General features: G+C 64.2%; 213 protein-coding genes, 5 tRNA genes and 1 riboswitch (2 of these 219 only partly in view). Of the genes, 88 read left to right on the top strand and 130 right to left on the bottom strand.

Annotated features, from left to right (window positions below; genetic code table 11):
* From Q4S45_RS22055 to Q4S45_RS23250, 5 genes are all read left to right on the top strand, one after another.
* Window positions 1-191, top strand: the 3' portion of a protein-coding gene (locus Q4S45_RS22055; RefSeq protein WP_305507603.1) for a S41 family peptidase. 895 nt of this gene lie to the left of the window's left edge; 191 of the gene's 1,086 nt are visible here — the last part of the coding sequence; the start codon falls outside the window, past its left edge; it ends in the stop codon at window positions 189-191.
* An 86-nt stretch (window positions 192-277) separates the two neighbouring features.
* On the top strand, window positions 278-2,596 hold the full coding sequence (locus Q4S45_RS22050; protein WP_305507602.1) for a M28 family peptidase: 2,319 nt from the start codon (window positions 278-280) through the stop codon (window positions 2,594-2,596).
* 55 nt (window positions 2,597-2,651) lie between these two features.
* Window positions 2,652-4,265, top strand: coding sequence for a M28 family peptidase (locus tag Q4S45_RS22045; RefSeq protein WP_305507601.1), 1,614 nt, complete (start codon window positions 2,652-2,654; stop codon window positions 4,263-4,265).
* A 144-nt stretch (window positions 4,266-4,409) separates the two neighbouring features.
* On the top strand, window positions 4,410-4,637 hold the full coding sequence (locus Q4S45_RS22040) for a DUF433 domain-containing protein (RefSeq protein ID WP_305507599.1): 228 nt from the start codon (window positions 4,410-4,412) through the stop codon (window positions 4,635-4,637).
* The gene (locus Q4S45_RS23250) at window positions 4,634-4,963 is read left to right on the top strand and encodes a DUF5615 family PIN-like protein (protein ID WP_374046065.1); all 330 of its coding nucleotides are present in this window, start codon (window positions 4,634-4,636) and stop codon (window positions 4,961-4,963) included. Before Q4S45_RS22040 ends, Q4S45_RS23250 begins: the two co-directional genes overlap by 4 nt.
* A gap of 5 nt (window positions 4,964-4,968) precedes the next feature.
* Here Q4S45_RS23250 and Q4S45_RS22035 read toward each other — a convergent pair whose 3' ends face one another.
* From Q4S45_RS22035 to Q4S45_RS22025, 3 genes are read right to left on the bottom strand one after another with little or no spacing between them, the layout of a single operon-like run.
* Window positions 4,969-5,427 (bottom strand): EF-hand domain-containing protein, encoded by a 459-nt coding sequence (locus Q4S45_RS22035; protein ID WP_305507597.1) that lies wholly within the window; start codon window positions 5,425-5,427, stop codon window positions 4,969-4,971.
* A gap of 17 nt (window positions 5,428-5,444) precedes the next feature.
* Window positions 5,445-5,822 carry a VOC family protein gene (locus tag Q4S45_RS22030; protein ID WP_305507595.1) on the bottom strand — a complete coding sequence of 126 codons (378 nt, stop codon included), beginning with the start codon at window positions 5,820-5,822 and terminating at the stop codon, window positions 5,445-5,447.
* Between the two features lie 13 nt (window positions 5,823-5,835).
* Window positions 5,836-6,888 carry an aldo/keto reductase gene (locus tag Q4S45_RS22025; RefSeq protein WP_305507593.1) on the bottom strand — a complete coding sequence of 351 codons (1,053 nt, stop codon included), beginning with the start codon at window positions 6,886-6,888 and terminating at the stop codon, window positions 5,836-5,838.
* A 330-nt stretch (window positions 6,889-7,218) separates the two neighbouring features.
* Between Q4S45_RS22025 and Q4S45_RS22020 the strand changes: the two genes are divergently transcribed.
* Complete coding sequence (locus Q4S45_RS22020) at window positions 7,219-7,509, top strand: hypothetical protein (RefSeq protein WP_305507592.1); 291 nt, start codon at window positions 7,219-7,221, stop codon at window positions 7,507-7,509.
* Between the two features lie 103 nt (window positions 7,510-7,612).
* A complete protein-coding gene (locus Q4S45_RS22015) occupies window positions 7,613-7,999 on the top strand; it encodes a hypothetical protein (RefSeq protein WP_305507590.1) in 387 nt (128 codons plus the stop codon).
* A gap of 89 nt (window positions 8,000-8,088) precedes the next feature.
* Here Q4S45_RS22015 and Q4S45_RS22010 read toward each other — a convergent pair whose 3' ends face one another.
* Entirely contained in the window at window positions 8,089-9,132 is a 1,044-nt protein-coding gene (locus Q4S45_RS22010) for a phospholipase A (protein ID WP_305507588.1), read from the bottom strand.
* 189 nt (window positions 9,133-9,321) lie between these two features.
* Between Q4S45_RS22010 and Q4S45_RS22005 the strand changes: the two genes are divergently transcribed.
* Complete coding sequence (locus Q4S45_RS22005) at window positions 9,322-9,792, top strand: penicillin-insensitive murein endopeptidase (protein WP_305507587.1); 471 nt, start codon at window positions 9,322-9,324, stop codon at window positions 9,790-9,792.
* Window positions 9,793-9,797: 5 nt separating this feature from the next.
* Window positions 9,798-10,166, top strand: a complete 369-nt coding sequence (locus Q4S45_RS22000; RefSeq protein ID WP_305507585.1) for a hypothetical protein — start codon at window positions 9,798-9,800, stop codon at window positions 10,164-10,166.
* A 158-nt stretch (window positions 10,167-10,324) separates the two neighbouring features.
* Here Q4S45_RS22000 and Q4S45_RS21995 read toward each other — a convergent pair whose 3' ends face one another.
* The 14 genes from Q4S45_RS21995 to Q4S45_RS21930 form a co-directional block, all read right to left on the bottom strand.
* Window positions 10,325-10,771, bottom strand: coding sequence for a hypothetical protein (locus tag Q4S45_RS21995; protein WP_305507583.1), 447 nt, complete (start codon window positions 10,769-10,771; stop codon window positions 10,325-10,327).
* Between the two features lie 191 nt (window positions 10,772-10,962).
* Window positions 10,963-15,210 carry a DNA-directed RNA polymerase subunit beta' gene (gene rpoC, locus Q4S45_RS21990; protein ID WP_305507582.1) on the bottom strand — a complete coding sequence of 1,416 codons (4,248 nt, stop codon included), beginning with the start codon at window positions 15,208-15,210 and terminating at the stop codon, window positions 10,963-10,965.
* Between the two features lie 84 nt (window positions 15,211-15,294).
* Window positions 15,295-19,401, bottom strand: a complete 4,107-nt coding sequence (gene rpoB / locus Q4S45_RS21985) for a DNA-directed RNA polymerase subunit beta (RefSeq protein WP_305507580.1) — start codon at window positions 19,399-19,401, stop codon at window positions 15,295-15,297.
* A 232-nt stretch (window positions 19,402-19,633) separates the two neighbouring features.
* The gene (rplL, locus tag Q4S45_RS21980; protein WP_305507578.1) at window positions 19,634-20,008 is read right to left on the bottom strand and encodes a 50S ribosomal protein L7/L12; all 375 of its coding nucleotides are present in this window, start codon (window positions 20,006-20,008) and stop codon (window positions 19,634-19,636) included.
* Window positions 20,009-20,060: 52 nt separating this feature from the next.
* Window positions 20,061-20,591: a 50S ribosomal protein L10 gene (gene rplJ / locus Q4S45_RS21975; RefSeq protein WP_305507576.1), complete on the bottom strand. Its 531-nt coding sequence runs from the start codon at window positions 20,589-20,591 to the stop codon at window positions 20,061-20,063.
* Window positions 20,592-20,858: 267 nt separating this feature from the next.
* Window positions 20,859-21,554, bottom strand: a complete 696-nt coding sequence (gene rplA / locus Q4S45_RS21970; protein WP_305507575.1) for a 50S ribosomal protein L1 — start codon at window positions 21,552-21,554, stop codon at window positions 20,859-20,861.
* A 2-nt stretch (window positions 21,555-21,556) separates the two neighbouring features.
* Complete coding sequence (rplK, locus tag Q4S45_RS21965) at window positions 21,557-21,988, bottom strand: 50S ribosomal protein L11 (protein ID WP_193688062.1); 432 nt, start codon at window positions 21,986-21,988, stop codon at window positions 21,557-21,559.
* Between the two features lie 191 nt (window positions 21,989-22,179).
* A complete protein-coding gene (gene nusG, locus Q4S45_RS21960; RefSeq protein ID WP_305512174.1) occupies window positions 22,180-22,785 on the bottom strand; it encodes a transcription termination/antitermination protein NusG in 606 nt (201 codons plus the stop codon).
* Window positions 22,786-22,793: 8 nt separating this feature from the next.
* Entirely contained in the window at window positions 22,794-23,183 is a 390-nt protein-coding gene (secE, locus tag Q4S45_RS21955) for a preprotein translocase subunit SecE (RefSeq protein ID WP_305507571.1), read from the bottom strand.
* Window positions 23,184-23,217: 34 nt separating this feature from the next.
* Window positions 23,218-23,293 (bottom strand) — tRNA-Trp (locus Q4S45_RS21950).
* Between the two features lie 121 nt (window positions 23,294-23,414).
* A complete protein-coding gene (gene tuf, locus Q4S45_RS21945; protein ID WP_305507569.1) occupies window positions 23,415-24,605 on the bottom strand; it encodes an elongation factor Tu in 1,191 nt (396 codons plus the stop codon).
* 86 nt (window positions 24,606-24,691) lie between these two features.
* A tRNA-Thr gene (locus Q4S45_RS21940) sits at window positions 24,692-24,766 on the bottom strand.
* A 37-nt stretch (window positions 24,767-24,803) separates the two neighbouring features.
* Window positions 24,804-24,877, bottom strand: a tRNA-Gly gene (locus tag Q4S45_RS21935).
* Window positions 24,878-24,931: 54 nt separating this feature from the next.
* Window positions 24,932-25,016, bottom strand: a tRNA-Tyr gene (locus tag Q4S45_RS21930).
* A 238-nt stretch (window positions 25,017-25,254) separates the two neighbouring features.
* Here Q4S45_RS21930 and Q4S45_RS21925 point away from each other — a divergent pair.
* Complete coding sequence (locus tag Q4S45_RS21925; protein WP_305507567.1) at window positions 25,255-28,506, top strand: EAL domain-containing protein; 3,252 nt, start codon at window positions 25,255-25,257, stop codon at window positions 28,504-28,506.
* 165 nt (window positions 28,507-28,671) lie between these two features.
* Here Q4S45_RS21925 and Q4S45_RS21920 read toward each other — a convergent pair whose 3' ends face one another.
* From Q4S45_RS21920 to Q4S45_RS21900, 5 genes are all read right to left on the bottom strand, one after another.
* Entirely contained in the window at window positions 28,672-30,213 is a 1,542-nt protein-coding gene (locus Q4S45_RS21920) for an HDOD domain-containing protein (RefSeq protein WP_305507566.1), read from the bottom strand.
* A 31-nt stretch (window positions 30,214-30,244) separates the two neighbouring features.
* The gene (locus Q4S45_RS21915; RefSeq protein WP_305507564.1) at window positions 30,245-31,873 is read right to left on the bottom strand and encodes a tetratricopeptide repeat protein; all 1,629 of its coding nucleotides are present in this window, start codon (window positions 31,871-31,873) and stop codon (window positions 30,245-30,247) included.
* Between the two features lie 111 nt (window positions 31,874-31,984).
* Window positions 31,985-33,544: a response regulator gene (locus tag Q4S45_RS21910; protein ID WP_305507562.1), complete on the bottom strand. Its 1,560-nt coding sequence runs from the start codon at window positions 33,542-33,544 to the stop codon at window positions 31,985-31,987.
* An 82-nt stretch (window positions 33,545-33,626) separates the two neighbouring features.
* Window positions 33,627-34,526: a J domain-containing protein gene (locus Q4S45_RS21905; RefSeq protein ID WP_305507560.1), complete on the bottom strand. Its 900-nt coding sequence runs from the start codon at window positions 34,524-34,526 to the stop codon at window positions 33,627-33,629.
* A 6-nt stretch (window positions 34,527-34,532) separates the two neighbouring features.
* Window positions 34,533-35,675: a class I SAM-dependent methyltransferase gene (locus tag Q4S45_RS21900; protein ID WP_305507558.1), complete on the bottom strand. Its 1,143-nt coding sequence runs from the start codon at window positions 35,673-35,675 to the stop codon at window positions 34,533-34,535.
* 65 nt (window positions 35,676-35,740) lie between these two features.
* Here Q4S45_RS21900 and Q4S45_RS21895 point away from each other — a divergent pair, with 65 nt between their 5' ends.
* The 4 genes from Q4S45_RS21895 to Q4S45_RS21880 are packed head-to-tail and all read left to right on the top strand — an operon-like array spanning window position 35,741 to window position 38,230.
* Entirely contained in the window at window positions 35,741-36,520 is a 780-nt protein-coding gene (locus Q4S45_RS21895; protein ID WP_305507556.1) for an SDR family oxidoreductase, read from the top strand.
* Window positions 36,521-36,528: 8 nt separating this feature from the next.
* Window positions 36,529-36,927: a dihydroneopterin aldolase gene (locus Q4S45_RS21890; RefSeq protein WP_305507554.1), complete on the top strand. Its 399-nt coding sequence runs from the start codon at window positions 36,529-36,531 to the stop codon at window positions 36,925-36,927.
* Window positions 36,924-37,838: a tRNA 2-thiocytidine(32) synthetase TtcA gene (ttcA, locus tag Q4S45_RS21885; protein ID WP_305507553.1), complete on the top strand. Its 915-nt coding sequence runs from the start codon at window positions 36,924-36,926 to the stop codon at window positions 37,836-37,838. Before Q4S45_RS21890 ends, ttcA begins: the two co-directional genes overlap by 4 nt.
* On the top strand, window positions 37,838-38,230 hold the full coding sequence (locus tag Q4S45_RS21880; protein WP_305507551.1) for a PPC domain-containing DNA-binding protein: 393 nt from the start codon (window positions 37,838-37,840) through the stop codon (window positions 38,228-38,230). The genes ttcA and Q4S45_RS21880 overlap by 1 nt, the downstream gene beginning before the upstream one ends.
* Here Q4S45_RS21880 and Q4S45_RS21875 read toward each other — a convergent pair.
* Window positions 38,227-39,636: a cytochrome P450 gene (locus Q4S45_RS21875; protein ID WP_305507550.1), complete on the bottom strand. Its 1,410-nt coding sequence runs from the start codon at window positions 39,634-39,636 to the stop codon at window positions 38,227-38,229. The genes Q4S45_RS21880 and Q4S45_RS21875 overlap by 4 nt on opposite strands.
* A gap of 88 nt (window positions 39,637-39,724) precedes the next feature.
* On the opposite strand from Q4S45_RS21875, the gene Q4S45_RS21870 reads away from it, so the two are divergent.
* Together Q4S45_RS21870 and Q4S45_RS21865 are read left to right on the top strand one after the other, a co-directional pair.
* Complete coding sequence (locus Q4S45_RS21870) at window positions 39,725-40,636, top strand: AraC family transcriptional regulator (RefSeq protein WP_305507548.1); 912 nt, start codon at window positions 39,725-39,727, stop codon at window positions 40,634-40,636.
* Between the two features lie 68 nt (window positions 40,637-40,704).
* On the top strand, window positions 40,705-41,226 hold the full coding sequence (locus Q4S45_RS21865; RefSeq protein WP_305507547.1) for a phosphoglycerate mutase family protein: 522 nt from the start codon (window positions 40,705-40,707) through the stop codon (window positions 41,224-41,226).
* Between the two features lie 40 nt (window positions 41,227-41,266).
* Here the strand turns inward: Q4S45_RS21865 and Q4S45_RS21860 are convergent, their stop codons facing one another.
* Window positions 41,267-43,027, bottom strand: a complete 1,761-nt coding sequence (locus tag Q4S45_RS21860) for a M14 family metallopeptidase (RefSeq protein ID WP_305507545.1) — start codon at window positions 43,025-43,027, stop codon at window positions 41,267-41,269.
* A 137-nt stretch (window positions 43,028-43,164) separates the two neighbouring features.
* On the opposite strand from Q4S45_RS21860, the gene Q4S45_RS21855 reads away from it, so the two are divergent.
* Entirely contained in the window at window positions 43,165-43,608 is a 444-nt protein-coding gene (locus Q4S45_RS21855) for a nuclear transport factor 2 family protein (protein WP_305507543.1), read from the top strand.
* An 86-nt stretch (window positions 43,609-43,694) separates the two neighbouring features.
* Here Q4S45_RS21855 and Q4S45_RS21850 read toward each other — a convergent pair whose 3' ends face one another.
* Together Q4S45_RS21850 and hppD are read right to left on the bottom strand one after the other, a co-directional pair.
* The gene (locus tag Q4S45_RS21850) at window positions 43,695-47,243 is read right to left on the bottom strand and encodes an indolepyruvate ferredoxin oxidoreductase family protein (RefSeq protein ID WP_305507542.1); all 3,549 of its coding nucleotides are present in this window, start codon (window positions 47,241-47,243) and stop codon (window positions 43,695-43,697) included.
* A 51-nt stretch (window positions 47,244-47,294) separates the two neighbouring features.
* Window positions 47,295-48,413, bottom strand: a complete 1,119-nt coding sequence (hppD, locus tag Q4S45_RS21845; RefSeq protein WP_305507541.1) for a 4-hydroxyphenylpyruvate dioxygenase — start codon at window positions 48,411-48,413, stop codon at window positions 47,295-47,297.
* Between the two features lie 127 nt (window positions 48,414-48,540).
* Between hppD and Q4S45_RS21840 the strand changes: the two genes are divergently transcribed.
* Window positions 48,541-49,047: an Lrp/AsnC family transcriptional regulator gene (locus tag Q4S45_RS21840; RefSeq protein WP_305507540.1), complete on the top strand. Its 507-nt coding sequence runs from the start codon at window positions 48,541-48,543 to the stop codon at window positions 49,045-49,047.
* Window positions 49,048-49,162: 115 nt separating this feature from the next.
* Here the strand turns inward: Q4S45_RS21840 and Q4S45_RS21835 are convergent, their stop codons facing one another.
* The 6 genes from Q4S45_RS21835 to Q4S45_RS21810 all read right to left on the bottom strand — a co-directional run bounded on the left by Q4S45_RS21835 (window position 49,163) and on the right by Q4S45_RS21810 (window position 56,529).
* Window positions 49,163-49,831, bottom strand: coding sequence for a GNAT family N-acetyltransferase (locus Q4S45_RS21835; RefSeq protein WP_305507539.1), 669 nt, complete (start codon window positions 49,829-49,831; stop codon window positions 49,163-49,165).
* Between the two features lie 65 nt (window positions 49,832-49,896).
* Entirely contained in the window at window positions 49,897-51,408 is a 1,512-nt protein-coding gene (locus Q4S45_RS21830; RefSeq protein WP_305507537.1) for a DAHL domain-containing protein, read from the bottom strand.
* A 168-nt stretch (window positions 51,409-51,576) separates the two neighbouring features.
* Window positions 51,577-52,839 (bottom strand): multifunctional CCA addition/repair protein, encoded by a 1,263-nt coding sequence (locus Q4S45_RS21825; RefSeq protein ID WP_305507535.1) that lies wholly within the window; start codon window positions 52,837-52,839, stop codon window positions 51,577-51,579.
* Entirely contained in the window at window positions 52,840-53,556 is a 717-nt protein-coding gene (locus tag Q4S45_RS21820; RefSeq protein ID WP_305507533.1) for a glutathione S-transferase family protein, read from the bottom strand.
* A gap of 17 nt (window positions 53,557-53,573) precedes the next feature.
* On the bottom strand, window positions 53,574-54,533 hold the full coding sequence (locus tag Q4S45_RS21815) for a complex I NDUFA9 subunit family protein (RefSeq protein ID WP_305507531.1): 960 nt from the start codon (window positions 54,531-54,533) through the stop codon (window positions 53,574-53,576).
* Between the two features lie 22 nt (window positions 54,534-54,555).
* Window positions 54,556-56,529 carry a lytic transglycosylase domain-containing protein gene (locus Q4S45_RS21810; RefSeq protein ID WP_305507529.1) on the bottom strand — a complete coding sequence of 658 codons (1,974 nt, stop codon included), beginning with the start codon at window positions 56,527-56,529 and terminating at the stop codon, window positions 54,556-54,558.
* Between the two features lie 37 nt (window positions 56,530-56,566).
* Here Q4S45_RS21810 and Q4S45_RS21805 point away from each other — a divergent pair, with 37 nt between their 5' ends.
* On the top strand, window positions 56,567-57,172 hold the full coding sequence (locus Q4S45_RS21805; RefSeq protein ID WP_305507527.1) for a 5-formyltetrahydrofolate cyclo-ligase: 606 nt from the start codon (window positions 56,567-56,569) through the stop codon (window positions 57,170-57,172).
* A 51-nt stretch (window positions 57,173-57,223) separates the two neighbouring features.
* Here Q4S45_RS21805 and metF read toward each other — a convergent pair whose 3' ends face one another.
* From metF to metK, 4 genes are all read right to left on the bottom strand, one after another.
* Window positions 57,224-58,054, bottom strand: coding sequence for a methylenetetrahydrofolate reductase [NAD(P)H] (gene metF, locus Q4S45_RS21800; protein WP_305507525.1), 831 nt, complete (start codon window positions 58,052-58,054; stop codon window positions 57,224-57,226).
* Window positions 58,041-58,394, bottom strand: a complete 354-nt coding sequence (locus tag Q4S45_RS21795; protein ID WP_305507523.1) for a phage holin family protein — start codon at window positions 58,392-58,394, stop codon at window positions 58,041-58,043. Before Q4S45_RS21795 ends, metF begins: the two co-directional genes overlap by 14 nt.
* A gap of 79 nt (window positions 58,395-58,473) precedes the next feature.
* A complete protein-coding gene (gene ahcY, locus Q4S45_RS21790) occupies window positions 58,474-59,889 on the bottom strand; it encodes an adenosylhomocysteinase (RefSeq protein ID WP_305507522.1) in 1,416 nt (471 codons plus the stop codon).
* Between the two features lie 26 nt (window positions 59,890-59,915).
* Window positions 59,916-59,986, bottom strand: a riboswitch (S-adenosyl-L-homocysteine riboswitch).
* A gap of 124 nt (window positions 59,987-60,110) precedes the next feature.
* Entirely contained in the window at window positions 60,111-61,277 is a 1,167-nt protein-coding gene (gene metK, locus Q4S45_RS21785; protein ID WP_305507520.1) for a methionine adenosyltransferase, read from the bottom strand.
* Between the two features lie 186 nt (window positions 61,278-61,463).
* Between metK and Q4S45_RS21780 the strand changes: the two genes are divergently transcribed.
* The 8 genes from Q4S45_RS21780 (at window position 61,464) to Q4S45_RS21745 (ending at window position 69,813) form a co-directional block, all read left to right on the top strand.
* Complete coding sequence (locus Q4S45_RS21780; RefSeq protein WP_305507518.1) at window positions 61,464-62,315, top strand: lysophospholipid acyltransferase family protein; 852 nt, start codon at window positions 61,464-61,466, stop codon at window positions 62,313-62,315.
* Window positions 62,312-63,181 (top strand): lipid A biosynthesis acyltransferase, encoded by an 870-nt coding sequence (locus tag Q4S45_RS21775; protein WP_305507516.1) that lies wholly within the window; start codon window positions 62,312-62,314, stop codon window positions 63,179-63,181. Before Q4S45_RS21780 ends, Q4S45_RS21775 begins: the two co-directional genes overlap by 4 nt.
* Before the next feature lie 18 nt (window positions 63,182-63,199).
* The gene (dapF, locus tag Q4S45_RS21770; RefSeq protein ID WP_305507514.1) at window positions 63,200-64,039 is read left to right on the top strand and encodes a diaminopimelate epimerase; all 840 of its coding nucleotides are present in this window, start codon (window positions 63,200-63,202) and stop codon (window positions 64,037-64,039) included.
* A gap of 345 nt (window positions 64,040-64,384) precedes the next feature.
* Window positions 64,385-65,440 carry a porin gene (locus Q4S45_RS21765; protein ID WP_305507513.1) on the top strand — a complete coding sequence of 352 codons (1,056 nt, stop codon included), beginning with the start codon at window positions 64,385-64,387 and terminating at the stop codon, window positions 65,438-65,440.
* A gap of 237 nt (window positions 65,441-65,677) precedes the next feature.
* Complete coding sequence (locus Q4S45_RS21760) at window positions 65,678-66,931, top strand: porin (RefSeq protein ID WP_305507512.1); 1,254 nt, start codon at window positions 65,678-65,680, stop codon at window positions 66,929-66,931.
* Window positions 66,932-67,039: 108 nt separating this feature from the next.
* Entirely contained in the window at window positions 67,040-67,702 is a 663-nt protein-coding gene (locus Q4S45_RS21755) for a DUF484 family protein (protein WP_305507510.1), read from the top strand.
* 2 nt (window positions 67,703-67,704) lie between these two features.
* Window positions 67,705-68,634: a tyrosine recombinase XerC gene (locus tag Q4S45_RS21750; protein ID WP_305507508.1), complete on the top strand. Its 930-nt coding sequence runs from the start codon at window positions 67,705-67,707 to the stop codon at window positions 68,632-68,634.
* 123 nt (window positions 68,635-68,757) lie between these two features.
* A complete protein-coding gene (locus tag Q4S45_RS21745; protein ID WP_305507506.1) occupies window positions 68,758-69,813 on the top strand; it encodes a GTP-binding protein in 1,056 nt (351 codons plus the stop codon).
* A gap of 51 nt (window positions 69,814-69,864) precedes the next feature.
* Here Q4S45_RS21745 and Q4S45_RS21740 read toward each other — a convergent pair whose 3' ends face one another.
* Complete coding sequence (locus Q4S45_RS21740; RefSeq protein WP_305507505.1) at window positions 69,865-70,104, bottom strand: hypothetical protein; 240 nt, start codon at window positions 70,102-70,104, stop codon at window positions 69,865-69,867.
* Between Q4S45_RS21740 and dksA the strand changes: the two genes are divergently transcribed.
* The 5 genes from dksA to Q4S45_RS21715 all read left to right on the top strand — a co-directional run bounded on the left by dksA (window position 70,103) and on the right by Q4S45_RS21715 (window position 74,360).
* On the top strand, window positions 70,103-70,555 hold the full coding sequence (dksA, locus tag Q4S45_RS21735) for an RNA polymerase-binding protein DksA (RefSeq protein ID WP_305507504.1): 453 nt from the start codon (window positions 70,103-70,105) through the stop codon (window positions 70,553-70,555). The genes Q4S45_RS21740 and dksA overlap by 2 nt on opposite strands.
* A 217-nt stretch (window positions 70,556-70,772) precedes the next feature.
* Window positions 70,773-72,101, top strand: a complete 1,329-nt coding sequence (locus Q4S45_RS21730) for an STAS domain-containing protein (RefSeq protein WP_305507503.1) — start codon at window positions 70,773-70,775, stop codon at window positions 72,099-72,101.
* A gap of 158 nt (window positions 72,102-72,259) precedes the next feature.
* A complete protein-coding gene (gene hslV, locus Q4S45_RS21725) occupies window positions 72,260-72,796 on the top strand; it encodes an ATP-dependent protease subunit HslV (protein WP_305507501.1) in 537 nt (178 codons plus the stop codon).
* A 14-nt stretch (window positions 72,797-72,810) separates the two neighbouring features.
* The gene (gene hslU, locus Q4S45_RS21720) at window positions 72,811-74,151 is read left to right on the top strand and encodes an ATP-dependent protease ATPase subunit HslU (RefSeq protein WP_305507499.1); all 1,341 of its coding nucleotides are present in this window, start codon (window positions 72,811-72,813) and stop codon (window positions 74,149-74,151) included.
* Window positions 74,152-74,162: 11 nt separating this feature from the next.
* The gene (locus tag Q4S45_RS21715) at window positions 74,163-74,360 is read left to right on the top strand and encodes a hypothetical protein (RefSeq protein ID WP_305507497.1); all 198 of its coding nucleotides are present in this window, start codon (window positions 74,163-74,165) and stop codon (window positions 74,358-74,360) included.
* Window positions 74,361-74,478: 118 nt separating this feature from the next.
* On the opposite strand, the gene Q4S45_RS21710 is transcribed toward Q4S45_RS21715, so the two are convergent.
* Window positions 74,479-74,925: a hypothetical protein gene (locus Q4S45_RS21710; protein WP_305507495.1), complete on the bottom strand. Its 447-nt coding sequence runs from the start codon at window positions 74,923-74,925 to the stop codon at window positions 74,479-74,481.
* Between the two features lie 245 nt (window positions 74,926-75,170).
* On the opposite strand from Q4S45_RS21710, the gene Q4S45_RS21705 reads away from it, so the two are divergent.
* A complete protein-coding gene (locus Q4S45_RS21705; protein ID WP_305507493.1) occupies window positions 75,171-75,908 on the top strand; it encodes a helix-turn-helix transcriptional regulator in 738 nt (245 codons plus the stop codon).
* Between the two features lie 27 nt (window positions 75,909-75,935).
* Here Q4S45_RS21705 and Q4S45_RS21700 read toward each other — a convergent pair whose 3' ends face one another.
* The 19 genes from Q4S45_RS21700 to gpmA form a co-directional block, all read right to left on the bottom strand.
* Window positions 75,936-76,211: a hypothetical protein gene (locus Q4S45_RS21700; protein ID WP_305507491.1), complete on the bottom strand. Its 276-nt coding sequence runs from the start codon at window positions 76,209-76,211 to the stop codon at window positions 75,936-75,938.
* Window positions 76,212-76,216: 5 nt separating this feature from the next.
* Window positions 76,217-76,483 carry a hypothetical protein gene (locus tag Q4S45_RS21695; protein ID WP_305512173.1) on the bottom strand — a complete coding sequence of 89 codons (267 nt, stop codon included), beginning with the start codon at window positions 76,481-76,483 and terminating at the stop codon, window positions 76,217-76,219.
* A 273-nt stretch (window positions 76,484-76,756) separates the two neighbouring features.
* On the bottom strand, window positions 76,757-78,976 hold the full coding sequence (locus tag Q4S45_RS21690; protein WP_305507489.1) for a patatin-like phospholipase family protein: 2,220 nt from the start codon (window positions 78,974-78,976) through the stop codon (window positions 76,757-76,759).
* 4 nt (window positions 78,977-78,980) lie between these two features.
* The gene (locus Q4S45_RS21685) at window positions 78,981-79,616 is read right to left on the bottom strand and encodes a type II secretion system protein N (RefSeq protein ID WP_305507487.1); all 636 of its coding nucleotides are present in this window, start codon (window positions 79,614-79,616) and stop codon (window positions 78,981-78,983) included.
* Between the two features lie 12 nt (window positions 79,617-79,628).
* Window positions 79,629-80,849: a type II secretion system inner membrane protein GspF gene (gene gspF / locus Q4S45_RS21680; protein ID WP_305507485.1), complete on the bottom strand. Its 1,221-nt coding sequence runs from the start codon at window positions 80,847-80,849 to the stop codon at window positions 79,629-79,631.
* A 2-nt stretch (window positions 80,850-80,851) separates the two neighbouring features.
* A complete protein-coding gene (gspE, locus tag Q4S45_RS21675) occupies window positions 80,852-82,279 on the bottom strand; it encodes a type II secretion system ATPase GspE (protein ID WP_305507483.1) in 1,428 nt (475 codons plus the stop codon).
* A gap of 2 nt (window positions 82,280-82,281) precedes the next feature.
* A complete protein-coding gene (gene gspD, locus Q4S45_RS21670; protein ID WP_305507481.1) occupies window positions 82,282-84,525 on the bottom strand; it encodes a type II secretion system secretin GspD in 2,244 nt (747 codons plus the stop codon).
* On the bottom strand, window positions 84,525-85,298 hold the full coding sequence (gene gspN / locus Q4S45_RS21665; protein WP_305507479.1) for a type II secretion system protein N: 774 nt from the start codon (window positions 85,296-85,298) through the stop codon (window positions 84,525-84,527). Before gspN ends, gspD begins: the two co-directional genes overlap by 1 nt.
* Window positions 85,295-85,816, bottom strand: a complete 522-nt coding sequence (gspM, locus tag Q4S45_RS21660) for a type II secretion system protein GspM (protein ID WP_305507478.1) — start codon at window positions 85,814-85,816, stop codon at window positions 85,295-85,297. The genes gspN and gspM overlap by 4 nt, the downstream gene beginning before the upstream one ends.
* Window positions 85,813-87,027: a type II secretion system protein GspL gene (gene gspL / locus Q4S45_RS21655; RefSeq protein WP_305507477.1), complete on the bottom strand. Its 1,215-nt coding sequence runs from the start codon at window positions 87,025-87,027 to the stop codon at window positions 85,813-85,815. The genes gspM and gspL overlap by 4 nt, the downstream gene beginning before the upstream one ends.
* A 16-nt stretch (window positions 87,028-87,043) precedes the next feature.
* Window positions 87,044-88,111: a type II secretion system minor pseudopilin GspK gene (gspK, locus tag Q4S45_RS21650; protein ID WP_305507476.1), complete on the bottom strand. Its 1,068-nt coding sequence runs from the start codon at window positions 88,109-88,111 to the stop codon at window positions 87,044-87,046.
* Window positions 88,108-88,701 (bottom strand): type II secretion system protein J, encoded by a 594-nt coding sequence (locus Q4S45_RS21645; protein WP_305507474.1) that lies wholly within the window; start codon window positions 88,699-88,701, stop codon window positions 88,108-88,110. The genes gspK and Q4S45_RS21645 overlap by 4 nt, the downstream gene beginning before the upstream one ends.
* 3 nt (window positions 88,702-88,704) lie before the next feature.
* A complete protein-coding gene (gspI, locus tag Q4S45_RS21640) occupies window positions 88,705-89,088 on the bottom strand; it encodes a type II secretion system minor pseudopilin GspI (RefSeq protein WP_305507473.1) in 384 nt (127 codons plus the stop codon).
* Window positions 89,089-89,090: 2 nt separating this feature from the next.
* Window positions 89,091-89,516: a GspH/FimT family pseudopilin gene (locus tag Q4S45_RS21635; RefSeq protein WP_305512172.1), complete on the bottom strand. Its 426-nt coding sequence runs from the start codon at window positions 89,514-89,516 to the stop codon at window positions 89,091-89,093.
* A 69-nt stretch (window positions 89,517-89,585) separates the two neighbouring features.
* On the bottom strand, window positions 89,586-90,050 hold the full coding sequence (gene gspG, locus Q4S45_RS21630) for a type II secretion system major pseudopilin GspG (protein WP_305507471.1): 465 nt from the start codon (window positions 90,048-90,050) through the stop codon (window positions 89,586-89,588).
* Between the two features lie 206 nt (window positions 90,051-90,256).
* Window positions 90,257-91,006 carry a molybdopterin-synthase adenylyltransferase MoeB gene (locus tag Q4S45_RS21625; RefSeq protein ID WP_305507470.1) on the bottom strand — a complete coding sequence of 250 codons (750 nt, stop codon included), beginning with the start codon at window positions 91,004-91,006 and terminating at the stop codon, window positions 90,257-90,259.
* Window positions 91,003-92,520: a S41 family peptidase gene (locus tag Q4S45_RS21620; RefSeq protein ID WP_305507468.1), complete on the bottom strand. Its 1,518-nt coding sequence runs from the start codon at window positions 92,518-92,520 to the stop codon at window positions 91,003-91,005. Before Q4S45_RS21620 ends, Q4S45_RS21625 begins: the two co-directional genes overlap by 4 nt.
* Before the next feature lie 9 nt (window positions 92,521-92,529).
* A complete protein-coding gene (locus tag Q4S45_RS21615; RefSeq protein WP_305507466.1) occupies window positions 92,530-93,948 on the bottom strand; it encodes a murein hydrolase activator EnvC in 1,419 nt (472 codons plus the stop codon).
* A gap of 14 nt (window positions 93,949-93,962) precedes the next feature.
* Window positions 93,963-94,709 carry a 2,3-diphosphoglycerate-dependent phosphoglycerate mutase gene (gene gpmA / locus Q4S45_RS21610; protein ID WP_305507464.1) on the bottom strand — a complete coding sequence of 249 codons (747 nt, stop codon included), beginning with the start codon at window positions 94,707-94,709 and terminating at the stop codon, window positions 93,963-93,965.
* A 111-nt stretch (window positions 94,710-94,820) separates the two neighbouring features.
* Between gpmA and Q4S45_RS21605 the strand changes: the two genes are divergently transcribed.
* From Q4S45_RS21605 to Q4S45_RS21590, 4 genes are all read left to right on the top strand, one after another.
* Window positions 94,821-95,222, top strand: a complete 402-nt coding sequence (locus tag Q4S45_RS21605; protein WP_305507463.1) for a rhodanese-like domain-containing protein — start codon at window positions 94,821-94,823, stop codon at window positions 95,220-95,222.
* An 18-nt stretch (window positions 95,223-95,240) separates the two neighbouring features.
* Window positions 95,241-95,510: a glutaredoxin 3 gene (gene grxC / locus Q4S45_RS21600; RefSeq protein ID WP_305507461.1), complete on the top strand. Its 270-nt coding sequence runs from the start codon at window positions 95,241-95,243 to the stop codon at window positions 95,508-95,510.
* A gap of 131 nt (window positions 95,511-95,641) precedes the next feature.
* Entirely contained in the window at window positions 95,642-96,115 is a 474-nt protein-coding gene (gene secB / locus Q4S45_RS21595; RefSeq protein ID WP_305507459.1) for a protein-export chaperone SecB, read from the top strand.
* 128 nt (window positions 96,116-96,243) lie between these two features.
* Window positions 96,244-97,266 carry an NAD(P)H-dependent glycerol-3-phosphate dehydrogenase gene (locus Q4S45_RS21590; RefSeq protein WP_305507457.1) on the top strand — a complete coding sequence of 341 codons (1,023 nt, stop codon included), beginning with the start codon at window positions 96,244-96,246 and terminating at the stop codon, window positions 97,264-97,266.
* An 86-nt stretch (window positions 97,267-97,352) separates the two neighbouring features.
* On the opposite strand, the gene Q4S45_RS21585 is transcribed toward Q4S45_RS21590, so the two are convergent.
* The 4 genes from Q4S45_RS21585 to mscL are packed head-to-tail and all read right to left on the bottom strand — an operon-like array spanning window position 97,353 to window position 100,023.
* Window positions 97,353-97,703, bottom strand: a complete 351-nt coding sequence (locus Q4S45_RS21585; protein WP_305507455.1) for a cupin domain-containing protein — start codon at window positions 97,701-97,703, stop codon at window positions 97,353-97,355.
* Window positions 97,704-97,718: 15 nt separating this feature from the next.
* On the bottom strand, window positions 97,719-98,417 hold the full coding sequence (locus Q4S45_RS21580) for a DUF2461 domain-containing protein (RefSeq protein ID WP_305507453.1): 699 nt from the start codon (window positions 98,415-98,417) through the stop codon (window positions 97,719-97,721).
* 36 nt (window positions 98,418-98,453) lie between these two features.
* On the bottom strand, window positions 98,454-99,602 hold the full coding sequence (locus tag Q4S45_RS21575; protein WP_305507451.1) for a Do family serine endopeptidase: 1,149 nt from the start codon (window positions 99,600-99,602) through the stop codon (window positions 98,454-98,456).
* Window positions 99,603-99,615: 13 nt separating this feature from the next.
* The gene (gene mscL, locus Q4S45_RS21570; RefSeq protein WP_305507449.1) at window positions 99,616-100,023 is read right to left on the bottom strand and encodes a large conductance mechanosensitive channel protein MscL; all 408 of its coding nucleotides are present in this window, start codon (window positions 100,021-100,023) and stop codon (window positions 99,616-99,618) included.
* A 283-nt stretch (window positions 100,024-100,306) separates the two neighbouring features.
* Here mscL and petA point away from each other — a divergent pair, with 283 nt between their 5' ends.
* From petA to Q4S45_RS21535, 7 genes are all read left to right on the top strand, one after another.
* The gene (gene petA, locus Q4S45_RS21565; protein ID WP_305507448.1) at window positions 100,307-100,921 is read left to right on the top strand and encodes a ubiquinol-cytochrome c reductase iron-sulfur subunit; all 615 of its coding nucleotides are present in this window, start codon (window positions 100,307-100,309) and stop codon (window positions 100,919-100,921) included.
* Window position 100,922: 1 nt separating this feature from the next.
* Window positions 100,923-102,335, top strand: coding sequence for a cytochrome bc complex cytochrome b subunit (locus tag Q4S45_RS21560; protein ID WP_305507447.1), 1,413 nt, complete (start codon window positions 100,923-100,925; stop codon window positions 102,333-102,335).
* A 24-nt stretch (window positions 102,336-102,359) separates the two neighbouring features.
* A complete protein-coding gene (locus Q4S45_RS21555) occupies window positions 102,360-103,121 on the top strand; it encodes a cytochrome c1 (protein ID WP_305507446.1) in 762 nt (253 codons plus the stop codon).
* Window positions 103,122-103,212: 91 nt separating this feature from the next.
* Window positions 103,213-103,824 carry a glutathione S-transferase N-terminal domain-containing protein gene (locus Q4S45_RS21550; RefSeq protein ID WP_054265664.1) on the top strand — a complete coding sequence of 204 codons (612 nt, stop codon included), beginning with the start codon at window positions 103,213-103,215 and terminating at the stop codon, window positions 103,822-103,824.
* A gap of 88 nt (window positions 103,825-103,912) precedes the next feature.
* Window positions 103,913-104,404, top strand: a complete 492-nt coding sequence (locus Q4S45_RS21545; RefSeq protein WP_305507445.1) for a ClpXP protease specificity-enhancing factor — start codon at window positions 103,913-103,915, stop codon at window positions 104,402-104,404.
* 19 nt (window positions 104,405-104,423) lie between these two features.
* Window positions 104,424-104,499 (top strand) — tRNA-Thr (locus tag Q4S45_RS21540).
* 309 nt (window positions 104,500-104,808) lie between these two features.
* Entirely contained in the window at window positions 104,809-105,780 is a 972-nt protein-coding gene (locus tag Q4S45_RS21535; protein WP_305507444.1) for an Abi family protein, read from the top strand.
* A gap of 868 nt (window positions 105,781-106,648) precedes the next feature.
* Here the strand turns inward: Q4S45_RS21535 and Q4S45_RS21530 are convergent.
* Genes Q4S45_RS21530 through Q4S45_RS21520 form a run of 3 tightly spaced genes read right to left on the bottom strand, consistent with a single transcriptional unit; the run spans window position 106,649 to window position 112,434 of the window.
* The gene (locus tag Q4S45_RS21530) at window positions 106,649-107,959 is read right to left on the bottom strand and encodes a restriction endonuclease subunit S (protein WP_305507443.1); all 1,311 of its coding nucleotides are present in this window, start codon (window positions 107,957-107,959) and stop codon (window positions 106,649-106,651) included.
* Window positions 107,956-109,620, bottom strand: a complete 1,665-nt coding sequence (locus tag Q4S45_RS21525; protein WP_305507442.1) for a class I SAM-dependent DNA methyltransferase — start codon at window positions 109,618-109,620, stop codon at window positions 107,956-107,958. The genes Q4S45_RS21530 and Q4S45_RS21525 overlap by 4 nt, the downstream gene beginning before the upstream one ends.
* 15 nt (window positions 109,621-109,635) lie before the next feature.
* Window positions 109,636-112,434 carry a DEAD/DEAH box helicase family protein gene (locus Q4S45_RS21520; RefSeq protein ID WP_305507441.1) on the bottom strand — a complete coding sequence of 933 codons (2,799 nt, stop codon included), beginning with the start codon at window positions 112,432-112,434 and terminating at the stop codon, window positions 109,636-109,638.
* A 1,107-nt stretch (window positions 112,435-113,541) separates the two neighbouring features.
* On the opposite strand from Q4S45_RS21520, the gene Q4S45_RS21515 reads away from it, so the two are divergent.
* Both Q4S45_RS21515 and Q4S45_RS21510 read left to right on the top strand, forming a co-directional pair.
* Window positions 113,542-113,757, top strand: a complete 216-nt coding sequence (locus Q4S45_RS21515) for a hypothetical protein (protein ID WP_305507440.1) — start codon at window positions 113,542-113,544, stop codon at window positions 113,755-113,757.
* A 58-nt stretch (window positions 113,758-113,815) separates the two neighbouring features.
* On the top strand, window positions 113,816-114,022 hold the full coding sequence (locus Q4S45_RS21510; protein ID WP_305507439.1) for a hypothetical protein: 207 nt from the start codon (window positions 113,816-113,818) through the stop codon (window positions 114,020-114,022).
* 65 nt (window positions 114,023-114,087) lie between these two features.
* Here Q4S45_RS21510 and Q4S45_RS21505 read toward each other — a convergent pair whose 3' ends face one another.
* A complete protein-coding gene (locus tag Q4S45_RS21505; protein WP_305507438.1) occupies window positions 114,088-114,411 on the bottom strand; it encodes a hypothetical protein in 324 nt (107 codons plus the stop codon).
* On the opposite strand from Q4S45_RS21505, the gene Q4S45_RS21500 reads away from it, so the two are divergent.
* The 3 genes from Q4S45_RS21500 to Q4S45_RS21490 all read left to right on the top strand — a co-directional run bounded on the left by Q4S45_RS21500 (window position 114,389) and on the right by Q4S45_RS21490 (window position 117,264).
* A complete protein-coding gene (locus Q4S45_RS21500; RefSeq protein ID WP_305507437.1) occupies window positions 114,389-114,691 on the top strand; it encodes a hypothetical protein in 303 nt (100 codons plus the stop codon). The two genes, Q4S45_RS21505 and Q4S45_RS21500, sit on opposite strands and share 23 nt — an antisense overlap.
* A gap of 522 nt (window positions 114,692-115,213) precedes the next feature.
* Window positions 115,214-116,236, top strand: a complete 1,023-nt coding sequence (locus tag Q4S45_RS21495) for a hypothetical protein (RefSeq protein WP_305507436.1) — start codon at window positions 115,214-115,216, stop codon at window positions 116,234-116,236.
* Window positions 116,237-116,529: 293 nt separating this feature from the next.
* Window positions 116,530-117,264 carry a PIN domain-containing protein gene (locus Q4S45_RS21490; protein WP_305507435.1) on the top strand — a complete coding sequence of 245 codons (735 nt, stop codon included), beginning with the start codon at window positions 116,530-116,532 and terminating at the stop codon, window positions 117,262-117,264.
* Between the two features lie 125 nt (window positions 117,265-117,389).
* On the opposite strand, the gene Q4S45_RS21485 is transcribed toward Q4S45_RS21490, so the two are convergent.
* Both Q4S45_RS21485 and Q4S45_RS21480 read right to left on the bottom strand, forming a co-directional pair.
* Complete coding sequence (locus tag Q4S45_RS21485) at window positions 117,390-117,830, bottom strand: hypothetical protein (protein WP_305507434.1); 441 nt, start codon at window positions 117,828-117,830, stop codon at window positions 117,390-117,392.
* Between the two features lie 155 nt (window positions 117,831-117,985).
* Window positions 117,986-118,153 (bottom strand): hypothetical protein, encoded by a 168-nt coding sequence (locus Q4S45_RS21480; protein ID WP_305507433.1) that lies wholly within the window; start codon window positions 118,151-118,153, stop codon window positions 117,986-117,988.
* 471 nt (window positions 118,154-118,624) lie between these two features.
* Here Q4S45_RS21480 and Q4S45_RS21475 point away from each other — a divergent pair, with 471 nt between their 5' ends.
* The 4 genes from Q4S45_RS21475 (at window position 118,625) to Q4S45_RS21460 (ending at window position 121,599) form a co-directional block, all read left to right on the top strand.
* Window positions 118,625-119,224, top strand: a complete 600-nt coding sequence (locus tag Q4S45_RS21475; protein ID WP_305507432.1) for a hypothetical protein — start codon at window positions 118,625-118,627, stop codon at window positions 119,222-119,224.
* Window positions 119,214-119,924, top strand: a complete 711-nt coding sequence (locus Q4S45_RS21470; protein ID WP_305507431.1) for a hypothetical protein — start codon at window positions 119,214-119,216, stop codon at window positions 119,922-119,924. The genes Q4S45_RS21475 and Q4S45_RS21470 overlap by 11 nt, the downstream gene beginning before the upstream one ends.
* A 241-nt stretch (window positions 119,925-120,165) precedes the next feature.
* A complete protein-coding gene (locus Q4S45_RS21465) occupies window positions 120,166-120,348 on the top strand; it encodes a hypothetical protein (RefSeq protein ID WP_305507430.1) in 183 nt (60 codons plus the stop codon).
* Between the two features lie 531 nt (window positions 120,349-120,879).
* A complete protein-coding gene (locus tag Q4S45_RS21460; protein WP_305507429.1) occupies window positions 120,880-121,599 on the top strand; it encodes a PEP-CTERM sorting domain-containing protein in 720 nt (239 codons plus the stop codon).
* Here the strand turns inward: Q4S45_RS21460 and Q4S45_RS21455 are convergent.
* From Q4S45_RS21455 to Q4S45_RS21435, 5 genes are all read right to left on the bottom strand, one after another.
* Complete coding sequence (locus tag Q4S45_RS21455; protein WP_305507428.1) at window positions 121,565-121,999, bottom strand: hypothetical protein; 435 nt, start codon at window positions 121,997-121,999, stop codon at window positions 121,565-121,567. The genes Q4S45_RS21460 and Q4S45_RS21455 overlap by 35 nt on opposite strands.
* A gap of 101 nt (window positions 122,000-122,100) precedes the next feature.
* The gene (locus Q4S45_RS21450) at window positions 122,101-122,262 is read right to left on the bottom strand and encodes a hypothetical protein (RefSeq protein WP_305507427.1); all 162 of its coding nucleotides are present in this window, start codon (window positions 122,260-122,262) and stop codon (window positions 122,101-122,103) included.
* A gap of 806 nt (window positions 122,263-123,068) precedes the next feature.
* Window positions 123,069-123,305 carry a hypothetical protein gene (locus Q4S45_RS21445; RefSeq protein WP_305507426.1) on the bottom strand — a complete coding sequence of 79 codons (237 nt, stop codon included), beginning with the start codon at window positions 123,303-123,305 and terminating at the stop codon, window positions 123,069-123,071.
* Between the two features lie 7 nt (window positions 123,306-123,312).
* On the bottom strand, window positions 123,313-123,537 hold the full coding sequence (locus Q4S45_RS21440) for a hypothetical protein (protein ID WP_305507425.1): 225 nt from the start codon (window positions 123,535-123,537) through the stop codon (window positions 123,313-123,315).
* A gap of 434 nt (window positions 123,538-123,971) precedes the next feature.
* A complete protein-coding gene (locus Q4S45_RS21435) occupies window positions 123,972-124,298 on the bottom strand; it encodes a hypothetical protein (protein ID WP_305507424.1) in 327 nt (108 codons plus the stop codon).
* Between the two features lie 1,214 nt (window positions 124,299-125,512).
* Between Q4S45_RS21435 and Q4S45_RS21430 the strand changes: the two genes are divergently transcribed.
* The 6 genes from Q4S45_RS21430 to Q4S45_RS21405 all read left to right on the top strand — a co-directional run bounded on the left by Q4S45_RS21430 (window position 125,513) and on the right by Q4S45_RS21405 (window position 131,435).
* Window positions 125,513-125,893 carry a hypothetical protein gene (locus Q4S45_RS21430; RefSeq protein ID WP_305507423.1) on the top strand — a complete coding sequence of 127 codons (381 nt, stop codon included), beginning with the start codon at window positions 125,513-125,515 and terminating at the stop codon, window positions 125,891-125,893.
* 544 nt (window positions 125,894-126,437) lie between these two features.
* Window positions 126,438-127,709 carry a hypothetical protein gene (locus Q4S45_RS21425; RefSeq protein ID WP_305507422.1) on the top strand — a complete coding sequence of 424 codons (1,272 nt, stop codon included), beginning with the start codon at window positions 126,438-126,440 and terminating at the stop codon, window positions 127,707-127,709.
* Between the two features lie 112 nt (window positions 127,710-127,821).
* Window positions 127,822-128,064 carry a hypothetical protein gene (locus tag Q4S45_RS21420; protein WP_305507421.1) on the top strand — a complete coding sequence of 81 codons (243 nt, stop codon included), beginning with the start codon at window positions 127,822-127,824 and terminating at the stop codon, window positions 128,062-128,064.
* Window positions 128,064-128,429: a hypothetical protein gene (locus Q4S45_RS21415; protein WP_305507420.1), complete on the top strand. Its 366-nt coding sequence runs from the start codon at window positions 128,064-128,066 to the stop codon at window positions 128,427-128,429. The genes Q4S45_RS21420 and Q4S45_RS21415 overlap by 1 nt, the downstream gene beginning before the upstream one ends.
* Entirely contained in the window at window positions 128,430-130,805 is a 2,376-nt protein-coding gene (locus tag Q4S45_RS21410; protein ID WP_305507419.1) for a phage/plasmid primase, P4 family, read from the top strand.
* Window positions 130,806-131,174: 369 nt separating this feature from the next.
* Window positions 131,175-131,435, top strand: coding sequence for a hypothetical protein (locus Q4S45_RS21405; protein WP_305507418.1), 261 nt, complete (start codon window positions 131,175-131,177; stop codon window positions 131,433-131,435).
* A gap of 135 nt (window positions 131,436-131,570) precedes the next feature.
* Here Q4S45_RS21405 and Q4S45_RS21400 read toward each other — a convergent pair whose 3' ends face one another.
* On the bottom strand, window positions 131,571-132,857 hold the full coding sequence (locus Q4S45_RS21400) for an integrase family protein (RefSeq protein WP_305507417.1): 1,287 nt from the start codon (window positions 132,855-132,857) through the stop codon (window positions 131,571-131,573).
* Between the two features lie 334 nt (window positions 132,858-133,191).
* Here Q4S45_RS21400 and Q4S45_RS21395 point away from each other — a divergent pair, with 334 nt between their 5' ends.
* The 5 genes from Q4S45_RS21395 to Q4S45_RS21375 all read left to right on the top strand — a co-directional run bounded on the left by Q4S45_RS21395 (window position 133,192) and on the right by Q4S45_RS21375 (window position 135,629).
* On the top strand, window positions 133,192-133,590 hold the full coding sequence (locus tag Q4S45_RS21395) for a cupin domain-containing protein (RefSeq protein WP_305507416.1): 399 nt from the start codon (window positions 133,192-133,194) through the stop codon (window positions 133,588-133,590).
* A 156-nt stretch (window positions 133,591-133,746) separates the two neighbouring features.
* The gene (locus Q4S45_RS21390) at window positions 133,747-134,010 is read left to right on the top strand and encodes a hypothetical protein (RefSeq protein WP_305507415.1); all 264 of its coding nucleotides are present in this window, start codon (window positions 133,747-133,749) and stop codon (window positions 134,008-134,010) included.
* A gap of 109 nt (window positions 134,011-134,119) precedes the next feature.
* The gene (locus Q4S45_RS21385) at window positions 134,120-134,413 is read left to right on the top strand and encodes a hypothetical protein (protein WP_305507414.1); all 294 of its coding nucleotides are present in this window, start codon (window positions 134,120-134,122) and stop codon (window positions 134,411-134,413) included.
* A gap of 198 nt (window positions 134,414-134,611) precedes the next feature.
* Window positions 134,612-134,815: a hypothetical protein gene (locus tag Q4S45_RS21380; RefSeq protein ID WP_305507413.1), complete on the top strand. Its 204-nt coding sequence runs from the start codon at window positions 134,612-134,614 to the stop codon at window positions 134,813-134,815.
* Window positions 134,816-134,852: 37 nt separating this feature from the next.
* Window positions 134,853-135,629, top strand: coding sequence for a GIN domain-containing protein (locus Q4S45_RS21375; protein WP_305507412.1), 777 nt, complete (start codon window positions 134,853-134,855; stop codon window positions 135,627-135,629).
* A gap of 62 nt (window positions 135,630-135,691) precedes the next feature.
* On the opposite strand, the gene Q4S45_RS21370 is transcribed toward Q4S45_RS21375, so the two are convergent.
* From Q4S45_RS21370 to Q4S45_RS21310, 13 genes are all read right to left on the bottom strand, one after another.
* Window positions 135,692-136,003 carry a BON domain-containing protein gene (locus tag Q4S45_RS21370; RefSeq protein WP_305507411.1) on the bottom strand — a complete coding sequence of 104 codons (312 nt, stop codon included), beginning with the start codon at window positions 136,001-136,003 and terminating at the stop codon, window positions 135,692-135,694.
* Between the two features lie 94 nt (window positions 136,004-136,097).
* Entirely contained in the window at window positions 136,098-137,204 is a 1,107-nt protein-coding gene (locus tag Q4S45_RS21365; protein ID WP_305507410.1) for a LytR C-terminal domain-containing protein, read from the bottom strand.
* 19 nt (window positions 137,205-137,223) lie between these two features.
* The gene (locus tag Q4S45_RS21360; RefSeq protein ID WP_305507409.1) at window positions 137,224-138,165 is read right to left on the bottom strand and encodes a type II secretion system F family protein; all 942 of its coding nucleotides are present in this window, start codon (window positions 138,163-138,165) and stop codon (window positions 137,224-137,226) included.
* A 9-nt stretch (window positions 138,166-138,174) separates the two neighbouring features.
* Window positions 138,175-139,152 carry a type II secretion system F family protein gene (locus Q4S45_RS21355; RefSeq protein ID WP_305507408.1) on the bottom strand — a complete coding sequence of 326 codons (978 nt, stop codon included), beginning with the start codon at window positions 139,150-139,152 and terminating at the stop codon, window positions 138,175-138,177.
* Between the two features lie 29 nt (window positions 139,153-139,181).
* Complete coding sequence (locus Q4S45_RS21350; protein ID WP_305507407.1) at window positions 139,182-140,528, bottom strand: CpaF family protein; 1,347 nt, start codon at window positions 140,526-140,528, stop codon at window positions 139,182-139,184.
* 17 nt (window positions 140,529-140,545) lie between these two features.
* Entirely contained in the window at window positions 140,546-141,721 is a 1,176-nt protein-coding gene (locus Q4S45_RS21345; RefSeq protein WP_305507406.1) for an AAA family ATPase, read from the bottom strand.
* 73 nt (window positions 141,722-141,794) lie between these two features.
* The gene (locus Q4S45_RS21340) at window positions 141,795-142,073 is read right to left on the bottom strand and encodes a hypothetical protein (RefSeq protein WP_305507405.1); all 279 of its coding nucleotides are present in this window, start codon (window positions 142,071-142,073) and stop codon (window positions 141,795-141,797) included.
* A gap of 10 nt (window positions 142,074-142,083) precedes the next feature.
* Window positions 142,084-143,619 carry a type II and III secretion system protein family protein gene (locus Q4S45_RS21335; protein WP_305507404.1) on the bottom strand — a complete coding sequence of 512 codons (1,536 nt, stop codon included), beginning with the start codon at window positions 143,617-143,619 and terminating at the stop codon, window positions 142,084-142,086.
* 33 nt (window positions 143,620-143,652) lie between these two features.
* Window positions 143,653-144,519: a Flp pilus assembly protein CpaB gene (gene cpaB, locus Q4S45_RS21330; RefSeq protein ID WP_305507403.1), complete on the bottom strand. Its 867-nt coding sequence runs from the start codon at window positions 144,517-144,519 to the stop codon at window positions 143,653-143,655.
* On the bottom strand, window positions 144,516-145,934 hold the full coding sequence (locus Q4S45_RS21325) for an ATP-binding protein (protein ID WP_305507402.1): 1,419 nt from the start codon (window positions 145,932-145,934) through the stop codon (window positions 144,516-144,518). Before Q4S45_RS21325 ends, cpaB begins: the two co-directional genes overlap by 4 nt.
* A 95-nt stretch (window positions 145,935-146,029) precedes the next feature.
* Window positions 146,030-146,569, bottom strand: a complete 540-nt coding sequence (locus Q4S45_RS21320; RefSeq protein ID WP_305507401.1) for a prepilin peptidase — start codon at window positions 146,567-146,569, stop codon at window positions 146,030-146,032.
* A gap of 52 nt (window positions 146,570-146,621) precedes the next feature.
* Window positions 146,622-146,804 carry a Flp family type IVb pilin gene (locus Q4S45_RS21315; RefSeq protein WP_308633161.1) on the bottom strand — a complete coding sequence of 61 codons (183 nt, stop codon included), beginning with the start codon at window positions 146,802-146,804 and terminating at the stop codon, window positions 146,622-146,624.
* Between the two features lie 184 nt (window positions 146,805-146,988).
* Window positions 146,989-147,171 carry a Flp family type IVb pilin gene (locus Q4S45_RS21310; protein ID WP_308633160.1) on the bottom strand — a complete coding sequence of 61 codons (183 nt, stop codon included), beginning with the start codon at window positions 147,169-147,171 and terminating at the stop codon, window positions 146,989-146,991.
* Between the two features lie 364 nt (window positions 147,172-147,535).
* Between Q4S45_RS21310 and Q4S45_RS21305 the strand changes: the two genes are divergently transcribed.
* Together Q4S45_RS21305 and icmF are read left to right on the top strand one after the other, a co-directional pair.
* Window positions 147,536-151,099 carry an indolepyruvate ferredoxin oxidoreductase family protein gene (locus Q4S45_RS21305; RefSeq protein ID WP_305507400.1) on the top strand — a complete coding sequence of 1,188 codons (3,564 nt, stop codon included), beginning with the start codon at window positions 147,536-147,538 and terminating at the stop codon, window positions 151,097-151,099.
* Window positions 151,100-151,254: 155 nt separating this feature from the next.
* The gene (gene icmF / locus Q4S45_RS21300) at window positions 151,255-154,545 is read left to right on the top strand and encodes a fused isobutyryl-CoA mutase/GTPase IcmF (protein WP_305507399.1); all 3,291 of its coding nucleotides are present in this window, start codon (window positions 151,255-151,257) and stop codon (window positions 154,543-154,545) included.
* 15 nt (window positions 154,546-154,560) lie between these two features.
* Here the strand turns inward: icmF and Q4S45_RS21295 are convergent, their stop codons facing one another.
* Window positions 154,561-155,301: a class I SAM-dependent methyltransferase gene (locus Q4S45_RS21295; protein WP_305507398.1), complete on the bottom strand. Its 741-nt coding sequence runs from the start codon at window positions 155,299-155,301 to the stop codon at window positions 154,561-154,563.
* Window positions 155,302-155,378: 77 nt separating this feature from the next.
* Here Q4S45_RS21295 and Q4S45_RS21290 point away from each other — a divergent pair, with 77 nt between their 5' ends.
* The 3 genes from Q4S45_RS21290 to Q4S45_RS21280 all read left to right on the top strand — a co-directional run bounded on the left by Q4S45_RS21290 (window position 155,379) and on the right by Q4S45_RS21280 (window position 159,711).
* Window positions 155,379-156,359 (top strand): phosphatase PAP2 family protein, encoded by a 981-nt coding sequence (locus Q4S45_RS21290; RefSeq protein ID WP_305507397.1) that lies wholly within the window; start codon window positions 155,379-155,381, stop codon window positions 156,357-156,359.
* Between the two features lie 120 nt (window positions 156,360-156,479).
* A complete protein-coding gene (locus Q4S45_RS21285) occupies window positions 156,480-157,754 on the top strand; it encodes an MFS transporter (RefSeq protein WP_305507396.1) in 1,275 nt (424 codons plus the stop codon).
* 223 nt (window positions 157,755-157,977) lie between these two features.
* Window positions 157,978-159,711 carry a PHB depolymerase family esterase gene (locus Q4S45_RS21280; RefSeq protein WP_305507395.1) on the top strand — a complete coding sequence of 578 codons (1,734 nt, stop codon included), beginning with the start codon at window positions 157,978-157,980 and terminating at the stop codon, window positions 159,709-159,711.
* An 81-nt stretch (window positions 159,712-159,792) separates the two neighbouring features.
* Here the strand turns inward: Q4S45_RS21280 and tatC are convergent, their stop codons facing one another.
* The 26 genes from tatC to Q4S45_RS21150 form a co-directional block, all read right to left on the bottom strand.
* On the bottom strand, window positions 159,793-160,548 hold the full coding sequence (tatC, locus tag Q4S45_RS21275) for a twin-arginine translocase subunit TatC (RefSeq protein ID WP_305507394.1): 756 nt from the start codon (window positions 160,546-160,548) through the stop codon (window positions 159,793-159,795).
* The gene (tatB, locus tag Q4S45_RS21270) at window positions 160,549-161,037 is read right to left on the bottom strand and encodes a Sec-independent protein translocase protein TatB (protein ID WP_305507393.1); all 489 of its coding nucleotides are present in this window, start codon (window positions 161,035-161,037) and stop codon (window positions 160,549-160,551) included.
* 49 nt (window positions 161,038-161,086) lie between these two features.
* Window positions 161,087-161,314, bottom strand: a complete 228-nt coding sequence (gene tatA, locus Q4S45_RS21265) for a Sec-independent protein translocase subunit TatA (RefSeq protein WP_305507392.1) — start codon at window positions 161,312-161,314, stop codon at window positions 161,087-161,089.
* 81 nt (window positions 161,315-161,395) lie between these two features.
* Window positions 161,396-161,764 (bottom strand): histidine triad nucleotide-binding protein, encoded by a 369-nt coding sequence (locus Q4S45_RS21260; protein ID WP_305507391.1) that lies wholly within the window; start codon window positions 161,762-161,764, stop codon window positions 161,396-161,398.
* A 16-nt stretch (window positions 161,765-161,780) separates the two neighbouring features.
* The gene (locus Q4S45_RS21255; protein ID WP_305507390.1) at window positions 161,781-162,125 is read right to left on the bottom strand and encodes a phosphoribosyl-ATP diphosphatase; all 345 of its coding nucleotides are present in this window, start codon (window positions 162,123-162,125) and stop codon (window positions 161,781-161,783) included.
* Entirely contained in the window at window positions 162,122-162,562 is a 441-nt protein-coding gene (gene hisI, locus Q4S45_RS21250; protein ID WP_305507389.1) for a phosphoribosyl-AMP cyclohydrolase, read from the bottom strand. Before hisI ends, Q4S45_RS21255 begins: the two co-directional genes overlap by 4 nt.
* Window positions 162,563-162,572: 10 nt before the next feature.
* Window positions 162,573-163,334 carry an imidazole glycerol phosphate synthase subunit HisF gene (hisF, locus tag Q4S45_RS21245; RefSeq protein ID WP_305507388.1) on the bottom strand — a complete coding sequence of 254 codons (762 nt, stop codon included), beginning with the start codon at window positions 163,332-163,334 and terminating at the stop codon, window positions 162,573-162,575.
* Window positions 163,335-163,338: 4 nt separating this feature from the next.
* Window positions 163,339-164,115: a 1-(5-phosphoribosyl)-5-[(5-phosphoribosylamino)methylideneamino]imidazole-4-carboxamide isomerase gene (hisA, locus tag Q4S45_RS21240; RefSeq protein WP_305507387.1), complete on the bottom strand. Its 777-nt coding sequence runs from the start codon at window positions 164,113-164,115 to the stop codon at window positions 163,339-163,341.
* Between the two features lie 30 nt (window positions 164,116-164,145).
* Entirely contained in the window at window positions 164,146-164,784 is a 639-nt protein-coding gene (gene hisH / locus Q4S45_RS21235; protein ID WP_305507386.1) for an imidazole glycerol phosphate synthase subunit HisH, read from the bottom strand.
* A gap of 5 nt (window positions 164,785-164,789) precedes the next feature.
* Window positions 164,790-165,380 (bottom strand): imidazoleglycerol-phosphate dehydratase HisB, encoded by a 591-nt coding sequence (gene hisB / locus Q4S45_RS21230; RefSeq protein ID WP_305507385.1) that lies wholly within the window; start codon window positions 165,378-165,380, stop codon window positions 164,790-164,792.
* A 13-nt stretch (window positions 165,381-165,393) separates the two neighbouring features.
* Window positions 165,394-166,485, bottom strand: coding sequence for a histidinol-phosphate transaminase (hisC, locus tag Q4S45_RS21225; protein ID WP_305507384.1), 1,092 nt, complete (start codon window positions 166,483-166,485; stop codon window positions 165,394-165,396).
* A gap of 7 nt (window positions 166,486-166,492) precedes the next feature.
* Window positions 166,493-167,290, bottom strand: a complete 798-nt coding sequence (locus tag Q4S45_RS21220; RefSeq protein WP_305507383.1) for a site-specific DNA-methyltransferase — start codon at window positions 167,288-167,290, stop codon at window positions 166,493-166,495.
* Window positions 167,287-168,597 carry a histidinol dehydrogenase gene (hisD, locus tag Q4S45_RS21215; protein WP_305507382.1) on the bottom strand — a complete coding sequence of 437 codons (1,311 nt, stop codon included), beginning with the start codon at window positions 168,595-168,597 and terminating at the stop codon, window positions 167,287-167,289. The genes Q4S45_RS21220 and hisD overlap by 4 nt, the downstream gene beginning before the upstream one ends.
* Window positions 168,598-168,605: 8 nt before the next feature.
* A complete protein-coding gene (gene hisG / locus Q4S45_RS21210; protein ID WP_305507381.1) occupies window positions 168,606-169,280 on the bottom strand; it encodes an ATP phosphoribosyltransferase in 675 nt (224 codons plus the stop codon).
* A gap of 2 nt (window positions 169,281-169,282) precedes the next feature.
* On the bottom strand, window positions 169,283-170,533 hold the full coding sequence (murA, locus tag Q4S45_RS21205; RefSeq protein ID WP_305507380.1) for a UDP-N-acetylglucosamine 1-carboxyvinyltransferase: 1,251 nt from the start codon (window positions 170,531-170,533) through the stop codon (window positions 169,283-169,285).
* 4 nt (window positions 170,534-170,537) lie between these two features.
* Window positions 170,538-170,774, bottom strand: a complete 237-nt coding sequence (locus tag Q4S45_RS21200; protein WP_305507379.1) for a BolA family protein — start codon at window positions 170,772-170,774, stop codon at window positions 170,538-170,540.
* A gap of 12 nt (window positions 170,775-170,786) precedes the next feature.
* Window positions 170,787-171,560, bottom strand: a complete 774-nt coding sequence (locus Q4S45_RS21195; RefSeq protein WP_305507378.1) for an ABC transporter permease — start codon at window positions 171,558-171,560, stop codon at window positions 170,787-170,789.
* A complete protein-coding gene (locus Q4S45_RS21190) occupies window positions 171,557-172,471 on the bottom strand; it encodes an ABC transporter ATP-binding protein (RefSeq protein ID WP_305507377.1) in 915 nt (304 codons plus the stop codon). The genes Q4S45_RS21195 and Q4S45_RS21190 overlap by 4 nt, the downstream gene beginning before the upstream one ends.
* 131 nt (window positions 172,472-172,602) lie before the next feature.
* A complete protein-coding gene (locus tag Q4S45_RS21185; RefSeq protein ID WP_305507376.1) occupies window positions 172,603-172,899 on the bottom strand; it encodes a lipid asymmetry maintenance protein MlaB in 297 nt (98 codons plus the stop codon).
* Entirely contained in the window at window positions 172,899-173,534 is a 636-nt protein-coding gene (locus Q4S45_RS21180) for a phospholipid-binding protein MlaC (protein WP_305507375.1), read from the bottom strand. The genes Q4S45_RS21185 and Q4S45_RS21180 overlap by 1 nt, the downstream gene beginning before the upstream one ends.
* Window positions 173,535-173,607: 73 nt before the next feature.
* Window positions 173,608-174,552, bottom strand: coding sequence for a VacJ family lipoprotein (locus tag Q4S45_RS21175; RefSeq protein ID WP_305507374.1), 945 nt, complete (start codon window positions 174,550-174,552; stop codon window positions 173,608-173,610).
* Window positions 174,549-175,022, bottom strand: coding sequence for an outer membrane lipid asymmetry maintenance protein MlaD (gene mlaD / locus Q4S45_RS21170; protein WP_305507373.1), 474 nt, complete (start codon window positions 175,020-175,022; stop codon window positions 174,549-174,551). The genes Q4S45_RS21175 and mlaD overlap by 4 nt, the downstream gene beginning before the upstream one ends.
* A gap of 51 nt (window positions 175,023-175,073) precedes the next feature.
* The gene (gene mlaE / locus Q4S45_RS21165) at window positions 175,074-175,856 is read right to left on the bottom strand and encodes a lipid asymmetry maintenance ABC transporter permease subunit MlaE (RefSeq protein ID WP_305507372.1); all 783 of its coding nucleotides are present in this window, start codon (window positions 175,854-175,856) and stop codon (window positions 175,074-175,076) included.
* Window positions 175,853-176,656: an ABC transporter ATP-binding protein gene (locus Q4S45_RS21160; protein WP_305507371.1), complete on the bottom strand. Its 804-nt coding sequence runs from the start codon at window positions 176,654-176,656 to the stop codon at window positions 175,853-175,855. Before Q4S45_RS21160 ends, mlaE begins: the two co-directional genes overlap by 4 nt.
* 319 nt (window positions 176,657-176,975) lie before the next feature.
* Window positions 176,976-179,135 (bottom strand): ATP-binding protein, encoded by a 2,160-nt coding sequence (locus Q4S45_RS21155; protein WP_305507370.1) that lies wholly within the window; start codon window positions 179,133-179,135, stop codon window positions 176,976-176,978.
* Entirely contained in the window at window positions 179,128-179,718 is a 591-nt protein-coding gene (locus tag Q4S45_RS21150; protein WP_305507369.1) for a biliverdin-producing heme oxygenase, read from the bottom strand. The genes Q4S45_RS21155 and Q4S45_RS21150 overlap by 8 nt, the downstream gene beginning before the upstream one ends.
* A 308-nt stretch (window positions 179,719-180,026) precedes the next feature.
* On the opposite strand from Q4S45_RS21150, the gene Q4S45_RS21145 reads away from it, so the two are divergent.
* On the top strand, window positions 180,027-181,391 hold the full coding sequence (locus tag Q4S45_RS21145; RefSeq protein ID WP_305507368.1) for a S9 family peptidase: 1,365 nt from the start codon (window positions 180,027-180,029) through the stop codon (window positions 181,389-181,391).
* 117 nt (window positions 181,392-181,508) lie between these two features.
* Here the strand turns inward: Q4S45_RS21145 and Q4S45_RS21140 are convergent, their stop codons facing one another.
* From Q4S45_RS21140 to Q4S45_RS21115, 6 genes are all read right to left on the bottom strand, one after another.
* Entirely contained in the window at window positions 181,509-182,972 is a 1,464-nt protein-coding gene (locus tag Q4S45_RS21140) for a glutamate synthase subunit beta (RefSeq protein ID WP_305507367.1), read from the bottom strand.
* A 115-nt stretch (window positions 182,973-183,087) separates the two neighbouring features.
* The gene (locus Q4S45_RS21135) at window positions 183,088-187,803 is read right to left on the bottom strand and encodes a glutamate synthase-related protein (protein ID WP_305507366.1); all 4,716 of its coding nucleotides are present in this window, start codon (window positions 187,801-187,803) and stop codon (window positions 183,088-183,090) included.
* A 279-nt stretch (window positions 187,804-188,082) separates the two neighbouring features.
* A complete protein-coding gene (locus Q4S45_RS21130) occupies window positions 188,083-188,784 on the bottom strand; it encodes a transposase (RefSeq protein ID WP_305507365.1) in 702 nt (233 codons plus the stop codon).
* 99 nt (window positions 188,785-188,883) lie between these two features.
* On the bottom strand, window positions 188,884-189,567 hold the full coding sequence (locus Q4S45_RS21125) for a response regulator transcription factor (RefSeq protein ID WP_305507364.1): 684 nt from the start codon (window positions 189,565-189,567) through the stop codon (window positions 188,884-188,886).
* Between the two features lie 27 nt (window positions 189,568-189,594).
* Window positions 189,595-190,737: a PAS domain-containing sensor histidine kinase gene (locus Q4S45_RS21120; RefSeq protein ID WP_305507363.1), complete on the bottom strand. Its 1,143-nt coding sequence runs from the start codon at window positions 190,735-190,737 to the stop codon at window positions 189,595-189,597.
* Between the two features lie 8 nt (window positions 190,738-190,745).
* On the bottom strand, window positions 190,746-193,853 hold the full coding sequence (locus Q4S45_RS21115; protein WP_305512169.1) for a DEAD/DEAH box helicase: 3,108 nt from the start codon (window positions 193,851-193,853) through the stop codon (window positions 190,746-190,748).
* Window positions 193,854-194,295: 442 nt separating this feature from the next.
* Between Q4S45_RS21115 and Q4S45_RS21110 the strand changes: the two genes are divergently transcribed.
* Window positions 194,296-195,369 carry a DUF4114 domain-containing protein gene (locus Q4S45_RS21110; RefSeq protein WP_305507362.1) on the top strand — a complete coding sequence of 358 codons (1,074 nt, stop codon included), beginning with the start codon at window positions 194,296-194,298 and terminating at the stop codon, window positions 195,367-195,369.
* Window positions 195,370-195,441: 72 nt separating this feature from the next.
* Here the strand turns inward: Q4S45_RS21110 and Q4S45_RS21105 are convergent, their stop codons facing one another.
* A complete protein-coding gene (locus Q4S45_RS21105; protein ID WP_305507361.1) occupies window positions 195,442-195,840 on the bottom strand; it encodes a GFA family protein in 399 nt (132 codons plus the stop codon).
* Between the two features lie 111 nt (window positions 195,841-195,951).
* Between Q4S45_RS21105 and Q4S45_RS21100 the strand changes: the two genes are divergently transcribed.
* The 5 genes from Q4S45_RS21100 to Q4S45_RS21080 all read left to right on the top strand — a co-directional run bounded on the left by Q4S45_RS21100 (window position 195,952) and on the right by Q4S45_RS21080 (window position 200,355).
* Window positions 195,952-198,294, top strand: a complete 2,343-nt coding sequence (locus Q4S45_RS21100) for a Tex family protein (protein WP_305507360.1) — start codon at window positions 195,952-195,954, stop codon at window positions 198,292-198,294.
* A 504-nt stretch (window positions 198,295-198,798) separates the two neighbouring features.
* Window positions 198,799-199,008 carry a hypothetical protein gene (locus Q4S45_RS21095; protein WP_305507359.1) on the top strand — a complete coding sequence of 70 codons (210 nt, stop codon included), beginning with the start codon at window positions 198,799-198,801 and terminating at the stop codon, window positions 199,006-199,008.
* 22 nt (window positions 199,009-199,030) lie between these two features.
* Window positions 199,031-199,291, top strand: a complete 261-nt coding sequence (locus tag Q4S45_RS21090; RefSeq protein WP_305507358.1) for a hypothetical protein — start codon at window positions 199,031-199,033, stop codon at window positions 199,289-199,291.
* A 163-nt stretch (window positions 199,292-199,454) separates the two neighbouring features.
* On the top strand, window positions 199,455-199,766 hold the full coding sequence (gene grxD, locus Q4S45_RS21085) for a Grx4 family monothiol glutaredoxin (RefSeq protein ID WP_305507357.1): 312 nt from the start codon (window positions 199,455-199,457) through the stop codon (window positions 199,764-199,766).
* Window positions 199,759-200,355 (top strand): UbiX family flavin prenyltransferase, encoded by a 597-nt coding sequence (locus Q4S45_RS21080; protein WP_305507356.1) that lies wholly within the window; start codon window positions 199,759-199,761, stop codon window positions 200,353-200,355. Before grxD ends, Q4S45_RS21080 begins: the two co-directional genes overlap by 8 nt.
* A gap of 15 nt (window positions 200,356-200,370) precedes the next feature.
* Here Q4S45_RS21080 and Q4S45_RS21075 read toward each other — a convergent pair whose 3' ends face one another.
* From Q4S45_RS21075 to Q4S45_RS21065, 3 genes are all read right to left on the bottom strand, one after another.
* Window positions 200,371-200,499, bottom strand: a complete 129-nt coding sequence (locus Q4S45_RS21075; protein ID WP_305512188.1) for a hypothetical protein — start codon at window positions 200,497-200,499, stop codon at window positions 200,371-200,373.
* 305 nt (window positions 200,500-200,804) lie between these two features.
* Window positions 200,805-201,212 carry a hypothetical protein gene (locus Q4S45_RS21070; protein ID WP_305507355.1) on the bottom strand — a complete coding sequence of 136 codons (408 nt, stop codon included), beginning with the start codon at window positions 201,210-201,212 and terminating at the stop codon, window positions 200,805-200,807.
* A gap of 181 nt (window positions 201,213-201,393) precedes the next feature.
* A complete protein-coding gene (locus Q4S45_RS21065) occupies window positions 201,394-202,449 on the bottom strand; it encodes an MBL fold metallo-hydrolase (RefSeq protein ID WP_305507354.1) in 1,056 nt (351 codons plus the stop codon).
* Window positions 202,450-202,565: 116 nt separating this feature from the next.
* Between Q4S45_RS21065 and Q4S45_RS21060 the strand changes: the two genes are divergently transcribed.
* From Q4S45_RS21060 to Q4S45_RS21035, 6 genes are all read left to right on the top strand, one after another.
* Window positions 202,566-202,961, top strand: coding sequence for a MerR family DNA-binding transcriptional regulator (locus Q4S45_RS21060; protein WP_305507353.1), 396 nt, complete (start codon window positions 202,566-202,568; stop codon window positions 202,959-202,961).
* Between the two features lie 79 nt (window positions 202,962-203,040).
* Entirely contained in the window at window positions 203,041-204,225 is a 1,185-nt protein-coding gene (locus Q4S45_RS21055) for an isovaleryl-CoA dehydrogenase (RefSeq protein ID WP_305507352.1), read from the top strand.
* 163 nt (window positions 204,226-204,388) lie between these two features.
* Window positions 204,389-206,227 (top strand): bifunctional isocitrate dehydrogenase kinase/phosphatase, encoded by a 1,839-nt coding sequence (gene aceK / locus Q4S45_RS21050; RefSeq protein ID WP_305507351.1) that lies wholly within the window; start codon window positions 204,389-204,391, stop codon window positions 206,225-206,227.
* Window positions 206,224-207,423 carry an acetyl-CoA C-acetyltransferase gene (locus Q4S45_RS21045; RefSeq protein ID WP_305507350.1) on the top strand — a complete coding sequence of 400 codons (1,200 nt, stop codon included), beginning with the start codon at window positions 206,224-206,226 and terminating at the stop codon, window positions 207,421-207,423. The genes aceK and Q4S45_RS21045 overlap by 4 nt, the downstream gene beginning before the upstream one ends.
* 2 nt (window positions 207,424-207,425) lie before the next feature.
* Window positions 207,426-208,094: an SDR family oxidoreductase gene (locus tag Q4S45_RS21040; RefSeq protein WP_305507349.1), complete on the top strand. Its 669-nt coding sequence runs from the start codon at window positions 207,426-207,428 to the stop codon at window positions 208,092-208,094.
* Window positions 208,095-208,113: 19 nt separating this feature from the next.
* On the top strand, window positions 208,114-209,241 hold the full coding sequence (locus Q4S45_RS21035) for an acyl-CoA dehydrogenase family protein (protein ID WP_305507348.1): 1,128 nt from the start codon (window positions 208,114-208,116) through the stop codon (window positions 209,239-209,241).
* A gap of 1 nt (window position 209,242) precedes the next feature.
* Here the strand turns inward: Q4S45_RS21035 and Q4S45_RS21030 are convergent, their stop codons facing one another.
* Complete coding sequence (locus tag Q4S45_RS21030) at window positions 209,243-210,043, bottom strand: hypothetical protein (protein ID WP_305507347.1); 801 nt, start codon at window positions 210,041-210,043, stop codon at window positions 209,243-209,245.
* Window positions 210,044-210,161: 118 nt separating this feature from the next.
* Here Q4S45_RS21030 and Q4S45_RS21025 point away from each other — a divergent pair, with 118 nt between their 5' ends.
* Window positions 210,162-210,893 (top strand): helix-turn-helix transcriptional regulator, encoded by a 732-nt coding sequence (locus Q4S45_RS21025; protein ID WP_305507346.1) that lies wholly within the window; start codon window positions 210,162-210,164, stop codon window positions 210,891-210,893.
* Window positions 210,894-210,976: 83 nt separating this feature from the next.
* Here the strand turns inward: Q4S45_RS21025 and Q4S45_RS21020 are convergent, their stop codons facing one another.
* Window positions 210,977-213,508 (bottom strand): M4 family metallopeptidase, encoded by a 2,532-nt coding sequence (locus Q4S45_RS21020; protein WP_305507345.1) that lies wholly within the window; start codon window positions 213,506-213,508, stop codon window positions 210,977-210,979.
* A 218-nt stretch (window positions 213,509-213,726) separates the two neighbouring features.
* The gene (locus tag Q4S45_RS21015) at window positions 213,727-216,249 is read right to left on the bottom strand and encodes a M4 family metallopeptidase (RefSeq protein ID WP_305507344.1); all 2,523 of its coding nucleotides are present in this window, start codon (window positions 216,247-216,249) and stop codon (window positions 213,727-213,729) included.
* A gap of 183 nt (window positions 216,250-216,432) precedes the next feature.
* Here Q4S45_RS21015 and Q4S45_RS21010 point away from each other — a divergent pair, with 183 nt between their 5' ends.
* The 3 genes from Q4S45_RS21010 to Q4S45_RS21000 all read left to right on the top strand — a co-directional run bounded on the left by Q4S45_RS21010 (window position 216,433) and on the right by Q4S45_RS21000 (window position 218,526).
* Complete coding sequence (locus tag Q4S45_RS21010) at window positions 216,433-216,717, top strand: hypothetical protein (protein ID WP_305507343.1); 285 nt, start codon at window positions 216,433-216,435, stop codon at window positions 216,715-216,717.
* Between the two features lie 493 nt (window positions 216,718-217,210).
* The gene (locus Q4S45_RS21005) at window positions 217,211-217,870 is read left to right on the top strand and encodes a hypothetical protein (protein ID WP_305507342.1); all 660 of its coding nucleotides are present in this window, start codon (window positions 217,211-217,213) and stop codon (window positions 217,868-217,870) included.
* Window positions 217,870-218,526, top strand: a complete 657-nt coding sequence (locus Q4S45_RS21000; RefSeq protein WP_305507341.1) for a DUF6445 family protein — start codon at window positions 217,870-217,872, stop codon at window positions 218,524-218,526. Before Q4S45_RS21005 ends, Q4S45_RS21000 begins: the two co-directional genes overlap by 1 nt.
* 109 nt (window positions 218,527-218,635) lie before the next feature.
* Here Q4S45_RS21000 and Q4S45_RS20995 read toward each other — a convergent pair whose 3' ends face one another.
* The 3 genes from Q4S45_RS20995 to Q4S45_RS20985 form a co-directional block, all read right to left on the bottom strand.
* The gene (locus tag Q4S45_RS20995) at window positions 218,636-219,706 is read right to left on the bottom strand and encodes an LD-carboxypeptidase (protein ID WP_305507340.1); all 1,071 of its coding nucleotides are present in this window, start codon (window positions 219,704-219,706) and stop codon (window positions 218,636-218,638) included.
* Between the two features lie 119 nt (window positions 219,707-219,825).
* Window positions 219,826-222,579: a TonB-dependent receptor domain-containing protein gene (locus Q4S45_RS20990; RefSeq protein ID WP_305507339.1), complete on the bottom strand. Its 2,754-nt coding sequence runs from the start codon at window positions 222,577-222,579 to the stop codon at window positions 219,826-219,828.
* 188 nt (window positions 222,580-222,767) lie between these two features.
* On the bottom strand, window positions 222,768-224,543 hold the full coding sequence (locus Q4S45_RS20985) for an ABC transporter substrate-binding protein (protein ID WP_305507338.1): 1,776 nt from the start codon (window positions 224,541-224,543) through the stop codon (window positions 222,768-222,770).
* Window positions 224,544-224,819: 276 nt separating this feature from the next.
* Between Q4S45_RS20985 and Q4S45_RS20980 the strand changes: the two genes are divergently transcribed.
* Together Q4S45_RS20980 and dacB are read left to right on the top strand one after the other, a co-directional pair.
* Complete coding sequence (locus Q4S45_RS20980) at window positions 224,820-226,058, top strand: nucleoside recognition domain-containing protein (RefSeq protein WP_305507337.1); 1,239 nt, start codon at window positions 224,820-224,822, stop codon at window positions 226,056-226,058.
* Window positions 226,059-226,068: 10 nt separating this feature from the next.
* Window positions 226,069-227,159, top strand: partial view of a D-alanyl-D-alanine carboxypeptidase/D-alanyl-D-alanine-endopeptidase gene (gene dacB / locus Q4S45_RS20975; RefSeq protein WP_305507336.1) — the 5' portion only. Its footprint extends 361 nt past the window's final position; 1,091 of the gene's 1,452 nt are visible here — the first part of the coding sequence; its start codon is at window positions 226,069-226,071; the stop codon falls past the right edge of the window.

The raw sequence follows: 227,159 nt of genomic DNA, 5'->3' as shown, positions 1-227,159 counted from the left end.
GCGACCATTTCGTCGGCCTGATCCCGAACGCACGCAGCATCAGCCCGATCACCCACGGCAACTGGGAGGGCGCCGGCGTGATCCCGGATATCGCGGTGGCGCCGGCCGATGCGATGGCGGTGGCGCAGGACCTGCTGCTGCGGCGCGAGACGCGCAATGCGGCCACGCGGGTCGCGCTGCCGCAGACGTAAAAAAATCCGGACCCGGCGTCCCCGTCGCTCCGCGGGACCAGAGTCCAATGCTGCACCGTTTTCTAATAATAATAGTCGGGGAAATCATGTTGAAAAATCGTGTAGTGCGCCGCTCGATAGCGGCGGTGATCGCGTTGACAGTTGTGGCGGCGATTGGCTGGCTGGCGCTGCGGCCCGCCGCGCCGGCGCCATCGGCCTTTTCGACGCAGCGCGCGCTGGCCGACGTGCGCTTCCTGGCGGAGAAGCCGCGGCCGATCGCCAGCGCGGCCAACACCGAAGCGCGCGAATACATCCTGGCGCAGCTGCGCGCGATGGGACTCGAGCCCGAAGTGCAGACGGCGATGGCGCAAAAGAACACCATGGACCGGCGCCGCAACGCGCAGATCGCGCTCGGCATGGTCAACAACATTGTCGTGCTCAAGCCCGGCACGGCGCCCGACCATGCGCGCCGGCCCGCGCTGCTGCTGGCGACAGGATACGACACCACCGAGCGCAGCCTGGGCGCGGCGGCCACCGCGGCGCCGGTCGCGGCGATGCTCGAAGCGCTGCGCATGCTGCAGGCCGGCGCGCCGCTCGCCAACGACGTGGTGGTGCTGTTCGCCGACGGCGAACGGGTCGGCGGCCTTGGCGCGCTGGGGTTCGCCAGCCAGCACCCGCTTGCCAAACACATTGGCCTGGCGATCCGGTTCGACAGCGGCGGCAGCGCCGGTGCGCCGGTGCTGATCGGCGCCAGCGGCAACGATAGCGCGGCGATCCGCGGCTTCGCGCGCGCGGCCCCAAACGCCACCGGATCGTCGGCGATGCAGGCGATCTATCCGTTCGTGTCGGGCGAGCTGCAAATGGGCGCGATCGGGACATTGGGAACGGCGCGGCTGCACATCGCCAATCTCGAAGGCAGCAACGGCAGCGGACTGCGATCGCGCGATACGCCGGGGCGGCTCGATCCAAACACTGTCCGGCAAATGGGGGAGACGATGGCGGCGCTGGCGCGGTACTTTGGTGACGCGCCGAATGCAATGGGGTCAGGTCCGCAGGGCCAGACCCCCGCCGTCCATGGCGATTCGATCTATTTCAATGTGCCGGGCGTGGGCGTCGTCAGCTACTCGGTCGGCGCGGTATGGGCGCTGACCCGCCTCACCTGCCTGCTGCTGGCGATCGTCACCTGCATCGCGCTGCATCGCGGCGACGTGACGATCCGCGAAATCTCCGACGCCGCGATCGGCTTCCTGTTCATCGCCGCGATTCTCGTTCTGGCCGCGGCGCTGGTGTGGGGTTGCGTGCCGTCGCTGCACCGCGGGTACGACGCGTACAACTACGGCGCCGGCACCCGCGACCTGTGGTTCCTCGGCGGCTTTTCGGCGCTCGGCACCGCGCTGTTCGTGCTGCTGCAGCGCGGCTTCCGGCGCGCAGTGGGCAACGCGGCGGCTTCGCTCGGCCCGCTGCTGGTGGCGGTGCTGCTGCTGTTGCTGGCCAGCTGGAAGTTCCCGCACGCGAGCTACGTGCTGGCGTGGCCGCTGATCGCCACCCTCATCGCGTACGGCGCGCTGTACACGCCCGGCGCGAACCGCTGGCCGGGAATCCGCCGCGCGCTGGTGCTGTTTGCCGGCGCCGCGCCGGCCGTCGCGCTGATCGCGCCGCTGGTAAAGGACGTCTACACGCTCGCCTCGCCCGAACACACCGCGCTGCCGATGATCGCACTCGCGCTGCTGCTGGGGATGGCCAGCGTGCTGCTGACGGCGCAGCGCCGCTTCATCGTGCGCGGCCTGGCGGCGGCCAGCGCGGCCTGCTTCGCGGTCGCCAGCGCGGCGGCGCCGTACGGCACAGAGCCGATTCCGCAGCCGAACCGCATGGTCTACCTGAAGGACGCGTACACGTGGAAGTCGTACTGGATGATGCCGGCCGGCCCGCTCGACAGCTGGGCGCGCCGCTTCTTCCCGCCGCAGGCGCAGGCGCGCGTGCAGGTGGACGCCTTCGGCTACGGCAGCCCGAAGGTGTGGCTGGCGCCGGCGCCGCGCACGCCGGTGGCGTTTCCGGACCTGGCGACGGTCAAGGATGACGACGACGGCAACCTGCGCAAAGTCGAGTTCACGCTGCAGTCCAAAGAGGACGTGCCCTTTGTCGACCTGACGCTGAGCGGATCGGACGCTTTCCGCACCTTTGTGAACGGGCGGCCGCTGACCAACATCCGCACCGCCAGCTGGACACTGAACCTGTACGGCATGGGCGGCCGCAAGCTCGACTTCCGCTTCGAGCTCGAATCGGACAAGCGTGCGGTAGTCCTGGTGCATGAACGCGTGCCGGGCCTGCCGCAGAACGGCGGGCCGGAGCGGCCGGCGAATGCACTGCCGCCGGTGACGCCGATGACGGCGACGACGATCAGCACGGACCGGCTGGTGTTCAGATAGGGAAGGTACAATGTCCGCTCGCCGCGTACCCGCGGGCTTACTTCCAGATCCGACCATGCAAAACAAGCTTTTCTGCGCCATCGCGGGCGCACTGTTCACCAGCGCTGCGTTCGCGGCGCCGGCGCCCACCGTCCATGAAGCGCCGCTGCGCGCGCACCTCCAGTTCCTGTCGAGCGACGTGCTCGAAGGCCGCGGCACCGGCCAGCGCGGGGCCGACCTGACCGTCGCCTACCTCGAAGCGCAGGCGCTGGCCGCAGGCCTGAAGCCGGCCAACGGCGACAGCTATCGCCAGAGCGTGAAGATCGCCGGCGTCAAGGCGATCCCGCAGGACAGCAAGGTGGTGCTGGAATCGGGCGGCCATGCGCAGACGCTCACCTTCGGCAAGGACTGGGTGTGGGCGCCGGGCGACGCCAAGGCGGTGCACACGATGGACGCCGACATGGTGTTCGTCGGTTACGGCATCACCGCGCCGGAGCAAGGCGGATGGGACGACTACAAGGGCATCGACGTCAAGGGCAAGGTGCTGGTCATGATGGTCAACGACCCGATGCCGACGGCCGAGGAGCCGGACCGCTTCAACGGCAAGGGCCTGACCTACTACGGCCGCTGGACCTACAAGTTCGAGGAGGCTGCGCGCCGCGGCGCCGCCGGCGTTCTGCTGATTCACACCGACGCATCGGCATCGTACGGCTGGAGCGTGGTGCAGAACAGCTGGACCGCCGAGCGCTTCCAGCTGGCCAGCGGCAAGGGCGGCGCCGGCATGGAAGGCTGGATGACCGAGTCCACCGCGCGCGCGCTATTCAAGGCGGCGGGACAGGATCTCGACGCGCTGCGCGCGGCGGCAGAGCGCAAGGATTTCAAGCCTGTGGCGCTCGCGGCCAAGGTCAGGGGCGAGGCGCGCGCGGCGGTGCGCCTGGTGGAGCAGTTCAACATCGCCGGCATCGTGCCGGGCACCGATCCGAAGCTGAAGGACGAAGTGGTCATCTACAGCGCGCACTGGGATCACCTGGGCAAGCAGGGAACCAGCGGCGACACGATCTACAACGGCGCGGTGGACAACGCGTCCGGCTCGGCGGCGCTGCTGGCGATGGCGCAGGAGGCGGTGAAGGCGCCGGCCAAACGCAGCCAGATGTTCCTGTGGGTGGCGGCTGAAGAACAGGGGCTGCTGGGCAGCGCGGCGTACGCGGCGGCGCCTTTGTGGCCGGCGGCGAAGACCGCGGCCAACCTGAATCTCGATAGCCTGAACTGGGTGGGCGCGACGCGCGACATCAGCGTGGGCGGCAGCGAGCGCACCGAGCTTGGCGCGATGGCCGCGGCGACGGCGAAGGCGATGGGGCTGACGATCGCGCCGCAGAAGCCGGACCTGTCGGGCGGCTACTTCCGCAGCGACCACTTCTCGTTTGCGAAGTCGGGGATTCCGGCGTTTTCGGTCGGCGGCGGCAGCGACTACCTGAAAGATGCCGACGCGGCCAAGGCCAAGCGCAAGGTATATGGCGAAGAACACTATCATCAGGTGTCGGATGAATACGATCCGCGCTGGGATATGAGCGGCATGGTGCAGCAGGCGCAGTACACGCTGAACCTGGGGCGCATGGTGGCCGACGCGCCGAAGATGCCGGCGTGGAAAGCGGGCGATGCGTTCGGCAAGGTGCGCGAGGGCGGGATGTAAAGTTCAAAATGGGGACTCGGCGTCCCCGTCGTCCTGCGGACCTGACCCCATTTTTTTATTAGCGGCCGCTGAAATTGAGTTCAGTCGCCATGCGGAATACGCCTTTGGAGTATATTTGATCCATCCTTCCTTCAGGAGACGCATGTGGATCTGCATTCAATCTCTCGAATCACTGTTGAGTCGGAGAAGTGCGGCGGTCGCCCCTGCATTCGGGGTATGCGCATCAGAGTGACTGATATTTTGGCGCTGCTTGGAGCTGGCGCCTCGATCAACGAGATTCTCGATGATTTTCCCGAGCTCGAACGTGAGGACATTCTCGCCTCGCTGAATTACGCTGCGGAGAAGCTCGATAGCAACGCGGCCAGGAATTGAAGTTCCTGGTCGATAGCCAGCTCCCGTTAGCGCTCGCACGCCACCTTACCTCGCAAGGTATTCCCTGCGTCCATGTGAACGAGGTAGGGTTAGGTTCTGCTGCGGACACAGAGATTTGGCGCTATGCCAAGATGAATCGCATGACCATCGTCTCCAAAGATGGGGACTTTGCCATGCTGATTCACGCGAAACATTCACCGCCCCAGCTCGTTTGGGTTCGGATCGGAAACTGTCGAAGCATCGATCTGATTTCGGCTTTTGACCGTGGTTGGCCGAGCGTCGAACATTCCCTCGTCGCAGGCGTCCCAATAGTCGAGCTTCGGTAATTCCCTCACTTACCTTTTTTCATCATGCTGGCGTGCCCCGCCGCCATCTCTTCCTTCGACAGGAAGCCATCCTTGTTGGTGTCCATCTTCGCGAACATTTCCTCCGATGCTTTCGCGTGCTCCGCGGCCGTCAGCACGCCGTCGCCATCCGAATCGACCATCTTGATTTTCTCGGCGGCCGACATATCGCCCTTCTTCGCCTTGTTGCCGGTCATGGCCTGATGCGCCGCGGCCATCTCATCGGCCGTCACCTTGCCGTCCTTGTTTGCATCCATCTTCTCGAACATGGCCTTCGCGCCGGCCGCGTGCTCGGCGGCGGAGATCTTGCCATCCTTGTCGGTGTCCATCATCGCGAATTCGTTGTCCACCGATGCATGCTTGTCCTTCGCCATTGCGAGCGAAGTGACGAGCGCGCCGGCGCCAAGCACGACCGATCCAATCAGCAGTTTTTTCATCGAGATCATCTGTGTTCTCCTTGTTGTTAGCCAGTGACGAGACTGAGGATATTGCCGTCGGGGTCCTTGAACCACGCGACCTTCATGCCGCCGCCGACGTGGATATCGCCCTGCAGCGTGAGGCCCGGCATGTCGTAATGCTCGAACGCGACGCCTTTCGATTTCAGCGACGCGACAATCGATTCCATCTCATCGCCGACGTTCCACACCACCGACGTCGCCTTGTTGGTGCCCGCAAATTGCGAGTGATAGACATTGATGCGCGTGCTGCCGCTGCGGTAGGTGATGACTTCCTCGCCCTCGGTGCCGGCGCGCTCCAGGCCCAGCGTGCCTTCGTAGAATCTGGCCGCCTCTTGGATGTTCTTCACGGCGATCATGGCGATCGCCTCTTTTTGATTCAGCATGACTCCCTCCTTTTCAGGTTGATGGTCTGCGCGATTCTGCCATCTGGTTGCGGCGGTATCCGCCCTGGAGTTCGATCATCCAGCCGGGGTATTCGGTCGACAAGGCGCTGGCGGCGGCGATGCGTTCGAGGTCATGTGGCGTGAGGCGCACATTGGTGGCGGCGATGTTGTCGGCAAGCTGCTCCGGGCGCTTGGCGCCGATGATGACGCTGGTGACTTGCGGCTGATGCAGCAGCCAGGCCAGCGCGACGCGCGCGATCGACACGCCGTGCTGCAGCGCGATCGGGTGCATCGCGTCGATGCAATCCCAGGCGCGCTCCTTGTCGACCGGCGGAAAATCGAAGGCGACGCGGCGGCTACCCTCCTCGGCTTGCTGGTTGCGGCCGTACTTGCCGCTCAACAGACCACCTGCGAGCGGGCTCCAGACCATCAGGCCGAGGCCTTCGCTGGCGAGCATGGGGATCAGTTCGCGTTCGATGTCGCGGCCGGCCACGCTGTAGTAGGCCTGCAGCGATTCGAAGCGCGCCAGGCCAAGGCGTTCGGAGATGCCGAGCGCCTTGACGATCTGCCACGCCGCCCAGTTGGACACACCGATGTGGCGCACGTGGCCGTGTCGCACCATCTGGTCGAGCGCGCGCAGGGTCTCCTCGATGGGCGTGGCGGGGTCGAAGCCGTGCAGCTGGTACAGGTCGACGTAATCGAGCTGCAGCCGCTTGAGGCTGGCTTTGAGGCCGTTGGTGATGTGGGTGCGCGACGAGCCGCGCGCGTTCGGGCCGTGGCCGGTGTCGCCGAACACCTTGGTCGCGATGACGATTTCGTCGCGCGGGATGTTAAGGTTTTTCAGCGCCTGGCCGGTGATCTGTTCCGAGGCGCCGCCGGCATAGACGTCGGCGGTATCGATGAAGTTGATGCCCGCGTGGAAGGCCTTGCCGATCAGCTGTTCGGCCTCGGATTGCTGCAGGGAGCCGATCTTGCCCCACATGCCTTCCGAGCCGCCGAAGGTCATGGTGCCGAGGCAAAGCTCGGAGACGAACAGCCCGGTATGGCCGAGCGGGTGATAGCGCATGGCGAAGGTTCCGATCACGTTGGCGGCCGGCGCACCGATGCCCGGCGATCCATTAGCATACCGCTAACGATGCGAATTTGCCTTTGGAAACGTGCGCTAGAGCTGCGGGGGTTGGGTGTCGTCTGTCGTATCAGCGCAGGCTGGCACCCATGCTGAGTGTGCGTCTGGGGTCTGACCCGGCCGGGTCAGACCCTGGTGTTGACGCGAATGCGCAGCGGAACGCCGAGGTGGTCGCTGTCGAATGTATCGACCCGTTAGAAATGCTAATGGCAAACTCGCTCGCGCCATGTATCCTGAGCTTACCGTTCTCTACCGTACAGGGAAAAGATCATGCCGCTAACCGACGACCAAGTTGCGAACATCATCTTCAATGAGACAAGATCTCTTTCTGGCGAACAAATTTCTGAGGCCCGAAAGAACATCGCGCATTCGATCATCAACGCTCAAAGCAAATCCGGGGCTCGTCCAAAAACAGGCCCCACCGTGGCACATGTTCCAAAACAAGAGCTCGAAACGCACGCCGCCTGCGTCGCCGCAGTGACCGCCGCGCGCGATGACCGAGCGAAGAATCTTGATCCGACGAACGGAGCAACGAATTTCAACTTTCGAAAAAACAATTGAAAAGGTTACTTCTATGGCTTGCGAATATTTACGCAAATCGGTCCCCTCGACAATTCTTACCCAACAGCAGATCTTCCTGCCTCGAACATCTATGCGAACACATATGGCAAATAAAATCTGGCTTCTGGTCCCCTTGCTTCTTTCTGCTGTGAGCGCCGTCGCGGATGTACAGGAGGTGCCGGGCGCGAACAGCGCGATATGCAAAGGGAGAATCGAGTACCAACAGCAGTGCACGTGGATTGATGGAACGATTTCCATCTACAACGGAACACCAGCGGTTCGTATTTACCAACGTGGAAGCAAACGCGTTTATGCCGTTGGCCCCTCCGAACAAGAGCTGATGCCGGCGGACCTGAAGTCCAAGCTAACAGTGGATAACGAAATCGATGCGAAGTTCCGCGTTTGCCCTTTGAACAAAAAAAACCAGAGAGGGCTAAAAGTCGTTTGTCTCGACGAGGCCAAGATAGAAAAGATCCGCGAACGCCAGTAACCGCGAAACGAACCAGTCGATTTGGATGTGGCGCGGCTTAGGGCCTGACCCCGTGGGATCAGACCCAGGTATGGCCGTCGTAACGTCGATCAGAAATCCATCAGAATGCCGGCGCCGAGCGATTTCTGCGAGTAGTTGTAGTCGATCAGGCTCTGCCCGTAACCCGCGAACGCCTGCGCGTAGCCCTTAAGATTATTCACCAGCGGGAACGCCACGCCTGCCTGCACCGCGCCATGCCCCGTGTCGAAATTCCTGCGCAACATCGCCGTATATTCGAAGCCCTTGTCGCGGTAAGTGATGCGCACATCGCCATGCCCGAGGTAATCGGTGATGTCCGGATTGTCGTTGTTCGACTTTTCGTTATCGAGCCGCTTCCACACGCGCGCGATCACGCCGAGGTTGCCGCTCTCCAGTCCGGCCTGGCCGTAGACGCGATTCCAGCTGCGCGACAAGGTCATCCCCTGCCCATTCGATTCGTGCACCGCGCCGATCGACACGAAGCGCAGGTTGACGTCGCCCATCTGCTGATTGACCGGCACGACCGCCATGATCTCCGGCCGATAGTTCGTTTCGCGAAACGGGCTCGAGTACCGGCGCGCGTACGCCTGCCAGAAACTCTTTTGCGTGTACGCCGCCCAGATGTCGATCGGCAGATTGCCGATGCCTTCCAAAACTTTCGCCTTGAAGCTGAGCTGATAGGTCAGCTCGACGTGCTTCGATTCGTAGCCATCTGGTCGATAGGCTCGGAACGGCCGGTCGTTGGTGGCGTTGCTCTGGTTCGCGACCAGCAAGTAGTTGTCGAGCAGCGGATGCACCGAGTAGCGTCCACGCTTCGCGTCGGGATTGAGTTCCCAATCCTGCGTCATGCGCGAGACCGGAGTGTCGGGCGCCTTCACTTTCGGCGTCGGCTTGGCGGCGATCTGCGGCTCGGCCAAGGTCGGCGCGGCGGCAACCACCGGCACGCTGGCTTCGGCAGCCTCGACCTGCTTCGACAGCGCATCGAAGCAGCCCAGGCGGGCGCTGGAGTCGCCAAGGATGGAGCAACGGAGCAGGTGCTGTTCGGTTTCGCCGGCATGGGCAGGCGCGGCAGCAATCAACAAGGTGGAAATCAGGGCGGAGGTACGGAGCTTCATTGAATCGTGACTTTTTGCCAATGGAATACGGCCGAGTATATCGACTATTGCCATTGGGCGATTTTCGATTCAGCGATGCTGGCCGGCTCGGAGAGGGTTCGTCTTAATTCCGGTCGAGAATGATTTTCAGCAACACACAACTGAGCAGCTGCCGCGAAAATCTGGTTTCGCAATCCCACGGAGAAATTCATGAGTAACCTGAATGTGAAGGATGCACGCAGCTTTTTCGTTCTGCCTCAAAGTTACGAAGGCGGAGGGTACTATGCCTACGGCGCGCCCGGCGGGGGAATTAGTCAATACGCGCATCCGGCGATGCTCACTACCATCTTTAACATTGCGGCCCAATGGGCTGCGGTCGAGTCGCGAAAGTTCGGTATCGGTGACATTAGCCTCGCCAACGGCGTACGGCATCCCGATCACAAGACGCACCGCAGCGGATTGGAAGTCGACATCAGACCTCTGCGGCGAGATGGCAAGCAACTCCCTTGCACGGTCAGCGATGCGCAGTATGATCGAGTTGCAACCTCAAAACTGATTGGCATGTTTTTCGCCACCGGACGGGTGAAGCAAATCCTTTTCAACGACCCGGCGATTCGAGGTGTACACGCTGCAAAAAATCATGGCAACCACTTTCACGTGGTTCTAATCTCAAAAGGATGAAATTGATGAAATTCGTTCTCATCTATGCGATCGCTGCGTTCTCCTGCTTTGCGATCGCCCGCGCATCGGATCAGACCCCGCACAAGCAAATGGTCGGCTCCTATCGAATCTACGGCGGCGAGCTGGGCGATCCGCTTCCTCCTAGCGCGGCCGACAAGAAAATAACGTTCTCGATTCAAGGCTCGGCTGCGCGGGAAATGTTCGACGCCATCGGCCCGGATGTGAAGGACGTCTGCACAGATCAAACCGGCATTCGCAGCCGTCAGCGGGATCATGAAAACCTCAGTTGCCAGCGCTCCGCAAAAGGGGAGTACTCCTGCAATTTCGGCTTCGACCTGCGCAGCGGAAAAAGCATCGGCGGAATTGTTTGTTGATCGCGCAGTGTGATCAAAGCGCACTCGACGTTTTCCTTCAGGCAGCGCAGACCGTCGCCCTTGCCCATCAGCGGCGCTTGTATCAGCCCGATGGCGGTGTCATGGAACGACACCGCCGGCGATGCCGCGTCCGGCTAGCGCCGGTCCAGGGTCTGCTTTCAGGGGACGGGTATTGCCTTGCGCGCCTTCGTGTCGACCAAGAATGTCTTGCCTTCTTCGTTGGTAATACGCAAGCGTCCGTCCGGGTCAAAGGCCATCGAGGTGAAGAACGCCGATTGCACATCAGCCTCGAGCTTGAGATCGACCGGGTTACCGTAGACGGCCAGTGACCATAGTCGTTTGCCGCTGGCCACGTCATTGGCCACCAGAACCCCTCCCACCTGATCGAGCCCCGCATCATTCCCGTTCTCGGCTTGCGCATAACGCACCCCGTCCCGCTCTACCGGCGGAACCTCTGGCGGGGGAAGGCGGTCGTCTGAACTTTCGAAGATCACGGTGCGTTCCTTTGTTTTGGTTGGGGACGGGGCGGTCGGCGCGCCCTGCTGCCGACAACCCGAAACAATTGCTACTTGAAGCAGCACGGCAATGATCGAACGTCGGTTCACGTTAATCCTTCACTCTGGCCTGGTCGCCGCCTGCCGTCTCACCCGCGCTGTGATGACGATAGCAATGTTCCGTCGCCCTCACCTCATCTTGAATTTTCAAATCGTATTGCGGAAACAAACGCTCAACTTTGCGGACGCCCAATAAAAAAACGGCACCCGAGGGTGCCGTTTTCGTTTGAGTGACTAGCTAATTACGCGTCGTCGCCCAGATGGGATGCGGCTGCTGCCGCGGTGCTGTCTTCCATCGCTTGCAGCTCGGAAGCCATGTTGGCCTTCTCCTGCTGCAGCAAGGCTGCACGCTCTTCCACTTCCCACTGCTCTTTTTCCTTCTTGGCGCGATGGAAGGCCAGGCCGGTACCGCCAGGAATCAGGCGGCCGACGATGACGTTTTCCTTCAGGCCGCGCAGACCGTCGCGCTTGCCCATGATCGCCGCTTCGGTCAGAACGCGGGTGGTTTCCTGGAACGACGCCGCCGAAATGAACGAGTCGGTCGACAGCGATGCCTTGGTAATACCCAGCAGGACGTTTTCGTACGTCGCAGGGATCTTGCCCAGGGCGATCACGCGGTCGTTTTCGTCCAGCAGTTCCGAACGCTCGACCTGCTCGCCAACGATGTAGTTCGCATCGCCAGCTTCGACGATCTGAACACGGCGCAGCATCTGGCGCACGATCACTTCGATGTGCTTGTCGTTGATCTTCACGCCCTGCAGACGGTACACGTCCTGCACTTCGTCGACGATGTAACGCGCCAGCGCTTCGATACCCAGCAGGCGCAGGATGTCTTGCGGATCGGCCGGGCCGTCCACGATCATCTCGCCCTTGTTCACTACCTGGCCGTCGTGAACCAGCACTTGCTTGTCCTTGGTGATCAGGAACTCGTGCTTGTTGCCGTCCATGTCCGTGATTTCCAGACGCTGCTTGCCCTTGGTTTCCTTACCGAACGCAACCGTACCCGTGACTTCCGCCAGCATGCCGGCATCCTTCGGCGAACGCGCTTCGAACAGCTCGGCAACCCGTGGCAGACCACCGGTAATGTCGCGCGTCTTCTGCGATTCGGTCGGGATACGCGCCAGCACTTCGCCGACGGACACTTGCTGGCCGTCCTTGACCATGATCAGCGCGCCAACCTGGAAGCCGATCGCCACACTGTGTTCGGTGCCGGCGATCTTGACTTCTTCGTTGTTCTCGTTCAGCAGCTTGACCTGTGGACGCAGGGTCTTGGTCAGCGAACCGCGACGCTTGGCGTCGATCGCCACCAGGGTCGACAGGCCGGTGACTTCGTCGACCTGGCGAGCAACGGTGACGCCCTCTTCCACGTTCTCGAAGCGGACCGTACCGGCGTACTCGGTAATGATCGGACGGGTCAGCGGATCCCAGGTCGCCAGTGCGGTGCCGGCCTTGATGACCATGCCGTCCTTGACGATCAGGGTGGCGCCGTACGGCACCTTGTGACGCTCGCGCTCGCGGCCATGGTCGTCCGTGATCAGCACTTCGCCGGAACGCGAAATGACGATCTGGGCGCCCTTGCCGTTGGTGACGTAACGCATGGTCGCGGTGAAACGGATGGTACCGTTCGACTTCGCTTCCACCGACGACGCCACTGCAGCACGCGATGCCGCACCACCGATGTGGAAGGTACGCATGGTCAGCTGGGTACCTGGCTCACCGATCGACTGCGCTGCGACCACACCGACTGCTTCGCCGGCGTTGACCAGCAGGCCGCGGCCCAGGTCGCGGCCGTAGCACTTGGCGCACAGGCCGAAGCGCGTGTCGCAAGTGAGCGGGGTGCGAACCTTGACTTCGTCGATCGACAGGCGCTCGATTTCTTCAACCATGTCCTCGTCCAGCAGCGTGCCGGCTTCGTACAGGGTTTCCTGGGTCTCAGGATTGACGACATCGTGCACGTTGACACGGCCGAGAATACGGTCGCGCAGCGCTTCGATGACTTCACCGCCTTCAACCAGCGCCTTCATGACGGTGCCGTTGGTGGTGTTGCAATCGTCCTCGATCACGACCAGGTCCTGGGTCACGTCGACCAGGCGGCGCGTCAGGTAACCGGAGTTCGCGGTCTTCAGCGCGGTGTCGGCCAGACCTTTACGAGCGCCGTGGGTCGAGATGAAGTACTGAAGAACGTTCAGGCCTTCGCGGAAGTTCGCGGTAATCGGCGTTTCGATAATCGAACCGTCCGGCTTGGCCATCAGGCCTCGCATACCGGCCAGCTGGCGAATCTGGGCTGCCGAACCGCGCGCGCCCGAGTCGGCCATCATGTAAATCGCGTTGAACGATTCCTGGGTCGACTTGGTGCCGTCGCGCTTGACGACGTCTTCCACTTTCAGCTGGTCCATCATGGCCTTGCCGACTTCGTCCGAGGTCTTGCCCCAGATGTCGACGACCTTGTTGTAACGCTCGCCCGAGGTCACCAGACCCGAAGCGTACTGCTGCTCGATCTGCTTGACTTCCGATTCCGCAGCCGCGATCAGGGTGACCTTTTGCGGCGGCACCAGCATGTCGTCCACCGCGATCGAGATACCGGCGCGGGTCGCCAGGCGGAAGCCCGACTGCATCAGCTTGTCGGCGAACACGACGGTCGCGCGCAGGCCGCACTTGCGGAACGAGGTGTTGATCAGCTTCGAGATCTCTTTCTTCTTCAGGGCGCGGTTCAGCACGCTGAACGGCAGGCCCTTCGGCAGGATCTCGGACAGGATCGCGCGGCCAACGGTGGTTTCGTAGCGCGTGACGGTGCGCACGAATTCGCCGGTTGCCGGGTCTTTCGGGTTCTCGACGATACGCACGGTGATGCGGGTCGTCAGTTCGACTTCCTTGTTGTCGTAGGCGCGGATCACTTCCGACACGTCGGTAAACAGCATACCTTCGTTCTTGGCGTTGATCGCTTCGCGGGTCGCGTAGTACAGACCGAGCACGATATCCTGGGAAGGAACGATCGACGGCTCGCCGTTCGACGGGAACAGGATGTTGTTCGACGCCAGCATCAGCGTGCGCGCTTCCATCTGCGCTTCGATCGACAGCGGGACGTGGACAGCCATCTGGTCACCGTCGAAGTCGGCGTTGAACGCCGCGCAGACGAGTGGGTGCAGCTGAATCGCCTTGCCTTCAATCAGGACTGGCTCGAACGCCTGGATACCGAGGCGGTGCAGCGTAGGTGCACGGTTGAGCATGATCGGGTGTTCGCGGATCACGTCTTCCAGGATGTCCCAGACCACCGGTTCCTGGATCTCGACCAGCTTCTTGGCGGCCTTGATCGTCGTTGCCAGGCCCATCAGTTCGAGCTTGTTGAAGATGAACGGCTTGAACAGTTCCAGGGCCATCAGCTTCGGCAGGCCGCACTGGTGCAGTTTCAGCTGCGGACCGACCACGATGACCGAACGGCCCGAGTAGTCGACGCGCTTACCCAGCAAGTTCTGACGGAAACGACCGCCCTTGCCCTTGATCATCTCGGCCAGCGACTTGAGCGGACGCTTGTTGGCGCCGGTCATCGCTTTGCCGCGACGGCCGTTGTCCAGCAGCGAGTCGACCGCTTCCTGCAGCATGCGCTTTTCGTTACGCGTAATGATTTCCGGCGCGCGCAGTTCCATCAGGCGCTTCAGGCGGTTATTACGGTTGATGACGCGGCGATACAGGTCGTTCAGGTCGGAGGTCGCAAAGCGGCCGCCGTCCAGCGGGACCAGCGGACGCAGTTCCGGCGGCAGCACCGGCAGCACTTCCATGATCATCCAGTCCGGCTTGATGCCCGAACGCTGGAATGCCTCGAGCACTTTCAGGCGCTTGGCGTATTTCTTGATCTTCGCTTCGGACTTCGACTCTTTCAGCTCCACGCGCAGCGCTTCGGCATCGCGGTGGATGTCGATCGAACGCAGCAGCTCACGGATGCCTTCGGCGCCCATGAATGCGGTGAAGTCGTCGCCGTACTCTTCGTACTTGGCGGCGTAGTCGTCTTCCGACATGATCTGGCACTTCTTCAGCGGGGTCATGCCCGGATCGGTCACGACGTACGCTTCGAAGTACAGCACGCGCTCGATGTCGCGCAGCGTCATGTCCAGGACCATGCCCAGGCGCGACGGCAGCGACTTCAGGAACCAGATGTGCGCGGTCGGCGAGGCCAGCTCGATGTGGCCCATGCGTTCGCGGCGCACCTTGGCCAGCGTGACTTCGACGCCGCACTTCTCGCAGATGACGCCGCGGTGCTTCAGGCGCTTGTACTTGCCGCACAGGCACTCGTAGTCCTTGATAGGACCAAAGATCTTGGCGCAGAACAGGCCGTCGCGTTCCGGCTTGAAGGTACGGTAGTTGATGGTTTCCGGCTTCTTGACTTCGCCGTAGGACCACGAACGGATTTTTTCAGGCGACGCCAGGCCAATCTTGATGGCGTCGAAGGTTTCATTCGTTTGAACTTGCTTGAATAGATCGAGCAGTGCTTTCATGTATCACTCCAGAGGTGATTAAATTTCTGATGCTTCCAACCAAACCTGGGTCTGACCCCGCGGGGTCAGACCCTTTACTGCGATTTAGTTGCGTTCCAGGTCGATATCGATACCCAGCGAACGAATTTCCTTCACCAGCACGTTGAACGATTCCGGCATACCGGCTTCGATCACATGGTCGCCCTTGACCAGGTTCTCGTAGACCTTGGTACGGCCGTTCACATCGTCCGACTTGACCGTCAGCATTTCCTGCAGCACGTACGAGGCGCCGTACGCTTCCAGTGCCCACACCTCCATCTCACCGAAGCGCTGGCCGCCGAACTGGGCTTTACCGCCCAGTGGCTGCTGCGTCACCAGCGAGTAAGGACCGGTGGAACGCGCGTGCATCTTGTCGTCGACCAGGTGGTGCAGCTTCAGCATGTGCATGTAGCCGACCGTGACCTTGCGCTCGAACGATTCGCCCGTGCGGCCGTCGTACATGGTGACCTGGTTCTTCGATGGCGTCATGCCCAGCTTGGTGGCGATCGGCTCAGGGTAGGCCAGGTCCAGCATGCGATGGATCTCGGACTCGTGCGCGCCGTCGAACACTGGCGTTGCGAACGGCACGCCGTTCTTCAGGTTGCTCGCCAGCGACATGATTTCGTCGTCGCTGAAGCTGTCCAGGTCTTCCTGCTTGCCGGTCTCGTTGTAGATCGTGTTGAGGAACTTGCGCATTTCCTCGACCTTCGCTTGCGACTTCAGCATTTCGCCGATGCGCAGGCCCAGGCCCTTCGCTGCCCAGCCGAGGTGGGTTTCGAGGATCTGACCGACGTTCATTCGCGATGGAACGCCCAGCGGGTTCAGCACCACGTCGGCCGGCGTACCGTCGGCCATGAACGGCATGTCTTCGACAGGAACGATACGGGAAACCACACCCTTGTTACCGTGACGGCCCGCCATCTTGTCGCCCGACTGCAGGCGGCGCTTGACGGCCAGGTAGACCTTGACCATCTTCTGCACGCCTGGCTGCAGCTCGTCGCCTTGCGTGAGCTTCTTGCGCTTCTCTTCGAAGGCCAGGTCGAACTGGTGGCGCTTCTCGGCGATCGATTCCTTGATCGCTTCCAGAGCAGCGGCAGCGTCGTCGTCGGCAGGGCGGATGTCGAACCAGTGGTACTTGTCGAGGTCGTCCAGGTATTCCTTGGTCAGCTTGGCGCCTTTGGCCAGCTTCTTCGGACCGCCGTTGACGACTTTACCGATCAGCATCTTCTCGAGACGCTGGAAGGCGTCGCCTTCGACGATACGCATCTGGTCGTTCAGGTCGAGGCGGAAGCGCTTCAGCTCATCGTCGATGATCTGCTGGGCGCGCTTGTCGCGGACGATGCCTTCGCGGGTGAACACTTGCACGTCGATAACGGTGCCGATCATGCCCGAAGGCACGCGCAGCGAGGTGTCTTTGACGTCCGATGCCTTCTCGCCGAAGATCGCGCGCAGCAGCTTCTCTTCCGGGGTCAGCTGGGTTTCGCCTTTTGGCGTCACTTTACCGACCAGGGTGTCGCCGGCCTGCACTTCAGCGCCGATGTACACGATGCCCGACTCGTCCAGGCGAGCCAATTGGTTCTCGGCCAGGTTCGAGATGTCGCGGGTGATTTCTTCCGCGCCCAGCTTGGTGTCGCGTGCGACGACCGACAGCTCTTCGATGTGAATCGAGGTGTAGCGGTCATCCTTGACGACGTTTTCCGAGATCAGGATCGAGTCCTCGAAGTTCAGGCCGTTCCACGGCATGAAGGCGACGAGCATGTTCTGGCCCAGTGCCAGCTCGCCCAGGTCGGTCGATGCGCCGTCGGCGATCACGTCGGCCTTGGCCACGCGGTCGCCAACCTGCACGATCGGACGCTGGTTGATGTTGGTGTTCTGGTTCGAACGGGTGTACTTGATCAGGTTGTAGATGTCCACGCCGACTTCGCCCGCCTGTGCTTCGTCGTCGTTGACGCGAATCACCACACGGCCTGCATCGATGTAGTCCACCACGCCGCCGCGCAGGGCCTGCACTGTGGTGCCCGAGTCGACCGCCACGGTGCGCTCGATACCGGTGCCGACCACGGCCTTTTCAGGACGCAGGCAAGGCACGGCCTGGCGCTGCATGTTGGCGCCCATCAGCGCGCGGTTTGCATCGTCGTGCTCGAGGAACGGAATCAGCGAAGCTGCAACCGACACGATCTGGCCTGGGGCCACGTCCATGTACTGGATGCGCTCTGGCGAGACCAGGATGGTTTCGCCGGCTTCACGGGCCGAGACCAGTTCGTCGGTCAGCTTGTTGGCCTTGTCGATGGTCGCGTTCGCCTGAGCGATGATGTAGCGGCCTTCTTCGATCGCCGACAGGTAGTCGATCTTGTCGGTGACGACGCTGTTTTCGACCTTGCGGTAAGGCGTCTCGAGGAAGCCGTACTCGTTCAGGCGGGCAAACAGTGCCAGCGAGTTGATCAGGCCGATGTTCGGGCCTTCAGGCGTTTCGATCGGGCACACGCGGCCGTAGTGGGTCGGGTGCACGTCGCGCACTTCGAAGCCGGCGCGCTCGCGGGTCAGACCGCCAGGGCCAAGGGCCGAAACGCGGCGCTTGTGGGTGATTTCCGACAGCGGATTGGTCTGGTCCATGAACTGCGACAGCTGCGAGGAGCCGAAGAATTCGCGGATCGCGGCCGAGATCGGCTTGCTGTTGATCAGGTCGTGCGGCATCAGGTTGTCCGCTTCGGCCTGGCCGAGGCGTTCCTTGACGGCGCGCTCGACGCGCACCAGGCCGGCGCGGAACTGGTTTTCCGCCAGTTCGCCGACGCAACGCACGCGGCGGTTGCCCAGGTGATCGATATCGTCGACTTCACCGCGGCCATTGCGCAGCTCGACCAGGATCTTGATCACGGCCAGCACGTCGTCGTTCGACAGCGTCATCGCGCCGGTCAGTTCGTCGCGGCCGATGCGGCGGTTGAACTTCATGCGGCCGACGGCCGACAGGTCGTAACGCTCAGGGCTGTAGAACAGGCCGTTGAACAGGGCCTCGACCGAATCTTCGGTCGGCGGCTCGCCAGGACGCATCATGCGGTAGATCGCCACTTTCGCGGCCATCTGGTCGGCGGTGTCGTCGATGCGCAGGGTCTGCGAAATGTAGGCGCCCTGGTCCAGGTCGTTGGTGTACAGGGTCTGGATTTCCGTGACGTTGGCGTCGCGCAGCTTGCCCAGCAGCTCTTCGGTCAGCTCGTCGTTGGCGTTGGCCACCACTTCGCCGGTCTCGGCGTCGACGATGTTCTTGGCCAGCACGCGGCCCAGCAGGTAGTCTTCAGGCACGGAGATGTGCTTGATGCCAGCCGCTTCGATGTCGCGCACGTGCTTGCTGTTGATGCGCTTGTCCTTCAGCACCAGGGTCTTGCCGTCGCGGTCGACGATGTCGAAACGCGCGACTTCGCCGCGCAGGCGCTCGGCGACGAATTCCATCTCGGCGCCTTCGGAGCGCAGGTTGAAATTGTCAAATACGAAGAAGTTCGCCAGGATCTGCTCATGCGACATGCCGATCGCCTTGAGCAGGATCGTCACAGGCATCTTGCGGCGGCGGTCGACGCGGAAGAACAGGATGTCTTTCGGGTCGAACTCGAAGTCCAGCCACGAGCCGCGGTAAGGAATGATGCGCGCCGAGAACAGCAGCTTGCCCGACGAGTGGGTCTTGCCGCGGTCGTGCTCGAAGAACACGCCAGGCGAACGGTGCAGCTGCGACACGATGACGCGCTCGGTACCGTTGATGACGAACGAGCCGGTGGTCGTCATGAGCGGCAATTCGCCCATGTAGACTTCCTGCTCCTTCATTTCCTTGACCACAGGCTTGGTCGGCGATTCCTTGTCCAGAATCACCAGGCGCACCTTGGCGCGCAGCGGCGACGCGAACGTCAGGCCACGCTGTTGGCATTCCTTGACGTCGAACGCCGGGTCGCCCAGGACATACGACAGGAACTCGAGGCGCGCAAAACCATTATGCGACACGATCGGGAAAATCGAGGTGAAAGCCGACTGCAGGCCGTCGTTCTTGCGAATGGACGGCGCGGCGTCCGCTTGCAGGAAATTCTCGTAGGATTCAAGCTGGGTAGCCAGAAGGAAGGGAACGTTGTGAACGTTGGCGCGCTTCGCGAATGATTTGCGAATGCGTTTCTTCTCAGTAAATGAGTAGTGCATGGACACTCCGTGAGTGACTAAAGGATGAGAATTCAGGAATTTCCAGGGCGACACTGGAAAGGCCTCAAGTCTCGAACTTCGGTCAGGTGAAAAGAAGGCGAAACAAGTACAAGGGTACTACCTTACTACATATACGACAGGGACGACAAAAGAGCCAAAGCCGCATTCCCCTCCTTTCGGAAGGGAACCGCAAGCTTTGACTCCGGCGCGGAACAGCCGCCCAATACTGCTATTACTTGATTTCGGCTTTCGCGCCAGCTTCTTCCAGCTTCTTCTTGCCTGCTTCTGCGTCTGCTTTCGAAATCGCTTCTTTCACGGTCTTCGGTGCGCCATCGACCAGATCTTTGGCTTCTTTCAGGCCCAGACCGGTGATTTCGCGAACTGCCTTGATGACGCCAACCTTGTTCGCGCCGAAGTCGGCCAGAACCAGGTTGAATTCGGTCTGCTCTTCAGCAGCCGCGCCAGCAGCGGCGCCGCCAGCTGCTGGAGCTGCCATTGCTGCGGCCGAAACGCCGAACTTCTCTTCGAATGCCTTGACCAGTTCGTTCAGGTCCATTACGGACATTTCGCTAACTGCTGCCAGGATGTCGTCTTTGCTGATTGCCATTTGAAACTCCTAAATTTTTTGAATAGATTGGTATTGACTGAAAAACGACTGCTTAAGCAGCAGCGGTTTCTTCGGCTGCAGGAGCAGCTTCCGAACCTTCGCTCTTCTTGGCTGCCAGTGCAGCCAGACCACGTGCAAAGCCCGAAACCGGAGCCAGCATGACGCCCAACAACTGCGAGATGAGGACTTCACGGCTTGGAATGCTTGCCAACGCTGCAACGGCCGCTTTATCCAGCGACTTGCCTGCGTAGTTACCTGCCTTGATGACCAGCTTGTCGTTGGTTTTAGCGAAGTCGTTGATGACTCGCGCTGCTGCAACTGCATCGTCCGAGATCGAGTAGATCAACGGACCGGTCATGGCGTCAGCCAGGCTTGCAAACGGCGTGCCTTCGACGGAGCGACGAGCGAGCGTATTTTTCAACACACGCAGGTACACGCCTTGGGTACGCGCTTTGGCACGAAGTTGCGTCAAGTGACCAACCTGGATGCCACGATATTCGGCCACGACGATCGTTTGCGCAGATGCTACTTTTGCGGAAACTTCGGCGACGACGGCCTTTTTGTCATTCAGATTGAGACCCACGGTCAACCTCCTTAAATGATGCTCGGCAAATGCCTCGCATCGGTTCGAACACGGCGTCCGAAGTTAAGAAGTACAACTGAGCGGATGAATTCACGCAGCATGGACTACAAAACTTGCTCGGGTACACCATCTGCGTTGGGTAACTTCTTTTAACCTCCGCCCGACTGCTGCTTCGGCCCAACGGTCTTTGATTGTCTGGCCGGGAAAATGCCCGACCAGCCCAAAGATGCGCCCCGCGTTGTTCCGCGAGGACTTGATTCTTGAAACTTAAGCTGCCAGGGAAGCCTGGTCGATACGGACGCCGGCGCCCATGGTCGACGAGATGGCGACCTTGCGCAGGTACACGCCCTTCGACGATGCTGGCTTGGCCTTGTTCAGTGCTTCGATCAGGGCGACCAGGTTGGTCTTCAGGTCGGCGTCGCTGAACGACTTGCGGCCGATGGTGGCGTGGATGATACCTGCCTTGTCGGTACGGTACTGAACCTGGCCGGCTTTCGCGTTTTTCACCGCGGTAGCGACATCGGCGGTCACGGTGCCGACTTTCGGGTTAGGCATCAGGCCGCGTGGACCCAGGATCTGGCCCAGGGTACCGACGATACGCATGGTGTCTGGCGAAGCGATGACGATGTCGAAAGGCATGTCGCCGGCTTTGACTTTCTCGGCCAGGTCTTCCATACCAACGATGTCGGCGCCGGCGGCTTTGGCCTGCTCGGCCTTTTCACCGGTAGCGAACACAGCGACGCGAACGGTCTTGCCGGTGCCGGCTGGCAGCACGACGGAGCCGCGAACGACCTGGTCCGACTTCTTCGGATCCACGCCCAGCTGAACCGACACGTCGATCGATTCGTTGAACTTGGCGGTGGCGAATTCCTTGATCAGGGCCACTGCATTGTCGAAACCGTAGGCCTTGTTGCGGTCTACCTTGGCCTTGATTGCTTTAACGCGCTTGGACAGTTTTGCCATGATTAAACACCTTCCACCGTGATGCCCATCGAACGCGCGGAGCCGGCGATGATGCGAACGGCAGCATCCATGTCGGCAGCGGTCAGATCTGGCTGTTTTGTTTTTGCGATTTCTTCAGCTTGAGCGCGCGACAGGGTACCAACCTTGTCGGTGTGCGGCTTCGGCGAACCTTTGGTGATGCCGGCGGCCTTCTTGATCAGGTAGGTCGCAGGAGGCGTCTTCATCACGAAGGTGAAGGACTTGTCGGCGAACGCGGTGATCACGACAGGGATTGGCATACCTGGCTCGACACCCTGGGTCTGGGCGTTGAACGCCTTGCAGAATTCCATGATGTTCAGGCCGCGCTGACCCAGCGCTGGGCCGATCGGTGGGGATGGGTTTGCTTTACCAGCTGGCACTTGCAGCTTGATAAAACCAATGATTTTCTTTGCCATGATGGCTCCTATCTTGGATGAGTAGTAGCGCCCCGCCGGTACAACATTGGCAGGGCTCCTCTTATTAAATTCCGCCAAAACTGCGGCGACGTTTCAATTACACGTTGACTACCGGGTTGTCGCCCCAGCGAAGGCTGGGGTCCATACAGAGCTTGCTCAGCATGGGTTCCTGCCTGCGCAGGAACGACGACTTATACTTTTTCGACCTGGCCGAACTCGAGTTCGACTGGCGTTGCGCGGCCGAAGATGGTGACCGAGACGCGCACTTTGGATTTCTCGTAGTTGACTTCTTCGACGTTGCCGTTGAAGTCGGTGAACGGACCATCCTTGATGCGCACCTGCTCGCCCACTTCGTACAGCACTTTCGGGCGCGGCTTCTCGACACCCTCTTGCATCTGCTGCATGATCTTGTCGATCTCGCGCGCCGGAATCGGCGTCGGCTTGTTCGACTTGCCGCCGATGAAACCGGTGACCTTGCTGGTGTTCTTGACCAGGTGCCAGGTCTCGTCGGTCATTTCCATTTCGACCAGCACGTAGCCAGGGAAGAAACGACGTTCGCTGACCGACTTCTGGCCGTTCTTGACTTCGACGACTTCTTCGACCGGCACCAGGATGCGGCCGAACTGTTCCTGCATGCCGGCGCGCTCGACGCGCTCGGTCAGCGCGCGCATGACGCTCTTTTCCATGCCGGAATAAGCGTGCACGACATACCAGCGCTTGTTACTTACCGGAACACTCAGCGGTGCGCCAGCATCTGGTGCAGGGGCGTCTTCACCTGGCACAGCATCATCTTGCATATCGCTCATTATTGTTTCCAACCAAGTATTACGTCGTACAACAGGAATTCCAGCAGCTTGTCCGTGCCCCACAGGAAGATCGCCATGATCAGCACAAAGGCGAACACGACGCCGGTGATCTGCATCGCTTCCTTGCGGGTAGGCCACACGACCTTCTTGGTTTCGCGAACGGACTCTTTGGCGAAGTTCAGGAAATCGCGGCCGGTAGCGGAGGTCCACAAAAGCAGGACGGCAAAAGCCAAACCAGCCACGAGTGCGCCTGCGCACATCAAAGCTGGTTTATTATGGCCTTTCAGGTAAAAGAACCCGACGACCCCCGCAATCATGGCAACTACTGCCAGTGCCACCTTAAACTTGTCGTTCGACGTGCTGACGGTTTGCACGGATTGATTAGACATACTTTTTAACTTTCGGTGCCTAGCACCAGATCGGTGGCAGGGACGGAGGGCATCGAACCCCCAACCTTCGGTTTTGGAGACCGACGCTCTGCCAATTGAGCTACGTCCCTACGGTACAACTACAGTGGAATCGACTATTGTAACACCAGGCACGCGCCCGGGCAAGCAGCCGACTTCCTGACCAGAACAGCGGAACCGGGTTCCGCCATTCTGGGTCGATCAGCTTAAGTATTAAGCGATGATCTTGGCAACCACGCCGGCGCCGACGGTACGGCCGCCTTCGCGGATTGCGAAACGCAGGCCTTCTTCCATCGCGATCGGGTTGATCAGCTTGACGGTGATCGACACGTTATCGCCTGGCATGACCATCTCTTTGTCCGCTGGCAGCTCGATCGAACCGGTCACGTCCGTGGTACGGAAGTAGAACTGTGGACGATAGTTGTTGAAGAACGGGGTGTGACGGCCACCTTCGTCTTTCGACAGGACATAGATCTCGCCGGTGAAGTGGTTGTGCGGCTTGATCGAACCTGGCTTGGCCAGAACCTGGCCGCGCTCGACGTCTTCACGCTTGGTGCCGCGCAGCAGCAGACCGACGTTGTCGCCAGCCTGGCCCTGGTCCAGCAGCTTGCGGAACATTTCCACGCCGGTGCAGGTGGTCTTGACGGTATCTTTGATGCCGACGATTTCGATTTCTTCGCCGACCTTGATGATGCCGCGCTCAACACGACCGGTCACCACGGTACCGCGGCCCGAGATCGAGAACACGTCTTCGACTGGCATCAGGAAGGCGCCGTCAACTGCGCGCTCTGGGGTCGGGATGTAGGTGTCGAGGGCTTCAGCCAGTTGCATGATCGCCTGCTCGCCCATCGGGCCGGTGTCGCCGTCCAGCGCCATACGTGCCGAACCCTTGATGATCGGCAGGTCGTCGCCTGGGAACTCGTACTTCGACAGGAGCTCGCGCACTTCCATTTCGACCAGTTCCAGCAGTTCTGCGTCGTCGACCAGGTCGCACTTGTTCAGGAACACGATGATGTATGGAACGCCAACCTGGCGTGCCAGCAGGATGTGCTCGCGGGTCTGTGGCATTGGGCCGTCAGCTGCGGAGCAAACCAGGATCGCGCCGTCCATCTGCGCTGCACCGGTAATCATGTTCTTGATGTAGTCGGCGTGGCCTGGGCAGTCAACGTGAGCGTAGTGACGGCCGGCGGTTTCGTACTCGACGTGCGCGGTGTTGATGGTAATGCCGCGTGCTTTTTCTTCTGGAGCAGCATCGATCTGGTCGTATGCTTTTGCTTCGCCGCCGAATTTCTTCGACAGAACGGTCGCGATTGCAGCCGTCAGGGTCGTCTTGCCGTGATCAACGTGACCGATGGTACCGACGTTGACGTGCGGCTTGGTCCGTTCGAATTTACCTTTTGCCATTTTAGACTCCTAACGATTTTGAGAAATTCCCAGGCGCTCGCCTGACTGTCTGTTGAATTTACTGCGACTTGCGTGCTACTGAATTCTGGTGCCCTTGACGTGGATTGAACACGTGGCCTCTCCCTTACCAAGGGAGTGCTCTACCACTGAGCTACAAGGGCTAATGTATTGCGATGTACTACATGCATTGCAAGAAACTGGAGCGGGTGAAGGGAATCGAACCCTCGTCGTAAGCTTGGAAGGCTTCTGCTCTACCATTGAGCTACACCCGCGAGGTACAACATCATCTCTTCTTCACAAACCGCTACAACTTCCTTGCAACATCTTGGTGGAGGGGGCTGGATTCGAACCAGCGTACTCATAGAGAACAGATTTACAGTCTGTCGCCTTTAACCACTCGGCCACCCCTCCGCGAGGAACCGCAGAGTATGAAGCAAGCACCAGACACTGTCAACAACTTTCCCGGCTGATTTTCCGCCGATTCGACAATGAACTTGCTTCGGGGCGTGATTGTAACGGCCCTGTGCCGATAGTGCAAGGGTTCGCGAAGCGTTCGCGATTTGGTCTAGAATTCATCGCAGGAGCGACCATTGTTCGCGCGCGGGAACATGTGGCTGCCTGGCCACATCGGCACATGAGGGTTTCAACATTGCACACCCCGAAGTCTCATCGGCGCCGGCGCCTCGCTGCCAATCTGTGGCTGGTGGCGGCGTGCCTGGCGGCCGGCGCGATCGGCCAGTTCCTGGCGGTGCGCCCGGGCGAGGCGCCGCCGCTGTCGCTGGCGGCCGGCATCGGCGTCGCCGCGCTCTACAGCGGCGGCTGGCGCCTGCTGCCCGGACTGGCGTTCGCCACCCTGCTTCCCGTCGTGCTGCCGGCCCTGCCCGGCGCGCCCGCCGCTGGTGTGCCCGGCCTGCTGCTGGCGGGGGCCGCGCTGGTGCAGGCGATGGTCGGCGCCGCGCTGCTGCGGCGCTGGGTCGATCCGGCCATCGCGTCCGGGCGCGCGGTGCTCAGCTTCCTGCTGCTCACGCCCCTGATCTGCACCATCCGCGCCAGCCTGTCGCTGGGCGTGCTGTCCTGGCTGGGCACGGCGCCGCACGACATGTCGATCAGCTGGCTCAACTGGTGGATCGGCGACGCCATCGGCATCCTGCTGGCGGCGCCGCTGTGCTGGGTGGCGATCGGCCGGCCGCGCGTGCTGTGGCGCCCGCGCCGGCTGCTGGTGGCGCTGCCGCTGATCGTCGCGGCCGGCGTGTTCGTGGCGATCTACCAGCAGGCGCGCGCATGGGAGAGCGAGCAGCAGATGCAGACGTTCCGCCTGAAGGCGCAGGAAGTGGGCCAGATGATGCAGGCGGCGCTGTCCGAACACGAACGCTTCCTGTCCGGGGTGGCGCGCGCGATCGACGATCCGGGCACGGCGCGGCAGCGCAGCGGCCCGGGCAACGCCATCTCGGCGGATAATTTTTTGGACGTCGCCGGCCCCTACCTGCGCGAGCGCCCCGAGTTGCTGGCGATGGCCTGGCTGCCGCGCGTGACCGACGCCGAGCGCGCGGCGTTCGAGGCCTGGGGCAGCGCGTACTACGGGCGCAGCTACGAAGTGCTCGACATCACCAGCGGCGGCGCGGCCAGGCCGGCAGCGCGGCGCCCGTCCTACTTCCCGATCCTGCTGATCGAGCCGGCCAGCGGCGAGCTGCTGCTGGGGCGCGATTTCATGACCGAAACGGGGCGCGGCCATGCGCTGACCGAGGCGCTGCGCACCGGGCGGCCGGCGGCCAGCGCGCCGGTGCGCCTGCGCCAGACCGGCACGCTGGGCATCCACCTGATGCAGCGGGTGATGGGCCCCGACCCGGCCGGGCCGCCGGCCGGCGCGCTCGACCTGGCGCTGCGCATCGACACTTACCTCGGACGGGCCCTTGCCCAGAGCGACTTCCCGCACTTCGTGGTCGGCTTCGCCGACGTCACGGCGGGCGGCGCGCCGGTCAAGGTGATCGACGCGCCGGCGCCGGCGCAGCGCGAAGCGGCGTACCGCAAGCAGCTCGAATTCGGCGGGCGCCGCTTCGAGCTGCAGCTGGCGCCCGACGCCGCCTACCTGCGCGCGCACACCAGCTGGCAAAGCTGGAGCGTGCTGTCGGGCGGGCTGCTGCTGACCGCGCTGATGGGCGCGCTGATGCTGGTGATCTCGGGCGAGCGCACCCAGATCCAGGCCCAGGTCGACGACGCCACCGCGCGCCTGCGCGAACGCGAGGCGCGCCTGCAGGCGATCCTCGACAACGCCGCCGACGCGATCATCACGGTGGACCATCGCGGCGCCGTGCTGTCGGCCAATCCGGCGGCCGGGGCGCTGTTCGGCTACGGCGCCGACGGCCTGTGCGGCGTGCGCATCGAACATCTGCTCGAGCTGCCCGAGGGCGACGGCGGCGCCGCGCTGCCGCGCCTTGCGCAATCGGGCGCCGCGGCGTGCGAACTGGCCGGCACCACCAGCGCCGGCGCCACCTTCCCGCTGTCGATCTCGGCCAGCCAGGTCAAGCTGCGCGAGGAAAGCATCTTTGTCTGCATCATCCACGACCTGACCGAGCAGCGCCGCGCCCAGAAGCACATCTACGAGCTGGCCCACCACGATCCGCTGACCGGGCTGGAAAACCGCTTCTCGCTGAACCTGCACCTCGACCAGCTGCTGGCGCAGGCGCGCCGCGCCGGCCAGCATGTGGCGCTGCTGTTCCTCGACCTCGACCACTTCAAGAAGATCAACGACTCGCACGGCCACCAGGTCGGCGACCTGCTGCTGGTCGAAGTGGCGCAGCGGCTCAAGGAACTGCTGCGCGACGTCGACATCATCGCGCGCCTGGGCGGCGACGAATTCATCGTCGTGATGGCCGGCGACCTGACGCCGGAACTGGTGAGCGCGGTGGCGGTGCGCATCGTGCAGTCGCTGGCGGCGCCCTACCGCTTCGAGAACCAGACCATGTACAGCGGCTCCTCGGTGGGCATCGCGATGTTCCCCAACGACGCGCCGAACGCCGGCATCCTGATGCGCCACGCCGACACCGCGATGTATGCGGCCAAGAGCGAGGGCCGCGGCAATTTCCAGTTCTACTCGCCGGCGATGAACGCCGCCACCCACGAGCGCCTGATGATGGAAAACCGCATCTGGGCCGCGCTCGGGCAGAAGCAGTTCGAATTGCACCTGCAGCCGCAGATCGCGCTCGACTCCGGCCGCGTGGTCGGCGCCGAGGCGCTGCTGCGCTGGCCGCATCCGGAGCTGGGCATGATCGAGCCGAACCGGGTGATCCCGATCGCCGAGGAATCGAACCTGATCCTGGCGCTGGGCGACTGGGTGCTGGTGCGGGCGATCGAGCTGATGGCCGAGTGGAAGCGCGACGGCATGGGCCGCATGCGCATGGCGGTGAACCTGTCGGCGCGCCAGTGCCACGGGCGCGACCTGCTGCCGCGCCTGGACCTGCTGCTGGCCGAGGCCGGGGTCGATCCGGCGATGCTGGAACTGGAGATCACCGAGTCGGCGGCGATGCACGACCCGGAGCACACGCGCTACCTGCTGCGCTCATTGCGCGAGCGCGGCATCAACGTGGCGATCGACGACTTCGGCACGGGCTATTCGTCGCTGTCGTACCTGAAGCTGTTCGCGATCGACCGCATCAAGATCGACCGCGGTTTTGTCACCGACATCGAGAACGATCCGAACGACGCGGCGATCGTCACGGCCACCATCAGCATGGCCCATGCGATGGGGCTGACGGTGCTGGCCGAAGGCGTGGAGACGGCGGCGCAGCGCAACTTCCTGCGCATGCACCAGTGCGACGAAGCGCAGGGCTATCTGTTTGCGCGGCCGATGGTGGCGAGCGAGTTCAGGGAGTTCGTGGCGGCGGAAGCGGCGCTGGCGCAGTAGCCAGGACGGGGTCTGGTCCTGCGGACCTGACCCCATTTTGAACTCGCCGCAAACTGTCGAAACAGGATTTTTCGGTACCCGAAAAAAGCTCCTGTGCGCTCGATGCCGTCGAAACTCTCGACATGGGGTCAGGTCCGCAGGACCAGACCCCGGACTGCGGCATTCTCAAGGCGTCAGCGCCAGCAAGACCTGGGCTTTCAGCGCCTTGATCAGCTGGGTCTCGTCGGGCGGCACCCCTTCCGGCGCCGGCTCGGTGCGGTCGGCGTAGAACAGGCCGAGCTGCACCTTGCCCACCACCAGCGGCAGCACGATGAAGCTGCGCGCGTCCGGCAGCAGCGCGCGGTGCCAGGCCGGCAGCAGGGCGCGGATCTTGGCGCTGCCCGCATCGGCGATCATCAGGTCGGCGTCGTTTTCCATCGACAGGTGAAACAGGTCGCGCGACGACGCCATCGGAAAGCTGAACCCGAGCTGGCGCCGCTGATGGTCTTCACCGAACGCGAGGCGCGCGCGGAACTGGCCGCTGCGCGGGTCCTTCAGGCACACGGTCGCAAACCGGAATCCCATGCTGCGGTACAGCGTCTCGAGCACCGCCTGCACCACGTCGTTGAGCTGGGCGTTGCCGGAGGCGCGCATCTGGGTGACGTCCTGCACGCCGGAGAGCAGCAGCTCGCGCGCGTTGTACGGCTTGCCGCTGGGGTAGAACATCTCGTCGGCGCTCTCGCCTGCGTCCATCGTCGCCAGCAGCAGCACGTTGGGCAGGCCCTCCGCCGCCGGCTCCTCGACGCGCGGGCGCGGCTGCATGCTCATGCTCTGCAACAGGCCCGTCATGTTGTCCTGCACGGTGGTAAACAGGTCTTCCATCTGGTCGGCGTCGATGCCGAGCGCGGCGCCGTAGCGCTTGAGCAGCTGGCGCGCATCGGGCGTGGCGGCCGGGTTGGCGGTGCGCGCCAGCAGCTGCGATACCTCCATGCTGAACGCGGCCACCTGGCGCATCCACTCGGCGCGGCTGGCCGCCGGCTTCTGGATCCCGGGCGGCGGCGCGGCCAGCGAGCGCACGATCGAATCAGGAATCTTCCATTCGGCCATGACCGCTTCGGACAGGGTGTCGTAGCTGCAGCCGAGGATCATCTGCGAGGCCTGGCCGATCGTGTGCTTGCCGGTGGCGGTCAGCGCGGCGATTTCGCGGTAGCGCGCATGTTCGTGGGTGGCCACCAGCAGCGGGCCGAGATTTTTGAACAGCGCGGCGATCGAGGCTTCCTCGGCGCCCTGGTAGGCGCTGCTGCGCGCGACCTCGCGGCCGACCAGGCTGGCGCACAGGGCGTTTTCCAGTTCCACCCGCACGCTTTGCGCGTGGGCGCTGTTCGACAGCGCATCGACCAGCAGCATCGCCAGCGCGGTGGTCTTGACGTTGTCGAAGCCGAGCAGCGAGATCGCGCGCGAAATGGTGGTGACCGAGGTGCCCGACGAGGTGCGGTAGGTGGCCGTGTTGGACAGGCGCAGTATGCGCTGGGTCAGCGCGACGTCCGACAGCACGTAGTACGCCAGGTCGTGCGTGCCCTGGTCGTCCGACGACGCCATCTGCACCACGCGCGCCACCGAGGTGCCGAGCGCGAACATGTCCTCGTCGCCGCATACCTTGTTCATCAGCGCGGCGCGCACGCGGCGCGTCTCGTTGCTGTAGCCTTGCGGGGTTTGATCGACTGCCATAACTCGTTCCGTGTTGGTTCAGATGGCCGCGTCAGGCCTTCCTGGCGCCGGCCTTGTCGTATTTTTTCAAGATCTGCTGGTGCAGCCCGGCCAGCGCCGGCAGCTTCGGGTTGACCGGGTCGAGCCGGCGCACGTTGTCGATCAGGGTCAGGGCGTACTGGCCCAGGCGCGCGTCCCAGCCCAGGTTTTCGAGGCACTTGAGCACCGCGACGGCGGCGTTGAAGGCCACCTGCGGATTGTCCGGCAGCTTGGCGACCGCCTCGGTCATCAGGGCCACCGCGCCCTTGTAGTCGCCTTCCTTGGCCTTGTTGGCGCCGGCGGCCACCAGGTCGACCACCTGCTGGCGGCTTTGCTGCGCGACGCTGGCGGCCAGGTCGCCGCGCCCGGCTTTCTGGAACACCTCCATCGCCTTGGCCATCGCCGCGTTGTTCGAGGCATTGCGCATCACGTCGCCCATCACCTCGGCGGCGCCTTCCTCCATGTTGTTCTGCAGGCAGTTGCGCGCCAGTTCCATCTTGACATCGGCCGACAGTCCCGCCGCGTCCCTGGCGCCGGCCAGCGCGGCGGTCAGCGATTCGGCCAGGCGCACTTCGTTGCCGGTGTATTCGTGCACCATCGCCGAGGAGATCGCGCTGCATACGACGGTGTTTTTCTGGCCACCCATGGTCTTGTCGAGGTCGCGGATCACCGCCGCCGCCTGCACCGGGTCGCCCTTGCGCACCAGCGTCTGCACCAGCTTCACATGGTCTTCCGGATCGCGGAACTCGGAGTACTTGGCCTTGCTGATCACCTGCTTGAGCACCTTCTCGGCGGTGTCGGTGTCGCCCGATTCGAGCGCCACTTCGCCCAGCTTGCGCAGGCGCCGCACCGCATGCGGCGACACCGCCACCGCCTCGGCCAGCACCGCCTGCGACTTGTCGAGCGCGCCGGCCGCGGCGTGGGTGCGGGCGAGCCAGTCGTAGGCATCGACGAACTTCTTGTTGGTGTCGACCAGCTCCTCGAGCATCTCGCGCGCTTCGTCGTAGCGCTCGCGCATGAACAGCGTCTTGGCCAGTCCCAGCCTGGCCCAGGCGATCGCCTTCGCTTCGAACAGCTGCTTGTAGATCGGCTCCGCTTCGGCCGGCTCGCCCAGGAACATGTGCAGCTCGGCGCGCAGGCGCATGAAGTCGATCGCGTAACGCGGATGCGCCTTCATGCCCTCGATGCAGGCGGCGATCGCGTCGCGCTGGTTGCCCGCCTCCATGAACTGGTACACCGGCATGAACACGTTGCGCTTTTCCAGCGCGCGGCCGATGCGCTCAAGCAGGCGGTCGGCGGTGAACGGCTTGAGGATGTAGTCGGTCGGCGCCAGTTCGGCCGCGCTGACCACCTTGCCGTAGTTGCCCTCGGCGGTGACCATGAAGAACATGGTCGACAGCGTGATCAGCTTATGGTGGCGCAGGTCTTCGAGCAGCTGCTGGCCGTCCTGGCCGCCCTCGAGGTCGTACTCGCACAGGATCAGGTCGAAACTCTTCAGGCCCAGGTGCTTGATCGCGTTGTTCGCACTGCCGGCGTGGTCGATCCTGGTCAGGCCGCACAGGCCCAGCATGTTGTGGATGCTCGCGCGCATGCCAGCATGCGGTTCGATGATCAGCGCCGAGAGTCCGTTTAGTTCATTCATCTGTTGTCTTCCTGTCATACCCTGCGCGCCGGCTTGCCCATGCCATGCCCACCACGAGCGCATCGCGGCGATTTCCCGCAAAGAGTATATAACGGCAGGAACGGGAAATAGTTAAATCGGCGGCTCCTCGCTTGCCACTTCGATCAGGGCGGCCGCCACCTCCGGATCGAAGTGGCGCCCGCTCTGTTCGCGGAAATAGGCCAGCGCGTCGGCCGTGCTCCAGGCCTGCTTGTAGCTGCGGTCGTGGACCAGCGCGTCGTACACGTCGGCCGCGGCGACGATCCGCGCGCACAGGGGAATCTCGGCGCCCTTCAGGCCGCGCGGGTAGCCGCCGCCGTCCCAGCGCTCGTGGTGCGATCCGGCCACCAGCGCGCCATAGGCCAGGTAGCTGGCGCCGCCGACCCGCGCCGCGGCGCGCTCCAGCACCGAGCGGCCGATCTCGGTGTGGCGCTGCATCGCCACGCGCTGCTCGGGCGTGAGCTGGTCCGGCTCGTCGGGCGGATCGAAGGCTGCCATCATGCCCACGTCGTGCAGCACGCTGGCCAGGCCGATCAGGGCCACCAGCTCGGACGTCAGTTCCGGATCCCTGGCGCCGCGTTCGAGCATGCGCGCGGCGATGCGCGCCGACAGGCCGCTGACCCGGCCGACGTGTTCCAGCGCGCCGGGATGGCGGTATTCGGCCACTTCGGCCAGCACCGCGACGGTCGATTCCTGGGTCTGGCGCACCTGGTCGAACAGGTACTGGTTGTCGAAAGCCGAGCCGATGCGCTGGCAGAACAGCTCGAGCAGGTCGCTCTGGATCGGCGCGCGCGGCAGCGGCGGGCTGACCGCGATGCACAGGCGCCGCTGCTGGCGGGTGTGGATCGGCAGCACAGTGGCCCGCTGTTCGTCCGCGCCGGCTTCCCCGCGCAGCGCGCGATCGATGGCCGGACGCAGCGGGTGATCGGGCGGCAGCTGCGGCACGCCGGCCAGCGCGGCCCAGGCGCCGGTGGCTGCCAGCACCGCGGGGTCAAAGCCGGGCGCCGCCTCCATCACGCACAGCATGCCGTCGGCGCCGATGTCGAGCACCGCGCTGACCTGGCCCAGCACCCCGGAGGCGAATTCGCGCAGCGAGCCGGCCTGGTACAGGTTGGTGGCGCCGGCCAGGATCTTGGCCAGCCCGGCGCGGCTGCGTTCGAGCATGGTCAGGGTTTCGTAGGCGCGCAGGGCCGAGATGACCGCGGTGAACAGACGCTGCGTGGTCAGCTCGGTCTTGGCCTTGTAGTCGTTGATGTCGTAGTCGATGATCACGCGCTGCTCCGGCGCCTGCCCCGGCTGGCCGGTGCGCAGCACCACGCGCACGGTGTGGTTGCCCAGCTCCTCGCGGATGCGGCGCGCCAGCACCAGGCCGGCGTCCTCGGTTTCCATCACCACGTCGAGCAGCACCAGCGCGATGTCGGGCGTCTCGCGCAGCACGCGCAGGCCGTCGGCGCCGCTGTAGGCGGAGAACAGTTCGAGTTCGCGCTCCTTGAAACTGACGTTGCGCAGCGCCAGCCGGGTGACCGCGTGCACGTCGGCGTCGTCGTCGACGATCAGCACGCGCCACGGGCGCTGGGCGGCCGGCGCCAGGCCCGCGTCCTCGCCGGCGTCGATGTCGTCGATCAGCCAGTCGTCGTCAAGGTCATCGTCCATGCTTCGCTCCCCGGCATCGTTTCGATGTCCAAATTATCACTAAACGGCGGCGCCCGTCCAGCGATTCGGTAGCGAGCGCGCCTCAGGGCGCGGCGGCGGCCTGCTTCAGCTGCTCCGCGCAGCCGGTCTTCGCGCCGGCCTCGAGGACGTCCTGGTAGCGCACTTCGTAGCGGCCGGCGGCCAGCTTGTCGATCGACAGCGACTCGTGCGGCAGCACATAGGCGTGGCGCACGTTGGCGCGGCGATCCAGGTCGTACAGCTTGACGAACACCGCCGCCGCATTGGCCGAATTGTCCACCATGACCTGCATCTCCTCTCCCGGATTGGCCACCGGGTAGCCGTCGACGTAGCCGGAGGACGCGGGCCAGGGCTCGCCGTTCGGCGCCACCTGCGCGCGCAGTTCGGAATCGCAGTCGGGGGCGTGGGCCGGCACCGCCAGCTGGGTGACGGCAAGCGCCTTGAGGCCCGAGGGACGCAACGCGGCCGCTTCCGCCAGCTGCGGCTTCGGCGCCAGCGCGTCGGCGGCCGGCTGAAGCGGCGCGGCGCCGTTCAGCACCGACGCCAGCGCCACCGGCAGCACCTTGGGCTGTTCCACCAGCAGCAAGCCGGCGGCGCAGCCGGCGCCGAAGCAGGCGATCAGCGCCAGCCACAGTCTGGGATCGCGCATCACGCGGTACGGCGGCGCTGCCTCCACCGTGCGCGGCTCCCACGCGCCGGGGGCGTCGGCGTGAGCGCTCTCGATCCAGGCGATTTCCATTTCCTCGGCCGCGATCCAGTCGTCGTGCTCCTTGCGCCGCGCCGGGTCGGACAGGATGCCGTAGGCGGTGTTCACGATGGCCATGATGCGCGCGGCCTTCTCGTCGCCCGGGTTCTTGTCGGGATGGTACTTCTGGGTCAGCACCTTGTAGGCGGCGCGAATGACTTCCTGGGGCGCCATGCGCGCCACTTTCAGGTTGTCGTAATGGGTATGGATCTTGGCCATGAAGGCTTACAGGCGGTGGCTGCGGTCGGTTTCGGCGATCCGGTCCGGCAGCGCGACGCCCTTGCCGACCACCAGCACCTTGAACAATTCGCCCATTTCGGCCGGCGACACCAGCTTCTGCACCGCGTTCGCCTGCGGCAGGTAGCGCATCGCGTCGGCCGGGTCGGTGCGCAGCAGCAGCTCGCTGATGCCGGCGCCCAGAAGGAACGCGGCCTGGCTCATGTAGCCCAGCACCTCCATGCCGGCGTCCTGCGCTGCCACCGCCATCGCGGTGAAATCGACGTGCGCCGTGATGTCCTGCAGGCCGGGCAGGTAGAACGGGTCGGGATGGGCGTGATGGCGGTAGTGGCACATCAGGGTGCCGGCGCTGCGGTCGTCCACATAATATTCGTGGCCCGGAAAGCCGTAGTCGAACAGGATCGCGGCGCCCGACTGCATCATGTGCGCGAGCGTGGCCATGAAGCCGGTGGCCACCGGGTGCACCTCGGTCAGGTAGCCGATGTCGAGATGCGCGGCGTCCGGGACCTGGCGCTCGATGTGCGCGGCCAGCGCCGCGTCGGGCGCGCGGTCGGCGAAGGCGAAGCGGCCGTTTTCGATGGTAACCATCACCTGGCGCCAGCCTTCCGGCGTCTTGGTGACCAGTTCGACCGGCATCGCATCGAGCACCTCGTTGCCCAGCACGACCCCGCTGAAGGTGTCGGGGAAGCCATCGAGCCAGCGCACCTGCGGGAAGTCCTTGAGCGCCTCCTGCTGGCGCGCGCGCAGTTCGCCGGACAGTTCGACGATGGCGTAGCTGTCGACGTGGACGCCGTCTTCGGCCAGCGCGGTGAGCACATCGCGCGCCAGTTTGCCGGTGCCGGCGCCGAATTCGAGGATATTCGGCGCGCTTTGGGCGATAATAGAGGCTGCGGCGCGGGCCACGGTGGCGCCGAACAGCGCGCTGATCTCGGGCGCCGTTGTAAAATCGCCGTCCCTGCCCAATTTTGCGGCGCCGCCGCTGTAGTAGCCAAGCCGCGGCGCATACAGCGCCAGTTCCATGAATCGGGCAAACGTGATGGCGCCGGATTGCTGCGCAATCTCGCCGGCGATCAGCTGCTGCAAGGCGTGGGACGCGGCCAGCGCGTCGCTATCGGGTTCGGGTAGGGACATGATGGCATTGTAGCGACAACGGCACACACTAACAATTTATGCAGTTTTTTGCATAATTTATCGACATGACAAATTCACCGGCAAACGGACAGCACAAGGCGGCCCTCGTCACGGGCGCGGGCAGGCGCATCGGGCGCGCGATCGCGCTCGGGCTGGCGCAGGCCGGCTGGGACGTGGCGATCCACTTCCGCAGTTCGCGTGCCGAGGCCGAAGAAACCGCCGCCTCCGTGCGCGCGCTGGGCCGGCGCGCCGCGCTGCTCGAATGCGACCTGGCCGACGAAGGCGCGGTGCGCGGCCTGCTGGCGCGCGCGATCGACGCGCTCGGGCCGATCGGCTGCGTGGTCAACAATGCATCGTTGTTCGAATACGACAGCGCCGCCGATTTCTCGCCGGCGCTGCTGGCGACGCACATGCAGGCCAACGTGGCCGCCCCCATCCTGCTGGCGCAGGCGCTGCACGCGGCGACGCCAAGCGGCGAACAAGGCGTCGTCATCAACCTGCTGGACCAGAAACTGGCCAACCTGAATCCCGATTTTTTGTCGTACACGCTGTCGAAGGCCGCGCTGCAGACGGCCACCACGATGCTCGCGCAGGCGCTGGCGCCGGCGGTGCGCGTGGTCGGCGTGGCGCCCGGCATCACCATGGTCTCGGGCGACCAGACCGAGGCCGGCTTCGCCAGCGCGCACCAGGCCACGCCGCTTGGCCGATCGAGCCTGCCGCAGGATGTGGCCGACGCGGTCTGCTACCTGGCGCAGGCGCGCGCGATCACCGGCACCACCCTACTCGTCGACGGCGGCCAGCACCTGATGCCGCTGCCGCGCGACGTGATGTTCCTCACCAAATAAGGCTTACCATGCTGTCCGCACTGACCCACCCGAGACTCGCCGATTGCCGCCGGCTGTTCCTGCGCAATTACGAAGTCATGATCAACATCGGCGTCCACGACTTCGAAAAGCGCGGCGAGCAGCGCGTGCTGATCAACGTCGACCTGTACATCCCGCTGGCGCAGTCCACGCCGAAGGAAGACCACCTGGAAGAAGTGGTGGACTACGACTTCATGCGCGAGACCGTCGCGCGGCGCATGGCGCAGGGCCACGTGCACCTGCAGGAGACGCTGGTCGACGACGTCGCGCGCGCGATGCTGGCGCATCCGCGGGTGCGCGCGGTGCGCGTATCGACGATGAAGCCGGACGTGTATCCCGACTGCGAAGGCGTCGGCGTTGAAGTTTTCCATATCAAGGATGAAGCATGAGCAGCGCAGCAGCACTGATGGAGCCAAAGGCGGCCAGCGACAAGGAAGCGTACGAGAACAACAAGCTGCACAAGCGCCTGTGCCGCTTGGTGGGCCAGGCGATCGGCGACTTCAACATGATCGAGGACGGCGACAAGGTGATGGTGTGCCTGTCGGGCGGCAAGGACAGCTACGCCCTGCTCGACATCCTGATGACGCTGCGCGAGCGCGCGCCGATCACGTTCGACATCGTCGCGGTGAACCTGGACCAGAAGCAGCCGAACTTCCCGCCCGATATCCTGCCTGCGTATCTGACGAAGCTGGGCGTGCCGTTCCACATCGAGAACCAGGATACCTACAGCATCGTCAAGCGCCTGATCCCGGAAGGGAAGACCACCTGTTCGCTGTGTTCGCGCCTGCGCCGCGGCATCCTGTACCGCGTGGCCGATGAACTGGGTTGCAACAAGATCGCGCTGGGCCACCACCGCGACGACATCCTCGAGACCTTCTTCCTGAATATGTTCTTCGGCGGGAAGCTCAAGGGCATGCCGGCCAAGCTGGTGTCCGACGACGGCAAGCACATGGTGATCCGCCCGATGGCGTATGTGAAGGAAGAGGATTCGACCCGCTACGCGGAAGTGAAACAGTTCCCGATCATCCCGTGCGACCTGTGCGGATCGCAGGAGAACCTGCAGCGCAAGCAGATCAAGGGCCTGATGCGCGAGTGGGAGAAGAAGTATCCGGGCCGCGTCGAGAGCATCTTCTCGTCGCTGTCGACGGTGGTGCCGTCGCACCTGATGGACCGCGGCCTGTTCGGCTTCACCGATCTCAAGACCGATGGCGTGGCCAACCCGATGGGCGATATCGCGTTCGACGAAGAGCCGTGCTCGACGCCGGCGCCGGGCGTGTTCTCGATCCAGCCGGCCGACTGATGCAAGCGCTGCCGCTGCGGCTCCTGCCTGGTGAAGACCTGCGCGCCGCACTGGAAGCGCAGATGGCCGGTAACGCCGCGGCCTTCGTCCTGCAAGGCATCGGCAGTTTGAGCGTCGCGCAGCTGCGCTTTGCCGGCGCCGACCAAGCGACCGAGCTGCGCGGCGACCTGGAAATACTGACGCTGGCCGGCTCGCTGGCGCCCGACGGCGCGCACCTTCACATGTCAGTCTCGGACGCGCAGGGCCGCGTCATTGGCGGCCACGTCGCCGCCGGCTGCATCGTGCGCACCACCGCCGAAGTCCTGCTGGCGGTCCTGCCCGACCATGCATTCAGCCGCGAACCGGACGCCATCTCCGGTTTCCGCGAGCTGCGGATTCGCGATCGTCGCTAGCGGCGCGCCAGCGCCAGCCGAAGCGGCTGGTCCGGACGCAGGGTGATATTAAATACGGGCTTCGGCGCCGCCATGCCAGCAGGTACCCCCACCGAAAATCGCTGCAAGAACATGGCTGCAACGATCGTCATCTCGGCCATCGCCAGATGCTGGCCCAGGCACACGCGCGGGCCGGTACCAAGCGGCATGAAGGCGCCGCGCGGGATCGCCGGCGCACCGTCTGAAAAACGCTCCGGGCGATACGCATGCGGCTCCGGGAACCAGCGCGCATCGTGATGCATCAACTGCACCGGCACGGTAAACATCGTGCGCGCCGGCAGCTGCCATCCACCCAATGTGATGGGGCGAACGCACCGTCGTGTCAGCAGTACCGGCGCGGCGGGATACAGGCGCAGCGTTTCGTGCAGCGTCTGTGTCAGATAGGTGAGCGCGGACAGATCCTGCGCTGTGGGCGCGCGGCCTTGCAGCACCGCGTCGACCTCCCGTTGCGCAGCTGACTGCGCCGAAGGGTTGGCGGCCATGCACCACGCCCACCAGGTCAGGCTGGCGGCCGCCGTTTCGTGCCCCGCCAGGAACGCCGTCATGCATTCGTCACGCACCGCCTTCAAGGGCCACGCCGCTGGATCTTCGAGGTGCAGCGCCAACAGCCGGCTGAGCACATCCTGAGGCCAGCCGTCACGCGCCAGCGCCAGCCGCGCCTCGATGTGGCGAACGATCAAGCGGTCCAGTACCCGCAGGCCCTCGCGCTTGGCGCGCTTCCACGGCATCCAGTCTGGCCAGCTCGCAGGCCAGTACATTTCGGCATTCGCGGCAACGGCGGTGTCGTGCACAGCCCGCTCGGCCAGGCGCGCGTCGGCATCGGCCTCACTGGAAAACACGATCCGCAAGATGATGTCCATGCCGAGCGAGGTGAAGGCGGTCTCGATCGGCCAGTCCTCGTCCCCGGCACGCCATTGCGAAAACGTCCTGGCCGCGGCGGCGGCAATGACGGGCACGAGCGGCTGCACACCCTTTGGAGAAAAGCTGGGCTGCAGCGCGTGGCGCCTGGCTTGCCACAGTTCGCCTTCGGCAGTCAGCACGCTGTTCCCGTGCAGCTGCGAAAACACCTCGATGCCTCGCTCCCAGCGGATCAGGGCATCGTGATGGTTGACCAGCAGTTCGCGCACAAGCTGCGGGTCGGTCACCACGATCTGATGTTCGGGCCAGATCCGCAGATGCACCAGGTCGCCGTATTGCCGGCGCCATTCGTCGAAGGTGCCGAGCAGGTCACCCGACATGCGGCGCAGCAGGCCCCATCCCGTGATGCCGGAGGGCGGCCCGGGCGGCCAGCTGCCCGGCGGGTGCAGGCGAGGCGTCTCATCTTGAGCGACGTGGAAGGGGCAACGGGTGGATGTGAGAGGTTTCATGTTTCGTATTCTCCACGGCGCGCGCCACCACGTCTTGAACGGAAACGACATGGCCGGTTGATGGCTCGCCGTTGCTATACTTGGCGCCATGCCTACATGCCCCGACCCGTTCGAGCGCGCTCCCCGCGCAGACCTCCAAGGCGCCGCATCGGCCGGATGGCTGCGCCTCCCGCCCCCGTCGCTGCAAGGCGCGCTGGTCGCGCTGCTCGGCCGCGACACGAGCACGCTGCCCTTGAGCAGCGCCCAGCGCCTTTCGCATTTTCCCGCTTCGCCGCTGGTGACGATTTCCTGGTATCGAGGCCTGGATGTTGGCCTGATCGCGCGCGGTGAGCATGGTCATGTCTGGCAGGCGTTCGGCGCGCCGGTGGTCATTTCCGGTACCCAGTCGCATCCGTGCGTCAGCTGGGCGCCCACGACAGGGGCCGGCTACATGGCGTGCTTCAATGCCGACGCGGCGCAAGCGTTGTTCGGACTGGACCTGGCGGCCATCCAGGATCGCTTCGTCCCGGCCGGCAAGGTAATCGGCGACGAATTTGCGCCGCTGTGGGATGCCCTGCATGCGAGCGCAGATGATGACGTGCTGGCCGTGCTGGAGACTCACCTCGGACGGCGCTGGCAGGCGCTGCAAGGACGCGAGTCGGCGCAGGCATCCCTGCGTCAGCTGGGACGCAATTGGGTCGAACGCCTGGCGTGGCAAGCGCAGGACTGGGCGCGCGTGCACAGTGCGCGGCACGTGGAGCGCCGCATCAAGTCGTTCAGCGGCAGGTCGCTGCGCGAATGGCAGTCCCTGGTCCGGACCGAGGGCCTGTTCTTCGCCGCGCGCGATCGTCACGATACGGGCCAGCCGTTCGACTGGGCCGCGTTGGCGCTCGATGAAGGATTCGCCGATCAGGCGCACATGAGCCGGATGGCCAAGCGGATCACCGGTTTCTCGCCTACCGAGTTTGCCCAGCGCTTTATCGAAGACGAATCGTTCTGGATGTATCGGCTATGGGTTTGACCGCGTCGTTTATCGACACCGGCTTATGTCTTCGCTAAACTTCCGGGTTCAATCCACAAGGGGCGCGCGTGAAAAACTTCAATCTATACAAAGGGATGGCCATGCACTTGCTGCTGGCCGCTGCGCTGGCGCAGCCGATGCTGGTGCTGGCCGAGCCGGCGCAGATCTACCTGGTGCGGCACGGCGAGAAGCAGGCCGCGGGCAAGGATCCCGAGCTGACGGCGCAAGGCAAAGCGCGCGCGCAGAACGTGGCTACGATGCTGCGCAAGGCGGGCGTCGAGGCGGTGTTCAGTTCGCAGACCACGCGCACCATCCAGACCGCGCAGCCGATGGCGCAGGCCGCCGGCGTCGAGGTGCAGACCTACGACCCGTCCAAGCCCGAGGCGATGGTCGCCAGGGTGAAGGCGTTGAAAGGCGGCGCGGTGCTGGTGGTCGGGCATTCGAACACGGTGCCGGCGCTGGTGCGCATGTTCGGGGGCGTCCCGGGAACGGACATCGCGGACGATGAATTCGACCGCGTGTACCAGCTGCACGTCGGAGCCGACGGCAAGGTCACGACGGTGCTGCTGTCGTCGTTGCCGGCAAATTGAAAGATGGGGGCAGGTCCGCAGGACCAGACCCCGGAGCTGCTTACTTCGGCGCGACGTTAGTGCGCATCACCGGATAGAGGTTGAAGCGCTCGTCCCACGAGCCGTGGCGGCGCGCGAAGAACTCGAGGCGCGCGCGGGCGTTCTTCGCAAACACCGGGTCAGTCTCCACCATCTTCCTGAACTGCTCCGCCAACGCCGGATCGGCCGCCATCTGCTCGCGCGCCACGTCTTCGGCGACGTACTCCTCCATGTATTCCTTGCGCTCGAACGCGTTGTTGAATGCGCCCCACGCCAGCAGTGAGTCCGGCGCCTGCGGTTCGAGCAGCGCCATCACCAGGCGCGCCTTCGGCTGCGCGACGGGCACGAACAGGGCGCCCGGCCCGATCGCGCGCGGCTCGGACTTCCACGCGCCCTGCACCGCCAGCCGCTGGTGCGATTCGAACGAGCCGGGAGCGAAAGTCGCCTTGTCGGCGCGGAAGGACTCGACATCGAGCTTGCCGTTGCCGCCGATCGTGCGATACGCGATGGCGTGTTGCGCCAGCTTGGCCGCGACCATCTTCGCGTACGCCGCCGGAACGATATAACCTGCGCCCGGCGCGGTCACCGAGAGGTCCGGAAGCACTTCGTCGCGCAGCGGCACCGTCCAGATTTGCGGTTTGGTTTCGTCGTAATGCGTCATCAGGATGCCCGACACGTCCGACGGGGTGCGCGTGTAGGCGTAGCCCTTGAAGTCGACCAGGTGCGACTTGTCCGTCGTCTTCCACGTCAGCGGCACCGGCGTGCCGGCAATCTTCAGCGCGCGCGCATCGGCATCGGCGGCGGCCTGCTGCCATTCGGCGCCGTGCTTTGCCACCTGGTCCAGCACAGAGACGATCGCGTTGTGCGTAATGCGCACGCGGGTCGGATAGTCCTTCCACGAATGCGTCTCAACCAGCATCGCCAGGCGGTTACGCAGCTGGAAGTAGCCGGTCGAGAAGCGCGGATCGGACACGCCGTCGGCAAAGCCCGAGGCCGGGTTATCGTTTTCGACAAACGACATGTAGTACGACTGCGGCATCGAGCCCTGCTTGGTGATGTCGGCGATGACGTTGCCGCGCAGCGCCAGGCCGGCCTTGCGGAACTCGGGATCGCCCGAGTACACCGGCTCGACCTGGATCGATACGTCATGCTCGAACTTGGCGCCGTCGGTCACGTGCAGGTCGATATAGGCGAGCGGATCCCAGGCGTTCACCAGCGCCAGCATCGCCTGCATCTCGGGCGCGTCGGCCTTCACGTAGTCGCGGTTGAGGTTGAAGTTCTGCGCCGTGGTGCGCCAGCCCATCTCCACCGGGCCGCGCTGGTTGGGGCGGTTGTTCGGCGTGAAGCGCTCGTGGCCATCGACGTTGAATACGGGGACGAACAGCAGCACCTGCTTGTCGAGCGCACCCGGCGCCACGCGGTTTTCGAGCAGCTCGCGCAGCGCGAGGAAGCCGGCGTCCTTGCCGTCGATCTCGCCGGCGTGGATGCCGCCCTGGATCAGCACCACGGGCAGGCTGCGCTGCTTCGCGGCCTGCGGCGTGAACGCGCCGGTTCGGGTAACGATCAGCGCCTTCATCGGGCGGCCTTCAGGCGTGGTGCCGAAGTCGATGCATTTCACCTGCTTCGGCCAGGACGCCTGAAACGCGCCGCACAGCTTGATGACTTCGTCGTAGCGGCCGGTGCGCTGGAAGCCGGAGCGTTCCGAGACGGTGGCGAGGTCGGAAGCGGCGTACGACAGCGGCATGGCGGCGGACAGGGCAAGCAGCAAAGCGGAACGGATCATCGGTGGAACTCCGGCAGAGTGAATGTGGGCGGAGATTATAGCCGTTCGTTTCAGCGTGCCATTGCAAATCTGTCAGGGCGACCTACCATGAAGTGTGACCGAGTTGACCGCTCGAAATTTCTGAAAAGGAGTTAGCCATGGACACCAAAGACACCAAACAGCTGATCATGTCGGCCTATCAGCTGTACAAGCAAAAAGACATCAAGGGTATCCTCGCACTGTGCAAGGATGATGTCGAGTGGGTTGGACCGGAAGTCGAATCGCTTCCGTTTGCCGGCAACTACAGCGGCCGCGCCGCGGTCGGTGATTTCTTCACAAAGCTCGACCAGTCGATGGAACCGCTCAAGTTCGAGCCGGAGACTTTCATCGCCGAAGGCGACAAGGTGGTGGTTATCGGCTCCGGGCGCTGGCACGTGAAAACCACCGGCGTCGATTACGATAGCCCGTGGGTGCACATCTTCACCGTCCGCGACGGCAAGATCGCTCGCTTCGAGCAGCACACCAATACCGCCGTGGCAGAGGCGGCGTTCAGGCCGATACAGGGTGCGGCAGCCGCAAAAGGCGCACCTCTGCGTCACTGATGTAAAAATGGGGTCAGGTTCGCGGAACCAGACCCCATCCTCAGCAAGGGGTCTGGTCCTGCGGACCTGCCCCCATTTTCACGCACTTACGCCGCGTTGACCGTCGGCGCATCGAAGGCCGCGATCAGCGCCGCTTCCTTCGATTTCGCCGCGCGCAAGTGACGCTCCTTCACGTGGCCGTAACCGCGGATGTCCTCCGGGATGCTGGCGATCGCCACTGCCTGCGACAGGTTGTCCGCATTCAGCTTGCCCAGCAGGCCACCCACCGTCTGGCGATATTCGCCGATCAGCGCGCGCTCCATGCGGCGCTCGGCGGTGTAGCCGAAGATGTCGAGCGGCCCGCCGCGCAGGCCCTTCATCTTCGCCATCAGCCCGAACGCCTTCATCATCCACGGACCGAATTCCTGCTTGACCAGGTGGCCCTGCTTGTCGTGCTTGGCGAACAGCGGCGGCGCGAGGTGGAACTTGAGCGTGATGTCGCCTTCGAACATGCCGGCGATTTTTTCCTTGAAGGCGCCGTCGGTGTACAGGCGCGCGACTTCATACTCGTCCTTGTACGCCATCAGCTTGTAGTAATAGCGCGCGACCGCTTCGGCCAGGCGCGTGCCCTTGCCCAGCTTCGCTTCCTCGGCGCGCACCTGGTCGACAAACGCCTTGTACTGTTCGGCGTAAGCGGCGTCCTGGTAGGCGGTCAGCAGCTCGACGCGGCGCTTGACGATGTCGTCCAGCGTTTGCGTGCGCTTGAATTCGATCACCTGGGCCGGCGTGGTCATCTTCACCAGCGACGGCAGGTCGTGCGCCGCCGTGCGGCCCCACGTGAACGCGGACTTGTTGAACCCAACCGACACGCCGTTCAATTCGATCGCCTTCATGATCGACGCTTCGGAGAGTGGCACATGGCCCTTCTGCCACGCGTAGCCGAGCATGAACATATTGGTGGCGATCGAGTCGCCCATCAGCGCAGTCGCGATCTTGCCGGCGTCGACGAAATCGACATGCTCGCTGCCGCATGCCTTGACGATTTCGGCCTGCGAGCTCGCGCCCGGGAACTGCCAGTCCGGATTCTTGACGAACGCCGCCGTCGACGAGCCGGTCGAATTGATCGCGGCCCAGGTGCGGCCCTCGCCCATGCGCGAGAGCGCGTCGCGGCTGGCCGTGACGATCAGGTCGCAGCCGATTACCAGGTCGGCGCTTCCGGTGCCCACGCGCGTCGAGTGCAGGTCGGCCTGATTATCGGCCAGGCGCACGTGCGACATCACCGGGCCGCCCTTCTGGGCCAGTCCGCTCATGTCGAGCACGATCGCGCCCTTGCCTTCGACGTGCGCCGCCATCGCCAGGATCTGGCCGACGGTGACGACACCGGTGCCGCCGATGCCGGTGATCAGGATGCCGTACGGCTCGGCGGTGCCAGGCAGCGCTGGGACAGGCAAAGCAGGCGGCGTAGCTTCAGCGGTCGCGGCTTTCTTCGGCTTTTTCAGCGCACCGCCTTCCACCGTCACGAAGCTCGGGCAGAAGCCGGTGGTGCAGGAGAAGTCCTTGTTGCACGACGACTGGTTGATCTGGCGCTTGCGACCCAGCTCGGTTTCGAGCGGCTCGACCGACAGGCAGTTCGATTGCACCGAGCAGTCGCCGCAGCCTTCGCAGACCGCTTCGTTGATCACGGCGCGCTTGGCCGGATCAGGGTATTCGCCACGCTTCCGGCGGCGGCGCTTCTCGGAGGCGCAGGTCTGGTCGTAAATCATCGCGGACACGCCCGGGCAGTCGCGCAGCTCGCGCTGCACGTCCATCAGTTCGCTGCGATGGCGCACGGTGACGCCTTCGGCCCACTTGTAGTCGGCGGGGTACTTTTCCGGCTCGTCGGTGACGACGATGATCGGGCCCACGCCTTCGGCCGCGATCTGGCGGCTGATCATGCCCGGATCGAGCGGACCGTCGAACTCCTGGCCGCCGGTCATCGCGACAGCGTCGTTGAACAGGATCTTGTAGGTGATGTTGACCTTGGCCGCAACCGCCGCGCGGATCGCCAGGATCCCCGAGTGGAAGTAGGTGCCGTCGCCAAGGTTGGTGAACACGTGCTTCTCGTTGGTGAACGGCGCCTGGCCGACCCAGGTGACGCCCTCGGCGCCCATGTGGGTGAATGTCGAGGTCTCGCGGTCCATCCACAGCACCATGTAATGGCAGCCGATGCCGGCCAGCGCGCGCGAGCCTTCCGGCACCTTGGTCGAGGAATTGTGCGGGCAGCCCGAGCAGAAGAACGGGGTGCGGTCGGTTTCCGGATTCGGCTTGGCGTTGACGTTCTTGAGCACCAGCTCCTTCGCTTCGAGGAAGGCGATGCGTTCCTTGACGCGCTGCTCGACCGGGTGGCCGGCGCAGTAGTGCGAAATGCGGCTGGCAATCGCGCGCGCGATCAGCGCCGGGTTCAGCTCATAGGTCGCCGGCAGCAGCCAGTCGCCGTGGCCGGTGTTGCCGTGGTTGTTCCACTCGCCGGTGTCGTCGAACTTGCCGACCACGCGCGGACGCTGGCCGTCCGGCAGGTTGTACAGCGCTTCCTTCAGCGCGTACTCGAGGATCTGGCGCTTCTCTTCGATCACCAGGATCTCGTCGAGGCCCTTGGCGAATTCGTGCACGCCGTCCGCTTCGAGCGGCCAGGTCATGCCGATCTTGTACAGGCGGATGCCGATGTCGCTTGCTGCCTGCTCGTCGATGCCCAGGTCGGCCAGCGCCTGGCGCGTGTCCAGGTAGGACTTGCCGGCGGTGATGATGCCGATCTTCGGCTTCGGGCTGTCCCAGATGATCTTATTGAGCTTGTTGGCGCGCGCATAGGCCAGCGCGGCGTACCACTTGTAGTTGTTCATCCGGACTTCCTGGTCCAGGACGGCGTCCGGCCAGCGGATATTCAGGCCGCCCGGCGGCAGCTCGACGTCGGTCGGCGTGACGATCTGCACGCGGTCCGGATCGAAGTCCACCACGGCTCCCGATTCGATGATGTCGGTGACGCACTTCATCGACACCCACAGGCCGCTGTAACGGCTCATCGCCCATGCGTGCAGGCCGTAGTCGATGTATTCCTGCACCGACGACGGATACAGCACCGGGATGCCGCAGGCGTTGAGGATATGGTCCGACTGGTGCGCGGTCGACGACGACTTGGCCGCATGGTCGTCGCCGGCCAGCACCACCACGCCGCCGAACTTCGAGCTGCCGGCCGCGTTGGCGTGCTTGAAGACGTCGCCGCAGCGGTCCACGCCCGGGCCCTTCCCGTACCACATCGAGAACACGCCGTCGTACTTGGCGTCCTTGAACAGATTGGTCTGCTGGGTGCCCCACACGGCGGTCGCGGCCAGGTCCTCGTTCATGCCAGGGTGGAAATGGACATGGTGCGCTTCGAGGTGCTTCTTGGCCTTCATTGCCGTCATGTCGACCGAGGTGACCGGCGAGCCGCGGTAGCCGGTGATGTAGCCGGCGGTGTTCAGGCCCGCTGCCAGGTCGCGCTCGCGCTGCATCATCGGCAGGCGGATCAGCGCCTGGGTGCCGGTCATGAAGGCGCGGCCGCGTTCGAGCGTCCATTTGTCGTCGAGCGAAATTTCGTGCGACGGCTGCGGCTCGAGCTGCGATCGGTCTAGTGGTGCGTTCATACAGGTGTCTCCGTGTTCTCTATGCTGTGATGCTGATGCTGGTGCTGATACTTACGCCGTTGCCGGCTTGTCTTCCAGGACGCCGCGCCGGATCTGATCGAGTTCGATCGATTCGAACAGCGCGCGGAAATTGCCTTCGCCGAAACCCTGGTCGCCCTTGCGCTGGATGATTTCGAAGAAGATCGGGCCGATCACGTTCTGCGTGAAGATCTGCAGCAGCAGTTCGCGCTCGGTCTCGCTGCTCTGGCCGTCGATCAGGATGCGCAGGCGGCGCAGTTCGTCCAGGTTCTCGCCGTGCGCCGGCAGGCGGCGGTTCACCAGCTCGTAGTAGGTCTCGATGGTGTCCTGGAAGGCGATGCCGGTGTCGCGCATCTGCTGGATCGACTTGTAGATGTCGTTGCTGCCCAGCGCGATGTGCTGGATGCCCTCGCCGTGGTACTGGTCGAGGTATTCGGCGATCTGCGACTTGTCGTCGGACGATTCGTTGATCGGGATGCGGATCTTCCCGCACGGGGAGGTCATCGCCTTCGACTTCAGGCCGGTGTGCTTGCCGGCGATGTCGAAGTAGCGGATCTCGCGGAAGTTGAACAGGTTCTCGTAGAACGCCGCCCACTCCTTCATGCGGCCGCGGTGCACGTTGTGGGTCAGGTGGTCGATGTAGGTCAGGCCGTTGCCGACCGGGTTGGCATCGGCGCCCGGGATGGCGACGAAGTCAACGTCGTAGATGCTGATGTCGCCGATGGCGCCGGCCTGCGCGCCCGCGGTCTTGCCGCGCCAGCGGTCGACGAAGTACAGCAGCGAGTCGCCCACGCCCTTGATGGCCGGGATGTTCAGTTCCATCGGGCCGTTCTTGTTGTCGAAGCCCCAGGCGCCCAGTTCGAGCGCGCGGCGGTAGGCGAATGCGGCGTCATCGACGCGGATCGCGATGGCGCACACCGACGGGCCGTGCTGGCGCGCGAAGCGCTGCGCGAACGAATCCGGCTCGGCGTTGATGATGAAGTTGATCTCGCCCTGGCGGTACAGGGTCACGTCCTTGTGGCGGTGGCGCGCGATGGCGGTGAAGCCCATCTGCTCGAACAGCGCGCCCATCGCTTTTGGATCTGGCGCGGCGTACTCGACAAACTCGAAACCGTCGGTGCCCATCGGGTTGTCCCAAGGCTGGAATTGCATGGCTGTCTCCTGGATTTTTGTAGCGCACAGTATAGTGCGGAGGGCCGGGCATTTAATTCCAAACGATTCCCTCCACCGGCATCCAGGCGCAATAAAATTGCGTAAAATGGCGGAATTCGGAGGAAATATGTCAAAAATCGAGCTGGATAAAACAGATCGCAAAATTCTTGCTATTTTGCAATCGGATGGTCGGGCGTCCAACCAGGACATCGCGGACGCGGTCAGCCTGTCGCCGTCGCCCTGCCTGCGGCGCATCAAACGGCTCGAGGAAGCGGGCGTGATCCGGCAGTATGTGGCGCTGCTCGACCCCGGGCAGATCGGGCTCGGGCTGCTCGCCTACGTCAACGTGCGGCTGGAAAAGCACAGCGAAGGGGCGAATGCGGCCGGCGCCAAGCGCACCTCCAGTTCGCCCCACGCCGACTTCGCCGAGTCGGTCGAGGACTGGCCTGAGGTGGTGGCTTGCTACGCAATGACGGGCGAGATGGATTACCTGCTGCGCGTGCACGTGGAAGACATGGAGCACTTCTCGCGCTTCATGATGAAGACCTTGCTGATTCACCCGGCGGTGGCGGACGTGAAGTCGAGCTTCGCGCTGCAGCGGATCAAGGACACGACGGCGCTGCCGCTGGTTTAAGCTTGTCGTTCCTGCGCAGGCAGGAACCTATACCGAGCCAGCGTTGATCGAGCGGCAGATCTACCTCAGCATGGGTTCCAGCCTTCGCTGGAACGACAATCAAAAGCGCGACAAACTAGCTCTCGAACCATTTCACCGCGGCGCGGCGGTTGGCCTTGAAGGTGTAGTCGATCGTCGCGACCTGCTCCTCGATCGCCTCCTGCAGCACGGTGCCGGGACTGGGCGGCGGCAGCTGCAGGTAGGCGTCGGCCTCGCCGTACTCGCGCTTGATCTGCATGCCTGCCTTTTTCGCGATGTGCATCATGGTCTGGTTCGACGACAGGCATTGCATGTACAAGGTGTCGACGTCGTTGTTGCGGCAGTGGATGGCGGCGCGCTGGAACAGCTTCGAGCCGATCCCCTGCCCGCGCGCGCTGGACGACACCGACACGCCGAATTCGGCCACATTCTCCTTGGTCGTGACCGCGCTGGCCGACGTCAGCTGCTCCTTCGGCGCGAATGCCAGGTGCCCCACCGCGACCAGCTTGAACACCTGGTTGTACACGCCGTACACCTTGTCGCGTTCGAAATCGATCTTGTTCACGTACGCGGTCACCTGCTCGTCCGGCAGCACCGTGCCGAACCGGAGTAAGCGGTCACTGTCGTCAAGCGCTAGGAAGTGCTTGAGGATGCGATGCCGGTCGCGCTCCTGAAGCTCCTTGACCCGCACCGCCGGACGCGACGGCTTGCCCTGGCGCTCCTGCAGCCATTCGCTGAGCGGATTCTGGAAAATTCGCGTGTCCATCTATCTCTCCGACAATATTGTGCACCGCAGCAATATACCATTATTACGCATCGCGGGGCGCACCCTTAGCCCGCTTCGGTTGCCTGCTGTTCGGGCCATTGCGCCTGCGGGCTGAAGGAAAATCCCGACTTGCCGGCCTGCTTGGTTTGGTACATCGCCTGATCGGCGTCGGCCACGATCGCCTGCGCGCCGCGGTCGGCGCCGGCCTGCCCGTGCGCGCTGCTGATGCCGATGCTGGCCGAAATCGCGATCCGGTGGCCGCCCGCCTCGGTGATGCCGCGGATCTGGTCGAGCGCCAGCTGGGCTATCCGGACCGCGCCTTCGCGCGATACCACCTCTTCGAGCAGGATGACGAATTCGTCGCCACCCAGCCGCGCCAGCACGTCCTCCTTGCGCAGCTTTTCCTGGACCCGCTGCGCCACTTCGCGCAGCACCAGGTCGCCGGTGCCGTGGCCGTAGGTGTCGTTGACCGCCTTGAAGCCATCGAGGTCGAAGAACATCACGCATACCGTGGTGCCGCGCCGGCCCGCGCGGATCAACGCATGTTCGAGCAAGCGCGTCAGGTAGGCGTAATTGACCAGGCCAGTCAGGCCGTCGTGGTGCGCCAGTTCTTCCAGCCGGGCCGACTGCGCCTCCAGTTCGGCGGTGCGCTCGGCCACCCGCGTTTCCAGCGTTTCGTTCGCCGAGCGCAGGCGGCGGTTGGCCACGCCGAGCAGGCGCCAGGTGCGCAGCAGCCGGCGCGCCGCCGCCACCAGCAGCACCAGCAGCAGGCCGGAATAGGCGAACAGCCAAGTGCGGGAGCGCTGTTTCTGGGCCAGCACGTCGGCGAAGCTCTTGTCGAACTCCTGGCCGAGGCGATCGATCGCTTCGGTGGTGCCGGTCTTGCCGATCGCCAGTTCGATCGCGTTCTCCTGCGGCCGGTAGCGCAGCACGGCGCGCGCATCGCGCAGCAGCCGGTCGATGCGCTCGCCCACCGCCGGCGAAAACGCAGACTTCTGGACCAGCATCGTGCCCAGCGTGGTCTCGATGCGCTGGGCCAGCGTGATTTCGGGCGCGAGGTTGAAGCGCAGGATATCGGTCAGCAGCGCGTTGAGGGCGCCGTCCAGCGCCAGCACCGTGCGCGAGGGCACCAGCGCGCCTTCAATGCCGGTCAGCTCGGTCTTCAGGTCGGTGATCTCTGACGGCAGCGCGGACAGTGCTTCGCGCAGCACCGCGTTGCCGGTCTTGAACTGCCCGACCAGGCGTTCCTTCTCCTGCAGCGAGGCGACCAACTGGGCGTAGGCCTGCGGCGCGACGGGGCCGCGCGTCATCCTGAGCGCGTCAGAGAGGCTGGTTTCGATCTGGCGGATGCGCGGCAGCGGTGCGGCCAGCGCGTCGTAGCCGGTATCGAGGCCGATGCGGGCGCGCAGGATGCTGGCGTTCCATTGCGCGTCGATTTTTTCGAGTTCGCGCAGGTTCAGCATGACGCGGCTCTGCGCGCCGACGTCAACGGCGGTGGTGCGATTGAACAGAAAACCGAGCAACAGCGCCAGCGCGGCCAGCAGCAGGATGACCGAAGTGCGGCGGCGCGGCGTCATCGGAGGGAAGTCAATTGAGAGAAGATCATGATCGGTGCTTCAGGCATGCAGATCATGAGAATAGCAGGTAAGCGCGGTGGCGGCGGGGACGCTTACGTGTGCTTACGAATGGATGCGCCGGCAACAAAAGATGGGGTCAGGTCGCGCAGGACCTGACCCCCGGCGAGTTCAGGCGTCGTCGGATTCATCGGGGTCTGGTCCTGCGGACCTGACCCCATTTTTGACGGCACTCACCCGCGCCTTATGGACTGCTTCTTTTATACGCTCCGGCTTCTCGGCATATTTGGCCGCCACTGCGCCCGCGTCCACCGCGCGCGCCGCCTTCAGCGCCGCCAGCAAATGCGGCGCCTGCGGATACGGCCTCGTCGCGAAGTCATCGCCCTCGCCGCCCCTTCCGCGGAAGTCGCACTCCGACGCCAGCAGCATCTGCTCGAAACGCTGCGGCTTGCGGAACGCGTCGCAGCGCTCGAACAGGGTGACGATGGTATTGGCCCGCAGGATTTCGGCGCGGCTGACGTTGCCGTGCTCGCGCGCGGTCATGAGCGCCAGCTCGCGGCATTCGTTGGGCACCTTCAGGCGCTTGCACAGCGCTTCGATCAGCTTGAGCCCCAAGCCTTCATGGCCGTGATGCGCCGGCCAGTTCTCCGGCGGCGTGGCGCCCTTGCCCAGGTCGTGCATCAGCGCGGCGAAGCGCACCGCAAGGTCGAAGCCGCGCGAGGCGGCGTAATCGACCACCAGCATCATGTGCGCGCCGGTGTCGATTTCGGGATGGTGCAGCGCCGGCTGCGGCACGCCCCACAGCGCGTCCAGTTCGGGCATGATGCGCGCCAGCGCGCCGCAGTCGCGCAGCACCGCGAGCATGCGCGAGGGCGTCGCCTCCATCAGCCCGCGCGCCACTTCCTGCCATACGCGCTCGGGCACCAGCGCATCGACTTCGCCATGCTCGACCATCCTGCGCATCAGCGCCAGCGTTTCGGGCGCCACGGTAAATTCGGCGAAGCGCGCGGCGAAGCGGGCGATGCGCAGGATGCGCACCGGATCCTCGGCAAACGCGTCGGACACGTGGCGGAACACTTTGTCGCGGATGTCGGCCTGGCCGTTGAACGGATCGGTCAGCGTGCCGTCCTCGGCGCGCGCAATCGCATTGATGGTGAGGTCGCGCCGCACCAGGTCGTCTTCCAGCGTGACGTCGGGCGCGGTGTGGAACACGAAGCCGTGATAACCCGGCGCGGTCTTGCGCTCGGTGCGCGCCAGCGCGTATTCCTCCTGGGTTTTCGGATGCAGGAATACCGGGAAGTCCTTGCCGACCGGGCGAAAGCCCTGCTCCACCATCTGCTCCGGCGTGGCGCCGACGACCACCCAGTCATGATCCTTGACCGGCAGGCCAAGCAGCTCATCGCGCACCGCGCCGCCCACTACATAGGTCTTCATTTATTTCGGCAGCTCGTCGTCGTGGAAGGCCGCGGACTCGGTTTCGGCCAGCGCCTCGCGTACCCAGCGCGCCACGGCGGGATGGGCCTGCACCCGGTCGCAATAGGCTTGCAGCGCCGGCGCCAGCGAGACGCCGTAGGTCTTGAAGCGCATCACGACTGGCGCGTAGAACGCATCGGCGATCGAGAAGTCGCCGAACAGGAAGCGGTGGTGGCCGAAGCGCGACAGGCATTCTTCCCAGATTTCGCAAACGCGTCCGATGTCGCCCTGCGCTTCGGGCGTGCGGCCGCGGCCCGGCAGGCTGACCCGGATGTTCATCGACATCGCGCTGCGCAGGCCGGCGAAGCCCGAGTGCATTTCGGCGGTGACCGAGCGCGCCATCGCGCGCGCGGCGACGTCCCGCGGCCACAGGTGCAGGTCGGGGAACTGCTCGGCGACGTATTCGCAGATCGCCAGGCTGTCCCAGATCGTCATTTCGCCGGCGGTCAGCACCGGCACGCGGCCGGCGCCGGAATACTCGGCGATGCGCGCGGCGGTGTCGGGCTGGTCGAGCAGGATGCGCACTTCGTGGAACGGGATGCCGAACGCGGTCAGCGCGACCCAGGGCCGCATCGACCACGACGAGTAGTTCTTGTTGCCGATGACGAGCGTCAGGCCCGGATTCTTCGCGCTGCCCAGCGCTTGCGACAGGGTGGGATCGAGTTCTGTGGTCTGCATGGATGCCTGGTCGAGGGTTAGCGCCCGGCGCGGGCGCGGAATTCGTCGAAGCGCTCGTGCGGCGACAGGTAGTTCGGCGCAACCGCTTCGAGCGCGGTCAGCTTGATTCCCAGCGAGGCCGCTGTCAAGGCCTGGATCGCCGGATCGAGCACGTTATCGCACTTCATCGAATCGAGATTGTCGCGGCTCATCAGCGGCGTGCCGGGCATCAGCTCGAACATCAGCGCCTGCAGGCGTCCCAGCGCGTTGGGCAGTTCGACGATCGGGCGCTCGTGATGCGACCAGCGCCCGGCCAGGCGCACCAGCTCGGCCAGCGTGTACATCGACGGGCCGCCCAGGCCGAACACCAGGTGGCGCGTCTTCGGGTCGCGCAGCGCGTGGATGTAGGCCTGCGCCACGTCGCCCACGTACACCGGCTGGAACTCGGCGCCGGCGCAGGCCAGCGGCACCACCGGCAGCCAGCGCTGCAGCGCTGCGAACATGTTGAGGAAATGGTCGCCCGGGCCGAACACCACCGACGGCCGGAAGATGGTGGCGGCGACCGATTCCTCCGTGCGCGCCTGGACTTCGCCTTCGGCCTTGGAGCGCTGGTACATCGACGGGCCGTCGCGGTCGGCGCCCAGTGCGCTCATGTGCAGGTAGCGCGGCACACCGGCGGCGGCGCAAGCGGCGACGATGCGGCGCGGGATCTCGACGTGCGCGTGGGCGAACTGCGGGCCGTACGGCGTGCCGGGCTTCGAGTACAGCACGCCGACCAGGTTAATCGCCGCGTCGGCGCCTTCGAGCAAGGGCGCCAGCGGATCCTTGCCGATCTCGGTCTCGACCACCTCGACGCCGGGCAGGAAGATCAGGTGACGCGCGCGGTCCAGGCGCCGGGTCGGCACCACCACGCGCGCGCCTTCCGCCGCCAGTTGCGCGACCAGATGGCTGCCGATGAAGCCGGTGCCGCCGAACACCACTACCGTCATTTCTCTCATGTGCCCGCCTTGTGTGGAAATGTCAGGGAAGCTGATTGGCGCGCGCGCCGTTCGGCGTTACGACACCGAGGCGGGCCTTCAGCGATTGCGGCTTGCGTTCGAACAGGGCCGCATAATTGGTCGCATTCGACAGCACGTTCTTGACGTAGGCGCGGGTTTCCGGATACGGGATCGACTCGGCGAAGATCGCGCCTTCCATCGGCCCGCTCAGGGTCGCGCGCCAGGTGCGCGCACGGCCCGGCCCGGCGTTGTAAGCGGCGCTGGCGAGCGGCTGCGAACCGTCGGCGTTGGCCAGCACCATGTTCATGTAGTTCGCGCCGAGCAGGATGTTGGTGCGCAGGTCCGACAGCATGCTGTAGACGAAGTCGGTCAGGCCAATCTTCCTGGCGACGTACTGGCCGGTGGAGGGCATCACCTGCATCAGCCCGGAGGCGCCCACGCCGGAGCGCGCGTCGGTGACGAAGCGCGATTCCTGGCGGATCAGGCCATACACCCAGGCGCGGTCGAGGCCCAGGTTCTGGGTGGTCGGCTGCAGGATGTCGTTGTGCGGCGACGGGAAGCGCTGGGTGTAATCGAACTCGGTGCGGGTGCGCTCGGAGGTGTTGACCATGCGGTCGAGGATCTCGTTCTGGCGCGCGAATTCGGCCGCGGCCAGCAGTTCGCGCTCACTGAATTTGCGCAGCTCCCAGTTCCACTCGCGCGTGCCTTCGAAGCGCAGGCGCAGGCTGAAGAACTTGAGCGCGCGGCGCAGGCCCGGGTTGGCGCTCATCGGCGCGATTTCGGCGGCGGTGAGCGGCGCGCCGGGCGGCGGAATCGCCACCTGCTGCCCCAGTTCCTCCATCGCCAGCTGGCCGTAGAAGCTGTTCTGGTCGGCGATGCGGGTGTACAGCGCCTGGGCGGCCTCGCGGCTGCCCTCGGCCGCCATCGCGCGCGCCATCCAGTAGGTCCAGGTCGGGTCGCTGCGCAGCTGCGGCGGCATCGACTCGATGGTTGCGCGCACCGTCTTCCAGTCGCCTTCGCGCAGCGCGATGCGGGTCTTCCATTGCAGCTGGTCCTGCGACAGCGGCGCGCCCGCCGATTTTTTCCAGTAGCCGCCCGCTTCGGGCGACAGCGCCATCGACGCGGCCAGCGCGATGTTGGCCCAGCCGGTGGCCAGCTCGGTTGGGCTCAGTTTCGAGGCGTTCTTGTTCAGGCCTATGGCGGCCAGGTTCAGGCTGGTGCGCGCCATGCGGCCGATCGCCACCAGGTAGATTTCGTGCTCGGCGCGGCTGGCGCCGACACCGCGCGCCATCGCCAGCGCGGGAAAGTCGACCGCCTGCGCGGCGTGCGTTTCGGACTCGCCGAGCAGCGCGGCGGTGCGTTTCGCCGGGCCGGTGGCGTGCTGCTCGCCGGCCAGGCGCAGCTGCGCCAGCAGGTCGTTGGTGTCGAACTGGCCGGACTGCGCCAGCGTGGCCACCAGCGCGGCGCAGGCTTCGCCGTAGTTAGGCGGATTTTGCAGCAAGGCGCGCGCATCGGCGGCGACGCGCTCGCCTTTTACCGCGCGCGACATCAGCGCATAGCACTTGACCTGGAGGTCGTCGTTGAGGACGAACAGCGGCAGCTGCTGGTCGAAATTGGCCCAGTCGCGATTGCGCCCGAGTTCGAGCAGCCAGTCGTTGCGCATGCGGTCGGCGATGGCGCTGCCCTGCCACTTTGCCAGGAAGGCGCGAATTTCATCGGCACTGGCGTCGCGGATGCGCGGTTTCAGCCGATAATAGTCGACGTAGGAAGGAATCGGGTAGTTGGGCAGGCGCGCCGCGTAAGTGGCCGCGGCGACCGCGTCATCCTGGCGCGCCGCTTCGCGCAGCAGCAGGAACGCGTCGTCGTCGGCGCGGGTATCAGGAAGGCTGGGCGCAGCAGCCGGCGCCGGCGCGGGCAGTGGTTCCTGCGCGGCGGCGAACGACAAGCTGCAGGATCCGGCGAGAACAGCGACGGCGATTATTTTCGACGAAAACATCAATCTCCAAACTCTCTTATTACTTACATTCGAGCCCATGACCGGCCAAACTAGAATACCATGCGCTCCCACTGAGCTGCCAGCATCCGCCGCAAGCGATGCGCAATCGGCCAAGGCCGCGTTGCGCCGCTCGCTCGCCGCCGCGCGCGCGGCCATCGGCCCCGAGCAAAAACGCGCGTGGGACGCCGCCATCGGCGAACATCTGCTGGACTGGTGGCGCACGCACCGGCTGCCGGCGCTGGCCGTGTACTGGCCGCTGCGCAATGAAGCGGACTTATCACTAGCATATGCTGAACTGGCGCAAAACGGCGTACGGCTGGCCCTGCCGGTGGTGCTGGCGCGCGACGCGGCGCTCGGGTTTGCCGACTGGTTGCCGGGCGAGGCGATGCACAAGGACGAGATGGGGATCGCGGTGCCGGAGGATCTGAGGATGGTGGATCGGCCGCCGGCGATGCTGGTGCCTTGCCTGGGCTTCAATACCGAAGGCTACCGGCTGGGATATGGCGGGGGGTTTTACGACCGGACGCTGGAGGCCACACCGCGGCCGCTTACGCTGGGGATCGCCTACTCCTGCCTGGCGGCGGAGTTTCCGAGCGCGCCGCACGATGTGGCGCTGGACCGGGTGATCACGGAACTGGGATAAGCAAAGAAGGGGTCTGGTCCTGCGGACCTGACCCCATTTTCTTTCGCGGCATTAGCCGGCCAGGCGCTGCCACACGGTGCTGGTCGCCGCGGCCTGGTTCATGCTGTAGAAGTGCAGGCCCGGGGCGCCGCCCTTGAGCAGGCGCTCGCACAGGGAGGTAACGACGTCGGCCCCGAACGCCTTGATCGAGGCGCTGTCGTCGCCGAAGCTGGCCAGCTTCAGGCGGATCCAGCGCGGGATCTCGGCGCCGCACATGTCGGAGAAGCGCATCAGCTGCGAGTAGTTCGTGATCGGCATGATGCCCGGCACGATCGGCACGTCGATGCCCAGCGCGCGGGTCTGGTCGATGAACTGGAAGTAGGCGTCGGCGTTGTAGAAATACTGGGTGATGGCGGCATTGGCGCCGGCCCGCACCTTGCGCGCGAAGTTCTGCAGGTCGTCCTGCGGCGAGCGCGCCTGCGGATGCATTTCCGGATAGCCCGCCACTTCGATGTGGAACCAGTCGCCGGTTTCAGCGCGGATGAATTCGACCAGGTCGCTGGCGTAGCGCAGCTCGCTGCCGCCGCCGTAGCCGCTGGGCAGGTCGCCGCGCAGCGCCACCAGCCGGCGGATGCCGTGCGACTGGAACTGCCCGAGGATGGCGCGGATCTGCTCGCGCGAGCCGCCCACGCAGGACAGGTGCGGCGCCGCCGCGTGGCCTTCGCCGATGATCTCGAGCACGGTGTCGAGCGTGCCCTGCTGGGTGCTGCCGCCGGCGCCGAAGGTGACCGAAAAATATTTCGGGTTCAGCGCGGCCAGCTTGCCGCGCGCGATGCGCAGCTTGTCGGCGCCTTCCGGCGTCTTCGGTGGATAAAATTCGATGCTGAAATTATGAGTTTCCATCTTTGCGCAATAGTAAGGTCGAGAGCGCCCACGAAATCACGCTGTACAGGATCGCGGCGAGCATCGCCGACAGGAATCCTTCGACATGGAAGCCGCTCACCACTTGCGCCACACCCCAGAACAAAAATCCGTTGATCACCAGGATGAACAGGCCCAGCGACAGCATCGTCACGGGCAAGGTCAACAGCACCAGCACGGGCCGGATCAGGGTGTTCACCAATCCCAGCACCAGGGCCGCGACGAAGGCGGTGCCGATACTGTCGAAGGAGACGGAATGCATCAGGTAAGGCAGCGCCATCAGGGCGGCGGCGTTGATAATCCAGGTCAGTAACAGGCGCATGGGATCCCTTCGATCGGTGGTGAATGGGGAAATACACCCGGGCACGGGATCGCCGCGTCCGGGAGATGCTACGTGCTAATTAATAGCGGTAGTGGTCCGGCTTGTACGGGCCTTCCTTCTTGACCGAAATATAAGCGGCTTGCTCGTCGGTCAGGGTGGTCAGCTGGGCGTTGAGCTTTTTCAGCTGCAGGCGCGCCACTTTCTCGTCCAGGTGCTTCGGCAGCACGTACACGCCGACCGGGTAGTTCGCGTTGTTGGCGAACAGCTCGATCTGGGCGATGGTCTGGTTGGCGAACGACGAGCTCATCACGTAGGACGGATGGCCGGTGCCGCAACCGAGGTTGACCAGGCGGCCTTCGGCCAGCAGGATGATGCGCTTGCCCGACGGGAAGATCACATGATCGACCTGCGGCTTGATGTTTTCCCACTGATACTTCTTGAGCGCGGCGACATCGATTTCGTTGTCGAAGTGGCCGATGTTGCAGACGATCGCCTGGTCCTTCATCGCCAGCATGTGCTGCTCGGTGAGGATGTGATAGTTGCCGGTGCAGGTGACGAAGATGTCGCCGTGCTCGGCCGCGTAGTCCATGGTCACGACGCGGTAGCCTTCCATCGCCGCCTGCAGCGCGCAGATCGGATCGATTTCGGTGACCCACACCTGGGCCGACAGCGCGCGCATGGCCTGGGCCGAGCCCTTGCCGACGTCGCCGTAACCGGCGATGACGGCGACCTTGCCGGCGATCATGACGTCGGTGGCGCGCTTGATGCCGTCGACCAGCGATTCGCGGCAGCCGTACAGGTTGTCGAACTTGGACTTGGTGACCGAGTCGTTGACGTTAATTGCGGGGAAGGCCAGCTTGCCTTCCTTGTGCATCTGGTACAGGCGGTGCACGCCGGTGGTGGTCTCTTCGGTCACGCCCATGATGTGCGGCAGGCGCTTGGAGTACCAGTTCGGGTCTTTCTGCAGGTGGTTCCGGATCGAATTGAACAGGCAGATCTCTTCTTCCGAACCGGGGTTGGCCAGCACCGAGATGTCGGTCTCGGCGCGCGTGCCCAGGTGCAGCAGCAAGGTGGCGTCGCCGCCGTCGTCGAGGATCATGTTCGAGTACACGCCTTCGCCCGGCCACTCGAAGATGCGGTGGGTGTAGTCCCAGTATTCGTCCAGCGTCTCGCCCTTGACGGCGAACACCGGCGTGCCGGCGGCGGCGATCGCGGCGGCGGCGTGGTCCTGGGTCGAGTAGATGTTGCACGAGGCCCAGCGCACTTGCGCGCCCAGCGCTTCGAGCGTCTGGATCAGCACGGCGGTCTGGATGGTCATGTGCAGCGAACCGGTGATGCGCGCGCCCTTGAGCGGCTGGCTGGCGGCGAATTCTTCGCGAATCGCCATCAGGCCAGGCATTTCGGTTTCGGCGATCTTGATTTCTTTGTCACCCCATGGCGCCAGCGAGATGTCGGCGATGTGGTGGTCGTGCAGGTCTTTGAGTACGGCGTTCATCACGCCCTCCTTTCAATTGAGAAAAAGGTACGTGAGCGCGGTTGCAGAAGTGTCCGAGCCTGGCGAATGGGGATTCGTCGCAACGCTCCTCGGAACGGGTAAGTTTACCACAGGAAGTTGCAGGCCGGGGTCAGGTCCTGCGGAGTGACGGGGACGCCGAGTCCCCATCTTCCTTTGGCTGAAAATGGGGTCAGGTCCGCAGGACCAGACCCCCAACTTCATTATTTCAACCCGGCGGCGTCGCGCAGGATCGCGGCCTTGTCGGTGCGCTCCCAGGTGAACTCCGGCTCTTCGCGGCCGAAGTGGCCGTAGGCCGCGCTCTTCTGGTAGATCGGGCGCAGCAGGTCGAGCATCTGGACGATGCCTTTCGGACGCAGGTCGAAGTGTTCCATCACCAGCTGGGCGATTTTCTCGTCCGAAATGACGCCGGTGCCTTCGGTATACACAGTAATGTTGATCGGCTTGGCCACGCCGATCGCGTACGACACCTGCACCTGGCACTGGCGCGCCAGGCCGGCCGCGACCACGTTCTTGGCGACGTAGCGCGCCGCGTAGGCGGCCGAGCGGTCTACCTTGGACGGGTCCTTGCCGGAGAAGGCGCCGCCGCCGTGCGGGGCCGCGCCGCCGTAGGTGTCGACGATGATCTTGCGCCCGGTCAGGCCGCAATCGCCCTGCGGGCCGCCGATGACGAAGCGGCCGGTCGGGTTGACCAGGAACTTGGTGTCATTGAGCCACTCGCGCGGCAGCACCTGCTTGATGATTTCTTCGACCACCGCTTCCTGGATCTGGCTGTGCGACACGTCCGGCGCGTGCTGGGTGGACAGCACGACGGTGTCCACCGCCACCGGGCGGCCGTTAACGTAGCGCAGCGTGACCTGCGACTTGGCGTCCGGGCGCAGCCATGGCAGGCGGCCGTCCTTGCGCAGCTGAGACTGGCGCTCGACCAGGCGGTGCGCGTAGTGGATCGCGGCCGGCATCAGCTCGGCCGTCTCGTCGCAGGCGTAGCCGAACATCAGGCCCTGGTCGCCGGCGCCCTGGTCGAGGTCGATGCCGGCGCCTTCGTCCACGCCCTGGGCGATGTCGGGCGACTGCTTGTCGTAGCAGACCATCACCGCGCAACCCTTGTAGTCGATGCCGTAGTCGGTGTTGTCGTAGCCGATGCGCTTGATGGTTTCGCGCGCCACCTGGATATAGTCGACGTTGGCGTGGGTGGTGATTTCACCGGCCAGCACGACCAGGCCGGTGTTGCACAGCGTTTCCGCGGCCACGCGCGCGCGCGGGTCCTGCGCCAGGATGGCGTCGAGGATGGCGTCGGAAATTTGGTCGGCGACCTTGTCCGGATGTCCTTCGGACACGGATTCGGAGGTGAAAAGATAATCGTTGGACATTGAGGCTCCCGTTACTGGTAATGAACATGTCGCAGTAAGGGCTCTTGCCTGCGACGCTTTAGCGACATTTATATTCCGCTTCGCAAGTTGTCTATTAACTCGGCGGATCCTGCAACGTGGTATTTTACGCTCCTTGCGAATTTTTGGCTGGGCAACACGCCATTTTTTAACACCGATCATAAAGTTATGCTGGTTTATCTATTCCGTTTGTTATCGTTTTTGCCGCTGTCCGCCTTGCACCGGCTGGGCGCCGCCCTGGGCTGGGTGGTGTACCTGGCCTCCCCGTCCTACCGCCGGCGCCTGCGCGCCAATGTCGAGGGCGCCGGCTACGGCGCCGAGCTGGGCCGCGCCGTGGCCGAGGCCGGCAAGGCGATGTTCGAATTGCCATTCATCTGGTGCGCGCGGCCGGAGCGCGTCGCGCGCCACATGTTCGAAGAGGGCGGCGAGGTGCTCGAGGCGGCCATCGCCGCCGGCCGCGGGATCGTGATCCTGACGCCACACCTTGGCTGTTTCGAAATCACCGCGCAGCAGGTCGCGCAGCACACGCCGCTGACGGTGATGTACCGCCCGCCGCGCAAAAGCGCCTTGAAGCCGCTGGTGGAAGGGGCGCGCGCGCGCGCCGACCTGCGCCTGGCGCCGGCCAACCTGGCGGGGGTGCGCATCCTCGCGCGCTGCCTCAAGCAGGGCGAGACGATCGGCGTGCTGCCCGACCAGGTGCCGCAGGAAGGCGAAGGCGTCTGGGCGCCGTTCTTCGGCCGCCCCGCCTACACCATGACCTTGCCGGCCAAGCTGGCGAAGATGTCGGGCGCGACGATCCTGCTGACCTTTGCCGAGCGCCTGCCTCACGGGCGCGGTTTCACGGTGCGCTTCGTGCCCTTCGACGGCGCGCTCGAGGGCAGCGCCGCCGACCAGGCCGCGGCGATCAACCGCGCGATGGAGCAGCTGATCGCGCGCTGCCCGGCGCAGTATTTCTGGAGCTACAACCGCTACAAGCAGCCGGCCGGCGCCGCCGCGCCCGACGCCCGGGTGGCGCCATGAGGGCCGTGATCGCCTTCATGTGGCTGCTGCACTGGCTGCCGCTGCCGCTGCTGGGCCGCTTCGGCGAAGCGGTCGGCAGCCTGCTGTTCATGGCGCTCAAGTCGCGCCGCCACATCGCCCTGACCAATTTGCGCCTGTGCATGCCGGAACTGTCCGAGGCCGAGCGCGTGGCGCTGGCGCGCCGCCATTTCCAGGCCTATTCGCGCAGCGTGTGGGAACGCGCGATCCTGTGGTGGGCGCCGGAGTCGCGCCTGCGCCGCCTGATCAAGGTCGAGCCGGCGATGCCGATGCATGAATTCGAAGCCGGCCCGGTGATCGTGCTGTGCCCGCACTTCGTCTGCCTCGACGTGGCCGGCGCGGCCTGCGCGATGGCCGCGACCATGAGTTCGATGTACGTGGCCCAGAGCAACAAGGCGTTCGACGACGTGCTGCGGCGCGGGCGCGAGCGCTTCCGGCCGGTGCGTATCTTTTCCCGGCAGGAAGGCATCAAGCCGATCCTGCGCGCCTTGCGCGAACGGATGCCGTATTTCATGCTGCCGGACATGGACTTCGGCGACAAGGACGCGCCCTTCGTGCCCTTCTTCGGCGTGCCGGCGGCGACCCTGACGGCAACCGCGCGCATCGCCGCCAGCACCGGCGCGAAAGTGATCCCGGTGGTGGCGACCTACCTGCCCAACTACCGCGGCTGGCAGGTGAAGTTCTATCCGGCATGGGAAGACTACCCGGGCGAGGACATGATCGAGGCGACGCGCCGCATGAACGCCTTCATCGAGGAGCGCGTGCGCGAGGCGCCGGCCGAGTACTTCTGGACCCACAAGCGCTTCAAGACGCGGCCCGCCGGCGAGCCTTCGCCGTACGCGAAATAAGCCGCTATACTCGTTTGCATGAAACTTAAATTTACCAAAATGCACGGCGCCGGCAACGACTTCATCGTCGTCGACGCCATCAATCAACAGGTTGACCTGGCGCCGGCCGAGTGGGCGCGGCTGGCCGAGCGCCGCTTCGGCATCGGCGCCGACCAGATCCTGGTGGTGCAAAAGAGCGACACCGAAGGCGTCGATTTCCGCTACCGCATCTTCAACAACGACGGCGGCGAAGTCGAACAGTGCGGCAACGGCGCGCGCGCCTTCGTCAAGTTCGTCACCGACAAGGGTCTGACGACGCAGCGCGCGATCCGCGTGCAGACCATGAACGGGATCATCGCCCCGCGCCTGGAAGACGACGGCTCGGTGACGGTGGACATGGGCGCGCCGGTGCTCGACCCGGCCAGCGTGCCGTTCGACGCCGCTGGCCTGGATGGCGGCGACGCGGTGTGGCCGCTGTCAATCGACGGCAAGACGCTGAGCTTCTCGGTGGTGTCGATGGGCAACCCCCACGCGGTGCAGGTGGTCGACGATGTCGATACCGCGCCGGTCCTGGAAACCGGGCCGCTGATCGAGCATCACCCGCGCTTTCCGAAGCGGGTCAACGCCGGCTTCATGCAGATCGTCGACCGCCATCACATCCGGCTGCGCGTGTTCGAACGGGGCGCCGGCGAAACGCTGGCCTGCGGCACGGGCGCCTGCGCGGCGGTGGTGGCCGGGATCCGGCGCGGCCTGCTCGATTCGCCCGTGCGCGTGGCGGCGCGCGGCGGCGAGCTGTCGGTGGCCTGGGCCGGCGTTGGCGCGCCGGTGTTCCTCACCGGCCCGGCCGTGACCGTGTTCGAAGGCGAAGTCACGCTGTAATCCTCCCCACGCCATCGGGGGCCTAGTCCCGCGGACCTGCCCCCCATTCGCCCAAATACTTGTATATATATGTACTCCGCGCAAGACCGCGGGGCGCCGCCCTGCGTCCCCCGAATTGTCGAAATGCATAAACTATTGACGTTTGGTTTATGTTGCCGCGTTTCAAAAATACAACAGCGTAATTGGAATTATTGGCGTTCTTCCAAGATAAGCCCTCATAATTGCCCAATCCGGCATTCTTGAGGCAGCAAGCATTTAAGGTTCACCGCATCCGAGTGTCCAGGAAAAATGGCACTTCTCGATGCACCAAACGGATTCGACGATTTCACTTTTAAGGATGGATACATGAAAAAATCACTTTTGGCTCTGACACTTCTGGGCGCGTTCGCCGGTGTTGCACAAGCACAAACAGCGGTTCAGATCTACGGTACGGTTGATGCAGGCGTCACCAAGACCACCGACAAGACGCTCGCCATCGGCAAGCGCGCCAACAACACCCTGGGCTTCAAGGGCACCGAAGATCTGGGCAATGGCCTGAAGGCACTGTTCCAACTGGAAATCCGCTACGAGCCGGACACCGGCACGCTGGAAAGCGTCACCCGTCCGCTGTTCCAGGGCCAGAGCCGCGTCGGCCTGCAAGGCGATTTCGGTATGATCCGCCTGGGCCGTGGCCTGACCGCCTTCCAGGAATCGATCACCGCCTTCGAACCATGGCACGGCCTGCCAACGCCTGCCGGCTTCCAGACCGACCTGCAAGTGGCTGGCTACGCCACCGCGTTCGCGTCGGGCAGCGACCCACTGGGCCCTGCCGGCAACTCGGGCAACCGTTTCTCGAACGCGCTGTTCTACAACTCGCCTGAATTCGCTGGCTTCCAGATCAACACCACGATCGGCACCAAAGAAGCGAACCAGGGCGCACCACTGGTCGGCCGCGGCACCACCGCGCTGCCACAGTACCCAGCGAACTTCGAAGCTTCGACCAACCCGTACTCGATCAGCGCCACCTACAAGAACGGCCCAGTGGCCGCGATGCTGGCCAACGAGCGCAACGCCGTCGAAACCCGCCTGTGGTCGATCGCCGGTTCGGTCATGGCTACGCCTGAGCTGAAGCTGATGGCTTCGTACCAGCGTCAGAACCAGGACCACACCAAGCTGACCAACCCAACCACCAAGGCATGGGTGCTGGGCGCGAACTACACGATGGGCCCAGGCAAGGTACTGGCTGGTTACGGCCAGAAGAGCCCGGACGGCGTCGCCAAGACCCGTCAGCTGTCGGTTGGCTACGAGTACAGCCTGACCAAGCGTACCTACCTGTACGCCGACGCGTCGAAGAAGAAGGGTGGCGTTCAGGTTCCACAGACCCAGAACACCTACGCGCTGGGCATCAACCACGCGTTCTAATCTGACGCAGGGGTTCTCCCCTGCCGCGGAACAGACCTGACAAGGGCGGGGATGGGCGACCATCCCCGCCCTTGCCGCATGTGCGACGCCCCGGGCACAGTGTGTCTTTTCCGCAACCTTGATGGCCCCCGTCGGCCACTGTTTCTGTACAAGCAACACGAACGATGGCATATTGGTTAATGGCGAATTAGTACGCGCGTTCGTTTTACACAAGACACCCCAATTTTCGGAGATCCAATGAAAGCAAAATTCCTCGCCGCTGTAGTCGCAACCTGCTTCGCAGCGCCGGTCCTGGCCCAGTCCAGCGTGACCATGTACGGTATCGCCGACGCCGGCATCATGAAGGCGAGCGGCCAGACCCTGCGCGTGGTCAGCGGCATCGCCGACGGCTCCCGGATCGGCTTCAAGGGCACCGAAGACATGGGCGGCGGGATGAAGGCGATCTTCAACCTGGAAGCGCGCGTGGAACTCGACAATGGTTCGCAGCAGCCTACCCTGCTGAGCCCTGAGCAAGGCCTGTACCTGACGCGCGGCATGGGCGCCCTGCCTGCCCCGCTGCTCGCTGGCCTGCGCGCCGGCTTCCAGCCAAAGGTTGCCGTCAACCCGGAAGGCGCGCTGTTCGACCGCACCTCGATGGTTGGCCTGATTACCCCGGGCGGCGCGATCATGATCGGCCGCATGTACACCCCTGGCTATGAAGTGTTCGCCGCGTCCGACGCGTTCGAGAGCGGCACCGCCGGCACCTGGGGCGGCATCACCGGCGGCACCGCCGGCTTCACCGCACTGGGCGCGGACATCCGTTCGTCCAAGTCGATCCAGTACCGCATCGCCACGCCATCGGGCTTCGGCGGCTCGCTGATGTACGGCGCCAAGGGTTCGGGCTACCTGAACCGCTACAACAAGTTCCTGGGCGCCATGGCGACCTACAAGGCGAACGGCTTCGACGTCGGCATCGCGCACAACCGCGGCTACGACCAGGGCGACGCGGTCAGCCTGGTGACCAGCACCGTCGGCGGCTCCTACACGATCGGCGACAGCAAGTTCTTCGCCGGCTACCACAAGCAGAAGAACGACAATTCGGTCCTGCTGCGCGAATACGTCGCCGGCTTCGAAAGCTCGATCGCACCGTTCGGCGCTGCCGCCGCGCCAACGCTGCGCGCGATCTTCACCCCGAACATCATCGCCAACTCGAAAGTGGACGCGGCAAGCTGGCAGATCGGCGCGCACCAGCGCATCGGCGCCGGCCGCTTCATGGTGTCGATCGCCGAGCAGAACGACCGTACCGCATCGAACAGCGACGCCCGCCTGGTCGCCTTCGGCTACGACTACAACCTGTCCAAGCGCACCGACGTGTACGCAGTGGCAGCGCAGATCCGCAACCAGAACGACGGCCAGTACATCCCTGGCGCGGCCGGTTCGCCTGGCGGCTTCACCAAGGTTCCTGGCGAGCGCACCCGCGGCTACCAGATCGGCCTGCGCCATCGTTTCTGATCGGCCCTGCCCTCGTGAAAAAGACGCCCCCGGGCGTCTTTTTTTATTCCGGCAAGAGACCGCCGGTCGGTTAGAATTGCACTCAAATCAATCCCCTAAAGAAATTCAATGACCGACACCATGGATCCCGTCGCCGTCGCCCAGTTCCTGGTCGACAATCCGCAGTTCTTCGAGCACAACGCCGCCCTGCTGGGCCAGGTCAAGCTGTCGAGCCCGCTGACCGGAAAGGCCGTGTCGCTGCAGGAACGCCAGATGGAAGTGATGCGCGACAAGTACAAGGCGCTCGAACTCCAGATGAGCGAGCTGATCCGCCTGGCCCAGGACAACGCGGCCATCGCCAACAAATTCCACGGCTGGACCCAGGCGCTGCTGCAGACGCGCCATGGCGCCGACCTGCCGCGCGCGCTGGTCGACGGCCTGTGCCGCCAGTTTGACGTGCCGCAGGCCACCCTGCGCCTGTGGGACCTGGCGCCCGGCCACGTCACCGAATGGTATGCCCAGGACGTGTCCGAAGACGCGCGCCTGTTCGCCAACAGCCTGATGGCGCCCTACTGCGGCAGCAACCACGACTTCGAAGCGGTGCGCTGGCTGGACGATCCGCAGGCGGTGCAGTCGACCGTGATCCTGCCGCTCAAGAGCGGCGGCGCCGCCTTTGGCCTCTTGATCCTCGGTTCGCCCGACCCGCAGCGCTTCGCCGCCGAGATGGCGACCGACTTCCTGACCCACATCGGCGCCACCGCCGGCGCCGCGCTGGCCGGGCTGCGCGCCTGAGCATGGACGAGCGGCTGGAGCGCTATCTGGCGCAACTGGCCACCCAGCGCCAGCTGTCGCCGCTGACGGTCGAGGCCTACCGGCGCGACCTGCTCGAACTGGCCACGCTGGCCGGCGCGCGTCCGTGGGAAGCGGTCCAGCATGCCGACATCCGCCGCTTCGCCGCGCAGCTGCATGCGCGCGCGCTGAATCCGCGCTCGATCGCCCGCAAGCTGTCCTCCTGGCGCCGCTTCTACGACTGGCTGTCGCAGCAGGCGCCGCTGGCGGCCAACCCGGTCGACGGCGTGCGCGCGCCGCGCCGCGCCAAGACCTTGCCGAAGGCGCTGTCGGTGGACGCCGCGGTGCAGCTGGTGTCGGGCGGCGCCGTCCCGCGCGCCCATCCCGAACCGGACGAGCTGTGCAACCGCGCGATGTTCGAGCTGATGTATTCGAGCGGGCTGCGGGTGTCCGAACTGGCCGGCCTCGACATCGTGTACGCCAAACCGGCGCCGGGCGAGGCCGGCCCGCTGGGATGGCTCGACCTCGACGCCGGCGAGGTGCTGGTCACCGGCAAGGGCAACAAGATGCGCCGCGTGCCGGTCGGCAGCCACGCCGCCGAAGCATTGCGCGCCTGGCTGGCGGTGCGCCCGCCGGCGCGCGACGGCGGCAACGCGCTGTTCCTGTCGAACCGCGCAACCCGGGTGTCGCCGCGCGTGATCCAGCTGCGCCTGGCGCGTCACGCGGTGCAGGCCGGCGCCACGGTGCGCGTCCATCCGCACGTGCTGCGCCACTCGTTCGCCTCACACGTGCTGCAGTCGTCGGGCGACCTGCGCGCGGTGCAGGAAATGCTGGGCCACGCCAGCATCGCCTCGACCCAGGTCTACACGGCGCTCGACTTCCAGCACCTGGCCGCCGCCTACGACAAGGCCCATCCGCGCGCCAAGTCCAAATAGCCGGGTTGCACTGGCATTGATGTGGATCAAGCCGCGGCGCGGCAGTTGGAAGCAAATAGGGAAATCCGGCATAATCGCTCGATTATTTTCTAACCGCGGCGCAACAGGCATACGGCAACGACCATGGCATTAATCCCCAGCACCATCCTGACCGGCTTTCTCGGCGCCGGCAAAACCACGCTGCTCAACCGCATCCTGCAGGAACAGCACGGGCTGAAGATTGCCGTCATCGAGAACGAGTTCGGCCAGGAAAACATCGACAACGAGATCCTCATGCACAACAGCAATGAGCAGATCGTCGAGATGAACAACGGCTGCATCTGCTGCACCGTGCGCGGCGACCTGATCGAGGCGCTCTCGAGCCTGGCGCGCAAACGCGACGCCGGCGAGATCGCGTTCGACCGCGTGGTGATCGAAACGACCGGCCTGGCCAATCCCGGCCCGGTGGCCCAGACCTTTTTCGTCGACGAGGAAGTCGGCGCCCACTACCTGCTCGACGCGGTGGTCACGGTGGTCGACGCGCGCCACGCGATGGCCCAGCTGGACGAGCACGAGGAAGCGCAGCGCCAGGTCGGGTTCGCCGACAAGATCCTGCTGTCGAAGACCGACCTGGTCGACGCCGCCGCGCTCGATGCACTCACCGCGCGCATCAAGCGCATCAACCCGCGCGCGCCGATCGCACAATCGGACTTCGGCCGCGCCCCGATCGCCGAGGTGCTGGATCTGCGCGGCTTCAACCTGAACGACAAGCTCGAACTGGACCCGGCCTTCCTGGCCGCCGAGGAAGCGCACGAGCACGACCACGACCACGACCATGATCACGAGCACGTGCACACCGAAGCCTGCGACCACAGCCACGACCATCACCATGCGCACCACAGCGACGACATCGCCGCCTTCGTGTTCAAGAGCACCCGTGCGTTCGACCCGGCCATGCTCGACGAGTTCCTCGGCAACATCGTCCAGGTGTTCGGTCCGCGCATGCTGCGCTACAAGGGCGTGCTGCTGATGAAAGGGGCCGACCGCAAGGTGGTGTTCCAGGGCGTGCACCAGATCATGGGCAGCGACGTGGGCGCGAAATGGGGCGAAACCGAGGAACGTGGCAGCAAAATGGTTTTTATTGGCAAAAATCTACCAAAAGATGTCTTTATCCGGGGTTTGGAGCAATGTTTGGTATAAACTATCCCGGTTTTACGGCGCCGGCCCACGAAGCCGGGCGCCGCCTTTGTGTCACCACTGAAGGGTAAACATCGGGATGGCCATTATGAAGGAAACCGTGAGCAAGACGGCCGCCAAAACGGCCGCGGCGGCAGTCAAGGCGGCGCCCGTGGCGACGGCGCCGGCGGCCAGGAAAAAGGCGGCCGCGCAGCAGGCCGTCAAGGTAGTGAGCTCGCCCGCAGAACCGGAAGTCGCGGCCGAGTTAGCTGATAAAATGAAAACCTCTGTCGTATCGAAGGTAAGTGAAGTCATGACTAAAACAACGAAATCCGCCCCCGCCGCGACCGCAGAAGCCCCTCTCTTGTCCGAAGAAGCAATCCGGGCGATGAACGAGAAGGACTACATGAATCCGGCCCAGCTGGCTTTTTTCAAGGCGCGCCTGCAGCAGCTTGAAAAAGACCTCCTCAAGAACGCCGGCGAAACCACCGAGCACCTGCGCGAAACCGTGCTGGTGCCCGACCCGGCCGACCGCGCCACCATCGAGGAAGAGCATGCGCTCGAACTGCGCACGCGCGACCGCGAGCGCAAGCTGCTCAAGAAGGTGCAGCAGTCGATCGCCGCGATCGACGCCGGCGACTACGGCTGGTGCGAAGAGACCGGCGAGCCGATCGGCATCCCGCGCCTGATCGCCCGCCCGACCGCGACCCTGTCGCTCGAAGCGCAGCAGCGCCGCGAACTGAAGCAGAAGCTGTACGGCGACTGATCCCGCGCCGGCGTTCCCCAAAAAAGCATGCGCTCGCGCATGCTTTTTTGTTTTCCGGCCAGCGGTGCACACAAAAAGCTTGCCCATAGGCTACACTAAGCCCCGGGGTCTGGTCCTGCGGACCTGACCCCATCTGCTGGGCGCCGACCGATCGCGCGCCGGTGCCGCAACCGTGCTACCGTCATGTTTGGCAGCGTAATCGCACACAGGAACCGACTTGGGGATTTTTTCTTTATTCAAGAAGAAAGACGGGGCGCCGACCGACGGCGCCGGCCCGGCCACGCGCCTGCGCACGGGCGAACCGTCGCGCTTCGGCCTGGACGAGGCCGAGCGCGCGCGCCAGCGCGAGATCGCCCGCGCCACCGCCGCCAAGATCGACGCGATCGAATCGGCGATGGCCTTCGACATCTTCAATGAACCCGAGCCGGCCTGGGGCAGCGGCGCGCGGCGCCCGGCCCGCACCAACGCCCAGATCGCCGCCGACGCGAGCGGTCCCGACACCCTGCCCCCGCTGGAACTGGCCACCACCGAACTGCTGCGCGACGACACCGCGCCCCAGGACGCAACGGCGCCCCAGACCGCGCCGGTGATCGAAGAAATCGCCATCATGTTCGCCAACAACCAGGCGCCGGTGGCCGAGGCGATGCTCATCGACAGCCTGGCCGATGTCGGCCGCACCGAACGCACCGTGTGGTGGATGCTGTTCGACCTGTACCAGGGCAGCGGCCGCCAGGAGGCGTTCGACGACCTGGCGATCGATTACGCGAGCCATTTCGAAACCTCGCCGCCGGCATGGAACCCGGTGCTGCCGGCGGCGGCGGAAAAACCCGTCACCGGCGTCACGCCGACCGAATCGTTTGGCCCCCTGCTCGACGAATCCATCGCGCCGCAATTGGAGCGGCTGCTGGAGCGGGCCGCGGCCAGCGCAGCGACCCGGCTCGAATTCGGCCGGGTCCAGGCGGTCACGCCGGAAGGCTGCGCGCGCCTGCTGACCGCCCTGACCGTGCTGCGCGCGGGCAAGCGCGAGCTGATCGTGGCCGGCGCCGCGGAACTGGCCGAGATCGTGCGTTCGACCATCGAGATCGGCCAGCGCGACGCACCGGAGGCGCCGTGGCTGCTGCTGCTCGAACTGCTGCAGCTGATGAACCGCGAAAAGGATTTCGAAGAGACGGCGATGGATTACTGCGTCACCTACGAGCTGTCGCCGCCCTCGTTCGAGGCGCCGGCCAACGTCGCCACCGCGGCCGACGCGCGCGCGCCGTCGCGTTCGGACCGCTTCATGCTGCCGGTGCTCATCGACGGCGGCGCCGACAAGCTGTTCGACGCGATCGACGCCTACGCCGCGCAGTCCGATCCGGTGGTGCTCGACTGCTCGCGCCTGGCGCGGGTCGACTACAACGCCGCCGCCGGGCTGCACAAGCGCCTGCGCGCGCTGGCCGCCGCCGGCAAGACCGTCGAATTGCGCGATATTAACCACCTGGTCGCCGCCCTGTTCAAATTGATGGGCTTCACCGAAGTGGCGCGCTTGTTCCCGCACAAGTATTAAACTAGCCGGAAGGGTTCTGGTGCTGCGCACCTGACCCATCTTGGTTTCCGTTGCCTACAAAAATGGGGTCAGGTCCGCAGGACCAGACCCCTCCTTCTGTCTTGCAATTTGGATCGGCACCCCCATTGTTTGGTAGTTACAACGCTACGAGGCAGAACATGGAACAATTTCACGGCACCACCATCCTGTGCGTGCGGCGCGGCAAGCAGGTCGCGCTCGGCGGCGATGGCCAGGTCACGCTCGGCAACATCGTCATGAAGGGCACGGCGCGCAAGGTGCGCAAGCTGTACCAGGGCAAGGTGCTGTGCGGCTTCGCCGGCGGCACGGCCGACGCCTTCACCCTGCTCGACCGTTTCGAAGGCAAGCTGGAAAAGCACCAGGGCCACCTGCTGCGCGCCTCGGTCGAACTGGCCAAGGACTGGCGCACCGACCGCGTGCTGCGCCGCCTCGAAGCGATGCTGCTGGTGGCCGACTCGGAATCGACCCTGGTCATCACCGGTAACGGCGACGTGCTCGAGCCGGAGGACGGCATCGGCGCGATCGGCTCGGGCGGCGTGTACGCCCAGTCGGCCGCCAAGGCGCTGATCGAGAACACAGAGCTGGCGCCGGCGGACGTGGTCAAGAAATCGCTGACCATCGCCGGCCAGCTGTGCATCTACACCAACCTGTCCCACATCATCGAAACGCTGGACTGAGCGCGGAAAATCACATGAACATGACCCCACTGGAAATCGTTTCCGAACTCGACAAGCACGTGGTCGGCCAGGGCAAGGCCAAGCGCGCGGTCGCCATCGCGCTGCGCAACCGCTGGCGCCGCCAGCAGGTCGAAGAGCCGCTGCGCCACGAGATCACGCCGAAGAACATCCTGATGATCGGCCCCACCGGCGTCGGCAAGACCGAGATCGCGCGCCGCCTGGCTCGGCTGGCTGACGCGCCCTTCATCAAGATCGAGGCGACCAAGTTCACCGAAGTGGGCTACGTCGGGCGCGACGTCGACACCATCATCCGCGACCTGATCGACATCGGCATCAAGCAGACCCGCGCCAGCGAGGCGAAGAAGGTGCGCCAGCGCGCCGAGGACGCGGCCGAGGACCGCATCATCGACATCCTGGTGCCGCCGGCGCGCGACTTCGGCTTCAACGTGACGCCGGCCGCCAGCGAAGCGAAGGAAGGCGACAACACGCGCCAGACCTTCCGCAAGCGCCTGCGCGAAGGCGCGCTTGACGACCGCGAGGTCGAGATCGAAGTGGCCGACGCCGGCCCGCAGATGGAAATCATGGCGCCGCCCGGCATGGAGGAAATGACCGAGCAGATCAAGGGCATGTTCTCGGGCCTGGGCGCGGCGCGCAAGAAGCCGCGCAAGCTCAAGGTCAAGGACGCGATGAAGCTGCTGATCGACGAGGAAGCCGGAAAGCTGATCAACGAAGACGAGATGAAGCAGAAGGCGATCACCAACGTCGAGCAGAACGGCATCGTGTTCCTCGACGAGATCGACAAGATCGCCTCACGCTCCGAGCACGGCGGCGTGGACGTTTCGCGCGCGGGCGTGCAGCGCGACCTGCTGCCGCTGGTCGAAGGCACCACCGTCAACACCAAGTACGGCATGATCCGCACCGACCATATCCTGTTCATCGCGTCGGGCGCCTTCCATCTGGCGAAACCGTCGGACCTCATTCCGGAACTGCAGGGGCGCTTCCCGATCCGGGTCGAGCTCGAGTCGCTGTCGATCGCCGATTTCGAGCGCATCCTCACCTCCACCGACGCCTGCCTGACGGCGCAGTACGAAGCGCTGCTGGCGACCGAGGGCGTGAAGATCGACTTCGCGCCCGAAGGCATCACGCGGCTGGCCGAGATCGCGTTCTCGGTCAATGAGCGCACCGAGAACATCGGCGCGCGGCGCCTGTACACGGTGATGGAAAAGCTGCTCGAGGAAGTGTCGTTCAACGCCACCGAATCGGGCGGCCAGACCGTGCGGATCGACGCGGCCTACGTCAACGACCGGCTCGACAAGCTGGCCGACAACGAGGACCTGTCGCGCTACGTGCTGTAAGGAGAACGTCGATGGCGAACAAGGCGCTGGCGACACGCCAGAAGATGACGATTCGGGTCGAACCGTCGCAGCAGTTCGGCAAGCCGCGCAACCCGGTCGCGGTGGCCGCCAAGCAGCGCCCGGGCGGGCCGCACGTGAAGAGTCCGACTGCGCAGCGCCAGGCCGAAAAGCGCGCGCTGGCCAAGGCCAAGCTGGTGGCGGACGACTAACTTTGGCGTTCCCGAAAATGGGGTCAGGTCCGCAGGACCAGATCCCGCGGGAGCTCGCGCCGCGTCACGAAGCCGGGGTCTGGTCCTGCGGACCTGACCCCATCTGCAGCTATTCCTTTTACTTGCGCACCCAGGCCGCGTTCGGCGGCGGGCAGGTCACTTCGCGCGCGCGGCTGGCGTCGTGCAGGATGCCCGGCACGTAGTTGACGGTGCTGCTGGTGACGCAGTAGCTCTTGCCGCCGTAGGTGATGCGCTCGATGATGACGCCGTCGCTTGATCGGTACTGGTCGACGATGCGGGTGTTGGAGCGGTCGATGTAGGCGCCGTCGGCGGCCTTCTCGAAGCGCTGTTCGGCGGTGTCGCCGCTGAACGACTGGTCCTTCGGCGGCACCGGCAGCGGCTTGGGCTGCGCGGCCCGCCAGTCGCGGTCGGCCTGCACCGCGTCGCGCTTGGCCTTCTCCAGATCCTCCACGCCTTGTCTGGTCGGCGCCTGCTGCGCGTAGGCGCTGCCCGCTGCGAGCAGCAAGGCAAAGGCAAAGGAAAGTCGGAGCGTATCGGAGGTCATGGATTCATCATAGCAAAGCGGCGGCAGCGCACGCACCGCAGATGAAAAAAATGGGGTCAGGTCCGCAGGACCAGACCCCGATATCTGGTGGGCCGCCAGCGGGCGCCGCCAAGGGCTCCCGCTATCAGGCCATGCGAAGCAGTGTGTCCGGTTCCGGCCGGCTCGGCCATCATCTTGTGCAAAGCACCGTTAAACGGTACATTGGGTGCCGCCATCCGGTACATTTCACTTTTTCAGGGACATCCATGAGCTCACCCGAGCTGGTATTGCAGGTGCTGCGCGCCGAATTGCGCGCCGCGGCCATCACCTACAAGGCGCTGGCCGAGCGGATCGGCATGAGCGAGTCGAGCGTCAAGCGCATGTTCGGCCAGAAGGACATGACCTTGTCGCGCCTGGCGCAGATCTGCAGCGCCAGCGGCATCGCGCTGGAAGACGTGCTGCGCCGCGCGGCCGACGTGCAGCCCGAGGCGGACACGCTGACGGCGGTGCAGGAAAAGGCGCTGATCGCCAAGCCGCGGCTGCTGCTGGTGGCGATCTGCTGCCTGGGCCACTGGACGCTGGAACAGATCGTCGAGACCTACGAGATCAGCGAGCCCGAATGCATCGGCTTCCTGGCGGAGCTGGACCGGCTGGGCGTGATCGAACTGAAACCGATGAACCGCTACAGCCTGCGGGTGTCGAACGCCTTTCGCTGGCTGGCCGACGGGCCGGTGCAGCAGTATGTGCGCGAGCACGTGGTGGCCGACTACTTCAGCGGCCACTTCGACGGCCCTGGCGAGACCTTGATGTGCCTGCCGGCGCGGCTGTCGCTGCCGAGCGCGCGCGAGCTGGTGCAAAAGATCCAGCAGCTGGCCGGCGAGCTGGCGCGGCTGCACCAGAGCGACCGGCGACTGCCGGCCAGCGAGCGCGATGGCTTTACGCTGCTTTTGGGGTTCCGGTCGTGGGAGTTTGCGGCATTCACCGAGATGCGGCGCAGCGCCTGAGGTTTGCCGAATCCGTCCAGTGAATGGTCAACTCGCCGCGCGAGCAGGTGAAATGCCGAGGAAATCGGGTGAGGCCTCTATTAATTCAGCCATTGGAATGGCATGCATAACATCCGTCATAGCGCTGGCCATTGCTTCGCGCGCGCTTTTCGCTTCGCGGGAAAATTCAAGAGCGATAAGCCCCGGCGTTCCTGTTCCAACCAGCGAATCAGTGCATCCTGCCGAGCCAAGACGTTCCACAATCTCGTCCAGATTCGTGTCGGTTCGACGCAGCGAGAATGTCAAGGTGAAAAAGTATTCCATGAGGGCTACTCCGAATCCCGCGCGTAACGCGCTTTGCGGATAACGCAATTATCGACAACCCGACGCAGCGCCTTTGCATGACTCCCGGCATTTTTCGGCGTGCTCCACACACTGGCAATACAGAACAAGCCGAAACGGCAGGTCATGTCATTGTAGGGGCAATAGATCCTTCCCCACGCATGCGCGCCACCGATCTCCACTCGCCAGCCTTGCGCTTCTGCGTGCTTCAGGGCGGATTCCACTTCCTTCTTCGGATGGACAGGACGGGGCATCGGCGTTTTGAGTGTAAGTTCGCCCACGGCCTCCGTCAAGCGGCGGCGGCATTCGCGGCTTGTTAGTGTGGATCAAAGATGAGCAAGCCAGTTTGCGGTGTCCCAACCAAAGTCCAGCGGCGGCGACTAACCATGGGAGTTCGCGGCGTTCACCGAGATGCGCGCCAGGCCTGAACCCGGCGCTACAGAATCGATACGCATGCGTTCAAGTATTATTCTTGTTCACGCTACGTGAACGCTCAAAAGAATTGAACGACGGTTGATCCTCATGGGTTACCAGACCGGGCCTAGGAACAGGTACAGCGTGCGGTCGCCATTCTGCGTCGCCCCGGCGCCCAGGTAGGCCGGGCCGAAGCGCGTATCGACGGCGAAGAAGCCGCTGGCGGCCTGCTTGCGCGAGGTGCTCTTGAGCGACGGCGGCTGGTCGAAGCCGCCGCCCGTCTCGAGCGAAAAGCCGGCGCGCACCGTGCCGCCGAGGGTAATCGGCAAGGCGCCCACCCGGCGCGCCAGCACCAGCCGGCCGAAGGCGATGGTGCGCCCCTGGATCGAGTCGGCCGGCGTGCCGGACAGGCGCAGGAAGCCGCCCAGGCTCAGTGGCGCCGCACCGCTCTGCGCGTGGGCCCATTCGCCGTACACGTGGCCGGCCCAGTTGTCCGTATGGAGCGCGGCCATGCCGGTGATCGACGAGCGCGCCAGCGACTGGCCGATCTGGCCGCTCGCCGGCGAGCGCTCGAGCGACGCATCGAGCCGTCCGCCGCGGCTCGGGAAGCCCAGCGAGTCGAGCGTGTCGAACCGGTAGCGCACGAACTGGGTGGTGTCGTACGAGGTCGCGGTGCCCACCTGCTCGGGCACCACCACGCGCGTGCCGGCGCTCTGGCGCGTCACGCCGGCGGACACCTCGCCCCAGTTGCCCAGTTCGCGCCCAAGCGCCAGGCTGGCGCCGCGCACGTTGTAGGCATTGCGCGCGAGGCGCCGTCCGCCGGAAAAAATGTCGCCCGACGCCGAGCCGTATTGCAGCGACGGCGCGATAAACCACGGCGAGCCGGCGCCCAGCGGCTGCCAGAACTGCACGCCGAAGTCGCGCTTGTCGCCGATTCCCATCAAGGCGCGCACCTCGGCGCCCCAGCTGTTGAGGGAGGTGCGCACGTACATCAGCTTGAGCGCGAAGCTGTTGGCCTCGTCGAAGTCGCTCGCCAGTTCCAGGCCGATGCGCAGGCGGCTTCTGGCCCACCCTGCCTCGCTGGCACGAATCAGCACGTCACGCTTGCCGTCCGAATCGACGATATCGGTCTCCACCCGCGCCAGGTCGCCGCGCCCGTACAGGGTGTCGGCCGCTTCGCGCACCTGCGCCAGCGTGGCCGGCTGGCCCGGCTTCAGGCCCGACTGCGCCACCAGCGCCGCGGGATTGATGCGGCCATTGCTGCGCGCCTCGACCTTTGCCAGCGGCAGCGCGGTGTCGGCCAGCGCGGGCGCCGCCAGCCGGCGGTTTTCGAACTGGGCGTATTGTTTCGCGTCCAGCGCCAGCGGCGCGAGCCGCGCAGCCAGCGCGCGTGCGGCCTTCTCGCCGGCGCCGATCGCGCCGTTCACGTGCGAGAAATCGAGGAAGGTGACCGATCCCAGGTCGGGCGCAATCAGGATGTCCTGCGGCTGCAGTTCCTTCAGCGAGCGCTGGACGTTCTGCTCGGTGAGGATGTTGAGCATCTGCTGCGCCACGCCGAGCGCGCTGCCGAGCTCCTTCTCCGGCGCCAGCGGCGTGCCGACATTGACGGCGATGACGATGTCGGCGCCCATCGCATGCGCCATGTTGACCGGCAGGTTGCGCACCAGGCCGCCGTCGACCACCAGGCGCTGATCGACCCGCACCGGCGCGAACACGCCCGGCACCGCCAGCGAGGCGCGCATGGCCAGGAACAGCGGCGTGTCCACCAGCTCGACCGGCTCGCCCGTCAGCAGGTCGGAGGCGACGGAGCGGAACGGCAGCGCGAGCTGGCTGACCGACAGGTCGCGCGTGCCCGCCGGCAGCAGCCGGCCCAGCGCCTGTTCGAGCGCCGCGTTGCCGGCGGCCGAAGGCGGCAGCGTCAGGCCGTCGCGGTGCAAGCCGAACTCGATCCGCGACGGCAGCAGCACATCTTCCTCGCGGCGCCGGAACGCCAGGTGGTCGCGCGCCGGCCGGTCGGCCACCACCTGGTCCCAGTTGGTTTCGCGCGCCATTCGTTCGAGGTCGTCGACCGAGGCGCCGGCCGCATAGGCGCCGCCCACCACGCTGCCCATGCTGGTGCCGACCACCATGTCGACCGGCACGTGCAGTTCGCGCAGCACGCGCAGCACGCCGATGTGGGCGAATCCGCGCGCGCCGCCGCCCGACAGCACCAGCGCGATGCGCGGGCGCGCCGCGGTGATTTCGGCGGCGTGGAGAGAAGCCGGATATGCGGCGGCCAGCAGCCACGCGCCGGCGGCAGCGAGGGCGTTCAGTTGCCTGACCAACGGCGGCACGCGCTTACTGCAGTTGAGTGGGAGCGCCGCCCGGCGTGGCCTGGCGCACCGGCGGCGGCATCTGCACGGGGGCCGGCGGCGGCGGCGCCGGCTGCGGCGCGCCGGTCATCGACGGCGGAGCCATCATCGCGGGGTTCGGGTTGAACTGGGGCCCGCCATTGTTGGGCGCCGCCTGTGGTTGCGGCTGCGGCTGCGGCTGGACCTGCTGCTGGTTCGGCGCCGGCGGCGCGCCGCCCGCCGCGGCCGACTTGGTTTCCGCCGGCAGGTCGATGCGCTTCAATACCCCGCCGTCGGACAGCATCACGTAGCGCGGGTGGACTTCCTGCACGGTGATGCCGGCGGCGACCTGCTTGCCCAGCTTGAGCGCCTGCGGCGGGCCGTTGTCGGCGACGATGATGGCGACGCTGTCGCGCCCCGCCGCCACTACGCCGGTCAGCTGGTAGTTGCTGGCCACGGCGGCGGAGGCCTGGCCGCCGAACAGCGAGGCGGCCGCGTCGATGCCGGGCGGCGGCATGGCCGGCGCGGGCGCCGCCGCCAAGGGGCGCTGGGCCGGCTGGTACAGCTGCAGCACCCAGTACGCGATCGAGGCCGACAGGACGATCAGGGCAAGGAAACTCAATAACAGGGGCAATCGCTTCATCGTGTCTCTCGGTTACCGCACCAGCTGGTTGATTTCAATGATCGGCATCAGCACCGCCAGCACGATCAGCAGCACCACCACCCCCATAGCCAGGATCAGCGCCGGTTCGAGCAGGCCGGCGATCGTCAGCGCGCGCCGTTCCAGGTCGGCCTGCTGCGACGCGGCCGCGCGTTCGAGCATGGCGGGCAGCTCGCCCGTGATTTCGCCGGCGCGGATCATGTGCACCAGCATCGGCGGGAAGTGCTTCTGGGCCGACAGCGCGCGCGCCAGGCCGACGCCTTCGCGCACGCTGGCCGACGCTTCTTCCACCAGCGCCTTCATGGCGACGTTCGACAGCGTGTCGCGGCTGGTGTCGAGCGCGCGCAGGATCGGCACGCCCGAACCGGTGGTAATCGCCAGCGTGCTGGCGAAGCGCGCCGTGTTCATGCTGCGCTCGAACTTGCCGTACACGGGCGCCGTCAGCAGCCAGGTATGGAAGCGCAGCTTGAGATCGGGGTTCTTCAGCGCGCGGCGCCAGAGCATGAAGGCGCCGATCAGGATCAGCGCGACGTAGATGCCGTAGGCGCGTACGAAATTCGACACGCCCAGCATCATCACGGTCAGGATCGGCAGCTTCTGCTTGGTGTTGGCGAACACCGAGACGATCTGCGGCACCACGTAGGTGAGCAGGAAGATCACGATCGCGAACGCCACCACGGTGACGATGCCGGGATAGATGAAGGCCAGGCGCACTTTCTGGACCAGCGCGTTGCTGCGCTCGATGTAGTCGGCCAGGCGCGAGAGCACGCGCGCGAGCTGGCCGATCTGCTCGCCCGACGCGACCAGCGCGCGGTAGATCTCGGCGAAGTCGCGCGGGTGGCGTGAGAGCGCGTCGGAGAACGAGGAGCCGCCCATCACTTCGGAGCGGATCGAGGCGACCAGGTCCCGCACGTAGGCGCGCTCGGCCTGTTCGAGCAAGGCGGTGAAGGCCTGTTCGAGCGGCAGGCCCGCTTCGAGCAGGCTGGCCAGCTGGCGCGTGAACAGCGCCAGCTCGACCTGCGATAATTTTTCGCCGAAGCCGCGGCTTTTGGACACGCCGGCCGCATCGACCTGGGCGGCGATGGCGTCCACCGCGATCGGGGTCAGTCCCTGGCCGCGCAGGTCGGCGCGCGCCGAACGGGCGTTGTCGGCGTTGACCACGCCCTTGCGGGTGGCGCCGCCGACATCGACGGCTTCGTAGCGAAATGCCGGCATCGTCAGTCCTTGGTCACGCGCAGCAGCTCCGCCGGCGTGGTGGTGCCGTCGCGCAGCCAGCGTTCGCCGTCTTCGCGCATGGTCTTCATGCCCGACGCCTGCGCCGCGGCGCGGATCTCCGCCTCGGACGCCTGGTTGTGAATCTGGGCGCGGATATGGTCGGTGGTCTCCAGCAGTTCGTACACGCCGACCCGGCCGTGAAAGCCGGTGTGGCCGCACTTGTCGCAGCCGACCGCTTTCCAGTAAGGACCCGCGCCGTCGGGCTGCTTGCAGTGCTCGCACAGCTTGCGCACCAGCCGCTGCGCCATCACGCCGAGCAGCGAGGACGACAGCAGGAACGGTTCGATCCCCATGTCGAGCAGGCGGGTGACGGCGGCGGCGGCGTCGTTGGTGTGCAGCGTGGCCAGCACCAGGTGGCCGGTCAGCGAGGCCTGCACCGCGATCTGCGCGGTTTCCAGGTCGCGGATCTCGCCGATCATGATGACGTCCGGGTCCTGGCGCAGGATCGCGCGCAGGGCCTTGGCGAAGCTCATGTCGATGCGCGCGTTGACCTGGGTCTGGCCGACGCCCTGCAGGTCGTACTCGATCGGGTCTTCCACCGTCAGGATGTTGGTGGTGGTCGCGTTCAGGCGCGACAGCGCCGCGTACAGCGTGGTGGTCTTGCCCGAGCCGGTCGGGCCGGTGACCAGCACGATGCCGTGCGGCTGGTTGATCATGTGGTCGAACTGCGGCAGCAGGTCCGGGCTCATGCCCAGGTTCGACAGGTCGAGCTTGCCCGCCTCCTTGTCCAGCAGGCGCAGCACCGCGCGCTCGCCGTGGCCGGTCGGCAGAGTCGAGACGCGCACGTCGACCGGCTTGCCGCCGATGCGCAGGGTGATGCGGCCGTCCTGCGGCAGGCGCTTCTCGGCGATGTCGAGCTGCGACATGATCTTGATGCGCGAAATGAGCGAGGCGTGGATCGCCTTGCGCGGACGCACCACGTCGCGCAGCGTACCGTCGATCCGGAAGCGCACCACCGAGGTCTGCTCGAACGGCTCGATGTGGATGTCGGAGGCGCCTTCGCGCAGCGACTGGGTGAGCAGCGCGTTGATCATGCGGATGACGGGCGCGTCGTCGGACGATTCGAGCAGGTCTTCGATCGCCGGCACGTCCTGCAGCAGCTTGGTCAGGTCAAGGTCGGCGTCGAATTCGTCCACCACCTGCGAGGCGTCGCCGCCGGCGCCGGCGTAGGCGGTGGCGATGGCGGCCTCGAGGTCGGCGCGCTCCATGCGGCGCAGCGCGATGCGGCCGAAGCGGCGCGACACTTCCGCGATCGCGGCCGGCGCGGTGGCGCCCGAGATCCACACTTCGACCGGGTCGGCGCCGCCGTCGATGCTTTTGGCGAGCACGCCGAAGTCGCGCGCGAATGCGTAGGGCAGCAGATTACTCATGACTATTTCTGCACCGGGCGATACAGCGGCGCCTCCGCGGGAACGGGCTGCGGCTGCGGCTGCGGCTGCGGCTGGCTCGCGCCCGGACGCGCCGTCACCGGCGCCGGCACCACGAGCGGCTTGGCCGGCATGGTGGCCATGGTACCGCCGGTGGGCGGCTGGCCGTTGACCAGCGGCGGCAGCACCGGCGCGCCCAGGTCCTTGACCATCACGGAGGTATCGCGCGGCTGCGCCTCGATGCCGGAGGAGCGCATGTAGTCGTAGCGATTGAGCGAGATCGAGTTGCTGTCATCCTTGCTGCGCACGATCACCGGGCGCAGGAACACCATCAGGTTGGTCTTGGTGCGCTTGCGCGACTGGTACTTGAACAAGTTGCCCAGCACTGGAATGCTGCCCAGCCCCGGCACCCTTTCCTCGTTGCTGGCCGCGTCATCCTTGATCAGCCCCCCGAGCACGATGATCTGGCCGTCGTCGGCCAGCACGTTGTTCTCGATGATGCGGATGTCGGTGGTCACGCCGGCCGGATCCTGCTTGCTGGTCGCCACCACGCTCGAGCTCTCGTTGTAGATCGCCAGCTTGATGGTGCCGCCCTCGGAAATCTGCGGGCGCACCTTGAGCGTGAGGCCGACGTCGCGCCGGTCGATGGTCTGGAACGGGTTGGTATTGGCGCCGCCGGCCGCCGTGGTGAACTGGCCGCTGATGATCGGCACGTTCTGGCCCACCTTGATGGTCGACAGTTCGTTGTCGAGCGTGAGCATGTTCGGCGTCGACAGGATGTTGCCGCCATTGTCGTTCTCGAGCGCGTGGGCGATCGCGCCGAGCCCGAGTTCGCCGTTGATCTGGCGGAACAGTCCGATGGAAAGTCCCGGGCCTGGCGGCACTTTGCCTTTGCCGGCGATCAGCGCGGTCAGGCCGTTGCCGCTGGTCGCATTGAAGTTTTGAATGCCGCCGACGCGGTAGCGGCTGGTGTCGTCGCCGCTGCCGGCCAGCCATTGCACGCCGAATTCCGAGGCCCGGTCGGAGTTGACCTCGACCACCAATGCTTCGATGTAGACCTGGGCGCGGCGCACGTCGAGCTGGTCGATGACGGCGCGCAGATTGCGGTAGACCGCTTCGCTGGCGGTGATGATCAGGGTGTTGGTCGAGGCGTCGGCCTGGATGAAGCCGGCGCCGGTGGCGCCAGTGCCGCCGCCGCCCGTCTGGCCGGGGCTTTGCGGACTCATGGTGCTGGCCGCGCCGCCCATCGAGCCGCCCGGCTGCTGGCCGCCGCCCGCGCCTTGCGTGCCGGAGGCCACCGAGCCGCCGGCGGTGCCCTGCTGGGTCTGCGGCAGCGAGGTGTCCGACGAAACCACCGCGCGCAAGGTCTGCGCCAGCTTGGTCGCATCGGCGTTCTTCAGGTAGATCACGTGGACATTGCCCGCTTCCGCGGTCGGCTGGTCCAGCTTGGCGATCAGCGACTTGGCCAGGTTGGTGCGCGCGGCCGAAGGCGCGCGCACGATGACCGAGTTGGTGCGCGGATCGGCCAGCACCGACACGCGGCCCGAGTCGCCGCCCGGCGCCGGCTCCATCATGCGGCTGACCATCACGGCGACGTCGCTTGCCACCGCGTAGCGCACCGGCACCACGTCCACGCCGGCGCCCACCGGCGCGTCGAGCGCGGCGATGATCTTCGACAGGCGCGCCAGGTTGTCGGCGTAGTCGGTGATCACCAGGCTGTTGTTGCCCGGGTTGGCCATGATCGAGTTGTTGGGCGCGATCAGCGGGCGCAGCACGGCCGTCAGGTTGGCGGCCGACTCGTAATTGAGGTGGAAGATCTGGGTGGCGATCTGGTCGCCGGCGACGCGCCTGGCGCCCACGCCGACGCGGGTCGGCGACGGCTGCAGCTTCGCTTCCGCCTCCGGCACCACCTTGGCGAAGCCGTCGCCGGTGACGACTGCGTAGCCTTGCAGGCGCAGCTGCGAGGTCAGCAGGGAAAACGCCTGCGACTTGCTCAGCGGCTTTTCCGACACCAGCGTCAGCGTGCCCTTGACGCGCGGATCGACGATGAAGGTCATGCCGGTGTAGTGACCGACCGCCTTGATCACCGACTCCATGTCGGCGTTGACGAAGTTGAGCGCGGCGCCGGACGTGGCTTCCTGCGCGAGGGCCGGAGCGACCACGGTGGCTGCGGCGCAGCACAACATGACGCCGGCGGCAAGCCGGCGCAGCGCCGGGACGGGAGAGGTGTTACCTGCAGGTTTTTTCATTATTTGAACTCTAACGCGATAATATTCTTGCCGCCCACCATACGGCGCTGGCCCAGCAAATTAAGCAGGTTGCCCAGCGTCTCTTCATATCCGTTCGCCGCCGATGCCTGGCCGGAAAACTGCAGCCGGCCCTGATTCAGCGATCCACTGCCCGACAGCAGCAATGCGCCGCGCACCGTCGTCAAATTCAATTGCGCCTGCTGGCCGTGCCAATCCATCTTCAGCTGATAGCTGCCCAAGGGATTGACGGGCGTCATGCGCGAGCCCATGTCGTTCAGCGCCAGCGTCGTGCGGCCGTTCACCGCCACCGCCTGCTGCTGGCGCACCAGCTCGAGCGAAGTCCAGGACAGCCGCATCACGCCGCTCGGCGCGAGCGTGTTGAGCGGCGCGCCCAGCCCGGCCAGCCCGCCGGCCGGCAGCATCAGTTCACCCGGGCTGACCTGCCAGTGCGACCAGTTGCCTTCCACGTTCACCGGCTGCGCCAGCGCCTGCGGGTTTTCCAGCGACAGCGCCACATGGCCCACCAGCACCAGCGGCGACAGGCGCCACGCGAAACGTCCCGGCAACAGCGGCGTCACCGAACCGCCCTCGCCCGGCGCCCCGCCGATGAAAGCCGAGCCGCGCCACAGCGTACCTTGCGCATCCCCCAGAGTCAAACGCCCGCCGGTCTGTTGCTCGACCATGGGCCCCAGCCATGCGGCCGGGAAAAACACCAGCACCGTCAGCGCTACCGCCAGCAGGATGGCCGCACACCATAGCACGAGTCGCTTCACCGCGGCCCCGCGCCCGCGTCCTGGCGCAGCGTGAGGGTGGCGTCGACCTGGCCCAGCGCGCCTTGCGCGGCGAACACGGCGTCCTGCACCGAAATGCGGTTCTCGCGGCGCTGCGCGTCGAGCCAGGCCACCACGCTGGAAAACGCCACGCCGTTCAGCTGCACCTTGGCGAATTCGCCGGTCATCGCCACCGACTGCGGCACGATCGACATCGAAGCCAGGCTGGCCGTCAGGGCTTGCTGCGACATCGGCGCGACCTGGGTTTGCGGCGCGCGCGCCAGCTCACCGGCCTCGAGCGCCATCGCGCGCAACTGCGCCGACTGCTGGCGCAGCACCGGCAAGTCCTTTTCCAGGCGGGCGCGGCCGGAGAGCGCCGGGTCGATGAACAATGCATAGACGATGGCGGCCACGGCCACCGCGAAGCCGATCGCCAGGTACTTGCGCTCCTGCTCGGTGCGCGCCATCCAGGCCACGGTGGCGCGCTCCCTCCATTGTGCTACGGTACTGACGGCGCTCATGGTTTGCCTCCTGTGCTGCGGACCTGCCAGGTGGCGGGCGCGGTTTCGGTCAGGCTCAGGCTGCGCGCGGCGAGCGCGCTCTTGACCGCGGCGAGCGCACCGGGATCGGCTGACTCTGGTTTGACCTTGACCGTCAACGCATGTTCCCGGTATTCCAGGCCGGCCACGCCAAGCGGGCGCGGCAGGGTGCGCGCGGCCTCGCCGAAGGCGGCGGCCAGCCAGGTGAATTCCTCCGGGCCAACTTCGCCGCTGGCGGCGCGGGCGCGCGCGTTGTTCATGCGCATCTGCGCGATCGGGTCCTGGATCACGGTCTCTTTCGGATAGGCATTCTTGAACGTCTGCAGGTTGGACTGGCGGATCGCGTCCGCTTCGCGCTTCATGCGCAGCCACTGGATGTTCAGCCCGGCCAGGTTGACGACCAGCGCCAGCAGCGCCAGGCGCAGCGGCCACTTCCAGCGCTGCCAGTCGGCGGGACGGGCGCCGGCCGAGCCGAGCGAGGGCACCAGGTCGAGCGCGGTGGTTTTCGAGCCGGCCAGCCAGTGCGGCCACTGGTCCGCCTCCAGCGCGATGGCCGGGCCGGCTTCCTGCGCCAGCGCCTGATACTGGCCGAGTTCGCCGGCCGGCACGTACAGGGTCAGCGGGGCGTCGCCGGCCAGCGCGCGCACGGTCTGCAGCGCCAGCTCGGGCGTGGTGGCCATCGCCAGGCCCAAGCCGTGGTACAGGCCGTCGCGCAGGGTGATTTCGGAATGGCCGACGGCGGCGCTGACGTGGCCCGGCTGCAGCGGCAGGCACAGCTGCGCGGGCAGCGCCGCGACCGAGCGTGCGCCGAGCGCGAGGATGGAACGCACCAGCGGCTCGAGCCAGGCGCGCTGGACTACGGCGACACTGCGCAGCCCGTCGGCCGACTGGGCCGGCGCGGCCGTCAGCACGCAATCGGCCGGGTCGCCCAGCACCTGTTCTTCGACCAGGCCCGGCAGCGCGGCCTTCAGGCGCGCGCCCGACAGCGGCGGCGCCTTGACGTGCAGCATCGTGACGTCGGTGGCGGCCAGCAGCAGCACCACGCGGCGCGCCGCGGCAACGATGTCGCCCAAGCCGCGCAAGGCGCCTTCGCCCTGCTGGTCGATAGCGCCGCTGTCGGTCACCAGCGCGAAGCGGGACAAGGCGGCGTCGCCATCGGCCCGGGCCGGCAAGCGGATATATAAAGTAGTCAAACGGTCTCGCTTTCTTCTAGTTTTGCCGTACCCATTCCAGCGTCGTCCTCGGCTGTCCCGGCGTGCGGCTGACCAGCGCCTCCGCGTCGAGCGCGGCGCGGTCCAGCCGGATCTTGCTCAACACCAGAAAATAATTGCTTTTCACTTCCACGGTGCCGCTCACCACGTTCGCGATGCCGACGTCGGCGGTGAAATAGTTCACGTCGCGCCACGGCGCGCTCTTGCGCCGCGCCACCAGCGCGCTGGCCGAGCCCACCGACATGTTCTTCAGCACCGCCGCCAGCACTTCGGCCGGCGCGGTGTTGACATTCACCGCTGTCGGGCCCGGCAGCACGATGACGAAGTCGCGCAGCTTGTTCACCACCTCCACTGTATAACCCGGAATCGCCAGCAAGTCATCCACTTGCATCAGGCGTACCGGCACGTCGGTCGATGCCGGCACCGGCGTGCCGGTCGCGCCTGGCGTGGCGGGCGTACCGGCGCTGCCCGGCGCGCCCGCGGCGCCGGGGCTCTCCTCCGTGCCCGGCGTGCCCGCCGTCCCGGGCGTGCCAGGCGTGCCCGGCGCGCCGCCCTGCGCCGGATTGGGCGCCAGTGGTTGCGCCCGGGCCACGGCCAGCGCGGTGCGCTGGGCCAGGCCGGCGTCGAGCCGCAGGTTGGTCAGCAAGCGCTTGTAGATCTCCGTCTGGACCGGATCGGGGCTGCGGTTGCTCGCCAGGTTCATCAGATTGTACCGCGAGGTCGCATCGACAATGTTGCCCGACAGGGTGGCGTCGAACACCTCGCCCTGCACGCGCTCGCGCTCGATGTACTGGTCGAGCCGGGTCTCGGCCAGCGGCGTCGCCCACACGTGGGTCAGCGCGGTGTAGTTGGGATTGTCGGCGGCGTCCTGGCGCAGCACCAAGCTGGCCCAGTCGAGCGCGCCGCGCAGTATCCATTTGGTCTGCAGGTGCAGGCGCTGGTTTTCCATCGAGCGCACCTGCACCTGTTGGGCCCAGAACAGGCTGGCGACGATGGTGATGGCCAGCGTAGTCAGCAGCAGTGCGGTGATCACGGCCACGCCGCGCTGGCGCTTCAGTTGTTTCATAGCCCCCCCAGCAGGAAGGATTTCACCATCGGCGCCTCGACGCCCTTTACCGCCAGCGCCACCTGCAGGCCGGTCGGCTGGATGACGGGCGCCGGCATCGCGCGCCACTGGGTCTGGCCGGTTTCCCAGGTCTCGATCGCCATGCCCATCACGCCGCCCTGCAGCGCGACCGGCGCGGTGCGGTCGGCATCGCTGTTGGCGGCGGCCCACAGCACGTCGAGCTGGGCCAGGTCGCGCGTGCCGATCGACTCGCGGCGCGACAGCACGCCGTCGCGGATGCGGTAGGAAACCACCTGCAGCCGCATCGGTTCGTTTTCGACGAAGCTCTGGCGCACGAGGGTCAGGCGATCCTTTTCGGCCTGCAGGAAGGGGCGCCGGTCGAGCGCGCTGCTGTCGGCCATGTGCTCGCAGTCGCTTTGCATCTGGGCGAACGCGAGCTGCATGCCGCGCGTGGTTTCCATCTGGTCGGTCAGCGCCACCCGGGCGCGCACGATGCCGTCGAGGCCGCGCCAGCCGAGCACGGCGACCATCGCCAGGATGCTGATCGCCACCAGCAACTCGATCAGGGTAAAGCCGCGCGCGCGCCTCATGTGCTACCTCATCACCAGTTGGACCAGTTTCAGGATGCGGCGTTCCGGGTTGGCGCTGTCGAACACCGACACCTCGACGCGGCGCAGCATCGGGTTCGGGCTGGCCAGCACCTCTTCCTCGCACATCAGCTTGAGGTCGCCCTGCGGGCATTCGAAGCTGCGCTTGCCGATGTCGGGAAAGGCGTGCGCCAGGCGGATCTGCACCAGCCGGTTTTCGGCCGACCAGGTCGCCATCATCGCGGTGCGCAGGCCGGCGCTGTTCGAGGCCAGGCTGCCGACCGCGCGCAGCGAGGCGCCCAGCGCGGTGCCGACGATGACCAGCGCCACCAGCACTTCGAGCAGGGTGAAGCCGGCCGATCCGGCGACGGGGCGCGATCGCATCGTCATCGTCATTCGACCATGAAATGGCCGACACCATCGGCGCGGATCGCCACGTGGGCGTCACCGGCGGCCAGGGTCAGCACGAAGGGTTTGTCGACCGGCTCGCGGCCGAAGGTCACGCGCAGCGGATTGCCGGCGCCGGCCCCGGGCGGGTCGATCAGCACCGACACCGGGGCGTTCTTGAAGGGGCGTTCGCGCAGCAGGTCGTCGCCGGCCACCGGGTCCCAGCGGGTCTCGTTGCGCACCAGGAAGCGGTAGCGTTCGCCGTCGGCTTCGAACGCGACCAGGCGGTTGCGCACGATCGCCTCGTCGCGGGCGAGCTGGAGCAGCAAGGCGAGGCGCTGGGCCTCGTTCTGCAGGTTCTGCTGCGGACTGGGAATCGCGTTGAGCGACACCAGTCCCAGCGTGATGCCGATGATCACCATCACGATCATCAGCTCCACCAAGGTGAAGCCGCGATCGCGGCGGCGGGCTGGCAGGACGGGCACGAAACCCTCCGTGGCTTAGTTATCCCAGGAGCCGATGTCGCTGTCTTCGCCGGTGCCGCCAGGCTGGCCGTCGGCGCCCAGCGAGAACAGGTCGACTTCGCCGTGCAGGCCTGGCGACAGGTACTGGTAGGCGTTGCCCCACGGGTCTTTCGGCAGCTTGTCGATGTAGCCGCCGGTCTTCCAGCCGTTGGCGGCAGGACCGGTGGTCGGCTTGGCGACCAGCGCTTGCAGGCCCTGCTCGGTGGTCGGGTAGCGCTGGTTGTCGAGCTTGTAGAGCTTGAGCGCCTGCATCAGTGTCGAGATGTCGACCTTGGCGGCGGTCACGCGCGACTCGCCGGTGCGGCCCATCAGCTTGGGCACGACCAGCGCGCCGAGGATGCCGATGATGACCACCACCACCATGATCTCGACCAGGGTGAAGCCGCGCGCGAAGCGGCGGCGGAGCGTTTGTTGGGACTTGCTGCGGGAAACGATTTGCATGGTCATGTCAGTCAGGTCGGAAAGATTGCAGAGTATATGACGGTTTCGGCAGCCGAGGCCAGTTTGTCAATTGTAAGGCAGAGGCGCGGGCGATGGCCACGCAAACCGCTTGTCGTTCCTGCGCAGGCAGGAACCTATGCTGAACATGCTTACCCCGTGAGGCGCGCTCAGCATGGGTTCCAGCCTTCGCTGGAACGACAGGCGGGCTAGCGGGCGCCGCAGGTGGGGCAGTCGGGATTGCGGGCGATGCCGATGCTGGTCCACTCCATCGCGCGGCCGTCGAGCAGCAGCAGGCGGCCCGCCAAGCCCGGGCCGATGCCGAGCAGGAGTTTCAGCGCTTCGGCCGCCTGCATCGCGCCGATCACGCCCACCAGCGGGGCGAACACGCCCATGCTGCTGCAGGCGACGTCCTCGAAGCCGCCGTCCTCGGGGAACAGGCAGGCGTAGCACGGACACTGTGGATTGCGCGCGTCGAACACGCTGGCCTGGCCATCGAAGCGGATCGCCGCGCCCGACACCAGCGGCACGCGCGCCGCAACGCAGGCGCGGTTGACGTCGTGGCGGGTGGCGAAGTTGTCGCTGCAGTCGAGCACCACCGAGGCGGCGCGCACCAGTTCGGCCAAGCGCTCGCCGGACGCGCGTTCGCGCAGCGCGACGACCTCGACGCCGGGATTGATCTGCATCAAAGATTCGCGCCCCGACACGACCTTGGGCTGGCCGATGCGGCCGGTCGAATGCATGATCTGGCGCTGCAGGTTGGTCAGGTCGACCTCGTCGTCGTCGACCAGCACGATGCGGCCGACACCGGAGGCGGCCAGGTACATCGCGGCCGGCGAACCGAGGCCGCCGGCGCCGATCACCAGCGCGCTGGCGGCCAGCAGGCGCTGCTGGCCCTCGATGCCGATGTCGTCGAGCAGGATGTGGCGCGAGTAGCGCAGCAGCTCGTCGTCGGTCACTGCTTGACGGCCTTCGCCTTCAGTTCCGGCGGCGCCTGCGGCGGCACGACATTGCGCGCGCCGGGACGGGCGACGTCCGGCTCGGCCACTTCCATCGCGGGCGCCTGCGCCAGCTTGACCGGCAGGCCCTTGAAATGGTTGATCGCCTGGGCCAGCTGGAAGTCGTCCTTGCCGCCGAATTCGAGCGGCTTGCGGTCCTTCAGCGCCGCGGCGGTGCGGCGCGCTTCCTCTAACTCATCGCGCTTGGCGGCGGCGGCCGGCGCCTTGGCGCCCTCGATGCCGAGGTGGTGCTCGAGGTCGGCCTCGCGCACGCGCAGCGCGTTGACGCCGTCGCCGTCGGCGGTCTCGTCAACCAGGATGTCGGGCACGATGCCGGTGGCCTGGATCGAGCGGCCCTTCGGCGTGTAGTAGCGCGCGGTGGTCAGCTTGACGGCGGTGTCGGCGCTGATCTGGCGCAGCGTCTGCACCGAGCCCTTGCCGAAGGTCTGGCTGCCCATGATGATGGCGCGCTTGTAGTCCTGCAGCGCGCCGGCGACGATTTCCGAGGCCGACGCCGAGCCGGTGTTGACCAGCACGACCATCGGCACGGTCTTGAGCCCAGCGGGCAACTTGGCCAGCGGATCGCGGCTGGCGCGGCCGATGTAGAACTCCTTGCGGCCGTAGAAGGTCTGGTTCGAATCGGGCAGCTGGCCGATGGTCGAGACCACCACCTGCTCTTTCGGCAGGAAGGCCGAGGTGACGCCGATGGCGCCGGGCAGCAGGCCACCCGGGTCGTTGCGCAGGTCCAGCACCAGGCCCTTGATGTTCGGGTCCTGGGCGTACAGCGCGCTGGCCTTCTGCGCCAGTTCGTCGAGCGTGAGTTCCTGGAACTGGCTGATGCGCAGCCAGGCGTAACCCGGCTCGATCATCTTCGCCTTGACGCTGTGCACCTTGATTTCCTCGCGCACCAGCGCCACGACCAGCGGCTTGTCCTCGCCGCGGCGGGCGATGGTCAGCACCACCTTGCTGCCCGGCGCGCCGCGCATTTTCTTGATCGCCTCGTCCAGCGCCATGCCCTTGATCGGGGTGGCGTCGATACGGGTGATCAGGTCGCCCGCCTGGATGCCGGCGCGCCAGGCCGGCGAATCCTCGATCGGCGAGACGATCTTGACGTAGCCGTCTTCGGTGGACACCTCGATACCCAGGCCGACGAAGCGCCCCTGCATGGTCTCGCGCATCTCGCGGTAGGCCTTCTTGTCGAGATAGACCGAATGCGGGTCGAGCGAGGCGACCATGCCGCTGATCGCTTCGGACAGCAGCTTCTTGTCCTCGACCGGTTCGACGTAATCGGACTTGATCAGGCCGTACACGTCGGCCAGCTGGCGCAGCTCGTCGAGCGGCAGCGGCGCACCGGCGGTCTTTTGCGCGACGGCGGGAAACTGCAGCGACAGCGCCACGCCGGCCACCATGCCGACGGCGACCAGGCCCGCGGTGCGGGCGCCCTGGCGGGTCTTGCGGAAATTGAATTGCTTCATGCGCTAGCCTTAGAATTTGATCCAGCCGGCCGGGTCGAACGCCTGGCCAAGGTGCCTGAGTTCAAAGTATAGACCTGATTCCTCGCGCCCGCCGGTATTGCCGGCGCTGGCGATCGGGTCGCCGCCCTTGACGGTTTCGCCTTCCCGTTTCAGCAGCGCCTGGTTGTTGCCGTAGATCGACAAGTACTGGCTGCCATGGTCGACGATGATCAGGTTGCCGAAGCCGCGCATCCACTTGGCGAACACCACGCGGCCGGCGGCCACGGCGCGCACGTCGGCGCCTTCGGCGGCCTGGATGAACACGCCTTTCCAGCTCGCCTCGCCGCGCTTGGCGCCGAAGCGGGCCGCCAGCTTGCCGGCCACCGGCGAGCGCATCTGGCCCTTCAGGCTGGCAAAGGCGCCCTCCGGCGCGGCGGGCGCCAGCGCGATGTCGGCCGGTTTCGCGGCGGCGGGATCCGGCTTGACCTCTGCCGGCTTCGCCGCGACCTTCGGCGGCTCGTCGGCGTCGATCGGATCGGGCTTGAAGACGGGTTTGGTGCCCGGATGCTCTTTGGCCAGGCGCTCGCGCTCGGCTTTCCTGCGCGCGTCGGCCAGCGCCTTCGCTTCGGCCTCGGCTTTCGCCTTGGCGGCGGCGACCGCGGCCAGGCGGCGCTGCTCGGCGGCAGCCGCTTCGGCCTGCTGGCGGATCAGCTTCGACAGGTTGTCGACCAGCGCGCTCATGCGCTGCTCGTCGCGCGCCAGGTTGCCCGCTTCCTTGCGCTGGGCGGCCAGTTGCTGCGACAGCGATCCCAGCAGCGCCTTGCGCTTGGCCTTCTCCTTTTCCAGCACGGCTTTCTGCTGGGTCTGTTCTTCGGCGATCTCTTCCAGCTCGTCCTTGGCGTTCTGGGCCTGTTCGCGGTTGGTCTCGACCGCGGCCAGGTTGCCGCGCAGGGAGGCGAGCAGGCGCGCCTGCGCCTGCGACAGGTAGGCCATCAGCTGCAAGTCGCGGTTGATGCGGTTCGGATTGTCGCCCGACAGCAGCAGCTTGATGCGGTCCTCGTTGCCGGCCACGTAATGCTGGCGCAGCAGCCTGGTCAGCTGCTGCTTCTGCGCGTCGATGGTGGCGGCCAGTTTTTCACGCTCGGCATCGAGCTGGCGCAGCTTCGCGTTGGTGTCCTGCTGCTCGCCGGCCAGCTCGCGCAGCGCGCGGTTGGCGTCCGAGATCGCCTCTTCCGACTCGGCCAGCGTGTCGGCGGCGTTTTCCTTTTCGCTTTCGGTGCGGCTGATGTCCTTCTTCAGCGCCTGCAGCTTCTGCTGGATGCCGGCGCGGCTCGCTTCGGCCGCGGCCTTCTGCTTGCTGCGCTCGGTCGGCCTGGCGGCGCCCTGCGCGCCGCCGACTGCCAGCGCCAGAACGAAGCAGCACAGCGCCCTGCTGGCGCCCTTGCTCATTGCTCGATGCAAAATTACCTGGCCTTCCCTTGGTTCGCGACCGCGGCGGTGGCGGCGGCGATCGCTTCCTGGTCGCCCAGGTAGTAGTGGCGGATCGGCTTGAGGTCGGCGTCGAGTTCGTACACCAGCGGCTGGCCGTTGGGGATGTTCAGGCCGACGATGTCTTCATCGCTGATGTTGTCGAGCATCTTGATCAGCGCGCGCAGGCTGTTGCCGTGCGCCGAGATCAGGATCTGGCGGCCGGCGCGGATCGCCGGGGCGATCGATTCCTCCCAGGCCGGCATCACGCGCGCCACGGTGTCCTTCAGGCATTCGGTCAGCGGGATCGCCTCCTTCGGCAACTGGGCGTAGCGCGGGTCGTGGAAGGAGGTGCGCTCATCGTTCGCCTCGAGCGGCGGCGGCGGCGTGTCGTAGCTGCGGCGCCAGACCAGCACCTGGGCGTCGCCGTACTTGGCGGCGGTCTCGCCCTTGTCGAGTCCCTGCAGGGCGCCGTAGTGGCGCTCGTTCAGGCGCCAGTCGTTGACCACCGGCAGCCACATCATGTCCATTTCGTCCATCGTCAGCCACAGCGTGCGGATGGCGCGTTTCAGCACCGAGGTGTAGGCCAGGTCGAAGGTGAAGCCGGCGTCCTTGAGCACCTTGCCGGCGCTCTTCGCTTCGGCCACGCCCTTGGCGGTCAGGTCCACGTCGGTCCAGCCGGTAAAGCGGTTTTCCAGGTTCCAGGTCGATTCGCCGTGGCGCATGAATACAATTTTGTACATAAGCTCTTGAATGATGGGTCAACAGGCGCAGCGGGCAAAAACGCGGCGGATTTATTCGCTTCAAGCTTCTATTTTATAATGCGCGAGTTAACTTAGCCCATTGGATCCTTTGTGAAATTTATTATTGACCACATTTTCGTCGTCGCGGTAGTGATTCTGTCGGGCGGCTACCTGCTGCTGCCGGCCTTCATGCCGCGCGGCAAGCGCGCCACCCCGCTGCAGGTGACCCAGATCATCAACCGCGGCAAGGGCGCCATCGTCGACGTGCGCAGCGCGGAAGAATTTGCTGCGGGGCATTTGCGCGACGCGAAAAACATTCCGCTGGCAGACTTGTCGTCGCGGATCGGCGAACTGGAGAAATCGAAGTCGCGTTCCGTGGTCGTCGTGTGCCAGACCGGCGCGCGCGCCGACAAGGCGGTCCGGCAACTTGCCGCGGCCGGATTTTCCGACGTCGTCGCCCTCGAGGGCGGTGTCGCAGCGTGGCAAGCCGCCGGCCTGCCGATCGCGAAATAAAGAACAAGGAGTCGAACGATGGCAAACCATGCCCATGTAGTGCTGTACCACACCGCCGCCTGCCCTTACTGCGTGCGCGCCGAGCGCCTGCTCGAAGCGAAGGGCGTCACCGACATCGAGCGCATCCGGGTCGACCTCGATCCCGAGCAGCGCGTCGTGATGATGCAAAAGACCGGCCGCCGCACCGTGCCGCAAATCTATGTCGGCGCCACCCACGTGGGCGGTTTCGACGACTTGTATGCGCTCGATCAGGCCGGACGACTCGATCCCTTGTTAAATGGGGCTTGACCGGATTTAACGGGGGTGATCGTAAGGCTATTGCAAGCAGATTGGTTTTGATACAATTGCCCCGCGTTTGATCACAAGCCCATATGGAACGGCGCCTTGCCGTTCTTCATTTCTTACAACGAAAGCGTTCCATGTCTGACGAAAACCTGCAACCTGTATTCCAAATCCAACGCGTCTACCTGAAAGACATGTCGCTGGAGCAGCCGAATTCCCCGGCCATCTTCCTCGAGCAGGAAGCGCCGACCATCGAAGTATCGCTCGACGTGGGCGCGGAAGCCATCGCCGACGGCATCTACGAGTCGACCGTGACGATCACCGTGACCGCCAAGGTCAAGGACAAGGTCGCTTTCCTGGTTGAAGGCAAGCAGGCCGGCATCTTCGAAGCGCGCAACATCCCTGCCGACCAGATGGATCCGCTGCTGGGCATCGGTTGCCCGAACATCGTTTATCCTTACCTGCGCGGCAACATCGCCGACGTGATCACCCGTGCCGGCTTCCCGCCAGTGCACCTGGCCGAGATCAACTTCGAAGTGTTCTACCAGCAGCGTCGCCAGGCGATGGCTGAAGCGGCCGCCGCAGCGCCAGCGACCGACGCCGTCAACTAAGCACCAGTAGGTAGACGCAGCAACAACCGCGGGACGGGCCCATTGGCCTGTCCCGTGTCACTTCCAGACCAGGGATCCGCGATGCACCTTTCTCCTTGTTGCGCCTGCGCGTCTGGGGCATCTGAGCAATGAATACAACTAATTCCACACGCGGAAAGATCACCGTGCTGGGCGCCGGCGCCTGGGGCACAGCGGTCGCCATCGCGCTCGCCGCGCGCCACGACGTGCTGCTGTGGGGCCGCGACGCGGCCGCGATGCAGGATATGGCCGCCGCGCGCGAAAACACCCATTACCTGCCCGGCTTCGCGCTGCCGCCGGCCTTGAGCGTCAGCGGTGACTTCGACGCCGCGCTGGCCCATCTCGACGGCGACGAACCATTGCTGATCGCGGCCTGCCCGGTGGCGGGATTGCGCCCCTTGCTGGGGCAACTGAAATCGCGCGCGATTCCGAACGTGGTCTGGCTGTGCAAGGGCTTCGAATACGGCAGCGGCCTGCTGCCGCACCAGGTAGTGCGCGAGGTGTTGGGCGAGTCGGTGCCGGGCGCCGCGCTGTCGGGCCCGTCGTTCGCGCAGGAAGTGGCGCGCGGCTTGCCGTGCGCGCTGACGGTGGCGTCGGACTCGAAGGCGCTGTGCGAGCGCGTCGTCAAGCTGGTCCACGGCGGCAACCTGCGGGTCTATTCGAGCGACGACCTGGTCGGCGTCGAAGTGGGCGGCGCGGTCAAGAACGTGCTGGCGATCGCCACCGGCGTGGCCGACGGCCTGGGGCTGGGCCTGAACGCGCGCGCCGCGCTGATTACGCGCGGGCTGGCCGAAATTACCCGGCTGGGCGCCGCGCTGGGCGGCAACCTGAACACCTTCATGGGCCTGACCGGGATGGGCGACCTGATCCTCACCTGCACCGGCGACCTGTCGCGCAACCGGCGCGTCGGGCTGGAACTGGCCCAGGGCAAGAAGCTCGACCAGGTGGTGGCCGAACTGGGGCACGTGGCCGAAGGCGTGCCGTGCGCGCGCGCGGTGCGCGAACTGGCGGCGAAGCTGGGCGTGGATATGCCGATCACCAATGCGGTGGCGGAAGTGCTGTTCGACGGCGCCGATGCCAAGGCGAGCGTGGTGCGGCTGCTGGCGCGCGATCCGCGCGGCGAATCGGCCTGAATCAAAATGGGATCAGGTCCGCAGGACCAGACCCCAGCTGCAACGGGACGCCGGGGTCTGGTCCTGCGGACCTGACCCCATTTTTCTTAGGCGACCGCTGGCTCGTGCTGGTGCACCAGCAAAATCGTCATCAGGGCCACCGCGTCTTCCACCGCGCGCACCGAATGCGGCACGCCGCCGGCCAGGTACAGCATTTCGCCCGGCGCCAGCGCCACCGTCTTGCCGTGCGCATCGACCTCGATCTGCCCTTCCAGGCATTGCAGGGTGACTTCGCCGTCGACCTTGTGCAGCGGCATCGGCCGCTCCTTCGGCAGGACCAGCCGGATCAGTTCCATATGCGGCGTCTTGGCCAGCGCCACCGACGTGAAAAAAGCGATGTCGGCGTCGTCGCGCGCCAGCGCAATCTTGTCTCCCGATGCTGCGTGTTGTAATGCCATGGTGATGATTCCCGTTTAAGCGTCTGCCTCGTCCACATTTTCCTTCACGCCGCGCAGCCAGGTGACCAGCGCGAACGCGTCCTTGAACCCGCTCGCCAGCAGCGGCACCAGCTTGTCCGGCGCATTCAGCGGCAGCTTGACCTCGGTCCAGACAAAGATACTTTTCATCTTCAGATACTCGATGTGCTGGTGCTCCGGGTCGAACCCTTTCGGCGGGCGCTGCAGCGCGCCGCCATCGATATCAAATCCGTCGAAGGTCGCGCGCAGGGCTTTATTTTTCAACACTTTCGCAAAGCCTGTCGCATCGTTGACGATGTGCTGGCGAATCGCTTTCAGGCGCGGCGCCGGCGGGATGTATTCGCCCACGCCGAAACCGAGCGTGCCGTCGCCTTCGATGTGGAAATAGTAGGTCGGCCCCGCCCCCGCGCTCGGGCGCCGCTTGTCGTTCGGCGCGAAGCCCGCCGAAAAGCGCGTCTTGTACGGGCTCTTGTCGTTGGCGAAACGGATGTCGCGGTTGATGCGGAACATCGCTTTCTTCGGGTTGCAGGCCGCGATCTGCTTGTCGAATTTGGACAGCTCGGCGATCAGCTGGGTGACGACTTCGAGGAACTCTTCGCGCAGGATGTCGTAGCGCGGTTTGTTCATGATGAACCAGGGACGGTTGTTATTTTCTTTTAACTCGGTCAGGAACTGCGTCAGGTCGCGCAAATGCATAGTGCCACTTCCAAAAGGATAAGGATGCGCGCTAGTTTACTCGACTGCGCGCGGACGCTTGCCGACCATCACGTCGAGCGTGGACTGGCGGTCCTTGCGAATGACCGTCATTTTTGCTTTCTGCCCTGGCGGCAGTTGCGCGATCAGGACCAGCATCTCGCTGGTGTTGGCCACCGCCTTGCCCTGCACCGCGAGCAGGATGTCGCCCGGCTTGATGCCGGCGCGGTCGGCCGGCCCGTCGCGCACCACGCCGGCGATGATGGCGCCGGACTCGCGCGACAGCCCGAAGCTGTCGGCCAGTTCGGGCGTGATGTCCTGGGTTTCGATGCCGATCCAGCCGCGCACCACCTGGCCGGACTTGATGATCGCTTCCATCACCGACTTGGCGGTGGTCACGGGAATGGCGAAGCCGATGCCGACCGAGCCGCCGGTCTGCGAATAGATCGCCGCGTTAATGCCGATCAGGTTGCCGCTGGTATCGACCAGCGCGCCGCCCGAGTTGCCGAAGTTGATCGCCGCGTCGGTCTGGATGAAATTCTCGAACTGGTTGATGTGCAGGTTGTTGCGCCCGACGGCGGAGATGATGCCCATGGTGACGGTCTGGCCGACGCCGAAGGGATTGCCGATCGCCAGCACGACGTCGCCCACGCGCGCCTGGTCGGCGCGGCCGAGCACGATCACCGGCAGGTTTTTCGCGGCGATGCGGATCACCGCCAGGTCGGTCTCGGGATCGGTGCCGACCACCTTGGCCGGCGCCTTGCGGCCGTCGGCCAGCACCACTTCGATCTCGTCGGCCGCCTCGACCACGTGGTTGTTGGTCAGGATGTAGCCGTCCGGGCTGACGATGACGCCCGAACCGAGGCTGGAGAGCTGCTCCTCGCGCGGCAAGCGGTCGCCGAAGAATTTGCGGAAGAACGGGTCGCGCAGCAGCGGATGGTTTTGCCGCAGCGCCTTGCTGGTGAGGATGTTCACGACCGCCGGCATGGCGCGCCCTGCGGCCTCGCGATAGCTGCCGGCGACCGGCTGCGGCGGCGCCTGCAGCACCGCGGCCGGGCTGGCCGCGGTGCCGCCTACGAGCCGCGGCGCGGGCCGGTCCAGCCAGTCCGGACGCATGGCATGCACCACCACGTACAACGCCAGGGCTACCGTGACGGTTTGCGCAAACAGCAGCCAGAGGCGTCGCATGGCCGTGGCCGGTTTATCGCTTCAGCGAGTCGCGGATCTCGCGCAGCAGCACCACGTCTTCGGGCACCACTACGGCCACCGGCACAGGCTTTTGCAGGCGATTGATGAAGCGCACCATCTGGAAGATCACGAAGGCCAGGATGATGAAGTTGAGCAACACGGTCAGGAAGTTGCCGTAGGCGATGACGGCGCCGCCTTTTTTCGCCTCCGCCAGGGCCAGCCCGTAGGCCTGGTTGTTGAGCGGGATGTAGTAATTGGCGAAGTCGAGCCCGCCGAACAGCTTGCCGATCGGAGGCATGATGATGTCGGCCACCAGCGAATCGACGATCTTGGCGAAGGCGGCGCCGATGATCACGCCGACCGCCAGGTCCATCACGTTGCCCTTCAGCGCAAACAGCTTGAATTCGCCCATCATGCTCATCGCTCGCTCCTTGTAGGTTGATGTAAAAAATGCTTCTCAATCATACATGTAAATGTTAGAAACCGGCCCGGACTTTGGGTTCCCGCCGGCGCGAAATTCTCCGTTAGCGCCATTTTGGCCGCCGTTAACGGTGTTTTCGGCACGGAAACATGCAAACAATCCACCCCAATAGGGGAACAGCAACATTTTTGTTTAATTCGCTTTCCTGTTCACCTATAATCGAAGGTTGCTAGGAGCTCTGCAAGGCTTCTGAGATTTCGATTTTTGACTGATTGGGGTTGGTATGAGTAACGAAAAACAGGTCGATCCAGGCCGACGCGTGTTGCTGTCCGCCACTTGTGCGGCGGGAGGAGTAGTCGGGCTTGCCACGGCAGGCGCCTTGGTCAGTACGTTTCAGCCGTCGGAGCGGGCCAAAGCGGCCGGCGCGCCGGTAGAAGTTGATATCTCGGACGTGGCTCCGGGCGCCATGAAAGTGGTGGAATGGCGCGGCAAGCCGGTGTGGATCCTGCGCCGCACGCCCGAAATGATGGCCTCGCTGGCCAAGAACGACGACAAGGTCGCCGATCCGAAATCGGACAAGATCTACCAGCTCGAGATGCCGGCCTACGCCAAAAACGAAACCCGGTCGCGCAGCGAGCACAAGGAAGTGCTGGTGGTGGTCGGGATCTGCTCGCACCTGGGCTGCTCGCCGTCGTCGCGCTTTGCCGAAGGCGCCCAGCCTTCGCTGCCGGACGACTGGGCCGGCGGCTTCCTGTGCCCATGCCATGGCTCCACCTTCGACCTCGCCGCGCGCGTGTTCAAGAACAAGCCGGCGCCGTCGAACCTGGACGTGCCGCCGTATATGTATCTGTCGGACAACCGCATCGTGATCGGCCGCGACGAGAAAGGCGACGCATAACATGGCAGCTTTTAAAGAAACCAAATTCCCGGCCAACGCGCCGGCCAGCGTCAAGGCGCTGGGCTGGATCGACGACCGCTTCCCGCTGACCAAGCTGTGGAACGACCAGTGGGGCAAGTACTACGCCCCGAAGAACTTCAACTTCTGGTACATCTTCGGCATCCTGGCCACGCTGATCCTGGTGCTGCAGATCGTCACCGGCATCTTCCTGACCATGCACTACAAGCCGGACTCGAACCTGGCCTTCGGCTCGGTCGAATACATCATGCGCGAGGTGCCGTGGGGCTGGCTGGTGCGCTACATGCACTCGACCGGCGCGTCGGCCTTCTTCATCGTGGTCTACCTGCACATGACGCGCGGCCTGCTGTACGGCTCGTACCGCAAGCCACGCGAACTGATCTGGCTGTTCGGCTTCGCCATCTTCCTGGCGCTGATGGCCGAGGCCTTCTTCGGCTACCTGCTGCCATGGGGCCAGATGTCGTACTGGGGCGCCCAGGTGATCGTCAACCTGTTCGGCGCCATTCCGCTGATCGGGCCTGACCTGTCGCTGTGGATCCGCGGCGACTACGTGGTCTCCGACGCGACCCTGAACCGCTTCTTCGCCTTCCACGTGATCGCCATTCCGCTGGTGATCCTGGGCCTGGTGGTGGCGCACCTGATCGCGCTGCACGAAGTGGGCTCGAACAATCCGGACGGCATCGAAGTGAAGGAAACGCTGGGACCGGACGGCCATCCGCTGGACGCCGTGCCGTCGCATCCTTACTACACCTTCCACGACCTGTTCGGCGTTTCGGTATTCCTGGTGATCTTCTCGGCGGTGATCTTCTTCGCGCCGGAGATGGGCGGCTACTTCCTGGAGTACAACAACTTCATCCCGGCCGACTCGCTCAAGACGCCGCTGCACATCGCGCCGACCTGGTACTTCACGCCGTTCTACTCGGTGCTGCGCGCCACCACGGCCGACTTCATGTACGTGCTGATGGCCGCCGTGGCCGCCTATGTCGCCTTCATCTGGCTCAAGGCGCGCCTGTCGTTCCTGACCAAGGTGGTGATCGCGGTGATCGCCATCCTGATGATCATCGGCATGCTGCCGCAGATCCTCGACGCCAAGTTCTGGGGCGTGGTGCTGTTCGGCTCGTCGGTGGTGATCATCGCCTTCCTGCCGTGGCTGGACCACTCGCCGGTCAAGTCGATCCGCTATCGTCCGGACTGGCACAAGTACGTGTACATCGTGTTCGGCCTGTCGTTCATCACCCTGGGCTACCTCGGTACCCAGCCGCCGAGCCCGACGGGCGGCGTGGTGTCGCAGGTGTGCACGCTGATCTACTTCAGCTTCTTCCTGCTGATGCCTTGGTGGAGCGCGATGGGCACCTTCAAGCCGGTGCCCAAGCGCGTGACGTTCCATCCGCACTAATCGACGACATCAAGGACCATTTACATGAATTTTCCGAAGAAGATGATTGCACTCCTGGCGCTGCTGCCAGGCTTGGCCTTCGCCAATGAAGGCGGCTTCCCGCTCGACAAGGCGCCGGAGCGCGCCAGCCTGTCGTCGCTGCAAAACGGCGCCAAGCTGTTCGTCAACTACTGCCTGAACTGCCACTCGGCGTCCGCCATGCGCTACAACCGCCTGAAGGACCTGGGGCTGACCGAAGACCAGATCAAGGCCAACCTGCTGTTCTCGGGCGAAAAAGTGGGCGACATGATGACCACGGCGCTCAAGCCGGCCGACGCCAAGGCCTGGTTCGGCGCGGTGCCGCCGGATTTGTCGGTGATCGCGCGGGCAAAAGCGTCCGGCGCGGGCACCGGCGGCGACTACCTGTATACTTACCTGCGCAGTTTCTACAAGGACGACACCCGTCCGACCGGCTGGAACAACATGGTGTTGCCGAATGTGGCGATGCCGCATGCAATGTGGCAATTGCAAGGCGTGCGCACGGTCAAGATGGTGGAAGAAAAAGACCCGCACGATCACACGAAGACCGTGCACAAGTTCGGTGGCTATGAAACGGTAGCCCCAGGCGTGATGAGCGCCACCGAATTCGACACCGCGACGGCCGACCTGGTTGGCTATCTCGAGTGGATGGCCGAGCCGGCCCAGGGCACGCGCAAGCGCCTGGGCGTCTGGGTGCTGTTGTTCCTGTCGCTGTTCTCCGTGTTGTGCTGGCGCCTGTCTGCGTCTTACTGGAAAGAAGTCAAGTAAGGTTTTTCTCGCCCGCGTCGGTTTCGCGGGCGATCATTTTGGGGTGAGCGCGCGTCGTGTCACCCCCTTTGTTTCTAAGGAACTATAAACCATGATGGTTCTCTACTCCGGCACCACGTGCCCATTCTCCCAACGCTGCCGCCTGGTCCTGTTCGAAAAGGGCATGGATTTTGAGGTGCGCGACGTCGACCTGTTCAACAAGCCGGAAGACATTTCGACGATGAACCCGTACGGCCAGGTGCCGATCCTGGTCGAGCGCGAGCTGATCCTGTACGAATCGAACATCATCAACGAGTACATCGACGAGCGCTTCCCGCACCCGCAGCTGATGCCGGCCGACCCGCTGATGCGCGCGCGCGCCCGCCTGATGCTGTTCAATTTCGAGAAAGAGCTGTTCGTGCACGTGCACGTGCTCGAGAGCGAGCGCGCCAAGGCCAACGACAAGAGCCACGACAAGGCGCGTGCGGAAATTCGCGATCGCCTGACCACGCTCGCGCCGCTGTTCCTGAAGAACAAGTACATGCTGGGCGACGAATTCTCGATGCTCGACGTGGCTGTTGCGCCGCTGCTGTGGCGCCTCGACCACTACGGCATCGAACTGTCGAAGACGGCCGCGCCGCTGATGAAGTACGCCGAGCGCATCTTCTCGCGTCCGGCCTACATCGAAGCGCTGACCCCGTCCGAAAAGGTCATGCGCCGTTAATTGCAGCATTTTGCACGCCAGCGGGCGACGCCGAACGGCGAATCGCAGTAGACTGGCGTGCAAATCCGTAACACTCTCATCCCAGAACATGCCTGACATCTCAACCAAACCCTACATGCTGCGCGCCATCTACGAATGGTGTACCGACAGCGGCTTCACGCCCTACCTGGCGGTGAAGGTCGACGCCGCCACGACGGTGCCGATGGAATACGTGAAGAAGGGCGAAATCGTGCTCAACATCAGCTTCGGCGCCACCTCGGGGCTGAAGATGGACAACGACGCGGTGCGCTTCCACGCGCGCTTCGGCGGCGTCTCGCGCGAAATTTACGTGCCGGTGCAAAACGTGCTGGCGATCTATGCGAACGAGAACGGCCAGGGCATGGCGTTCGAAGTGACCACGACGGCGGCCGAGAACCCTGCGCCGGCGTCTGCGGACGCTGCGGCGGCCCCTGCCCCGGCGCTGGCCGCGGTGCCGAGCGCGGCGGCCGAAAAGCCTGCCGCCGAGGTGTCGCAGATTCCCGACGATCCCAACGACCCGCCCAAAAAAGGCGGCCGGCCTACGCTGACCGTTATCAAATAGCGGTATAATCCTGCCTCACGCCGACTTAGCTCATTTGGTAGAGCAGTTGATTTGTAATCATCAGGTGGCCAGTTCGAAACCGGCAGTCGGCACCATAAAAATCAAGAACTTAGCCCAACTCTAACCAGTTGGGCTTTTTCATTTATTTGCTCGTGTAGGCGCCGTGTAGGTTTTCCGGCGGACTGGCAAGTATCATGCTCGCTGAAAACACTGATGAACTAGGCGTCATGAAACAATTCCACTGAAGCAATCGAACAAAATGTTCTAAGTTGTCGTTATGATTTGCGATACGATTGAAATTTTCGTGGACAAGCGACCGAGCTGATGGCATACTTTATTGCAATAAGTCCCCCTCCTCTGTGCCCGATCATGTGTCGGTGTCTCAAGTGGGGGATTTCTCATTTATGAACCAAATCGCCACTCACTCTAATATTAAGTTTCACCTGACGGTTCCAGAGCAGGTCGTCCTGCTGAAGAGCCGCGGGATGACTATCGCAGATGATGCAGTGGCAGAGGCGACCCTTGTGCGATTAGGGTACTATCGCCTGTCGGGATATTTTTATCCGCTCCGCAAAACACAGCCACGGGGCAAACTTGGGCGGCAGGATGAGTTCCAGGTCGGCACTAGTCTCGAGCTGGTTGAGTGCCTCTACGAGTTTGATCGAGAACTGCGGCTCCTGGTCTTGGATGCGGTAGAACGCATTGAGGTTGCAGTACGATCAGACATTGCGCATCGCCTTGGTCAGCGACATCGCCTCGCACACGAAGTTCATTCCGAACTCGACTCTAAGTTTTGCAACCAGGTCAATCCGCGTACCGGCCAAACTGCCTACGAAGACTGGGCCGAAAGACTCAATGCCGTGCTACGCCGCGCGCAGAAAGAAGACTTCGTTAAACACCATTCGGCGCACTATGGGGGCCGAATGCCCATTTGGGTGGTAACGGAAGTATGGGATTTTGGGCTTCTTTCCAAATTTTTCGCAGGGATGCGATACAAGGACCAGTCGTACATTGCGCGCAAATACGGACTTAATGAAGCGAAATACCTTGTTTCTTGGCTCCGCGCAGTGAACTTCGTGCGAAACGTGAGTGCGCACCATTCCCGCCTTTGGAATCGCAATATTATCGAACGCCCAGGCTTTCCGCCCTCCCAGCCTCATCACTACCTGCATCACCTCACAGGGAACGACCAAGCTCAAACGCGCGTTTACGGGACGCTCTGCGTCATCAAATCAATGCTTGACCGTATTGCCCCACAGTATGGCTGGACGCCCCGGCTGATTGACCTATGCGCTAGGTTTCCAGTTAGCGATCTGGTCGACCTTCAAGCTGCGGGATTTCCGGGCGACTGGCGTGAAATGAATTTTTGGAAGTGATTTCCATACACAAATCACGGCGATCAGGAACCGTCAGGATTGAACGACACGCCAATCGCCAGCTACTGTGCTCTCATATACGCGCGCGTTCGGAACCGAGTAATTTGTAGGCGGCCCGCGTCACAAGCACGCTCGGCCTCGGTCAGTGCCGCGCCTGCACCCGTCCCGCGCCCATAGGCAACTAACACAAGCCAGCGTAATAGGCCGCCGCCTGGCCCGATTTTGGCATCGCCGGACATGTCCCGCCGTGCCAAACCGTCCAACCTGCGCCAGCAATCCGCGTCTAATCGTAACGCCGGTGATTTTCGTTGTGACGGCGGCGCCAAACCGCCAGCCACCACTTCCGCTTGCAGAATTAATTGATGCGGCGGAATAGAATTCGGCCACCTTAACTAGCAGCGCGGCGAACATGTTCGCCGCTAGTTTAAATGTCGGCATTGCAGGATATGTCACAGCGCAGGTCCGCTTTCTGCGGCGGCGCGTCGACAGTGTCGCCCGTGTCCTGGGATCTGCCGGTGCCAGCTCGCCTAACTGCAACCGCATCGGGACATTCCGAACAGGGAGAGCACAGTGATCGCGTCCAATGGTTTGTCCTAGTGGCCCCCTGACGTAGGCGCCGTCATTGGTGCGCGCAGGCTGCGAAAGCCTGCCGAGTCAGTGATTTTCAGGCGCAGCAGTTTCCACGTGCCTGGAACAACTATGCCTTTATGCGCTCGTGATCGTTGGCGTCCAGCGCGAAGTCGTTGTTGGGGTGCAATTCCGCGAATCGAGTCTGCGCAGCCGCCATGAAGTGCTGTACCGAAATCGGGGAGTCATCCAATTGGCGGCTATAGGCTTCCTACCACTGCGAGATCAATGATCTTCGTGCCTAAACGTTCTCAAGCGCTCCCAGCAAATTGTCAGTGTCAGGTAAGTTGATGGCTAGGCCTTGTTCGGCATGAGTATGGAAGGATTTTAATATCACGGTTTTTGCTTTCTCTGGTTGTGTATCCGGCATACAAACGCGTGACAGATCCAGTTCCCCCTTGAAGGCCTGCTGGCAAAGCGCACCGTAGAGGACTTCGAGATCAGTTAGGCTATGTTGATAGTGCGCTCTAAGATTTGCTACCTTGTCGGAAAGTTCGGCGAACTCTTGCTGCAATTCCATTGGCGGTATTGGCATTGGAAGTTGGCGCAGACCGGGACCGCTAAAATTTGGTTGTGCAGCCTGACGAGATCGTTCCCCAATAATCGCGCGCACAGATTTGGAAGTCAGAACAGATCGCACGTACAGCGGAGCAAGTGTCTTCTTGAACCGCATAACTATGAAGTACGCGCCCGCGATAGCAGGCGGGTCGTTAGGCCCGATCAATGCGACCTTTCCTACCGTCGCCCCGGTTCTCGCGAAGATTAGGTCTCCTGGTTGCAGTAAGAATTTTTTTCGCTCTTCCTCAGTAACGGTTAGTTTTGGCATTGCCAAGAAGTCGAGATCACCATTTTCATTTAGGTCGGTAATGCGAACAATTCTGGTGCCCTCTGCCGAATAGGATTCGTTATAAAAGCGCGGCCCATACTGCATGAATGTTAGAGCCGCCCCAAGTCCAAGATTAGGCCATCGTTTTGGATTAACTACTGGATCACCAAACATCTCCAGAAATGCACTCTTGAGCAGGTCATCGAGTTGTTGAAGGCGTAGTTTGCGCTTAGAGATTAGTCCCTCCACTTTGCCGAGCAGATGGGCAATGCGGATTTGGTGATCCAGAGAGGGGAACGGAACTTCTAGCGCGAGAAAGTCCGCTTTTGTTAGGCTCCGTCTGCGCGCGACAGCGCCCTGCATGCGCAATGCGTAAAGACTTCTTGCTTGGGACGACCGCAGATAGCGCTCTAGATAAGGAATGTGGCAACCTCCCGCATTCTTAAGCCTCCACACGTCATAGGCCGGGCTGACGATCCCAGCTGGATATTTGGTCTGAAATCCGATGACGCCCTCATCGATTGGAAAGCCAACAACTAGCTCATTTTTGTATGCAATGCGGTAGCTCGACGTATCCGAACTGGCGACACGCTTTTTGAACTTTTCTGCTTGGTCTACTAATCCGTGTCTCATTGTTATTGAAAGCACCGGCAAGTCTTGATTACCAGCACGGTCACGACCAGACTGATCCAAGATTTCTCTCAGTGGTTTGGCTTCCCAGCTCATCCTACCATTCCCTTCAATTCCAGTAGCTCGCGCACGATGCCACCTTGTATTGCGGCGAGTTCCGCTTCGTCCACATCGCCCACCTCGGCTTGAATGAGTCGATCGAGAATCACGCCAGGCGCGTCGTAGCGCACTTCTTCGAACAACTCAGTTTTGTAACGGGAGAGTGAGAGGTCGTAGTTGTTCTTCTCCTCGGCAATCTCAGTGCGCGGCACTATGAAGCATTTCGCCGTACGGTCGGTGTCAGTGGCAGGACTACGGCCATAGTATTTGGCGATGATGTCTTGCAGGTCGCCATTGCCTTCCTGCTTGCTACGCCTGTCGTCCAGCGAATAGCCGTCGGCGGCCATCTCATAGAACCAGACGTGTTCGGTAGCGGGTTGGGTCACCTTGTCTTTCGGCCCCCAGACCTTGGTGAACAGCAGGATGGCAGTGCTAACCCCGGCATACGGTTTGAATACGCCACTGGGCAGGGTAATGACGGCCTTGAGGTCACAACGCTCCACCAGCAGCTGGCGCAGCGTCTTGAACGCGCTGCCGGAGCCGAACAGCACCCCCTGCGGCACGATCACGCAGGCGGTGCCGCCTTTCTTCAGTAGGCGATAGATGTTCTCGACAAACAGTAGCTCGGTCTTGGTGGTGCCTAGCTGCAGGTTTTCGCTAATGTCGCCCTTGTCGATGCTGCCGGTGAAGGGCGGGTTGGCCATCACGATGTCGTACTCAGATTCCTCCGTATAGCTCTTGCTGAGAGTGTCCCTGTAGTCGATGTGCGGTTCGTCAATGCCGTGCATCATCAGGTTCATCAGTCCCAGGCGAACCATGGTGGCGTCGATGTCGTAACCCCACAGCGAGCTGGCTAGAATGGATTGAGCTTTCTCGGTAAGGGCGGCAGCGACCGAGGTGCGCACAAAGCCATCTTCATCGGGTTTGAGGTCGGTTGTACCGGCCTTGATGGCGAGCTGGGTGACAATGTACTGATAGGCCCCGAGCAGGAAGCCGCCGGAGCCACAGGCCGGGTCGGCGATCTTGTGGCCTAGCTGCGGCTGCACTAGGTCGGCCATGAGCTTGATAATGTGGCGCGGGGTACGGAACTGGCCGTTCTTACCGGCGGTGGCAATCTCCGACAACAGCATTTCATAGACATCGCCTTGGATGTCCTGAAAGGCCTGACCGTTCTCGCGCGAGTCGCGCTCCATTATCTCGAAGATTTCGTCGATGGTTTTCGCTGCCTCTACCAGCAAGGCCGGCTTGGGAATGACGAACACGGCGTTCTTCATGTGGTGCGTGAAGTTGGATTCCACACCATTCAGGTCTTTGAGGAAGGGAAACACCTTTCCCTGCACGTGCTGTAGCATCTCTTCGGCCTGCATGCGCTTGAATTCGCTCCAGCGCAACGTGCGCTTGTCGATCGCGAACTTTTCCGGCTCTTGCTGGCTACGGTATTCGGGTGGAATCCAGCCGCCTTCAAACTTTGAGGCATATTTCTCACCAGTCCATTCGGCATCGGCTTGGCGTTTCTGGTCCAGTTCATCGATCCGTTTCATGAACAGCAGGTAGGTGATTTGCTCGATGGCGGTGAGCGGATTGCTGATGCCGCCGCTCCAGAACTTATTCCAGAGTTGGTCGATCTTGCTTTTGAGTTCGGGGTTATTCTGTAACATGAGGTGCCTTGTTGCTTAGGCAGCCAACCGTTCAGTCAGCTGCAGAATTTCGTTGATATCGGCCGGGCTGAAAACGCCACGGATGCCCTGTGGGTGGATGACAGTGAAAGGGGCATTGATTAGGTCTTTCTTGTCTACCTTTTCGCGCTCGATGATGAAGTTCTTTAGCAGGTTGAGGAACTCCATCTGCCGGCTGCTGAGCGTGGTGTGGACGCGGATGAATTGGTCAAAGGCTGCGCCTACTTCGTCGGGAAAGCTCTGCAACACCTCAATGCCCAGAATGTGGCGGATAAACTGAATCAAACGCGCCTTGCGGTTTTTGTAGACCTGGCGCAACAGGTCTTCGGTGATGTGGGGGTGCTCGTCGTGTAGCAGTTCGGCTAGTTCACTGGCCTCCATCGCGGTGACTACCCGACCGTTCTTGATCTTCTGCAGCACCGGGTTGTGCTCGGTCAACTCGACAATCAAAGCCTCGACCATTTCCCGGTAGCGGGTGATACTGACTGCCTCGTGCTGGGGGCCGAATTCCACCCACTCTTTCTTGTGCACTTCATCTGCTACGTCGAGGTGGGTTTGCTCCTGGGCGGAGCTTTGTTCGCGGAATTTCATCAACGGTCCAAGCCTGACGATAATATCATCGTAGGCATCTTCGTCGGCCTTGGCCCAATAGTGGCTGGTTTGCGCTGCGCGGATCAAAGCCTCTTCCCGTTTCACGAAATCAACCGAAAGCGGTAGTTTGCTGATCTGCTCGACGATGGCCGCCTTGAGAATCTCGGTTTGTTCCTTGTCTTCGTTCAGCACGGCCAAGGAGTATTCGAGAAGATCGCGCTCCAAACGCATGGCCTTAAAGTCGGCCTCGGAAACGGTACGGAACAGCGGCTTGATTTCGCCGCGCAGGAACTCCAGCCGATCATGGCTGAGGCTGAGCCAGAAGTTTTCGTCTGCCAGCCGTGCCAGCGCGGCAGCGGCTTCCTTAATTACCACCGAGTCCTCGGGCAACGCAGCTATTTGCATGCGGAGCTTGGTGATTTCACGGCTGGCAATATCCGTTTGGCCGCTGTCGTTCGCCTTCTCGATCTTGTCGAGTCGCAGACTCACTAGACGCACCGGCAGCGGCAATTGCGGCTTAAGCTGTTTTCCTTTAGGGTTGAGCTTGAAGTATTCGAAGTTGTCCCAGCAGTCGAGAATCAAGAACACGTCTTTTTCAATGCACCAGGGCTTCGGTTTGTTGGTTTCCAACAAACGCGTGCCACGCCCGACCATCTGCCAGAATTTGGTATAGGAATAGACCGGTTTGGCGAACACAAGATTAACGATTTCACGCACGTCGATCCCGGTGTCGAGCATGTCCACGCTGATGGCGATACGGGGCATGTCGTTATTAGTGAACTGATCGAGTAGGCCGCCCTTGCCGTAGACACGTGGGTCGTCCGATACCAGCACTTTGGCTAGTTCGCCGTGGTATTGCGGGTAAAGCTTGTCGAATATCTCTTCCATGCGCCGAGCATGCGCCTTGGTGGCGCAGAAGAAGATAGTCTTGCCTGGGAGCACACCATTAGCGTCCTTGATAGCTTCTTCCATAAACTCACGGACGATCAGGGTATTGGTACCTTTGTTGACCACCTGCTTTTCGAGCTGGGTACCTTCAAAGTTAATGTCTTCAATTTCCTTACCCTGCAGGATTAGCTTTTTCTGGTCTTCCAGGGAAATGGTGCGCTTGCTAATCCCTTCCATTTGGAATTTGGTCTGAATCTTCATGACCTGAAAGGTGCAGAGGTAAGGCGGCACGTTATTGACGGCCTCTTCGTAGGTGTAGCCAAACGTGGGAATGCCGTCTTCACAATGAAAGAGCTGGAAGGTGTTATGGTCGATGATGTTGGTCGGAGTTGCCGTCAGGCCCAGCGTGATGGCTTTGAAGTAGTCGAGTACTTCGCCAAAAGTGTTATAGATCGAGCGGTGACTTTCATCTACGACAATGAAATCAAAGAAGTGTGGAGACAGCAGTTGTACCCTATCCCTGATGATGTTGAGCATCGTCGGATAGGTGGCCACGTATATACGACGATCCTTGGCAATCAGCTTCTCACCGACATTTGGCCAGCGCGGCTCGTTTGGCATGTGCTCCTTAAAGGCAACCAGTGCCTGTTCGCGCAGTGCGATGCGGTCGACCAGAAATAAGACTCTCTCAGCATAGCCCGCGCGCATCAACGCATCGACCATGGCAATGCAGGTACGAGTCTTTCCAGTGCCGGTGGCCATCACGAGCAAGAAGTCACGCTTTTTCTGCTCAACTCCTTCAAGCACTGAGCGAATGGCACGGATCTGATAGTCGCGGCCGGCAATTGAGGTGTTGATAAACTCCTGAGTTAGCGGCTTTCGATTGCGGCGGATATAGGCGAAGCGCTCCAGATCTTCGCGGGTAGGAAACCCCATCACCTTACGCGGCGGGGCATTTTCCAAATCCCAAAAATACAACTCATGGCCGTTAGTATAGAAGCAGAATGGCAGCTCACTTCCGAGTTGCTTCTTGATGTTGTAGCAATACTGCTTTGCCTGCTCACGGCCAATTGCGGCGTCACGACTGGTCTTTTTGGCTTCAATCACCGCTAGCGGCTTACGATCTTTGCCAAGCAAGACATAATCGCTGAACTGGTGCCCCTCATAGGGAGTGCGCGGTTCCGAGACACCCTCAGGCAGCGTTGTCAGAATATCAAACTCCTCAATGACTTGCGTGAGATCTTTGACATTCCAACCCGCCACAGCAAGTTGCTGATCGATCAGCTCTGACCGCGTTTGTGCTTCAGATTTAATCATAAGTTGATGATCATTGACCGGCTAGTAGCTTAGATTACGGACTTCTATCGCCCATGCTTGATGCAAGTTGTCGACATCAGTCCTTAATTCAAAGGAGTGAACATACATATCGCTCAGCCGCTTTCCTCTGCATATCCTGCTAAAGCGCAAATTGTCCAATACTCAGGTCACGAACCACGCAGCACGCCCACCAATGGTTGTTGCCTTTGAAGCACTCGACAGAGTTACCGGCTTGACTACCTTGACCACCCAGAGCTTAAGTTATAGTAGCAAGAAAGTTAAGATGCTTGTGGGAAAAGACTCCATTATGACAGTTGTGTTCCTCGTCCAACAGTAGCGAAAAGTCAGATATCAACAACACATCGTGGGGAACGGTCAGCGCTACTGAAGTTGCCGGCATCACAGCGCGCAATATGTTCACCGCGACCGACGCTGCATCGGCTCAGGGGCAATCTAACAACCGCAAGTTGGTTTATCTCCTTTGACAATCCCTCAGCCAGCGATGACAACTGCCACGCTTTCAAAACCGGCCAGAACACCGGCACCGATACAGGCGCTGAGCATCGCGGGTACCAGTTCGATCCAGCCGACCGCAAGCAAGGTGTCTCGCCCAGCGCAGCCACGCCACACTCGCGGTCAATTGCGGCGGCCGACAAGCCCAGCATGAAACCGACCTTCGGTATGCTGGTCGGCGACGGTCCACAGCCAGTACCGGCCGCCGATCACCACCGGCTCGACCTTGCCGGACAGGTCGCACACCCCGGTCAAGGCGCGGATGGGTCCGCGAGTTGCTGCGCATCTTAATTCGGTTGCCGGCCATCAGAGCACTCCCTACTGGTCCAGGCGGGCGGCGCCGACGGCGCGCGCGGTCGAAATACAGCTCGCCTACGCTTCGCTCCCAGCGGGCGTGGGCATAGGCGCTGTCGGGGAAAGGAGGCAGGCGGAGCAGCTTTCTTCATTGCGCTCCTTGATGGCCCATTTCCTTGCCGTCGCGGAACGCTGGCGGCGAGTCGCTCTCGAAGATCGCGTTTCAGTTCGGGATCGGCAAGGGGGCCGTACACCCCATCGTCAAGTCCGCGAAGATGGCGGCGCAAGCCGTACAAGTCCTTGATCTGGCGTCTGACCAAGGCGGACGCCAAAATCTGGATGATCGAGAACCTGCTGGGCAAGCGTCAACATTACGGATATCGCCCGCGTAGCCCTGTCGCTCAAACTCAAGCCGTTGGTCGGGGAGCAGGCTTGATCGACCTGACCCGAGGTGTCCATCTAAATAAAAGTTTCCACGCTGCATCAAAAAGAGTGCCGATGATGCAATATATCTAATTGGAAACGAACAGGAGTAAATGATGGATGCAGCTAAATTCTTTGGTTGGGTGTTCGCATGATTCCCTTTCTCATAAAAATGATCATCGGCATTGCGCTGATGATCGCCGGCGTGGTGGCCGGAGTGGCCTGGATTGGTTTCTGCTTTGGCTCGGTGATCGGCGTGATCCTGATCCTGATCTTCGCGCCGCCGCTGCTGTTCGCCCCGTTCGGACTGTCGATAATGGGCTTGGCAATGTGCACGACGGCGTTAAGCCGGGACTGAGTGGCCATGCCAGTCCCCGCTGAGACCTGTTCGCCGTCGTCATCATCGGCTGGCGGGCGTTCGTCCTAGCCAGCGCACGAACGCTTCGACGCGAGCAACACGCGCACCTGGCGCGCATGGTCGTACTGCCGGCGCTTGCTCGTGCCCAGGATCGCGCAGATGTCGCGCGTGGCCTGTTCTCGTGCCGTTGGTCGTGACTGCAGCTTGATGAACTCACCGCGTTCTGCATCGGCATCGCACTTCCGGGTCACGCGCTCTGGCAGCTCGTCACTGACAATGGTGGCCAGTGCGCCAGCGATGAGATTCTGCGGAGAGTGCGGGCGAAACCCGCAAAGCGCTGGCCAAGGTTGCAGGTCGCACGACACGGTGCGCAAGGTCGAACAGATCATCGCCAGGGCCGCGCCCGAAGTGCTGGCGAAGGTGCGCAGCGGGGAGCTGTCCGAAGGCGGCGTTCATGCGGGGCAGTGGCACCGGCCCGCCGTCCAAAGGCCGAGGTTGCCGTGCCATCAACGACGGCGACGCGCCGCTCCTTCGGTCGCCTTCAGTCTCCGCATCATCGCCTTTAGCTCGACCATCATGGCGGCGACCTGCCGCCGCACCGAGTTCGGCTTGCTGGCGTTCATGACGACGGCGCGCTTGCCTTCCGCCGTGACTGGTTCTTCGCTTTGAAGCCGGGACTTCCAGTTGTGGATGGCCCCGTCAGGTCATCACCCATCAGGTCATCACTCATCAGGTCAGGGTGACCGCATTACACAGGTATGCGGTCGACACGCCCACCGTATCGACTTCCGCCGCGCCGGCAACGCATAACTGTCTTGCCCGCATCGCCGGCAGCCGCCACCTGCATCAAGCCGAGTTCCTGTGCCATCGGTACCGGGTCGGCGGTCGGCACCTTGCGGTCACTTGGCCATCAGAGTGGAAGCGCCTACTGAGTCCATGACGCTGTCGGTTCCGTTAACGCATTGACAGTCTCTGTGCCTCCAAGAACGAAGCATTTCAGGCATGGTGCGCATTTATCATCTGTCAAAAGAAGTTCAATATTTAAAGGGACATAGCCAATTTTTAACCCAGCTATGGTAAAAATGTTGCTCGGGGCGGCAGTTCGCGCACGACTGCCGTCTGGACCGCCGGGCCTGTCAAAGCACTGGATGTAATCAACTCGCGCGCCCAAAACCTAGGAGGGCAGACTTCATGGACTACGTAGACGCTGGAGTTGCAATTGCGAATGCAATTCTTACGAAGAACTTTGATGACCACGTCAACCAGGAATTCGAGGACATCGAGAGGGGGCTGGCTGAGCTAATCGCGAACACGCAGCGCATCATTCAAATCATTGCTCAGCTGCCTGAGAAAATTGACGAAACAGACCGACAGCACTTGGTAAATACGGTGCTCAGCACGCGCCTAACACTTGAGGAGATCTACAAGAAGAAAGACTCGATGGGTAATGAGTCCTTTGCGACAATCGACAATCAGGCAAGCGCGCTCCGCACGGGTCGCAATGCGCTCTATGGCTGGAATGGCGGGTGGCCTTCCTGGTATGCCATCTACATGGCCGCGACCTACTTGGGTTTGCTGTATGTGATGCGGAGTTGGGTCAAAGGACAATCTGCGGAGCAGAAGAAGTCCAACGATTCATCCCGCTTAGCGGCCATCGATGAAGGCATTGACAATCTCACCGATTTCCTTGCCCCGAACGCACCCCTGGTACAACTGCACGCCAACTACCGTCGCACCCGCCTCGACATCGAAGCTCGGCTCACGCCCTTTGTAGATCAGTCGGTTGGCCTTTGCTGGTATGACATCGGCGGCAACAGCCATGAGTTGTCCTGGTTCGTCTTCGGCGGCTCACTTGAAGGTGGCTTTTTTGTGAAGGGGGGCGGTTGGACGCATGGAGATGACTACCGCACTCCTACTTCCATCACCATGCAATTTCCGGGTTATGGCATGGAGACTACCGCCGCCGGCGACGACTTCCATGATACGAGCCGGCGAAAGTTTGAGCAGATTTGGGGTGCGATTGCCGCTGAAAGAGCGAATTGGCAAGTCGCCAGAGCGGGCGAGAATTTCTGCGACGACCACGTCATTGGCATCACGGCCGCCATTGTAGCGCTGAAGAGGCTTCTGATCCACAGTGCTGCGTCGGGAGCCCTGGCAGAAGCAACCCAGCAATTGGCGGCTTTCAAGACTTTGAAACACGCCGATAAGGCCTGAGCGACTGAAATTCAACGCAGGCGCCACCCCTACGTACTTTTGATGCTGACAACGGTCCAATTAGACGCCACGCTGCAGGCCCAGTTCAGGGCAAATGCGCGCACCGATGTGGCCACGGACAAGTTCGCGGCCCCTATCTTCGCGCGCGGTCAAACCTGGCGTCCGAATCAGGCGCCTGCGGCGCCGTAGGTCTTCAGTGTTGAACGTCCGCTATCGCGGCCTACGACTGACTGCAATGGGGCGACAACCGACCGTCGGCAGTCGGCCAAGTACGGACATCGGACTAAATGACTATGACCAAAAAGCTGCTGCTTGTCGACTACGAAAATATTCAAAAAATAGACCTGTCGCTCTTGGACGAGAGTTACAGCGCCATTATCTTTGTGGGCGCCAGGCAAAATCCACCGAAGGCTGCGTCTAAGGCCGCAACTGCGCACCGATTTCAGCGTGTTGATTTTCAGAAGATTGAGGGTACGGGAAAGAACGCCCTCGACTTTCAAATCGCTTTCCACTTGGGGCGAACCGTCGAGAAGTCCCCTGCGACTGAATTCATTGTGCTCTCCGCGGATAAGGGTTTCGACCCACTGCTCACATACATAAATAAGGCCGGCTTTACTTGCCGCCGCATCGAGCGGATCGAAGACTTGCGCACTGCTGCTTTTTCGCTTTCCACTAACGATGTGGTGTGCGAGCGGTGCCACAGATCGAGCACGATTCCGCATCACGGGGGGCAATGGTGTACGAACTGCGGTCGCTTCGCCAGCCCGCCCGATCCGTTAAAACTTCCATCGAATACGGAGACACCGGACTTGTTTCCGCGGCAGCGCCGGTTTGGACCACTCACGATTCAACCAAGCTCCAGCCAAACGAAAAATCTGAGTCTGGGGCGACAGCGGAATCACGATGCCCCACCTATTCGTAAGGGGATGGCCTGTGGATGGTGTTCATACTTCGGTGATATGAGCGGCGGCATCTATGACGATGGTGAATGGATGTGCAGCGATTGCACTGCAAAATACTCGAAGTAACCTGACTCAGCAGGAGGGGGCGTATGCGCGAGAAGGCCTGGTAAAGACTTCCGCTTCAGGTCGAAAGCAGCCGGACACCAAGACGTAGATCGCCATCACCTTGCCGTGGCCAGCGTAGTAGCGATCTACGCTGCGGCGATCTTGGTCGGTTTAGGCGCCTGGCAGCCCTCGGCGGGGGCGGGGCTGCTCGACCAGCTTGAACCCTGCTCGACCAGCGCATCCGGCGCCACCGTCGTTGCCGTCCCGTCGATCGACAGCTTGCCGCTGGGTACCTGCACCACCACTTCGGGCGTCGCGCTGGCGATGATCTGCTTGACCTTGCGCACGGTGTCTTGGCCGACACCTTCAGGCTGGGCCACTGCGTCGCGCGTCTTGCCTGTACCCTGCGTTGAATTCCAAACAGGGTTTTCCGGCGCCGCCTTGCCGGCCACCATGCGTTCCTGGGCGCGCTGCTCGATCAGCGGCTTCAACTTGAGCGCCAAGGCGTCGCGGCCGAAGCCGGACGTGTTGCGCGTGCCCAGCTGGTTATCGATCATCCACCAGATTTTGCGGGCGGTCTTCGTCACCAGCCCGGCCTTCTCGACCATCTGGAAGGCGATACCGTGCTGCTTGCGCAGCGCGTAACGCTGGTGTGCGCGATATGTAACGCTGGCAGCGTTTCAACAGGCGCGATCTGGCGGTTGTTCGTTGCCCGCATGGCCATTATCAGGCGTTTCTTGGCCTACGCGCCGTTGTGTTCATCGAAGTGGTTGATGCTGATTCCGCTGGCGTTTCCCTCGCTGCCGAGAAGCGCGGCCACCAGCTCGATGCAGCCGACCGGCAGCAGCGCCTCGCCCAGCCCGTCCACGCCACACTTGCGGTCAATCACGGCCGCCGACAGGCCCGGCATGAAACCATGCTCGATATGCTGGTCGGCGGTGGTCCTAAGCTAATACCGGCAGTCGATCACCATCGGCTCGAAGGCCGGACGGGTCGCACAACCGGTCCAGGCGCGGAACGGTCCACAGGTTGCTGCGCATCTTGATCCGGTTGCCGGCCATCAGAGCAGTCCCTTCTGGCGCAGGAGGGCGCCCTGATGGCCCGCTGGGGCCAAGCAGCTCGACGACGCTGCGTTCCCCGCTGGCGTTGCCATAGGCGCCGTCGAAGAAGGGAGGCAGCCGAGCAGCCGGAGCAGCTTTCTTCATTGCGCACTCTCATGCCCATTTCCCTGCCCGTCAGTCGCTCCCGAAGATAGCGGTCCAGTTCGAGATCGGCAAGGGACCGTCCACGCCGTCTTCAAGACCGCTAAGTTGGCAGGTCGTGAATAAATTGTGAACCGGCGGTCGATTGCAATTTAATGAATGTTGCCAAGTGATAAATAATGGCCGACCATGATGGATTAAGCAAAGATTGGTCGATCATGAAGAATCCAGCAGTTCTCATTTCCGCCGGCGGTCTCATGGCTTGCGTGGTCGGGGTCGCCTCCGTGAACTACGCAGGCCTACAGCGAATGGTCGACGACACCATTGCCAAGGATGCCCGTAACAAGGGGATCGAAGTATTTGCCCACTACAAGTATTTCGTCAACCCGAACGTGCTGGTTTATGACCTGCGAAAGGTGAGCGAAGAGAACAGTCCGATGGACGTCACCCGCGTACTGTTGCAGTTTTCCGAACAGCTAAAGGAGCGCAAATTCGATACCGTAGAGCTGTCGCATCGTGGCGCCAATAAGTTCGTCCTCAAAGGCGAGTTTTTCCAGACCGTTGGCCAAGAGCATGGCCTGCAAAATCCTATCTACACGATCCGCACCCTGCCCGAGAATGTCTACAAGCCCGACGGCTCGAAAGCGTATGGCGAGTGGTCGGGCGGTCTGCTCGGCGTACTCGGTCACCAGATGGAGGATTTCGCCGACCTACACCGAACTTGGTACATCGACGACCTAGCGGGCAAAAGCGCCAAAGAAGTTGGCCATGTTCAATAGCGCCATCGGTCTCCGCTACATGGTGCCACGCTCGCTTGTTTTGGGCCTTGTTGTCCTGACGGCGGCCTGTTCGCCTGCTCCTGGCATCGACGATTCGCGTCCTGTGGAAGTGAGTTCTCAACGAATCGATCTCCCAAACAAAATCGTGGAAAACGTCGATGAGTGGAAATATTCCTCTGTACTCGAATCGAAGCATGATCCGATGACGGATAAAATATGGGAGATCATTACAAATAAGGCAACACGCGTTTCAGTAGAAGGAGGCAATGGATACATTTTCGGGCTTCGGCTTCATCTTGATGCAGGATTGAAACTTGATACGTCGACACGCAAAGGTGCGCAGCGGCAGGTGACGTTCTATTTGGAACATGGAGCATTAGCGCCCCGGAGTTGTCATCGGAACTTTTGTCATCTCCGCGTTCGTTTTGATAGACGCCCACCAATAACCTATTCATTTTTTACCGGTGACGACCGCAACTATTTGGAGCTGTTAGGTGAAGCTGAAGCGAAGACATTTCATGACGATTTGACAAGATCAAAAAAAATGCTGATCGAGTTTGAGTTCTTGCCGGATGGTTTCTCTTCGAGCCAATCTCAGTTGAGGATTGTTGAGTTTAATGTCGATAGTTTTGATCTGGGGATGCCTGGCTATGGACCTGGCACGACGGTCTACGTTGGAGGCAGGCGTATGAATCGATGAGTCTCATGATGCGACGTATTCGAGCATGCCAGTTTTTGTGAGTCGATTGAATTTGCCCATAAAAAGGCGAGCTGCGGCGTAGCGTGACGATGACGAAGAACGGCTTCGTCGTGATGGCGATGTGCTTTACCGAGTCGAAAGGAATGTCATTCTAGGAGGCGTACATCGCCGCTTTCGACGCCATAGCACACCGCTTCATCAACCCCGAGCCGCAAATATCGCAGCCAAGCGGTGTTGGCGGATGAGCATTAAACGCACGCAGTCGGGTCTGGCGCGGGCCAAGGCCGAAGGCAAGGTGCTGGGCAGGCCAAGGACCACGGCGGGCGACAGGGCCAAGATCGTGGCGCTGCACGCCACAGGCTTGTCGTTCGCGGTGATCGCGGTCCAGTTCGGCATCGGCAAGGGACCGTCCACGCCATCGTAAAGGCCGCCAAGACGGCGGCGCAAGCACCAGCACCGATAACGCCAGCGAAGCCCGCCACGGTCGCCAGGAAGGCCGTGGCGGCCCGCTCGGGTGACGAATGGCTGATCGCGCGGTCCTGGACCAGAAGCATGGCCAGCGCCGCTCGCTTGCTGGATGAAGGACTGGGTTAGGCAATTGTGATCTTTGTCGCCACGTCCGGCGCAGCGCTCCCGGCGTTGTCGCCACACACGCACCAATCACCACCGGGACCAACAAAGCGATAGGCGGTTTTTCGCCGGAAGCTGATGTTCAAGCATAGACTTGCACAAAAAATCCGCTGCTTTCGCGCCACAATATCCAATCGAAATTCTGTCGGCTTTCTTTACACATCTCGGCACGCCAAACTCGACTTTCACTGTAACTCTCTGTTTTTAGGAGATTTAAGTTTTAGGTACGATATGTGCTTACAGCCATGAACGCCTTATCAGGCGATCCCAGCGCCAAAACAGAAATGGTTGGCGATGCCCCCGCATGTTAATAAACGAGGAAGCCATGAAAATCGTCCATGCTTTTCGCACTGCGTTGATTATTTGTAGCATTCTTTATGGTACGGCCGCAATGGCCGTTCCGGTTACACTGCAGACAAACTCATCAGGCGTACTAACAGGAGCCGAGAACGTGGACGTTGGCGGAGTTCTTTACAACGTTTCTTTCGCTGACGGCTCGTGTAACTCGATCTTTAATGGCTGCAATTCGGCGGCCTTTGCATTTCATAATTCGGCTGACGCGGGATTAGCGGCCCAGGCATTGCTTGACCAAGTATTCGTGGATGGTGTCATGGGGCAATTCGACAGCGATCCATCGAAAACACTTGGTTGCACATCCACGGTCGCTTGCGACACGCTTATTCCGTATTCTCCGCTCTTAACAGGCGTCGTTGTGGTCGCGTTCTCAGGCAACGTGCCTACCGACCCAGATGGGGTCGCTAATAATTCTCCACAGAGTAGTCAGTTTGATACAGTATTCAGTCCATTTGCTAACTATGCCATTTTCGAACTCGCCAGCCCAGGCGCCGACGTTCCTGAACCCGACTCTCTGCTGCTACTCGCCGCGGCAGTTGGCGGGATGATGCTCCTGCGTCGTCGTAAGCGTATAGCTTATGAGACTGATTTCAGAAAACTCGATACGGCCGCGAATTCACGTCGCAACCACTCGGCGATTGCGGATGAGCGCGAGTCTAGGGTGCGCGCGTCCAATCGACCTGAGCGCTGAAATCAGCCGGTCGACAATTGAAAGCACCAGTACCGCGCTGTACCGGCGGCGTCGCAGGCGATGTTGTCCGCCGGGTGCTCGACGGGAGGGGGCCGATGATGATCAGGTTGCTCCGGTTGGGACCACCGTTGAGCAGAGCATCTCCGATCAACCCGGTGGCGATGCCCTGCACGCCGACCTCGCCGTCGACCCGCGCCGTGTACGGAACCATTGCCGCGGAAGCGCGCACCGGCTCGTGTTCGGAGCGCGTTTCCGCCAGAGTGGCCAGCTTCCTCTGCGCCGCGTCCAGCACATGCACCGCCATGTCAGTCTCCTCGCCGGTCGCCGCCAGCACGGCGCGGCGCAGAGCGAGGGCGCGCACCAGGTCGGCGTTCGGGAATCGGGGAATTGGGTAAGCCAATGGCCTATGAATTTTGCAGACGTTTGAGTCCGACATCCGAACGGCTGGGCGCAATACGGGCGCATCGGATGCGAATGTTGCGGACCGACGACGCAGCGACGTCACAGATGCAGGCGCAGCTGGTCATGCTGCAGCTCGCGGAACGCGCGCAGTCCTAAGTCGGTCTCGTCGCCCGCGCCGCACGAGTTATATGCCCTGCTGGGGGCGAAGATGACGCGGTGGGGGAATACCGCGAGCGAGAGCTGCGCTTGGAAAACCGGCACAGCCTCCCCTGGCACCGAGCTGAAACATCTACAAGGACACCTTCTTCACGCTGCGGGGAGTTTCTCGTAGCGCCGACTGTAAGGAAAACCGGAAGTCTGGTTACCAATAACAAACCCTCGTCTTTTTCAAGAGTTCGATCCAAACGTATTCATATACCAGTTCGTTGCGCGCGGTCCCGATTACAACCATCTGTTCGTTGGGGTGCCTAGTAGCGAGTAGCGAGTAGAGCAGCCTTTCATCTGGAACTTTGATTAAGTGTCTTACCGCGCTGATGGTAATTCGGTAAAGGGTGCAATTCGTGCACGCGATCTCGACCACCCTGCCATGATCAATCGTACCTATAACCCTACAGGTGCTCGAGCATAGAGGACAACCACTCCGATAGCACATCATATACCTGCTCGCAATGCAACCGACGGCGTAGGAAGAGGCTCGGCCGCCTCTAATGATGCATCTACTAGCGAACCGAGTCGTGTGATCGTCTCGTTCCGCAAATACAGCGCTCCCAACAAAAATACTCTTATGAACATCGCAAGATGGCTTCGGTGAACAAAATTTACCGTTAGTATATCTTGATCAATAAATTTAGTGTGCTAGCCCCTTGCTCTTTTGGTAAATGTTGCGAAAACAAATACGGAAATTGGCGAAGCATTGACCAGCCGTCCAGGCTTCGCAGCTCAAAATGTGAAGGCTAGTGTTGTTACTTTATCGACGGCATGCGGAACGACAATGTAGGGAAAGATCGCCCTTAGCAGCCCGCGCCCTCGCTCAATAGCGTCGCGTTCACAAATTGCAAGGCATGAATTTATTTCGGATCAATATCCGACGGCTCGGGCGAGAAAGACTCGTCTGGATCGACGCCGAGACGTGAAAGCGCGTCCCTAATCGCCAGCATTTGTGGCTCGAAATTTAGTGTTCCTGACACTCCGCACATCGTGATCCGCGCGCCATGCGTTAGGCGCATAGCTTCAAGAGAGTTTTGAAGAGCGGCGATTACTTGCCCATCTCGCTCAAGGATAGCCAAATATTTCACAGTGTCCATTGCAGTCCTATTCGATATCGTCCATACCAAGCAAAGAATTGAAATTTCGCCTCGCGCGCCGCCGGTCCAGATGAAAAAGTACACGAGCCGCTACCGTCGAAGGGATATCATGGCGGAGGAAAATTATTTTTGCAGTCATCGCGCCCAACTTCTCGCCGCAATCGAGGGCTTGATCGACGACACGTGCAACGCGCAAATTTTTTCTTCTGTCAGGACCGGAGAAACCTTGCACGGAAAGCCTCCTAATCGGAATCGGGCAGAACAGTATATTTGGAATGATGCATCAAGACAATTTAGCTTTTCTAACTCTCAGGCTTTTCTGATAGTAAGTGGTCTTGTGCTCGGCCGCGGGGTTGGCAAAGCCGGCCTAATTTAATCGAGCGCCGGCAGCCGTTTTTGGTGCGTCAGTGTGGCCATCAGGTCTGCGACGTGCCGCCGCACCGAGTCCGGCTGGCGGGGGTTCTCGCCACCGCGGACCGCTCCTTTGCTACGTGCCTGACCAAGGCAGGCGGGGGAGCCGGTCTGCAACGTCTACGCATCCGATCCGGCCATATGCTCGTCGCGGGCCGGCATGGTCGGGGGGGCGCCTGGCGTCCCTCGGCGGGGGCGGGGCTGCTCAACCAGCTTGACGCGGCTCGACCAACTTTGCCGGCGCCACCGTCGTTGCTATCCTCGTTGATCGACAGCCCGCCGCCGCGTATCTGCACTACCACTTCGGGCGTTGCCTTGGCGATGATCTGTTCGACCTTGCGCACGGTTTCTTGCCCGACGCCGGCAGCCTTGGCCAGTGCGGTCGTGCGTCTTGCCTGTACCCTGTGTTGAATTCAACACAGGGTTTGCCGGCGCCGCCTTGCCAGCCAACATGCGTTCATGCGCGCGCAGCTCGATCAGTGGCTTCAACTTGAGCGTCAGGGCGACGCGCCGAAAGTCGGACGTGTTGCGCTTGCCGAGCTGGTTCTCGATCATCCAGATTTTGGGGGCGGCCTTCGTCACCAGCCCGGCCTTTCGACCGCTTGGAAGGCGACGCGGTGTTGCTTGCACAGCGCGTAACGCTGGGGTGCTCGAGTTGTAACGCTGGCGGCGTTTCAACAGGCGCGATCTGGCGGTTGTTCGTTGCCCGCATGGCCGTTATCAGGCGTTTCGTGGCCGATGTGCCGTTGTGTTCATCAAAGTGGTGTTCCTGATTCCGCTGGCGTTTCCCTCGCTGCCAAGAAGCGCGGCCGCCAGCTCGATGCAGCCGACCGCCAGCAGCTCCTCGCCCATCCCGTCCTCGCCGCGCTTGCGGTCAATCGCGGCTGCCGACAGGCCCGGTATGAAACCGTCATCGGTATATTGGTAGGCGGTGTTCCCCAGCCAGTACCGGCTGGCGGATCACCATCGGCTCCGCCTAGCCGGACAGGTCCCACAGCCGGCCAAGGAATGCATCGGTCCACAGGTTGCTGCGCATCTTGCTCCAGTCGCCGGCCATTAGAGCAGTCCCTTCAGGCGCAAGCGCGCGGCGATGGTGCGGGCGCGGTCGAGTACAGTTCGACGCCGCCGCGCTGCCAGGCAATGCCAGCCCGCTCGGCTGTGGGTTGATAGATCGGCGTTCGCCAAGCCGACCGACTTAATCGCCGCCATCGACCGCGGCGGCTTGGCGGCGATGAAGGGGGTGTCGCGCGAGATGAAGGCGGCCGTACCCCCACTCCACAGGCTTGGCCAACCGTGCCGCCCCCCCCTCGCCGAGTTGGACGAGCTTCGCGAGGGAAAACGCCGTCACCTATGCGATGAACCGGACGGCGTGAAGGCCAGCTTCGCCGTCGCTGGCGGGCTACGAGAACAACCTGTCGGGTGATCGACGCCGAGGACCAGTTAAAGAAGCCGATGGAAGACAACAGGTACCTGCGCGCAATTGCTGGCAGCACCGAACGCATCCCACGGCGAAGCCTGGACAATCAGGGACGATAGGCCGAAGGCTTAACACGGACTATCGCTAAAAAACAACCGCGTAAAAAATGTATAAATACCAGATTTGTTGTAATTTTATTAAAAAAAGATCAAATTTAGATCGCAACGAATTTTTCTTCGCTCGCTCGGTCGCGTACCGTTGTGGGTAGCAAATATTCTGAGAAAACTTAAATCTCAGAATTAAATACGGAAAATAATTTGTTGATCTCATGACAGTTCGCTGCCTAAAATTATTCCTCCCAACACATACGAGAACGAACATGGAAAAATTTATGTCATATGATTGTCTTGCATTGAATGCCAAGTATTCTGGCGACGAAGACTGGGAAGTCACGCGGGAGCGCGTGGAAGCGTGGGCTGATTTAAAGCTGGGACCGATAATCCATGAGGAAAGTTTTCACCTGATCCGTGCGGTCGCCGCTAAGCTGGCTCCCTGCTCCAACGGCAATTGGCACGGTGGCTACGATAACTCCGCGGAACGGTTGTGTCTGGGGATCGCGCGGATGATCGGTGAACACTTCGCGCAAATGGATGACAGCATCCCTGAGTTTGCTTCGATGCTCGTTAACGTAATGGAAGCAATGGAGGCCGCAATGTCCTTGGGCCGCCGCCATCATGCCGGGCAGAGCGTCGCCCAATAATCAAATTGCAAAGGTCGGGCGGAACAGCAGGGTTTGCAGTATTTTCGGCATGCACGTCTGCCCACTTCCTCGACCTTGGCTCGGCGTCGGCCGTATTTAACACGCTTCAGACGGCAATGGCGGCCGAGCCGGTCCTAGACCTCGCTACGGCTTCGGCAAGGCCGGCGAGGTGCTGTTAGTGGCCTAGCAGGGACGCGCGGCCACAACTCGACAATCCTGCGCTCGCCGTTAGCCATCGAGTCGCCGCAAATGAGGAATGCATGCAAAAACGAGCATCTGTCGCAACTTCTATTGGTTGCGCGCCGAAAGGCCCATGCTCTGGCGGTGGTTGGATTCGCACTACACCGTGAGGCAGGCAATTGGAAACGACATTCGGAACTTTAGTGCGAAAAATAACCGAGACGACTCTCTGTCCGCTTTAGCGACTCGCAGATTTTCTTCGTAAGAGATGCGTAACCGAAGCGCCTCCCGTCGACTTTAACTCTCGCGGCGATGGTTGTCGTTCCTGTGAAAATTTGTCTTCCATAGACATCGAAAGTTCGAAATGGATGGATTGCAGAGACTGAGGAAATGGTTCGGGGTTGAAGAGGCTGCGCAAATCCTGACCAACGCGACCGGGCGTCCGGTTCATGTGGCCGACGTCATCCGTTGTGCGCTCGACGGACATTTGAAGCTCTCATTGCGTCTCATCACGCCTACCAAGGCGCGTGCCGGGTTTCGATTGCCGAGCGAGGAAGAATCGCTTACTTTCATCGCCGAGTGCGCGGAAGAAACGCAGGATCTCGAAGTAGAATTCCGGGTATTCCGTGGGGCGGAGTGTATTACTCTTTCGTCGCCAGCCTCCGGTCAAGTTGCGAGTGAATTCTCGCCTGCAGACGACGATTGCGAAGAAACAATCGGACTCGTCGTCGAGACCGATGTCATTTGTCTAGTAGATGTCGTCGATCTCATTCTGCGCAGCGATGGACGGCGGATGGTAGACGCCATTTACCAGGCCCTGGTCGGTCACCAACCGGCGAGCCACGCATTCGACAAGGGCATTTACGTCGAAGGGCGCGGCCGGAAGGTCTTTCAATTGTTGCAACCCTTTGACGAAGTGGTGTTCAAGGAGCGGCAAATCGCGCGTTCCGCCAGCCTGCGTGACTACATCGAAGACAACAATTTTTCTGCAGATCAGGCAATTGAGTACCTAGCGGCGGAGGAACGCTATCGCCACGCGTATTTGCAACACGAAACGAAGACGCTGACTCTGCGGAAGTACATGCCTGCAAGCGACTTCCCCCTCGATTCTAATCTCGTCGTCCGTGGCGAATACCTCGCGTCGTTCGTGGCGAATTTGACCCGAAACGTCATTACATCCGCCGCCAACGGAATGAATGCCGTGCCCGCATTATCAATACCGTCCTGTGGCGCAGTCGAACAGGGACATTTAGGAATTGCGGCCGCCGATGCACCTGTCGGAAGTGGTGAGGCTGCGTCGCTCTCCGCGTCCGCTACGCGACCAGACGCCATTCTCACGGCGGAAGCTACTATCAAACCTCCGGACGATTGTTCAGAGCATTCAGGGCCTACCCCTGCAGGCTTAACGAGGAGAGAGAAACAACTGCGCTTTATCGAAAATACGGTCAATTCACTCGGCTATGCACCAATGAAAATTCCGAAAGGTGGCAAGGGAAAGATTCGGCAAAAATGCAAGGCCGAGGCGCCGGAACTGTTCGGGGCGGGGGTTTATCCGTTCAATGAGGCTTGGCAGCAAGCCGTCAAACAACGACGAGTCAGGATGGCGGATCACGACAAATACTCCAGCGGGCGGTAAACAAAACCCGAGGGGGGGTAAAAATACCCCACCTGCCCACTCTTGCAGCCCCACTCACACCCGAGTTTCAAATGAATCATCTTCAACGTAGAAATATGAAAGGTGATTCAAAATGGGCAAGCCAAAAACTAAAACGACTGGCGATCAGCGTCGTCCGTATGATTTCCCAGCGCTCGAGCAGCAGACGCGCACGCACGTCAGCACTGCTTGTGCGGCCTTTTACCTGACCCGCGCCGCTCAGACTCTGCGCTCCTGGGCCTGCCTTGAGAACGGTCCGCTGCGCCCAGTGCGCATCAATGGCCGCCTGGCGTGGTCGGTGGCTGATATCAAGCGCTTGCTGAACGGGGGGCGCTAATGGCGCACGCCCAGCTCCCCCTGATTGCAGAATTGGACCTCGGCGACTCCGAAGGTTCAGCCGCAAGCAAAGCAGCCGCCAAATTCACCGGCACGACCAATCCTCGCCACCTGCGTGTGATCCACGCCTTGATGATCCGCCCGCGCCGGCGCGAGGAAATCGACTCCATTTCGGGCGCATCGAATGGGCCAGACCTGATGGCCGACTTGCGCGCCTTGGGTTTGAGCGCTCCTTGCCGTGTCGTGCCGGGGATTGACCGCGATGGCTTTCCGATCCGCTTTGGCGTTTACGCGTTCACGTCCGAGGATTGCCGCAAAATCACTGCCTGGCAACGCAAACTCAAGCGTTCGGCGGGGAGCAACTAAATGAAAAAAAATGAAGTGATTTTTTGCTCGACGTTGCAGGAGGCCTTCGCACATTTTGGGTTTACATACCCTTCCCGCATGATCGCGCCGGGCGTTATGGTTCGTTTTCCGACGAACGATAACGCTAACGATCTGGCGGGATGGTGCAAGGTCTTTTCCGATGGCAAAGGCGCGGCCTTCGGCTGCAACCGCGATGGCACGAAGTTCGTGTGGCAGCAGCGCGACAGCAATACGCCCCCGCCGACTAAAGCGGCGCAGCAGGGTATCCGTGCTAAGGCTGCGAAAGCGCGTCAGTTGGCAGAAATTGAGCGCGACAAAGATTACGCAATCGCCGCAGAGGGTGCCATTAGCATCCTGAGCACCTCGGGTGAAATCGATCCGGCGCATCCATATGTCGTCCGCAAAGGTATAAAGCCTTTCGCTGCCTTCCAAGACCGCAATAACGCCATTTTGTTGCCGGTCTATGACCGTAATGGGGCTGTTCAAAGCGTGCAGTTCATCAGTGCGGACGGTCAAAAGCGCTTCCTGCGTCACGCGAAACTCAAGGGTGGGCGGCTGGTCCTGGGAGCGCCGGCGAACGGCGCGCCCCTGACACTGGCGGAAGGTTGGGCGACCGGGTGCAGCATCCACGAAGCGACCGGAGAATGCGTCGTCGTCTGTTTTTCCGGCAGTAACCTGGATGACGTTGCCGCCGACTTGCGCCGTCATTTTCCTGATTCGCCGCTGCAAGTCGCAGGAGACTTGGACACGCATGGAAAAGGACTGGAGTACGCTCAAGCTGCCGCGGCTGCCGGCGCTCCCGCGAACGTTCAGTTGCCCACTTTCGCCGATGGTCGCGACCGTGGTGATTTTAACGACTTGCACTTGCACGAAGGACTGGACGAGGTACGCCGCCAGTTATCGGCTGTGTTCGATGGGTCCGATCGTGCGGTGGTTCCATTCATGGAGCCGCTGCTGCCGTCTTGCGATGCCCGCGATGGCACCCGCGATTCGCGTCCGCTCACCGAGTTCGGAAACGCCCTGCGCTTGTTCGATACCAACGGTGAACGCCTGCGCTATGTTTACGATGCGCGGTTGTGGGTCTCATGGTATGGAGGTGCCTGGCACTGGGACGACGGTTCGGGCTTGCGCACGCTCGCTGCCCACCTGCCGCCTTCCATCTATGGCGAGGGAACTGAATACCTGACCGACGCAGAGCATTTCGCAAAGTGGGCGCGCAAAAGCCAAGAGAGCCGCGTCATTAACGCAGCCGTTGCCTTGCTCTCCGACTTCGCGCAGGTTCGTCTTCCGCTTTCGAGCCTTGACGCTGACCCAAACCTCGTTGGTTTCGACGAAGCGCGGCAGGTAGTCGACCTCCGCAATGGCAGCTATCGCGCAGCTACGCCGTTTGACTACGTGACCAAGAGCCTGGCGGTGACGAATATTGGAGATGCCGCCTTGGCGGTTCGCTGGATGCAGTTCCTCGATCAGGTTTTCGAGGGTGATCAAGAATTCATCGACTGGTTGCAACGCTTCTGCGGATACCTGCTCACTGGCTCGACGCAGGAACACCTGTTCTTGTTTTGCTTCGGTCATGGCGCCAATGGAAAGTCCGTGTTTGTCGAACTGCTCAAGCATGTGATGGGCGACTATGCGCGTGCAATCGCTTCCGAAACACTCTCAGAGTCGAAACGCCAGGCTGGTAGCGCAACCCCGGACTTGGCCGCTTTGATCGGCGCCCGTTTGGTCATGTGTTCGGAAACTGAGGACAACACGGCCTTGGCAGAATCGCTGGTGAAGAGCCTGGTCAGCGGCGACAGCATGGCGGTACGCCAGTTGTATGCGGCTCCTGTTCAGTTCACACCTGGTTTTAAATTGATTATGTGCGGCAATCACAAGCCTGTTGTGCGCGGCAACGACAACGGCATCTGGCGGCGGGTCCGGCTGGTGCCTTTTACACGTACATTTTCACCCGCCGAGCGCGACCCACACCTGCTCGTCACGCTTAAGGCAGAAGCGCCGCACATCTTGGCGTGGATGCTGGAGGGGTGCATCGCCTGGAAAAAAAATGCTCTGACCGACACGCCGCAAGCGATCCTCCACGCGACGGCCGAGTACCAAAATGACCAGGATCTCATTGGTCGCTGGCTGGAGGAGTGCACCGTTTCCGCGCCGGATAGCGAAACGACTAAAGCCGACTTATACCGCAACTGTAAGGCCTGGAGCGTCGATAACGGATTGCGCCCAGCGAGCGAAATCACCTTGAGCCGCCGCCTGAGCGAACGTGGCCTGAAGGAGCGTAAATCCCACGGCACGCGGCTGTGGCTGGGAGTGAGGTTGGTGCATTCGCAGCACACGACTACAGAGGCGTATTTGCGCGCGTCCGAAGGTTTTTAACTACGTCAGTAAAACAATTGGGGCGAGTGGGGCAGATTTATGCCGGTTTTCATAAACTCCCCCTACATTTTTCTGCAAGGAGAAGTCTTAAAAACAGGGGGAAACCTGCCCCACTCGCCCCGGCGTGCCTACAATTGAATGAGCAACGAAAAGCACAGAAACGGCGGACCAACATAATTGCAATGAAACTCGCTTCACGGAAGTTAGTGATGGCGCGCGTCGGACTTTCCTATGCAGTCGAATCGAACAGCCTGAAATGCACGGTGTCACATTCGTGACGAGAAAGTGGCGAACGATTTGGCGAGTTGCGCAGTTCGTCACCCAAGGGATGCCTGACCTGCAACCGCTTTCCTCATCGGCTCGCTTGCCTTGGATCCAACCGAAACCGCGATCCGGTTTCGGCCAAGCGATGACGATGCTGTTCCAGCGAGCCGTGCATTAGCGCAGCGATATGTCCCCCACTCCGCGCCTTGTAAGTGGATCGTGCAGGAAGTTGCCGTTTCGTGGCACTATGGCCAGCTCGACCTGACATCGGCGCCCGGCAAATCGATGCTGACGATGTTGGCGATGGTCGCCGTGATCGAGCGCGCTCTGCAGAATGCCGACGCATCTAAGGGCAAGACGCCGTAATGGCTTTAGTGTCTTCCGACAAGAAAGTATGGGCACATTTAAAACGGTTGGCATAAACAAGACTTTGTCATAGAGGAAGTACGTCGTGTCGCAGCGACACGCGGCCTGGCCGCCTCATTCAACCGCGACGATGCGCTAGCCGATTGGAAGCGGCGGGAATGCCGTGCACGCCTCTTCGAGCATCCAGGCTTCGATCTTGATGTGCCACATTCGCAGCAGATCGAGCGGGCGACGAATATAATTTTGCTCACGCACGCCTTGAGGGGCGTGCCCTTGAATCTGCGCAGAAATACCCGTTGGGGTTTCAATCCATTCGCATAAACTGGCGAATGACCGACGCAATCCATGCAGCGTCAGCGGCGGCAAGCCCGCCCGAGCCAAAGCCTCGTTGTGCGCAATGCGCGGCTCGGCAAGTCGGCCCGATTCGGAACAAGTACTGCTGAATACCCACTCGTTGCGTCGGGGAAGAGTGCCCAGCAGGGAGGAGACATACGGCGTCAACGGAACCATGCGGAAGTCCTCGATCTTGTCGCTCAGCTTCATACTATTCCACTGGAAATCGACGTCGACCCACCGTAATTTTGCCATCTCCTCGCGGCGCGCGCCGGTCAAAAGCAAGCACTGCAAGTACGCGCTGATTACCGGGTTGCCAATCTGCCGCACCGCGTCGAACCACGCCCCAAGCTGCTGGCGTTGCAGAACGTCGCTCTTGACCTTTGACTTTCCTAAAGTTTCGCGCGCTTTACTGCTTTTCGCCGGATTTGTTGTGACGACCGCCGCATAGGTAGGGTGAGTGGAGCACCAATTCAGGCAGGCCTTCAGCAGTCTCATTGCCAGACGAGCGCTCGACGGCCGGGCAACGACCTCCGCCCTTGCCCATGCTTCTACGCGCTCCGTAGTGATGTCAACCATTCGCATGGTGGCAAATTGCGCAAGCGGCCCTGGCGCAGTGAGTCGAGGACTCCGCGTGCGTTTCTCACCGCCGAGCTGGATAATTTTGTGGTGAGCGGAGAGATGATGTGCCGACCACAGAGGCGCGCGCTCGGCGACGTATTCACGCCAGATATCACCGAGCGTAACCGCATCGCGCTTTGCGTTAGCATGCGCTGTCCGTTCCGCGCTGATCTGGGCCGCGCGCATCTCCTCTCTGACTCGGCGCGGATCGATCCCTTGGTCGGTCAGCGTCTTGTAGCGCGTCGCCTCGGCCTGCGCCTTGCTTATTGTCCACGTGCGCGGGTCGCCGATGGTCAAGCGTAGGGTCTTGCCATGCAAGCGCGTTTCAAAGATATATGACTTGGCGCCTGTGCGCGTCGCACGTAAGCCCAGACCGGGTGCTTTACCATCCCAAAAAATAGTTTGCTGTTTTCCTGGCTCGCACTTGAAGCTTGCTACCCGCTCTGCTGTGAAGTTCGTGCGCTTCATGCTGCCCCCCGGTCTCGCGCGCCCATGTAGGCACTGTGTAGGCAAATTATACCAACAATCATGAATGCAATTGAATGATCCAATCAGCAAAGAACGGCCCAACACTGGGAGCAATGCGGAATGCGCATGCATCCAGTATGTCGATCTACGCATCTGAATGAATCGCCCGGACGATTTGTAATCATCAGGTGGCCAGTTCGAAACCGGCAGTCGGCACCAAAGAATCAAGCAAAAAGCCCAGCCTACCAGGCTGGGCTTTTTGCTTTCTGGCGGCCGTCACGGGAGTAAGATGGGGTTGCGCATTCCGCGCCAACCCAACCTTCGGGGGAACTCCATGACATTGCAACAGCCATCCATCATGTTCGCCGCCTCTTTGCTCGCGCTCGGCCTGCTGGCGACGACGGGCGCGTCCGCCCAGGTCAAGCGCACGCCGGTACTGACGGCCGACGTCGCGGCGCCCGGCCATCAGGCTGTGGTAGTCCGCGGGGAAATCGATCCGGGCGCCAGCGCGCCGCGCCATAGCCATCCGGGCGACGAGATCAGTTATGTCCTCGAAGGGGAAGCCGAATTGCTGATCGATGGCGAGCCGCCGCGCATGGTGAAGGCTGGCGAGGCGTTCGTGGTCCCGGCGGGGAAAGTGCATGGGGCGCGCAATCCGGGCGCCGCTTCGCTGCGATTCGTCGGCGTATATGTGGTCGAGAAAGGCAAGCCGCTCGCCGCGCCGGCAAAGTGAATCCCGGCGCCTTCGCGTTTGCATCGCGGAAAAATCGTGAGCCCACCCCTACATCCACGGTAGGAGTAGGCTTACTTCGACTTGCGGGACAGTCCTTCTTGCGGCAGACGGTCTCATCTCTATACTCGAACCGAGCTTAACCACGAGGCGACCACCATGAAACCTACCGATCTGCACAACCACGTTGACCTGACCCAAATCGCCAGCGCGCTCGGCGTGACCGAGGTATCTGTCTTTCTCACCGGCGTCGAAGACGGCCTGGAGCAAGGTCCGCAGCCGGCCGTGGTCATGATGTACGACGAACCGGCTCTGCAATGGGAATACGACACCGGCTGCCACGTCGGCGCCTGCCTGGCCATGCGCCAGCAGCCTGCCGAACACCGCAGCTTCTATCTGCCGCCCGGCGGACTCATTCACTAAGCATGCGCGCGGAAACGCCGTCGTGTAACGAAGTGTGTAAAGGGATGGCGGATTGCTGAAGATGCACTATATGTGAAGGTAGTGCTTCTTCGTTTTTTGGCAGAGCGCCATGGATGCCATCCTGAAAGGCGCGGCGAAACGCCTGACATTTTCGCTGATCATCGCAACGTCCCTCGGCGGCTGCGCAGTCTACGACCCGGGCTATCCCGGCTATTCAATCTACGACCCCTATTATGGCTACGGCGCTCCCGCGTATTACGGCGCGCCTTACTACGTCGGGCCGCCCATCTCCCTCGACCTGTGGTGGTTCGGCGGCGGAGGCGGCTACCGAGACGGTCATCACGGATTCCGCGGCGGCCACCACGGCGGCAGCCGTGGAGCGTGGGGCGGGCGGCATCGCTGAACCGAACCGCAACTGCCTTAACTCACCTTCGACATGGGGCCAGGTCCGCGGACCTGACACCGTCCGCGTGCGCTCTCGCGCCGTTTCTTGCACTCCATCCCGTCATTCATGCAGTCTGTCGCAATCCGGTAGGGTTGCGCCCGGCCCTTGGCTATAGTTCACTCAACCCAACGAACTTATCGCGCCAAGGAGCCCCAAATGAACATCGCAAAAAACATGGAAGTCATCTTCATCGCCGCCCTCGCACTGGCCTCGGCAACCGGCCTGGCGCATGCCGCCGTGCCGGCCCGCCACGCCGCGACTCCAGTCGTGCAGCAGGCCGCTTCGGCCGCGCCGATGGCGGTCGTGACCATCACCGCAAAACGCCTCAGCGCCGCTCAAAAAGCAGCGCTGGGTAACTAATCGACGCAACGATCCACGACCTTCGGAGAACAAGAACATGAATAAATTTTTCGGCGCGGCCTGCCTGGCCATCACGATGTCGGCAACCACGGTCGCGGCGCTCGCCGCCGAGCAGCAAGTGAGCGAAACGCGCGCCGTCGATGCGCGCGTGATGAAGGTAAAGCTCGGCGGCATCATCGATCTGCGCGTCAAGCAGGGCGCGGCCGCGTCGCTGGTGATCTCGGGCGACCAGCGCTACGTGCCGAAGGTCGTGACGACCCAGCAGGGCGACACGCTGCTGATCGATATCGAGCGCAATCGCCACATCCATTTCGGCGGCAACAACAAGGAGCAGTTGCGCGCCGAACTGACGCTGCCGAACTTCAACGAACTGGTCTCGCAAGGCGTCGGTTCCACCGAGATCAGCGGCTTCTCCGGCGAGCAGATTCGCCTGGCGCTCGATGGCGCCGGCGCGGTCACCCTCGCCAGCCGCTACCGCAACATCGACGCCAACCTGGGCGGCGTCGGCAGCATGACACTCAATGCGCCGGATTGCGAGCGCGTCGACCTGAGCCTGCGCGGCGCGGGACGGATCGAAGTCAATGGCCAGAGCAAGCTGCTGCGCGCCAAGCTGGGCGGCGTGGGCAGCCTGGAAGCGCGCGAACTGCGCGCCGATGCGGTGGACCTGAACATGACGGGCCTGGGCAGCGCGACCGTGTACGCCAAGACCAACGCCAACCTGAACCTGAACGGACTGGGCTCGGCCACCGTGTACGGCAAGCCGGCCAATCGCAAGTCGACCGCGAGCGGACTGGGCAGCGTCAGCTGGGAATAAGCCAGCGCCGCATTGCTGCAAAGCCGCCTTCGAGGCGGCTTTTTCACATCCGCCGACGGTTTTTATTTGACCGTCATGTCGTTCTTCACGCCCTTCACGCCCGACACGCCGCGCGCGATCGTGGCAGCCTTGTCGATCGCTTCTTTCGACGACACGAAGCCGCTCAGCTGCACCGTGCCCTTGAAGGTTTCCACATTGACCTCGGTGGCCTTGACGTCGGGATCGGCGGCCAGCGCGGCCTTGACCTTGGTGGTGATCACGGAGTCTTCAACGAACTCGCCCGTGCCTTCGTGTTTGGCGGTCGGCGCGCAGCCGGCCAGGGCGAAGATCAGCACGCTGACAATCGAGGATTTGAGGATGTGGGCAAGGCGCATGGCGGTACTCCGGAAGAGTTGGATGACCGCCCCATTTTCGCGTGGCGCCGGGGCGCACGTTTGATATGCGACAAACGTGCCCGCCGCGCCGCCGTCAGCCCGCGCGCGCCAGCGCGGCCTTGACGACGCGCCGCGCATCGGCCTGGCTGCGCACCAGGTCGCGGCCGATCACCAGGCGCAAGTCGGCCGCGCCGCCGGCCGGGACTTGCTGCACCTCGGCGCCGCCGAAGCGCTCGGCCAGCCGCGTCGCCGCATCGCGGAAGGCGGCCTGGTATTCGATCCGCGTGCGCTGGACGTTGAAGCCTTTATGGTTCGACAGGCGCACGACGCGCACGCCGGCGTCGTCCATCCGCTGCGCCAGGGCACGCGCCATGCCGGCCACGCCGTTGCCGTTGCGAATTTCCAGCCGGGCGGCCGCGGGCGCGACTTGGGCCGGCGCCGTCTGCGCCTCCGCCAGCGCCGGCGCCGCTACCGGCACTGTGGCGATGGCCGCCGCCGGCGCGCCCACAGGGGCAATAGCGGCAGGGGCGGCGGTGCGGCGTAGCTCGAACATGCCGGCGCCGGTCTGGCGCACTTCGGTCTGCGCCATCGTGTCCTGCGCGCCGACAGCGTTGTCGCCCGGCGCGCCGGCCAAGCGCTTCGCCGGAGCATGGTCGTCGCCGAAATCGTGCCGCTCCAGCGCGTCGGCCTGGCGCGCCACCAGCTGCGCGCGCTCGTGCTGGCCCATCCTGGCCAGGGCGTCGCCCAGATGGCGCCAGGAGCGCTGGCTGAGCGGGTCGAGCATGCAGGCGCGCTCGAGCGCGACGACCGCTTGCGGGTAGTCGCCGCTGAGAATGTAGGCGTGGCCGAGGTTGCTGAACAGGTAGGCGGAAGCCGGGCCCGACGTGGCCGGGTCCGCCGTCAGCTGGCGCCACAAGGCGATTGCGCTGGCCAGATCGCCCTGCTCCGCATGCAGGGTCGCCAGGCCATTGCGCGCGTTCACGTGCGCCGCGTCGATGCGCAGCGCGACCTGGTACGACTGGGCCGCCAGCGCGTGCTGGCGCGCCAGCTGCTGTTGCCGGCCGGTCAGGTAGGCGTCGTCGGCCGTCACGCCCGCGCGCGCCTGGACGGCGGCCGGCGCGGTGCGCTGGCCGACATCGGCGCAGGCCATCAGCAGCGCGCCGGCACAGGCCGCCGACAGGTATTTCAAGGTGGGTTGCATGGTCTCTCCTGGGAGCGATTCAATTGCTTCCGGCCAGTGCCGGCATCAGCGTGCGCACGATCTTGATCGCCGCCGGCCCGATCAGCACCATCAGCACGGTGGGAAAGATGCAAAAGATCAGCGGGAACATCAGCTTGAGCGCGATCTTCGCCGCCTTTTCTTCCGCCATCATGCGCCGCTTGGTGCGCAGGTTGTCGGAATACACGCGCAGCGAGGCGCCCATGCTGGTGCCGAAGCGCTCCGACTGGATCAGCATCGCCACCAGCGCGTCGACGTCCTCCACGCCGCTGCGCAAGGCAAAGTTGCGCAGCGCCTTTTCCTTGGTGAAGCCGGCGCGCATTTCCATCAGCACCAGCTGCAGTTCCTGCGCCAGCACCAGGCTCTTGATGTGGATCTCGGCGGCCACCTTGATCAGTGCGCGCTCGAGGCTCAGCCCGGCCTCGACGCACACCGTCAGCAGGTCGATAGCGTCCGGGATGTTTTCGAAGATGTCGCGCCGGCGCCGCCGGGCAATGCGCGACAGCACCATGTTGGGCACGTAGTAGCCCAAGGCGGCGCAGGCAAACAGCGACAGCAGCAGCGCCTGGCCGCCCGGCATTCGGTGCGACAAGGCCAGCGCCAGCGCCACCACGCCCGGCAGGCCGAGCGCCAGCACCGTCTTGGCCGCGAAATACAAGGTCGAGGCGGCCGGGCTGCGCCAGCCGGCGTTCATGAACAGGGTGCGCAGCGCCGATTTCTCCCAGCCTTCCTCCGGCAGCGAGAGCCGGGTAAAAGGCTGGGCGACCTTGGCCACCCGTTCGACCCATCCGCCATTTTCGAGCTGGGTGATTTCGGCCGTGCCCATGAACACGGCCAGCCGCTCGCGCAGCGAGCGCGGCGAAAAAAACACCATGGCCAGCGTCGCCAGCCCGCAGACGATGGCAAACACGATCAGCAGGAACAACACCTGATATGCGTTCATGGCACCTCCTCAGATACGAATACGGATCAGCCTGCGCAGCCAGACGATGCCAACAAGCAGCATCACCGCGGCATACCAGAGCATGCGCACGCCCGCCGGGTCGGTCCACAGCATGCTGATGTAGCCGGGGTTGGTGAGCATCATCACCAGCGCCACCGCGAACGGCAGCAGCCCCAGCACCCAGGCCGACATGCGCCCTTCGGCCGACAGCACGCGCACCTGCGCCAGCAGCTTCAGTCGCCCGCGGATGATGTGGCTGATGTTGCCGAGGATTTCGGCCAGGTTGCCGCCGGCCTCGCGCTGGATCAGCACGGCGATCACCAGGTAGCGCAGGTCGGTCAGCGGGATGCGGCTTGCCAGGCTGGTTAAGGCCTCGTGCATCGGCACGCCATAGTTGATCTCCTCGTGGACGATGCGGAACTCGCCGCTGAGGGGCTCGGGCAGCTCGCTGCCGACCATTTGCAGCACGTTGTTGAACGAGTGCCCGGCCAGCATCGCCCGGGCCAGGAAATCGGCCGTTTCGGGCAGCTGCGCCTCGATCTTTTGCAGCCGCGCGCGGCGTGCGCGGCGCGCCAGCGCCATCGGGATGCTGGCACAGCAGGCGACGATGACGCAATGGGCGAGGAAGGGCGCCGGCCAGATCTGCGTCATCAGCAGGCCGATGACCAGCAGGCCGGCCGACGCCGCCAGGAACTGCGCCACCGTCCATTTCACCCCGGCCTGCAGCAGCAGGCCGTCGATGCCCGCGCTGCCGGGCAGCTTGTGCAGCAATTCGTCGAGCCCGTCGGACTTGCTGTAGCGGCGCTGCTTGAGGATCGAGATGCGCTCCCCGTTGCCGCGATGCTGGTCCGACATCATGCGCAGGCGCCGCGCCACACGTTGCGCGCCGTTGCCGTAGGTATCGGCCCACCACAGGTACGCGCCCTCGACCATCAGGATGATGGCCGCGAACAGCAGCACCGCAAACCCGTAAAAAATGCCGTCCATACTGCCCCCGATTGCTGTTGCGCGCCGAACTATTCAAACGTACGGTCCGGATCGAATGCCGTTTCGGCCACCGGCGCGCCGAACTGGCGCAGGCGGTCGGCAAAGCGCGGGCGCACCCCGGTGGCGCCGAACAGCCCGAGCACCCTGCCGTCGGGGCCGACGCCGGTCTGCTCGAAGCGGAAGATTTCCTGCATCGCGATGACCTCGCCTTCCATGCCGGTGATCTCCTGCAGGCTCACCAGCTTGCGCGTGCCGTCGCTCAGGCGCGTCACCTGCACCACCACCGTCACGGCCGAGCAGATCTGCTGGCGCGTCGCGCGCGGGGTCAGGTTGGCGCCGGCCATGCCGACCATGTTTTCCAGCCGCGACAGCGCGTCGCGCGGCGTGTTCGAGTGGATCGTCGCCAGCGAGCCTTCGTGGCCGGTGTTCATCGCCTGCAACATGTCCATCGCCTCGGGGCCACGCACCTCGCCCAGGATGATGCGGTCGGGACGCATGCGCAGCGCATTGCGCACCAGCGCGCGCTGCGTCACCTCGCCCTTGCCTTCGATGTTAGGCGGGCGCGTTTCGAGCCGCACCACGTGCGGCTGGCGCATCTGCAGCTCGGCCGCATCCTCGATCGTGACGATCCGCTCGTTGGCCGGAATGAAGCCCGACAGCAGGTTGAGCAGGGTGGTCTTGCCGCTGCCGGTGCCGCCGGAAATGAGGATGTTGATCTTGGCCTGGCCGAGCGCCTGCAGCACCTGCGCCATCGGCGGCGTCATGCTCTTGTAGTCGAGCAGGTTCTTGACCGTCAGCGGGGTCGCCGAAAACCGCCGGATCGACAGGATCGGCCCGTCCACCGCCAGCGGCGGAATGATGGCGTTCACGCGCGAGCCGTCGGGCAGGCGCGCATCGACCATCGGGCTCGACTCGTCGACCCGGCGGCCGACCCGCGAGACGATCTTCTCGATGATTTTCATCAAGTGCCCGTTGTCGTGGAAGGTGATGTCGGTCAGCTCGAGCTTGCCGCGCCGTTCCACGTAGACCTTGCTGCAGGTGTTGACCAGGATGTCCGACACGGTCGGGTCGGCCAGCAGCGGCTCGAGCGGACCGAAGCCGAGCATCTCGTGCTGGATGTCGAGCACCAGATTGTGCCGCTCGCTCTGGTTGAGCACGATCCGCTCTTCCTCGATGATGCGCTGGATCAGCAGCGACAGCTCGTGCTTGAACTGCTCGGCGGTCAGCCGCTTGAGCCGCTCGAGGTCGATCCGGTCGAGGATCATCTGGTGCATGCTCTTCTTCAGTTCCTGGTAGGCCTGGTTGGCCACCTCGGGCACCGCCGCGACCGGAGCGCGCGCCTCGTCGTTCCCAGCCAGCCGTTCACGTAGCGTCATGGTGTCGCTCCAGTTGGTTACAGATCGGGGTCGCCGCGGCCGAACAGGCGGTCGAACAGGCCCTTGTTTTCGGGCACGCGGCGGGCGGTGACCAGTTCCACCAGTTCGGCCAGGCTGCGCGACACCGCGCTGTTGCGCGACAGCTGCACCACCGGCACGCCCTGGTTGACCGAATCGGTCACCGCCAGGTAATCGTTCGGAATGGTGTGCAGCACTTCGGCGCCGAGCGCCGTCTGCACTTCCTGCAGGCGCAGCTTGCCGCCCTTCTCGTAGCGGTTCACGATCAGGCGGATCTGCTCGATCGGATAGCCGAGCGAGCGGAAGATGTCGAGCAGGCGCCGGCCGTCGCGGATGTCGGGCAGCGACAGCTGCAGGATCGGGTACATGGTGTCGGCGTTGTCGAGCGCGCGCAGCGAGATGGCGTCGATCTGGCGCCCGACGTCGAGCACGATGTAGTCGTAGTGCTGGCGCGCCACGCGCAATATGGTGTCCATCTGCTCCGGCTTGAGGTCGATGAAGCCGCTCGGATCGTCGGCCGCCGCCAGCACCCCGAAGCCGGGCGCCACGTGTACCAGGCAGGACTCGAGAAACGGCCCGTCGATGCGGGCGATCTGGCCGCAGACGTCGGACAGCGTCATGGCCGGCTTCTGGTCCGACACGTACAGCGCGGCGTCGCCGAACTGGCCATGCAGGTCGATCAGCAGCACTTTTTTGTCGGCAAGGGTCGACAGCGCATAGCCGAAATTGGTGGACAGGAAGGTCGCACCGCTGCCGCCCTTGCAGGAGATAAAGGCCAGCACCTTGCCGTCGCGCATGGCGGCGATGCCGGCGCTGCTGGCGATCCGGTCGAGCGCCTCGTGAAACGCCTGGTGCACGATCGGCAGCGCCAGCACCTCGCGCACGCCGGCGCGCATGGCGCGGATCAGAAGGTCCTGCTTCTGGTCGCCGGTGAGCAGCATCACGCTCGCCGCCGGGTAGCATTTGCACAAGCGCTCAAGCAGGTCGGGCGCGGCCACGTCGCTGTCGTCGGCGTCGATGATCACCAGCACCGGCGGGTCCGGCAGCGTGCGCTCGAGGGCGTCGCGCACGCCGCGGTAGGTGGCGCCGACCTGAAGTGGCGGGACCCGCGCTGCGCCCTGCGACGCAATTTCGGCGTGCAAGTGGGCGTCTCGGGTAATCAGTAAGGCTTTCATCGGCGATCCTTGTGGGCAAACGCGGCGATATCTTTACGGGGTGCAGCGGGCGCCAGCGCAGGCCGTGCGGCTGTCATTTTGTGCGCACCAGGGTGGGGGCCTCGGCGCTCGGCTGCGGCTGCGCGAACGAGGCCTCGTAGCGCTCTTGCGCGGCGCGCGCGGCGCGCCCGTCGATGCCATTGACGGGGTTGGCGTTGCGCGGCGCGCCCGGGTTGGCCACCTGCGATGCCAGGGTGGCGCGCAGCGAGTCGCCGAACTGCCGGTCCATCACCGGGGTGGTGGAGACGCAGCCCGACAGCGACAGCGCCGTCAGGGCGCCCAGTTGAATCCGAATCCGCAGCGAGGTCGTCACAAGAGGCTCCTTATTTGAGTTCAAATCCGCCGGCGCTAGCCGCCGGTGGCGCGGCTTGCGCCGCAGCGGGCGCCGGGGCGCCTTCCATCCGGCCCATCAGCAGCAGCTGGCCGGGCGTGGGCGGGATCACCTTGTCGGTCGGCAGCGTGGGGTTCGGCGGCAGCGGCTTGACCAGGTGCGGGGTGATGACGAACACCAGTTCGGTGCGATCCTGCTGGTAGTCGGTGCTGCGGAACAGTGCGCCCAGGACCGGCACCTCGCCCAGCACCGGCAAGCCCTTGATGCTGGTGGTCAGGTTGTTCTTGATCAGGCCGCCGATGGCGAAGCTCTGGCCGTCGTACAGCTGCACCGTGGTGCTGGCGCGCCGGGTGATAATCAGCGGCAGCACCGAGGTGCCGGTAAAACCGCCGGTGGTGATGCCGATCCCTTCGCGCGACAGTTCCGACACCTCCGGCGCGACGCGCAGGTTGATGCGTCCGCCGGCCAGCACGGTAGGGGTGAAGCGCAGGCCGACGCCGAACTCCTTTTCCTCCAGCGTGATCTTGTTGTTGTCCTGGGCCACGGGAATGTAGATCTTGCCGCCGGCCAGGAAGGTGCCCTCCTGGCCGCTGATGGCCATCACGTTCGGCTCGGCCAGGATGCGCACCAGGCCATCCTGCTTCTGCGCCTCGAGCGACAGCCGGTTGCCGTTGCTCTTGCGCGCGTCGAGCGAGCCTCCCAGGGTGCCGCTCAGGAAGTTCGACAGCAAGGTGGCGGTCCAGCTGCCCGAGGTCAGCCTGAAGGTGGTGCCCGCCTCCAGCCGTTCCAGCAGCGTCTTCGATACCTCGGCAATTTTGACTTCCAGCATCACCTGCTGCGGCGCCGAGACGCTCATCAAGTTGATCACGCGCAGCGCGCCGTTGAGGGGCGCGCCGGCCGGCGCGGCGCCGGGCAGCGCCGCCGGATCGGTCTTGCCGACGCCATTGAGCGGCTGCAGCGGCCGCCGCACGAAGGCGGCGGCCAGGTCGCCCACCTGCGTCAGGGTGGCGGCATCGGCCACCGTTCCGCTCAGCACGATCGAATCGGCGGCGGCGGTGACGCGGATATTCTTTTCGTCGGGCAGCACCGTGGCCAGGCTCGCCTCGAAGGCGGACGCATCCATCGTGACGACGATGTCGACCACGCTGCAGGCGCCGCTCTTGCCCTGGATGATCATGTTGGTGCTGCCCACATCGATCCCGGCGACATACAGCGTGTCCGGCGCCACCAGCATCGCCTGCACCACGTCCGGATTGCCGACGCTGCGGTGCAGCAGCGGTTCGGGCAGCTTCATCATCGCCGACTTGCCAAGCTGCAGGCGCATGGTCGCCGGCCTGGCGGCGTCGCCGCTGCAGCGCGGGCCGACGTCGCCGCGGATCGCCACCGGCGCCCTGGACTTGGCCGCGCGGGGGCTGCCGTCCGCCTCGGGAACGGCGCCGAAGGCCGCGCCGGCGCCGGCTGCCAGCGCCACACAGCCGAGCAGCTGGCGGGCGCGGCGGAACCGCTGGTATCTGACGCATTGGTTCATTGCGTTCACCCTGAAGAAAGATACGGTTGAAAACTAGAAGCACTCTTGAGAAACCTTGACGCCGTTGAGCACGCCCACGCACGCCCGCTTCGGCTCGTCCGGCTGGCGCACCGGCGCCTTGATGACCAGCTTGACCGGGCTGAGCACGGCCTTCGGCGCGGACGCTGACGCCGGCGCCGCCTCCGCCAGCGGTTCGTTGAGCATGCTGCGCTTGGTGGCGCCGTCGGTCCTCGCGTCCTGCGGATCGACCTGGTTGCGCAGCGCCAGCGACAGGCTGCCGACACTGCGCGCCAGGTCGAGGTTCTCGGCCTGTTCGGGCGTGACTTCCAGCGTGACGGCGTTGACCACGCGCGGCTTGGTTTCGTCGCGCCCGACCTCCTGCGCGACGGCCAGCACCAGGATGTGCTCCAGCACGATCTTCGAGATGCTCTGTTCGGGCCCCTTGTCGGACGGCGCCCGCTCCTTCTGCGTGCTGACGATGATGTCGACGTAATTGCCGGGCAGCGCGAAGCCGGCCACGCCGATGACGTCGTTCACGCGCACCGTAATGGCGCGCTTGCCTTCGGTGATCAGGGCCGACAGGCCGCCGACGGTGCCGGCCGGCGCCAGCTTCGCTTCGCTGATCGGGTCGCCCAGCAGGATGCTGTTCTTCAGCACCCGTCCGGTCAGCATCGACACGTCGCTGAAGGCGCCCTTCGGCAGGCTGTCCTTCGGCCACTCGGCCAGCTTGAGCATGTCCGGCGTCAGGCGCTGGCCGAGGTTGACGTCGGTGGCGGCGACGACGATCCGGTCGGCGCTGCCGGCCGGCTGGCGCAGCAGCCAGCGCGAGGCCAGCACCACCGCTGCCAGGCCGAACAGGATGGCAATGGCCATCATCGCAATCGCACGTTTATTTTTCATGATCTCTCTCCGAACAGGACGGCGCCCTGGGGCGATGCGGCGACGGCGGGGTTGCCGGGCAGCGGTGCACAGCAGACAAACATACTGGTCCAGGCCTGCTCCAGGGCCGGGATGGTCAGGCGCGGCGGCGTGCCGGCGAAGCTGGCGAAGTCGGCCACGCGGCTGAGCAGTTCGCGCGGATAGGACGCCAGCAGCGGCCGCACCGATGCCGCGTGCAACTGCCTGAGCAGGTAATCGACCGCTTCCTGCTCGCACGCAATACCGGCCAGGGCGCACTCGCGCCGCAACAGCGCGCAGTAGGCCGCTTCGCTGAGCGCCCCCACGTGAATCTTGTAGCCGATGCGGCGCAGCAGCGGTTCGTCGAGCAGCCCCTGGGGCGCCAGGTTGGTCACGAACACCAGCTTGACGTCGAACGGCACCGGTTCGGTGTACCCGCCCGGCAAGGTGAGCAGGCCGGCGCCGCGGTCGATCGGGCCGATGAAGTGATTGAGCAAGTCGGTGGCCGCCAGCCGCTGCCGGCCCAGGTCGTCGATGACGCACACCCCGCCGCTGGCCTGGAAATAGCAGGGCGCCCGGTAGGTGCCGTTCGCCGCGTCGTAGCGCAACGCCAGCATCTCGCCGGTCAGCTCGGCGCCCACCAGCACCAGCGGGCGCTGGCAGACGCTCCAGCGGCTGTCGCAGTTGCGCCGCTCCTCATGTTCGCGGGCATGGTTGGGCAGCGGCGCCAGGTGCACCAGGGGATGGTGGAACTGCACGATCTGCCGGCCGAACAGGATCGCGTAGGGCACGCAGACGACGCCGGGCAAGAGGCGCACCAGCTTGCGCGCCAGCGCCGTCTTGCCGCTGCCGGAGGGACCGTGCAGCAGCAGCGCGCGGCGCGAGCGCAGCGCTGCGCCAAGCTGGGTGCGCACGGCGCTGCCGATGCCCTCATCGGCGAAGGCGCCGGCCAGCTCGGCGCTGCCGATGTGGACGGCCTGCGCGTGGCGGGCGGCGTCGCGCGCCAGCACGGCGCGAAACGCATCGAGCGTCACCGGCGCCGGCCCGACGTAGCGGCACTGCGCCAAGCATTCGGCGGCGTAGGCCTTGCCCGGTCCGGTCAGCCGGTACTGGACGTCGATGTCGGTCTCGCCGCGCGAGGCGATCTCCACCACCTGCTCGGCCATCAGCACGTCGAGCGCCTCGCGCAGCACGTTCAGCGACAGGCGCAACTTGCTGCTAAGAATCGGCGGATGCGCCTTGCCGGCCTGGTGGATCGCCTTGGCCACCAGCCCCAGCACCAGCTGCCGGTCGAGTCCGGTATCGCGGATCGTCTTCGGCTGGGGCGGGACCAGCGACGTCACGTCCTGCTCAGCCACGCTGTGCGCGGCCAACAGGGGGGACGGGGCGGCGACGCCGTTTGTTACGACCTCGAGCATCAAGATCTCCTTCGGTTGCTGGGGACAATATTTCCGTAAGTCACGAATTGATTGTAGCGAGCGACGCGTCCCACTTTTTGACTAAAAGCAACCAATCACGCCGCGGGGTAGCGTTGTACGATGAACCACAGCGTGCCGCAGGCGATGGCCAGCCCGTAGGGAATGCTGCCGACGCTGGCGCCGCGCAGCGGCTCGGTCGCCGCCGGCATGCCGGCCAGGCGCATCAGGAGCGGGCGCACCAGGCACTTGAGGTTGGCGCCGACGGCGCGCACGCGGCCCGTGGCAATGACCACCGCCAGCGACATCACGCCGCCGGCGCACATGGTCCAGATGGCGATCTGCACCACGTCGCCGGGCGCGCCGAACGCGCCGACCGCGGCCAGCAGCTTGACATCGCCGGCGGCCATGCCGCGCAAGCAGTACAAAGGCAGGAACAGCAGCAGGCCGGTGAGCGCGCCGGACAGGCCGGCGCCGGCCGCACTGAGCGGCGTCGCCGAGCACAAGTGAAGCGCCAGCGCGCCCAGGCCCCCAGCCAGCAGCAGCCGGTTGGGGATGCGGCGCGTGGCCAGGTCATGCACCGCCGCGGCGACCACCAGCAACAGCAACAACAGGTCCAGCCAGACCGAGACTGCCATGACACCCTCCTGAAAAACGTTGCGAAATGGGAGCCTGCGGCGACATGCCGGTTCAGGACACTTTCATCAGGGTGGCGATGTAGCTGAACGAGGCGCTCAACTTGTCTCCCAGCGTCGTTGCGCCGGCCATCAGCGCCAGTCCCACCAGGGCTGCGATCAGGCCGTACTCGATGGCGGTGATGCCGCCTTCGTCGGTGAAAAAAGTTTTGATTGAAGCGGAAATGTTGCGCATCATGAACTCCAGAAAGTGAGGGAAGAAATCCATCGCCGGGTTCAGAAGGAGGTGGCGCCGGCAGGGCGACACATGCCTGACAACGATGGCTTACAGCAGCAAGAACGGCTACACCACGGCACTGACAGCTACAACCCGGGTACAAACTCCCGGACGGGGCCCCGTCCGGGAAATGCACCGCGCCGGTTTAAGACACCTTCATCTTGGTCGCGATGAAGTCGAACGATGCGCTCAGCTTGTTGCCCAGCGTCGTGGCGCCCGCCATCAGGGCCAGGCCCACGAGGGCGGCGATCAGGCCATACTCGATGGCGGTGACACCGTTTTCGTCGGCAACAAAGGTTTTGACTACGGAGATAATTTTGCTCATCATGAACTCCATCAAGTAAGTAATAAACAACCCCTGGCGCCCAGGTTAGCGGCTACCACCCGCTTTCCTGCGAAGAACAAATCTTTCCGTTCATCACCAGCAGCGCCATTGAAGCCACTATAAAGTTTAGTTCCACTGGGCAAGTTGACTTCCCGCAAGTTTTCCACACGGCATTATTCGTGGCGCGCGCGATGTTGCGCCAATCGCCCAATCTTGCTGCGGGAGAAGCCCTTCGAGGTGCCGCCAACGCCGCGTCGCGGTAAAATAGCCGGTTGTCGCAAACCGCGACACCCCGACCCGCCATCCACGCGACCTACCCGGCGCCGTCCTGGCGGGTGAAATCCGATCACAATTTTGGAGCCTCACCATGCCAGATACCACGGCGCACGTGCCTGCCAGCGCGCAGGACGTCTCATCACGCCTCACTACCGTCAGCCTCGACGATAAATACACCGCCACGTCGGGCAACATCTTCCTGTCCGGTATCCAGGCCCTGGTGCGGCTGCCAATGATGCAGCGCGAACGCGACCTCGCCGCCGGCCTGAACACCGCCGGTTTCATCTCCGGCTACCGCGGCTCGCCGCTGGGCGGCCTCGACGAAACGCTGTGGAAGGCCAAGAAGCACCTCGAAGCGCACCACGTCCAGTTCGTCCCGGGCGTGAACGAAGACCTGGCCGCCACCGCCGTGTGGGGCACCCAGACCGTCGACCTGATCGGCCCGGCCAAGTACGACGGCGTGTTCGCCATGTGGTACGGCAAGGGCCCGGGCGTGGACCGCTGCGGCGACGTCTTCAAACACATGAACCACGCCGGCACGTCGAAGCACGGCGGCGTGCTGCTGGTGGCCGGCGACGACCACGGCGCCTACTCCTCGACCCTGCCGCACCAGTCCGACCACATCTTCTCGGCCTGCATGGTGCCGATGCTGTACCCGTGCAACGTCCAGGAATACCTCGACCTCGGCGTGCACGGCTGGGCCATGTCGCGCTTTTCCGGCTGCACCGTCGCCTTCAAGGCGCTGGCCGACACGGTCGAGTCCTCCGCCTCGGTCGACGCCGACCCGCATCGCGTGCAGGTCAAGATTCCGAAGGACTTCGTGATGCCGCCGGGCGGCCTGAATACGCGCCTGTCCTCGGTCCCGCTGGGCCAGCAGGCGCGCAACCAGGAAGCGCTGATGCAGGACTACAAGATCTACGCGGCGCTGGCCTACGCCCGCGAGAACAAGCTCAATCACGTCACCATCGACAGCCCGAACGCCAAGCTGGGCATCATCGCTTCCGGCAAGTCCTACCTCGACGTGCTCGACGCGCTGGCCGACCTGGGCATCGACGAAAAGATGGCGCAGGAAGTGGGCCTGCGCCTGTTCAAGGTCGCGATGCCTTGGCCGCTGGAGCCGGACAGCGTGCGCGAATTCGCCCAGGGCCTCGAAGAGATCCTGGTGGTCGAAGAGAAGCGCCAGGTCGTCGAGTACCAGCTGAAGGAACAGCTGTACAACTGGCGCGACGACACCCGTCCTCACATCGTCGGCAAGTTCGACGACAAGGGCGAATGGGTTGCGCCGCGCGGCGAATGGCTGCTCACATCGAAGGCCGATTTCTCGGTCTCGCAAGTGGCGCGCGTGATCGCCAGCCGCGTCTCGCGCCTGATCACCGACGAAAAGACCTGCGACCTGATTAAAGCGCGCCTGGCCTTCCTCGATGCGAAAGACGCGGTGCTGAAGAAGGCGATCAACACGCCGTTCCGTCCCGCGTTCTACTGCTCGGGATGCCCGCACAACACCTCGACCAAGGTGCCGGACGGCTCGTTCGCGCTGGCCGGCATCGGCTGCCACGTGATGGCCACCTCGATCTACCCGGAGATGAACAAGCTGACCACCCACATGGGCGGCGAAGGCGCGCCGTGGATCGGCCAGGCCGCGTTCTCGAAAGTGCCGCACGTGTTCCAGAACCTGGGCGACGGCACCTACTTCCACTCCGGCTACCTGGCGATCCGCGCCACCGTCGCGGCCAAGGTCAACATGACCTACAAGATCCTTTACAACGACGCGGTCGCGATGACCGGCGGCCAGCCGGTCGACGGCCAGACTTCGGTGCCGCACATCGCCCAGCAGATGGCGGCCGAAGGCGTCAAGCGCATCGCGCTGGTCACCGAAGACCTGTCGCGCTACGCCGACAGGTCAAGCCTGCCGGGCATCGTCACCCTGCACGACCGCAAGGAGATGGACGCGGTCCAGCGCGAACTGCGCGAAATCGAAGGCGTGTCGGTGCTGATCTACGACCAGACTTGCGCGGCCGAGAAGCGCCGCCGCCGCAAGAAGGGCGAGTTCCCCGACCCGAACAAGCGCATGGTGATCAACGAAGCCGTGTGCGAAGGCTGCGGCGATTGCGGCGTGCAGTCGAACTGCACTTCGATCCTGCCGAAGGAAACCGAGTTCGGACGCAAGCGCACCATCGACCAGTCGTCGTGCAACAAGGACTACTCGTGCGTGAAGGGCTTCTGCCCGAGCTTTGTGACGGTCGAAGGCGGCACGCTGAAGAAATCGAAGACCGGCGTCACCAAGGACAACGCTGACGACGGCTTCGGCGCCATGCCCGAGCCGGTGCTGCCATCGCTGGCGGCGCCGTACAACATCCTCATCAACGGCATCGGCGGCACCGGCGTGATCACCGTCGGCGCGCTGATGGGCATGGCCGCGCACCTGGAGGGCAAAGGCGCCTCGGTGCTCGACATGACCGGCATGTCGCAGAAAAACGGCTCGGTCACCTCGCACGTCAAGGTCGCCAAATCGCCCGCCGACCTGCGCGCGCAGCGCATCGCCACCGGCGAAGCGGACCTGGTGCTCGGCTGCGACATGCTGACCGCCGGCGCGCAGGACGCGATCTCCAAGATGCGCCCGGGCCGCACCATGGCCATCATCAACCTGCACGAGCAGCCGCCTGGCACCTTCGCCCAGAACGCCGACTGGCAGTACCCGGCCGACGAAGTGCGCGCGCTGATCCTGGAATCGGTGGGCGGCGTCGCCGGCAACAGCGCCGACTTCATCGACGCGACCAAACTGGCCACCGCGCTGATGGGCGACTCGATCGCCGCTAACCTGTTCATGCTCGGCTACGCATGGCAGAAGGGCCGCATCCCGCTGACCGAGGCGTCGCTGATGCGCGCGATCGAATTGAACGGCGTGGCCATCGCGTCGAACAAGAAGAGCTTCCTGTGGGGCCGCCGCGCCGCCGTGGACTTCAAGCGGGTCGAGAAGATCGCCACGCCGACCCAGGCGATCCTGGTGCAGATGCCGCAGTCGCTCGACACCGTCATCAAGAAGCGCGTCGAGTTCCTGACCGATTACCAGGATGCTGCGTACGCGGCGCGCTACGAGACCTTGGTGTCGCAGGTGCGCGCGGCCGAAACCGCTCACGGCTTGGGCAACAAGCTGTCGACCGCGGTCGCCAAGTACTACTTCAAGCTGATGGCCTACAAGGACGAGTACGAAGTGGCGCGCCTGTACACCGACGGCCGTTTTGTCGAGCAGCTGAAATCGCAGTTCGAAGGCGACTTCTCGCTCAAGTTCAACCTGGCGCCGCCGCTGTTCGCGAAAAAAGACGGCAAGGGCCACCTGGTCAAGGCCGAATTCGGCTCGTGGATGTGGAGCGCGTTCAAGCTGCTGGCCAAATTCAAGGGCCTGCGCGGCGGCGCGTTCGATATATTCGGCCGCACCGAAGAGCGTAAGATGGAGCGCGCGCTGATTGTCGAATACCGCGAAATGATCGAAGGCCTGCTGGCCGGCCTGAACGCCGCCAACCTGGCCAACGCGGTCGCGCTGGCGAGTTTGCCGGAGCAGGTGCGCGGCTTCGGGCACGTGAAGGAAGCCGCCGTGGCCACCTTCCGCGCCGAGAAGGCCCGTTTGCTGGCTGCCAAACAGCAGCAGGCAGCCTAAGAGCTACGGCGTCGTTCCTGGGCTCGGCGCCCCCCTTGGCAGGAACCTATACTGAGGATGATCAGCTTCAGCATGGGTTCCTGCCTCCGCAGGAACGACCGCTGCTTGACGTTAACGTAAACGTCATATAACGTACAAGATCACCAAGGATCAACATGAACGACAACACTTCCGCCGCCAAACTGAACGTTGCTGAACATCCGAAACTGGCCAACAAGGTCCGTTTCGTCACCGCCGCCTCGCTGTTCGACGGCCACGACGCCTCGATCAACATCATGCGCCGCATCCTGCAGTCGAACGGCGTCGAAGTGGTCCACCTCGGCCACAACCGCTCGGTCGATGAAGTCGTCACCGCGGCGCTGGCCGAAGACGTCCAGGGCATCGCGATCTCGTCCTACCAGGGCGGCCACGTCGAATACTTCAAGTACATGATCGACCTGCTGCGCGAACGCGGCGGCGCCCACATCAAGGTGTTCGGCGGCGGCGGCGGCGTGATCGTCCCCGAGGAAATCGCTGACCTGCACGCATACGGCGTGACCAAGATCTTCAGCCCGGAAGACGGCCAGCGCATGGGCCTCGTCGGGATGATCCAGTCGATGATCCAGGCCTGCGACATCGACCTGACCGAATACTCCCCGACTTCGCTCGAGCCGCTGCAAACCGGCGCCATCGCCGACCGCCACCGCCCTCTGGCCCAGCTGATCACCGCGCTGGAAAACGGCAAGGCCGCGCCGGAACTGCGCGCGCAAATCACCGAAGCCGCCGCCGCACGCAAAGTGCCGACCCTGGGCATCACCGGCACCGGCGGCGCCGGCAAGTCGTCGCTGACCGATGAACTGGTGCGCCGCATCCGCCTCGACCAGGGCGACACCGTCAACATCGCGATCATCTCGATCGACCCGTCGCGCCGCAAATCGGGCGGCGCGCTGCTCGGCGACCGCATCCGCATGAACGCGATCAATCCATGGAACGGCCAGGCGCGCGTGTTCATGCGCTCGCTCGCCACGCGCGAAGCCGGCTCGGAGATCTCGCACGCGCTGCCGGACGTGATCGCGGCCTGCAAGGTGGCCGGCTTCGACCTGGTGATCGTCGAGACCTCCGGCATCGGCCAGGGCGACGCGGCTATCGTGCCACACGTGGACCTGTCGATGTATGTGATGACGCCGGAATTCGGCGCCGCCTCGCAGCTGGAAAAGATCGACATGCTCGATTTCGCCGACTTCATCGCGATCAACAAGTTCGACCGCAAGGGCGCGCAGGATGCGCTGCGCGACGTCGCCAAGCAGTACCAGCGCAACCGCGAGCTGTGGAGCGTCGCACCGGACCAGATGCCGGTGTTCGGCACCCAGGCGTCGCGCTTCAACGACGACGGCGTCACCGCGCTGTACCAGGGCGTGCTGCCGAAGCTGGCCGAAAAAGGCCTGCAGGTCCAGCCATCCAAGCTGCCGCAGGTCGCCCAGAAGCACTCCAGCGGCAAGAACGTGATCGTGCCGCCGGCCCGCGCGCGCTACCTCGCCGAAATCGCCGACACCGTGCGCGGCTACCACAAGCACACCCGCAAGCAGGTGCTGCTCGCGCGCGAGCGCCAGCAGCTGTCGGAGGCCAAGCGCATGCTGGCCGCCGCCAACAAGGCGACCGACTTCGACGACCTGATCACCGAGCGCGATGCGGCGATGGATGCCGGCGCGCGCAAGCTGCTGGCCATGTGGCCCGACATGCAGGCCGCGTATGCCGGCGACGATTACGTCGTCAAGATCCGCGACAAGGAAATTCGCACCAAATTGGTGCAAAAGACCCTGTCCGGCACGACCATCCGCAAGGTCGCGCTGCCGAAGTATGAAGATCACGGCGAAGTGCTCAAATTCCTGATGCTGGAAAATGTGCCCGGCTCGTTCCCGTTCACCGCCGGCGTGTTCGCCTTCAAGCGCGAGAACGAAGACCCGACCCGCATGTTCGCCGGCGAAGGCGACGCCTTCCGCACCAACCGCCGCTTCAAGCTGGTCTCGACCGGCATGGACGCAAAGCGCCTGTCGACCGCGTTCGACTCGGTCACCTTGTACGGCGCCGATCCGGCGCTGCGGCCCGACATCTACGGCAAGGTCGGCAACTCGGGCGTGTCGATCGCCACGCTGGACGACATGAAGGTGCTGTACGACGGCTTCAACCTGTGCAGCCCGAGCACCTCCGTGTCGATGACCATCAACGGCCCCGCGCCGACGATCCTGGCGATGTTCATGAATACCGCGATCGACCAGCAGGTCGACAAGTTCGTGGCCGATAACGGCCGCCAGCCGACCGCCGACGAAGCGGCCAAGATCCGCGAGTGGGTGCTGGCCAACGTGCGCGGCACGGTGCAGGCCGACATCCTGAAGGAAGACCAGGGCCAGAACACCTGCATCTTCTCGACCGAGTTTTCGCTCAAGGTCATGGGCGACATCCAGGAGTACTTCGTGCATCACCAGGTGCGAAACTTCTACTCGGTGTCGATCTCGGGCTACCACATCGCCGAAGCGGGCGCGAACCCGATCTCGCAGCTGGCGTTCACGCTGTCGAACGGCTTCACGTTCGTCGAAGCCTACCTTGCGCGCGGCATGCACATCGACGACTTCGCGCCGAACCTGTCGTTCTTCTTCAGTAACGGCATGGACCCCGAGTACACGGTGCTGGGCCGCGTGGCGCGCCGCCTGTGGGCAGTGGCGATGCGCGACAAGTACGGCGCCAACGACCGCAGCCAGAAGCTCAAGTACCACGTGCAGACGTCGGGGCGCTCGCTGCACGCGCAGGAGATCGACTTCAACGACATCCGCACCACGCTGCAGGCCTTGATCGCAATCTACGACAACTGCAACTCGCTGCACACCAACGCCTACGACGAGGCGATCACCACGCCGACCGACGAATCGGTGCGCCGCGCACTGGCGATCCAGCTGATCATCAACCGCGAGTGGGGCCTGGCCAAGAACGAGAACCCGAACCAGGGCTCGTTCATCATGGAAGAACTGACCGACCTGGTCGAGGAAGCCGTGCTGCAGGAGTTCGAGCGCATCGCCGAGCGCGGCGGCGTGCTGGGCGCGATGGAGACCGGCTACCAGCGCGGCAAGATCCAGGAAGAGTCGATGCTGTACGAGCACCAGAAGCACGACGGCACCCTGCCGATCATCGGCGTGAACACCTTCCGCAATCCGAAGACGGAAGGCAGCGCGCCGCAGAAGATCGAGCTGGCGCGTTCGACCGACGACGAGAAGCAGTCGCAGCTGACGCGCCTGGACGAGTTCCATCAGCGCCATGCAGCCGAAGCGCCGCAAGCGCTGGCGGCCCTGCAGCAGGCGGCGATCGACAACGCCAACGTGTTCGAGAAGCTGATGGATGCGGTGCGCGTGTGCTCGCTGGGCCAGATCACCACCGCGCTGTTCGAGGTGGGCGGGCAGTATCGCCGCAATATGTAAGCACCCCCGCGCGCACTAGGCTGTGCGCCGATGCCCCTCCGGCGCCGTTGCGCCGGGGCGGGTGAACACGTCGACCCGCGCTGGCGGCAGGTTGCCCCACACCCATCCCGCGCCGGTGCGGGTGAGCCCGGCGGCGCCCCACGCCGACGAGCCGCGCAGCGCATACGTAAACTGGATGACCCGCAGTTGCTGCCCCGGCGCCGTGCTCCACACCTGGGTAATGCGCGCGACCTGGCCCGCTGGCAGCGAACGCAGGGGCAGGCCCGATATCACCGCCGCGACCGACTCCCCGTTGATTAGCGCGCAGCCCTCTTCCGCGTCGCCCAGAATCACACGCAGCTGGGGAAAGCGCGCGCGCAAATGGCGCACCAGCCCGGGCGAACGCTCGACGATGACCAGCCGGTCCGCCGGCACGCCATGGCGCAGCAGCGCCGCGGTGATGACGCCGGTGCCGGCTCCCAGCTCCACCACCCAGCCCTCGCCGCCGAGGTGAACCTGTTGCGCGATCCGCCGCGCCAGCCGCGCCGAACTGGGACAGATGGCGCCGACCGCTGCCGGATCGCGCAACCAGGCGCGCATGAACGGCCACGCCGCGAACCGGCTGCTGGCCCGCAAGCGGGCGCGCACGGCGCGCATCGTCAGGAAATCGAACATGCCGCCCCCCGGAGCAACAGTGAACTTGTATTTCAGCATGGCGAGCGGGCCGCGCTTTTGCCAATTGTCAATAACCGACGACCCGCAATTCTTATCCTTCATGAGTCGCGCCGGCGTGCGTGGAGACCACCGAAGGAGGAACGATGCTATCGACGGCGAACACAGCAAGGAACGCGCGCATGCCGCAATTACCGCTGCGCGCGTGCGCGGTCCTGGCCGGCCTGGCGCTCGTCGGCATCGCCTGGTCCGGCCAGGCGGGATTGCACTTCAGCCCGAGCGGGCTGACGCTGGCCGTCATCCCCGTCGCGGCGATCGGCGTGTTCTGCGACCTGACCAGGCGCAGCCAGGGGTGGACCGACGGCGCCTACTACCTCGCGCTGTGGCTGGCCACGCTGCAGGTCCTGAACATACTGAGCTTCCTGGCTGCATCCGTCGGCGGACCCTTGCTCGACGACCAGTTCGAAAGGATCGATGCGGCGCTCGGGTTTTCGTGGCGCGCATGGCATGACTTCGTGGCGTCCGCCCCCACGCTTAACGGGATCCTGGCGCTGGCCTACTACAGCGGCCTGCTGCAGGTGCTTGCGTCGCTGATCTACTTTGCGCGCACCGGCCAAACCGTCGGCAACCAGGAGTTATGGTGGACCGCGCTCGCCGGGCTGCTGATGACCGTCACCATCTCCGCGCTGCTGCCGGCGATCGGCGCCTTCGTGCATTTTCAGAGCGACCTTGCGCGCGCCGACCACGCCGCCACCCTGCTCGCGCTACGGGATGGCAGCATCACCCATTTCTCCGAGACCAAGGGCATCGTGACGCTGCCTTCCTACCATACGACCCAGGCCATCCTGCTGATGTATGTGCACCGCGGCCAGCGTCGCGTGCTGCCGTCGGCGGTGCTGCTGAACCTCCTGATGCTGCTGTCGACGCCCACCTTCGGCGGCCACTACCTGATCGACATGATCGCCGGCGCCGCTGTCGCCGCCGTGGCGATCCTGGTGGTCCGGGCCGGCTTGGGGCGCCAGGCACTGCGGGCCGTGCATGCGGGCGCCAGGCCGGCCGGAGCGCCCTGCGTGCTGGCGCCGGTGGCGGCGGACAGCGAAGCGCTGCCGGGGATCGAACCCGTCACCGAAGTACTGCCGCCGGCCGCCGGCACCGCCCCGTGACGGCAGTCACCGTCGCCCCCTTCGGCCGGCTGGCTGGCAGCCTCCCGGCACCGGACCAGCTCCGCTGCTAGAATGGTCCGGCACCGGCCGATTCCGCGCCGGCCCCACAAGGATGCCTCCATGTCCCAGCCCCACCCTGGCAAGCCCAATTCCGCTGCAACCGTGCTGTTCGCGAGCCTGATCGGCACCACCATCGAGTTCTTCGACTTCTATATTTACGCGACCGCCGCGGTGCTCGTCTTCCCCAAGCTGTTCTTCCCCGCCAGCGATGCGGCGGCCGCCACCTTGCAGTCGCTCGCCACCTTTGCGCTGGCCTTCCTGGCGCGCCCGATCGGTTCGGCGGTGTTCGGCCACTTCGGCGACCGGGTCGGCCGCAAGGTCACGCTGGTGGCGGCGCTGCTGACGATGGGCCTGTCGACTGTCGTCATCGGCATGCTGCCGACATATGCGACGATCGGCACGCTGGCGCCGGCGCTGCTGGCGCTGTGCCGCTTCGGCCAGGGCCTGGGGCTGGGCGGCGAGTGGGGCGGCGCGGTGCTGCTGGCCACCGAAAACGCCCCGCCGGGCAAGCGCGCCTGGTACGGCATGTTCCCCCAGCTGGGCGCCCCGCTCGGCTTCTTCCTCTCGGGCGGCACCTTCCTGCTGCTGGCCCAGACCCTCTCCGAAGCGGAGTTCTTCAGCTACGGCTGGCGCATCCCGTTCCTGGCCAGCGCGCTGCTGGTCATCGTCGGCATGTACGTGCGGCTGTCGCTGACCGAGACCCCGGCGTTCAAGGAGGTGCTGGCCAGGAACGAGCGGGTCAAGATCCCCGCCCTCACGGTCCTGCGCGAGCACACGCGCGAACTGGTGCTGGGCACCTTCATCGCAATGGCCACCTTCGTGCTGTTCTACCTGATGACGGTGTTTACGCTGGGATGGGGCACCAGCCACCTGGGCTTCACGCGCACCGAGTTCCTGATCCTGCAGCTGTTCGCCGTGCTGTTCTTCGGCCTGACCATTCCGCTGTCGGCGGTGCTGGCCGACCGTCACGGCCGCCGCGAGACGATGATCTGGGTGTCGGCGGCGATGGCCGCGTTCGGCCTGGTGCTGGCGCCGCTGTTCGGCTCCGGCAGCACGGTGATGGTCGCGGCCTTCCTGGCGATCGGCCTGGGCTTGATGGGCATGACCTACGGCCCGCTCGGCACGCTGCTGTCGGAGCTGTTCCCGGCGGAGGTGCGCTACACCGGCGCCTCGCTGACGTTCAACCTGGCCGGCATCCTGGGCGCCTCGCTGGCGCCGTACGCGGCAACCTGGCTGGCCACCAACTACGGCCTGACCTATGTCGGCTTCTACCTGAGCGCCGCCGCCGCGATCAGCCTCGTCGCGCTGCTGCTGACGGCGCGCACCCGCACCTGATGCGCGGAGGGGCCCGGTCCCGCGCACCTGGCCCCATCTGTGCAATTGCGCACAGCGTGCGTGCTCGAACGCACCTCGAATTCTCCCAACTCGTCGACTAGAATCATTACGTTACATTTCGTGATTATTCCGTCGCGGCCCTGCCTTTGTCGCGCAACGCATGCAGGGCCGCAGAGCGCAAAGCCGGTGTCCTGCTCCACTCACAAGAACGGAGACACTGCTCATGGCATTCCAACGACTCTTCGCGCGCGCCTGCGCCTCCCTGCTGATCTTCGCCTCCTGCCTGCCCGCGCACGCGCAGGTGACCGCCGGCCCGGGCGCCTGGAGCGCCAGCCAGACCTGGGACGCCGATACCGTCAACGGCGGCAGCCTGACCGGCTATTTCTACTGGCCGGCGACCCAGCCCACCCTGGCCGCCAAGCGCGCGCTGGTGCTGGTGCTGCATGGCTGCACCCAGACCGCGCTGGGCGATGTGATCGACAACGGCGACGGCGGCTTCAACTGGAAGGCGATGGCCGACCAGTATGGCGCCGTGATCCTCGCCCCCAACGCCACGGGCAACGTGTACAGCAACCACTGCTGGGACTATGCGAGCACCAGCCATAACCGCAGCTCCGGCCACGACGCCGTGCTGCTCAAGCTGATCAACCGCTTCGTCACCAACAGCCAGTACGCGATCGACCCTAACCAGGTGTACGTGGCGGGGCTGTCGTCGGGCGGCGGCGAGACGATGGCGCTCGGCTGCATGGCGCCGGACATTTTCGCCGGCATCGGCATCAACGCCGGCCCGCCGCCGGGCACCACGACCGCGCAGATCGGCTTCGTCCCTTCGGGCTACACGGCGACCACCGCCGGCAACAACTGCAAGGCGCTGGCCGGCGCCAACTCGCCGAAATTCGCGACCCAGATCGCCGGCGTGGTGTGGGGCACGACCGATTACACGGTGGCCCAGGCGTACGGACCGATGGACGCCGCAGGAATGCGCATCGCGTATGGCGGCGCCTTCACGCAGCAGGCCACGGCGTCCGTGCCGGGCGGCGGCAGCAACATCCCGTACAAGGACAGCAACGGCAAGCTGCGCACCACGGAGATCACGGTCACCGGCATGGCGCACGCATGGCCGGCCGGCGCCGGCGGCCAGAACGCCAACTACGTCGATGCGACGCACGTGAACTACCCATCGTTCGTGATGGACTTCTGGTTCAAGAATAACCTGCGGGTGACGGCGTTCGCGGCGCCGGTGGTCAATTCGTGCAGCGCGACGGTCAATGGCGGCAGCGTGACGGTGGCCGGCGCCGGCACCGACAGCGCAGGCACGATCACCAGCTACAAAGTGGTGCTGACCGGCCCGACCGCGGTGAACGATGCGGCGGCCGGCAGCGGCGCGAGCTTCAGCAAGGCATACGCGGTGGCCGACGGCTACTACACCGGCAGCGTCACTGCCACCGACAGCGCCACCGGGCAGACCTCGGCCGCCTGCACCATCGCGCAGTTCCTGGTCGGCCAGGCGCCGGCGCTGCAGCCGCCGGCCGGCCTGGCGGTGGGCGCGGCCACGGCCAGCACCATCGCGCTGTCCTGGAGCGCCGCGGCCAACGCCACCGGCTACAACGTCTACCGCAACGGCGGCAAGATCACGGCAACGCCGGTGACCGCGACCTCGTACACCGCCGGCGGCCTGGCGGCCAGCACCAGCTACAACTTCCAGGTATCGACGGTGGGAACGAGCGGCGAGAGCGCGCTGTCGAATGCGGTGACGGGCACCACCACGTCGGGCTTCACCTGCACGGCGACCAATGCCAGCAACTACGCGCATGTGCAGGCGGGACGCGCGCACGACAGCGGCGGCTATGCGCTGGCCAACGGCTCGAACCAGAATATGGGGCTGGATAACGTGTTCTACACGAATACGCTGGCGCAGACGTCGGCGGGCTATTACGTGATCGGGAACTGCCCGTAAAGCGAAGATGGGGTCAGGTCCGCAGGACCAGACCCCGATGCTGTAGGCGGCTGCGTTAAATTACTTGAACAGTCAAGTAATTCAGGCCGGCTCTTCGGGGGCCTGGGTCGCCTTGACGAACATCGGGGCGACAAACAGGCCCAGCTCGAACAGCAGGCACATCGGGATCGCCAGTGCGAGCATGCTGACCAGGTCGGGCGGTGTGATGATCGCGGCGATGGTGAAGGCGCCGACAATCACGTAGGAACGCACTTCTTTCAGCTTGGCGACGCTGACGATTCCCATCCGGACCAGGATCACCACCACCACCGGCACCTCGAAGGTGCCGCCGAACGCCAGGCACATCGACATCACGAAGTCGAGGTAGTTTTCGATATCGGGAGTGACCGCGATCGACGTCGGCGCGAACTCCCCGATGAAATGGAACACCCGCCCGAACACGAGGAAATAGCAGAACGCCACGCCGCACATGAACAGCACCGAGGACGATATCACCAGCGGCAGCACCAGCCGTTTTTCGTGTGTGTACAGGCCGGGCGCGATGAACGCCCACACCTGGTAGAACACCCACGGCAGCGCAAGGATGATGGCAAGCATCAGCGTCAGCTTCACCGGGACCATGAACGGCGCGATCACGCCGGTGGCGATCATCTTCGAGCCGGCCGGCAGCGCGGCGATCATCGGATGTGCTATGAAGTCGTAAATCGCGGCCGGTCCGGGCCAGATCATCAGCGCGATGCAGAAAATGGCGATCCCGGCCGCCGCCTTGACCAATCGGTCGCGCAGCTCGATCAGGTGGGAGATGAAGGTTTCGGCGCCTGGAACTTGGTCGGTCATTTAGAAGAATGAAGAGGAGGAATTGACGCGCGGGCGGAATTTTTTCACCCGCGCGGCACCCGACATGATGTGGCTCTTGCCGCCTAGGCGCTGTTTGTACCAGCCGGGGACGGCCGAGTTACGAACCAGCTTCTTGCGGCGGAAGTCGCGCGCCTTGCGCTCGAGGTCGGCCATGGTGGCAGGCGCCGCGCTGTCGCTCGAGACATGGCCGCGCCAGGATGCCTGCACGTCGTCGAGATCCTTGCCGATCGACTGCTCCACATCGGTCTTGATGGAGTGCGCCGCTTCGGACACTTCCTGTTGCAGGTTGCGCAGTTCGTCGAGCTCGATCTCGCGGCTGACTTCGGATTTGACTTCGTGCAGATAGCGCTGGGCGCGGCCGTACAGCGTCCCGGCCATCCGCGCTACCTTGGGCAGTTTTTCGGGACCGATGACGATCAGTGCGACGACACCGATAATGGCGAATTTGGAAAGTCCAAGGTCGATCATGGATGGGCTAAGTCAGGATGCTCGCGCCCGCGCGGGGCAGGCGCAAACATCAGAACTTGGATTTCTCTTTCGTCTCGACGTCGATGGTGGTCTTGTCGGCGACCTGGGACGGCGGCACGACCACGCCCGGCTTATCTTCTTCGCCCTTCATGCCGTCCTTGAAACCCTTGACGGCCTTGCCAATGTCCGATCCCATATTGGCGAGCTTCTTGGTACCGAAAACCAAAATCACGATGACCAGCAAGGCAATCAAGTGCAAACCGCTGAATGAACCCATATATCCTCCGCAAGGCGCTGGCGCCCCAAATTCGTGAAACTTACTTCGTTAGTATATGCGAAACGGATCGGCGCGGCTATCTCAGCGCTCGACGCGCCAGGGATGCGGGCCTCCGAACATGTGCAGGTGCAGATGGTACACCTCCTGGCCGCCGTCCGGACCGCTATTGATCATGGTCTTGTAGCCGCCGCCCGGCGTGCCATCCTGCCAAGTGACCGCGCAGCCCTGCTCCTTGGCCAGGCGCGGCGCCAGCGCCAGCATCTTGCCCAGCAGTTCGGTATGGCTGGCGTCGCAATCGGACAGCGTCGCGACGTGGATTTTCGGAATCACCAGGATATGAACCGGCGCGTGCGGGCGGATGTCCTTGAACGCCAGCAGCTCGTCGTCCTCGTACACCACCGTCGCGGGGATTTGCTTGGCGGCGATCTTGCAAAACAGGCAGTTGTCCAAAATACGCTCCTTGTTGCTAGTTGTCGGGCGCGCGCGCGGCCTTCTCGTCGATGCCGGACACGCCTTCGCGGCGCGCCAGCTCGTCGAGCACCTGCTGCGGCGTCAGGTTGAACTGGGCCAGCAGCACCATCGAATGGAACCACAGGTCGGCGCACTCGTAGAGCACCTTCGAGGCGTCGCCGCCGTGGCGCGCGTCCTTCGCGGCCATCACGGTCTCGGTGGCTTCCTCGCCGATTTTCTTCAGGATCGCGTCGTCGCCCTTCGAGAACAGGCGCGACACGTACGAGGTCGCGGGATCGCCGCCGTTTTCCAGCTTGCGCGATTCGATCACGGCGGCCAGGCGCTTGAGGGTGTCGCTCATTTTTTGTTCTTCGGATTGGTATAAATCGTTTCCGGATCCTTCAGCACAGGCTCCGCGCTCTGCCAGTCGCCGCTGTCGGCGTCGCCGTCGAACTTCTGGAAGAAGCAGGAATGGCGCCCGGTGTGGCAGGCGATGCCGCCGGCCTGCTCGATCTTCAGCAGCACCACGTCCTCGTCGCAGTCGAGCCGGATCTCCAGCACCTTCTGCACGTGGCCGGACTCCTCGCCCTTGTGCCACAGCTTCTTGCGCGAGCGGCTCCAGTACACCGCCTCGCCCAGCTCCACCGTCTTGTGCAGGGCGTCGCGGTTCATCCAGGCGAACATCAGCACCTCGCCGGTGGACGCTTCCTGGGCGATCACCGGCACCAGGCCGTGTTCGTCCCAGCGGACCTTCTTGAGCCACTTGGCGTTGTTGGCGGGGATGGCGATGGTGCTCATGCGTCGTTCCTCAATCCAGGCGCATCGGAATGCCCTGCGCGGCCATGAAGCGCTTGGCTTCTTCGACCGTGTGCTGGCCATAATGGAAGATGCTGGCTGCCAGCACCGCGTCGGCGCGCCCCAGCTTGATGCCGTCGGCCAGGTCCTGCAGGCCGCCCACGCCGCCCGAGGCGATCACCGGAATGTTCACCGCATCGGACACGCCGCGCGTCAGGCCCAGGTCGAAACCGGATTTGGTGCCGTCGCGGTCCATGCTGGTCAGCAGGATCTCGCCGGCGCCGAGGCGCTCCATGTTCTGCGCCCACTCGATCGCGTCCAGGCCGGTGGCCTTGCGCCCGCCGTGGGTGAACACTTCCCACTTGCCCGGCGCGACCTGCTTGGCGTCGATCGCCACCACGATGCACTGCGAGCCGTGCTTCTGCGACGCTTCGAACACCAGCTCGGGATTGGTCACCGCCGAGGTGTTCATGCTGACCTTGTCGGCGCCCGCGTTGAGCAGGCGACGCACGTCTTCGACCTTGCGCACGCCGCCGCCGACGGTGAGCGGGATGAACACGGTGTTGGCCACCGCTTCGATGATGTGCAGGATCAGGTCGCGCCCGTCGGAGGACGCGGTGATGTCGAGGAAGGTAATCTCGTCGGCGCCCTGGCCGTCGTAGCGGCGCGCGATTTCCACCGGGTCGCCGGCGTCGCGCAGCTCGGTGAAGTTGACGCCTTTGACGACGCGGCCGTCGGTCACGTCCAGGCAGGGGATGATGCGTTTTGCGAGCATGGGGTTACGCCTCGGCGTCTCCGCTCAATTCGTCCGCGCGCGCCTGGGCCGAGGTGAGGTCCAGCGTGCCTTCGTAGATGGAACGGCCGCAGATCACGCCTTCGATACCCTCGTCCTGCACCGCGCACAGGTCCTCGACGTCCTTCAGGTTGTGCACGCCGCCCGAGGCGATGATGGGGATGCGCACCGACTGCGCCAGCTTGACGGTCGCCTCGATGTTCACGCCGCCCATCATGCCGTCGCGGCCGATGTCGGTGTAGATGATCGACTCGACGCCGTAGGCTTCGAACTTCTTGGCCAGGTCGATCACTTCGTGGCCGCTCATCTTGCTCCAGCCGTCAGTGGCGACCTTGCCATCCTTGGCGTCCAGGCCGACGATGATACTGCCGGGGAAAGCGCCGCAGGCGTCGTGCAGGAAGCCGGGGTTCTTCACCGCGGCGGTGCCGACGATGATGTAGCTGATGCCGCTGTCGAGGTAGCGCTCGATGGTGTCGAGGTCGCGGATGCCGCCGCCCAGCTGCACGGGAATCGCATCGATCTCGTTGTCATAGGCGAAGTCCTGCACCGCCTTCAAAATCGATTTGATGGCCGATTCGTTCTTCGGCTTGCCGGCGAAGGCGCCGTTCAGGTCCACCAGGTGCAGGCGCCGCGCGCCCTTCTTCAGCCAGTGCAGCGCCATGTCGGCCGGGTCTTCGGAAAACACGGTGGCGAGTTCCATGTCGCCCTGTTTGAGGCGCACGCAGTGACCGTCTTTCAGGTCGATGGCAGGAATGAGCAGCATATTCGGCAGTGTCGGTTAGGTGAGTGAAACTTACGGATTCCAGTGAACGAAATTCTGGTACAGCCGCAGGCCGGCGGCCGCGCTTTTCTCGGGATGAAACTGGGTGGCGACGATATTCTCGCGCGCGACCGCGCAGCAGAACGGCGCGCCGTAATCGGTTTCGCCGATGGTGTCGCCCGGGTCCACCGGCTGGGCGTAGTAGCTGTGCACGAAGTAGAAATAGGCATCGTCGCCGATGCCTTCCCAGATCGGGTGCGGCCGCACCTGGCGCACGCGGTTCCAGCCCATCTGCGGCACCTTGAAGCGCGAGCCGTCGGCCTGCGTCATGCCGTCGAGGCGAAAGCGCACCACGCGGCCCGGCAGCAGGCCAAGGCCGGCGGTGTCGCCTTCCTCGCTGCGGTCGAACAGCATCTGCTCGCCCACGCACACGCCCATCAGCGGCTTGTTCCTGGAAGCGCGCAGCAGCGCATCCTCGACGCCCGATTCGCGCAGGCTGAGCATGCAGTCGCGCATCGCGCCCTGGCCCGGCAGCACGACGCGGTCGGCGCTGTCGATGTCGGCAGCTTCCCCGGAAATGAGCACGTTGGCGTCGGGCGCCACCGCGCGCAGCGCCTGCGCCACCGAGCGGAGATTGCCCATGCCGTAATCGACCACGACGATTTTATTCATGGCCGTTACAGGGTGCCTTTGGTGGACGGGATCACGCCGGCCGAACGCGGATCGAGTTCGGCGGCCATGCGCAGCGCGCGGCCGAAGGCCTTGAACACGGTCTCGCACTGGTGGTGCGCGTTCTCGCCGCGCAGGTTATCGATGTGCAGCGACACCAGCGCGTGGTTGACGAAGCCCTGGAAGAATTCGTGCGCCAGGTCGACGTCGAAGGCGCCGATCATCGCGCGCTTCCACGGCACGTGCATTTCCAGGCCCGGACGGCCGGAGAAATCGATCACCACGCGCGACAGCGCCTCGTCCAGCGGCACGTAGGCGTGGCCGTAGCGGCGGATGCCCTTCTTGTCGCCGATCGCCTTGGCCACCGCCATGCCCAGCGTGATGCCGGTGTCTTCGACCGTGTGGTGGGCGTCGATGTGCAGGTCGCCCACGCACTCGATGTCGAGGTCGATCAGGCCGTGGCGCGCGATCTGGTCGAGCATGTGGTCCAGAAAAGGCACGCCGGTGTTGAGCTTCTGGACGCCGGTGCCGTCGAGGTTGATCGCGACGCGGATCTGCGTCTCGTTGGTGTTGCGGATGATTTCAGCGGTGCGGGTCATGGACTGTTGCTCTTTATTTCAGTGCTGCCTTCAGGGCAGTCAGGAATGCGGCGTTTTCTTCGGGCGTACTGACGGTCACGCGCACGCAATTGGCCAGCAGTTCGTGCATTTTACCGAGATTTTTGACCAGCACCTTCGCGCCGGTCAGTTTCGCGCAAGCATCTTCGGAATTGGGCACTTTGAAGGTAAGGAAATTGGCGGCGGACGGATAGACTTCGACGCCGGGCAGCTTCGCCAGTTCCGCAGCCAGTTCGGTGCGGGCGGCGTTGAGCTGCTCCGCCTGCTTGTTGAGCACATCGAGGTGTTCGAGCGCGAATTCCGCGGCGGCCTGGGTCAGCACGTTGACGTTGTAGGGCGGGCGCACCTTGTCGAACTGCGCCAGCAGCGCGGGCGCGGCCGACATGTAGCCCAGGCGGATGCCGGCCAGGCCAAGCTTGGACAGGGTACGCATCACAACCAGGTTCTCGAACTCCTCGAGGTGGCCCATGAAGCTGGTGCGTGCGAACGGCTCGTAGGCCTCGTCGACGACGGCGATGCCGGTGTCGCCCAGCGCGTCGATCAGTTCGGCCATGTCGGCCGCGTCGTACAGGTTGCCGGTCGGGTTGTTCGGGTAGGCCAGGAACAGCACCGCCGGCTTGTGCTCGGCGATCGCGGCCAGCATCGCCGGCATGTCGAGCGAGAAGTCGGACTTGAGCGCCACGCCGACGAAGTCCATGCCGGCAAATTGCGCCGAGCGCTGGTACATCACGAAAGCCGGCACCGGCGCGAGTATCACCGCGCGGCGGTCCTGGTGCGCGGTGGCCATGGCGACGATCGAGATCAGTTCATCCGAGCCGTTGCCCAGGATGACGTCGTACCCCGTCGGGACACCCAGCTTGGCGCAGATCGCCCGCTTTAGCGCGGCATAGGACGGGACCGGATAGCGGTTCAGCGCCGCATCGGCCAGGCGCCGGCCCAGTTCCGCGCGCAGTTCGACCGGCAGCTGGTACGGGTTCTCCATCGAGTCCAGCTTGATGTAGCCGCTGGAGTCGGGCACGTTGTAGCTGTTCGCCTTGCGCACGTCGGCGCGGATGGTGTTGGTGATCAGGTTATCGATGAAGGACATGGTTTCCTCAGCTGGCGGCGACTGCCCTGGCTTTTTTCGGTTTGGCTTCCAATACGGGCGCCGCGAGGCGCTCCTCGATGATCTCGCAGTATGCCGGATTCAGCTCGAAGCCGACGTAATCGCGCCCGCAGCGCCTGGCCGCGATCGCGGTGGTGCCGCTGCCCATGAACGGGTCGAGCACCACGCCGCCGGGCGGACACGAGGCCTTGACCATCCGCTCGATGATCTCGAGCGGCTTCTGGGTCGGGTGGTCCTCGCGCTCCGGATGCTCCTTGTGCAGGCGTGACACGCTCCACAGGTCCTTCGGGTTGTAGCCCAGTTCCAGCCACTTGGCGCCCACGAAGATCGAGCGCGAGCGGGCCTTCTTGGTTTCGGCGTCGTAGGCGATGCGCACGGCGTCGAGGTCGAAGTAGTAGTCCTTGCGCTTGACGAAAAAGCCGATCGTGTCGTGCACCGACGTGAAGCTGCGCACGCTGCCGCCCATCGACGGCACGCGGCGGTCCCAGATGATCTCGTTCATCATCGTCATGCGCTGCTTGAGCATGACGAAGATCTCCGGCGAAAAGCGCCAGGTCAGGAAGATGTACAGGCTGCCGTTGGGTTTGAGCTTGGGCAGGGCCATGTCCACCCACTGCTCGGTCCACGCCAGGTAGTCGGCCACGCTTTGCTGGTCGGAGGCGTTGCCGTAGTCCTTGCCCAGGTTGTAGGGCGGGTCGGTCAGGATCAGGTCCACCGAGCCGTCGGGAATGCGCGCCAGGCCTTCGAGCGCATCCTCGCAAAATACCCGGTTGATCCAGTCGCTCATGACTTCAGCCGCAGTTCGGCGCTGCGGGCGTGCGCCTGCAAGCCCTCGCCGTAGGCCAGTTCGGCCGCGACCTTGCCGAGCGTCTGGGCGCCCGCTTCGGACACGAACAGGATCGAGGAGCGCTTCTGGAAGTCGTACACGCCCAGCGGCGACGAGAAGCGCGCCGTGCGCGAAGTCGGCAGCACGTGGTTCGGGCCGCAGCAGTAGTCGCCCAGCGACTCGGACGAGAAGCGGCCCAGGAACATGGCGCCGGCGTGGCGGATTTTGTCGGCCCACTGCTGCGGGTCTTCCGCCGAAATCTCCAGGTGCTCGGCGGCGATGGCGTTGGCGATCTCGCAGGCCTCCTCCATGTCGCGCACTTTCACCAGCGCGCCGCGGTCCGTCATCGAAGTGCGGATCGTGTCCTGGCGCGGCATGGTCGGCAACAGCTTGTGGATGCTCGCTTCGACCTGCGCGATGTAGTCCGCGTCCGGGCACAGCATGATGGCCTGCGCCAGTTCGTCGTGCTCGGCCTGCGAGAACAGGTCCATCGCCACCCAGTCCGGATCGGTGGTGCCGTCGCACAGCACCAGGATCTCGGACGGGCCGGCGATCATGTCGATGCCGACCGTGCCGAACACGCGGCGCTTGGCCGACGCCACGTAGGCGTTGCCGGGGCCGACGATCTTGTCGACCGGCTGAATCGTCGCGGTGCCGTAGGCCAGCGCGCCGACGGCCTGCGCGCCGCCGATGGTGATCACGCGCGTGACGCCGGCAATCGCGGCGGCGGCCAGCACCATCTGGTTCTTCACGCCGTCCGGGGTCGGCACCACCATGATGATCTCCGCCACGCCGGCCACCTTGGCGGGAATCGCGTTCATCAGCACCGACGACGGATACGCGGCCTTGCCGCCCGGGACGTAGATGCCGACCCGGTCCAGCGGCGTGATGCGCTGGCCCAGCACCGTGCCGTCAGGCTCGGTGTAGCTGAAGCCTTGCAGTTCCTGCTTCTGGCGCTCGTGAAATACGCGGATGCGGTCCGCCGCGGTCTGCAGCGCGGCGCGCTGCGCTTGCGGCAGCGATGCCAGCGCCGCATCCAGTTCGGCCTGGCCGATGTCGAATTCGGCCATGCCCGCCGCACTGATTCGATCGAAACGGTTGGTGTATTCCAGCACCGCGGCGTCGCCGCGCGCCTTGACGTCGGCCAGGATCTTGGCCACCGCGGACTCGATGGCGTCATCGGCCGACTCCTCGAACGCGAGCAGCGCGTCGAGCTTCTTGCGGAAGTCAGGTTCGGTGGAATCGAGTTTGCGGATCTGGATCGTCATGGGATAAATCAGCCTTGCAACTTGGAGGCGCGTTCGAACGCGTCGAGGATGGGTTGGAGCCGCGCGCGCTTGAGTTTCAGCGCCGCCTGGTTGACCACCAGGCGCGACGAGATCTCCATGATGGTTTCGACTTCCACCAGGTTGTTGGCGCGCAGCGTGCTGCCGGTGGAGACCACGTCGACGATGGCGTCGGACAGGCCGACCAGCGGCGCCAGCTCCATCGAGCCGTACAGCTTGATCAGGTCCACGTGCACGCCCTTGGCGGCGAAATGCTCGCGCGCGGTCTGGACGAACTTGGTGGCCACGCGCAGGCGCGCGCCCTGGCGCACCGCGCTGTCGTAGTCGAAGCCGGCGTGCACCGCGACCGACATGCGGCACTTGGCGATGGCAAGGTCGATCGGCTGATACAGCCCTTCGCCGCCATGCTCGTTGAGCACGTCCTTGCCGGCCACGCCGAAATCGGCGGCGCCGTACTGCACGTAGGTCGGCACGTCGGACGCGCGCACGATGATGACGCGCACGTTCGGGTCGTTGGTGGCGAGGATCAGCTTGCGCGAGGTTTCCGGATTCTCGGTCACCTCGATGCCGGCCGCCGCCAGCAGCGGCAGCGTGTCGTCGAAGATGCGGCCTTTGGACAGCGCGAGGATCAGCTGGCCGCTGGCCTGGGGAGCGAACGGGTTCATGATTACTTGATCCGCACGATATCGGCGCCGACGGCGGACAGCTTCACTTCCATCCGGTCGTAGCCGCGGTCGAGGTGGTAGATGCGGTCGATCAGCGTGGTGCCTTCGGCCGCCATGCCGGCGATCACCAGCGAGGCCGAGGCGCGCAGGTCGGTCGCCATCACGGGCGCGCCGCGCAGGCGGGACACGCCGCCGATGTGGGCGACGTTGCCGTCGGTGCGGATGGCCGCGCCCAGGCGGTTCATTTCCTGCACGTGCATGAAGCGGTTTTCAAAAATGGTCTCGGTGACCTGGCTGGCGCCGTCGGCGATGGTGTTGACCGCCATGAACTGCGCCTGCATGTCGGTCGGGAAGCCCGGGTATTCAGTGGTGACGAAGGTGACGGGACGAGGACGCGCATCCATGCGCGCGCGGATCGTGCTGTCGCCGATGTCCATCACCAGGCCGATTTCGCGCAGCTTGTCGAGGCCTGCGTCCATGATGTCGGTGCGGGTGTTCTTGAGCAGGATGTCGCCGCCGGTGGCCGCGACGGCGCAGAGGAAAGTAGCCGCTTCGATGCGGTCGGAAATGACCGCGTGCTTGGCGCCATGCAGCGACGGCACGCCCTGGATCACCAGCCGGCCGGTGCCGATGCCGTCGATCTTCGCGCCCATCTTCACCAGCAGGTTGGCCAGGTCGGTCACTTCCGGTTCCTGGGCGGCGTTTTCGAGAATGGTCTCGCCTTCGGCCAGGGTCGCGGCCATCAGCAGGTTCTCGGTGCCGGTCACGGTGATCATCTCGGTGCGGATGCTGGCGCCTTTGAGCTTGGCGCAGCGGGCGTAGATGTAGCCGCCTTCGATGCTGATTTCGGCGCCCAGCGCTTCCAGGCCCTTGATGTGCTGGTCGACCGGACGCGAGCCGATCGCGCAGCCGCCGGGCAGCGACACCTTGGCCGAGCCGAAGCGCGCCAGCAGGGGGCCGAGCACCAGGATCGACGCGCGCATGGTTTTCACCAGTTCGTACGGCGCTTCCAGCGTCGTGATCGCGCCGCCGTTCAGCGTGACGTGCTCGCCGTCCTGCTTCACCGTCAGGCCGGTCTGCGCCAGCAGCTTGAGCATGGTCTTGACGTCGTGCAGGTGCGGCACGTTCGACAATTCGAGGTCGCCCGCGGTCAGCAGGCCCGCGCACAGGATCGGCAGGGCGGCGTTCTTGGCGCCGGAGATGGTGATGTCACCGTTGAGGCGCTTGCCGCCGACAATCTGGAGCTTGTCCATGGTCTTATCCTTGATATTCTTCAGGGGTGAGCGTCTTCATCGACAGCGCGTGGATTTCTTCGCGCATGCGGTCGCCCAGCGCGGCGTACACCAGCTGGTGGCGGGCGATCGGGCGCTTGCCGGCAAACGCCGGCGAGACGATGACCGCGGTGAAGTGCTGGCCGTCGCCCTCGACTTCGAGGTGGGTGCATTCGAGGCCGTTGCTGATGTAGCTGTGGATCGCTTCGGGAGTAGTAGCCATGCTGGTTTCCTTTTAGTGGCGCAGGTTGTAGCCGCGCTTGAGCAAATTGACGGCGATCGACGCGAGCACCGCGAAGAAGGCGCTGACGATCGCGAGGCTGGTCCACGGCGAAATATCGGACTGGCCGAAGAAGCCGTAGCGGAAGCCGTCGATCATGTAGAAAAACGGATTGAAGTGCGATACCGCGAGCCAGAACGGCGGCAGCGACTTGATCGAGTAGAACACGCCGGCCAAAAAGGTCAGCGGCATGATCAGGAAGTTCTGGAACGCGGCGAGCTGGTCGAATTTTTCGGCCCAGACGCCGGCGATGACGCCCATCGTGCCGAGGATGGCGGCGCCGAGCAGCGCGAACACGACGATCCACAGCGGCGCGACGAAGGACAGGTGGGCGAACCAGGCGGTGATGACGAACACGCCGGCGCCGACGGCCAGGCCGCGCACCACGGAGGCCAGCACGTAGGCCGAGATGATCTCCCAGTGCGACAGCGGCGGCAGCAGGATGAACACCAGGTTGCCGGTGATCTTGGACTGGATCAGCGAGGACGATGAGTTGGCGAAGGCGTTCTGCAGCACGCTCATCATCACCAGGCCAGGGATCAGGAAGGCGGTGTACGACACGCCGGAGCCGGGATAGACCTCGATGCGGCCGTCAAGCACGTGGCCGAAGATCAGCAGGTACAGCATGGCGGTCAGGATCGGCGCCGCGACCGTTTGGGTGGCGACCTTCCAGAAGCGCAGCGTCTCCTTGTAGAGCAGGGTCTGGAAACCTACGGAAAACACGTTCACAGCGAACCTCCATCCATGATCTGCAAGAAGATATCTTCCAGATCGGCTTGTTGCAACTGCATTTCGTCGATCACGACGCCGGCTTCGCGCAGGCGCGCGAGAATCTGCTCGACTTCGGCGTATTCGTTCACGCGCAGGCTGTATTTTTTGCCATGGTTGTTCTCGTCGTGCGAGACCAGGTGGCGCAGGTCGTCCGGCAGCGTGCCGCTGGCCACGTGCACGATCAGCTGCGAGCCGGAGATACGGCGGATCAGCGACTTCATCGTGTCGAGCGCGACCACCTTCCCGGCGCGCAGCATCGCCACGCGCTGGCACATGGCCTGCGCTTCTTCCAGGTAGTGGGTGGTCAGCACGACCGTGTGGCCTTCGCGGTTCAGGCGCGAGATGAACTTCCACAAGCCCTGGCGCAGCTCGACGTCGACGCCGGCGGTCGGCTCGTCGAGCACGATCACGGGCGGCTTGTGCACCAGCGCCTGGGCGACGAGCACGCGGCGCTTCATGCCGCCCGACAGCGCGCGCATGTTGGTGTCGGCCTTGTTGGTCAGGTCGAGGTTTTCCATCACCTCGTCGATCCACTTGTCGTTGTTCTTCAGGCCGAAGTAGCCGGACTGCAGGCGCAGTGTTTCGCGCACCGTGAAGAACGGGTCGAACACCAGCTCCTGCGGCACCACGCCGAGCAGCTTGCGCGCGGCGCGGAAATCGGTGACGACATCGTGGCCGTGGATGGACACGCTGCCGGCGTCGGGGCGGATCAGGCCGGCGATGGTCGAAATCAGGGTGGTCTTGCCGGCGCCGTTGGGGCCGAGCAGGCCAAAAAATTCACCTTGCTCGATCGTCAGGGAAACGCCGCCCAAGGCCTTCAGGGACTTGTAGCTTTTCTCGACGTTGTTAATCTGGATTGCTGCTGTCATTCGTGTGCTTGGTGAATTTCGCGGGGGGAACGGTCAATTATAGGGGAAATTGCCGATGAGCCGCGGGGCGGCCCAGGATGGGGACTAGGCGTCCCCGTCGCTCCGCAGGACCAGACCCCGTGACGCGAGGGTCAATGATGCTGGAGGTCGGCCGGCGATGCGGCGAGGAGGGTATCGACGCCGTACAGCGTCAGCAGGCTTTGCAGGCTGACCGGCAGGTTCAGGAACGACAACGTGACGCCGGACTTGCGCGCCTGGCGCTGCAGCTCCAGCAGCACCGCCACGCCGGACGAGTCGGACGACTTGAGCGAGGCCAGGTCGAACACGGTCTGGCCGGCCCGCAGCGCGGCCAGGCCGCGCTCGAGCGCCGCCCGCGCGGTGGCGAACGTCAGGCTCTCGAGCGGCGCGGAAGAAGTCGATTCGGTCATTACTTCGACGACGCCTTGAGCGGCTTGTTGGCCAGGTCCTTGTTGCGCTCGGCCAGCTTCTTGATCAGGCCGTCGATCCCGCCCTTGCTGATCTCGGTGGCGAAGGTGCCGCGGTAGGTTTCCACCAGCCACGCGCCGAGCACGTTGATGTCGAAAATCTTCCAGCCCGACGGGCTCTTGGACAGGCGGTAGTTCAGCTGGATCGGCTCGCCGCGGGCGACGTTGACCACCGAGCGCACTTCGACTTCGGTGTCGGCCGGATCGGCGCGCATCGGCTTGAATTCCACGGTTTCGTTCTTGATCTGCGACAGCGCGCCCGAGTAGGTGTGGATCAGCAGCGTGCGGAACTCGTTCGACAGGGCGGTCTTCTGCTCAGGGGTGGCGTCGCGCCAGAAACGGCCGGCGGCCAGCGCGGTCATGCGCTGGAAATCGACGTACGGCAGGATCTTCGAATCGACCAGCTGGGTCACCTTGTTGACGTTGCCGGCCTGGATGTCCTTGTCGGCCTTGGCCGTTTCAATCACGTCGTTGCTGATGCGCTTGACGAGCACGTCCGGTGCTTCATTTGGCGCGGCGGTGGCGAATGCGGAAATTGCGATGGCGCTTAGTGCAATAAGTTGTTTGATCAGTTTCATATGCCCTCTTTCATGTTTGCGGGAACTACAGGCTGCAAACCGCGCGCAGTTGGCGGTACAGGATACGGGTTAACTACTTTGTCGGCGGTTCGGATGACACGGCCGGCTTTTTCTCGGCTGCGGGCTCGGGCGTCGGGCCCGGATCGTCCGGATACGCGTCCTTGATGGACTTGGCGTCGGACGGCTTGTCCGACTTCGGCGCCGGGGCCGGGGCTGGCGCAGGGGTCGGCGCGGCGCCGCCGGTCGGGCCCGGATCGTCCGGATAGGCCGCCTTGATGCTCTTGGCGTCGGCCGGCGCATCGTCCTTCTTGAGGATCTGCTTGAGCTTGGCCTTGCCGCCGCCGTCCATGATGCGGCTTTCGCGGCGCTGCAGGAAGCCGTCGCGGATGAATTCGTAGCGGTCGAGCGCGGCTTCTTCCATCAGGTTCGACGCGTCGAGCACCTGGGCGCGCTGGTCCACGGCGCGCACGGCGATGCCGATGTTGCGCGTGTGCACGGGATAGACATAGGCCCAGGGATCGGCGGTGACGTCGAGCGGGATGCCGGCGGTGTCGCGCACCGTGGACGGGCCCAGCAGCGGCAGCATCAGGTAGGGGCCGGACGGCACGCCCCAGGCGCCCAGGGTCTGGCCGAAGTCCTCGTTGTGCTTCTGCAAGCCGGCTTCCGAACCGATGTCGAGCAGGCCGCCCAAGCCCAGGGTCGAGTTGACCGAGAAGCGGGTCAGGTCGGAAAGGCCGTCGGCGCCCTTGCCTTGCAACAGGTTGTTCACGCCCGTCCACAGGTCCGACAGGTTGCCGAAGAAGTTGGACACGCCGGTCTGGACAAAACCAGGCAGCACCTGCTTGTAGGCGGTGGCGGCTGGCTTCAGGGCGACGCGGTCGACCGCGTCGTTGAACGCGAACATCTTGCGGTTGAATTTCTCGTACGGGTCGCGCGGGTTGGGACCCGTCGCGCAGCCGGCCAGGGCCGAGCAGGCGGCCAGCGCCAGCACGACCGAACGGGTGCGATTGGTGATCATTTTGCGCTGTCCTTTCCGTCCGCGGCCTTGCTGTAGATGAACTGGTTGATCAGGTCTTCCAGCACGGCGGCCGATTGGGTGCTGTTGATGCGGTCGCCCGCCTTCAGGTCGACGGTGTCGCCGCCCGGCACGATGCCGATGTACTGTTCGCCGAGCAGGCCGGCGGTGAGGATCTTCAGCGAGCTGTCCTTCGGGAACTTGTGGCCCGCGTCCATGTCCAGCGTGACCATCGCCTGGTAGGTCTTGTCGTCGAAGCGGATGTCGCCGACCCGGCCGACCACCACGCCGGCGCTCTTGACGGGCGCCTGCGGCTTCAGGCCGCCGATGTTGTCGAACTTGCCGGTGATGGCGTAGGTCTTGCTGAACGACAGGGTGCTCATGTTGCCGGCCTTGAGCGCCAGGAACACCAGCGAGGCCAGCCCCAACAGGACAAACAGGCCAACCCAGACATCGATCGTTTTGCGGTGCATAATTTATTTCCTAACTCTTGTTATTCGCCCGGACGGTGCCGGCGGATTCAATTACTTGTTGAACATCAGTGCGGTCAGCACGAAATCGAGGCCCCACACCATCAGCGAGGCGATCACCACGGTGCGCGTGGTGGCGCGCGAGACGTCTTCCGGGGTAGGCTCGGCGTGGTAGCCCTGGAACAGCGCCGTGAACGTGACGGCGATGCCGAACACCACGCTCTTGATCACGCCGTTCAACACGTCGGCGCGCACGTCGACGTTGGCCTGCATCTGCGACCAGAACGCGCCTTCGTCCACGCCGATCAGCTGCACGCCGACCAAGTAGCCGCCGAGCACGCCGACGGCACTGAAAATGGTCGCCAGCAGCGGCATCGCGATCACGCCGGCCCAGAAGCGCGGCGCCAGCACGCGCTGCACCGGGTTGATCGCCATCATTTCCATCGCGGACAACTGCTCGCCGGCCTTCATCAGGCCGATCTGCGCGGTCAGCGAGGTGCCGGCCCGGCCGGCGAACAGCAGCGCGGTGACGACCGGCCCCAGCTCGCGCACCAATGCGAGTGCGACAACCTGGCCGAGCTTTTGTTCCGCGCCGTAGGGCGTGAGCGTGATGTAGCCCTGCAGGCCCAGCACCATGCCGACGAACAGGCCGGAGACGACGATGATCACCAGCGAATAGTTGCCGATGAAATGGATCTGCTCGGAGATCAGCGCGGGCCGGCGCAGCGCGCCCGGCGTCACGCCCATCAGGCCGAAGAACGAGCGGGTGGCAAAGCCGATGTGGGCGATGCTTTCGCGGATGGGGCGGCCGATGCCGGCGAGGAGCGTGCCGATCATGCCGCCACCCCCAGGCCGAGGTCGTCGGCCAGCGCTGTGCCCGGATAATCGAACGGCACCGGGCCGTCCGCTTCGGCGTTGACGAACTGCTTGACGTAGGGGTCGGTCGACACTCGCATCTCGGCCGGCGTGCCCTGGGCGACGATCTTCCCGGCCGACATGAAGTACACGTAGTCGGCGATCGCGAAGCACTCGTGGACATCGTGCGAGACCAGGATCGAGGTCGAGCCGAGCGCGTCGTTGAGCTTGCGGATCAGGTTGGCGGTGACGCCCATCGAGATCGGGTCGAGGCCGGCGAACGGCTCGTCGTACATGATCAGTTCCGGGTCGAGCGCGATGGCGCGCGCGACGGCGACGCGGCGCGCCATGCCGCCCGAGATCTCGGACGGCTTGAGTTTGTGGGCGTTGCGCAGGCCGACGGCGTTGAGCTTCAGCAGCACCAGGTCGCGGATCAGTTCTTCCGGCAGGTTGGTGTGCTCGCGCAGCGGGAAGGCGACGTTGTCGAACACGGTCAGGTCGGTAAACAGCGCGCCGAACTGGAACAGCATGCCCATCTTGCGGCGCAGGCGGTACAGGCCGTCGGTGTCGAGCTGGTGCACCACTTCGCCGCCGACCTTCACCTCGCCTTTTTGCGGGCGGATCTGGCCGCCGATCAGGCGCAGCACGGTGGTCTTGCCGCAGCCGGAGCCACCCATGACGGCGACGACCTTCCCGCGCGGGAAGTCCATGCGCAGGTTGGACAGGATGACGCGCTCTCCATAGGCAAACTGCAGATCGCGGATTTCGACTAGATTGGACACAGGGGTAGTCAGTATTTGGGAATGCCGTATTGTAGTGCAGAAAGGTCAATCTCTGCTGGCCGGCGCCCGATTTGGCGCGCGCGGCGTGGCATAGAATACAACACTAATGAACGGCGAGTCAGATATTTCCTGCCGTAAGTGTCTGTTTTTATGCACATATTTATTTCCGCAGCGCAGCAACTGTGTGCGGAAATTAAAATACATACGTGTATGTAAATTGCAGCAGAAGTGGGAGATGGGGTCAGGTCCGCAGGACCGGACCCCGGCCGCGCCGCATGCAGTATCGGGGTCTGGTCCTGCGGACCTGACCCCACTTTCCTCACTGTCCCAGCGGTAGCAGCAGCGTGAACACGATCTCCGGCGCCTCGTAACGGTAAGCCAGCGAGCCACCGTGCCCGCGCGCGATCTGGTGCGCGATGTACAGGCCCAGCCCGACGCCCTTGCGGTTGCCCGGATTGTGCAGCGAGGTGTGCTTGAACGGGTCGAACAGCTTGTCGGCCACCGCGTCGGGAATCGGCGCGGCGTAGTTGCGCACGGTGATCACCGCGTCCTGGCCGTCCGCATGCAGACCGATCGTGATCGGCTTGCCCGCCTCGCCATGATGGCGCGCGTTCGACAGCAGGTTCGACAGCACCTGCACCAGGCGGTCGGGATCGACCATGGCGCTGACCGGCGCCGGCGCATCGAGCCGGAAGCTGGCGCCCGGATGCGCCGCGGCGACCTCCTCGACCAGGTCGGCCAGCATGGCGTTCAGGTTGGTGCGCACCAGCTGCATGCCGAGGCCAATGCCGCCGTTGATGCGGCTCATGTCGAGCACGTGCCCGATCAGCCGCTGCATGCGGTTGCTCGACGACTGGATGCGCCGCCCGATAGTCTCCGACTGCGAACCGCGTTCGAGCAGCGCGCCGGCCATGTTGATGGCCTGGAGCGGATCGCGCAGGTCGTGGCCCAGCATCGCCATCAGCTCGGTGCGCGCGCGTTCGATTTCGGCGTTGCGCGCGGCGACCGCGCGGCTGATTTTCGACAGCAGCTGGCTGGCGATAGTCAGCGAGGTGGCGTCCCAGGGCACGGCGCGGCCGCGCACGGTCTCGCGCCATTCGTCGAACGAGCCGCGCGGCGTCAGGCGCGGGCCGAGCGGTCCGATCGTGACAAGTTTGTCCGGCTTGCCGGCCCAGCGCACCGCTTCGATCTGCTCGGCGCGCAGCGCCAGCAGCATGCCGCGCGAGGAAGCGTCGAACGACATCGCCAGCATGCCCACCCATTTGCCGAGTCGGGGCCGCAGCGCGTCGGGCCAGTCGGCCAGGTCGCTGCGCTGGAACAGCACTTCGCCGTTGTCGGGGATGGTATCGAGGATGGCGCGCACCAGCGCGTGGTCGATGTCGCCGTGGCAGACGAATTCACCGTGCTGGGCGACCACCAGCGCGTCGGCGTGCAGCGCTTCGCACAGTTCAGGCGCATGCTCGCCCAGCGCGCGCAGCACCACGTCTTCATGGCTCATGGTCTCGAGCACGCGCGAACCCAGTTCCGCGGCGCGCTCGATGCCGGCCGCCTGGCCGCGCGCTTCCAGCGTCTGCACGCTCGAGGCGAGCACCTGGGCCAGCACGTCGGCCGCCATGCGGATCGAGTACGGCACCTGGCGCGGCGCCATGTGGTGGCAGGCCAGCATGCCCCACAGGCGGCCGCCGACGACGATCGAGATGCTCATCGACGCATGCACACCCATGTTCTGCAGGTACTCGATGTGGATCGGAGAGACGCTGCGCAGCACGCCGTGGCTCATGTCGAGCGGCGCGTCGCCCTCGCGGCCCAGCACCGGCACCGGCACGTAGCCGACGTCGGAGATCAGGCGAAGGGTGTTGATCAGGTACAGGCGCCGCGCCTGCGCCGGAATGTCGCTGGCCGGATAGCGCCGGCCCAGGTACGGCTCGATGGCGTCGCTGCACGCTTCGGCGACGACGTCGCCGCTGTCGTCGTGGCGGAAGCGGTAGGCCATCACGCGGTCGAAGCCTGTCAGCTGGCGCACCTGCTGCACCACCATCGCCAGCAGCGCATCGACCGACTGCTGGCGCTTCAGGCGGTCGATCGCGCCGTGCGCCTTCAATGCGAACGAGGCCACCACGTCCGAGCTGAGCGAGCGGCGCTCGAATTCGGCGATGATGCGCCCGTCGTGCGCGTGCACGATGCAGTCGAGCTCCTGGTCGCCGATGGTCACCTCGCAGGCCGACGGCATCGCTTCGCCCGCATCGAGGTCGGCGCCGGCCTGGTGAATCAGTTCGACCGCGGCGAGCGGCAAGTTCAATGACGCCAGTTCGGCGCCCAGGGACGGCTGCGCGCCGGTCACCTCAAGGCAGTTGGCGCTCCACGCGACGAGCAGGCGCTGCGCGCTGAACGCGAGCAGCGCGCCGTGCGGCTGGATCGAGCCGGGAATGTGGATCGGCTCGGCGGCGCAGTTGGCCAGGGTCAGGTCGATGTCACTCATGCGCGCCATCCATCAGCGCGAGCAGGCTGTCGAAGGCGTCGCAGGCGCCGGCGCAGGCGTCGGCCACGTCGCACGGCGCGGTCACACCGGCGCGCAGCTGGGCGATGAAGTGCTGCCAGCGCGCGCCGACCGCGGCGCCGTCGGCGCCGAGATAGGTCAGGGGATGCGGGGCCAGGGCGGCGCGCAAGCGTTTGAAGAGGACCGCGCCGCCCAGCTGCGAGCCTTCCACGACGTAGCACACGCCCCAGCGGTAGGCAGGGCCGGCGCCGGCGGGCCAGGAGGGCGCGGGCGGCGTGAGCAGGGGAAGCTGGGCCGGCATCGCGGGGTCGGCCAGGTCGGCGGCGATGATGGCCGCGCGCGGGCAGGGCGCGAGCACGGATGGATCCTGCGGGCCATCGTGGTAGCCGGCCAGCCAGGCTTCGATCGCGGCCAGCCAGGTGTGCAGCAGCGCCAGGTGCGCGCCATAATCTGCCAGCGACGGCGCGGCGGCCGCCAGCGGCATGGCGCGGTCAAGGACATCGTGGCGGTCGGCGGTCGCGCGGCGCAAGGCTCCCAGCACATCCGGTTCGACTAGATCTGGCACTTTTTCCAACCCCACCTCGCAGTTCGACCACGGCTGGGGATGGAAGGCTTTCCATGTGGCCACCGCATGTCAGTATGAAATCGTATCATGCGTGCCACTCATGCGGCGCGCGCGGGGCGTGCGTTTGACCAAGAGAACAAATGCAGGGGTGAATACTCGGTCACAGGCGCGGAGTATATACATATACATATTGACTTTTTCGCACGCCGCGAGAAATTGTGGGTAACATTCGCGCCAACAAATCGTTGCCTTTCGCAAACTTCCGTTATCCCATGAGACCGCTAATGAATCCGTTGTTACGACATTGTGTGCCGGTCGTCCTTTTTCTCGCGCAGGCGAGCGCGTTCGCGGGCGTGCTCGACGAACATCCCGGCCATTGGCTTGGCGACATGATCCTGCCCGGCGGACGCGTCGTGAAAGTCGGCGCCGAAGTGTTCACCAGGGCCGATGGTTCGGCGTGGGCCAGTTTTGCCAATCCGGACCTGGGCGCGTACAACATGCCGGTGAAGAAAATCAGCGAAATGGGCGAGACGGCGCTCGCGGACCTGGGTTTCGGTTCGATGACGCTGACGTGGGCCGAAGACCATTTCAAGGGCGAATGGAAGCAGGGCGGCGCGGCATTTCCCGTCGAGCTGAAGCAGGTCGCCGACTTCCCGAGGAAAGTGCGCAGCCAGACCCCGGTGGCGCCGCTTCCCTATCGAGAGGAAACGCTCGCGATCCCAAGCGGCGACGGTGTCATGCTGGGCGCGACGCTGTCCATGCCGGCCGGTGTCCGCCATCCGAAAGTGGTGATCCTGGTGCACGGCAGCGGCCCGCAGACGCGCGATGAAGAATTCGACGGGCACCGCACCTTTTCCGTGCTGGCAGACCACCTCGCGCGGCAAGGCATTGCGGTGCTGCGCTACGACAAGCGGGGCATTGGCCGGTCCACCGGCGACTATGCGAATCACACCCAGGCGCAGCTGATTGACGATGTTGGCGCGGCCGTTCAGGCGATGAGAGCGCGCAAGCAGTTTCGCCAGGTCGGCCCGTTGGGCCACAGCGAAGGACCGATGCTCGCGGCGCGTTACGCGGCCGCTCATCCGGGTGCGGTCGACTTCATCGTGTCGCTGGCGGGCGTCGGCCTGCCCGGCATTGACCTGATGCTGCTGCAGGACCGGATGGCGGCGGCCGACCATGGCGCCGATGAAGCGGCGGTGGCGCGCTTGATGCCGTATGTGCGCAACTACTACCAGATCGTCATGACGCAGTCCGAACCGGCTGCGCGGGTCACCGCGCTCAAGGCGCTGTACGAAGGATTGTCGCCGGAAGACCGCGCGCTGGTGGTCAAGCACCGGATGAATCAGGGCACGCTGTCGACTGCGATGGCCGCGAAGCCGATGCTGCCCGTGCTGTTGAAGGCGAACCCGGTCGATGACTGGCGCGCCGTGCGCTGCCCGGTGCTGGCCCTGAACGGCAGCGTCGATCGCCAGGTGCCCGTCGAAAGCATGGAGGGCATCGTGGCAGCGTTGAAGGCGGGCGGGAACAGGAAGGTGGAGTCGGCCGTCATGCCCTCGCTCAATCACATGTTCCAGACCGCGAAAACCGGCAAGGAAGACGAGTATGGCGCGCTCGACGAAACGATCGCGCCGGCGGCGCTGAGCAAGGTCACGGCGTTCGTTCGCAAGCAGTAGCTGACTTGAAGATGGGGTCAGGTCCGCAGGACCAGACCCCGATGGAGCAGGCGCCGCGTCACGCAGCCGGGGTCTGGTCTTGCGGACCTGACCCCATGTTGGTCGTCGATGCTGCGATCAGCGCGGCAGAACCGAGCTGCCCATCAGGAACTCGTCGACGGCGCGCGCGCACTGGCGGCCTTCGCGGATCGCCCACACCACCAGCGACTGCCCGCGCCGCATGTCGCCCGCCGCGAACACCTTCGGCACCGACGTCGCATAGCAACCTTCCCCGTCGGTCGTCGCGCGCGCATTGCCGCGGGTGTCCTTGTCCACGCCGAATGCATCCAGCACCTGCTGCACCGGAGAGACGAAGCCCATCGCCAGCAGCACCAGGTCGGCCTTCATCTCGAATTCGGAATCCGGCACCTCGGTCATTTTGCCGTCCTTCCATTCGACCTTGCAGGCGATGAGCTTCTCGACCTTGCCTCCCTTGCCTTCCAGTCGTTTGGTCGCCACCGCCCAATCGCGCTCGCAGCCTTCTTCGTGCGACGACGAGGTGCGCAGCTTGGTCGGCCAGTACGGCCATACCAGCGGCTTGTTTTCCTGCTCCGGCGGCTGCGGCATCAGTTCGAACTGCGCCACCGACGCGGCGCCGTGGCGGTTCGAGGTGCCTACGCAGTCGGAACCCGTGTCGCCGCCGCCGATGACGACGACGTGCTTGCCATTGGCCTTGATCTGGTCCTTGACCTTGTCGCCGGCGTTGACCTTGTTCTGCAGCGGCAGGAAATCCATCGCGAAGTGCACGCCCTTCAGCTCGCGGCCCGGCACCGGCAAGTCGCGCGGCTGCTCGGCGCCGCCGGCGAGGATGATGGCGTCGAAGTCCTTTTCCAGGTCTTCGGGGAAGATGGTTTCCTTCGCCCAGTTGTTGACCGTCGCCGGGAAGTCCTTGCCGATCAGGGTGCTGGTGCGGAACACCACACCTTCGGCCTCCATCTGCTTGACGCGCAGGTCGATGTGCGACTTCTCCATCTTGAAGTCGGGGATACCGTAGCGCAGCAGGCCGCCCACGCGGTCGCTCTTTTCAAAGACGGTGACGGCGTGGCCGGCGCGCGCCAGCTGCTGTGCCGCGGCCAGGCCGGCGGGGCCGGAGCCGACCACCGCGACCTTCTTGCCGGTCAGCTTTTCAGGCGGCTGCGGCAGCACCCACCCGTGCTCCCAGCCGGTGTCGATGATCTTGTGCTCGATCGACTTGATCCCAACCGGGTCGCTGTTGATGCCCAGCGTGCAGGCCGACTCGCACGGCGCGGGGCAAACGCGGCCGGTGAACTCGGGGAAGTTGTTGGTCGAGTGCAGATTGTCGAGCGCGGCGCGGTAGTGGCCGTGATAGACCAGGTCGTTCCAGTCCGGGATCACGTTGTTGACCGGGCAGCCGGTGTTGCAGAAGGGGATGCCGCAGTCCATGCAGCGCGCCGCCTGCACCTTGGCCTGCGGGTCGGACAGGTGCAGCACGAATTCCTGGTAGTTCTTGACCCGCGCCGGCGCCGGCAGATATTCCTCGTCCTGGCGCTGAAATTCCATGAAGCCGGTGATTTTACCCACGATGATTCCTTTATATTTTTTCGCTGTCGTTCCCGCGTAGGCGGGAACCCATACTGAGCGTGATCCGCTGAACCGCATGTTCAGCATAGGCACCTGCCTTCGCAGGTGCGACGGCTTACGCGGCGATTTTCTCGGCCGCTTCTTCCATGCTGCTGTTGTGCATCTCTTCCAGCGCGCGCTTGTACTCGGTCGGGAAGACCTTGACGAACTTGGCGCGGCCCTCGGCCCAGTTGTCGAGCAGGTAGCGCGCCCGAGTGCTGCCGGTGTGCTTGAAGTGGCGCTCGATCAGGCGCTTCAGGATCGCTTCGTCCGACTCGCGCTCGCCGTCGCGGGTCTGGCTGTGCCAGCCGGCGATATCGCCCTGTTCCTTGGCACTATGGACACGCTCGAGGTTGACCATCGTGGTGTTGCAGCGCTTCTCGAAGTCGCCGGCCGGATCGTAGACATACGCCACGCCGCCCGACATGCCGGCCGCGAAATTGCGCCCGGTCGCGCCGAGCACGACGACGGTGCCGCCGGTCATGTACTCGCAGCCATGGTCGCCGCAGCCTTCGACCACCGCGGTCGCGCCCGAATTGCGCACCGCGAATCGCTCGCCGGCCACGCCGTTGAAGAAGGCCTCGCCGGAAATCGCGCCGTACAGAACGGTGTTGCCGACGATGATGTTGTCCACCGCCCAGCCGCGGAACTCGGTGTTCGGCCGCACGATGATGCGCCCGCCCGACAGGCCCTTGCCGACGTAGTCGTTGCCTTCGCCGACCAGGTCGAGCGTGATGCCGGCGGCGAGGAAGGCAGCTGCCGACTGCCCCGCCGTGCCTTGCAGCTGGATGTGGATGGTGTCGTCCGGCAGGCCGGCATGGCCGTAGCGCTTGGCCACTTCGCCCGACAACATGGTGCCCACCGTGCGGTTGACGTTGCGCACCGGCGAAATGAACGAGACGCGCTCGCCCTTTTCCAGCGCCGCCTTGGCCTGCGCGATCAGCTTGTGGTCGAGCGCCTTTTCCAGGCCGTGTTCCTGGCCTTCCGTATGGTAGACGGTCATGCCCGGCTTGACTTGCGGCTGGTAGAAGATCGCCGAGAAGTCCAGGCCCTGCGCCTTCCAGTGCGTGATCGCCTTCGACTTGTCCAGCAGGTCGGCGCGGCCGATCAATTCGTCGAAGGTGCGGATGCCCAGCTGCGCCATCAGCTGGCGCGCTTCCTCAGCGACGAAGAAGAAGTAGTTGACCACGTGTTCCGGCTTGCCCGAGAACTTCGCGCGCAGGACCGGGTCTTGCGTGGCGACGCCGACCGGGCAGGTGTTCAGGTGGCACTTGCGCATCATGATGCAGCCCTCGACCACCAGCGGCGCGGTGGCGAAACCGATTTCGTCGGCGCCGAGCATCGCTGCGATGACCACGTCGCGGCCGGTCTTCATCTGGCCATCGGCCTGCACGCGGATGCGGCTGCGCAGGCCGTTCAAGACCAGCGTCTGTTGCGTTTCGGCCAGGCCCAGCTCCCACGGCGTGCCGGCGTGCTTGACCGACGACAGCGGCGAGGCGCCGGTGCCGCCGTCATGGCCGGCGACGACCACGTGGTCGGCCTTGGCCTTGGTGACGCCGGCGGCGACCGTGCCGATGCCCACTTCCGACACCAGCTTGACCGAGATCGAGGCGCGCGGGTTGGCGTTCTTCAGGTCGTGGATCAACTGCGCCAGGTCTTCGATCGAGTAGATGTCGTGGTGCGGCGGCGGCGAAATCAGGCCGACGCCCGGCACCGAGAAGCGCAGGCTGGCGATGTATTCCGAGACCTTGTGGCCGGGCAGCTGGCCGCCTTCGCCGGGTTTCGCGCCCTGCGCCATCTTGATCTGAATCTGGTCGGCCGAGTTGAGGTACTCCGCGGTGACGCCGAAGCGGCCCGACGCGACCTGCTTGATGCGCGAGCGCAGCGAGTCGCCGTCCTGCAGCGGAATGTCGACGACGACGTTCTTCTCGCCGATCACCGACGACATGGTCTGGCCCTGTTTGATCGGGATGCCCTTCAGCTCCTGGGTGTAGCGCGCCGGGTCTTCGCCGCCTTCGCCGGTGTTGGACTTGCCGCCGATACGGTTCATCGCGATCGCCAGCGTGGCGTGGGCTTCGGTACTGATCGAGCCCAGCGACATCGCGCCGGTGGCGAAGCGCTTGACGATTTCCTTGGCCGGCTCCACTTCGTCGATGGCGATCGCCTTCGATGGATCGAGCTTGAACTCGAACAGGCCGCGCAGGGTCAGGTGGCGGCGGCTCTGGTCGTTGATGATCTGCGCGTATTCCTTGTAGCTGTTGAAGTTGTTGGCGCGGGTCGAATGCTGCAGCTTGGCGATCGCGTCCGGCGTCCACATGTGGTCTTCGCCGCGAACGCGGTAGGCGTACTCGCCGCCGGTGTCGAGGTTCTCTTCCAGCAGCGGGTCGTTGCCGAACGCGAGGCTGTGCAGGCGCAGCGCTTCCTCGGCCACTTCGAACACGCCGATGCCTTCGACGCCCGAGGCGGTGCCGCGGAAGTATTTGTCGACCAGCGACTTGTTCAGGCCGACCGCCTCGAAGATCTGCGCGCCGCAGTACGACATGTAGGTGGAGATGCCCATCTTCGACATCACCTTCAGCAGGCCCTTGCCGATCGCCTTGGTGTAGTTGTAGATGGCGGTGTCGCCCGACAGGTCGCCGGCCAGGCCTTGCGACAGTTCGACCAGGGTCTCCATCGCCAGGTAGGGGTGCACGGCTTCGGCGCCGTAGCCGGCCAGCAGCGCGAAGTGATGGGTCTCGCGCGCGGAGCCGGTTTCCACCACCAGGCCGGTGGAGGCGCGCAGGCCGCGGCCGACCAGGTGCTGGTGGATGGTGGAGGTGGCCAGCAGCGCGGGAATCGCCACTTGCGCGCTCGATACCGCGCGGTCGGACACGATCAGGATATTGTGGCCGGACTTGACGGCATCGACCGCTTCGGCACACAGCGAGGCGAGCGAGGCTTCGATGCCTTCCTTGCCCCACGCGACCGGGTAGCAAATATTCAGCTCGTACGACTTGAACTTGCCGCCGGTGTGCGCGCTGATGCCGCGCAGGCGCACCATGTCGTTAAAGCCCAGCACCGGCTGCGACACTTCGAGGCGCATCGGCGGGTTGACGTTGTTCGTGTCGAGCAGGTTCGGCTTGGGGCCGATGAAGGACACCAGCGACATCACCATCGCCTCGCGGATCGGGTCGATCGGCGGGTTGGTCACCTGGGCGAACAGCTGCTTGAAGTAGTTATACAGAGGTTTGAGCTTGTTCGACATCACCGCCAGCGGCGAGTCGTTGCCCATCGAGCCGGTGGCTTCCTCGCCCAGCAGCGCCATCGGCGCCATCAGGAACTTGAGGTCTTCCTGGGTGTAGCCGAACGCCTGCTGGCGATCGAGCACGGTGGTGGCGGGCTTCTCGCCCTGCGCCGGCGTGTCTTTCGCACGGTTGTGCGCCAGCTGGCTTTCGGACAGCTTCATTTCGCCCAGCTTGATGCGCACAGAATTGATCCAGGCCTTGTACGGCTTGGCGTTGGCGTAGGTGTCCTTCAGTTCCTTGTCGTCGATGATGCGGCCCGCTTCGAGGTCGATCAGGAACATCTTGCCCGGCTGGAGGCGCCACTTCTGGATGATCTTCGATTCGGGGATCGGCAGCACGCCGGACTCGGACGCCATCACCACCAGGTCGTCGTCGGTGACGATGTAGCGCGCCGGCCGCAAGCCGTTGCGGTCCAGGGTGCCGCCGATGTGGCGGCCGTCGGTGAAGGCCATCGCGGCCGGGCCGTCCCACGGCTCCATCATCGACGCATAGTACTCGTAGAAGGCCTTGCGGTTGTCGTCCATCAGCGTATGGTTCTCCCACGCTTCCGGGATCATCATCATCATCGCCTGGGCGATCGGGTAGCCGGACATGATCAGCAGTTCGAGCGCGTTGTCGAAGCAGGCGGTGTCGGACTGGCCTTCGTAAATCAGCGGGAACAGCTTGCCCAGGTCGTCGCCCAGCACGGCCGACTTCATCACGCCTTCGCGCGCGCGCATCCAGTTGAAGTTGCCCTTGACGGTGTTGATCTCGCCGTTGTGGGCGATCAGGCGGTACGGGTGGGCCAGCGGCCACTCGGGGAAGGTGTTGGTGGAGAAGCGCTGGTGCACCAGCGCCAGCGCCGAGATGCAGCGCGGGTCTTGCAGGTCCTTGTAGTACACGCCCACCTGGTCGGCCAGCAGCAGGCCCTTGTAGACGATGGTGCGGGCCGACATCGACGGCACGAAGAACTCCTTGCCGTGAATGAGCTTCAGCGCCTGGATCGCGTGGCCGGACGATTTGCGGATCACGTACAGTTTGCGCTCGAGCGCGTCGGTGACCATGATGTCCGGACCGCGGCCGATGAAGATCTGGCGGATCACCGGCTCCTTGGCGCGCACGGTCGGCGACATCGGCATCGCTTCGTCGATCGGCACGTTGCGCCAACCGAGGATCACCTGGCCTTCGATGCGCACGGCGCGTTCGATTTCCTGCTCGCAGGCGATGCGCGAGGCATTTTCCTTCGGCAGGAACACCATGCCGACGCCGTATTCGCCGGGCGGCGGCAGTTCGACGCCTTGCTTGGCCATTTCGTCGCGGTAGTATTGGTCGGGGATCTGGATCAGGATGCCGGCGCCGTCGCCCATCAGCTTGTCCGCCCCGACGGCGCCGCGGTGGTCGAGGTTTTTCAGGATCAGCAGGCCCTGCTCGATGATGGAGTGGCTTTTGTTGCCCTTGATGTGGGCGATGAATCCAACGCCGCAGGCATCGTGTTCGTTGGAGGGGTCGTACAAGCCTTGGGCAATCATTTGCGTTCTCCACAACTTTGACAGGTGAAAAACGAGAATAGTGCAATGCAGCAGAAGCCGTCAATTAGAACAATTAGGGTCGGAGTCAAATTAAATTTGCCGTGTTGCGCGGCAAATTTAAATGGGGACAGAGTAGATCGGATTTTTGCGATTGGTCCGGGAACGCTTGCTCAGCATGGGTTCCAGCCTTCGCTGGAACGACAGATCGAGTGTTGTTGGCCATAAAACCGTCGTTCCTGCGAAGGCAGGAACCCATACTGAGCTTGAATCGCTGACGAATCAGCCCTCTGCCGGCTTGACCTTGAACGGCCTGCCGCGCTTGGCCGGCAGCACCTGGCGCTTGGCCTTGTTCTGCAAATCGACCTTGAACGCATCCGACCCCAACGGCCAGCCCTTGAGCACCGCCTGCTCGATCGCGGCCAGTTGCGCCCCGCTCAGTCCGCGCTCTGCCAGTTCCTTGTACGCCGCCTCGCGTTGGAACGGCGTGTTCCCCAGCGCCCAGTACAGCCCATGGTCGGTGATCACCGGATCGGGCCTCACACCCGCGTGATGCGCGTAGCTCGACCACGGATACGCGAGCGCATCTGCGGCGGCGTGCGCGCGCACCGGCGTCAATTCGATGTATTGACTGCATTGCATCAGGAAGGCCGGCGCCTCGATCACCGAGGTCTTGAAGCGGCCCTGGAACAGGCTACCGGAGCGCCCGTATTTGGCGTTGTACCAGGGAACGTAGTAGCGGCCGACGCGCTGCAGCGCCAGCGCCAGCCCGTCCTCGTCCGACGGAGTGGCCAGCAGCTGCAGCTGGGACGGCATCAGCACGTAGGCGTGGATCGCGACCTTGTACGCCTTCGCGCTGTCGCGCAGCCAGCCGAGAAAGCGATCGTAATCCTCCGGCTCGCGGAAAATCGCCTGATGGTCATGGCCGTGCTGGACCACGTGGTGGGCTTGAAGGGGGACGACGAGGCGGGGAAGACGGGCCATGGCGGTGTAAATCGGGCGGAAATCCCGATTCTACACCACCCTGTCCCTAATTGATTTTAAGAAAGGCCAAATTTGGGCTGACCCTGTCCCTATTTACGTTCACAGCAGGGTGAAACCGGCCGACAGGCTGTATCCCTCGCCGTAGGCACTGCGCAGCGGCAGGTCCTGGCCCAGGCCGCTGCGCGCCTTCTTGCGCAGGCGGTACACCAGCATGTCGACCCGGCGGCTGGCGTCGGGGTCGTCGCCGCCCATGCCGGCCACGATCACCTGGCGCGGCACCGGACGGGTATTAATGGTCAGCAGATGCAGGAAGTTGCACTCTTTTTCCGTCAGATCGATGACGCTGCCCGACAGTTCCAGCTGGCGCGCGCTCACGCGCAGGGTCCACTTGGTCGGCGCCGGCAGCGCCGCTTCCTGCGGACGCACGCGCCGGTCGAGCGCCTCAATGTGGGCGGCCAGCTCGGGAAACTTGATCGGCTTGGTCAGGTAGTGGTCGGCGCCGAGGCGCAAGCCGAGGATGCGGTTGTCGAACGCGACCCTGCCGGTCAGCACCAGCAGCCCGATCTCGGGGTACAGCTGGCGCATGCGGGGAATGACGTTGAAGCCATCTTCGTCGGGCAAACCGAGGTCGAGCACGACCACTGCGGTCGGCGTCTTGGTCAGCGCGGCCCACATTTCTGCGGCGGTCGTGGCGATCGTGACATCATGATTGAGCTCCACCAGGAACTCCGCCATGTCTCCGGCGTATTCGCCGTTGTCTTCAACGATCAGTATCTGCGTCATGGGTTGGTCGTGTTGTTTTTTGTCTCATTAAGGCTGGGCATTGTCGGGGCCCAGTGCCAACCTAATTTTGTTACCGGAATTATCACTTGTGTCACCAGATGATGCAACAAGTTTCCCGGAAGACTCACGTATTGGCAGGAAGATTGTGAACACGGCGCCTTCCGCACCGGCCGGCTCGACGCCGACCGTGCCGCCGTGGACTTCGACCACCGAACGCGCCATGTACAGGCCGAGGCCGGAGCCGGGCCGCGCGCCGGCATTGCTGCCGCGCCGCGACTTGGCGAAGATGAGTTCGGTTTCGCCCTCGGGCACGCCGGCGCCGTGGTCGCGCACCCGCAACTCGATGCCGCCCTCGGTGCGCTGGCCCGACAGGGCGATCGGCGTGCCGGCCGGCGAATACTGCAACGCGTTGTCGACCAGCACCTTCAGCGCCAGCCGCAAGCCCTGCGGCTCGCCGCGCAGCGTGTCCGGCAGGTCGCCCAGCGCCAGCGTTGCGTGGCGCCCGGCCGCGCGCGCGAGCAGGGCGCCTTCTTCCAGCAGCCGGCGCGGATTGATGCTGTCGGTGCGGCGCACGGTGCCGCTGGCCTCGACCCGGTCCGGCGACAGGTACTGGTCGAGCATGCCGATCAGGCGTTCGACCGCGGCCGAGATGCGGCGGTAGCGCTCGCGCGTGGGCTGGTCGGCATCGGCGCCGGTCACTTCCAGCCGCTGGATGGCGCCGTCGATGGTCGACAGCGGCGTGCGGAATTCGTGGTTGAGCATGCTGGCAAAGCGGCGCCGGCCGGCCTCATGCTCGCGGCGCGCCGACAGGTCGCGGATCAGGCCGACGAGCACGGACGGCTGGCCGGCCTGGTCGACCAGCACGCTGGAGATGATTTCCACCGGGACAAGGTGGCCGTCGCGATGCGGGAAGTCGAATTCGCGCACCAGCTTCAGGCGGCTCAGGTCGCCGGCGACGAAGCGCGCCAGGCGCGCCGGCAGGCCCGCCATTACCGGCACAAGCGCGCCGCCGGCCATCTGGCCGCGCAGCTCGTCGGGGCTGTAGCCAACCAGCTGTTCCACCGAGGCGCTGATGTAGGTGGGCTCGCCGGTGCGGCAATCGACGATGCAGGCGACGTCGCCTCCGATCTCGGCAATGGTGCGAAACTGGTCGGCGGCGCCTGGCGTCATGGGGTCCCTTATTCCTCGAGTGGAGCGAAAATGGCTTGCAAGTCTTCCTGGGTCAGCACCAGCTTCTGCGACTCGCCGTCGGCCAGGATCGACTGCGCCAGGTCGGACTTCTTCTGCTGCAGCAGCTGGATCTTCTCTTCCAGCGTGCCCTTGGCGATCAGCTTGTAGACGAACACCGGCTTGTCCTGGCCGATGCGCCAGGCGCGGTCGGTGGCCTGCTGCTCGGCCGCCGGATTCCACCACGGATCGTAGTGGATCACGGTATCGGCCGCGGTCAGGTTCAGGCCGACGCCGCCGGCCTTCAGGCTGATCAGGAAAATCGGCACGGCGCCCTGCTGGAACGCGGCGACCTGGGCCGCGCGGTCCTTGGTTTCGCCGGTCAGCAGCGCGAACGGGATACGGCGCGCGTCGAGTTCCTGCTGGATCAGCTCGAGCATGCTGGTGAATTGCGAGAACACCAGGATCTTGCGGCCTTCGTCGAGCAGGTCGTCCACCATCTGCATCAGGTCGAGCAGCTTGGCCGAGCCGCTGTCCTTCTTGCGCGCCGGCAGCGCCTTGACCAGGCGCGGATCGCAGCACACCTGGCGCAGCTTGAGCAGCGCCTCGAGGATCACGATCTGGCTGCGCGCCACGCCCTTCTTGTCGATCTCGTCGCGCACCTTCTTGTCCATCGCCAGGCGCACGGTTTCGTACAGGTCGCGCTGGGCGCCGGACAGTTCTACCTTGCGCACCATTTCGGTCTTCGGCGGCAGTTCCTTGGCGACGTTGTCCTTGGTCCGGCGCAGCAGGAAGGGCCGGATGCGGCGGTTCAGCAGGGCCCGGCGCAGCGGGTCGTCCTGGCGCTCGATCGGATGGCGGAACTGGCTGTTGAAGGTCTTCTCGTCGCCCAGCAGGCCCGGCAGCAGGAAGTGGAACTGCGACCACAGTTCGCCCAGGTGGTTCTCGAGCGGCGTGCCGGTCAGGCACAGGCGGTGGCGCGCATTGAGCAGTCCGGCGCTCTGGGCCGCCTTGGAGCGGTTGTTCTTGATGTAGTGCGATTCGTCCAGGATGACCAGGTGGTAGGCGTGCTCGCGCAGCTTTTCCTCGTCGCGCGGCAGCAGCGCGTAGGTGGTCAGCACCAGGTCGACGTTGTCGATCTGGTCGAACAGCTCGAGCCGCTCCTTGCCTTGCAGCAGCAGCACCTTCAGGCCTGGCGCGAATTTGGCGGCCTCGTCCTGCCAGTTGGTCATCAGGCTGGTCGGGGCGATCACCAGCGCCGGGCTGGTCAGGCGGCCGGCTTCCTTCTCGACCAGGATGTGGGCCAGGGTCTGCACCGTCTTGCCCAGGCCCATGTCGTCGGCCAGGATGCCGGCCAGATCGTACTCGCGCAGGAACTGCATCCAGGCCAGGCCGTCGGCCTGGTAGTCGCGCAGGGTGGCTTGCAGGCCGCCTGGCGCCGGCACCTTCTGCACCGAGCCGAACAGGCTGAGCTTGCGGCCGGTCTCGCGCAGCTGCTCGCCGCCGGTCCAGCGCAATTCCGTGCCGCGCGCCAGGTCTTCGAGGCGGGCCGCGTCGAGGGTGGACAGGCGCACCTTGTTCTTGATCTTGTCGCTGAAATACAGCTCGCCGAGGGTGGCGAGGATGGGCTTCAGTCGGCCCCACGGCAGCGCCACGCGCAGGCCGTCGGGCAGGGGCGCGAGCATCTGGTCGGTGTCGGCGTGGGCGGCCAGCACGTCCGGGTCGAAATCGGCCGGCGCGCTGCGGATCAGCTGCACCAGCACCGGCAGCAGTGGCACCCGCTTCTGGTTGACCACGATGCCCAATTCCAGCTCGAACCAGGCATTGCCCGCCTCGGCCGGCTGGTCGATGTCGGCGTACCAGTCTTCCACCGCGACCACGTCGTAGCGGTAGGTTTTCGAGCGCTTGAGCTGCCAGCCGCCGGCGGCCAGGGTGTCGAGGTCGCCCTGGGCGAATCGGATCCAGTGCGCCTGGCTGTCGAGCTGCAGGGCGCCGGCCAGGCCATTCAGCGGCGGCGTGGACGGCTTGCGGAAGCCGAGCGCGTTCAGGGTCGCCAGCGCGGCGGCCTCGGCGGCGGAATCGCGCGCGATCACCTCGGTGACGTCGCCGATCTGGCGCACCACGCGCTGGGCCGGGTCGAACGAGACGCGCTCGCCGTCGTAGTCATAGGACAGCACGGCCATGTCGTGCCAGCGCTGTGTGGCGCCGTCGGCCAGCTGGACCGAGTCGAGCAGCAGGTAGGGGCGCGGCGTGACGTCGTTGCGCATGCGCTGGGTCAGCGGCTGGGGCAGCGGCATCAGCTGCTGCAGGCCGTGCGCCAGCAGCAGCTGCGAGACGCGGCGCTTGTCGCTGCCGGTCAGCGCCGGCGCCTGGGCCACCAGCGCCTGCAGCTCGGCCAGCGAGATGTCGACGCCGCCGCGGTTCAGGTCCAGCGCGCCGCACGACAGGTTGTCGATGTACCACGGCGGATCCGTCGGCAGCATGTAGTCGATCTGGTCGGCGGCGCTGTGGGTGGCGCCGGGCGCCGGCTCGACCTGCCAGCCGAGGCGGGCGGTGCGGCCCTCGTCGCGCCAGACCAGGTTGGCCTTGCGCACCGGGCCGGCCTGCAGCGGATAGACCAGGCCGTTCGACATATCGGGCCAGGAATTAGCCCACAGTAATTTGTCTTGCTCCAGCAGCATCTGCAGCAGGATCGCGCCGATTTTGCCCTTGGGCTCGGTGGCGCTGCTGCTTTGCTGGGCGCCGCTGCGCATGGCGATGAAGAAGCGCACCAGGTCCTCGTCGTCGCCTTCGAGATAGGCGGGCGGGGCCGACAGCAGCGAGAACACCTCGCTGACCGGGCTGGCCGCGGCCACGTCGCCGTTCGGGCGCAGGCGCGCCTTGCACAGGCACAGGGCCACATGGCGGCCGCCGCTGGTGGGGGCCAGCACATAAACGAACTTGAACTGCGCCAGCTTCGGATCCTTGATCTCGGCGCTCAGTTTCGGGCGCGGGTGCGCGGCGGCGTCGACCCGCTGCAGCCAGCTGGCCACCGGGGCCGCCAGCGGCGCGGCCGGCGCGGACGGCTGGGCCGCTGGGGCGGCCGGCGCATCGCTGGAGTCGTCGCGCATCAAATCCATTGTGTGCATTGTTCTTTGCATTCTGTATCAAAAAAGACAAGACCCGGTATTATGCTTCATTCGCCCCGACTTGTTTTGTGCGGAATCGTACGACCGAGAAAAAGATTACAAAAATCAACAAACCCCCGCCACGCAAGCATCGCGCTGTCCGCCGGCGGCAGGTTTTCCCGTGCGCTGGTCTGTCATCATCACCCCAAACCGCCGTCAAGACAAGCCGCTCTGATCAGCGCGCTTGCGGCGATTCGGGTGTATGCGCACCGGGCTGCCGTGGCATTGGCGCCAGCGGCATGTTGTTTTGCCGCTACGCAAGGCCTCCAGCCGGCTGTGAAAGTGTTGACACAGGCCAACATACACCAGAAATTCCCTGTGGGGAATAATTTCCGCAAAGTAATGCCTGTTATAGTTCCCTCCATACCAAACACCCCCCGTGGGAACGCCAATCATGACTACCGTACAAAGCAACGCCGCCGCCGGCAAGGCAGCCGCCGAGGCGGCAAAAGCGATCAAAGCGAACGCCGCCGAAGCGGCCAAGGCAGCCAAGGCGGTAGCGCCCAAGGCGCCGGCGGCGGCGAAGACGCCCGCGTCCACGGTCACGCTCGGCGCCGCCGCGGCCAAGCCGGAACTCGGGCTGTACACGCCGGCCGGCAAGGTCGCCGGCGCCGCCCCGGCCGCGAGCGTGGCCAGCGAGAAGCCGGACGGCCTGGAAATGACCGCCGGCGGCGTCATCGCCGGCAGCGGCCATGTGGTGGTCGACATCCAGGCGTCCGACTCGGGTTACGACAACAAGATCTTCTACTCGACCGACAATTTCAAGACCAGGCAATACATCGGCGTCGACAACAAGACCGGATCGGTCGACCTGGGCACATTCGCGGCCGGCACCAAAATCCAGTTCGGCATCGACAACGGCCAGGGCAATTTCTTCAAGGCCGGCGCCGCCTCCGGGAACAGCGACAACATCGAGCACGCGAAGATGAGCGGCACGGCCGACGGCGGCGTGCAGATCGGCTTCGAAGACCTGCAGGGCGGCGGCGACCGCGACTTCAACGACGCCATCATCAAGGTGCGCAACGTGCCGGCGCAGGCGCCCGTGGCGGTGCCGGACCCGAAGACCAACCATTCCGGCCTGGGCGACGGCAGCAATCCAGGCCAGGGCGGCGGCAAGGTCAATTCGCCGAACATTGGTACCGACAACCCGGGCGCCGCCAAGGCGACTGCGGCCGAGAAGGCGAAAGCCGATGCGGCCGCGGCAAAGCAGGCGGCGGCCGACGCCAAGGCGGCCAAGGAAGCGGAAGCCAAGGCCGCGGCTGCGGCGAAGGCGGCCGCGGCGGCGGAAGCGAAAGCGGCGGCGCAACTCAAGGCCAAGGCCAAGCCGGTGGAAACCCCGGCGCCGGCCCCGGCCGCCAAGGACAACCGCTCGGGCCTGGGCGACGGCACCAATCCGGGCAAGGGCGCGGGCCGCGACAATTCGCCGAGCACCGGCACGCTCAACCCGGGCGGACTGAAAAAGGCCTGACCGCTTCACCCCACGCCAGCGCCGCCGCCCACCCCGGGACCGGATTAGTTGGGCTGAGCCCGGTTTTTCAAGTCAGCCTTCGGCGCGGCTGAGCGTAAAACGCGGCAAACCGTCCGCCAGCTTCAACCATCCAGCCTGGCTGCGCGTGAAGGTGTGGTCTTGCGGCGCGATCATGTTCGGATCATCCAGGCTGCAGATAGTCACGTCGGTCTCGTCCGGCCTGGCATCGTCGCGAAACGTGAGCTGGGTGCCGCAGGTGGGGCAAAACGTTCGCGTCGCATGATCACTCGAGCGGAACGATGCCGGCGCGCCGGCCAGCAGGGCAAATTCGTTCGAGGCCACGCTGAACCACGCGACGCACGGCGCCCCGGTCGTCCCGCGGCACATTTCGCAGTGGCAGATAGTCGCGTCGAAAATTCGTCCCGAAACGCGGTACCTGATAGCTTTGCAATAACATCCGCCCGTCAGCATGATTGTCTCCCCCGGCAAACCGACTTCCCGCACAGGTAGTTTACGCTGTCAAGACTGGCGCATTCCACGCGATTGGGTATCATCCCTGCCTCGACTCACCAGGATGTGCCCATGCTCCCTTCTATCGAACAACGCCTCGCCCTCGAACTCGCCGCCAAGCCGGCGCAGGTCGCCGCCGCCATCGCCCTCCTCGACGAAGGCGCCACCGTGCCGTTCATCGCGCGTTACCGCAAGGAAGCGACCGGCGGCCTCGACGACATCCAGCTGCGCCTGCTCGAAGAGCGCCTGCGCTACCTGCGCGAGCTCGAAGACCGGCGCGCCGCGATCATCGCGTCGATCACCGAACAGAACAAGATGACGCCGGCGCTGCTGGACGCCGTCACCCACGCCGAGGACAAGACCCGCCTCGAGGACCTCTATCTGCCGTACAAGCAGAAACGCCGCACCAAGGCGCAGATCGCGATCGAGGCGGGCCTGGCGCCGCTGGCCGACGGCCTGCTGGCCGATCCGACCATCAATCCGGAGCTGGAAGCCGCCAAATACCTGCGCGAGGCCTTCACCAGCGACGACGGCAATAACCCTGGCGTGGCCGACGCCAAGGCGGCCCTTGACGGCGCGCGCCAGATCCTGATGGAGCGCTTCGCCGAAGACGCCACCTTGCTGCAGTCGCTGCGCGAATACGTGCGCGAACATGGCGTGGTCGAATCGAAGGTCGTCGAGGGCAAGCAGGAAGAAGGCGAAAAGTTCGCCGACTACTTCGCCTACTCTGAGACGATCGGCACCGTGCCTTCGCACCGCGCGCTGGCACTGCTGCGCGGGCGCCGCGAAGGCATCCTCGACGTCACCCTGCGCCTCGACACCGAGCCCGAGAAGCCCAAGTGGGACGCGCCGCACAACCCGTGCGAAGGCCGCATCGCCGCGCGCTTCGGCATCAAGAACCTGGGCCGCCCGGCCGACAAGTGGCTGGCCGACACGGCCCGCTGGACCTGGCGCGTGAAGAGCTTCATGCACCTCGAGACCGAGTTGATGGGCGCCCTGCGCGAAAAGGCCGAACTCGACGCGATCAACGTGTTCGCGCTGAACCTCAAGGCCCTGCTGCTGGCCGCGCCAGCCGGCCCGCGCGCCACCATGGGCCTCGATCCCGGCCTGCGCACCGGCGTCAAGGTGGCGGTGGTCGACGCCACCGGCAAGGTGGTCGACACCGCCGTGATCTATCCGCACCAGCCGAAGAACGACTGGGACGGCTCGCTGCACTTGCTGGGACAACTCGCGGCCAAGCACAACGTGTCGCTGATCTCGATCGGCAACGGCACCGCCTCGCGCGAGACCGACAAGCTGGCCCAGGACCTGATCCGCCAGCGCCCGGAACTGAAGCTGACCAAGATCGTCGTGTCGGAAGCCGGCGCCTCGGTGTACTCGGCCTCCGAATTCGCCTCGCGCGAACTGCCCGACATGGACGTGTCGCTGCGCGGCGCGGTATCGATCGCGCGCCGCCTGCAGGACCCTCTGGCCGAACTGGTGAAAATCGATCCGAAGTCGATCGGCGTCGGCCAGTACCAGCACGACGTGTCGCAAAGCCAGCTGGCGCGCTCGCTCGACGCCGTGGTCGAGGATTGCGTCAACGCGGTCGGCGTGGACGTCAACACGGCGTCGGCGCCGCTGCTGGCGCGCGTGTCGGGCCTGTCGTCGAGCGTCGCCCAGAGCATCGTGACCTACCGCGACATGAAGGGCGCGTTCGCCTCGCGCGCGGCGCTGAAAGCCGTGCCGCGCCTGGGCGACAAGACCTTCGAGCAGGCCGCCGGCTTCTTGCGCGTGATGGGCGGCGAGAACCCGCTCGACGCCTCCGCGGTGCACCCAGAGTCGTACCCGCTGGTCGAGAAGATCCTGGCCGACATCAAGAAGGACATGAAGGCGGTGATCGGCGACGCCGGACTGCTGAAAACCCTGAACCCGGCGCGGTACGCCGACGAAAAGTTCGGCGTGCCGACCATCACCGACATCCTGAAGGAGCTGGAGAAGCCGGGCCGCGATCCGCGTCCTGAATTCACCACCGCGACCTTCAAGGAAGGCGTCGAGGAGATCCGCGACCTGCGGCCGGACATGATCCTCGAGGGCGTAGTGACCAACGTGGCGGCGTTCGGCGCTTTCGTCGACATTGGCGTGCACCAGGACGGGCTGGTGCACATCTCGGCGCTGTCGAACACCTTCGTCAAGGATCCGCACACGGTGGTCAAGGCGGGCCAGGTAGTGCGCGTGAAGGTGCTTGAAGTCGACGAGAAGCGCAAACGCATCGCGCTGACCATGCGCCTGACCGATAGCGCGCCGCAGCCGGGCGCCCGGCCGGAGCAGCGCGCCGACCGGAACGACAGCAAGCGCATGGCGCAGCACCAGAAGCAGCGCGCGCCCGAGCCGTCGGGCAGCATGGCGGCCGCTTTCGCCAAGCTACGCAAGTAAGCGAGTACCGGGGTCTGGTCTTGCAGACCTGACCCCGCCTGTGCGTCCCTCATCTGCTCTGCAAAAGCTACATGACCCTTTAAAGTTATATCGCACGCGTCCCGGCGGGGAGAGAGCACTTCAAATGCGTGCAAAAGAACAGCTACCTGTCTTGACATCAGAGCATTTGGGAACATACTGAAGAGTAATCGCGTCCGCCTGCACATTTATCGCCATTGTCTGCTGATCGACACATCATTTTTAGGGGATACTCTATGTCCGACGACCTCAAGAATATCTATCTAGCAGCAGGCTTTGGGGAAAGGTTCTGGGACACGTCAACGCCGACGGCCCTATGGCGCGCAGAAAAAGTCCGAGTTCGAGGCTGGAGCTATGGCCCTTGATCCACACCCAGGAAACGATACCCGTCTCGCCGACGTCAGAGTAGTTGACCGCGACAACCAATGAATCGTCCTCGGATGCCGCTGCATTAAAGGAGACTACCGCGGGGTATCTACTTTTGATTTGAAAGTAACCTGGTTCGGCTCAAAAACAACCAAGCATTTCAAAATTCCCGCCGGTACGCAGATTCCCCCCGGGCTGGCTGTTACCAAGGACCATCAGAATGTCCAAGGTGCCTTCCATTACACCATCGCACCGAAAGGTGACGTGCCGCTCCCGCTCTTCCTGCAGCAACTCAAGACCATGAACCAGCGCGCTACGCTGGAACTCTAACCTGAACGTGACGGAGTACCACATGCTTGAGAGCACAAATGCATTGCTAGCCGCAATCACCGCCGTACTGCGAGAAATGAAACGCTGCCAACTGTTGCTTGACAGCGGTTCACTCGGCGAAGCTGAGGAAGAAGAGCTTGGTCCTTTTGTCGATCAACTTCACGAAGCATTTGCAGACCTTTCCACCGTCTACGAGTCACGCCGTTCCGAGCATTCGAAACTGATCTCCCTCGCCGCGCTGCGCGCACGTGTGGCCGCAGAGCCAACGCAGGGCGTAGTCTGACCTTCGCCCAGGCGGTTAGCAAGTTCTCGCGCTCTAGAGAGGATTTGCCGCGCGCGCCTAAAATGCGCACCAACCGAAAGATTCCAGAATGTCGGCCCCAGCCCCTGCCCCGGCGTTTTCTTATAAAATGCCGTCATCCATTCATTTTTTCACCGAGGCAGCCATGAGCGACGTACAAACCTGGATCAAAGAAACCGTGAGCACCACGCCTGTCGTGCTGTTCATGAAGGGCACCGCCCAATTCCCGCAATGCGGCTTTTCGGGCCGCGCGATCCAGATCCTGAAGGCCTGCGGCGTCGAGAACATCGCCACCGTCAACGTGCTGGACGACCCGGAAGTGCGCCAGGGGATCAAGGATTTCTCCAACTGGCCGACCATCCCTCAGCTGTACGTGAAGGGTGAATTCATCGGCGGCTCGGACATCATGAACGAGATGTTCGAATCGGGCGAGCTCAAAGCCCTGCTCGATGCCTGATTCCCCCCCGCGGAGGCTCGTCATCGCCATCACCGGCGCCACCGGCGCGGTGTACGGCGTGCGGCTGCTGCAGCACCTGGCGGCCACGCCAGGGATCGAAACCCACCTCGTCATCTCCGACGCCGCCAGCCTGACCCTGCATCAGGAAGTGGGCATGCAGCGGCGCGACGTCGAGGCGCTGGCCCACGTGGTGCACAAGAACCGCGACGTCGGCGCCGCCATTGCCAGCGGCTCGTTCCAGTCGGACGGCATGGTGGTCGCACCGTGCTCGATGAAGACCCTGGCGTCGGTGGCCCATGGCCTGTCGGACAACCTGATCGCGCGCGCGGCCGACGTGGTGCTCAAGGAGCGCCGCCGGCTGGTATTGATGGTGCGCGAAACGCCGTTCAACCTGGCGCACCTGCGCAACATGACGGCGGTGACGGAGATGGGGGGGATTATTTTCCCGCCGCTGCCAAGCTTTTACCACCGCCCGGCCACCATCGACGAGATGGTCGATCACACCGTCGCGCGGGTGATCGACCTGTTCGGCATCGAGCACGCGCTCGCGCCACGCTGGGGCGGCATGAACCCCCCCGAGCAATCCTGAATCGACAGCGGCAGCCTAGCGCTTGTCGAACTGCCAGCTCTCGGCTTTCTTCATTTCTTTCGCTTCCTCGACCATCCGACGGTGGGCGATGCGCTTGCGCATCACTTCCGCGTGCTGGGCCGCCGTCATCGGAGGAGCAGTCATCAAATCCTTCAGCTGTGCAGTGTTGCTGTAGTTGCTTTTCATAGGGCGGCTAACATCCTCGGCTTCGTTTCGATACTTGGTGGCGGGACTGCCAGGCACTGCTGTGATTATGGGCCACTAATCCGCCTTTGTGCTGCCGTTCATTCAAAATTTCCACATAGAATTTCGAGGAACACATATTGACATTGTGCATCAACCGGGCGCCAATGCAATGATAAACAGGAAATTCTGGGAATAGTTGCGCCAGTTCAATGAATCGGCTTGCGGGCCGTCAGCGCGGGGATGCGGGGAGGCCGAAACGGACGCTATTTCTGGTAATTCATGCGTACCAGCATGCGGATGAATTCCCGGGCGATCTTTCGGTGGTGTTCGTCGAGCAGCTGCAGGTCGGCGATCAGCTTGACGTCGGCCGACTCGAAGCGCGAGAAACCGTTGACCGGCTCGCCGTGCGACTCGAGGCTTTCCGGGCCGCCGAAGCGCAGCCATTCGGCCGGCACGCCCAGCCACTGCGCGATCATGCGCAATTTTTCCTGCGTGGGAATCGCCTCGCCCACCAGCCATTTGCGCGCCGCATGCACCGTGATCGGCCGTCCGTCGAAGCGGATGTTAAATTCGCGGGCCAGGCGGGTCGGACTATCGGGCGAATAATGGGCGTTTTTCAGCGCTTGCTGCAGGCGCACGCTGAAGCTTTCCCGCTCGTTGGATGAATTCATGGTTGGCACTATTTCATGCAATGGAATGAAAGTCAGTCGCTTGGGTGGAGAGACCGATTGTGACAAACTAGCAATCGGAATGTAACAGTTAGAGAGTATATCCTGTACTGACGCACTGTCGCAGTTATTATGACTTGAACTTCGGCTAAAAATATGCCTCCACCCTGCGGAATCGCGAATTTTATTCCTTGTGCGCACTCTGGAAGCGGATAATGCCATCGGTTCCCGTGACGCGCCGCACAACACCATCGGCCCAGCATTTATGCAGGTGCGCCAGCGCCTCGCCCAGCGCGAAGGTCAGCTGGTGGGCGTCGAGCTGGCGCTTGAACATGACCGGCACGATGTCCATCGCCGAGCGGGGCGCCTCGGCGCAGGCCGCCACCACCTCGGCCAGGCGCGCCTCGTGGTGCGCGCGCAGCTGGGCGATGCGGGTATGCAGGCCGCGGAACGGGCGGCCGTGCGACGGCAGCACCAGGGTATCGGCCGGCAGCTCGTCGAACCTGCCCAGCGAGTCGAGGTACAGCTGCAGTGGATTGCCCTCCGGCTCGACGGCGAACACCGAGACATTGGTGGAAATGCGCGGCAGCACCATGTCGCCCGAGATCAGCACGCCCAGCTCCCCGCAGTACAGCGACGCGTGTTCCGGCGAATGGCCGAAGCCGGCGATCACGCGCCAGCTGTGCTTGCCGATCGCGAACTGGTCGCCGTCGCGCATCCGGGTGTAGGACTCGGGCACGGCCGGCACCAGCGAGGGGAAATAGTTGCGCCGGGTTTGCATCTGCGCCAGCAGGTCGTCGCCCGCCAGGCCGTGGCGCTGAAAATGCGGGATCGCGGCGGTGCCGTCCACGCCCGGCAGGGCCGCCGACATCATGCGGCCGAAGCCGTATTCGCCGGTGGTGATCCAGAACGGCGCGCCGAAGCGCTTGCACAGCCAGTCCGACAGGCCGATGTGGTCCGGGTGGCAATGGGTGGCGATCACGCGCGTGAGCGGCTGGCTGGCCATGGTGGCGCCGCCGAACACCTGCTCCCAGGCGGCGCGGGTGGCGTCGGTCGCCACGCCGCAGTCGACCGCGGCAAAGCCCTCGCCATCGGCCAGCAGCCACAGGTTGATATGGTCGAGCGCGAACGGAAGCGGCATGCGCAGCCAGCCCAGGCCGGGCGCCAGCGGCAGCACGGCGCCGATGGCCGGCAGGGTGTCGCCGAAGGGATATTCAAGTTGCGACTCGAGTTGGTTCATGGCGGATCTTTCGTGTTCAGGATGGCGGGCGGCGCGCTACAATGTGCTTTACGTTGACGTAAACGGAAGCCGCGCGCTTTTATTCTAAGCGGATTCCCACTTTTGCACGGATCGCCATGCCCACTTACACCATCGCCGAACTGGCGCGCGAATTCGACATCACCGCGCGCGCCATCCGGTTCTATGAAGACCACGGGCTGCTCACGCCCAGCCGCGAAGGCGCCGGCGGACGCAACCGGGTCTACACCGCGCGCGACCGCACCCGCCTGAAGCTGACCTTGCGCGGCAAGCGGCTGGGGCTGACCTTGTCCGAAATCCGCAGCATCGTCGACATGTACGAGTCGCCCAAGGACACCGTGGCGCAGATGCAGCGCTTTCTCGGCGTGCTGGCGCACCAGCGCGAGACGCTCGAGCAGCAGCGCGCCGACATCGAGATGGCGCTGGCCGAGGTCGCCACCCACGAGGAAGAATGCCGGCGCATGCTGGCCGAAGCCACGGCCGACAGCGTCTGAGCGGGAAGCCACTTTACGTTTACGTTAACGTCACATCGGCGTATCATCCACCTTTGCCCTAATTTCCCGTGAGGACGACATGCTGCACCTGCCAGGCTTGACCTTTGATCATGGCGACGACATCGCCGCGCTGCGCGAAGCGGTGCAACAGTTCGCCGCCGCGGAAATCGCGCCGCGCGCCGCCGAAATCGACCGCAGCGACCAGTTCCCGATGGACCTGTGGCGCAAGATGGGCGAACTGGGCGTGCTCGGCATCACCGTCGGCGAGGAATACGGCGGCGCCAACATGGGCTACCTGGCCCACATCGTCGCGATGGAGGAAATCTCGCGCGCGTCCGCCTCGGTCGGCCTGTCCTACGGCGCCCACTCGAACCTGTGCGTCAACCAGATCAAGCGCAACGGCACCGAAGAGCAGAAGCGCAAGTACCTGCCGAAGCTGATCTCGGGCGAACACATTGGCGCGCTCGCCATGTCCGAGCCGAACGCCGGCTCCGACGTCGTCAGCATGAAACTGAAGGCCGAATTCAAGGGCGATCGCTGGGTGCTCAACGGCACCAAGATGTGGATCACCAACGGTCCGGACGCCGACGTGCTGGTGGTGTACGCCAAGAACGACCTCGAAGCCGGTCCGCGCGGCATGACCGCCTTCCTGATCGAAAAAGGCTACAAGGGCTTCTCGATCGCGCAAAAGCTCGACAAGCTGGGCATGCGCGGCTCGCACACGGGCGAACTGGTGTTCCAGGACTGCGAAGTGCCGGCCGAGAACGTGCTGGGCGGCCTGGGCAAGGGCGTCAACGTGCTGATGTCGGGCCTGGACTTCGAGCGCACCGTGCTGTCGGGCGGCCCGCTGGGCATCATGGCCGCCTGCATGGACGCGGTGGTGCCGTACGTGCACGACCGCAAGCAGTTCGGCCAGCCGATCGGCGAATTCCAGCTGATGCAGGGCAAGCTGGCGGACATGTACTCGACCATGATGGCGTGCAAGGCCTACGTGTACGCCGTCGGCCAGGCCTGCGACCGCGCCACGACGCCCGAGCAGATCCGCAACCTGCGCAAGGACGCCGCCGGCGCCATCCTGTACAGCGCCGAGAAGGCAACATGGATGGCCGGCGAAGCGATCCAGACCCTGGGCGGCAACGGCTATATCAACGAGTATCCGGTGGGACGTCTGTGGCGTGACGCGAAGCTCTACGAAATCGGCGCGGGCACGAGCGAGATCCGTCGCATGCTGATCGGCCGCGAGCTGTTCGCCGAAACCAAGTAAATCCGCACGGGTGGGGTCTGGTCCTGCGGACCTGACCCCATGTTGAGCGCCGCACACAGCGGGGTCAGACCAAGATGGGGTCAGGTCCGCAGGACCAGACCCCGGCCGCAACGTTTTTCGAGACGAAGTAGAATCAGGGGAAGCCCCCACCCGAGATCCCTCCATGACCCAGGCCGCGTTCCCGAAACTGCTGTCGTCCCAGATCGCTTTCGACATCGCGCGCACGATCCTGGACGGTTTCGACAAGCACTACCGCCTGTTCCGCCAGACCAGCCAGGCCGCCAGGCGTCACTTCGAAACCGGCGCCTGGGCCGTGGCCCAGCAGGCGGCGCGCGAACGCATCGGCTTCTACGACAAACGTGTACAGGAATGTGTACAAGTCCTCGAGGACGAGTACGCCGGCGAGGAACTGACCGACGCCGTGTGGCGCGAAACCAAGCTGCACTACATCGGCATCCTGTCCGGCCACAAGCAGCCGGAATGCGCCGAGACCTTCTTCAACTCGGTCTGCTGCAACATCCTGCACCGCACCTACTTCCACAACGACTTCATCTTCGTGCGCCCGGTGGTGTCGACCGAGTACATCGAAACCGAGGAACTGCTGCCGACCTACCGGGTCTACCATCCGCACACCGACGGCCTGCGCTTCACGCTCAAGCGGGTGGTGACGAATTTCCAGCTCGACTGCAAGTTCGCCGACCTCGACCGCGACATCGCGCTGGTCGAAGCGCGCCTGGCGCAAATGTTCGGCGACGAACCGCGCGAACCGAATCACCAGCTCCAGGTGCTGTCGAACCTGTTCTTCCGCAACAAGGGCGCCTACATCGTCGGCAAGGCCATCAACGGCTTCCGCGAGTTCCCCTTCATCATCCCGATCCTGCACAACCGCCACGGCGAACTGGTGCTCGACACCGTGCTGTACGAGCAGGAACACATCACCGTGCTGTTCTCGTTCACGCGCGCCTACTTCCTGGTCGACATGGAAGTGCCGTCGGCCTACGTGCAGTTCCTGCGCGGCCTGCTGCCAAGGAAGCCCAGGAGCGAGATCTACACCATCCTCGGCCTGCAGAAGCAGGGCAAGACGCTGTTCTACCGCGACTACCTGCAGCACCTGAAGCACACCTCGGACCGCTTCGAGATCGCGCCCGGCATTCGCGGCCTGGTGATGCTGGTGTTCGCGCTTCCGTCGTTTCCCTACGTGTTCAAGGTGATCAAGGATTTCTATCCGGCGCCGAAGGAAACCACGCGCGCCCAGATCAAGGAGAAGTACCTGCTGGTCAAGTATCACGATCGCGTCGGGCGCATGGCCGACACGCTCGAATACTCGAACGTGGCGTTCCCGCTCGAGCGCTTTTCCGAGGAGCTGCTCGCCGAGCTGATGCACCACGCGCCGTCGCTGGTCGAGATCGAAGGCGGCCGGATCATCATCCGCCACCTGTATATCGAGCGCCGCATGGTGCCGCTGAACATCGACCTGACCAATGTCGAAAAAGCCGGCGACGACGCGCGCCTGGCGCACGACGTGATCGAATACGGTAACGCGATCAAGGACCTGGTAGCGGCCAACATCTTCCCCGGCGACATGCTGTACAAGAATTTCGGCGTGACCCGCCACAAGCGCGTGGTGTTCTACGACTACGACGAGATCGAGTACATCACCGACTGCAATTTCCGCGACATCCCGGCGCCGCGCAACGAGGAGGACGAGATGGCGGCCGAACCGTGGTACCCGGTCGGCAGGCACGACGTGTTCCCCGAGCAGTTCGGCCGCTTCCTGCTCGGCAATGCGAAAATCCGCAAGGTGTTCATGGAGCACCACGCGGACCTGCTCACGCGCGAGTTCTGGCAGGCGCGCAAGCAGCGCATCATGGACGGCCACATCGAAGACGTTTTTCCGTATCCGCAAGCGATCCGCTTTTGTAACGAACGGCGCGCGCAAGTGCGTGCGCCGGCATCCCCACCCCGCATTTCAACACCACCTCTTTTGGAGATCCAACCATGAATGATCCAGTCGTTATCGTCGGCGCAGCCCGCACTCCAATGGGCGCGTTCCAGGGCGATTTTTCCTCCAAGAGCGCCAATGACCTCGGCGCCGTCGCCATCGCCGCCGCCGTCGAGCGCTCTGGCGTCGACAAGAACCTGGTCGAACACGTCTACTTCGGCAACTGCCTGATGGCCGGCCAGGGCCAGGCTCCGGCGCGCCAGGCCGCCATCAAGGCCGGCCTGCCGCTGTCGGCCGGCGCCGTCACCCTGTCGAAAATGTGCGGCTCGGCGATGCAGACCACCATCTTCGCGCACGACACCCTGATGGCCGGCAGCGCCGACGTTATCGTCGCCGGCGGCATGGAGTCGATGACCAACGCGCCGTACCTGATCCCGAAGGCGCGCGGCGGCTACCGCATCGGCCACGGCATGATGTTCGACCACATGATGCTCGACGGCCTGGAAGACGCCTACAGCAAGGACGAAAAGACCGGCGGCGGCCGCTCGATGGGCACCTTCGCCGAAGAGTGCGCGACCAAGTACACCTTCACCCGCGAAGCGCAGGACGCGTTCGCGATCGAATCGGTCAAGCGCGCGCAGGCGGCAACCGCCGACGGCAGCTTCCAGTGGGAGATCGCGCCGGTGACCGTGTCCGGCCGCGCCGGCGACACCGTGATCGACAAGGATGAAGGCCCGCTCAAGGCCAAGCTGGACAAGATCCCGTCGCTGCGCCCTGCGTTCAAGAAGGACGGCACCATCACCGCCGCCTCGTCGTCGTCGATCAACGACGGCGCCGCAGCATTGGTGATGATGCGCGAATCGACCGCGACGAAACTGGGCCTCAAGCCGATCGCCCGCATCGTCGCGCACTCGACCCACGCGCAGGAGCCGAACCTGTTCACCACCGCGCCGATCGGCGCGCTGGAAAAAGTGCTGAAGAAGACCGGCTGGAACGCGCGCGATGTCGACCTGTTCGAGATCAACGAAGCGTTCGCCGCGGTGCCGATGGCAGCGATGCACGAACTCGACATCCCGCACAGCAAGGTCAACGTCCACGGCGGCGCCTGCGCGCTGGGCCACCCGATCGGCGCGTCGGGCGCGCGCATCATCGTCACGCTGCTGGGCGCGCTGAAGAAGACCGGCGGCAAGCGCGGCGTCGCCTCGCTGTGCATCGGCGGCGGCGAAGCGACGGCGATGGCCTTCGAGATGGTGTAATCGTGCCCACCGCGCTGATCCTCGGCGCGTCGCGCGGCATCGGCCGCGAACTGGCGCGCCAGTACCTGACCGACGGCTGGCGCGTGATCGCCACCGCGCGCACGCAGGAACAGTGCGATGCGCTGGCGGCCGCCGGCATGGTGGCGTATCCGCTCGACGTGGCCAGAGCCGAGTCGATCGCCGGCCTTGGCTGGCACCTCGACGACGAGAAGATCGACACGGCCTGGCTGGTGGCGGGCCTGTACGGTCCGCGCCACGACGGCTTCCCGAGCGAGGCCGATTTCGACGCGGTGATGCACACCAACGTGCTGGCGGCCATGCGCCTCTTGCCGATCGTTGCGCCATTGGTGGCGCAGCGGCGCGGCAGGCTGGCGGTGATCTCGTCGCGCATGGGATCGATCGGCGCGCGCACCGCGTCGATCGGCACGCTGTACCGCGCCAGCAAGGCCGCGCTCAATTCGGTGCTGAAGGACGCGAGCATCGACTTCGGCCCGCAGGGCGCGATCTGCGCCGCGTTTCATCCGGGCTGGGTGAAGACCGACATGGGCGGCGGTGAAGCCGACATCGAGGTGGAAGAAAGCGTGGCGGGCCTGCGCGCGACCCTGGCCCGATTGACCGCTGCCGACAACGGCAGCTTTTTGAATTACGACGGCACACTGATTCCATGGTGAGCCCAAACCGAGAGACCGAATGATACTGACCGAAGAACACCAGATGATCCGCGACGCACTGCGCGCCTTTTCGCAGGAGCGCCTTGCGCCTAACGCGGCACGCTGGGACAAGGAACAGACTTTCCCGAAAGAGGAGCTGAAAGAGCTGGCCGCGCTGGGCGCGTTCGGCGTCGCGGTGCCCGAGCACCTGGGCGGCGCGGGGCTCGACTACGTGTCGTTGGCGCTGGTGCTGGAAGAGATCGCGGCCGGCGACGGCGGCACCTCGACCATCATCTCGGTCAACAACTGCCCGGTGTGCTCGATCGCGATGATGTACGCGAACGACGCGCAGAAGGAGCAGTGGCTGCGCCCGCTGGCGCAGGGCGAGATGCTGGGCGCCTTCGCGCTGACCGAGCCGCACACCGGCAGCGACGCCTCGGCGCTGCGCACCACCGCCGTGCGCGATGGCGATAGCTATGTGCTGAACGGGACCAAGCAGTTCATCACCAGCGGCAAGAACGGCGACGTCGCGATCGTGATGGCGGTGACCGACAAGGCGGCCGGCAAGCGCGGCATCAGCGCGTTCTGGGTGCCGACCAATACGCCGGGCTACATCGTCGCGGGCCTCGAGCACAAGATGGGCCAGCACTCGTCGGACACGGCGCAGATCCTGCTGGAGAACTGCCGCATCCCAGCCGAGAACCTGATCGGCGAAGAAGGCCAGGGCTACAAGATCGCGCTCTCGGGCCTCGAGGGCGGCCGCATCGGCATCGCCTCACAGTCGGTCGGCATGGCGCGTGCCGCGTTTGAAGCGGCGCTGGCGTACTCGCGCGAGCGCGAAAGCTTCGGCAAGGCGATCTTCGAGCACCAGTCGGTGCAGTTCAAGCTGGCCGAGATGGCGATGAAGATCGAAGCGGCGCGCCAGCTGATCCTGCACGCGGCGTCGATGAAGGATGCTGGGCTGCCGTGCCTGAAGGAGGCCGCGATGGCCAAGCTGTTCGCCTCCGAGATGGCCGAGCGCGTGGTGTCGGATGCGATGCAGGTGTTCGGCGGCTACGGCTACGTGAGCGACTTCCCGGTCGAGCGCATCTACCGCGACGTGCGCGTGTGCCAGATCTACGAAGGCACCAGCGACATCCAGAAGATCCTGATCGCCCGCGCCCTGTAAATCAGCGGTGAAAAGGCGTCTGGTCCTGCGGAACGACGGGGACGCCGAGTCCCCATCTTGTTTGCTGAAAATGGGCCAGGCCCGCGGGATCAGGCCCCCTGCGTTCGATGAGGCGTCCGACAATCACGGCGGCGGCTCCAGCCGCGAGCAGGTGCTTGATGGTGTGGCCGCTGATCACGCCGAGCGCGGCCAGCACTTGGCGGTCGTATAGCTCCGCCACCTTCGCGACGGCGTACAGCGCGAGTGCACAAGCGAACGCGATCCTGTCGCGGCGCGGCGCGCGGTAGATCCACTGCCACAACGGTATCAGCACCAGCGGCAACAGCTGCAGCAGGAGATAGGGCCGCAGGTCGGCCTCGTAACGCCACCACGCGACACCAAGCACGCCAAACACCGCCAGCAGCAGCACATCGCGCTTCTCGTGCAGCCCCGGCACGCATTCGGCGCGCACGCCCGCCAGCAGGCCGGCGCACGCCAGCGCAATGGGCAGCCGGTCCCACACCAGCCGCGCGTCGTCGGGCGCCAAGTGGTAGAACCCCGAGCCGAATGCGGTCAGCAACAGGGCGTCCAGAAAAAATTGGTATCCATGCCCGACCGGCCGCACGCGAAACAGGCCCCATACTGCGACTGCGGCGAAGGCCAGATTCGACAGGACATCGGCCGCGTGCGGCACTCCCATCAGCACCGACCGGTCGCCAAACTCATGATAATGCGCGAACTGCGCGATCGGGCCGTGCGCGGCCAGCACGGCGGCCAGCGCTACCGTGACGGCCAGGGGAAGGTGGATTAGCCAGCGTTTCAAGATGCGCTCCGCGAAGTGACAAACAGGCATCGAGCTTGCCGCGTCAATGCGGCAAATGGTACTCTCTTCGAAATAGTCGCCGATCTTGTCGTCCGAAGCATCACATTACGATACCACCATGACCGAAGTCACCCAGTTAGTCGCCACCCTCAAACGCGAGCTGAAGCAGCAGGGCAAGACTTATCGCGACGTCGCTGCGGCACTCGGATTGTCCGAGGCTAGCGTCAAGAGGCTGTTCGCCTCGGGGCAGTTTTCGCTGGAGCGGATGATCGAGGTGTGCAACCTGCTCGGCTTCACCCTGGCCGAGCTGGCGCAGCAGGCCAGCGCCAGCGAAACTCGCTTGCGCACCCTGACCGCGGCGCAGGAGAAAGAGCTGATCTCCGACCCGGTGCTGCTGCTGGTGGCCGTGTGCGCGCTCAATCACTGGACGCTGAAAGACATGCTGGCCGCATATCGCCTGAGCGAGGCGGAATGCCTGCAACGGCTGCTGCGGCTGGACCGCCTGCACGTGATCAGCCTGTTGCCCGGCAACCGCATCCGCCTGACGGTCGCGCGCGATTTCGACTGGCTGGTGGACGGGCCGATCAGGGAATATTTTCGCGAAGAGGGCCTGGTCGATTTCCTCGACAGCCGCTTCGCGCGCGCGGACGAATCGCTGGCCTTCTCGCACGGGATGCTGACGGCGGCGGCGATCGACAAGATGCAGGGCGAGCTGCGCCGGCTGCGCGCCACCTTCGCCGAGCTGCATGAAGAGAGCCTGGCCTCGCCGCTGGCGAAGCGGCGCGGCAGCGGCCTGCTGCTGGCGATGCGCGAATGGGAGCCGGCCGGTTTCACCGGCTTGCGGCGGTGACCGAGGGCTGGGGTCAGGTCCGCCGGACCTGACCCCGGGTTTGTCGGCGCCGCGTGAACCGAGTGATAACTGGGTCAGGACGCTTACTGCGTGACCAGGCTGACTTTGTCCACCACGAAGGACGTTTGCAGCGAAAAGTCCTCGGTCATGGCAAACGACAGCACGATGGTCTGCCCCTTCCAGGCCAGCAGGTTGAAGTTGCGGATCTGGTAGCCGGCCGCCTTGTTCAAATTGCTGTAGGTCGCCAGCGTTCCAAGCACCGTGCCGGCCGGGTTCTTCACCGTCACCACCAGCTTGTCATAGGCGACCGAACTGGTGTTCTCGGCCGTGTCGATATGCAGCGCGAAGCTGAGGTTGGCCGCGACCGCGCTGGCGGGAATGGCCACCGTCTGCGTGATCGTCTCGCGCGCGCTGTAGCCGTTACCGCCCAGCCAGGCGAAGCGCGTGCCGTCATACGGCGCCTGGCCGGCATAGCTGCCGATCACGCCCGTGTTGCCGGCCCATCCCGTGGTGCCGGACTCGAAACTGCCGTTGACGATCCTTTCGGTCGCCGTGCCCGACGCCACCGTCAGCGTGGCGGCGCTGCTGGTCACGCTGGCCGGCGCGGCCGCCGAATCGGTGACCCGGGCGCTGAAGCGCGCGCCGTTGTCGGCCGCCTGCGCGGTGAAGCTGTAGCTGGCCGACGTGGCGCCGGCAATGCTGGCGCCGTTGCGCAGCCACTGGTACTTGTATGGCGTGGTGCCGCCGCTCGCGCCCACCGCGAAGCTCGCCGTGGCGCCAGGGGCCACCGTGACATTGGCCGGATTGGTAGCGATCGCCAGCACGCCGCCGCCCCCGCCGCCGGTCTCGTCGACGTCGGCGCCCACATTGATTGCCGCGTAGGCGCGCTGCACCGCAACCGCTTCGCGGCTGCCCACGCCATACAGTTCCTGCGCCGACTGCAGCACCTTGTTGCGCGCGTCCGCGTAATTGGTCGACGCGGTGAACTTGGTGGTGAGCGCCTTGAACCAGATGCGATAGGCCTTGTCGGTGCCGATGCCCGTCATCGCCAGCGGCGACTTGTTCAGGTAGATGCTGTAGTAGTCGGACGAGGCCACCGAACTCGAGCCCTGCGACAGGAAGTAGAACATGCGGTTGTTCGGGCCGCTGCTATAGTGCACGTCGAGGCGGCCGATGCTGGCGCTCCACGCGTCGGGGCTGGCGCCGTCCTTGCTCGGCTTGTACATCCAGCGCAGCGGCACGCCGTTCTTGGCGATCTCCTTTCCGACCAGCCAGTCGTTGCCGCTGTTCGGGATCGTCGCGCCGGTGCCGCCGGCGCGCGCATACGCCTCCACCGCTTCGCCGCCGATGTCGGAGTTCGATTCGTTCAGGCCGCCCGACTCGCCCGAGTAGGTCAGGTTGGACGTAGCGGCGGTGACGCCGTGCGACATTTCGTGGCCGATCACGTCGAGCGAGCCGAGGCTGTTGAACGAGCTGCCGCCGTCGCCGATGTACATGCACCTGCAGGTATCGTCGTAGTAGGCATTTTCATAAGCGGTGTTGACGTGGGCGGCGATGTAGGTCGCGGTGTTGTTGCCATCGAGCGACTGCCAGCCGAGCGTGTTCTTCAGCATGTCGTAGGTATTCATCAGGCCCCACAGCGCGTTGACCGCGGCGGTCTGGCCGTTGGCGTTGATGGTCGAGCCGCCGGGAATGTACTGCTGGCCGTCGCCCCAGGTATTGCTGCTGTTGGTGTAGATCGCGCCGGCGCTGCTGGTGTGGTTGGCGTTGGTGATCGCATTGGCGCCGAAGGTGCCGCCGGTGCCCCGCAGCGGATCCTTCATGCTGTAGACGCTGCCCGACAGGGTGGTGCTGATCGGCACGGTGCCGTTGTACTGGCTGTTGCCGGTACCGACCACGGTCTGCAGCGCTTGCCACTGCTTGATCACGCGGCCGTCGACGGCGCTGACGATGGCGTCGACATATACCGGCCGTTCGCCGCCGACCACCATGCGCGTTTTCACCAACCAGGCCAGTTCATAGCCGGTCACCTTGTCCTGCAGGTCCATCGCGTTCAGCTCGCTCTCGAGCTTGTTGGCGGCCGAGGCGACGCGCACCTGCGCGACGATCGGATAGACGATCAGCTCGGCTGTCGAACGGGCTGCATAGCGTGCATCGACCTTGATGCCGCCCTCGGCCGCGGCGATCGCGGCAGACGGCGCAATCGACGGCTGCACGCTGAAGCTGGCGTAGCGCCCGCCCATCGCGAAGCTGGCCGAGCCGGCGCCCAGGCCAGCGCTGCGGTCGCTGCGCGACTCGCTGACGATCTTGCCGGCGTCGTTGGTCACCAGCACCGATTCGGATTCGAACACGCGTACGCCCTTGTAGGTGTGGTACAGGCGCGTGACGCGGGTGCCGGCCACGCCGGGATGCTCGGCGGCCACCGCGAAGCCGTGGTCGGGGTCGAGGCCGCGCTTGTCGTTGGCGCCGCGCATGCGCGCCAGCAGGGAGGCGTGGGCGGAAGGCGTGGCCGCGAGCGGTCCGGCCATCACGGGATCGGCGGCATCGGCGACGCCACTGGCCAGGAACGGAATCACGGCGAGCGATGCGGCGATCAGGTTTTTGCGCAGGTTCATGTCTTCTCCTGGAGTCGGGCGTTGAGGAATCGGGCTTCAACTCCAAACCTGACAGGAAATACGGATGAGCAATGCATGTTGCCACAAACTTTGCGGGGTGGCTTGATCCGGCTCAAGTGCGCGCCGGCCTGCGCCAAAAAAACAACCGGGGTCAGACCAACTGGTCTGACCCCGGTTCGGGAATGCGCCGGAAACCGGCGCTCAGTTTGTTTGCAGCATTACTGGGTGATCACGCTGACCTTGTCGACCACGAACGAGGTCTGCAGCGACGAGTCTTCGTTCATCGCGAATTGCAGCGTCACGGTCTGGCCCTTGTACGGCAGCAGGTTGAAGGTGCGGATCTGGTAGCCCGTTGCCTTGTTCAGGTTGCTGTACGAAGCGAGCGTGCCCAGCGTGGTGCCGGCCGAGTTCTTCACCGTCACGACCATCGTGTCGTACGCCGTCGTGGTGGTGGTCTCGGCCGTGTCGATGTGCAGCGCGAAGGTCAGCTGCGCCGAGGTGGCCGTCGATGGGATCACCGCCGTGGTGGTGATGGTCTCGCTGGCCGTCGTGCCGTTGCCGCCCAGCCAGGCGAAACGGGTGCCATCATAGGCGGTCTGGCCGGCGTAGTTGCCGATCACGCCGGTGGTGCCGGCCCAGCCGGTGGTGCCCGACTCGAAGCTGCCGTTGGTGATGCGCTCGGTCGAACCGCCGCCCGAGGAGACCGTCAGCGTGGCGCTGGCGGAAGTCGCCGTGGTCGGCGTGGTGGCCGAATCGGTCACCTTGGCGCTGAACTGGGCGCCGTTGTCGGTGGTCTGCGCGGTCAGACTGTAGCTCGGCGAGGTGGCGCCGGCGATGTTGGCGCCGTTGCGCATCCACTGGTAGGTGTATGGCGCGGTGCCGCCAGTAGCCGTGACCGAGAAGTTGGCCACCGCGCCTGGCGCGACCGTCACGCTGGCCGGGTTCGAGCTGATCGACACGCCGGCGCCGGTTTCGGCCACGTCCGTGCCCACGTTGATGGCCGCGTAGGCGCGTTGCACCGCGATGTCTTCCTTCGAGCCGACGCCATACAGTTCCTGCGCCGCCTGCTGCACCTTGGTGCGCGCGGTGGCGTAGTTGGTCGACGCGGTGAACTTAGTGGTGAGCGCGCGGAACCAGATGCGGAAGGCCTTGTCGCTGCCGATGCCGGTCATGGCCAGCGGCGCTTTGTTCAGGTAGGAGCTGTAGTAGTCGGACGTCGACACCGAGCTCGAACCCTGCGACAGGAAGTAGAACATGCGGTTGTTCGGGCCCGACGAATAGTGCACGTCGAGGTTGCCGACCGTGCTGCTCCAGGCGTTCGGGCTGGCGCCGTCCTTGCTCGGCTTGTACAGCCAGCGCAGCGGCACGCCGTTCTTGGCGATCTCCTTGCCCATCATCCAGTCGTTGCCGGTATTCGGGATGACGGTGCCGGTGCCGCCGGCGCGCGCGTAGGCTTCCACCATCTCGCCCTGGATGTCGGACGCGGACTCGTTCAGGCCGCCGGACTCGCCGGAATAGGTCAGGTTCGAGGTGGCGGCGGTGACGCCGTGGCCCATCTCGTGGCCGATCACGTCGATCGAGCCGAGGCTGTTGAAGGTGGTGCTGCCGTCGCCGATGTACATGCACTTGCAGGTGTCGTCGTAGTAGGCGTTTTCATACGCGGTGTTGACGTGGGCGGCGATGTAGGTCGCGGTGTTGTTGCCATCCAGCGACTGCCAGCCGAGCGTGTTCTTCAGCATGTCGTAGGTGTTCATCAGGCCCCACATCGCGTTCACCGCGGCGGTTTGGCCGTTTGCGTTGGTGGTGGAACCGCCGGCGATGTACTGCTGGCCGTCACCCCAGGTGTTGGTGCTGTTGGTGTAGATGCTGCCGGCGCTGGCGGTGTGGTTGGCGTTGGTGATGGCCATGGCGCCGAAGGTGCCGCCGATGCCGCGGGTGGCGTCCTTCATGCTGTAGGTGCTGCCCGACAGCGTGGTGTTGATCGGCACGACGCCGTTGTACTGGCTGTTGCCGGTGCCGACCACCGTCTTCAGGGTGCGCCACTGCTTGATCACGTGGCCGTCGTTGGCGCTGACGATGGTGTCGTGGAATACCGGATTGTTGCCGGCGGTGATCACGCGGGTCTGCACCAGGTAGGCCAATTCATAGCCGGTGACCTGGTCCTGCACGTCCATCGCGTTCAGCTGGCTGTCGATCTTGTTGGCGGCCGCTGCCGTGCGCACCTGGCTTACGACCGGATAGACGATCAGCTCGGCGCTCGGCGCGGCGGCCTGGCCGGTGATCGGGCCGATCGCCCTGGCCACGACGTCGATCGCGGCGGCGGCGGAAATCGATGGCTGCACGCTGAAGCTGGAGAACTTGCCACCCATTTTGGCCGCCCTGGCGCCGTAGCCCAGGCCGGAGCGGCGGTCGCTGACCGACTCGCTGACGATCTTGCCGGCGTCATTGGTCACCAGCACGGTCTCGGAATGGAACACGCGCACGCCCTTGTAGGTGTGTGCAAGGCGGCTGACCTTGGTGCCGTGCACGCCGGCGTGCAGCTTGTCGACCTTGTAGCCGTGGTCGTCGTCGAGGCCCTGCTTGGCGTGCGCCGCTTTCAGCTTGCCGACCAGCACTGCTTCCTCGGCGGCACTGGCCGCGACCGGATCGCCCATCATTTTTTGGCCGGCGATGGCCTGGCCGGCCAGGATCATCGGAATGGCAGCGAGCGACGCAGCGATCAGGGTTTTGCGTAATTTCATTTCTTCTCCGTGTTTGTTCGTTGTTTGAATGAGCTGGTTTGCCGGTCGCATCCAATGCCGGCGTTGGCTCGAAAGTGCTCGCCGCGCCACGCGCGCCTGTGTCTCCACCGTCGAGATGGCGACACTATTCCCATCGTTCCAGCGAAGTCAAAAAACTCGCAAAAATGGTCGCGGATCCTGCAAATGTTCAGTTCTGAACATTTACACGACGATATCGATGGCTGCGACGCCTGTTTTCTAAATAATGTTTTGCTGACAATGGATGCGTTGTATTTATTCGATTGTTGGCATGGGCGTTCCGGCGCATTGGGGCAGGGGCGCGATATTTATCTTTTCAGGCACCGCAGCGGGGGCGGCCAGGACGCCGCAAGGCGCGGTTTTGGCGCTGCGGCGGCGCAAAAGTGGTTATGCACATTTTGCTTTTTTTCCTACCCATTCAAACAAATAGCTATTGATCTATCGGTGTAGGCATTGTCCTACAAAATAAAGTTCGGCCAAGTGTGCAGAATTGGTCAAATATTGCCTAAAAATTAACGCACCGAATTAAATTGCTGTAAAAACGAAACATTTCGATAGATTCGACGCTGCAATTCGATTGCAATTTCGATTGAGTGCGGTCTACACTCGTTCTCAGTGACCGGCAAATACGCCAGGTAACAACGATAGCAAGCGCGCGGAGACGCTCCGGCATACAGCGCACTCAACGGGAAAAAAACCATGACTTTTTCAACGCATTTGGCATTTGTCGGTTCCTCGCCTCCACCCGCAGCGCGCCCCCCCTCGCCGGGACCGCTCTGATCCACCAAGCTTCCAGCGCAACAAATCCAGCCAGTATTAGTAGCGAAGTCGTCCGCGACCACGGGGAACGATTGTTCCCGCGTCTCGCGCAAAGCATCGCCTTGAACAGCCGTTGTTGACTACATCCCGCCAGGCGCCAGGCCGCGGGAGATTCGGATGAAATATGCTGTCGATCGCCAACAAAGTTGAGCAGTTAGTGTCGGAGTCGCCCTTCCTCACCGAGGGGATCGCGGCCGGCTTGATCAACCTCTCGGAACTGGCGCGCCAATTGCGCCCCCAGCTCGAATCGGATTTGTGGAAACCGGTCGGCCAGGCCGCCGTGGTGATGGCCTTGCGCCGCATCTCGGAGCGCCTGCCGCAAACCGGCATGGCGCACTCGATCGTGCTGGCGCCGCGCCTGGGCGAACTGACCACGCGCACCGACCTGATGATATCCACCTACCGGCTGTCCGACACCAGCAACGAATGCCAGCGCGAGCTGCTGGCGCTGGCCGAGCCGTACCCGGGCACCTTCGTCACCGTCACGCGCGGCGTGCACGAAGTGCTGGTGGTGTGCAGCCGCCCGCTGACCCACCTGGTCGAAGAGGCGTTCGCCGACGAGCGCCTGCTGGCGCGGGTCGAAAACCTGACCGCGCTGACCCTGCGCCTGAATCCCGAAACGCGCAAGACGCCGGGCATCTACCACGCCGTGCTCAAGAAGCTGGCGTGGGACAAGATCAGCGTGGTCAACATGATGTGCACCTTTTCCGAACTGACCATCCTGCTCGAGCAGTCGCAAACGGGCGCGGCCTTTTCGGTGCTGTCGCAGATCGTCGGCCACTGATGGCGCGCCCGACCCTCACTTACCGCAAGCCGCAGCTGGGCCGCGATTACTGGGTCAGGGACGGCATCCTGCCCGACCCGGTGGCGGTCTCCGAGCGCTGCTACGCGCAGACCGAATGGGAACTGGGCGCGCCGCACCGCCCGGAGCCCTGGCCGGGCATGCGCGCGGCCGGCGCCCTGCTGCCGGACGAACTGGCGGGGGTGGAAGCGTGGGTCAAGCAGGTGACGGGCGCGAAGCGGCTGTGGCAGGAAGCCACGCCGGAAGGCTCCTTCCTCAACCACAACTACGCGCAGCTGGTCGGGATGGCCGAATCGGGGCCGCGGCCGCACACGGATTCGCGCAAGCTGTGCCGCTACGCCGCGGTGATCTACCTGACGCCGCAGCCGGAGCCCGACGCCGGCACCTCGTTCTACCGGCTGCGCTATCCGGACGGCACGCTGGGCGGCAATTTCTGCAGCCCGCCGCACGCCAACCTGCGCGAGGCGCTCGGGGTCAAGGGCCTGCCGCCGGAGGCGTGGCATGAAGAGACGCGGGTGGAGAACCGCTTCAACCGGATACTGCTGTACCGGGCCAACATGGTGCATTCGGCCAGCAGCTACTTCGGCTTCGAGCATGCCGAAAAGCGCATGACGGCGGTATTCTTCTGGATGGCGTGAGCCGCCAGCAACTGCTTGTCGTACCTGCGAATGCAGGTACCTATACTGAATATGCTTTTGCAGAACCTGCCCGCTCAGCATGGGTACCTGCCTCCGCAGGTACGACATCTCAGCTGACCGCAGGTTCGAGCAAGGTCACGGTCTGCCGCTCCGCATCGAGCGTGGCGCGCACGCCCACCGGGATGGTGAACTGGTTGCGGATGTGCCCGAACGAGTAGCCGCTCACCGCCGGCCCCTTCAAGGGCTGCAGGTGGATGTCGAGCGTCTCGTCGAGCGTCAGCGACACGTCTTCGTGCCCCGGCCCGCAGTTGTCGCAAATGCCGATCATCACGCCGGCCGCCTTCGCCAGCCCCACCGACAGGTCGAGCTGGGTCATCCAGCGGTCGATCCGGTACGGCGCCTCATTCACCTCTTCGATGAACAGGATGCCGCCGCGGAAGTCGCCCTCGTACGGCGTGCCCGCCAGCGCGGCCACCATGCTCAGGTTGCCGCCGATGAGCGGACCGGTCGCCACGCCGCCGTGCACGGTGCGGATCGCGTAGTGCGGCTCTTCAAACGCGCGTTTCGCGTTCTCCATCGCCATCGGGATGGTGTAGGACGGCTGCGGATCCATCAGCACCGCCAGCATGTGGGTGGTCGAGTAATCGGACGGCGTGGATGAGGCTACCGGCCCGTGGAAGGTCACCAGCCCGGCATGGCGGTGGATCGCCAGGTGCAGCGCGGTGATGTCGGAGTAGCCCAGCAGCACCTTGGGATTGGCGCGGATCAGCGCGTAGTCGAGCGCCGACAGCAGCGAGATGCAGCCGGAGCCGCCGCGGATGCACCAGATCGCCTTGACCTCGGGGTTGGCGAACATGGCGTGCAGGTCGGCCAGGCGCTGCTGCACCGAGCCGGCGTAATTGCCGTGCACCTCGCGCAGGTTGGCGCCGAGCGCGGCGCGAAAACCCAGCGCTTCGATGTGCTGCACCGCCTTCGCGATGGAGGCGTCGCTGGTGTAGCCGCCGGGGGCGATCAGGCCGACGAGGTCGCCTTCGCGCAGGCGCGGCGGTTTGATCAATGGTCGTTTCATGGCATGCGGGGTGCGACGATGCGTTGCCGCGCCCGCCGGCAGGGCCACGCTCGCGGCGGCGGCGGCCAGCGCGCCACCGAAGCGGCGCCGGCTTGTAGGTTGGTCAGCCATCGTCTGAAATTTGGAGATTCGTAAAGATAATCCGGAAAAAATTTCGGCGGCGCTCATACTGCAGCGCCGCCGAAGCCGTCACCTGGCGCCAGCCGTTGCCGGCGGGCGCGTTGACATCATCAGAACTTGTACCGTGCCGTCAGGGTGAAGGTACGGCCGCGTGGATCCGAAACGCGTGGATCCCAGCCCGCGCCGACGACTTCATCGACGTTGTGCGCGGTGAACTCAGGATCCTTGTCCAGCAGGTTCAGGATGCCGCCGGTCAGGGTCAGGTTCTTCACGCCGGTGTAGGTAGCCGACAGGTTGTAACGGATGTGGCTATCCACGCGCGGATTGAAGCCTGGCGGCGGCGGTGCCTTGCCTGCGTCAGGCAGCTGGTCGTTGTAACCCGACGAGTAGCTCTGCGAGATCTCGGTGCTCCAGTCGCCCTTGCTCACGTTGAAACGCGCCTGGTGCTTCCAGCGCAGGTACAGGTCGCGGGTGTAGAAGTTGCCGACGAATTCCTTGAACGGCTGGCCTTCGATTTCCGCGAACTGGAAGGTCTGGGTCCAGGTGCCATCCAGGCCGGCGCTCCACTTGTAGGTGCCGAACTTGCCTTCGGCGCGCGCGTTGAGGTCGGCGCCGCGGGTCTTGCTGCCTGCCGCGTTGATCCAGCCCGCCTCGATGTGGTTGATGGTGCCGTCCGGATTGCGGATGATGTTTTCAGGCAGCAGCGTGTAGTTCGCCAGGATCACCTGCGGCGTGCGGTTCAGGATCTTGTCCTTGGAGTTGATCGCCCAGTAGTCCACACCCACCGACCAGCCCTTGACCGGCTCGACCACGAAGCCCAGCGTGCCCTGCTTCGACGTTTCAGGCTTGAGCTTCGGGTTGCCGCCGCTCAGGTAGCCCAGGCGCGAGATCGCGCAGTAGGCCGGGTCGCCCGGGTGGGTCGGGCAGCCGAGCGGATCGATGATGCCATTCGGCAGTTCCAGCGGCAGCTGCTGCGAATACAGCTGGGTGAAGCTCGGCGCCAGGAAGCCGGTGTTGGCCGAACCGCGGAACAGCAGCCAGCTGACCGGCTCGAAGCGGAATGCGACCTTCGGATTGGTGGTGGCGCCGACGATGCTGTAGTCGTCGCGGCGTACGGCCAGCTGCACTTCCAGCTTCTTGGTGACCGGCACGATCACCTCGGTGTAGACCGCCTTGATGTGGCGCGTCGCGTCGTTCAGACGGGCATTGCCCGGCGCCAGCAGGATCAGGGTGGCGTCGGTGTCCTGGGCGAAGCCGTAGCCTTCCTTGCGCAGGTCGAAGCCGACCGCCGCCGAGACCGGGCCCGCCGGCAGGCTGAACACCTCGCCGGACATGGAGCCGTCAACCTGGCTCAGGGTGGTGCGGCCGTGCTGCAGCTTGCCGATGTACTTGGTAGCGTTGACCGCGTCGATCGCCGCCTGGGTCTGGGTCTGGCCAGGCGCCAGCCATGGGTTGACGATGCCCGAACCGAGCACTTTGTAGAACGGCGCGGTGAGCGCGTAGCCGTCTTTCAGGTCGGTCTGGGTCTTGCTGTACGCTTTCGATACGCCCAGCTTGTAATCCCACTTCGCGAGGGTGCCTTCGAGGCCCACCAGCAGGCGCGCGTTGTCGGTCTGGTTTTCCTGGGTGCGGTCACCGAGGATGCCGCCGCGCCACTTGTAGATAATCGGCTTGGTCTTGTCGAAGGTCGGCACGTAGGCCGACAGGTCCTGGTAGTAAGGACCGCCGACCGGATAGGCGTTGCCGGCGGCCAGGCTGGTGGACACCTGGACCGGGGTCAGGCTGGAAAGCACGCGGGCGCGCGAGGCCAACGCCTCGACGAATACGCGGCTGTCGTTGGTCAGCTTGAAGACCGAGCGGCCGAGCGCGTTCAGGCGGTCGGTCGGCGACGCGATTACATAGTCCGCGCCATAGTCGTAGGCGCACGAATAGGTGGTGCGCGACGGCGGCGTCACATCTTTCCACAGGTCGGTGGCGTACTGCGACATGCCTGGAATGGTGTTGCACTTGCCCTGGAAGGAGAGCGGGTTGGCCTGCAGGTAGGTGGTGGTGCTGCCAGGAACCTTGAAGCCGGTGCCCAGCGCGGTGCCGGCGCCAGTCAGCTGGTTGGCGAACGGGGTGCCGGTGGTGTCCGGCGACAGGCCGCGCAGCGGCTGGTAGCCGTTGGCGAAATCGCGCTGCTTCGAGGACAGCTTGTCGTTGCTGTCGACCGTCATGCTGAACATCGCGTTCCAGCCGTCGGTGTCGAGATCGCCCCGGCCGACCAGCAGCTGGCCGCGACGGTTGGTGCCGCCGCCGGCTTCGGTCACCGAGCCGGTGCCCGAGATCTGGTTGCCGACATAATTGGATTTCAGGATGAAGTTGACCACGCCGCCGATCGCGTCAGTACCGTAGATCGCCGAGGCGCCGTCTTTCAGGATCTCGACGCGGGAGATAGCGCCCAGCGGGATCGAGTTCAGGTCGACTGCCTTGCCGCTGCCGCCGTGGGTGGCGATGCGGCGGCCGTTGAGCAGCACCAGCGTGGCGTTCGGTCCGAGCGAGCGCAGCGCGGCGAACGAAGCGCCGCCGCTGACGCGGTCGGCGTCGGCGCCGAACACGTTGTTGCCCGAAACCGCGTTGTCAGCGCCGATGCCGTTGGCGGAGATCGAGCGGATCAGTTCCTCGGACGTGGTGATGCCCCGCTTTTCCATGTCTTCGAAGGTGATGACCTGGACTGGCAGCGCGCCTTCCTTGGCGATGCGCTTGATGCTACTACCCGTGATTTCCACGCGCTGGATGGGTTGCTGCGATTGCGCTTCCTGTGCGACGGCTGGGCCGACGGCGCCGATCAGGGCGATCAGGTAGGCGATTTTCTTTAACTTCACGGGGGTCTCTCCTTGTTTTTGAGCTGGCGCCGCGCTGTGCACGGCAAATTTTTTATTTTGTAATGTCTTTGCATTACATTAATACGACATTCGAGAGTAAGCGCACGGGCTCGACTCCATCCAATGAATTAACCTGCGTCAACTATAACTTTATGGAATGTATGGGGTCATAACCTGCGCTCACAGGCTTAGCGCGCCATTCTACTTGCCCGTTTCCGCTGCGCAAGGTCAATATCGAGATATCGCCATGCGGTGAACTCAACCGGGTGCCGCGTGTAGTTTTTAAGCCACGATTGGCGGATATCGGCCGAGATCACATGGGACAGGGGCACCCACGGGTTGTAGGCGTGGATCAGCTGGTTCATCTCGAAATACAGCTTCTGGCGTTCTGGCGAATCGGCCAGCGTGCGCGCCTGCTCGTAGCGCTCGTTGTAGGCCGGCAGGTTGAAGCGCGCGTAATTTGCGCGGCCCGCGTTGGGGCCGTACAGCAGCTGGTAGAAGTTGTCGCCGTCGGGGAAATCGGCGATCCAGTTGCTCTCGAACATCATCACCTTGCCCAGGCGCGAGGCCTTGATGATCTCGGTCTTCTTGTCGGTGACGAACACCACGCGCAGGCCGATGGCGTTCAGGTTCTTGCGCCACAGCTCGTCGCGCAGGCGTCCGCTGGCGGTCGCCTCGCTGTGCATGGTCAGGGTCAGCGGCTGGTTGTCGTGGGTGCGCCGGAACCCGTCCGCGTCGCGATGGGTATAGCCGAAGCGGTCGAGCAGGGCGTTGGCCAGCGCCGGATCGTAGGGCACCGGGCTGCGGTAAGCCGGGTCGTAGCCGAGCACGTTGGGCGCCACCGGGGACTGCGCCTTGATGGCGAAGCCCTTCTTCAGCAGCGCGATGTCCTCGGCGCTGTCGTAGCCCAGCGAAATGGCGCGCCGCAGCGCCACCTTTTCCTTGCTGTAGCCGCCGATCAGCGGGTTCTCCATGTTCATCCACATGTAGTAGGTCTGCATCACCGGGAAGCGCGACAGCTCCATGCCCTGCGCGACGAGGGCCGGCTTGAGCTTGCCGTCGGCGATCACCATGTCGGTCATCGATTCGGGCACCTGTTCGAGGTAGTCGTACTCGCCGCCCAGGAAGCCCAGCATGCGGCCCTGGAATTCCTCGGCGATCTTCACTTCCACCTTGTCCACCAGCGGCAAGCGCTTGCCTTCGAGCGCGCGGGCGATCGCCTGGCTGGCGGCGTCCGGGGCGGGCGTGGAATGGAATACGGCGGTGGAGTCCGGATTGGCCAGCAGCACGATCTTGTCGCTGTGCTTCCAGTCGCCCACCATGAACGGGCCGCTGCCGACCGGGTGGTTGCCGGCCTGGTTCGGATACGCCTCGACCACCTCGCGCGCCACCACGCCGGTCGCCGGCGTGGCCAGGTAGAACAGGAAATTGTTGTCGGGGGCCGACAGGCGGATGCGCAGGGTATAGCGGTCGATGGCCCTGATGCCCTCGATCGGGGTGTCGTAGCTGAACTTGTCGTGCAGCGCGCGGTCGCCGGCGATCTTGCCTTCGAACAGGCTCAGCCAGGGCGATTTGAGCATCGGGTCGTACAGGCGTTTCAGGCTGTAGACGTAGTCGGCGGCCGTCACTTCGCGCTTGGCGCCCTTGAAGGCCGGGTCTGGCGTGAAGTAGATGCCCGGGCGCAGCTTGAAGGTGTAGGTCAGGCCGCCGTCTTCGATCGTGGGCATCGCCACCGTGGTGTTTTCGCGCAGTTTCACCGGGCGCGCCAGGTAGTCGTAGCGCAGCAGCGGGTCGAACAGGTTCTCCAGCAGGCTGAGCGAGGCGATGTCGGACGCCACCGCCGGGTCGAGGCCGGTTTCGCTGGTCGACAGGAACATGTGCAGCACTTTCGGCTCGGCGGCGGAGGCAGGGCCGATGCTGGAGAGCGCGAACATGAAGGCTGCGGCGGTAAATCTGAGGTTCATATGGAAGGGCCGGCGTGATTTCTGCCGTCGTTCCAGCGAAGGCTGGAACCCATACTGAGCCTGAATGCGACTTCAGCATGGGTTCCTGCCTGCGCAGGAACGACAGGGTATAGGTTGGTCGAACTATGCGGCTCGTATGATATGCCAACTGACCCCATTTTGAACTCATAACTTTTTTGCATGGCTCCAGCGCATTCTTTCATCCTCCCACCCCGCACTCGGCCTATACTCTCGCTGCACAATCGTGCTCATCCAATACGCATATAGTCGACGACAATGGCACTGAATTACATCTGGTCTGGTTTTTTCCTGGTAGGTTTCCTCGCGGCGCTGGCGCAGTGGATCTTTCTGGGCGATACCGAAATTTTCAAGCGCATCGTCGACGGCACCTTCGACTCGGCCAAGCTGGGCGTGATGGAAATCGCGCTGCCGCTGGCCGGCGTGATGACCTTGTGGCTGGGCATCATGAACATCGGCGAGAAAGCCGGCGCGGTCGGCTGGCTGGCGAAGATCATCTCGCCGTTCTTCTCGCGCATCTTCCCGGAAGTGCCGAAGGATCATCCGGCCACCGGCCACATGGTGATGAATTTCTCGGCCAACCTGCTGGGCCTCGACAACGCCGCCACCCCGTTCGGCCTGAAGGCGATGGAAAGCCTGCAAACGCTGAACCCGAACAAGGACACGGCCAGCAACGCGCAGATCATGTTCCTCGTGATGCACACCTCCGGCCTGACCCTGATCCCGCTGGCGATCATGGCCCAGCGCGCCATCCTCGGCGCGAAGGACCCGTCCGACATCTTCATCCCGTGCATGATCGCGACCTACGTGGCGACCGTCACCGGCATCATCGCGGTGTCGCTCAAGCAGCGCATCAACCTGCTCAACGGCGTGGTGCTGTCCTGGCTGGGCGGCATGACCGCCGCCATCGGCCTCTTGATCTGGTACTTCACCAACTTCCTCTCCAAGCAGGAAATCGAGCTGGTGTCCAAGGTGGCCAGCAACCTGATCCTGTTTTCGATCATCATCGTGTTCATCGTCGGCGCGATGCGCAAGAAGGTCAACGTGTACGACGCCTTCATCGAGGGCGCCAAGGGCGGCATCCAGACGTCGCTGACCATCATCCCCTACCTGGTGGGCATGCTGGTGGCGATCAGCGTGATCCGCAATTCGGGCGTGATGGGCTACGTCGTCAACGGCTTGAACTGGGTGTTCGTCCACCTGGGCGTGAACACCGACTTCACGCCGGCCCTGCCAACCGCGCTGATGAAGCCGCTGTCGGGCAGCGGCTCGAAGGCGATGATGATCGACGCCATGAAAACCTACGGCGTCGACTCCTTCGTCGGCCGCCTCGCCTGCATTTTCCAGGGCTCGGCCGACACCACCTTCTACATCGTCGCGCTGTATTTCGGTTCGGTCGGCATCCGCAAGACGCGCTACGCGATCTCGTACGGCCTGATCGCCGATTTCGCCGGCATCGTCGCCGCCATTTTCGTTGCCTACCTGTTCTTCCATTAAGGAGCATTGGATGTTTCGACGCATCGCCCTCGCCGCATTGATCACCGCCTGGCTGCCGCTGGCGCAGGCCCAGCTGCCCGAGCCCTTGAGCGCGAAGATGGCCGCCACCGGCATTCCGCAGGACGCCATCAGCGTGCTGGTGCTGCGCGGCGACACCACCTTGCTGTCGCACCTGGCGGACCGCCCGATGCAGCCGGCATCGACCATGAAGCTGGTGACAACGCTGGTCGGCCTCGAGACGCTGGGTCCGGTGTTCAAGGGCCGCACGGAGTTACGGTCGTCCGGTGAGGTGGTCAGGGGCGTGCTGAAGGGCGACCTGGTGCTGCGCGGCGGCGCCGACGCCGATTTCTCCGGCGAAGCACTGGAGACGATGCTGCAAACGCTGCGCAACCAGGGCATCAAGCGCATCGACGGCAACCTGGTGCTGGACCGCTCGGTGTTCACGCCGGCGCGCAGCGACATCGGCCTGGCGCCGTTCGACGAGGCGCCCGAGGCGTACTACAACGTGATTCCCGATGCGTTGCTGGTCAACAAAAACATGCTGCAGATCGACATGCGCTCGACCGACAAGAAGCTGCAGCTGGTGATGCAGCCGCCGCTGGAAAAAGTGACCATCGGCTCGGACATGCGGCTGGTCGACGCCGACTGCGCCAAGTGGGAGGACGGCTGGAAGGTGCCGGAAGCGCAGCAGATCGACGGCCGCATCAAGGTCGTGCTGCACGGTACCTTCCCGAAAAACTGCGCGCGCGGCTACAGCATCAACGTGGTGGACCGCCAGGATTACGTGGGCCGGCTGTTCCGCGCCACGTGGAAAAAACTGGGCGGCAAGTTCGGCGGCGACGTGGTCGATGGCGTCGCGGCGCCGGAGTCGACGCTGCTGGCCGAGCACGTCGCGCGCGCGCTGCCGGAAGTGGTCCGCGACATCAACAAGCCGTCCGACAACACGCTGGCGCGCACGGTGTTCCTCAGCATGGGTAGCCTGGAAGCCGATCCGAAGCTGGGCAGCCGGCCGCTGGCGGCGAGCAGCGAGACCACCTTCGCGCGCGCCGACGCGGCAGTGCGCGGGTGGCTGCGCGGCCACGGCATCGACGACACCGGCCT

The sequence above is a fragment of the Massilia sp. R2A-15 genome (assembly GCF_030704305.1).
In the GTDB taxonomy this organism is placed as follows: Bacteria; Pseudomonadota; Gammaproteobacteria; order Burkholderiales; family Burkholderiaceae_D; genus JAFCUW01.
This window is presented reverse-complemented; position numbering and strand designations above follow the sequence as displayed.

Coding starts and splice junctions, on each gene's coding strand:
- Q4S45_RS22050 (WP_305507602.1), top strand. CDS start 278: ATGTTGAAAAATCGTGTAGTGCGCCGCTCGATAGCGGCGGTGATCGCG.
- Q4S45_RS22045 (WP_305507601.1), top strand. CDS start 2,652: ATGCAAAACAAGCTTTTCTGCGCCATCGCGGGCGCACTGTTCACCAGC.
- Q4S45_RS22035 (WP_305507597.1), bottom strand. CDS start 5,427: ATGATCTCGATGAAAAAACTGCTGATTGGATCGGTCGTGCTTGGCGCC.
- Q4S45_RS22030 (WP_305507595.1), bottom strand. CDS start 5,822: ATGCTGAATCAAAAAGAGGCGATCGCCATGATCGCCGTGAAGAACATC.
- Q4S45_RS22025 (WP_305507593.1), bottom strand. CDS start 6,888: ATGCGCTATCACCCGCTCGGCCATACCGGGCTGTTCGTCTCCGAGCTT.
- Q4S45_RS22020 (WP_305507592.1), top strand. CDS start 7,219: ATGCCGCTAACCGACGACCAAGTTGCGAACATCATCTTCAATGAGACA.
- Q4S45_RS22015 (WP_305507590.1), top strand. CDS start 7,613: ATGGCAAATAAAATCTGGCTTCTGGTCCCCTTGCTTCTTTCTGCTGTG.
- Q4S45_RS22010 (WP_305507588.1), bottom strand. CDS start 9,132: ATGAAGCTCCGTACCTCCGCCCTGATTTCCACCTTGTTGATTGCTGCC.
- Q4S45_RS22005 (WP_305507587.1), top strand. CDS start 9,322: ATGAGTAACCTGAATGTGAAGGATGCACGCAGCTTTTTCGTTCTGCCT.
- Q4S45_RS22000 (WP_305507585.1), top strand. CDS start 9,798: ATGAAATTCGTTCTCATCTATGCGATCGCTGCGTTCTCCTGCTTTGCG.
- rpoC (WP_305507582.1), bottom strand. CDS start 15,210: ATGAAAGCACTGCTCGATCTATTCAAGCAAGTTCAAACGAATGAAACC.
- rpoB (WP_305507580.1), bottom strand. CDS start 19,401: ATGCACTACTCATTTACTGAGAAGAAACGCATTCGCAAATCATTCGCG.
- rplL (WP_305507578.1), bottom strand. CDS start 20,008: ATGGCAATCAGCAAAGACGACATCCTGGCAGCAGTTAGCGAAATGTCC.
- rplA (WP_305507575.1), bottom strand. CDS start 21,554: ATGGCAAAACTGTCCAAGCGCGTTAAAGCAATCAAGGCCAAGGTAGAC.
- rplK (WP_193688062.1), bottom strand. CDS start 21,988: ATGGCAAAGAAAATCATTGGTTTTATCAAGCTGCAAGTGCCAGCTGGT.
- nusG (WP_305512174.1), bottom strand. CDS start 22,785: ATGCAAGATGATGCTGTGCCAGGTGAAGACGCCCCTGCACCAGATGCT.
- secE (WP_305507571.1), bottom strand. CDS start 23,183: ATGTCTAATCAATCCGTGCAAACCGTCAGCACGTCGAACGACAAGTTT.
- tuf (WP_305507569.1), bottom strand. CDS start 24,605: ATGGCAAAAGGTAAATTCGAACGGACCAAGCCGCACGTCAACGTCGGT.
- Q4S45_RS21920 (WP_305507566.1), bottom strand. CDS start 30,213: ATGGCAGTCGATCAAACCCCGCAAGGCTACAGCAACGAGACGCGCCGC.
- Q4S45_RS21915 (WP_305507564.1), bottom strand. CDS start 31,873: ATGAATGAACTAAACGGACTCTCGGCGCTGATCATCGAACCGCATGCT.
- Q4S45_RS21910 (WP_305507562.1), bottom strand. CDS start 33,544: ATGGACGATGACCTTGACGACGACTGGCTGATCGACGACATCGACGCC.
- Q4S45_RS21905 (WP_305507560.1), bottom strand. CDS start 34,526: ATGGCCAAGATCCATACCCATTACGACAACCTGAAAGTGGCGCGCATG.
- Q4S45_RS21900 (WP_305507558.1), bottom strand. CDS start 35,675: ATGTCCCTACCCGAACCCGATAGCGACGCGCTGGCCGCGTCCCACGCC.
- Q4S45_RS21895 (WP_305507556.1), top strand. CDS start 35,741: ATGACAAATTCACCGGCAAACGGACAGCACAAGGCGGCCCTCGTCACG.
- Q4S45_RS21890 (WP_305507554.1), top strand. CDS start 36,529: ATGCTGTCCGCACTGACCCACCCGAGACTCGCCGATTGCCGCCGGCTG.
- ttcA (WP_305507553.1), top strand. CDS start 36,924: ATGAGCAGCGCAGCAGCACTGATGGAGCCAAAGGCGGCCAGCGACAAG.
- Q4S45_RS21880 (WP_305507551.1), top strand. CDS start 37,838: ATGCAAGCGCTGCCGCTGCGGCTCCTGCCTGGTGAAGACCTGCGCGCC.
- Q4S45_RS21875 (WP_305507550.1), bottom strand. CDS start 39,636: ATGAAACCTCTCACATCCACCCGTTGCCCCTTCCACGTCGCTCAAGAT.
- Q4S45_RS21870 (WP_305507548.1), top strand. CDS start 39,725: ATGCCTACATGCCCCGACCCGTTCGAGCGCGCTCCCCGCGCAGACCTC.
- Q4S45_RS21860 (WP_305507545.1), bottom strand. CDS start 43,027: ATGATCCGTTCCGCTTTGCTGCTTGCCCTGTCCGCCGCCATGCCGCTG.
- Q4S45_RS21855 (WP_305507543.1), top strand. CDS start 43,165: ATGGACACCAAAGACACCAAACAGCTGATCATGTCGGCCTATCAGCTG.
- Q4S45_RS21850 (WP_305507542.1), bottom strand. CDS start 47,243: ATGAACGCACCACTAGACCGATCGCAGCTCGAGCCGCAGCCGTCGCAC.
- hppD (WP_305507541.1), bottom strand. CDS start 48,413: ATGCAATTCCAGCCTTGGGACAACCCGATGGGCACCGACGGTTTCGAG.
- Q4S45_RS21840 (WP_305507540.1), top strand. CDS start 48,541: ATGTCAAAAATCGAGCTGGATAAAACAGATCGCAAAATTCTTGCTATT.
- Q4S45_RS21835 (WP_305507539.1), bottom strand. CDS start 49,831: ATGGACACGCGAATTTTCCAGAATCCGCTCAGCGAATGGCTGCAGGAG.
- Q4S45_RS21830 (WP_305507537.1), bottom strand. CDS start 51,408: ATGACGCCGCGCCGCCGCACTTCGGTCATCCTGCTGCTGGCCGCGCTG.
- Q4S45_RS21825 (WP_305507535.1), bottom strand. CDS start 52,839: ATGAAGACCTATGTAGTGGGCGGCGCGGTGCGCGATGAGCTGCTTGGC.
- Q4S45_RS21820 (WP_305507533.1), bottom strand. CDS start 53,556: ATGCAGACCACAGAACTCGATCCCACCCTGTCGCAAGCGCTGGGCAGC.
- Q4S45_RS21815 (WP_305507531.1), bottom strand. CDS start 54,533: ATGAGAGAAATGACGGTAGTGGTGTTCGGCGGCACCGGCTTCATCGGC.
- Q4S45_RS21810 (WP_305507529.1), bottom strand. CDS start 56,529: ATGTTTTCGTCGAAAATAATCGCCGTCGCTGTTCTCGCCGGATCCTGC.
- Q4S45_RS21805 (WP_305507527.1), top strand. CDS start 56,567: ATGACCGGCCAAACTAGAATACCATGCGCTCCCACTGAGCTGCCAGCA.
- metF (WP_305507525.1), bottom strand. CDS start 58,054: ATGGAAACTCATAATTTCAGCATCGAATTTTATCCACCGAAGACGCCG.
- Q4S45_RS21795 (WP_305507523.1), bottom strand. CDS start 58,394: ATGCGCCTGTTACTGACCTGGATTATCAACGCCGCCGCCCTGATGGCG.
- ahcY (WP_305507522.1), bottom strand. CDS start 59,889: ATGAACGCCGTACTCAAAGACCTGCACGACCACCACATCGCCGACATC.
- metK (WP_305507520.1), bottom strand. CDS start 61,277: ATGTCCAACGATTATCTTTTCACCTCCGAATCCGTGTCCGAAGGACAT.
- Q4S45_RS21780 (WP_305507518.1), top strand. CDS start 61,464: ATGCTGGTTTATCTATTCCGTTTGTTATCGTTTTTGCCGCTGTCCGCC.
- Q4S45_RS21775 (WP_305507516.1), top strand. CDS start 62,312: ATGAGGGCCGTGATCGCCTTCATGTGGCTGCTGCACTGGCTGCCGCTG.
- dapF (WP_305507514.1), top strand. CDS start 63,200: ATGAAACTTAAATTTACCAAAATGCACGGCGCCGGCAACGACTTCATC.
- Q4S45_RS21765 (WP_305507513.1), top strand. CDS start 64,385: ATGAAAAAATCACTTTTGGCTCTGACACTTCTGGGCGCGTTCGCCGGT.
- Q4S45_RS21760 (WP_305507512.1), top strand. CDS start 65,678: ATGAAAGCAAAATTCCTCGCCGCTGTAGTCGCAACCTGCTTCGCAGCG.
- Q4S45_RS21755 (WP_305507510.1), top strand. CDS start 67,040: ATGACCGACACCATGGATCCCGTCGCCGTCGCCCAGTTCCTGGTCGAC.
- Q4S45_RS21750 (WP_305507508.1), top strand. CDS start 67,705: ATGGACGAGCGGCTGGAGCGCTATCTGGCGCAACTGGCCACCCAGCGC.
- Q4S45_RS21745 (WP_305507506.1), top strand. CDS start 68,758: ATGGCATTAATCCCCAGCACCATCCTGACCGGCTTTCTCGGCGCCGGC.
- dksA (WP_305507504.1), top strand. CDS start 70,103: ATGACTAAAACAACGAAATCCGCCCCCGCCGCGACCGCAGAAGCCCCT.
- Q4S45_RS21740 (WP_305507505.1), bottom strand. CDS start 70,104: ATGACTTCACTTACCTTCGATACGACAGAGGTTTTCATTTTATCAGCT.
- hslV (WP_305507501.1), top strand. CDS start 72,260: ATGGAACAATTTCACGGCACCACCATCCTGTGCGTGCGGCGCGGCAAG.
- hslU (WP_305507499.1), top strand. CDS start 72,811: ATGAACATGACCCCACTGGAAATCGTTTCCGAACTCGACAAGCACGTG.
- Q4S45_RS21715 (WP_305507497.1), top strand. CDS start 74,163: ATGGCGAACAAGGCGCTGGCGACACGCCAGAAGATGACGATTCGGGTC.
- Q4S45_RS21710 (WP_305507495.1), bottom strand. CDS start 74,925: ATGACCTCCGATACGCTCCGACTTTCCTTTGCCTTTGCCTTGCTGCTC.
- Q4S45_RS21705 (WP_305507493.1), top strand. CDS start 75,171: ATGAGCTCACCCGAGCTGGTATTGCAGGTGCTGCGCGCCGAATTGCGC.
- Q4S45_RS21700 (WP_305507491.1), bottom strand. CDS start 76,211: ATGGAATACTTTTTCACCTTGACATTCTCGCTGCGTCGAACCGACACG.
- Q4S45_RS21695 (WP_305512173.1), bottom strand. CDS start 76,483: ATGCCCCGTCCTGTCCATCCGAAGAAGGAAGTGGAATCCGCCCTGAAG.
- Q4S45_RS21685 (WP_305507487.1), bottom strand. CDS start 79,616: ATGAAGCGATTGCCCCTGTTATTGAGTTTCCTTGCCCTGATCGTCCTG.
- gspF (WP_305507485.1), bottom strand. CDS start 80,849: ATGCCGGCATTTCGCTACGAAGCCGTCGATGTCGGCGGCGCCACCCGC.
- gspE (WP_305507483.1), bottom strand. CDS start 82,279: ATGAGTAATCTGCTGCCCTACGCATTCGCGCGCGACTTCGGCGTGCTC.
- gspD (WP_305507481.1), bottom strand. CDS start 84,525: ATGAAAAAACCTGCAGGTAACACCTCTCCCGTCCCGGCGCTGCGCCGG.
- gspM (WP_305507478.1), bottom strand. CDS start 85,816: ATGAGCGCCGTCAGTACCGTAGCACAATGGAGGGAGCGCGCCACCGTG.
- gspK (WP_305507476.1), bottom strand. CDS start 88,111: ATGAAACAACTGAAGCGCCAGCGCGGCGTGGCCGTGATCACCGCACTG.
- Q4S45_RS21645 (WP_305507474.1), bottom strand. CDS start 88,701: ATGAGGCGCGCGCGCGGCTTTACCCTGATCGAGTTGCTGGTGGCGATC.
- gspI (WP_305507473.1), bottom strand. CDS start 89,088: ATGACGATGCGATCGCGCCCCGTCGCCGGATCGGCCGGCTTCACCCTG.
- Q4S45_RS21635 (WP_305512172.1), bottom strand. CDS start 89,516: ATGATCGTGATGGTGATCATCGGCATCACGCTGGGACTGGTGTCGCTC.
- gspG (WP_305507471.1), bottom strand. CDS start 90,050: ATGCAAATCGTTTCCCGCAGCAAGTCCCAACAAACGCTCCGCCGCCGC.
- Q4S45_RS21620 (WP_305507468.1), bottom strand. CDS start 92,520: ATGAAGCAATTCAATTTCCGCAAGACCCGCCAGGGCGCCCGCACCGCG.
- Q4S45_RS21615 (WP_305507466.1), bottom strand. CDS start 93,948: ATGAGCAAGGGCGCCAGCAGGGCGCTGTGCTGCTTCGTTCTGGCGCTG.
- gpmA (WP_305507464.1), bottom strand. CDS start 94,709: ATGTACAAAATTGTATTCATGCGCCACGGCGAATCGACCTGGAACCTG.
- grxC (WP_305507461.1), top strand. CDS start 95,241: ATGGCAAACCATGCCCATGTAGTGCTGTACCACACCGCCGCCTGCCCT.
- secB (WP_305507459.1), top strand. CDS start 95,642: ATGTCTGACGAAAACCTGCAACCTGTATTCCAAATCCAACGCGTCTAC.
- Q4S45_RS21590 (WP_305507457.1), top strand. CDS start 96,244: ATGAATACAACTAATTCCACACGCGGAAAGATCACCGTGCTGGGCGCC.
- Q4S45_RS21585 (WP_305507455.1), bottom strand. CDS start 97,703: ATGGCATTACAACACGCAGCATCGGGAGACAAGATTGCGCTGGCGCGC.
- Q4S45_RS21580 (WP_305507453.1), bottom strand. CDS start 98,417: ATGCATTTGCGCGACCTGACGCAGTTCCTGACCGAGTTAAAAGAAAAT.
- Q4S45_RS21575 (WP_305507451.1), bottom strand. CDS start 99,602: ATGCGACGCCTCTGGCTGCTGTTTGCGCAAACCGTCACGGTAGCCCTG.
- mscL (WP_305507449.1), bottom strand. CDS start 100,023: ATGAGCATGATGGGCGAATTCAAGCTGTTTGCGCTGAAGGGCAACGTG.
- petA (WP_305507448.1), top strand. CDS start 100,307: ATGAGTAACGAAAAACAGGTCGATCCAGGCCGACGCGTGTTGCTGTCC.
- Q4S45_RS21560 (WP_305507447.1), top strand. CDS start 100,923: ATGGCAGCTTTTAAAGAAACCAAATTCCCGGCCAACGCGCCGGCCAGC.
- Q4S45_RS21555 (WP_305507446.1), top strand. CDS start 102,360: ATGAATTTTCCGAAGAAGATGATTGCACTCCTGGCGCTGCTGCCAGGC.
- Q4S45_RS21550 (WP_054265664.1), top strand. CDS start 103,213: ATGATGGTTCTCTACTCCGGCACCACGTGCCCATTCTCCCAACGCTGC.
- Q4S45_RS21545 (WP_305507445.1), top strand. CDS start 103,913: ATGCCTGACATCTCAACCAAACCCTACATGCTGCGCGCCATCTACGAA.
- Q4S45_RS21535 (WP_305507444.1), top strand. CDS start 104,809: ATGAACCAAATCGCCACTCACTCTAATATTAAGTTTCACCTGACGGTT.
- Q4S45_RS21530 (WP_305507443.1), bottom strand. CDS start 107,959: ATGAGCTGGGAAGCCAAACCACTGAGAGAAATCTTGGATCAGTCTGGT.
- Q4S45_RS21525 (WP_305507442.1), bottom strand. CDS start 109,620: ATGTTACAGAATAACCCCGAACTCAAAAGCAAGATCGACCAACTCTGG.
- Q4S45_RS21520 (WP_305507441.1), bottom strand. CDS start 112,434: ATGATTAAATCTGAAGCACAAACGCGGTCAGAGCTGATCGATCAGCAA.
- Q4S45_RS21510 (WP_305507439.1), top strand. CDS start 113,816: ATGATTCCCTTTCTCATAAAAATGATCATCGGCATTGCGCTGATGATC.
- Q4S45_RS21505 (WP_305507438.1), bottom strand. CDS start 114,411: ATGATCTGTTCGACCTTGCGCACCGTGTCGTGCGACCTGCAACCTTGG.
- Q4S45_RS21495 (WP_305507436.1), top strand. CDS start 115,214: ATGGACTACGTAGACGCTGGAGTTGCAATTGCGAATGCAATTCTTACG.
- Q4S45_RS21490 (WP_305507435.1), top strand. CDS start 116,530: ATGACCAAAAAGCTGCTGCTTGTCGACTACGAAAATATTCAAAAAATA.
- Q4S45_RS21480 (WP_305507433.1), bottom strand. CDS start 118,153: ATGCCGGGCCTGTCGGCGGCCGTGATTGACCGCAAGTGTGGCGTGGAC.
- Q4S45_RS21475 (WP_305507432.1), top strand. CDS start 118,625: ATGGCCGACCATGATGGATTAAGCAAAGATTGGTCGATCATGAAGAAT.
- Q4S45_RS21470 (WP_305507431.1), top strand. CDS start 119,214: ATGTTCAATAGCGCCATCGGTCTCCGCTACATGGTGCCACGCTCGCTT.
- Q4S45_RS21465 (WP_305507430.1), top strand. CDS start 120,166: ATGAGCATTAAACGCACGCAGTCGGGTCTGGCGCGGGCCAAGGCCGAA.
- Q4S45_RS21460 (WP_305507429.1), top strand. CDS start 120,880: ATGAAAATCGTCCATGCTTTTCGCACTGCGTTGATTATTTGTAGCATT.
- Q4S45_RS21445 (WP_305507426.1), bottom strand. CDS start 123,305: ATGGACACTGTGAAATATTTGGCTATCCTTGAGCGAGATGGGCAAGTA.
- Q4S45_RS21430 (WP_305507423.1), top strand. CDS start 125,513: ATGGAAAAATTTATGTCATATGATTGTCTTGCATTGAATGCCAAGTAT.
- Q4S45_RS21425 (WP_305507422.1), top strand. CDS start 126,438: ATGGATGGATTGCAGAGACTGAGGAAATGGTTCGGGGTTGAAGAGGCT.
- Q4S45_RS21420 (WP_305507421.1), top strand. CDS start 127,822: ATGGGCAAGCCAAAAACTAAAACGACTGGCGATCAGCGTCGTCCGTAT.
- Q4S45_RS21415 (WP_305507420.1), top strand. CDS start 128,064: ATGGCGCACGCCCAGCTCCCCCTGATTGCAGAATTGGACCTCGGCGAC.
- Q4S45_RS21410 (WP_305507419.1), top strand. CDS start 128,430: ATGAAAAAAAATGAAGTGATTTTTTGCTCGACGTTGCAGGAGGCCTTC.
- Q4S45_RS21400 (WP_305507417.1), bottom strand. CDS start 132,857: ATGAAGCGCACGAACTTCACAGCAGAGCGGGTAGCAAGCTTCAAGTGC.
- Q4S45_RS21395 (WP_305507416.1), top strand. CDS start 133,192: ATGACATTGCAACAGCCATCCATCATGTTCGCCGCCTCTTTGCTCGCG.
- Q4S45_RS21390 (WP_305507415.1), top strand. CDS start 133,747: ATGAAACCTACCGATCTGCACAACCACGTTGACCTGACCCAAATCGCC.
- Q4S45_RS21385 (WP_305507414.1), top strand. CDS start 134,120: ATGGATGCCATCCTGAAAGGCGCGGCGAAACGCCTGACATTTTCGCTG.
- Q4S45_RS21380 (WP_305507413.1), top strand. CDS start 134,612: ATGAACATCGCAAAAAACATGGAAGTCATCTTCATCGCCGCCCTCGCA.
- Q4S45_RS21375 (WP_305507412.1), top strand. CDS start 134,853: ATGAATAAATTTTTCGGCGCGGCCTGCCTGGCCATCACGATGTCGGCA.
- Q4S45_RS21370 (WP_305507411.1), bottom strand. CDS start 136,003: ATGCGCCTTGCCCACATCCTCAAATCCTCGATTGTCAGCGTGCTGATC.
- Q4S45_RS21365 (WP_305507410.1), bottom strand. CDS start 137,204: ATGCAACCCACCTTGAAATACCTGTCGGCGGCCTGTGCCGGCGCGCTG.
- Q4S45_RS21360 (WP_305507409.1), bottom strand. CDS start 138,165: ATGAACGCATATCAGGTGTTGTTCCTGCTGATCGTGTTTGCCATCGTC.
- Q4S45_RS21355 (WP_305507408.1), bottom strand. CDS start 139,152: ATGGACGGCATTTTTTACGGGTTTGCGGTGCTGCTGTTCGCGGCCATC.
- Q4S45_RS21350 (WP_305507407.1), bottom strand. CDS start 140,528: ATGACGCTACGTGAACGGCTGGCTGGGAACGACGAGGCGCGCGCTCCG.
- Q4S45_RS21345 (WP_305507406.1), bottom strand. CDS start 141,721: ATGAAAGCCTTACTGATTACCCGAGACGCCCACTTGCACGCCGAAATT.
- Q4S45_RS21335 (WP_305507404.1), bottom strand. CDS start 143,619: ATGAACCAATGCGTCAGATACCAGCGGTTCCGCCGCGCCCGCCAGCTG.
- cpaB (WP_305507403.1), bottom strand. CDS start 144,519: ATGAAAAATAAACGTGCGATTGCGATGATGGCCATTGCCATCCTGTTC.
- Q4S45_RS21325 (WP_305507402.1), bottom strand. CDS start 145,934: ATGCTCGAGGTCGTAACAAACGGCGTCGCCGCCCCGTCCCCCCTGTTG.
- Q4S45_RS21320 (WP_305507401.1), bottom strand. CDS start 146,569: ATGGCAGTCTCGGTCTGGCTGGACCTGTTGTTGCTGTTGCTGGTGGTC.
- Q4S45_RS21315 (WP_308633161.1), bottom strand. CDS start 146,804: ATGATGCGCAACATTTCCGCTTCAATCAAAACTTTTTTCACCGACGAA.
- Q4S45_RS21310 (WP_308633160.1), bottom strand. CDS start 147,171: ATGATGAGCAAAATTATCTCCGTAGTCAAAACCTTTGTTGCCGACGAA.
- Q4S45_RS21305 (WP_305507400.1), top strand. CDS start 147,536: ATGCCAGATACCACGGCGCACGTGCCTGCCAGCGCGCAGGACGTCTCA.
- icmF (WP_305507399.1), top strand. CDS start 151,255: ATGAACGACAACACTTCCGCCGCCAAACTGAACGTTGCTGAACATCCG.
- Q4S45_RS21295 (WP_305507398.1), bottom strand. CDS start 155,301: ATGAAGGATAAGAATTGCGGGTCGTCGGTTATTGACAATTGGCAAAAG.
- Q4S45_RS21290 (WP_305507397.1), top strand. CDS start 155,379: ATGCCGCAATTACCGCTGCGCGCGTGCGCGGTCCTGGCCGGCCTGGCG.
- Q4S45_RS21285 (WP_305507396.1), top strand. CDS start 156,480: ATGTCCCAGCCCCACCCTGGCAAGCCCAATTCCGCTGCAACCGTGCTG.
- Q4S45_RS21280 (WP_305507395.1), top strand. CDS start 157,978: ATGGCATTCCAACGACTCTTCGCGCGCGCCTGCGCCTCCCTGCTGATC.
- tatC (WP_305507394.1), bottom strand. CDS start 160,548: ATGACCGACCAAGTTCCAGGCGCCGAAACCTTCATCTCCCACCTGATC.
- tatB (WP_305507393.1), bottom strand. CDS start 161,037: ATGATCGACCTTGGACTTTCCAAATTCGCCATTATCGGTGTCGTCGCA.
- tatA (WP_305507392.1), bottom strand. CDS start 161,314: ATGGGTTCATTCAGCGGTTTGCACTTGATTGCCTTGCTGGTCATCGTG.
- Q4S45_RS21255 (WP_305507390.1), bottom strand. CDS start 162,125: ATGAGCGACACCCTCAAGCGCCTGGCCGCCGTGATCGAATCGCGCAAG.
- hisI (WP_305507389.1), bottom strand. CDS start 162,562: ATGAGCACCATCGCCATCCCCGCCAACAACGCCAAGTGGCTCAAGAAG.
- hisF (WP_305507388.1), bottom strand. CDS start 163,334: ATGCTCGCAAAACGCATCATCCCCTGCCTGGACGTGACCGACGGCCGC.
- hisA (WP_305507387.1), bottom strand. CDS start 164,115: ATGCTGCTCATTCCTGCCATCGACCTGAAAGACGGTCACTGCGTGCGC.
- hisH (WP_305507386.1), bottom strand. CDS start 164,784: ATGAATAAAATCGTCGTGGTCGATTACGGCATGGGCAATCTCCGCTCG.
- hisB (WP_305507385.1), bottom strand. CDS start 165,380: ATGACCCGCACCGCTGAAATCATCCGCAACACCAACGAGACGCAGATC.
- hisC (WP_305507384.1), bottom strand. CDS start 166,485: ATGTCCTTCATCGATAACCTGATCACCAACACCATCCGCGCCGACGTG.
- Q4S45_RS21220 (WP_305507383.1), bottom strand. CDS start 167,290: ATGAGCGACTGGATCAACCGGGTATTTTGCGAGGATGCGCTCGAAGGC.
- hisD (WP_305507382.1), bottom strand. CDS start 168,597: ATGACGATCCAGATCCGCAAACTCGATTCCACCGAACCTGACTTCCGC.
- hisG (WP_305507381.1), bottom strand. CDS start 169,280: ATGAACCCGTTCGCTCCCCAGGCCAGCGGCCAGCTGATCCTCGCGCTG.
- murA (WP_305507380.1), bottom strand. CDS start 170,533: ATGGACAAGCTCCAGATTGTCGGCGGCAAGCGCCTCAACGGTGACATC.
- Q4S45_RS21200 (WP_305507379.1), bottom strand. CDS start 170,774: ATGGCTACTACTCCCGAAGCGATCCACAGCTACATCAGCAACGGCCTC.
- Q4S45_RS21190 (WP_305507377.1), bottom strand. CDS start 172,471: ATGACAGCAGCAATCCAGATTAACAACGTCGAGAAAAGCTACAAGTCC.
- Q4S45_RS21185 (WP_305507376.1), bottom strand. CDS start 172,899: ATGACCGAATCGACTTCTTCCGCGCCGCTCGAGAGCCTGACGTTCGCC.
- Q4S45_RS21180 (WP_305507375.1), bottom strand. CDS start 173,534: ATGAAACTGATCAAACAACTTATTGCACTAAGCGCCATCGCAATTTCC.
- Q4S45_RS21175 (WP_305507374.1), bottom strand. CDS start 174,552: ATGATCACCAATCGCACCCGTTCGGTCGTGCTGGCGCTGGCCGCCTGC.
- mlaD (WP_305507373.1), bottom strand. CDS start 175,022: ATGCACCGCAAAACGATCGATGTCTGGGTTGGCCTGTTTGTCCTGTTG.
- mlaE (WP_305507372.1), bottom strand. CDS start 175,856: ATGATCGGCACGCTCCTCGCCGGCATCGGCCGCCCCATCCGCGAAAGC.
- Q4S45_RS21155 (WP_305507370.1), bottom strand. CDS start 179,135: ATGAGTGACATCGACCTGACCCTGGCCAACTGCGCCGCCGAGCCGATC.
- Q4S45_RS21135 (WP_305507366.1), bottom strand. CDS start 187,803: ATGATTGCCCAAGGCTTGTACGACCCCTCCAACGAACACGATGCCTGC.
- Q4S45_RS21130 (WP_305507365.1), bottom strand. CDS start 188,784: ATGGCCCGTCTTCCCCGCCTCGTCGTCCCCCTTCAAGCCCACCACGTG.
- Q4S45_RS21125 (WP_305507364.1), bottom strand. CDS start 189,567: ATGACGCAGATACTGATCGTTGAAGACAACGGCGAATACGCCGGAGAC.
- Q4S45_RS21120 (WP_305507363.1), bottom strand. CDS start 190,737: ATGACGCCAGGCGCCGCCGACCAGTTTCGCACCATTGCCGAGATCGGA.
- Q4S45_RS21115 (WP_305512169.1), bottom strand. CDS start 193,853: ATGGATTTGATGCGCGACGACTCCAGCGATGCGCCGGCCGCCCCAGCG.
- Q4S45_RS21110 (WP_305507362.1), top strand. CDS start 194,296: ATGACTACCGTACAAAGCAACGCCGCCGCCGGCAAGGCAGCCGCCGAG.
- Q4S45_RS21105 (WP_305507361.1), bottom strand. CDS start 195,840: ATGCTGACGGGCGGATGTTATTGCAAAGCTATCAGGTACCGCGTTTCG.
- Q4S45_RS21100 (WP_305507360.1), top strand. CDS start 195,952: ATGCTCCCTTCTATCGAACAACGCCTCGCCCTCGAACTCGCCGCCAAG.
- Q4S45_RS21090 (WP_305507358.1), top strand. CDS start 199,031: ATGCTTGAGAGCACAAATGCATTGCTAGCCGCAATCACCGCCGTACTG.
- grxD (WP_305507357.1), top strand. CDS start 199,455: ATGAGCGACGTACAAACCTGGATCAAAGAAACCGTGAGCACCACGCCT.
- Q4S45_RS21080 (WP_305507356.1), top strand. CDS start 199,759: ATGCCTGATTCCCCCCCGCGGAGGCTCGTCATCGCCATCACCGGCGCC.
- Q4S45_RS21075 (WP_305512188.1), bottom strand. CDS start 200,499: ATGACTGCTCCTCCGATGACGGCGGCCCAGCACGCGGAAGTGATGCGC.
- Q4S45_RS21070 (WP_305507355.1), bottom strand. CDS start 201,212: ATGAATTCATCCAACGAGCGGGAAAGCTTCAGCGTGCGCCTGCAGCAA.
- Q4S45_RS21065 (WP_305507354.1), bottom strand. CDS start 202,449: ATGAACCAACTCGAGTCGCAACTTGAATATCCCTTCGGCGACACCCTG.
- Q4S45_RS21060 (WP_305507353.1), top strand. CDS start 202,566: ATGCCCACTTACACCATCGCCGAACTGGCGCGCGAATTCGACATCACC.
- Q4S45_RS21055 (WP_305507352.1), top strand. CDS start 203,041: ATGCTGCACCTGCCAGGCTTGACCTTTGATCATGGCGACGACATCGCC.
- aceK (WP_305507351.1), top strand. CDS start 204,389: ATGACCCAGGCCGCGTTCCCGAAACTGCTGTCGTCCCAGATCGCTTTC.
- Q4S45_RS21045 (WP_305507350.1), top strand. CDS start 206,224: ATGAATGATCCAGTCGTTATCGTCGGCGCAGCCCGCACTCCAATGGGC.
- Q4S45_RS21035 (WP_305507348.1), top strand. CDS start 208,114: ATGATACTGACCGAAGAACACCAGATGATCCGCGACGCACTGCGCGCC.
- Q4S45_RS21025 (WP_305507346.1), top strand. CDS start 210,162: ATGACCGAAGTCACCCAGTTAGTCGCCACCCTCAAACGCGAGCTGAAG.
- Q4S45_RS21020 (WP_305507345.1), bottom strand. CDS start 213,508: ATGAACCTGCGCAAAAACCTGATCGCCGCATCGCTCGCCGTGATTCCG.
- Q4S45_RS21015 (WP_305507344.1), bottom strand. CDS start 216,249: ATGAAATTACGCAAAACCCTGATCGCTGCGTCGCTCGCTGCCATTCCG.
- Q4S45_RS21010 (WP_305507343.1), top strand. CDS start 216,433: ATGTTCAGTTCTGAACATTTACACGACGATATCGATGGCTGCGACGCC.
- Q4S45_RS21005 (WP_305507342.1), top strand. CDS start 217,211: ATGCTGTCGATCGCCAACAAAGTTGAGCAGTTAGTGTCGGAGTCGCCC.
- Q4S45_RS21000 (WP_305507341.1), top strand. CDS start 217,870: ATGGCGCGCCCGACCCTCACTTACCGCAAGCCGCAGCTGGGCCGCGAT.
- Q4S45_RS20995 (WP_305507340.1), bottom strand. CDS start 219,706: ATGGCTGACCAACCTACAAGCCGGCGCCGCTTCGGTGGCGCGCTGGCC.
- Q4S45_RS20985 (WP_305507338.1), bottom strand. CDS start 224,543: ATGAACCTCAGATTTACCGCCGCAGCCTTCATGTTCGCGCTCTCCAGC.
- Q4S45_RS20980 (WP_305507337.1), top strand. CDS start 224,820: ATGGCACTGAATTACATCTGGTCTGGTTTTTTCCTGGTAGGTTTCCTC.